We start from the raw sequence: 230,686 nt of genomic DNA, 5'->3' as shown, positions 1-230,686 counted from the left end.
CAGTTTTCGGATACGCTGATGAATGTGTGGACAAACTCAATCCTTGAAGTCTTTAAATCTTTCGGAATTATAGGGTTTGAAGTTGAGCCGAGGGTGCGCACAACCATAGATGAGCTCGTAGAGAATAGAAATAAAGTGGCGCATGGCAGAGAAAGCGCATTAGTCGTAGGGGAAAGGCACCGTTCAAATATATTGCGTGATAAATACTCTATAACTACATCTTTTATAGATGCGGTCATTATTAGTCTTGAGGGCTTTTACAATTCTCGATCCTTTCTTAAGGAAAGTGAGCGGCACGCCTATTGATCAAGTAGTTGGTTTTTGAAGTTCTTGAGCATCGAAGCATTGCAGAAAAATCGGGACTGTTATGTTTTACTCATATGTCGATTTACGAGAGCCTTAATATTAATGCCATTTGTTACTCCGTATAATATGAGCTGGAAGTCGACGAGGCATCATGACTAGCAAGTTTAGCCTCTCGGTCCACCCGTGGCCTTAGCCAGCGGTGCTCTCTGTTAGCCTCTATACCCTGTATATGACAGTGGCAGCCGGCCAATCGGGTTTGTGTGAACACGCTTTCCTATTGAGCAGCGCTTGGTGTGTAGAGAACCGTATGCTCAGACTGAATTCAGATCAATGGTTCTCTCATTTGTGGATTGAATAGTGCGGATGACGGGTATGGGTAAACAGCCCGCTAGTGCGGGCTGATTCGGGGTTATGCAGCGAGTAGGTCGTCAAAGGAAATGTTACGGGCCGCGGCTGCCAAATCGGAGCGTTCAAGTCTCGAATGGAAGGGGCCGAAGCGAGGCACCTCAAGTCCAGACAAGGCATCGCCCATTCCACCCTTTAGGTAGCTGACGGTAAGTATCCGAGAGCCTACAGCGAGCAATTGCTCGGTCGTAGCGTTCCATTCCTCGTTCAAGGCAAACCCGACCGCGTTCAATACCGCGGTCTCGGCTTCATCTGCACGTTGGCGTGCATTTGTGATTTGAGCCTCAAGAGCATCAAGCTCGACTTGCAGAGCACCGAGGATGAGGTCTTGCCTTCTGACCTGCTCGTCCGTTGTTGCCAGTTGCTTAGCGGCCTTTTGCATTTCGCCGCTTGCTGATTTTCCCCTTCGGCATCACCGCTTGCGAGGCATTTGGCGTAGGACGTTGCAGCATCGCGCTCGGCTTGTTGCGCCTTTTGCAAGGCTTGATCGGCTTCTGATTGAATTGTCTGAAACCGCTCGTTCAGGTGCGATTTTCTCCGTTCCAGCGCTTCGACTTCAGCGGTTGCATCGGTCATCGCTTGAATAGCGTCAGCTTTGATCTGACCAATTTTTTCCAGCCTCTCCAGGTGTTGAAGCTTGCGATCAATTGATGCCAGCTCACCGGGAATCGCATCTATACGGGCTGTGACGCTTGACAATCTCTCCATAGCATCGCGGCTTTCAGGGCTGCCAATCACGTTTCCATTCGCACTAAATCCGCTGGGTGCATTACGCCATTCGGCCTCCAGTTGTGGCAGGCTTTCTTTCAGTGTTTCCAGTTCTTGAATGAAGGCGGCTTGTTGCTGTTTTAGTTGGTTCATGTTGCGTTCCTAAAGGCGAAAGGTTGATTGTTTTTTTTCGTTGGCGGGCCAGGCCAAGGTGAGCCTTCATTCCTCATGGAGCGGCCGCTATTACGCCGCCTGGGCGCCGTGATCACCTTGTTCTGGCACGGCGACAACCACATAGCAGCGCTGCAAGCCCAGCCCCGGTAGTCGCACTGCGGTGGAAGCTTTGCCATCCTTTCCAGGCTCTAAAACACCTCGTCGCAGAAGCTCTTTGTTAACCGCACTTAGGTTCATGCCTCGGAAGATTTCGGATCGCCATGCTTCCGGCAACACGTAGTAAGTGTTGGTGGTGTGTAGGGCATCGCCCATGCTGTGTTCCATCGTCTTGCGAAAGCCCAGCCGATCAATCGTGCGTGGGCCGTGCTCATCGATCTTGGCGGCAGCAGATCCCCAGCGGGTAAAGCGGCTTTCTCCAAAGCGTTCGATGACCTGTCTCAGCCGCGACAAAATCGCATCACCCTCGAAGTTACCGGCGCCGCGACGCTCTGCCAGCCACGCATGCAGACACACACGTGCGGCGGTCGTGGCTGTGCCGTCCGGCCAACCGGTGACGCCGAAGGCGGTGGCCAACTCTCCGGCTGCTGCTGCGAGGCCAAAGCGAAGGGCGGCACGCTGGGCCTGACCACTGGCCGACACGGGCAGGTTTTGGGTGATGAACTGCTCCACCGTGCGGCGAATGATCACCGTCCACCTGAGCATTTCCCCAGGTGCACACGGCGCGTGCAGGAAGGCAGTGAGCGGCGTGCCGTAGTATTTGGCAACGCGGGCCTTGAGCGCATCGGAGAGGGCAGCAGCGTCCTCAAAACCGTTCAGCACATCGAACATGCCGAGGCCCTTGCTAGCATCCGCTGGCACCGCAAGCATGCGAACCTCCATGCCCGCTTTCAGCTCCTTATTGGCGTCTGCCATGTGCTGTGCCAACGTCTTCTCGCCCGTCGAGAGAAACAGCAAGCGCCACTCCTGCACCTGTCGGCCCGCTTGTCCTCGATCATTCGCCCGGGCGTTGCCGGTGCCGTTGCCGAGCATGTAGACCGTCTCGCCGATAATGCGCGGATCGCACATGCCTATTTTATCTAGCACCAGGAGGCCGTCTGAGTGTGCAGCGGCGATGGACTCCAGGGCGTTATCGGTCGAGCGCCACGAACGAACTAAGCGCGGCCCGCCATAAACCGATGCAGTGACTTGCAGGTGAGTGGTCTTGCCCCCGGAGCTGTCGCCATACAGGTGGAAGCCACCCGACTCATGTCCCAGCAGGTTCAGCAACGGGCCTGCAAAGGCCACAGAAACAACAAACGCCAAGCGATGACTTCCAACACACAGTGCGCCAATTTGTTGCTGCCATTGCTCCAGAGAGCTTGTCTCGCTGATCGGAGGCAACTGCTCCCCGGCTTCATAAAAATGCTGGTGTTCGGCGTACGAGCTGATCTGTTGTTCGGGCAGAAGGAAGGCGTTGGCGTGCCAATTCAAGCTCGTTACCAAACGTGCGCGCTGGGCGCTGTCGAAGCCGCCGAGATAACCTGCCGGTCGTTGCGTGCGTTACGTTTGGATCGACTTCCGGCAAGGCGCAAGCCCATGTCCACCAGCGGGCCTAGTACGTCCTTGCTGAAGTCATCGTTCTAACTGGAATGTTCCAGCGTTTTTTGGCATCGCCCGGGTCGTCGAATTCGAACAGCAAACCCCAGAGGCGAACACACAGGATGTGCCTCACCATCATCACCTGAATAGAACACCCCTTCAGGCTTCAAGCGAAAGCCGCCCGGCATCAGACCATTTTTCGATTTCGCTGGATGTTTGGCGTGCGCCTTGGCGTTCTGTTCTTGAAGTTAAGTTGGCTCAGAGGCACCGCCAACTTGCCCTTGCGCGAGAGCTCTGCCACGTGTCCAGCGGTTCAGCCTTTGGCTAATGCGTCCCTGCATCGTCACCGCCTGCCCATTGCCACCTTGATGAGCGTCGGCTTGCCACGTCTGTTGCTGGGCTTGGGCTTGAACACTTCGAGCACAATTCGTTGTACTGATGCGGCACCCAACTCAATCAGCACGTGGCATATACGGTGTGAAGTTGAAGTTATAGAGGGAGACAGGGACGGATAGCCAGAAACAAGAAAGCCCGCACAGGGCGGGCTTCTTGGGGTGTTTCGTAGACTGTCTGAGACAGCCCGAGACTGCTATATGGTGCACCCGGCGGGATTCGAACCCACGACCCCTGCCTTCGGAGGGCAGTACTCTATCCAGCTGAGCTACGGATGCTTGTGCGGGCGACATCATACCCATGTCGCCCTTGGGCGTCCATGCTGGTTTTTGGCCGCTGGAACGTAGGAAATCCGCGCGCTGACGCCCTGGGCCGGGCACCGCCGATCATTGCGGTGGAACCCTGCCCAATCACGCTGATCCGAAAGTTTCGGCAAAAGCGCCGTTTTCGTTCTTTTTTTCGAACAGACTATTGCCCTGCCCCCCCATTGATCCTAGGATTCGTTTGAGATTTCAAACGCTCTGTCTCCCGCGTGCGCTTCACCTGAGTCCGCGCGCTGGGGCTGATTTCCCTGACGGCAGCCCACAAGGCGCCTTTCAACAACTCTAATTCGCTCCGCGTGCGCGCGGTGCTGTTAAGGAAACCCGACATGCAGCTTAAAGATGCCCAGTTGTTCCGCCAGCAAGCCTTTATCGATGGCGCTTGGGTCGATGCGGACAACGGTCAAACCATCAAGGTCAACAACCCGGCCACGGGCGAGATTCTCGGCACCGTGCCAAAGATGGGCGCCGCGGAAACCCGCCGCGCCATCGAAGCCGCCGACAACGCCTTGCCGGCCTGGCGCGCGCTGACCGCCAAGGAACGCGCGAACAAGCTGCGTCGTTGGTTCGAACTGCTGATCGAAAACCAGGACGACCTCGCTCGCCTGATGACCCTCGAACAAGGCAAGCCGCTGGCCGAAGCCAAGGGCGAAATCGTCTACGCCGCCTCCTTTATCGAGTGGTTCGCCGAAGAAGCCAAGCGCATCTACGGTGACGTGATTCCCGGCCACCAGCCCGACAAGCGCCTGATCGTGATCAAGCAGCCGATCGGCGTGACCGCAGCGATCACCCCGTGGAACTTCCCGGCCGCGATGATCACCCGTAAAGCCGGCCCGGCCCTGGCCGCCGGTTGCACCATGGTCATCAAGCCTGCCTCGCAAACCCCGTTCTCGGCCCTGGCCCTGGTTGAGCTGGCGCACCGCGCCGGTATCCCCAAAGGCGTGCTGAGCGTGGTGACCGGCAGCGCCGGCGACATCGGTGGCGAGCTGACCGGCAACCCGATCGTGCGTAAATTGTCTTTCACCGGCTCGACCGAAATCGGTCGCCAGCTGATGGCCGAATGCGCCAAGGACATCAAGAAAGTTTCCCTGGAGTTGGGCGGTAACGCGCCGTTCATCGTGTTTGACGACGCCGACCTGGATAAGGCTGTCGAAGGCGCGATCATCTCCAAGTACCGCAACAACGGCCAGACCTGCGTCTGCGCCAACCGCCTGTACATCCAGGATTCGGTGTACGACGCGTTCGCAGAAAAACTCAAAGTGGCGGTAGCCAAGTTGAAGATCGGCAACGGTCTGGAAGACGGCACCACCACCGGCCCGCTGATCGACGAAAAGGCTGTGGCCAAGGTGCAGGAACACATCGCCGATGCCCTGAGCAAAGGCGCTACGTTGCTGGCGGGCGGCAAGGTCATGGAAGGCAATTTCTTCGAGCCGACCATCCTCACCAACGTGCCGAAAAATGCCGCTGTGGCGAAGGAAGAAACCTTCGGCCCGCTGGCGCCGCTGTTCCGTTTCAAAGACGAAGCCGAAGTGATCGCGATGTCCAACGACACCGAATTCGGCCTGGCCTCGTACTTCTACGCCCGCGACCTGGGCCGTGTGTTCCGCGTGGCCGAAGCCCTGGAATACGGCATGGTTGGCGTCAACACCGGGTTGATCTCCAACGAAGTGGCGCCGTTCGGCGGCATCAAGGCCTCCGGCCTGGGCCGTGAAGGTTCCAAGTACGGGATCGAGGACTACCTGGAAATCAAATACCTCTGCCTGGGCATCTGACCCGCCCGGCAAGGCATTGCTGCAAACGCAAAGGGCACGAGAGCGCTGACCCTTTGCGTGTTTCAAGACGTTATTCGTAGTGGCCGGGAACGCTGTGGCAGTCGATCATCGCATGCTGCCGCAGTTGCCTCCCCGTCACGTATTCCTTGGACCCCGCCACCCGATGAGTGGCGAATGAGGACTTTATGAGCAAGACCAACGCATCCCTGATGAAACGCCGCGAAGCCGCTGTACCGCGCGGTGTTGGCCAGATTCACCCGATCTTCGCCGACTCCGCGAAGAATGCCACCGTGACCGACGTTGAAGGTCGCGAGTTCATCGACTTCGCCGGCGGTATCGCCGTGCTGAACACCGGCCACGTGCACCCGAAAATCATCGCTGCCGTGACCGAGCAACTGAACAAACTGACCCACACCTGCTTCCAGGTACTGGCCTACGAGCCTTACGTGGAAGTGTGCGAGAAAGTGAACGCCAAGGTGCCAGGTGATTTCGCCAAGAAAACCCTGCTGGTCACCACCGGTTCCGAAGCCGTTGAAAACGCCGTCAAGATCGCCCGTGCCGCCACTGGCCGTGCTGGCGTGATCGCCTTCACCGGCGCCTACCACGGCCGTACCATGATGACCCTGGGCCTGACGGGTAAAGTCGTGCCGTACTCGGCCGGCATGGGCCTGATGCCCGGCGGCGTATTCCGCGCGCTGTACCCGAACGAACTGCACGGTGTGAGCGACGACGATTCCATCGCCAGCATCGAACGCATCTTCAAGAACGATGCCGAGCCGCGTGACATCGCGGCCATCATCATCGAGCCGGTGCAGGGCGAAGGCGGTTTCTACGTCGCGCCAAAATCCTTCATGAAGCGCCTGCGCGAACTGTGCGACAAGCACGGCATCCTGCTGATCGCCGACGAAGTGCAAACCGGTGCCGGCCGTACCGGCACGTTCTTCGCCATGGAACAGATGGGCGTTGCTGCCGACCTGACCACCTTCGCCAAATCCATCGCCGGTGGCTTCCCCCTGGCCGGTGTGTGCGGCAAGGCTGAATACATGGACGCCATCGCCCCAGGCGGCCTGGGCGGCACCTATGCCGGCAGCCCGATCGCTTGCGCCGCTGCGCTGGCGGTCATGGAAGTGTTCGAAGAAGAGCACCTGCTGGACCGCAGCAAGGCCGTTGGCGAACGTCTGGTCACTGGCCTGAAAGCCATCCAGGCCAAGTACCCGGTGATCGGCGACGTACGTGCCCTGGGCGCGATGATCGCGGTCGAGCTGTTCGACGACGGCGACACCCACAAGCCAAACGCTGCGGCCGTGGCTGCCGTGGTGGCCAAGGCGCGTGACAAGGGCCTGATCCTGCTGAGCTGCGGTACCTACGGCAACGTGTTGCGCGTACTGGTCCCGCTGACCGCGCCGGACGAGCAATTGGACAAAGGCCTGGCGATCATCGAAGAATGCTTCTCCGAGCTGTAAGCGGACGCTGACTTGATCGACAGAAAAAACCCGCTTCGGCGGGTTTTTTTTGCCTGCAGATTTAGCTGACGCAAGGCAGTTGAAATGTCCATTACAACCGCAAGACGATCATTGATCTGGAGGCGGGGGAGAATGTGGCGATGAATACCGTGTTCAGGGTCATTTCAGCGTTGGGCATGGCGCTGGAAGTGGTCGACAAGCGGATAGACCTTAAATCCCTCGCCGATCCGTGCGCAGATCACCCTGGCGATCAAGATGAACAAAGTGAAGACCTATCCGGATCGCCAGCAGTTGATCGAGTTCGGTCGCAAGCATTGTGGTGTGGAGAAACCGGGGCTCGTCATCGAGCGTATTGCACAAGCATTGTCCGAAGCCCTCAGGTTGCATCAGTCACGCATCGATCCTGGCCTCTACCATGCGATGCAAGCTGAATGGGATGCGGGGCGCATCATGGCGCTGAATGATTCGCTCAAGACGGGGCTGAGGCGAAAGCCGGTTTTCAAGCCGATGCCTTGAATGGGGTTGGTGGTTTTTAGCCTCGTTCATTGTACGTACGCGTGCGCATTGACTAAGGTGCAAGCATTGCCGATGGAGCGTGCAGGATGACGGCTGTTGATCTACCCGCTGTACCCCGAGTGTTGATCGCTGAAGCAGACCCCTGGTCGCTGGACCTGCTCAAGCAAGTGTTGTTGAACGTGCGCTGTGACGCACGGCTGGACGTGTGTGCCGATGGTCTGCAAGCGGCTACGCTGCTGCGGGACAAGGCCTACGACCTGATCCTGGCCGATTGGGAGCTGCCGGGCGTCGATGGCCTGAGTCTGCTGCGCCACGTGCGTCAGCAGCGCCGTACGCCGGCGCTGCCGTTCATTCTGCTGAGCAGTCGCAATGACACCGCCAGCGTGCGTGAAGCCTTGCCCCTGGCGCCCACGGCGTACCTGACCAAACCCCTGAACATGGAAAGCCTGACCCAGCGCCTGCAGGACCTGCTGCTCAATGAAGGCGAGAGCGTGTATTGCGAGATCCCGCCGTTGGCGCCGGGCATGACGTTGCCGGTGTTCCTGGAGCGTCGTCGCGACGCCTGCGATGGCGCGCCGCTGCGCGTTGATGTCAAAGCGGCAGTGCAAAAGAGCCTTGGCCCCGACGGCCTGGATCTCAAGCGCCTGGAAGACCTGGTGCGCACGGACCCGCAAATCACCGCTGTGCTGATCGCCGCCGCCAACAGCGCCGGCCATCACGGCACGCCGGTACAGACCTTGCCGGCGGCGTTGCACAAGCTGGCGGCGGGGCAAAGCATGAACCTGATTCTGGGCCTGGCCCTCAAGCACAACGTGGTGCTGGGCGACCCGGGGCTGGTGGCTTATGCCGAACGGCACTGGCAGTTTTCCCAGGACACCGCCGACTTCGCCCGACGCCTGGCGCGCCTTTTGGAACTCGATCACGAGCGCTGCTATGCCGCCGGCCTGCTGCATCGGCTCGGCGACCTGGCGCTGCTGCGCTGCCTGGAGGACTGGCGCCAGGGTGGCGGGGCATTGGACGACGAGGCGATTGGCGAGTCGCTCTACACCTTCGGCGCCGCCTATGGCTCGGCACTGCGCGCGCGTTGGCGCTTGCCCCATGAGCTGCGCCAGTTGATCGCGGCGATCTATTCGCTGGAAGGCGGGGTGTATGCGCGGGATGCGCTGGTGGTCAACCTGGCGGCGCAGATGGCGCGCCTGACCGAGCATGAAGGGCTGGAAGCACTGGCCAATGGCAAGACCGCGCGGTTGCTCAAGATGGGCCTGTCGGAGCTGACGCGGGTGCGCAAGGCCTAGAGAACAGTGAGATGCAAATGTGGGAGCGGGCTTGCCCGCGATGAGGGTGTGTCAGTCAGCAAATTTTTAGCTGACCCACCGCCATCGCGGGTAAGCCCGCTCCCAGATTGGATCTGCTTCACCGTTGGATCTGTGTCTAGCTGGCGACGACGCGATTCTTGCCTTGGCGCTTGGCCTCATACATCGCTGCATCCGCACGGGCGAACAGGCTGTCCAAGGTCGAGTCCTGTTCGTCCAGGCTGGCCAAGCCCTGGCTGACGGTCACGCTGAATGCCTGGCCTTCATAGTTGAAACTCAACTCCTGAATCTCCCTGCCCAGGCGCTCGGCCACCTGCAACGCCATCTCTGGCGCGCAACCGGGCAGTACGGCGGCGAATTCTTCGCCGCCAATGCGCCCGAACAGGTCGCCACGGCGCAATACCCCGCGACCGCTCTCGGCGATGCGGCGCAGTACCTGATCGCCCTCCAGGTGGCCGTAGGTGTCGTTGATGTCCTTGAAGTCATCGATGTCCAGCAGCAGGAACGCCAGCGGCGCGGCCTGGGCGCAGGCACTGTCGAACGCCTGGTTGGCGCATTCGAAGAAGTGCCGGCGGTTGCTGCTCTGGGTCAGCACGTCGGTGGTGGCGAGGCGGTGCAGTTCCAGTTCCAGCTGCTTCTTTTCGGTGATGTCTTCGGCCATGCCGACCACGATCACCGGCTTACCGGGCTCGACCTGCTGGTTGATGTAGCACTTGTCGCTGAGCCAGCGGATCTGCCCGTCCGCGGTGATGATGCGGTATTCGCGGTCTTCCACGGTGCCTTGTTCCAGCACGCGGGCCAGGCTGTGTTCGGCGTAGTCGAGGTCTTCGGGGTGAATGCTGTTGCGCCATTCCCGATGGTCGGCCAGCAGCAATCCGGCGGGTCGCCCGAACACGCGCTCATAGGCCGGGCTCACGTACAGCACGCGGCGCGTTTCCCAATCGATGGCCCACAGCACGGCGTTGACGCTGACCAGCAGCGAGCTCAACAGCTGCTCGCGCTCGCTCAGCCGCTCGACTTCACCCTGGGCATGCATCAGCGCCAGCAGGGTTGCCGCCGCCGTCGGAAGGGGCGGTTCAGTGGTGGGGGTATCGGGCAGATAGGGCTTTTCGTGAACCATCGGCACAACTCTCTCTGGGCGCGCCGCAGGATAAAGCAGCGGTCACTACAAGGGGCCACCATGATGGCGAAGTGTTCATTGAGAGAGGGGAATTGCAGTGAAGTTCCGTCAACAGCACCGATTGCCGGTGCCCGGTAAATGACGCCAAAAAGCCGATACGTGGGAGGGCAGGCCCTCCCACTGCACCGTCAGGCTGCCGCAGGACGCAGCGAATAGGTCTTCAACTGGTGGGCAAAATCGCGCAGGGACTGGATGCCGCTGGCCTCTGCCTCGTGTACCCACTCCTTGATCGCGGCGAGCATATCGTGGCCGTTGCTGCTGGTCTTGAGCCAGATCTGTTGCAGCGCCAGGCGCTTCTCGTAGATCACAGTCAGGGCGTGGCTGTGCTCCAGCATGCTCTGGATGCGCACGTGATGGCGCTCATCCAGCAGGCTGGTCTCGCGCGATAGCAAGCGCTTGGCGCGATGGAACTGGTGGCGTACCGAATGATCGACCTTTTCCAGCTCTTGCTTGACCAGCGGGCCGATCACCAACTTGCGGTACTGGGCCATGATCTGGAAGCGGTTGTTGAGGATCGCCATGGCGGTGTCCATGTCCAGGTGGCCCTTGCCCTCGACGCGGTGGGCAATCGGTGCCACGCGCTGCACCTTGGCCAGGCGCAGGAAGCTGAACACTTTGATCCAGGCCCAGCCCAGGTCGAACTCCCACTTCTTCACCGACAGCTTGGCGGAGTTGGGGTAGGTGTGATGGTTGTTGTGCAGCTCTTCGCCACCGACGATGATGCCCCACGGCACCAGGTTGGTCGCCGCATCACGGCATTCGAAATTGCGATAGCCGACGGCATGGCCCAGGCCGTTGATCACTCCGGCGGCCCAGAACGGGATCCACATCATCTGGATCGCCCAGATGGTGATGCCGATGGTGCCGAACAGCAGCAGATCGATCACGCCCATGATCGCCACGCCCAGCAGCGGGTAGGGGGTGTAAAGCTTGCGTTCGATCCAGTCGTCCGGGCAGTTCTTGCCGTAGATGCGCAGGGTCTCGGGGTTTTCCGCTTCGGCGCGGTACAGCTCGGCACCTTTGCGCAATACCGTGGACAAGCCCTTGATCACCGGGCTGTGCGGGTCATCGACGGTTTCGCATTTGGCGTGGTGCTTGCGGTGGATGGCCGTCCACTCGCGGGTGTTCTGCGCCGTGGTCAGCCACAGCCAGAAGCGGAAGAAGTGTTTCAGGCCGCCATTGAGTTCCAGGGAACGATGGGCTGAATAACGGTGTAGATAGACGGTGACCCCAACGATGGTCACGTGGGTCATCAACAGAGTGACTGCCACCAGTTGCCAGGCTGACAAGTCAAGAAAACCGTTGTACCACATAGGCTGTATGGCCCTCAGATAAAGAAAAAAACAGCTCACGCATTATCACTAAGCCCACAGAGAAAACCAGCCGCCCTTTCAGATAGGAGTGACTGGATGTTTCTTACTCTATAATCCGCATCGGTTGTAGGACGATTCTGTTTTTTTGGTAAGGATTACTGAGCATATGCCGTTTTCATACCGAGGTGCCCTACGCGTAGGGCTGGTATACCTACTGGTTTCCATTGCCTGGCTCCAGCTCAGTCACCAGGTATTGATCAACTTTCTCGATGAACCGAGTCAGTTGAGCCATTGGATGCAGATGCGCGGCTACGTATGGGTGGCCCTCAGCGCCTTGGCGATTTACCTGATCTGCCGACGCTTCGACCGCACCAGCCTGCAGGATCAACCCCTCAAGGAAAACCGCGAACGCCTGCGCCAGGCCGCCGCCGTGTTCGATTGCACCCGCGAAGGTGTGCTGGTCACCGACGCCAAGGGCCTGATCGTGCACGTGAACCGGGCCTTCATGGAGATCACCGGCTACCGGCGCGAAGACGTGATGGGGCAGCAGCCGAGCCTGTTCAAATCCGGGCGCCATTCGTCGAGTTTTTACCAACAGATGTTCCATACCCTGGGGCGCACCGGCGAATGGAGCGGGGAAATCTGGAACCGACGCGAAAGCGGCGAGATTTATCCACAGTGGCAAACCATCCGCGCCGTGCAGGACGATCTGGGCCACGTCAGCCACTACGTCGCGGTATTTTCCGACATCAGCGCCATCAAGCATTCCGAACGCGAACTGGCCCGCCTGGCGCACCACGACCCTCTCACCGACCTGCCCAACCGCCTGCTGTTCACCGACCGCGCCGAGCAGGCGCTCGCTTCGGCGCAAGTGCACAAGCGTGGCTGTGCCTTGCTGCTGCTGGACCTGGACCACTTCAAGATCATCAACGACAGCCTTGGCCACGCCGTCGGCGATCAACTGCTGAAACTGGTGGGCGAACGGCTCAAGGCACTGTTCGGCCCCGGTGTGACCCTGGCGCGCCTGGGCGGCGACGAATTTGCGGTGCTGGCGGAAAGTTGTCCACAGGTCGCGCAAGCCGCCGGCGTGGCGCAACGCATGCTGGATGTGATGAAACAGCCGTTCATCTTCGACGGCCACCAGTTGTTCATCAGCGCCAGCATTGGCATCAGCGTGTTCCCCAGCGACGCCCTGAGCGCCGAACAACTGCTGCGCAACGCCGACTCCGCGCTGTTCAAGGCCAAGAGCGCCGGGCGCGAAAGCTACGCGTTGTACACCGAAGAACTCACCGCCCACGCGCAAAACCGCGTGGAAATCGCCAGCGAGTTGCGCCGCGCCCTCGACCAGCACGAGTTGCGCGTCTACTACCAGCCCGTGCACAACCTGCAAGACAGCCGCCTGGTGGGCGTCGAAGCGCTGGTGCGCTGGGAACACCCCGAACGCGGCCTGGTGCCCCCGGGGGATTTCATCCCCATCGCCGAACGCACCGGGCTGATCGCCGACATCGACGCCTGGGTGCTGGGCCAGGCGTGCCGCCAGATGTGCCAATGGCTGGCGGACGGCTTGCCATTGAGCTTTATCGCGGTCAACGTTTCCAGCCGCCTGTTCGCCCGGCGCGAGCTGTACGACCAGGTCGCCCAAGTGCTGCACGACACCGGCCTGGACCCGGCGTATCTGGAGCTGGAAGTCACCGAAAGCGCTGTGATGGAAGACCCCGAAGTGGCCCTGGAGCAACTGCACCGCCTGCGCGAACTGGGTTTGCGCCTGGCCATCGACGATTTTGGCACCGGCTATTCCTCACTGCTGCGCCTCAAGCGCCTGCCGGTGCAGAAGCTCAAGATCGACCAGGGGTTTGTCGCTGGGTTGCCATGGGATGAGGATGATGCCGCCATCGTGCGCGTGGTGATTGCCTTGGCGAAAAGCATGGGCATGCAAGTGCATGCCGAGGGGATCGAACAGGTGGAGCAGGCGCGGTTTCTGTTGGCCCAGGATTGCGATATGGGGCAGGGTTATTGGTTTGGCCGGCCGGTGCCTGCGAGTGAAATCGATTGGGCGAGGGCACCGGCAATCCAAATGTGAAATACAGCCAGAATGTGGGAGCGGGCTTGCCCGCGAAAGCGATGGATCAGACAACACATCTGTCACTGACAGACCGCATTCGCGGGCAAGCCCGCTCCCACATTTGGCTCTATGCAAGGCTTGATTTCAGTGTCGACGCCTGAAAGTCCCGCGCAACCCCACGTCCCATCAGAAAATTCTTTCTGGTTATATAAACATTCTTAAATAGTATTTTTAAGAATATCTGCGCTTATCTACTATCGCTCTCACGCCGCAAGCAGTGCCGCCACTGCGAGGCTCTATTCATTTCAGGAGCGAGACCATGAGCGCATCTCTACGTAGCGTCGACGGCCAGGACGAAGCAGCCATTTTGCGTGAGATCCAGAGCGCGTTGCGCGATCTGCGGTTCGGCGCGGTGGAAATCACTGTGCACAACGCGCAAGTGGTACAGATCGAACGCAAAGAAAAATTCCGCCTGCAGAACCCGGGTAACAAACCGAGCTGAGCAGCAACGGCGATTCGCATGCTAGACCCGCACTTATAAGAAAAAGCCAACACCCAGAATTTTCAGGAGCTTCTATGTCGTCGATTCGCCGTTATGCCCTGGCCGCCCTGGCCAGCGCCGTGTTTGCCGGTTCCGCCGTTGCCAAGGACTACGAGTTGCTCAACGTCTCGTACGATCCGACCCGTGAGCTGTACCAGGACTACAACGCTGAGTTCACCAGCTACTGGAAGCAGGCTCACCCTGGCGACAATGTGAAGATCCAGCAATCCCACGGCGGTTCGGGCAAGCAAGGCCGCGCCGTGATCGACGGCCTGCGCGCCGACGTCGTGACCCTGGCCCTGGCCGGTGACATCGATGAAATCGCCAAGCTGGGCAAGACCCTTCCGGAAAACTGGCAGACCCGCCTGCCGGACGCCAGCACCCCGTATACCTCGACCATCGTGTTCCTGGTGCGCAAGGGCAACCCCAAAGGCATCAAGGATTGGGGCGACCTGATCAAGAAAGACGTGTCGGTGATCACCCCGAACCCGAAAACCTCCGGCGGCGCCCGCTGGAACTTCCTCGCCGCCTGGGCCTACGGCCTGAAAACCGGCGGTAGCGAAGCCAAGGCCCAGGAATACGTGAAAGAGCTGTTCAAACACGTGCCTGTGCTGGACACCGGCGCTCGCGGTTCGACCATCACCTTTGTCAACAACGGTCAGGGTGACGTGTTGCTGGCCTGGGAAAACGAAGCCTTCCTGGCACTCAAGGAAGACGGCGGCGCCGACAAGTTCGACATCGTCGTACCGTCCCTGTCGATCCTTGCCGAACCACCGGTTGCCCTGGTCGACAAGAACGCCGAGAAAAAGGGTAACACCGAGATCGCCACCGAATACCTGAAACACCTGTACAGCCCGGCTGGCCAGGAGATTGCGGCGAAAAACTTCTACCGCCCACGCGATGCCAAAGTCGCCGCCAAATACGCCCAACAGTTCCCGAAACTGGACCTGGTGACTATCGACAAAGACTTCGGCGGCTGGAAAACTGCCCAGCCGAAGTTCTTTAACGACGGTGGCGTGTTCGACCAGATCTACACGGCGCAGTAAGCAACACTACCTGTAGTAACCCGCTTTTCTGTGAGATCTGGCTTGTGTGGGAGCTGACTTGCCTGCGATAGCATCACCAAGGTGTGACTGACACACCGAGGTGCCTGCATCGCGGGCAAGCCCAGCTTCCACCGAAAAGCCAGCCCCACAGAAGGCTTGTTCCTACAGTGGTATCTTCCCCGCTAACCAAGGACTCTTATGTCGCGTCGTATCTCCCCCGTCATACCCGGCTTCGGGCTGACGCTGGGCTACACCGTGGTGTACCTCAGCCTGATCGTACTCATCCCCCTGGCGGCGATGTTTGTACACGCCGCCCAACTCACCTGGGATCAGTTCTGGAACATCATCTCCGCTCCGCGCGTGTTGGCGGCGTTGCAATTGAGCTTCAGCACCGCGTTGTACGCCGCGCTGATCAACGGCGTGATCGGCACACTGCTGGCCTGGGTGCTGGTGCGCTACACCTTCCCCGGCCGCAAGATCATCGACGCGATGATCGACCTGCCGTTCGCCTTGCCCACGGCTGTCGCCGGTATCGCGCTGACCGCGCTGTACACGCCAAACGGCTTCGTCGGCCAGTTCGCCGCTGACCTGGGCTTCAAGATCGCCTACACCCCCCTGGGCATCACCCTGGCGCTGACGTTCGTCACGCTGCCGTTCGTGGTGCGCACGGTGCAGCCGGTACTGGCCGACATCCCCCGCGAAGTCGAAGAAGCCGCCGCCTGCCTGGGCGCCAAGCCGTTGCAGGTGTTCCGCTACATCCTGGTGCCGGCACTGCTGCCCGCCTGGCTGACCGGCTTTGCCCTGGCGTTTGCCCGTGGCGTCGGTGAGTACGGCTCGGTGATCTTCATCGCCGGCAACATGCCGATGAAAACCGAGATCCTGCCGCTGCTGATCATGGTCAAGCTCGACCAATACGACTACCGCGGCGCCACCTCCATCGGGGTGTTGATGCTGGTGGTTTCCTTTGTCTTGCTGCTGCTGATCAACTTGTTGCAGCGGCGCATCGAACGTCCATAAGGAGGCGCGGAACATGTCCCAATCGTCTATTTCCGCCGCGTCTTCGGCCAACGCCGCCCGCCGTGGCAGCGCGACGTCACGACGTATCCTGATCGGCCTCGGCTGGCTGGTGTTTGTGCTGTTCCTGCTGTTGCCGCTGTTGATCGTGGTGACCCAGGGCCTGAAGAACGGCCTGGGTTCGTTCTTCACCGCGATCCTTGAACCCGACGCGCTGTCGGCGTTGAAACTCACCGTGATCGCCGTATTGATCTCGGTGCCGCTCAACCTGGTGTTTGGCGTCAGCGCCGCGTGGTGCGTGAGCAAGTACTCGTTCCGTGGCAAGAGCATCCTGGTCACGCTGATCGACCTGCCGTTCTCGGTGTCGCCGGTCATTGCGGGCCTGGTCTACGTGCTGATGTTCGGCGCCCAGGGCTTCTTTGGCCCGTGGTTGCAGGACCACGACATCCAGATCGTGTTCGCCTTGCCCGGCATCGTGCTCGCGACCATCTTCGTCACCGTGCCGTTCGTGGCCCGTGAACTGATCCCGCTGATGCAAGAGCAGGGCACCCAGGAAGAAGAAGCCGCGCGGCTGCTCGGTGCGAACGGCTGGCAGATGTTCTGGCACGTTACCGTGCCGAACATCAAATGGGGCCTGATCTACGGCGTGGTGCTGTGCACCGCGCGGGCCATGGGCGAGTTCGGCGCGGTGTCGGTGGTGTCCGGCCACATCCGCGGCGTCACCAACACCCTGCCGCTGCACGTCGAGATTCTCTATAACGAATACAACCACGTTGCCGCGTTTGCGGTGGCCAGCCTGCTGCTGATCCTGGCGCTCTTTATCCTGCTGCTCAAGCAGTGGAGCGAGAACCGTATCAACCGCCTGCGCAAAAGTGCCGGTGAGGAATAAGTCATGTCGATCGAAGTGCGTAATGTCAGCAAGAACTTCAATGCCTTCAAGGCCCTGAACAGCATCAATCTGGACATCCAGAGTGGCGAGCTGGTGGCGTTGCTCGGGCCCTCCGGCTGCGGCAAGACTACCTTGCTGCGCATCATCGCCGGCCTGGAAACCCCGGATGACGGCAGCATCGTGTTCCACGGTGAAGACGTCTCCGGCCACGACGTGCGTGATCGCAACGTCGGCTTCGTGTTCCAGCATTACGCGTTGTTCCGGCACATGACCGTGTTCGACAACGTGGCGTTCGGCCTGCGCATGAAACCGAAAAACCAGCGTCCGAGCGAAAGCCAGATCGCCAGCAAGGTCCACGAACTGCTGAACATGGTGCAGCTGGATTGGTTGTCGGATCGTTACCCGGAACAACTCTCCGGTGGCCAGCGCCAGCGTATCGCCCTGGCCCGCGCCCTGGCGGTGGAGCCCAAAGTGCTGCTGCTCGACGAACCCTTCGGCGCCCTCGACGCCAAGGTGCGCAAGGAACTGCGCCGCTGGCTGGCGCGCCTGCACGAAGACATCAACCTGACCTCGGTGTTCGTGACCCACGACCAGGAAGAGGCCATGGAAGTTGCCGACCGTATCGTGGTGATGAACAAGGGCGTGATCGAGCAGATCGGCTCACCGGGCGACGTCTACGAAAACCCGGCCAGCGATTTCGTCTATCACTTCCTCGGTGATTCGAACCGTCTGCACCTGGGCGAAGACAATCATGTGTTGTTCCGCCCGCATGAAGTGTCGCTGTCGCGCCATGAACTGGAAGACCACCACGCCGCCGAAGTGCGCGACATCCGCCCCCTGGGCGCCACCACGCGGGTGACGTTGAAAGTGGAAGGCCAGAGCGAACTGATCGAAGCTGAAGTGGTTAAAGACCACGACAGCCTCACGGGTCTGGCTCGTGGCGAGACCCTGTTCTTCAAGCCCAAGGTCTGGCAAAAAGCCTAAGAACCCACCGCCAGGCCCAATCTGGAATGGGACCAAACTGTGGGAGCGGGCTTGCTCGCGAAGGCGGCGTGTCAGTTGATGAAAGTGCTGGCTGACCCACCGCTATCGCAGGCAAGCCAGCTCCCACATCTAGACCTTTCTCGGCTCAAGATCGCGGCGCGTCACAGGGCCCGACCGTGCTTCGATCTGCTGCTTGAGGTCATGGCGCAGCCCCAGCAGAAACGCCAACTCGGCCACCACAAACAACGGCCCGACGATCAGCCCCGACACATCATCCACAAACGCGGGCTTTTTGCCTTCGTAGTAGTGCCCTACGAACTGGATCACCCAGCCCACCACGAACATCCCGATGCCGCTGCCGAGCCACACCGCTGTGCTCTGCGCCGCCAGCACATGCCCGGCCCACACCGACAAGCCCATCAGCACCGTCATCAGTGCACCCAGCGCCAGTTCCAGGCGCAGGTAAAACACTGCGCTGAACAACGCGAGAAGAACCGCCGGTGAAATCCACAGCCCAGCCACCGCCCATTGCGGGCGTGACAGCAGCACGGCCACTGCGACGACAATCAACGGGATGCCGATAAAGTGGCTGGCGATATTGCGTGGGTCGCGGTGGTAGGCGGCGTATTGGCTAAGATGCTCGACGAGGCTTTTCATTCTTGTTCCTCCTGTAGGATGTTTGATCATGCTCTGTCAGTCGTTGCCTGACTGTCAGTTGGGCGACAATCTCTGGAGTTCCCATGGACGCAGCTCAATGGCACGCGCGGCTCGCCGCCGGTCACTGGTTCAGCCACCTGCCTACAGCGTTTCAGCATAGCTTGCTGGCTCACGCCCGATTGCGCTCGCTGGTAGCTGGGCAATGCCTGTTCAAACGCGGTGATCCACCCTGCGGCCTGTATGCGGTGCTGGACGGCAGCCTGCGCATCAGCGCGGTGAACGAACACGGCAAGGAGGCGGTATTGAGCCTGGTGGAGTCGCCGTTCTGGTTCGGCGAAATCTGCCTGTTCGACGGCCTGCCGCGTACCCACGACGCCAGCGCCGTCGGGCCGTGCACGCTGTTGCAGGTGCCGCAGCAGGCGCTGCTCGGCATTCTTGAGCAAAACCCCCGGTATTGGCGCGACCTGGCCTTGCTGATGAGCCAGAAACTGCGCCTGAGTTTTATCGGCCTGGAACACCTGAGCCTGATGCCCGCCTCGGTGCGCCTGGCCCATCGTTTGCTGATGATGGTCGAGGGCTACGGCGACATCGAGCCCTCACGGCGCAGCGTGCAACTGCCCCAGGAAGACCTCGCCGCGATGCTCAGCCTGTCACGCCAGACCACCAACGCCCTGCTCAAGGACCTGCAAGCCCGAGGCATCGTGCGCCTGGGCTACGGCGCAATCGAAATCCTCGACGCCGAGCGCCTGCGGGAGGCGGCGCACACCTGAGGGTGTTAGCCTGCAGGCCTGATCAATCGAGGTGTGTTATGCGCGTGCTGTTAGTGGAACATGAATCCGATGAGGCACAGCAGATGGCCCAGGGCCTGAACGAGGCGGGCTACAGCGTGGAAGTCGCGGCCAACGGCATGGCGGCCCAGCGCTTTGTGGAAAGCAGCGAGTACGATCTGGTGATCCTGGATGTGATGCTGCCGGGGCTGAATGCCTGGAAGTTGCAGCAGTCGATTCGCCAGAAGGGCGACACGCCGCTGTTGTTCCTGACCACGCCCGGTGGAATTGAAGACCGCCTGCGCGGGTTGGAACTGCATGAGGATGACTACTTGCTCAAGCCGTTCGCGGCCAAGGCGTTGGTGGCGCGGGTGCGCAAGGTGTTACGGCGTGATCGAGGGCGTTGACTGATCTGACGCCTTCGCGAGCAAGCCCGCTCCCACATTTGACTGCATTCCAAAGTTGGAACTCGGTCAAATGTGGGAGCGGGCTTGCTCGCGAAGAGGCCCTCCCAAGCAACACAAATCTCTACCGCAACCCCTCCCGAAACTGCCCCGGCGTCACCCCCGTCCAGCGCTTGAACGCGCGGCTGAAACTGCTGGTATCGGCAAACCCGAGCAAATGACTGATCTCCGCCAATGAGCATTGCGGGTCCCGCAAGTGCAGCAACGCCAGATTCTCCCGGCACTCGTTGAGCAGCGCATCAAACCGACAGCCTTCATCCGCCAGATGCCGCTGCAAACTGCGCAGGCTCAAGTGCAACGCCTGGGCAACCCGCTCCGCGCTCGGCTCGCCGTCGGGCAGTTGCGCTTCGATCACCCGGCGCACCCTGCGCTCCCAGGTCAGCGGTTGCAGTTGCGCGAGGGTGCGCTTGAGCACGGTTTCATTGTGTTCGGCCAGCTCGGGGTTGGCGTCGTCGAGGTGGCTGTCGAAGTCCTGGGCGGCGAATTCCAGGCGGTCTTCCTCGGCGGCAAAAAACACCGGCGCGCGAAACACCGTGTGCCACGGCGTTGGGTCAGCCGGCTGCGGGCGCCGCAAGTACACGGCGAGCGGTGCATAGTCACGCCCCAGGCGATTACGGCAGGTGCGCACATAAATCGCCGCAAACGCATCGATGGCTTCGAACGCCGGCGCCGGGCTGCCCTGCGGTTGCAGCAGGCGAAAACGGTAGCGTTCGCCATCCCCGCTCAGCTCCAGGGTCAGGGCATCGCTGACCACCTGGTGATACCGCACGATGCGCTCGAACACTTCGCGCAGGCTGCCGCTGGCCACCAGCGCATAGCCCAGTGCGTGAAAGGTGGTGGGGCTGACAAACCGCGACACCCGCAAACCGATCGCCGGGTCGCCGCTGGCCTGCACCGCCAGCGCCCACAGGCGTGTGGTGGCCGACAGCGGGTAGCGCGCATTGGGATCGTCCATCAGCTGGGGGTCGAGCCCGGCTGCGATGCACAGCGCGGCGCTGTCGAGGCCGAGGGCGTCGAGTTGCTTGCGCAGGGCGCGGGTCCAGCTGGCGAGGGAAGTGGCTTCGGGCATGGTGATTGGCGCTTGCGGTCAACAGGTTGGCGTGTGGAGCTGATGCCCTGGGGGACCGCATGGGCCAGGATGCATCCATCGATAACCAGAGGATGGAAGCATGGACGGTACTTCTGCAAGTCCCCAACAGATGAACGCACAACAGCGTGCGGCGCATATCCGTGACGTGGTGCTGGCCGAAGGCATGCGCCTGCGCCAGCAGCACCCCTGGCTGCTGCATCAGGACGCCCTGGGCGCCGGCATCCTGGCCTTTGCGTTGCTCGGCATGCTCGGCTCGGCGGCGCTCTACATCAGCGGTCACATGGCTTGGTGGGCGTGCCTGCTGATCAATGCGTTTCTCGCCTCGCTGACCCACGAGCTGGAACACGACCTGATCCACAGCATGTACTTTCGCAAGCAGCGCATCCCCCACAACCTGATGATGGGCCTGGTCTGGCTGGCGCGGCCGAGCACGATCAACCCGTGGGTCCGCCGTCATCTGCATCTGAACCACCACAAGGTCTCCGGCACCGAGGCCGACATGGAGGAGCGCGCCATCACCAACGGTGAACCCTGGGGGCTGGCGCGGCTGTTGATGGTCGGTGACAACGTCATGTCGGCGTTTATCCGAATGCTGCGGGCCAAAACCTGGAAGCACAAACTCAGCATCCTCAAGCGTGCGCTGCTGGTCTACGCACCGCTGGCGCTGCTGCATTGGGGCGCGTGGTATGTGTTCCTCGGCTTTCACGCGGCCAATGGCGTCGCCAGCCTGCTGGGGGCGCCCATCGAGTGGTCGGCCGGCACCTTGCAGATGATGCACGTGATCGACATCGCCGCCGTGGTGATCATCGGCCCCAACGTGCTGCGCACCTTTTGCCTGCACTTTGTCAGCTCCAACATGCACTACTACGGCGATGTGGAGCCGGGCAACGTGATCCAGCAGACCCAGGTGCTGAACCCGTGGTGGCTGTGGCCGTTGCAGGCGTTCTGCTTCAACTTCGGCAGCACCCACGGCATCCACCATTTTGTGGTCAAGGAGCCGTTCTACATCCGCCAACTGACCGCCAGGGTCGCGCATCAGGTCATGGCGCAGATGGGCGTACGCTTCAATGATTTCGGGACGTTTGCGCGGGCCAATCGGCTTGGTTTTCCACCGCCTGCAGCGTCTCGATCAACGCCTTCGCCGCAGGCGACAAGCGCACCCCAGCGCGGCTGATCACGCCGCAGCGGTTGCTCAGGCTGTCGAGGGCGTGGGGCAGGTTGCGCCAGTGCAGCACCTGCAACGCGCCGCTGGTGAACGCTTCGACGAAGGCTTCTTCGGCGCCCAGGCCAATCGCATCGGACTGGCGCACGATGCTCGCCAGTGTCGAGAACTGCTCAAGCTCGATGGCGGGCACAAAGTCGATACGCCCGCTGAGGTTGGCCAGCAGTTTGCGAATGCCCGGCGCGATCAGCGGCGTGGCCAGCGGGTAGCCGAACAGGTCGTTGGTGGACAGGCTGTCCTTGGCCAGCAACGGGTGCCCGGCGCGGCAGAAAAACACACTGCGCCGGGGTGTCAGGGCCCGGGTCTGGAAGTTCGGGTCGGCCTCGAAGTGGCGCACATCGGCGATAAAAAACTCGATCTCTTCGCGGCTCAGGCTACGCCCGAGTTTTTCCCAGTTATCCACCTGCAACGCGCTGCGCACCTTGGGGTAGGTGGTGATAAACCGCGCGAGGGCCTGGGGCACCAGATTGACCGCCGCCGCCCCATCACTGCCAAAACGTACTTCACCGGCGTCGAGCTTGGTCATGCGCGTGACTTCGTGGCTGAGCAACGCCGCGCCTTGCACCAGGCTCAGGGCATGTTGCAGCACCACCTGGCCTTCGGGGGTGGGGCGCAGCTCCTTGTGGGCGCGGTCCACCAGCACGCAGCCGAATTCCTGCTCCAGGCCCTGGATGCTGCGGCTGAACGCCGGTTGCGTGATGCCCATGGCGTCGGCGGCACGCACGAAACTGCGGTGCTCGTTGAGCGCGATGAAGTAGCGCAGTTGGCGAAGATCCATGGGGCGCCCGGCGTCCAAGAGGGGGAACCGGGATTTTAAGGGGCTTGCTTATTTCGTCAATGAAGCATGTTTGTTTTATCTAGATCTTAAATGCATATCTATAGAGCGGCTGCCGTGCGGTAGGTGGCCGGGCTGAACACTCGTGTCACCACCAGCATTGCCACGGCGGTGACGGTCAGCACCACCCAGGCGCTGACAAAATTGCCGCTCAGTTCGCGCAGCCAGCCGGTCATCCACGGCGACACCGCGTTGATCAGGAAGCCCACGCCCTGCACGAAGGCCGCCAGTTGCCCGGCTTGGCGCGGGTCGCGGTGATGGTCGAGGGTCAGCAGCAGGCTCAGGGCAAAACACGCGCCCAGGCCGAAGCCGCACAGCGCCACCCACACATGGGGAAATTGCAGCGGGGCCATGATCAGCCCCAGGTACCCGATGGTCTGCGCCAGCAGGCTGATGCCGAGCAACGGCCGCCGGTCGATGCCGCGTTGCGCCAGCACCGGCATCAACAGCGCGGCGAGCACCTGGAAGATGGTCATGAACGCCAGCAACGAACCGCTGGGCAGTACGCCCCAACCCAGTTGCTGATAGAACGCCGGCAGCCACGCCACCAGGCTCATGTAGCCGCAATTGACCAAGCCGAAATACAACGCCAGCAGCCAGGCGCGGCGGTTGCGCAGGCCCTTGAATGCTGGTATCTGCCTGGCGCTTTTCGCCGCACCCAGGGGCAAACAGGCCCACAGCAACAACGCCGCCAGCGCGGGCAGCAGCCACACGCCGAGCCCCGCCTGCCAAGCGCCGAACTGCGTGGCCACCAGCGGGCTGAGCAGCGCCGCCAAACCGCCGCCGGCCATCAACGAGGCCGAATACACGCCCATCGCCACCGGCACGCGGTGCTGGAATTCGCGCTTGATCATCGCCGGCACCAACGCCTGGATCAGCGCCACGCCCGCACCCCCCAACAGCGCCGTCACCAGCAGCGCCGCGCCCTGGCCCATCAGCCAGCGCGCCAGGCACGCCAGCAGAATCATCATCAGGCCCAACGCGATGCCGCGCCGCTCGCCCAGTTGCGCCTCGACGCGCACGCCGACCAGTGCGACCAGGCCCATGCAAATCACCGGCAGGCTGGTGAGCAGGGCGCTGCTCTGGAAACTCAGGCCGGTGGCCAGGCGGATTTCGCCGAGCAACGGGCTGATGGAACTGAGGATCGGCCGCAGGTTGAGGCCCAACACGATCAGCAGGCCCCAGCCGGCGAAGGATTTATTGAGGGTCATGCGGCGCCCTTGCGGCAGGTAAATGAGGCGTGAGTATGGGCAGCGCCGCAGGTATTCTGAAATTAAATATAACCATGCCAATCAGTGGCAAGTTGAATGGTGAGCGCCATGTTCGATCCCGTGTTGTTACGCAGCTTTGTTGCCGTAGTGGACTGCGGCAACTTCACCCGCGCCGCCGAGCGCCTGCACCTGACCCAATCCACCGTAAGCCAGCAGATCCGCCGCCTGGAGGACGTCGCCGGTTGCCAGTTGCTCGACCGCGATCAGCGCCGCGTGGTCGCCACCACCGAGGGTGAGCGCTTGCTGGCCTACGCGCGGCGCATCCTGGCGCTGCATGAAGAGGCCGCCGACGTGCTGATCAACCAGCAAAGCGACGGCGTGCTGCGCCTGGGCGTGCCGGAAGATTTCGCCTCCGAGCGCCTGCTGCCGCTGCTCTCGGCGTTTGTCGGGGCGTATCCACGGGTGCGCCTGGAAGTCACCAGTGGCCTGGGCCCCGAGTTGCAGCGCCAATACCGCAGTGGTGAGTTCGACGTGCTGCTGGTCAAGCAGATGGGCGACAGCGATGACTGCCTGGCCTCGTGGCCGGAGCCATTGTGCTGGGTCGACAGCCGCAGCATGCCGTGCCTGGACCGCGAGCCGCTGCCGCTGGTGGCGTTCCCGGTGGGCGGGCTGTACCGCAACGAGATGCTGCAACACCTGGAAGTCGGCGGCTGGCGCTGGCGCATCGGCTATTCCAGCGCCAGCCTGGCAGGTGTGTGTGCGGCGGTGGCGGCGGGCTTGGGTATCAGCTTGCTGCCGGTACGGGTGGTGCAGGCCGGGCACCAGATCCTGGGTGAGGACAGCGGCCTGCCGGTGGTGCAGGGCGTGCGCCTGGCGTTGTATGCGCGCAGCGGCCTGGGGGCGGCGGGGCAGTGTCTACAGAGCGAGTTGTTCGATTTATGTGCAAACAGCCCGTGTTGAGCCATGCCTTTGCTGAATATTTTGTATGCCTGTAAAGCATTGAAAAAACACGCCTCGGCGCCAGGCCACGAACGACGTGGGTTTGGCGTTTCAGTCCGGCTCGGTTATGCAGTTTCGGTCTATGTATAACTTTAAAGATTACTTTAAGAGATAAGCGTCTGGCCCCGATGATTCAGTCCTCGACGGCCTTCCAACGCAGGCCCGTCGGTTTTTTGTTTGAAAACCGTAGGGAGTGAATCCATGGGCAATGTCCAGACCGCCGCCAGTGCACACGAGGCGCAATGGCGCCAGGCACCGGGTGGTGAGTTGGTCGACCTTGGCCGGCCGCATCGCGCGCCGCTGGGGCAACTGCGCACGCAGCAAACCCCCAAGCGTTTCTCCAGCCGTCGCGAAGGCATTCTGCTGGGTTTGCTGGTGCTGGCCCTGCACGCTGCGGTGATCTACTGGGTGGCGCAGAAGCCGACACCGGTGCTGCCGATCGTGCCGCCGGAAATTCCGCCGATGACCATCGAATTTTCCCAGCCGGCGCCGCCGGTGGTCGAACCGCCACCGCCTGTGCCGCCACCACCGCCGCCGCCCGTGGTTGAGCCACCGCCGCCCGTGGTGGATGAGTTGGCCGCCAAGCCGGCGCCGAAAAAGCCGATTCCAAAACCCAAGCCCGTGCCGAAGCCGGTGCCCAAGCCTGAGCCCGCCCCCAAACCGGTCGAGCCGCCGCCCGCACCCCCGACCCCGGCACCGCCCGCACCGCCCGCGCCACCGGCACCGGCGCCGGTAACGCCCGCTTCGGCCAACGCCGCGTATTTGAAGAACCCGGCGCCCGAATACCCGTCACTGGCCCAGCGCCGTGGCTGGGAAGGCACGGTGTTGCTGCGGGTGCAGGTGCTGGCCAGTGGCAAGCCGGGTGAGATCCAGATCCAGAAGAGCAGCGGTCGCCAGCAACTCGACGACGCCGCGCTGGCTGCGGTGAAGCGTTGGAGCTTCGTACCGGCCAAGCAGGGCGACGTCGCCCAGAACGGCTGGGTCAGCGTCCCGATCGATTTCAAGATTCACTAACTATTCGGCTGCGGTGTGTTGCACACGCCGCGACCTGCACAGAGGGAAGACATCATGGCATTAGCATCTCCACTTGAATCCATCGAAAGCGCGGTGATCTGGCTGCTGGTGGTTTTTTCGGTCGCCACCTGGGGCCTGGCCCTGCTCAAGGGCGTGCAGTTCGGTCGCCTCAAGGCGCAGGATCGCAAGTTCCATAAACAGTTCTGGGCGGCGTCGAGCCTCGACTCGGCCGCCGAGCTGGCAGAAACCCAACCCGGCGCCGCAGCCCGTGTGGCCCAGGCCGGTTACGCCGCGATCCAGGTGGGCGAGACGCCACACGCTGCCGACCTGAGCCAGGCCATCAACCACCAGGACCGCCTCGAACGCGCCCTGCGCCAACAGATCGTGCGTGAACGCCGTTCCCTGGAGACCGGCCTGGCCGTGGTCGCCAGTATCGGCAGCACCTCGCCGTTCATCGGCCTGTTCGGCACCGTGTGGGGCATCATGGAAGCGCTCAAGGGCATCAGTGCCGCCGGTTCCGCCAGCCTCGAAACCGTGGCCGGCCCGATTGGTGCCGCACTGGTGGCCACGGGTGTAGGTATCGCCGTCGCCGTACCGGCGGTGCTGGTCTACAACTACTTCCTGCGCCGTCTCAAGCTGACGGCTGCGGACCTCGACGACTTTGCCCACGACTTCTACAGCCTGGCGCAGAAAAATTCGTTCCGCGTGCTGCTGCACCCGACCCTGAACAAAACCGCGGCCGGCAACCCGCAGAAAGTGAAGGAGGCGTCCTGAGATGGCCTTCTCCACGCAAGACAGTGATGAGGTACTGAGCGAGATCAACGTCACGCCGCTGGTGGACGTGATGCTGGTGCTGCTGGTGGTGTTTATCGTCACCGCGCCGCTGTTGACCAACGCGATCCCGATCAACCTGCCCAAGACCGAGGCCGTGGCCCCGGTGGAGCAGAAGGACCCGCTGGTGGTGAGCATCGACGGCGCCGGCAAAGTGTTTATCAACAAGGACGAAATCCAGCCGGACCTGCTGGAATTCAACCTGCAGGCGGCGAAAGCCAAGGACCCCGATGTGCGGGTGCAACTGCAGGCTGACGATGGTGTGAACTACGGCGAAGTGGCGCGAGCCATGGCGTCGATCGAACGTGCGGGCATTACCAAGTTGTCGGTGATTACCGCCCGTTGATTGCAAAAGCCTCGACAAGTTTTTGGCCGTCTCCTTGGCAGGGTGCGGCCTTTTTTTTGCCTGGAATTTAACCAGCAACACAAACGCCAGCCTGGAATGAGGGCCCCTGTGGGAGCGGGCTTGCTCGCGAATGCGGTGTACCAGTCGGCATCTTCATCGCTGACCCACCGCATTCGCGAGCAAGCCCGCTCCCACATTTGGATCTTTATTGGGTTTAAGTTTTTGGTTATTAATAAATAGCTTCTTATTCCTTAACGAATATAAACCTCGTCCCTATACTGTCCTACAACGTTAAACGCTGCAGGAGGGCACACCCATGCACAGCGAGTCGATTCGTTATCTGATCGTGCCGGGCTGGCAAGGATCGCCAGAAGATCATTGGCAAAGTCATTGGCAGAACAGCCTGCCCAACAGTGCACGCGTGGAACAGGCCGACTGGCTGACCCCGCGCCGTGAAGACTGGGTGGCCGCGCTGGCCGAGGCCATCGCCGCCGACAGCACGCCGGTGATCCTGATCGCCCATAGCCTGGGGTGCATCACCGTGGCGCATTGGGCTGCGACTGCCCCGGTGCAGTTCTTGCGCCAGGTGCGGGGTGCCTTGCTGGTGGCCCCGGCCGATGTCGAACGGCCTGCCTGCTCGCCTGCCTTGCGTAATTTCGCACCGATTCCCACTGACCTGCTGCCGTTTCCGAGCCAAGTGGTCAGCTCCGACAACGACGCCGCCGTCAGCGCCCCGCGGGCCCTGGAGCTGGCGCGTCACTGGGGCGCCGAAGCCGGCATCCTCGCGGGTGCCGGGCATATCAACGTGAAGTCCGGCCACCAGCGCTGGGAACAGGGCTTCGCCTACCTCTATCGCCTGCAAAGCCGCCTCGAGCACCACGCCCGGCGCAGTGCCTGAACACTTTTCAACGCCCCGTCCCTGAGTGGATCTGGGGCGGGAGCCTGCCATGAGTCTGCATGAAACCTACGGCCAGCCATTGCTGACCTTTCCCGACGCCGATAAAAGCCCGTTGAGCATCCGCGCCAAGGCGCTGGTGTTTGTCGACCCACGCTCGCGCCAGTTGCGCGAAGACCTCGAAAGCCTCGCGCCCCGCGCCCTGCCGGTGTTGATTCGCGGCGAGACCGGCAGCGGTAAAGAGTTGCTGGCGCGGCATATCCACCGTGGCAGCGATCGCGGCGGCTTGTTTGTGTCGGTCAACTGCGGTGCGATCAGCCCGACCTACGCCGACGCCGAGCTGTTCGGCTACGCCGCCGGTGCCCACAGCGGCGCGGCCAGCAGCCGGGCCGGCTGGTTCGGTTCGGCCAACGGCGGCACCTTGTACCTGGACGAGATCGGCGACTTGCCGCTGCCGATCCAGGTCAAATTGCTCGCCGCCCTGGAAAACCACGAAGTCACCCGCGTCGGCGCCCATCAGCCAAGCCCGGTGGATGTGCGCCTGGTTGCCGCCACCAGCATCGACCTGGCCCAGGCCGTGGCGGCGGGCAAGTTCAATGAGCGCCTGTTCCATTACCTGAGCGAAGGCCAGCTGGAGTTGCCAGCACTGCGCGAGCGGGTTGGCGACATCCTGTCCCTGGCCGAATATTTTCTCGGCATCTACAGTCAGCGCCTGGACCTGCCGGTGCCGCTGATCAGCGATGCGGCCCAGCAGGTGCTGGAACAACACAGTTGGCCGGGCAATACCCGCGAGCTGGAAAACGTCATTCACTTTGCCTTGCTGGTAAGCAGTGGCGACGAGATCTTGCCCGAGCATTTGAATCTGCCCGTGGCCGGTTCGCCCCTTGAGCAGGTGCAGCGGATTTTCAATAACGCCAGCGCCGCTGAACGGGAAAGCTTGCGCAACTTTCTATCTCAAAAAGCAGCTACATGAACAAAATGGAATATCAACGTGAATAAAAGATATTGTTCGGGAATAAAAAATCTAGGTATTGTCCGCTTCACGCCGCGATAGCACATCGCTGGCACACCACATAACAAGCGGCCGTCACCGACGCCCCGGAATTAAGGACACTGCATGAAAAAGGTTCTGTTGTTTACCGCACTGACGGCTGCCCTGACTGCAAGCTTCGCCCAGGCCAACGAGAAGCTGGTGGTTGCTGCCACCCCGATCCCGCACGCCGAGATCCTCGAACTGGTCAAGCCAACCCTGGCCAAAGAAGGCGTGGACCTGGAAATCAAAGTCTTCACTGACTACGTACAACCCAACGTACAGGTCGCCGAGAAGCGCCTGGACGCCAACTACTTCCAGACCCTGCCGTACCTGGAAAACTTCAACAAGGGCAAGGGCACCAACCTGGTCACCGTGGTTGGTGTGCACGTTGAACCCTTCGGCGGTTATTCGAAAAAGATCAAAAACATTTCCGAGCTCAAAGATGGCGCTACCGTGGCCATCCCGAACGAAGGCTCCAACAGCGGCCGCGCCCTGTTGCTGCTGCAGAAAGCCGGCGTGATCACCCTGAAAGACCCGACCAATGCCTTGTCTACGCCAAAAGACATCAAGGACAACCCCAAGCACCTGAAATTCAAGGAGCTGGAATCGGCCCTGCTGCCACGCGTGCTGGACCAGGTTGACCTGGACCTGATCAACACCAACTACGCCCTGGAAGCGGGTCTGAACCCGGCCAAGGACGCGCTGATCATCGAAGACGCCAAGTCGCCGTACGTGAACTTCCTGGTGGCTCGCCCGGACAACAAGGACAGCGACGCGATCCAGAAGCTCTCCAAGGCCCTGACCAGCCCGGAAGTCAAAGCTTTCATCGAGAAGAAGTACAACGGCGCGGTAGTGCCTGCGTTCTGATGTAGCCCAAAACCCCTTCAAGGTTTCAACGCCGACGGCTCCTACAGCGTCGGCGTTTTTTATTGCCTGAAATTTGGAATGCAATCAAACCTGTGGGAGCAGGCAAGCCAGCTCCCACAGGAGATTTGTGTAGGTTTGCAAGGGTTAGCTTTTTGCGTGATATGAATATGCTATTTGGGTATTTAAAATTTCTTTTTTATACCTTTAAAGTCTGCGCTACCCGGCGTTACCCACGCCGGCTCGAACCGCGCACGCCGCATTACCCCTGTGGCGTTTTGGACTTCCGATGACCTTCGATTTCGCGTTTATCCTCAGCACCCTGCCGGCGTTTCTCAACGCCGTCGGGGTGACGCTGCAAGTCGGCCTGATCGCCATTGCCACCTCGCTGCTGGTGGCGCTGATCAACGCTGCGCTGCTGGTGTTTCGCACGCCCTACCTGTCGCGCCTGGTGGCGCTGTACGTGGAGCTGGCGCGCAACACGCCGCTGCTGATCCAACTGTTTTTCGTCTACTTCGCGCTGCCGGCCCTGGGCTTGAATATCTCCGGGTTCTGGGCGGCGATCATCACCATGACGTTCCTCGGCGGCGCCTACCTCACCGAAGTACTGCGCGCCGGGGTGGAAGCGGTGCCGCTGGCGCAGATCGAGTCGGGCAAGTCCATCGGCCTGTCCGACTGGCAACTGCTGCGCCACGTGATCCTGCCCCAGGCCGGCATTCTCAGCCTGCCGGCGCTGTTCGCCAATTTCATCTTCCTGCTCAAGGAGACCACCGTGGTGTCTGCCGTGGCGGTGCCGGAGATTCTCTACACCACCAAAAGCTACATCGCGCTCTACTACAAGACCTACGAGATGCTCGCCGTGCTGACGCTGATCTGCGTGTTGCTGTTCTTGCCGCTGTCGCTGCTGCTCAGCCGCCTGGAAAGGAGGCTCCAGCATGGCCAGTTCGGGTCTTGAGTTGCTGTGGGTGTCGTTGCCGCAACTGGGCAAGGGCGCTGCGCAAACCCTGTCGATTTCCTTCTTGAGCATCGCCTTCAGCACCGTCGGCGGCGTGGTGTATGGCGTGTTGCGCAGCTTGAACAACCGCCTGCTCAACGCGGTGTTGCGGGTGTACCTGGAGCTGTTTCGCGCGATCCCGGTGCTGGTGTGGCTGTACCTGCTGTTTTTCGGCCTGCCGATTTTCTTCGGCCTGAGCATTCCGAGCTTCTGGTGTGCGGTGCTGGTGCTGTCGTTGTGGGGGGCCAGTGAAGTCGGCGAAGTGGTGCGCGGCGCGTTGCATTCGCTGCCCCGTGGCCAGCGAGAGGCGGGCTTGTCGATTGGCCTGTCCGGTCCGCAGCTGTACGGCTACGTGCTGCTGCCCCAGGCGCTCAAGCGCATGACGCCGCCGACCATCAACGTCTACACGCGCATCATCAAGACCAGCTCCCTGGCGGTGCTGATCGGCGTGGTGGACGTGATCAAGGTCGGTCAGCAAATCATCGAACGCACCTACGAATCCGTGTTGATTTACGGCGTGCTGTTCCTGTTTTTCTTCTTTATCTGCTACCCGTTGTCGGCCGCCTCCAAGGTGCTGGAACGGCGCTGGGCCCAAGCATGAGCGCATTGATCGAGTTTCAGGGTTTCAACAAATTCTTCGGCGAAACGCAGGTGCTCAAGGGCATCGACTTGCGTGTGCGCAGCGGCGAAGTAGTGGTGATCCTCGGCCCCAGCGGCTGCGGCAAAAGCACCTTGCTGCGCTGCCTGAACGGGCTGGAAGTGGCCCACAGCGGTAGCCTGCGTTTTGCCGGCAACGAGCTGTTGGACACAAGCACCGACTGGCGCCAGGTGCGCCAGGACATCGGCATGGTGTTCCAGAGTTACCACCTGTTCCCGCATATGAGCGTGCTCGACAACATCCTGCTCGGCCCGCTGAAAGTGCAAAAACGTGACCCCCGCGAAGCCCGCGAGCAAGCCGAAAAACTCCTCGAACGCGTCGGCCTGGCCGACAAGCGCGACGCCTTCCCGCGCCAGCTCTCCGGCGGCCAGCAGCAACGCATCGCCATCGTCCGTTCGTTGTGCATGAACCCGCAAGTCATGCTGTTTGACGAAGTCACCGCTGCCCTCGACCCGGAAATGGTCAAGGAAGTGTTGGAAGTGATCCAGGGCCTGGCCCGCGATGGCATGACCCTGCTGATCGTCACCCACGAAATGGCCTTCGCCCGCGCCGTCGCCGACCGCGTGGTGTTTATGGAGGCCGGGCGCATCCTCGAACACAACACCCCCGAAGAATTCTTTACGAACCCGCAAACCGCACGCGCGCAGCAGTTCCTGGAGAAGTTCTCCTTTGTCTCAACACTGCCCAAGAAAACCAAGGAACTGGAGCTGCTATGAAAAAACTACTGCTGCCACTGTTGGCCGTCGCCGTACTGGCCGGCTGCGATAAAAAGGCCGAAGAGCCGGCCAAACCCGTCGCCGCTGCCACGAGCTACATCGACAAGATCAAGGCGCGCGACAAGCTGATCGTCGGCGTGTTCACCGACAAGCCGCCGTTCGGCTTCGTCAACGAAGCCGGGCGCTACGTTGGCTTCGATACCGACATCGGCCGCCAATTCGCCAAGGATCTGCTGGGCGATGAAAACAAGGTGGAATTCGTCGCGGTCGAGCCGGCCAGCCGCATTCCGTTCCTGCAAAGCGACAAGGTCGACCTGATCCTCGCCAACATGACCGTGACGCCGGAGCGCAAGGAAGCGGTGGACTTCACCAACCCCAACCTGAAAGTCGCGGTACAGGCCCTGGTGCCCAACGACAGCGCGGTGAAAAGCCTGGATGACCTGGCGACCCGCACCACCATCGTGACCACCGGCACCACCGCCGACATCTGGCTGACCAAGAACCACCCGGACTGGAAACTGCTCAAGTTCGAGAAAAACTCCGAGTCGCTGCAAGCGTTGTCGGCGGGTCGTGGTGACGCTTATGCGCAAGACAACCTGGTGCTGTTCAGCTGGGCCAAGCAGAACCCGGGTTACCGCGTGCTGGAAGAGAAGCTCGGCGATGAAGCGCCGATTGCGCCGGCGGTGAAGAAGGGCAACGTTGAGCTGCGTGACTGGGTGAATGCCGAGTTGGCGAAGTTGGGTGAGGAGAAGTTCCTGCTCAAGCTGTATGACCAATATGTGCGTAAAGAGCTGAGCGATGACACCAAGCCTGAGAGCGTGATTGTTGAAGGGGGCAAGTGGCAGGGTTGATCCTTTGCTTTTGTGGTGACTGAACTACCGCTTTCGCGAGCAAGCCCGCTCCCACATTTTCCCGCATTCCAAAGGAAGAACTCGGTCAAATGTGGGAGCGGGCTTGCTCGCGAAGAGGCCCTCCCAGTCACAACTTACTCCGGCCAATGCCAAGCCGGCGCATCCAACATCCCCTGCCCGACAATCCGCGTCTCCCCCAACACCTTCTCCAACACAATCGAATTGCACCCCGCATCCTGCTGCAACGCCGCAATCAACCGGCTGGCATGGGACACCACCCACACCTGGCAGTGCTCGGACGCCTGGATAATCAAGCGCGCCAACGCCGGCAGCAGGTCCGGGTGCAAGCTGGTCTCGGGCTCGTTCAGCACCATCATGGTTGGCGGCCGTGGAGTCAGCAGCGCCGCGATCAGCAGCAGGTAACGCAAGGTGCCGTCCGACAGCTCCGCCGCCGACAATGGCCGCAGCAAGCCTTCCTGATAGAACTCGATCGCAAAGCGCCCGCCCTGCAACGGTTGGATATTCAGGCGCGCACCGGGGAAGGCGTCGCTGACCGCCTGCTGCAACGCCTCTGGGTCGCCTATCTCGCGAATGGTCTGCAACGCCGCCGCCAGGTCGCGCCCGTCATGGTGCAACACCGGCGTGCGGGTGCCCAGTTGCGGTTGGCGCACCGGCGCGTCGGCGTCGCTGCGAAAGTGATCATAAAAGCGCCAGCCGCGAATGTTTTCGCGCAGCAGCAACACCTCCGGCGAGCCGCGCAGGCTGCCGACCTGATCGAACAGGCTGTGGTAGTTCGGGGTGTGCTGGGCCAGTACGTCCCATTGGCGACCGTCGCGGGCGCGTACCATCGGCCCGGAACGCTGCACCAGCAGGCTGGCCGGGCGGTAGATGGGGCCGGCCCAGATGCATTCTTTCTTCACTTGCGGATCAAGGGCGAAAAACGACAGGGTCTTTTCCGGCAGGCCGAGGGAGATGGCGTAGCTGAAATCTTCGCCGGCAAAGCCCAGGCGCAGGCGTTTGACGCCTTGGCGCACCGTGGACTCAACCGGCACCTCGCCGCTTTTCATGCGGCGGCTGAGGGTTTCCGGCCCGGCCCAGAAGGTCGAATCCAGCCCGCCCTCACGGGCCAGCGCATTGATCACTCCGCCCTGGGCGGTTTCTGCCAGCAGGCGCAGGGCGCGGTACAAGTTGGACTTGCCGCTGCCATTGGGGCCGGTCACCAGGTTCAAGCGGGCGAGGGGCACCACCAATTTATTGATCGAGCGGTAATTGGCCACCGCGAGGGTCTTGAGCATGGGTCTTCAATCAATGGGGGGAACCGCTGGAGTATGGGAGCCTGCATGCAGTTTAGGAACCCTCAACTAAGCTCACAGTCGCATACACATCTGGTTTATCGCATCACGCAAAGGAGCCTGCATGGGCGGTCGTATTTGCACCTGTATTTTCGGACTTGGTCTACTGACGCTGTTAAGCGGTTGCGGTGAGGAAAAGGCCGAGCCCAAACAGCATTCACGGGTCTTTGTCCAAACCGTGCAACCGGCGGATTTCGCCGCAGCGGTCACCCTCACCGGCGACATCCAGGCCCGTGTGCAAACCGACCTGTCGTTCCGCGTCGGCGGCAAGATCATCCAGCGCATGGTCGACGTGGGTGACCGCGTCAGCGCCAAGCAGGTGCTGGCCAAGCTCGATCCCAAGGATTTGCAGACCAACGTTGATTCCGCCCAGGCCCAGGTCGTGGCCGAGCAGGCGCGTGTCAAGCAGACTGCCGCCGCCTTTGTGCGCCAGGAAAAGCTGCTGCCCAAGGGCTACACCAGCCGCAGCGAATACGACGCCGCCCAGGCCGCGCTGCGCAGCAGCCAAAGCGCCCTGGCCGCCGCGCAAGCCCAATTGGCCAACGCCCGCGAACAACTGGGCTACACCGCGTTGATCGCTGAGGCGCCGGGCGTGATCACTGCGCGTCAGGCCGAAGTCGGCCAAGTGGTGCAGGCCACCGTGCCGATCTTCAGCCTGGCCCGCGACGGCGAACGCGATGCGGTGTTCAACGTGTATGAATCGCTGCTGATGGAGCCGCCGCCGGATGCGCCGATCACTGTCAGCCTGTTGGAAAACCCCAGCATCAAGGCCCAAGGCAAAGTCCGCGAAGTCACCCCGGCCGTGGCCGCCAACACCGGCACCGTTCAGGTGAAGATTGCCCTGGAGGCGCTGCCCAAGGGCATGCAACTCGGCTCGGTGGTCAGCGCCACCGCCAGTGGCCCGGCCAGGCCCAGCATCGAGTTGCCCTGGTCAGCCCTGACCAAAGACCTCAACGAACCGGCTGTTTGGTTGGTCGACGGCGACGGCAAGGCGCAGTTGCACAAGGTCAGCGTGGCGCGGTATCTCACCGGCAAAGTCATCATCGGCGACGGCCTCAAGGGCGGCGAAAAAGTCGTGGTGGCCGGTGGGCAACTGCTGCACCCCGGCATGCTCGTCGAGATCGCCCAGCAAGGAGCCCAGCCATGAAGCACCTGACGGCCATACTCGCCGCCAGCCTGTTGCTGGCGGCGTGCTCCAAGCAGGAACCTGCGCCCGAGCCCGTGCGCCCGGTGCTGTCCATGGAAGTGAAAGCCGAAGACCAGGAAACCCTCGGCCGCTTCGCCGGCACCATCCAGGCCCGCTATGAAAGCAACCTGGGGTTCCGCGTGCCCGGCCGTATTGCCCGGCGTGCCGTGGATGTCGGCGCAGAGGTGGAGAAGGGCGCCTTGCTCGCCGTCCTCGACCCCACCGACCAGCAAAACCAACTGCGCGCCGCCCAAGGCGACCTGGCGCGCGTGCAGGCGCAATACATCAACGCCCAGGCCAACGCACGGCGCCAGCAGGAACTGTTCAACCGTGGCGTCGGCGCCCAGGCCCAGCTGGACATCGCCCAGACCGACCTGAAAACCACCCAGGCCTCCCTCGATCAAGCCCAGGCCGCCGTCAACCAGGCCAAGGACCAGCTCAACTACGCCGAGTTGCGCACCGACCACGGTGGCATCGTCACCGCCTGGAGCGCCGAGGCCGGCCAGGTGGTCAGTGCTGGCCAGCAAGTGGTGACCCTGGCGCGCCCGGACATCAAGGAAGCGGTGATCGACCTGCCCGCAGGCCTCGCCGAGCGGCTGCCCCATGACGTGGTGTTCCTGGTTGCCGGGCAACTGGACCCGAGCGTCAACACCACTGCCATCGTGCGCGAGATCGAACCCCAGGCCCAAAGCGCCACCCGCACCCGTCGCGCGCGCCTGAGCCTGGCCGAGACGCCGCCCGCGTTCCGCCTCGGCACAGCGATCAGCGTGACCTTGAGCAGCGCCATCGCGCCGCGTATCGAACTGCCCCTGAGCGCCTTGCAGCAAGTCGACGGCAAGAGCCGCATCTGGCTGCTCGACACCCAGAACCAGACCGTGCAGCCGCGTGAGGTCAGCGTCATCAGCCGTGACGCCAGCAGCGCCGTGCTCAACGGCGGCGTACAGCCCGGTGAACGTATCGTCACCGCCGGCGTGAACAGCCTGAAACCCGGGCAGAAAGTCAAAATCGACGAGGACAGCCCGCGATGAAAGGCAGCTTCAACTTATCCGACTGGGCGCTCAAGCATCAGTCCTTCGTCTGGTACCTGATGTTCGTCGCGCTGCTAATGGGCGTGTTCTCCTACATGAACCTGGGCCGCGAGGAAGACCCTTCCTTCACCATCAAGACCATGGTGATCCAGACCCGCTGGCCGGGCGCGACCCAGGAAGAAACCCTCAAGCAGGTCACCGACCGCATCGAGAAAAAACTCGAGGAACTCGACTCCCTCGATTACGTGAAAAGCTACACGCGGCCGGGCGAGTCCACGGTGTTCGTCTTCTTGAAGGACACCACCAGCGCCAAGGCCATCCCGGAAATCTGGTACCAGGTGCGCAAGAAGATCGACGACATTCGCGGCACCTTTCCCCAGGGTTTGCAGGGGCCGTCGTTCAACGACGAGTTCGGTGATGTGTTTGGCTCGGTCTACGCGTTTACCGGCGACGGCCTGTCGATGCGCCAGTTGCGCGACTACGTCGAGCAGGTGCGCGCCGAGATCCGTTCGGTGCCGGGGTTGGGCAAGGTCGAGATGATCGGCCAGCAGGATGAAGTGATTTACCTGAACTTCTCCACGCGCAAACTCGCCGCACTGGGCATCGATCAGCGCCAGGTGGTGCAGAGCCTGCAATCGCAGAACGCCGTGACTCCGGCCGGGGTGATCGAGGCCGGGCCGGAGCGGATTTCCGTGCGCACTTCGGGGCAGTTCGCCTCGGAGAAGGACCTGGCCGACGTCAATCTGCGGCTCAACGATCGTTTTTACCGGCTGGCGGACATCGCCGAGATCAGCCGTGGCTACGTCGACCCGGCGCGGCCGCTGTTCCGGTTCAACGGCCAACCGGCAATCGGCCTGGCCATCGCCATGCAGAAGGGCGGCAATATCCAGGCGTTCGGCGCGGCCCTGCACGGGCGCATGGATGAGCTGACCGCCGACCTGCCGGTGGGCGTCGGCGTGCACAAGGTGTCTGACCAGGCCGAAGTGGTGGAGGAGGCTGTCGGCGGCTTCACCAGCGCGTTGTTCGAAGCGGTGATCATCGTGCTGGTGGTGAGTTTTATCAGCCTCGGCCTGCGCGCCGGGCTGGTGGTGGCGTGCTCGATTCCGTTGGTGTTGGCGCTGGTGTTCGTGTTCATGGAATACAGCGGCATCACCATGCAGCGTGTGTCGTTGGGCGCGTTGATCATCGCCCTCGGGCTGTTGGTGGACGACGCGATGATCACCGTGGAGATGATGATCACGCGCCTGGAAAAAGGCGAAACCAAGGAACAGGCGGCGACTTACGCCTACACGTCGACGGCGTTTCCGATGCTCACCGGCACCTTGGTGACGGTCGCCGGTTTCGTGCCGATCGGCCTCAACGCCAGCTCGGCGGGCGAGTACACCTTCACCCTGTTCGCGGTGATTGCCGTGGCGATGCTGGTGTCCTGGGTGGTGGCGGTGCTGTTTGCGCCGGTGATTGGCGTGCATATCCTCAGCGCCAAAGTGAAACCCCACGATGCCGAGCCGGGGCGGATTGGCCGCGCGTTCAACGGCGGCATGCTGTGGGCCATGCGCAACCGCTGGTGGGCTATCGGCATCACCGTGGCGTTGTTCGTGGCGTCGGTGTTTTCCATGCAATTTGTGCAGAACCAGTTCTTTCCGTCGTCGGACCGCCCGGAGATCCTGGTTGACCTCAACCTGCCGCAAAACGCCTCGATCAATGAGACGCGCCGCGCCGTGGACCGTCTTGAGGCGATCATCAAGGACGACCCGGACATTGCTCGCTGGAGCACCTATATCGGCCAGGGCGCGATCCGTTTCTACCTGCCGCTGGACCAGCAACTGGAGAACCCCTACTACGCGCAGTTGGTGATCGTGAGCAAAGGCCTGGAAGAGCGCGGCGCCCTGATCGCGCGTCTGCAAAAGCGCCTGCGCGACGACTTCGTCGGTATCGGCAGCTTTGTGCAGCCGCTGGAAATGGGCCCGCCGGTGGGGCGGCCGATTCAGTATCGGGTGTCGGGCAAAGACACCGACCAGGTACGTAAACATGCGATCGAACTGGCGACCTTACTGGACAAAAATACGCACCTGGGTGAGATCATTTACGACTGGAACGAGCCGGGCAAAGTGCTGCGGGTGGACATCGCCCAGGACAAGGCGCGGCAGTTGGGGTTTTCTTCGGAAGACGTCGCGCAACTGATGAACAGCGTGGTCAGTGGCGCATCCGTGACCCAGGTGCACGACGACATCTACCTGATCAATGTGGTCGGCCGCGCCGAAGACGCCGAACGCGGTACGCCGGAAACCTTGCAGAACCTGCAGATCGTCACGCCCAACGGCACCTCGATCCCGCTTTTGGCGTTCGCCACCGTGCGCTATGAGCTGGAGCAACCGCTGGTGTGGCGCCGCGACCGTAAGCCGACCATCACCATCAAGGCCTCGGTGCGCGATGAGATGCAGCCCACCGACTTGGTCAAACAGCTGGCGCCGACCATCGAAAAATTCAGCGCCGGTTTGCCGGTGGGCTACAAGGTCGCCACCGGCGGCACCGTGGAAGAAAGCGGCAAGGCCCAAGGCCCGATTGCCAGCGTGGTGCCGTTGATGTTGTTCCTGATGGCGACGTTCCTGATGATCCAGTTGCACAGCGTGCAGAAGATGTTCCTGGTGGCGAGCGTCGCGCCACTGGGGCTGATCGGCGTGGTGTTGGCGCTGATCCCCACGGGCACGCCGATGGGGTTTGTGGCGATCCTCGGCATCCTCGCGCTGATCGGCATCATCATCCGCAACTCGGTGATCCTGGTGACGCAGATCGATGAATATGAGCAGGCGGGTTTTACCCCGTGGGATGCGGTGGTGGAGGCCACCGAACATCGGCGTCGACCGATCCTGCTGACGGCGGCGGCGGCGAGCCTGGGCATGATCCCCATCGCCCGCGAAGTGTTCTGGGGGCCGATGGCCTACGCGATGATTGGCGGAATCATCATTGCCACGTTGTTGACCCTGTTGTTCCTGCCGGCGCTGTATGTGGCCTGGTACAAGATCCGCGAGCCGAAACAGGAGCAACAGGCCGAATAAGGTCAAAAAATGTGGGAGCGGTCTGTCAGTTAAAAGTGTGCTGACTGACCCACCGCCTTCGCGGGCAAGCCCGCTCCCACATTTGGATCTCCACATGCCTTTTGGCTTGTGGGAAACCTCCTGAAATATTGACTGCGGTCGTTTGAGGCTGTGCAGTGTTCTACCCTCTCGACCTTCACCTCAAACGGTCGAAGAAAATGAACTGGCATCGTCACCTTTTGCTGCTCTGCACATTCCTCATCTCCCCGCTGGCCCTTGCCAGCACCGTCCTCGAAAACCCGCTATGGCGTATCGAACTCGACCCCGCGACCCTCGCCATCCGTGCCACGCCCAGCGGCCAGGCGCCGGTACAGGCCTCTAGCGGCGTTGCCGCACGCGCGGTCAGCGATCTCGCGCAGAGCGCCCAGCAAGCCAGTTGGCAGTGGGGAGCCTTTCGCGTCACGGCCAGCCTTGCGCAACGCGACCTGATGCTTGCCATCACCGCACGCGAACCGGGTGAATTAACGATCCTTCAACAACCCGCCAGCGCCCTCGGCAAGGGCCTGATCTGGCCGTTGGCCGAAGGGCATTACGTGCCCGCCGACAATGCCGTCTGGAGAGCCTTTCTGGTGGAACAGGGCGACCTCAACACCACCCAGGACCTCAGCCTGCCCTTGTGGGGCATGGACCACGGTGCCTTCACCTTGAACTGGCTGTTGACCAATCCTTACAACAACCGCCTGAGCTGGAAAGACGCGCTGGCGTTGTCGGTGGCCCACGAATTCACTGCGCTGGACCCCACCGCGCCGATGACCTTGGTGTTGCACCTGGGCGATGCCGATCCGCTGGCCGGCGCCAAGCGTTATCGCCAATGGCGGGTGGAGCAGGGCCGTTACGAGCCGCTGGCGGACAAGCTGCGGCAAACCCCCGAGGCCGAGAAGCTGCTGGGCGCCAGTCACATCTACCTGTGGGGCAATGACCTGCTGGCGCCGGAGGATGTGCGCGACTGGCCGCTGCTGATCCAGCGGCTGCGCGGGCACGAACTCAAGGGGTTGCTGGACAAGGAAGCCGCGCAGATTCTCGCGCAAACCCGTGTGTTGAACCGCTATGAACAGACCGTGCTGTTGCGCGGCCTCAACGCCGCCATCAACACCAAAGCCCGCCAGAGTTGGCAGGTGGATGAACCGGATATGACCCGCCTCGCCTCGCGTTATGGCCAGCTGCGCAATGAGCTGGCGGTGGCGTTTGCCGGGGCGTTGAGCGAGCGTCCTGAACACTGGGGCAGCCAGACGGTTCAAGCGCTGCGCGATGCGGGTCTTACGCGCTTGTTGCTGACCCTGGGCGACGGTTGGGAAGGCGGCCTCTGGCACCCGGAAGCGATCCGCACCGGGGTCGACGCCGGGTTTCTGATGGCGCCGTACGACTCCTATGAAACCGCGTTGTCCGCCAGCGAAAACCCGGACTGGACCACCGCCCACCTGGGCCGCCAGGCCTACCGCGACTGCGCGATCGTGTTGAAGAACGGCAAGCTCAAGGCCGGCTTCCAGCAATCCGGCCACTACACCGACCCGCGCTGCGTGCGCCCCCTGCTCGAAGCACGGGCGCAAGCCGTGCAGGCCAAGGCCGGTTTCAACGCCTGGTTTCTTGATGCCTACGCCACCGGCATGGTTTTCGACAGCTATCGCAACGGCGCGCCCATGACCCAGGCGCAAAATGCCGCTGGCAACATCGATGCTTCGCGCTGGCTGAACACCACGCTCAAGTTGCCCACGGGTTCCGAAGACGGCAATGCGATCACGGCCCAGGGCATCCTGTTTGCCCATGGCATGCAAACGCCGGTGATTGGCTGGGGTGATCAAGCGATGACCCAGGACAAGCAGTCGCCCTATTACGTCGGCAATTGGTTCCCGCCGGAGCAACCGACGGTGTTCTTCAAGCCAGTGCCGCTCAAGGAACCGTTCCGTACCGTGCATTTCGAGCCGGGCATGCGCTTGCCGCTGTATCAGGCGGTGTTCCATGGCTCGGTGATCACCACGCACCACTGGCTGTTCGACAGCCTGAAACTGAGCAATGTGCAGGCGGCGAACGAGCTGACGCAACTGCTCTACAACGTGCCGCCGCTGTATCACCTGAGTGCGTCGACGGTTGAGCAGCGGCTGCCGCTGATCCAGCGCCAGGACCGGTTTTTCCGGCCGCTGCACCAGCGCTTGGCGACCCAGGCGATGACCGGGTTTCGCTGGCTGACGGACGATCGGCAGGTGCAGGAGACCACCTTTGCGGATGGCACGCGGTTGGTGGCGAATTTTGCGGCGGTCCCGAGAGAGGGTTATGCCGCGAGCAGTGTTACGGCGTTAGTGGTGGGTGAGAAACCGGTGGTGTATCAGGTCGATTAGCGGTGGCTTTGAGACCTTCGCGGGCAAGCCCACATTGGAATTCGGTCAAATGTGGGAGCGGGCTTGCCCGCGAAGGCACCAGACCAGACGCCCCTAAAGCCTGCGCCACACACTGGCCAGCCAGGGCTGCTGCTCTCGGGGCAGCCCCGCCGGCCGGTAGTAATGTTCCAACTCCACAAACCCGGCCTCAGCCAGCAATGCCTGCCACGCCTCAAGATCGTGATAAGACCCATACCGCGGACCATTCCAACCTTCCTGGTTATCCCCGCGCGGGTTGGAGCTGAACAACACGCCCCCCGGCTTCAACGCCCCATGCAGCTGCTTGAGCACCCGCGGCAGTTCCTGCTTGGGAATATGGAACAGCACCGCATTGGCGAAAATCCCGTCAAAACGTTCGGCCGGCAGCGCCAGCTTGAGAAAGTCCTGCTGCAACACCTCGCAGCCACTGTCCTGGCGCGCCATCTGCGCGAACCGCTCGGAGCCATCCAGGCCCACGGCGATATGCCCCATGCGCGTAAAAGTTTGCAAGTCGCGCCCCGGCCCGCAGCCGAAATCCAGCACGGTAAACGGCGGCGTACCCTGGATATGCCGCAGCAGCGCATCGATGTTCTGGCTCACATCGTGGTCGCGGGTGCCTTCGCGGAAGTCCTCGGCCACCTTGTTGTAGTGGCCGAGGGTGGTGGAGGTGATCTGGTCGAGGTCGTCGGGCTTGAGCGTCATGGCGGGTAATACCGGGCACTGGAATGCCCCGACTATACCTCACCGCTTGTTGAGCACCCGCGCCAACCGATCGCCACCCAGCTGAATGAACGCCACCAGCACCACCAGCAATACAATCACCGTGAGCATGATCTGCGTGTCAAAGCGCTGGTAGCCGTAGCGGTAGGCAATGTCACCCAAGCCTCCCGCGCCAATTGCACCGGCCATGGCCGACGAATTGATCATCGTCACCAAGGTAATGGTAAAGCCGCCGACAATCCCCGGCAGGGCTTCCGGCAACAGCACGTGCCAGATGATGTGCCAGCGGCGGCAGCCCATGGCCTGTGCGGCTTCGATCAAGCCGTGATCGACCTCACGCAGGCTCACCTCGGCAATCCGCGCAAAAAACGGCGTGGCGGCGATGGTCAGCGGTACGACCGCCGCCCACACGCCGTAAGTGGTGCCGACGATCAGCCGGGTGAACGGGATCAGCGCCACCATCAGGATCAGGAACGGAATCGAGCGGAACAGATTGACGAACGCCCCCAGCACACGGTTCAGCGCCGGCGCCTGGTAGATGCCGCCCTTGTCGCTGGTGACCAGGAACACCGCCAGCGGAATCCCCACCAGCAGCGCGATCAACGACGACACACCGACCATCAGCAAGGTGTCGATGGCACCCTGCAACAAACGATCAAACCACATAGCCCAGCACCTCCACCTGTTGCGCCCAGTTCGCGGCGCGGTTGCGCAATTCGTCGGCGCTGTGGGGCGCGCCATTCACCGCCAGCAACAATTGCCCGAGCGCGTGGCCCTGGATGCGCTCCACGCCGCCTTGCAGCAGGCGCACGCGCCCGCCGAGGGCAGCGAACAGTGCCGCCAGGTCCGGCTCGTCGGTGTCGCTGCCGGTGAATTGCAAACGCAGCACCACGGCCGCCGCGGCCGACGCCGACGAGGCCTGCAGCCGCTCTTGCAGCTCTGGCGGCAGCCCGTGTTGCAGCGGCGCCAGCAGCGTCTTGCTGACCTCATGCTGCGGGTCGCCGAACACCTGCCACACCGGGCCTTGTTCGACGATATGCCCGTGTTCCAGCACCACCACGCGGTCGCAGATCTCGCGGATCACCGCCATCTCGTGGGTGATCAATACGATGGTCAGGCCCAGGCGCTGATTGATCTCGCGCAGCAGGCCGAGGATCGACTGGGTGGTCTCCGGGTCGAGGGCCGAAGTGGCTTCGTCGCACAGCAGGATCTCGGGGTCGTGCACCAGCGAACGGGCGATGCCCACCCGCTGTTTCTGCCCGCCGGAGAGCTGCGCCGGGTAAGCCTTGTGTTTGTCCTGCAAACCCACCAACTCCAGCAGCTCGCGCACCTTCTGTTCGCGTTGGGGCTTGGGCACACCGGCGACTTTGAGCGGCAACTCGACGTTCTGCCACACGGTCTTGGCCGACATCAAATTGAAGTGCTGGAAGATCATGCCGATGCGCCGACGCAGCGCCACCAGGCGGTCTTCGTCGAAGTCGCCGATGTCCACCTGATCGATCAACACCCGCCCGCTGCTGGGTTGCTCCAGGCGGTTGATGGTGCGGATCAGCGAGGACTTACCCGCGCCGCTGCGGCCGATGATGCCGAACACTTCCCCGCGCTGGATCGCCAGGTCGATACCCTGCAAGGCATGCACCTTGCCGTCATAGCTCTTGCCCAGGTTGATGAAGCGCACATGGGCACGGTTCAGCGCCGGGTGCAGTTCGGTCTGCTCGGCGTCCCTGGGCGGTGTGCCCGGGTCGCGCAGTCGAGAGTGGGCGGCGGTCATTTCTTGGCTTCCCAACCGACCTGGTAGAGCTTGCCCAGGGATTTATCCAACGCGGCGCGCACCACCGGCGAGTGCTGGTAGATGTCGACGAACTTGATCACCCGTGGGTCGCGCGTGCCCTTGGGCTGGGTGACGAACTGGATCACGTATTCCGGGTGGTCGAGGCCGTCGAACAGCAGCGCCGACTCGGCATCGAAGGTCTTGGACAGGCGGATGTACGCCGGGTAGCCCTGCACCAGGTCGGCATCGTCATACGCGCGCACCAGTTGCACCGCCTCGACTTGCAGGATCTTGAGCTTTTTCGGGTTGCTGACGATGTCTTCTTCGGTGGCCTTGTAGCCCACGCCCGGCTTGAGGGTGATCAAGCCCGCCTTGGCCAGCAATTGCAGGCCGCGGCCGCTGTTGATCGGGTCGTTGGCGATGGCCACGCTGGCGCCCTGGGGCAGGTCATTGATGCTTTTGAATTGCTTCGAGTACAGGCCGACGTTGTTGATGATCCCCGGCGCGTACGGCACCAGGTCAAAACCGGCGGCGGCCTTGGCGTTTTCCAGGAACGGGATGTGCTGGAAGTAGTTCACGTCGATGTCACCGGCGGCCAGGCTGACGTTGGGCGCGATCCAGTCGGTGAACTCCACCAGCTCGACTTTCAGGCCTTGCTTGCCGGCTTCGGCGACGGCGGCTTCCAGCGGGATGGCGAAGGCGGCGGTGGTGCCGACTTTCAGCGGTGCGTCGGCGGCGAACACCGCCGTGCTGAACAGGCCGAGGGCCAGGGCCAGTGCTTTGACTGGGTGGGCGAGCAGGGTTTTTTTCATAATGATTTTCCAGTCATAAGGTATTGGTACAAACAATGGAGATCCAAATGTGGGAGCGGGCTTGCTCGCGAATGCGCTGTGTCAGCTGGCGAATGTGTCGACTGACACAGCGCATTCGCGAGCAAGCCCGCTCCCACAGGGGTTAGTGTCGGTAGGTCGATCCGGTGTGTTGTTGGGGAAGTCTGGCGCTGGCGTGGAAGACTTTTTCGCGTAGCGTGCCGCTGTCATAGGCGGTCTTGTACGACCCTCGCTTCTGCAACTCCGGCACCACCAGATCAATGAAGTCCACATAGCTTTCCGGCGTGACAATCCGCGTCAGGTTGAAGCCATCCAGCCCGGTCTCGCTGATCCACGCTTCCAGCTCATCTGCCACCTGTTCGGGCGAGCCGACCAGGGTGATATAGCGTCCGCCCAACGCGTGCTGTTCGAGCAATTTGCGCCGGGTCCAGTCGTTGTTCTGCAGGTTCTTGGTGGCCGACTGGATCGCGTTGCTCTTCACGTACTGGATCGGTTCGTCCAGCGCGTATTGGGAGAAATCAATCGCGGTGGACGCCGAAAAATGCGCCACACCAGCTTCTGCGCTGGCGTAGCCGAGGTACTCGGCGTGCTTCTGCCAGGCAAGTTCCTCGGTGGCGCCGACGATCACGTTGAGGCCCATGAACACCTTGATGTCATCCGGGTTGCGCCCGGCTTCCACGGCGCTGGCGCGGACCTTGTCCACCTGGACCTTGGTCGACGCCTTGTTCTGCCCGCTGATGAACACACACTCGGCATGGCGCCCGGCGAACAGCAAGCCACGTTCCGAACTGCCGGCCTGGAACAGCACTGGCGTGCGTTGCGGCGACGGCTCGCACAGGTGATAACCGTCCACCTGATAGAACTCGCCGTGGTGCTCGACCTTGTGCACCTTGCCCGGCTGGGCATACACCCGTGCCTGCGGATCGTTGAGCACGGCGTCGTCTTCCCAGCTGCCTTCCCAGAGTTTGTAGAGCACTTCCAGGTATTCGTCGGCCTGGTCGTAGCGGCGGTCATGCTCGACCTGCTCGGTGAGGCCCATGGCCTTGGCGGCGCTGTCGAGGTAGCCGGTGACGATGTTCCAACCGACCCGGCCACGGCTCAGGTGATCCAGCGTGGACATACGCCGGGCGAACAGATACGGCGGCTCGTAGGTGAGGTTGGCGGTGAGGCCGAAGCCCAGGTGTTTCGTCACGGCCGCCATCGCCGAGACCAACAGCAAGGGATCATTCACCGGCAGTTGGATCGACTCTTTGAGCGGCACGTCGATGGAGTGTTGATACACGTCGTACACGCCGACGATGTCGGCAATGAACAAGCCGTCGAACAGCCCGCGTTCGAGGATTTGCGCCAACTCGGTCCAGTACTCGAGGGTCTTGTACTGGGTCGAGGTGTCCCGTGGGTGGGTCCACATGCCGTGGTTGATATGCCCGATGCAGTTCATGTTGAAGGCATTGAGCAGGATTTTTTTCTTGGCCATTTAGATGGTCCCCCGCAGTGGCGGGTTTGCATCGTTGAGGTAGTAATTGCCCACCGCGTGGTACTTCCAGCGCACCGGGTCGTGCAGGGTGTGCACCCGGGCGTTGCGCCAGTGGCGGTCGAGGCCGTGTTCGGCCAGGGTCGCCTGGCTGCCGGCCAGTTCGAACAGGGTGCTGCCGGCGGCCAGGGAAATCTCGGTGCTCAAGGCGCGCACTTCGGCGACGGCAATCGAGGCGGCCGCCACGGTCTGGGCGTTGCTCTCGGCCTGGGCGCGGTCGAGGTATTCGCCTGCGCGTTCCAGCAGGGCTTCGCTGGCGTGCAGGCGGATGCTCAGGTGGCCGAAGCTTTTCAGGGTCAAGGGGTCTTCGCTGGCTTTGTCGTTGCCGGCATCGATCCACGGGCGGGTCTTGGTGCGCACGAAGTGCAGCGCATCCTCGAATGCGGCGCGGGCGATGCCGGTGTCGATGGCGGCGTGCAGGATCTGCGCCAGCGGGCCGACCGTGGTCGGGCGTTCGAACGCGCTCTGGAACGGGATCACGTCGGCGGCGGCGACCCACACGTTGTCGAACACCACCGAACCGCTGCCGGTGGTGCGTTGGCCGAAGCCGCTCCAGTCGTCGATCACCGTCAGGCCCTCGCTGTCCCGCGGGACAAAGGCCAGTTGCTGCACGCCGTGTTCATCCACCACCGAGGTGGGGATGCGCTGGGCGTAGATCGCGCCGGTGGAATAGAACTTGCGGCCGTTGACGCGAAAACCGTCGCCGTCGCGGGTGAGCGCGGTGACGCGGTCGTGGGCGGTCTTGGTGCCCAGTTCGGCCAGGGCATTACCGAAGCGCTGGCCGGCCAAGACTTCGGCATACAGGCGTTGTTGCTGCGCCGGGCTGCCGTTCACGCGCAGCACTTCCAGGGCGTAGAAATGGTTTTGCGGGATCTGGCCGAGGGAGGCGTCCGCCTGGGCGATCAGCGCGATGACCTTGGCCAGGGTGACGTTGGACACGCCGGCGCCGCCGTATTCTTTCGGTACGCTGATGCCCCATAGGCCGGAGCGTGAGAACACGTCCAGTTCGGGCAGGGGCAGGCGGCGTTCGCGGTCGCGCTGGGCGCTGTCGCGGCGAAAGTCTTCGGCCAGGTCGCTGGCGACAACAAGGGCTTGTTCGTCGCTGGTGATGACCGCGACGTTTGCAGAGAAAGTCATAGGTGTTCTCCAGAGGTCTGGTCGGTCAGATCCAGGAATGCCGAGCCGGCAAGGTGCCGTTCAATCGGTAGGCGCCGACGGCGTGATACTTCCAGCGCACCGGGTCGTGCAGGGTATGCACGCGGGCGTTGCGCCAGTGACGGTCGAGGTTGAATTCGGCAAGGGTCGCGCGGCTGCCGGCCAGTTCGAAGAGCTTTTCGCTGACCAGCAGCGACACTTCGGTGGTCAGCACTTTCGCTTCGGCCACGGCAATCGAGGCACGAGCGGCGGATTGCGCGGTGATCGGCGCCGCGCTGACCTGGTCGAGTACCTGGCCGGCCTTGCGCAGCAGGGCCTCGGCGGCATGCAGTTCGATCTTCAGCCTGCCGATGTCGGCGATCACATACAGGTCGTCGCTGGCGCGTTCGACCTTGGCATCGATCCACGGGCGCGAACGTTCGCGCACGAAGGCGATGGTGTCGTCGAGGGCACCGCGGGCGATGCCGGCGTCGATGGCGGCCTGGATCAGTTGCGACACGGCGCCCTGGATATTCGGGGTGTCGCCGATGCGCCAGTTGTCGACCACCAGCTCGGCGTCCACCGGCACGTGATCGAGCAGCACCGTGCCGCTGGCGGTGGTGCGTTGGCCGAAGCCCGACCAATCGTCCACGATGCGCAGCCCCTCGGTGCCGCGGCGTACAAAGGCCATGACCTGCTTGCCGTCATCGTTGAGTGCCTTGATCGCCACCCAGTGAGCGAACAGTGCGCCAGTGGAATAGAACTTCTGGCCGCTGATCACGTAGCCGTCGCCCTTGGCGGTGATGCGCGCCTTGAGTTCCAGGGTGTTCTTGGTGCCGCGTTCCGGGCCGCCATTGCCGATGCGCCAACCGTCGAGGACGCTCTGGAACAGCTGCTTTTTCTGGCGCTCGGTGGCTGCGCCCTGCAACAGGTGCAGGATGCCGAAATGGTTCTGCGGGATCTGGCCGAGGGCGGGATCGGCCGCGCTGATGATCGCGAACACCTCGGCCAGGGTCACGAATGATACCTGCGGGCCGCCGTATTCGCGGGGAATGGAAATACTGCCCAGGCCACTGCGGGTGAACTGTTCGAGCTGTGCCCACGGCAGCTTGCGTTGCTGATCGCGCGTGGCGGCTTGCAGGCGTGCCGCCTGGGCCAACTCGTGGGCGGCGTTGAGTGCCTCTGCATCGTTGCGCAGCACGGCGGCCGGCAACAGCAGGGGGGCGACGTCCAGATCACTCTGGGGGGGTGTTAGAGCCAAGTTAGACATCAGCGCCGCTCCTTGGCTGCACGCAATGCCCTGGCGTTATGCACCGGGGTAATTCTGACCATACCGACCTCGCATTCAATGAAATGAAAACAGAAAAATCAAAGATGTCCGGTGGTCCGGTGTATATACCCTAAGCGTGTTAAATATTTAAATAAACGCGCTTTTTGGAATAAGCATAGAAGGTCTGTCACCCCGGTTCGCAGGGCGAGCCGAGGGGCCGTGGTTGATAGATCGACGCCGTGCCGGCCGGGCGGGCTGGCGCCCCGGCGGCGATGCGCAAAGTGCGTGTTGGCGCCCAGCGCGAATTGTTGCCCACGCGATCGAGAATGCAGTAGGTGATGTCCAGGCGGCTGTCGTCGCCGGCTTCGACAATCACGGCCGAAGGCACCCACACGTGCAGAGGCTGGCCGACGTCCCTGGTCTGGAGCTTGGGCAGGTCCAGGCGTACATCGCCCCAGCGCAGGGTGATGGCGTCGCCGCGGGTCATGTTCAGGTACGGCTCGATGGTCAGGGGAACACCGCGCCGCACCTGGCTGGGGTTGATGCCGTAGCGGCGAATGGTGTCGGGCAGGCCCACGGGGGCGAGGTTGAGGTTTTCGTCGCTGTACAGCGGCGAGGGCAGGCCGCCGGGGTAGTTGGTCTTGACCCGCACCCGCGTCACCGCCGAGCGCGCCGGCGCGTGGCCGACTTGCATGACTTGGTAATGCACCTGGGCCGGGCCATCGAGCACGAAACTTTCCGGCACCCGCAAGTGGGTTGGCGTGCCGATCTTGCACGTGGTCACGCGCCGTGAGGCGGCAAAGCAGTTGTTCCAGAACAGCTCGATCAGGTCGCCTTCTTCCATGCCGGGGTAGGGCGCAATGTCGACCTGCAAATGTGCGGCGGCCAGGGCATTGATGCCGTTTCCCAGGGCCTGGGGCAGTGTTGGCGCGGTGAGCAGGGTGTGCGTCATAAGTCATCTCCTTGATGCAGCCAGCAGCAATCGTTCCGGCCCTTTGCACGCGGGTGTGCAGGGGGCTGAAAAGCACGGTGCAGTGAATAGCCGGGATAGGATCCAATCCTCAGGGAGCTAGATAAGAGGGTTGGCCAAGGAGCGTCAATGGCGGCAAAAGGCTAAACGGCAGGCAGGGAGATATTCAGAAGGGTCTGACTGGCGGGGGGATTTTAAGAGGCACACGTGCGAGGACTTTTTGTAGGCCTCGCAGTGGGTAGTGAGCGGGCTGCCCCGCGCTGGAGTGCGCAGCGCTCCCAAAAATCCTGGGAGCGCTGCGCACTCCAGCGGGAGCAAGCGCCCTCGCCACAGGTCAGCCGTGTTCCACCGCTTGCGGGGTGTCAGTGGGCGAGGAATTTGCTCAGGAACTGTTTGGTGCGTTCTTCCTTGGGGTTGGCGAACAGGGCCTTGGCTTCGCCTTGCTCGACGATCACGCCCTTGTCGAAGAAAATCACCCGGTTGGCCACGTCCCGCGCAAAGCTCATCTCGTGGGTAACGATGACCATGGTGCGGTTCTCTTCGGCCAGGCTGCGGATGGTCGCCAGCACTTCACCCACCAGTTCCGGGTCGAGGGCGGAAGTGGGTTCGTCGAACAGGATCACCTCCGGTTCCATGGCCAGCGCCCGGGCAATTGCCACGCGTTGCTGCTGGCCGCCGGACAGGCGCCGCGGGTAGGCGTCTTCCTTGCCCGCCAGGCCGACTCTTTCCAGCAGCTTGCGCCCCAGGGCAACCGCCGCCTCGCGAGGCATCTTCTTGACCACGGTAGGGCCTTCGATGACGTTTTCCAACGCGGTGCGGTGGGGGAACAGGTTGAAGTTCTGGAACACGAAACCCACGTGCTGACGCAAGCGCCGCACCAGGCCTTGTTGCTGGTTGATGGACTTGCTGCTGTCGATCTCGATGTCACCCACCTTGATGCGACCGCTGGTGGGTTGTTCGAGGAGATTCAGGCAGCGCAGGAAGGTGGTCTTGCCGGAACCGCTGGGGCCGATGATGGCGATGACTTCGCCTTCCTTGACCTCCAGGTCGATGCCGTTGAGTACCACCTGGCCCTTGAATTGTTTGGTCAGTTTTTCAACCACGATCATGGGTCAAGACTCCAGGTCATGCCGGTTGACCCGGTCTTCCAGACGATTTTGCAAATGCGCCAGGATGCTCGCCAGGATCCAGTAGATCAGGGCGGCGGACAGGTACATGGTGAAGATTTCAAAGGTGCGTGCCGACACCAGTTGCGCCTGGCGGAACAGTTCGGGCACCTGGATGGTGGCGGCCAGCGCGGTGTCCTTGACCAGTGAAATAAAGCTGTTGCCCAGCGGCGGCAAGGCCGTGCGCATGGCCTGCGGCAGGATGGCCCGGCGCAGGGTCTGCGCGCGGGTCATGCCGATACTGGCCGCGGCTTCCCACTGGCCGCGCTCGATGGAGCTGATGGCGGCGCGCAGGATTTCACAGGCGTAGGCGGCCATGTTCAGCGAAAAGCCGATCATGGCCGCCGGGATCGGATCCAGCTCGATGCCCACTTGCGGCAAGCCGTAGTAGATCAAAAACAGCTGCACCAGCAAGGGCGTGCCGCGAAAGAACGACACGTAGACTCGGGCGGTCCAGCTCAATAGCTTGAAGCGCGACAGGCGCATCAAGGCCAGGCCGAAGCCCAGCAGCAAACCGAAGAACATCCCGCCGAGGCTGAGAATCACCGTGTAATACGCGCCCTTGAGCAGGAAGGGCGCGGAGTCCAGCGCGAGTTGGAAACCTGCTTCCATTATTGAGTGACGTCAGCGTTGAAGTACTTCTCGGACAGCTTCTTCAAGGTGCCGTCGGCGCGCAGCTTGTCGAGGGCCTTGTTCACGGCGTCGAGCAGTTCAGGCTCGCCTTTGCGCAGGGCGATACCGGCTTCCTGGCGCGAGAAGGCTGCGCCGGCAGCGGCGGTGTCCTTGGCTTTCTTGGCGTATTCGAGGGCGGCCAGGCGGTCGATCAGGATCACATTGATGCGGCCGATGCGCAGGTCCTGGAACTTGGTCGGGTCATCGTTGTAGGTCTTGATGATGGCCTTGGGTTGGTTGTCCTTGAGCCATTGTTCGTAGTTGGTGCCCAGGCCCACACCGACTTTCTTGCCGGCCAGGTCGTCGGCGGTCTTGATGGTGTCGACGTCTTTCGCCTGGGTCAGTGCCTGGATCCCGGAGACGGTGTACGGCTTGGAGAAATCGTATTTCTTCTTGCGCTCGTCAGAGATGGTCACTTGGTTGACCACCGCGTCGAGGCGCTTGGATTCCAGGGCGGCGAGGATGCCGTCCCATGGCGTGGCTTGCAGCTTGACCTTGACGCCCAGCTCTTTGGCCAGGGCTTCGGACAGCTCCACTTCGAAGCCGCTGAGCTTGCCGCTTTCATCGACGAAGCTGAACGGTGGGTAGGTGCCTTCCAGGCCGATCTTGATCTCGCCAGCCTTCTTGATGTTGTCCAGCTGTTCACCCGCGACGGCTTGGCCGATCAGGCCAGCGCCGAGTGCCAGGCCCAAAGTGCCAACCAACAACGTGCGACGGAATACAGAAATAGTCATGAAATGCCCCTGTGTTTTTTGTGTTGAGCGAAGCAGGTGACGCAGTGGTCGTATCCTGCCTTAAAGCGCGTAGCGCGTCTTCGCCTGCGGCGCGATGATAGAGCGGGTTTTTAAGACTTGAAAATAATATAAATCTTGTTTGATATTCTATTGTGGAATAAGTGGCTATTCTAATGTGGGAGCGGGCTTGCTCGCGAATGCGGTGCATCAGTCAACGCATAGGCTCAATGACACACCGCTTTCGCGAGCAAGCCCGCCCCCACATTTTGATCCTTGTTCCTTCAGCTAAAGGCGGCGCCATAAGCAAACAACGCCGGCGCCCCGCCGGTGTGCAGGAAAATGATCGGGCCATCCTCAAACCGCTGGCGCCCGATCCCGTCCAACAAGCCGGCCATGGCCTTGCCAGTGTAGACCGGGTCCAGCAGCAGGCCTTCCTGGCTCGCCAATAGCTTGACCGCCGAAAGGGTGCCGGCGTTCGGTTCACCGTAGCGCGGGCCGAAGTATTCGTCCCACAGGATCACTTTGAACGCCTCGGGAATCGCCACGCCGAGCAACTCGGCGGTGCGTGCGGCCAGGCCTTCGACTTTCGGGCGCTGGGCTTCGTCGGTGCGCGAAACGGTGACGCCCACCACTGGCAAGTCCGGCAACGCTTCGCTCAGCGCCAACGCCAGGCCGCTGTGGGTGCCAGCGCTGCCGGAGGCCAGCACCACGGCGGCAAATCTGATCCCGCTGTCTTCGATCTGCGCGGCCAGTTCCAGGCCGGCGCGCACGTAACCCAGGGCGCCGAGGGCGTTGGAGCCGCCGATGGGCACAAGGTAGGGCTTCTTGCCGTTGCTGCGCAGACGGTCGGCGAGGGCGTTGAGTTGGTCGTCGGCGTTGTCGAGGTTCTCGACCAGTTCGACTTTGGCGTCGAACAGGTCCAGCAACAGACGGTTGCCGTTGCCCAGGTAGTTCGGGTCTTTGGTGTCGGTGGGGTTTTCCAGCAGCGCGACGCAGCCCAGGCCGAGCTTGGCGGCCAGCGCGGCGGTCTGGCGCACGTGGTTGGACTGGATCGCACCGGCGGTGACCAGGGTGTCGGCGCCCTGGGCGATGGCGTCGGCGGCGAGGTATTCGAGCTTGCGCAGCTTGTTGCCGCCCATGGCCAGGGGCGTGGTGTCGTCGCGCTTGACGTAGATGTCGCGGCCCAACCAGGCCGACAGCCGTTCGAGTTTTTCCAGGGCGGTGGCGCCGCCCAGCAGTTCCAGGCGGCTAAAGCGGTCGAGCTGTTGTTTGATCATGGCTGCGCACGGTTGATAAAGGATGAAGCGACTATAGGCAGGCACTTTTCATCGGGCAACCGCCAATCGCTTATATCGGACAGTTCTTAGCATCACACCATTGGTTCTTAATGGCGGCCAGGGTGCATACCGTAAAGTGATGGGCATTTCGTCAGGAGTGAAGACCGTGAGTGAGCGTTCCAGTCATTGGCAATTACAGACCATCGTCAGCCAACTGCGCGGCGCCCGGGACCAGTGGCGAACGCGCAATGGCCGTTTGAGTGGCGAGCATGGCGGGCGCGAGTTGCCGTCGCGCGAGGCGGTGGCGCAGATTCTTGAGGCGTTGTGCGGGGCGCTGTTCCCGATGCGCCTGGGCCCGGTGGATTTGCGCGAGGAAAGTGAAGATTTCTACGTCGGCCATACCCTCGACGTCGCACTCAACGCCTTGCTTGGCCAGGCGCGCCTGGAACTGCGCTACGCCGCCCGCCAAGGCGGCCAGGATGACCGCGAGGTCGATGCGCGGGCGATCCGCCTGATCCAGGATTTCGCCCTGGCCCTGCCCTCCCTGCGCAGCCTGTTGGACACCGATGTCCTCGCCGCCTACCACGGCGACCCGGCGGCGCGCAGCGTAGATGAAGTGCTGCTGTGCTACCCCGGCATCCTGGCGGTGATTCACCATCGCCTGGCCCACCATCTGTACCGCGCCGGGCTGCCGTTGCTGGCGCGGATCAGCGCAGAAATCGCGCACTCGGCCACCGGCATCGACATCCACCCCGGCGCGCAGATCGGCCCGAGTTTCTTCATCGACCACGGGACCGGCGTGGTGATCGGCGAGACCGCGATCATCGGCGAGCGCGTGCGCATCTACCAGGCTGTGACCCTGGGGGCCAAGCGCTTTCCGGCGGATGAAGACGGGCAGTTGCAGAAAGGCCATCCACGCCACCCGATTGTCGAGGATGACGTGGTGATCTACGCCGGCGCGACGATCCTGGGGCGCATCACCATCGGCCAGGGCTCGACCATCGGCGGTAATGTGTGGCTGACGCGCAGCGTGCCGGCGGGGGCGAACATTACCCAGGCGAACCTGCAGCACGATGACGGTGCGCAGAAATAGCGCACCTGCACACATCCCCTGGGGGAGCGGGCTTGTGTGGGAGCGGGCTTGCTCGCGAAAGCGGTGGATCAGTCAGCACATGTATTGGCTGATACTCCGTATTCGCGAGCAAGCCCGCTCCCACAGTTTTGTGCGCATTTCACCCCCCTATTGCTGAACGATTTGCCATCCCCGCTCGTCATAGCCTTCCCTGAGCGAGTGTAGGAAGCACCTACCACTCAGCCCTGCGATTAGTCCCGGAGCGCCCATCCATGTTTAACTTGAACACTCGTTCAAGTTAAATCCGGTGGTTCGCTGCCCGCTCACAACAGGAGGCTTACCTTTGCTGAGTCCGTTTTATACAGCCACATCCCTCACCCTCGGGGTGCATCGCTCATGAGTGCATCGTCCACCCCATCCAGCGGCCTGGTGCGCATGAATGCGCCGGTCTTCTACTTTGCCGCCACGTTCATTCTGCTGTTCGGCCTGATTGTCATCGCCATCCCGCAACAGGCCGGTGCCTGGTTGCTGGCCGCGCAAAACTGGGCGGCCAATACGGTTGGCTGGTACTACATGCTGGCGATGACCCTGTATCTGGTCTTCGTGGTGGTCACCGCGTTATCGGGCTACGGCAAGATAAAACTCGGTGCCGACCACGACGAGCCCGAGTTCAGTTACCTGTCCTGGGCCGGCATGCTGTTCGCTGCCGGGATCAGCATCACGCTGTTTTTCTTCTGCGTGTCCGAGCCGCTGACCCACTTGGTGCAGCCACCCCAAGGCGCGCCAATGAACGCCGATGCCGCGCGCCAGGCCATGCAGATCCTGTTTCTGCACTGGGGCCTGCATGGCTGGGGGGTGTTCGCCTTTGTCGGCATGGCCCTGGCGTATTTCGCCTATCGGCATAACCTGCCGCTGGCGTTGCGTTCGGCGCTGTACCCGCTGATCGGCAAGCGTATCAACGGCCCCATCGGTTATGCGGTGGATGGCTTCGGCATCATCGCCACGGTGTTTGGCCTGGGCGCGGACATGGGCTTCGGGGTGCTGCACCTCAACTCGGGCCTGGACTACTTGTTTGGCATCGCCCACACCCAGTGGATCCAGGTCGGCCTGATCACCTTGATGATGGGCGCCGCGATCATTGTCGCGGTGGCGGGGGTCGACAAGGGTGTGCGGGTGATGTCCGACATCAACATGCTGCTGGCCTGTGCGCTGCTGCTGTTCGTATTGTTTGCCGGGCCTACCCAGCATTTGCTCAACACCCTGATCCAGAACCTCGGCGACTACCTGGGCGCATTGCCGACCAAGAGTTTCGACGTGTACGCCTATGACAAACCGAGCGACTGGCTGGGCGGTTGGACAGTGTTCTACTGGGCCTGGTGGATCGCGTGGTCGCCGTTCGTAGGGCTGTTTATCGCGCGGATTTCCCGTGGCCGCACTATCCGCGAATTCGTGTTTGGCGTGCTGCTGATCCCGCTGGGTTTCACCCTGGCGTGGATGTCGATCTTCGGCAACAGCGCCATCGACCAGGTGCTCAACCACGGCATGGCGGCGCTCGGTCAGTCGGCCGTCGACAATCCGTCGATGAGCCTCTACCTGCTGCTGGAAACCTACCCGTGGAGCAAGGTGGTGATCGCGGTCACGGTGTTTATCAGCTTTGTGTTCTTCGTTACCTCGGCCGACTCCGGCACGGTGGTGCTGTCGACCCTGTCGTCCAAGGGCGGCAACGCCGATGAAGACGGGCCGAAGTGGCTGCGGGTGTTCTGGGGTGTGATGACCGGGTTGGTCACCAGTGCGCTGCTGTTTGCCGGCAGCATCGACTCGCTGAAGTCAGCCGTGGTGCTGACCTCGCTGCCGTTCTCGTTGATCCTGCTGCTGATGATGTGGGGCCTGCACAAGGCGTTCTACCTCGAATCGCAAAAGCAGATTGCGCAGTTGCATTCCCTGGCGCCGGTGTCGGCGTCGCGCAGAGGCCGTGGCGGTTGGCGTCAGCGTTTAAGCCAGGCCGTGCACTTCCCGTCGCGGGATGAGGTGTACCGCTTCCTTGAATCGACGGTGCGACCGGCGATTGAAGAAGTGACGGCGGTGTTTGTCGAGAAGGGCCTGAATGTGACGACTCAGCCCGACCCGTCCAACGACAGTGTCAGCCTGGAAATCGGGCATGGCGAGGAGCATCCGTTCATCTACCAGGTGCAGATGCGCGGCTACTTCACGCCGTCGTTTGCCCGTGGCGGCATGGGTTCCAAAGAGCTCAACAACCGCCGCTACTACCGGGCGGAAGTGCATTTGGCCGAGGGCAGCCAGGACTACGATCTGGTCGGCTACACCAAGGAGCAGATCATCAACGACATCCTTGACCAGTACGAGCGGCATTTGCAGTTCCTGCACTTGGTGCGTTGATAGCTGGCTTGTGAAGCCTGCTTTATGTGGGAGCGGGCTTGCCCGCGAATGCGGTGTATCAGTCACACAGGCATCGACTGACACGACGCATTCGCGAGCAAGCCCGCTCCCACACAAGCCCGCTCCCACAAAAAAACCTCGCAAAGCCCTGATCTACAGGGCTTTCATGAATTTAATTTCATCCGTCGCGCCCCGGTTTTGACGCGCAACTGTCATCTGTCCACTGCGTAATTGTGTGAAGCGTTTGACGCTTTCATTTCAGAACAGTGACGGAGACCGGTAACGATGAAGAGGTTATTGAGCCCCATGGTGGGAGCCGCCATGGCGAGCTTTATGCTGTCCGCCCATGCCGATTTTATCGATGACAGCCACGCCGACGTGACCCTGCTCAATCGCTATCTCAACCAGCAGGGGCGCGATGTGGTGAACAGCAACGCCAAGGCCCACAGCATCCGCGATTGGGGGCAGGGGTTCGAGTTCAACTTCAAGTCGGGCTACACCGACGGGCCGGTGGGTTTTGGTCTCGATCTGCAGGCGTTCTACGGGTTGAAGCTGGACTCCGGCGGTGACCTCAACGACAAGGACCACCAGAGCCGCTACCCCGGCAGCATGTTCCCGTTGGACAACGGCAAGTCCGCCGACCAGTTCGGTGTACTCAGCCCGACGTTCAAGATGCGCCTAGCCAAGGATGAGCTGCGCGTCGGCACGCTGTACGGCAACAACCCGGTGCTGGCCAACACCGATGGCCGCCTGTACCAGCAGACCAATACCGGGGTGCAGTGGGTATCCAAGGACCTCAGCGATTTCACCTTCACCGGCGGCGATATTTTCAAGACCAAGATCCGCAACGAAACCGGCGACCAGGGCATGATCACCGCCGGCGGTACCAAGGAAAGCGAGCGCTTCCTGTTCGGCGGCGCCGATTACACCGGCATCCGGAATACGACGGTCAGCCTGTGGTATTCGAACCTTGAGGATTACTACCAGCAGTTTTTCGTGGGCGCCAAGCGCCATGATGCGTTGTCGGTGGGTGCGCTCGATACCGATGTGCGTGTGTTCCGCAGCCTCGGTGTGGGCGGCAATGCCGATGGCGACAAGGACTATGCAGCCAGTGGTGTCTACGGCGATGGCGTGAACAAAGGCCGTATCAACCAGACCACCGCCAGCCTGCTTGAAAGCTACAGCCTGGACGGTCATACCGTCGGCCTGGGCATCCAGAAAAACAGCGGTGAAAGCGACTTCCCTTACCTCGACTCCGGCCTCAACAGCGGTGATGCCCGCCAAGGTCCCGGCTCAGGTGCGGACACGCCGGCGCTGACCAACCTGCAGTTGAACAAATTCCAGCATGCCGGTGAGCGCACCTGGCTGGCCCAGTACAAATACGATCTGGGCAAGCTCGGCCTCACCGGCGTGACCTTTTCTGCCGCCTATGCCCACGGCGATGACATCCGCACGGCACAGGGCACCACCAGCGAATGGGAGCGTGACGTTGCCGTGGCGTATCAAGTGCCTACAGGCACCCTCAAGGGCCTCGGTGTGACCTGGAAAAATGCCCACGCCAGCCCGGATATTTCCGGTGCCACCGTACAGGATGAAAACCGCTTTTATGTCAGCTATGTCGTTCCACTCTGGTAGGAAATTGCTGTAAAACGAAAGGGCAGACTTAAGCGATTCAGCTGGTTAAAAGGCCTGGGAATAAGGTTATTCCCAGGCCTTATTTGCCCTAAGCCCAGAGAGGATTCGATGACGTACATTGCTGCCGAAAACCGCTATGAATCTATCCCGTATCGCCGCGTAGGCCGCAGTGGATTGGTGCTGCCTGCACTGTCCCTGGGGCTGTGGCACAACTTTGGCGACAGCACCCCGATCGACACCCAGCGCGCCCTGTTGCGCACCGCGTTCGACCTGGGGATCAACCACTTCGACCTGGCCAACAACTACGGCCCGCCGTATGGCAGCGCCGAGATCAACTTCGGCCGTTTGCTGCGCGAAGACTTCAAGCATTACCGCGACGAACTGATCATCTCCAGCAAGGCCGGTTGGGACATGTGGCCAGGCCCTTATGGCCAGGGCGGCGGTTCGCGCAAATACATCCTGGCGAGCCTGGACCAGAGCCTGCAACGCCTGGGCGTCGACTACGTGGACATCTTCTACTCCCACCGTTTTGACGCCGACACCCCGCTGGAAGAAACCGCCAGCGCCCTTGCCACTGCCGTGCAACAAGGCAAGGCGTTGTACATCGGCATCTCTTCGTATTCCGGGGTGAAAACCCGCGAGATCGCTGCCCTGCTCAAAGAGTGGAAAGTGCCGCTGTTGATTCACCAACCGGCCTACAACCTGCTCAACCGCTGGGTAGAAAAAGACCTGTTGGACACCACCGAAGAACTCGGCGCCGGGGTGATCGCATTCACGCCGCTGGCCCAGGGCCTGCTGACCGACAAATACCTCAACGGCGTACCGGCGGATGCACGGGTGAATCGTCCGGGCGGTGGTTCGTTGCAGGCCAAGCACTTGTCCGAAGCCAACATCGCCCACGTGCGTGCGTTGAATGAAATCGCCAAGGGCCGTGGCCAGAGCCTGGCGCAACTGGCGCTGGCGTGGACCCTGCGTGATCCACGGGTGACCAGCGCGCTGATCGGCGCGAGCCGGCCGGAGCAGATCATCGAGAACGTCGGCGCGTTGAAAAACTTGAGCTTCAGTGCCGAGGAGTTGGCAGAGATCGACCGGTTTGCCCAGGAAGGCGGGATCAACCTGTGGGAAAAACCATCCACCGCTGAATAAGCGGCCGGCAGTACGCGGTCAATGTGGGAACAGGCAAGCCAGCTCCCACATTGGTTTTACAGCGTTGCGAAGAATGCGGTCACAACCCGATCCGTGTGGGAGCGGGCTTGCCCGCGAAGGCGGCGTGTCAGTCGATGAAAGTGCTGGCCGACCCACCGCTATCGCAGGCAAGCCAGCTCCCACATTGGGTTTACAGTGTTGCGAAGAATGCGGTCACAACCCGATCCGTGTGGGAGCGGGCTTGCCCGCGAAGGCGGTGGATCAGTCGATGAAAGCGCTGGCCGACCCACCGCTATCGCAGGCAAGCCAGCTGCCATATCTGAACGTCGCCAGTTTCTAGAACGGGACGTCGCCCAAAATCGTCGCCCGGTGCATCACCCGTCGTTGCGGCCGGTAGTCGTCCACCGCGTAATGCTGGGTCACGCGGTTGTCCCAGAACGCCACGTCGTTTTCCTGCCAGCGCCAGCGGATGGTGAACTCCGGGCGGGTGGCGTGGGCGAACAGCAGTTTGAGGATCGCCTCGCTTTCCGTCGGTTCCAGTTCATTGATGCGGGTGGTGAACCCTTCGCTGACAAACAACGATTTACGCCCGCTCACCGGATGCGTACGCACCACCGGGTGGGACAGCGGTGGGTTCTTCTTGCGGGTTTCTTCCCAGCGCGCCAGGTCTTCGGCGCTGTTGCCAAAGCGCTCCAGCGGGAAGGATTTGGTGAAATCGTGGGTCGCGGTCAGCCCGTCGAGCAAGACCTTCAACGGTTGCGACAGGGCCTCATACGCCGCAATCCCACTGGCCCATAACGTGTCGCCGCCAAACGCCGGCAGCAGCTTGGCGCTGAGTACCGCGCCGAGCGCCGGGGTGGGCAGGAAGGTCACGTCGGTGTGCCACACGGCGTTGTCGCGCACGTCGGTGACGGCGGTGTCGAGGATCAGTACTTCAGGTTGCTCCGGCACGTTGGGGTAGATCGGGTGAATGTGCAGGTCGCCGAAATTCGCCGCGAACCGTGCTTGCTGTTGCGGGGTGATGGCTTGGCCGCGGAAGAACAGCACCGAGTGCGTGAGCAACGCCTGTTCGATGGCGTCGCGCTGTTCGAGGTTCAGCGGTTGAGTGATATCGACGCCACTGATCTGGGCGCCGAGGGCGATGCTTAATGGGGTAACGGTCAGGCTGCTCATGCTGTTCTCACTCAATGTGCCTGGCCATGCCACGGCACCAGTTTACGCTGCAGGGCACGCAGGCCCATTTCCATGGCGAAGGCGATCAGGGCGATGACCAGGATGCCCAGCACCACCACGTCGGTGACCAGAAACTGCGCCGCCGACTGCACCATGAAGCCCAGGCCGCTGGTGGCCGCGATCAGCTCGGCAGCGACCAGCGTGGACCAGCCCACACCCAGGCCGATACGCACGCCGGTGAGGATGTCGGGCAGGGCGCTGGGCAGGATCACGTGGCGAATCAGCTGGGCACGGGTTGCGCCCAGCGACTGCGCTGCCCGCAGCTTGGCCGGGTCGACCGTGCGTACGCCGGTGGCAGTCGCGATGGCAATCGGGGCAAAGATCGCCAGGTAAATCAGCAGCACCTTGGACAGCTCGCCAATGCCGCACCAGATCACGATCAACGGCAGGTAGGCCAGTGGCGGGATCGGCCGGTAGAACTCGATCAGCGGGTCGAGAATGCCCCGGGCGATACGGTTGGAGCCGATGGCAATACCCACCGGCACGGCGGTCAGCACCGCGAAGCCAAGACCCAGGCCGATACGGCTGAGGCTCGCGCCCAGGTGCTGCCACAAGGTGGAGTCCATATAGCCGCTGGTCGCCAGCAGCCAGCCTTTTTGCAGCACGGCGGACGGCGGCGGCAGGAACAGCGGTTCGATCAGACCGCTGGCGGTCACGGCCCACCAGAGGGTGAGCAGGGCGATCAGGGTCAGCACGCTGATCCAGCGGGTGCTCAAGCTGCGGCGCAGCGGGATAACCGTTTGCGCCAGTGGTTTGGCGGCGAGTTCGTAGCTGCTCATGCGGACACCTGCCGTTGCGAGAACACTTTGCCCAGCACGTGCTCGCGGGTTTCGATAAAGCGTGGGTCGGACTTGATCGCCCGCGCCGATTCACCGGCGGCGTAGCGTTGGCCGAAGTCCAGGCGCAGGCGTTCGACGATCTGGCCGGGGTTGGGCGCCAGCAGGATCAGGTCGGTGGCGAGGAACACCGCTTCTTCGATGTCGTGGGTAATCAAGAACACCGGCTTGGCCGTGCGCCGCCAGACCTGTAGCAGCAGCTCCTGCATCTGTTCGCGGGTGAACGCATCAAGGGCGCCGAAGGGTTCGTCCATCAGCAACACGCGTGGGTCGGCGGCGAGCGCGCGGGCCAGGCCGACACGCTGCTTCTGGCCACCGGACAGCTGCCAGATGCGGCGGCTGTCAAAGCCGGCCAGGTCCACCAGCGCGAGCATTTCCCGGGCGCGCACTTCACGTTGCGCCTTGGGCACGCCGGCCAACTCCAGGCCGAAGCCGACGTTGGCCAGCACGTCCTGCCAGGGCAGCAGGGCGTCGTCCTGGAACACCACGCCGCGTTCGGCGCTGGGGCCTTTGACCGGCACGCCATCCAGGCTGATGCGCCCGGCGGACGGTTCGACAAAGCCGGCAATCAGGTTCAACAGCGAAGTCTTGCCACTGCCGGACGGGCCGAGGGCCACCAGCAATTGCTGGGGCCCCAGGTCGATTGAAATGTCAGACAGTACCGGGTGTGTGGCGCCTGGGTACTGTGCGCTGATGCGCTCCAGTTGTAGCAAGGCCATCGCAATGAACTCCCTGAATCAGTTGGTGATGAACTTGGCGCTGACGTACGGGGCGTAGTCCGGCAGTACGGCGTCGACCTTGCCTTGCTCCTTGAGGAACGCAGCGGTATCGGTCACGGCCTTGGTGGTCGGCGCGCCCAGCAGCGTCACCTGGTCGGCTGCCAGCGGGTAGACGTTGCCTTGCAGCAGCAGCGGGATGTCGCTGGCCTTGGCGCCGGAGAGTTTCACCAGCTTGTCGACATTGCCTTTGTCGGCGAGCCAGGCTTGTGGGTCTTTGCGGTAGGCGGCGTAGGCATCCAGAGTGACTTTGGCGAAGGCTGTGACGATTTCCGGGTGCTTGGCGGCGAAATCCTTACGCACGATCCAGGCATCGAAGGTCGGTGCGCCAAACTTGGCCAGTTCGCCGGAGGTGATCAGCACCTTGCCGTTTTCCTTGGCCACGCCCAGGGCTGGGTCCCACACGTAGGTGGCGTCGATGTCACCACGCTTCCAGGCGGCGATGATCGCCGGTGGCGCGAGGTTGAGAATGGTCACTTTCGACGGGTCGATGTTCCAGTGCTTCAGCGCGGCCAGCAGGCTGTAGTGGCCGGTGGAGACGAAGGGTACGGCGATTTTCTTGCCGATCAGGTCCTGCGGGCTGTTGATCCCTGCACCGTTGCGCGCCACCAGGGCTTCGGCGCCGCCAATCTGGGTGGCGACAAGGAAGGTTTCCACCGGCACTTTGCGGGTGATGGCAGCGGTCAGCGGGCTGGAACCGAGGTAGCCGATCTGCACGTCGCCGGAGGCGATGGCGGCGATGATGTCGGCGCCATTGTCGAACTTGCGCCAGTCGATCTTGGCGTTGGTGGCTTTTTCGTACGCACCGTCGGCCTGGGCGACTTTGGCCGGGTCCACGGTGGTCTGGTACGCGATGGTCACATCCGCCGCCTGGGCAAACAGGCTGGCGCCGGCCAGGGACAGTGCGGCCAACAGGCGCAGAGGGGTCAATAGTTTCAAGGGGAAGCTCCTCAATCAGGCGGCCGAGGATCGGCGTGTGAGGAGACTAAATGATCTAAGAATCCGAAAATAAATAACATTTTCGAATTAGCTTATGAGGAGAATGCAGCGTCAATCTTGAGTGGGCGCAAGCCAAATGTGGGAGCGGGCTTGCTCGCGAATGCGGAGTGTCAGTTAACAGAGTCATCGACTGACACACCGCATTCGCGAGCAAGCCCGCTCCCACACAAGCCCGCTCCCACAGGGTTTTGGGTGCGACCTTTAGTTACTGATCGCCAAAATGCTCGCCTGGTACGAGCCCACAAACACGTCAAAGTCACCCACTTCGTTCTGCTCCAGCTCTGCCTGCTGTGCCAGCGACGTGCGCGCCAGTTCTTCAAAGTGTGCTTGCTCTGCGGCCGGCAGCGGTTTGCGGCGGAAATGCTCGGCATGCACCTGGCTCTGGTGCAGGGAAAACTGCGCAAAACTCTCTTTACGCTCGGCCATCGCCGCCAACACCTGGGCCGACGGGGTCAGGGACGGGTCCTGGACCTTCGCCAACTGGGCGTCCAACGCCTGGCTGTGCTCGTTGATGCCGTGGCTCTGATCCAGCAGCGCGGCCAACGGGGCGATCTTCTCCAGCAGCTCGGTGGCCCATTCCTTCATGTCCACCGGCGCACCTTCACGCTGCAATTGCAGGCCCGGACGGCGACCTTCCTTGACCACGCTGAGGAAGTTGGACGTGGCGTTGCCGCACTCGTTGCTGGCGAACAGCGGGCTGTCGTTCAGCGCGCAGTACAGCAGGAATGCGTCGAGGAAACGCGACTCCGGCAGGTCGATGCCCATCGGCAGGAACGGGTTGATGTCCAGGCAACGCACTTCGATGTACTGGATGCCACGGGCCATCAATGCCTGGATCGGCCGCTCGCCGGTGTAGGTCACACGTTTTGGGCGGATGTTGGAGTAGTACTCGTTTTCGATCTGCAGGATGTTGGTGTTGAGCTGGACCCACTCACCGTCCTTGTGCGTGCCGATTTCGACGTAGGGCGGGTAGGGCGTTGCCACCGCTTCGCGCAGGCTGTCGGTGTAGCTGTTCAAATCGTTGTAACACGGCGTGAGGCCGGCCTGGGCGTTGCTCTGGTAACCCAGGTCGCTCATGCGCAGGCTGGTGGCGTACGGCAGGTACAGGGTGTCGGCGTCCAGTACTTCGAGCTGGTGCGAGCGACCGCGCAGGAAACCCGCGTCCAGGGCCGGCGACGCGCCGAACAGGTACATCAGCAGCCAGCTGTAGCGCCGGAAATTACGGATCAGCGCGATGTAGGCCGTGGACTGGTAATCGCGGTCGGTGCCGACAAATCCTTCAGCCTCCTTGAGCAACGGCCACAACTGTTCCGGCAGGGAAAAGTTGTAGTGGATACCGGCGATGCACTGCATGGTCTTGCCGTAGCGCAGGGCCAGGCCCTTGCGATACACGTACTTGAGCTGTCCGATATTGGAGGTGCCGTAGTAGGCAATCGGAATGTCTTCTTCGGCCGGCAACGGGCACGGCATCGAAGGGCTCCACAGGTATTCGCTGCCGAGCTTGGTGTAGGCGAAGCGGTGGATCTTGTCCAGGCTGCTCAGGGTATCGGCCGGGTCTGGCAGGGCGGGAGTGATGAACTCCAGCAGCGATTCCGAGTAGTCGGTGGTGATCTGTTCATGGGTCAGCGCGGCGCCCAGGGCTTCGGGGTGCGGCGTTTGTGCCAGGCGACCCTCGCCGGTGACGCGTAGGCATTCACGCTCGATGCCGTGCAGGCACTGCTCCAGCAGGGAGAGGTGTTCGCGCTTGCCGAGCAGAGCCAGGCGGCGGTTGAGAAGTTCGCTCAAGTTGGATTCCTTCACGCGTCAGTCGCCCCAATATGGGGGTGGGCAAGACGGTCTACAAGGGTGAAGTTAAAACTGGCGTTATCGCCTGGTCTAGAGTCGATTTGACCCGCTCTGAAAAAGCCGACTTCACTCCATGAATTTGGCTATAGCGCAGCAAGAAAATTCCGACGCTGTTTAGTGCAGCGCCGAAATTAACTCAAATCGAGGGTGGGGAGCTATAGGACAGCGAAGGTGCCCTGTGCTTTTGCGACAAGTCTGTCGCTCTGGTACACATCCGCTTCGACCACCAACGTGCGTCGGCCGGCATGAATCACCCGGCTGGTGCACAGCACCTCACCGTCTTCGACGGCGCGGATGTAGTTGATCTTGCACTCGATGGTCGCGCTCTGCTGGTCGAAACCATGGCTGCTGGAACAGGCCAGCCCCATGGTGATGTCCACCAGGCTGAAAATCGCCCCGCCGTGGAGCTTGCCCGCGCGGTTGCGCAGGTGCGGCTCCAGGGTCAGGGCCACCTCGGCAACGCCCTCTTCAAGGCGTTGCAGGCGGCAGCCGATCAGTTCGCTAAAGGCGCTCTGGGTCAACCCGGCCGGGATTTGCATCAACGTTTCTTCAACTGCTTGGCGTTGGCGAACAGCGAGGCCATGGCGTTGTTGCTTGGCGCGGCGGTGGCGGTTTCCTTGCGTGGTGCGCTGTTTTGAGACTGGCGTGGCGCCGAGCCTGGGCGGGCGCCACGGGCACCGTCGATTTTTTCGCCGGGGGTGTCGCTCATGCGCATCGACAGGCCGACGCGTTTGCGCGGGATGTCGACTTCCATGACCTTGACCTTGACCACGTCACCGGCTTTTACCGCTTCGCGTGGGTCCTTGATGAACTTCTCCGAAAGCGCAGAGATATGCACCAAACCGTCCTGATGCACGCCGATGTCCACGAAGGCACCGAAGTTGGTCACGTTGGTGACGACGCCTTCGAGGATCATGCCCAGTTCCAGGTCCTTGAGGTCTTCGACGCCGTCCTGGAACTCGGCGGTCTTGAACTCGGGGCGTGGGTCGCGGCCAGGTTTTTCCAGCTCTTGCAGGATGTCGGTGATGGTCGGTACGCCGAAGGTTTCATCGGTGTACTTCTTCGGGTCCAGGCGCTTGAGGAACGCGGCGTCGCCGATCAGCGAGCGGATGTCGCGGCCGGTCTCGGCGGCGATGCGTTGCACCAGCGGGTAGGCTTCCGGGTGGACGGCGGAGGAGTCCAGCGGGTTGTCGCCGTTCATTACGCGTAGGAAACCAGCGGCTTGCTCGAAGGTTTTCTCGCCCAGGCGTGCGACTTTTTTCAGCGCGGCGCGGGTTTTGAACGCGCCGTTTTCGTCACGGTGGGTGACGATGTTCTGCGCCAGGGTCGCGTTGAGCCCGGAAATACGCGCCAGCAGGGCTACGGAGGCGGTGTTCACGTCCACGCCCACGGCGTTTACGCAGTCTTCCACCACCGCATCCAGGCCGCGTGCCAATTTGAGCTGCGACACATCGTGCTGGTACTGGCCGACGCCGATGGATTTAGGGTCGATCTTCACCAGTTCGGCCAGCGGGTCCTGCAAACGGCGAGCGATCGACACCGCGCCACGGATCGACACGTCGAGGTCCGGGAATTCCTTGGAGGCCAGTTCCGACGCCGAGTACACCGATGCGCCGGCTTCGGAGACCATGACCTTGGTCATCTTCATGGCTGGGTATTTTTTGATCAGTTCGGCGGCCAGCTTGTCGGTCTCGCGGCTGGCGGTGCCGTTGCCGATGGCGATCAGGTCTACCGCGTGCTTGGCGCACAGCGCGGCCAGGATCGCGAGGGTCTGGTCCCACTTGTTGTGCGGCACGTGCGGGTACACGGTGGCGTGGTCCAGCAGCTTGCCGGTGGAGTCGACCACCGCGACCTTGCAGCCGGTACGCAGGCCCGGGTCGAGGCCCAGTGTGGCACGCGGGCCGGCCGGGGCGGCCAGCAGCAGGTCGTGCAGGTTGTGGGCGAACACGTTGATCGCCTCGGTTTCCGCGCCGTCGCGCAGCTCGCCGAGCAGGTCGGTTTCGAGGTGGGTGTAGAGCTTGACCTTCCAGGTCCAGCGCACGACTTCACCGAGCCACTTATCCGCAGGACGATTCTGATTCTGGATGCCGAATTGTTGACCGATCATGCCTTCGCACGGGTGCATGGTGCCCGGCAGCTCGTCGCCGACTTTCAGCGCGGAGCTGAGAATGCCTTCGTTGCGGCCGCGGAAAATGGCGAGCGCACGGTGGGACGGCATGCTCTTGAGCGGTTCGTCGTGTTCGAAGTAGTCGCGGAACTTGGCGCCTTCTTCCTCTTTGCCGGCGATGACGCGGGCGCTGAGGATCGCTTCCTGCTTGAGGTAGGTGCGCAGTTTTTCCAGCAGGCTGGCGTCTTCGGCAAAGCGCTCCATGAGGATGTACTTGGCGCCTTCGAGGGCGGCCTTGACGTCGGCGACGCCTTTTTCGGCATCAATGAAGCGTGCGGCTTCGGTGTCCGGGGTCAGTGTCGGGTCGTTGAACAGGCCGTCGGCCAGTTCGCCCAGGCCGGCTTCCAAGGCGATCTGGCCCTTGGTGCGACGCTTCTGCTTGTACGGCAGGTAGAGGTCTTCGAGGCGGGTCTTGGTGTCGGCGAGCTTGATGTCGCGCTCCAGCTGCGGGGTCAGCTTGCCCTGTTCCTCGATGCTGGCGAGGATGCTGATGCGCCGTTCGTCGAGTTCTCGCAGGTAGCGCAGGCGCTCTTCCAGGTGACGCAGTTGGGTGTCGTCGAGGCTGCCGGTCACTTCTTTACGGTAACGGGCGATGAAGGGCACGGTGGAGCCCTCATCCAGTAGAGCGACGGCCGCTTCGACCTGTTGTGGGCGTACGCCGAGTTCCTCGGCGATGCGGCTGTTGATGCTGTCCATAAAACCACCTGAAATTCTGAAAAGCAGCTCGCAGGCCCGGAAAACAAGGCCCGGCAAGGCTGGTTGAGCGGCCCGACTGGCGCCGCTACCTGGGTCAAGAGGCAGCCTATTGACCCTCGAAATCGAAAAAATCACGACAAGCGGGTAAAAAAAGCCTGGCAGTAAACGGTAACGATCTGACGTTGCCCTGCACAAAGGCGCCGCATTATAACCAGCGTTCTGCCCTTGGGGGGTACTGCGCCTGGAGGTTGCAGGGCGCGGGTTCGCTGTCGGTAGAGGAAAAATCTGCTAACAATGCACACGGTGCGTATAACGGCAGCTAGGCCATAATGCGCGCCGAGATAAGAGGAGCATCCAATGAGCAGCACTGCACAAACTGCTGAAGGCGAAAAAATTCTCATCGTTGACGACGATCCGGGGCTGAGCAGCCTGCTGGAGCGTTTCTTCAACTCCAAGGGCTATCGTGCCCGCGCGGTGCCGAACACCGAGCAGATGGACCGCCTGTTGGGGCGTGAAGTATTCAACCTGGTCGTGCTCGACCTGATGTTGCCTGGCGAAGACGGCCTGACCGCCTGCAAACGCCTGCGCAGCGCGAACAATCAGATTCCTATCATCATGCTGACCGCCAAGGGCGATGAGCTGAGCCGCATCAAGGGCCTCGAACTGGGCGCCGATGACTATTTGGCCAAGCCGTTCAACCCCGACGAGCTGATGGCGCGGGTCAAGGCCGTATTGCGTCGCCAGGCTCCGCCGGTTCCAGGCGCGCCGGGCAGTGAAGACGAAAGCGTCACCTTTGGCGACTATGAACTGTCGCTGGCGACCCGTGAGCTCAAGCGTGGCGATGAAGTGCACATGCTGACCACCGGCGAGTTCGCCGTGCTCAAGGCGCTGGTGATGAACGCGCGCCAACCGCTGACCCGCGACAAGCTGATGAACCTGGCCCGTGGCCGAGAATGGGACGCCCTGGAGCGTTCCATCGATGTGCAGATCTCCCGTCTGCGTCGGATGATCGAGCCGGACCCGTCCAAGCCGCGATACATCCAGACGGTGTGGGGCGTGGGATATGTGTTTGTGCCGGATGGCACTGCAACCAAGTGACCGATGATTTGCAGGGGCGGGCATCCTGGCGTTCGGCTCCATGAGAGTCGACGGGGTGCCCGGCGTCTGCAATTCTGCGAGCGCCGCTCGTTCCTGCAAGGTGTCTAGCTGTTTCCTATGAAAACCCCGCTGTGGTTCCCGCAAAGTTTCTTCTCCCGCACCCTTTGGCTGGTGCTGATCGTCGTTCTGTTTTCCAAGGCACTCACGCTGGTTTATCTGTTGATGAACGAAGACGTGCTAGTGGACCGACAATACAGCCACGGGGTGGCCCTGACGCTGCGCGCCTACTGGGCCGCCGACCCCGAGAACCGCGAGAAGATCGCCAAGGCTGCCACTCTGGTCCGTGTGGCGGGCGCAGGTGTGCCCGAGGGGGAGCAGCACTGGCCTTACAGTGAGATCTACCAGCGCCAGATGCAGGCCGAACTGGGCGATGACACCGAGGTGCGGCTGCGCATGCATGTATCGCCGGCGTTATGGGTGAGGGCGCCGAGCCTGGGTGAGGATTGGCTGAAAGTGCCGCTGTATCCGCATCCGCTGCGGGGGCAGAAGATCTGGAACGTGCTGGGCTGGTTCCTGGCGATCGGGCTGCTTTCAACCGCGTCTGCGTGGATTTTCGTGCGCCAGCTCAACCAGCCGCTCAAACGCCTGGTGTTTGCCGCCCGGCAACTGGGCCAGGGGCGCAGTGTGCGCCTGCCGGTCAGCGACACGCCCAGTGAGATGACCGAGGTCTACAGCGCGTTCAACCAGATGGCGGAGGATGTCGAACAGGCCGGGCGTGAACGCGAGCTGATGCTGGCGGGGGTGTCCCATGACCTGCGTACGCCGCTGACGCGATTGCGGCTGTCACTGGAGCTGATGGGCAACCATAACGACCTGACCGATGACATGGTCCGTGACATCGAAGACATGGACGCGATTCTCGACCAGTTCCTGGCGTTTATCCGGGATGGCCGTGATGAAGTGTTGGAGGAAGTCGACCTGACGGATCTGGTACGTGAAGTCGTGGCGCCCTATAACCAGAATGGCGAACAGGTCCGCATGCGCCTTGAGCCGATCCAGCCGTTTGCGTTGCGCCGGGTGTCGATGAAGCGCCTGTTGAACAACCTGATCGGCAATGCCTTGCATCACGCGGGTTCGGATGTGGAAGTGGCGGCGTACGTTTCCGGCGACAGCGCGGCGCCTTATGTGGTGCTGAGTGTGATGGACCGGGGAGCGGGCATCGACCCGGACGAGTTGGAAGGCATTTTCAACCCGTTCACCCGTGGCGACCGTGCCCGGGGTGGCAAAGGCACTGGCCTGGGGCTGGCGATTGTGCGGCGGATTGCTTCGATGCATGGCGGCAATGTTGAGTTGCGCAACCGTGAAGAGGGTGGCCTGGAAGCGCGGGTGCGCTTGCCGTTGGGGCTGATGTTGCCCCGGGATGCGGTCTAGGCAGCAACACCATTCAAATGTGGGAGCGGGCTTGCTCGCAAATGCGGTGGATCAGCTTGCACATGTATTGGCTGATCTATCGAATTCGCGAGCAAGCCCGCTCCCACACAAGCCCGCTTCCACATTGGGTTGCGGCGTTTCAACCGCCGTGTTTGATCAGCCCTTGCCCTTGGTCCGCGTCATGTTCGGGCCACTATTCTTCTCCAGGTGCTGAATGATGATCCCCGCCACGTCCTTGCCCGTGGTGGTCTCGATCCCTTCCAGCCCTGGGGATGAATTTACCTCCATCACCAGTGGCCCGTGGTTGGAGCGCAATATATCCACACCCGCCACGCTCAACCCCATGACCTTGGCAGCCCGCAGCGCAGTCATGCGTTCTTCCGGAGTGATCTTGATCAGGCTGGCACTGCCGCCACGGTGCAGGTTGGAACGGAACTCACCCGGTTTGGCCTGGCGCTTCATCGCCGCAATCACCTTGTCGCCGACCACGAAGCAGCGAATATCCGCACCGCCGGCTTCCTTGATGTATTCCTGCACCATGATGTTCTGCTTGAGGCCCATGAAGGCTTCGATCACCGACTCGGCCGCCGTTGCGGTTTCACACAGCACCACGCCGATACCCTGGGTGCCTTCCAGTACCTTGATCACCAGCGGCGCGCCGTTGACCATTTCGATCAGGTCGGGGATGTCGTCGGGGGAGTGGGCAAAGCCGGTGACCGGCAGGCCGATGCCCCGGCGCGAGAGCAATTGCAGTGAACGCAGCTTGTCGCGTGAGCGCGCTATGGCAACCGATTCATTGAGGGGGAACACCCCCATCATTTCAAACTGGCGCAACACTGCGCAGCCATAGAACGTCACCGATGCGCCAATGCGCGGGATCACCGCATCAAAACCCTCCAGCGGCTTGCCCCGGTAGTGGATCTGCGGCTTGTGGCTGGCAATGTTCATATAGGCACGCAACGTGTCGATCACCACCATTTCGTGGCCACGTTCGGTGCCGGCCTCAACCAGGCGGCGGGTGGAATACAGACGCGGATTTCGCGACAGCACAGCAATCTTCATGCAGCACCTGGGGCAGAAATAGTAGAGACCGGGAACACCGGCTTGTCTTGAACGTACTTGACGCTTGGATTGACCACCAACTGGCCGTCAATCAGCGCCTTGGAACCGAGCAACAGGCGGTAACGCATGGCTTTACGGCAGGCCAGGGTGAACTCCACCCGCCAGACCCGATCACCCAGCGCCAGGGTGGTGCTGATCACATAGCGCACCTGCGCATGACCGTTGGAGCTCTTGATGGTTTTCATCGTCACCAGCGGCGCTTCGCAGCGGCGGTGACGCAGTTGCACCACACTGCCCAGGTGCGCGGTAAAGCGCACCCACTGCTCACCGTCGCGCTCAAACGGCTCGATGTCGGTGGCGTGCAGGCTTGAGGTGCTGGCGCCGGTGTCGATCTTTGCGCGCAGGCCTGCCACTCCCAGGTCGGGAAGTGCCACCCACTCACGCAGACCGACAACGGTCAAATGGTCAAATGTCTTCAATATGGGTAACCGATCAATTCGCCCAGGCATGAGGGGAAACCTCAGCCAAGGCTTTGAATGCGGGCTTGGCGAACCAGTATCCCTGCATCAGAAATATTCCACAGTCGGAAAGGAAGTCACGCTCGCCGGCACTTTCGATGCCTTCGGCGATGACAGTAACCCCCAACTGCTCACAGATTGTGACAATCCCCCGGACGATCACCTGACGGACACGGTCCTGATCGACATCGCGAATCAACGCCATGTCGAGTTTGATCAGGTCAGGTTGGAAATCGGCCAGCAGATTCAGCCCCGAATAGCCCGCACCGAAATCGTCGATGGCGGTCTTGAAGCCGAATTCGCGGTATTCACGCAGAATATTCGTCAAATGGCGATAGTTATCTACATGCTCGCTTTCCAGCGTCTCGAAAACCAGCCGATCCAGCGGGAAATTATGCGCACGTGCGGCCTCCAGGGTGCTGCGAATACACAGCTCCGGGCGATAGACGGCGTTAGGCATGAAGTTGATCGAAAGGTGGGTTTGCATCCCCAGGGCCGCGGCGCCGGCAATGGCCTGGGTCCGGCAACGCTGGTCGAAGCGGTAGCGGTTGGTCTCGTTGACTTGCTCCAGCACCGAAAGCGCACCTTCACCATTAACCCCGCGCACCAGCGCTTCGTTGGCGAAAATCGAGCGGTCGCGAAGGTCGACAATCGGTTGATAGGCGAAGGAAAAATCGAAGCCCAGGGGCTCGCTTTCCTGGCAACCCGTGCAGCGCTGGTTGGGCGAGGTGAGTGAAATGGGGAAATCGGTCACGGCATAATCCTCGCAATACAGGTTGCTACCTGGCGTATCTTAGGTGAGCCCAAGGGTTTATGCGTCGAAGGGGTTCAACGGTAAAGTTGCGACATTTTTCAGAGCGGGGAATTCAAGTGGCTCAAAAGCAGGAAGAGGAAGAGAAGGTCCGTCTGGACAAGTGGTTGTGGGCCGCGCGTTTCTATAAAACCCGCGCCCTGGCCAAGGCCGCCATCGAGAGCGGCAAGGTGCACCATCGCGGTGAACGCTGCAAGCCGGGCAAGGAACCGCGCGTCGGCGACGAATTCCAGATTCGTACGGGGTTTGATGAAAAGACCGTGGTGGTCCAGGCGCTGTCCATCGTGCGCCGTGGCGCGCCGCAAGCGCAGACGCTCTACGTCGAGACCGAAGCCAGCATCGCCAAGCGCGAGAATGCGGCGGCGATGCGCAAGGCCGGGGCCATGGGCCTGAGCACCGATGGCAAGCCGAGCAAGAAGCAGCGCCGCGATCTGTTCAAGTTTCGCGGCAGCGGCAATGACGACTAACCCCGGCTCGGGCAATCCTACGTATTACGGGTGCATGACGCTCAGGCGGCTGATCAGTGGCACGCGCTGAAACAGTCCGAAAACCGGCGCCGTCACCCGTAGCAACCCCTGCGATACTTTCGCCGCAAACGGCGTGTAATACCCCCACCCCAAAGCCAACAGCGCCAGCAATACACCACCGATGTAATCGTCCTGCCCCCAATGCGCACCCGCCACCAGGCGCGGCATCATGAACAGCAGCGCCAGGCCCCAGATCACCAGCACCTGGCCGATACGCTTGGTGAACACCGTCATGAACATCGCCCAGATCAACAGTACCGAGGCATGGTCCCCCGGAAAACTCTGGCTCGAACGGTCTTTGAGCTCCCAGGTCTTCTCCAGCCCGGGAAAGTAGTCGCTCATCTGAATGGCCCCGCTGATCACCATCGACGGGCTACTGTGTTGCCAGCCCATGTGTGCCGCGAGTTTGGAAAACAGCATGCGGATAAACAGCAACAGCAACAAAATGCCGACAAAACCTAACAGCGCCTGGCGTACCTGCACGGCGTTGAAGACCCAGTCGCCGCGAATCAGCAGCATCAGCAGAATCACGCCGACCACTGCATCAAACGGTCGCAGACTGGCCACGGCCCATACGTGCAGCCAGCTTGAGTGGGTTGCCAGCGGATCATTGAGCAGATGAAACAGCCATTCGTCGAAAACCACACACAGCATCTGGCCCGTGGGCCACAGCCAAAAACACAGCAGTCCGATTGCGAGTAGATTGCAAACGGCCCATCGCCCGAGGTTCCACTTGGCTTGGAACAAACCCGGATTGTTCATAAACTGTCCCCCATCGCTCTAAAAAACCGCACCAAATTAGTGCTAAAGCGTTTAATTCTATAAACCTTGTAATCAATTTGTCATCAATTCAGATACCCAGACCTATGACTGATCTACCGGATACCGACTTCACCCAACGCTTCATCTTCGACGAGACCGACGCCCGTGGCGAACTGGTCTCGCTGGAGCGCAGCTACGCCGAAGTCCTCGCCAAGCACCCCTATCCGGAGCCGGTCGCGCAATTGCTCGGTGAGCTGATGGCGGCGGCTGCGCTGCTGGTGGGCACCATGAAGTTCGACGGTTTGCTGATCCTGCAGGCCCGTTCCGAAGGCCCTGTCCCATTGCTGATGATCGAATGCTCCAGCGAGCGCGACATCCGTGGCCTGGCCCGTTACGAAGCCGACCAGATCGCCCCGGACGCGACCCTGTCCGACCTGATGCCCAACGGCGTATTGGCGCTCACCGTCGATCCGACCGAAGGCCAGCGCTACCAGGGTATCGTCGACCTCGACGGCGAGACCCTGTCGGACTGCTTCACCAACTATTTCGTGATGTCCCAGCAAGTGGGCACCAAGTTCTGGCTCAACGCCGATGGCCATCGCGCCCGTGGCCTGCTGCTGCAACAACTGCCGGCTGACCGCATCAAGGACGACGACGATCGCGCCGAAAGCTGGCGCGGCCTCACCGCCCTGGCCGGTACGCTCACGGCTGAGGAACTGCTGGGCCTGAGCAACGAAACCATCCTGCACCGCCTGTACCACGAAGAAGCCGTGCGCCTGTTCGACGCACAGTCCCTGCGCTTCAATTGCAGCTGCTCACGCGAGCGCTCGGCCAATGCGCTGGTCAGCCTGGGCCTGGAAGATGCACAGAATCTGGTGGTGGAACACGGCGGCAATATCGAGATCGACTGCCAGTTCTGCAATGAACGTTACCTGTTTGACGCCGCCGATGTAGCCCAATTGTTCGCTGGCGCAGGCATCGACACCCCTTCCGATACCCGCCACTAAAACGTTTAAGCACAGGTAAATCACCTGACAAACGCCGGATTAGCGCAGTTCTGACGGGAGGGCCCTACTCTTTTTGGGCTTTTCTGGCATAATCCGGCCCACTTTTTTCGCGGTAGTAGTGCGCAACTTTCTACTACAAAACGTTTGGAGCACTCGGCCATAGGCCGACGGGGAACCTCATGACGCAAGCCAATAACGCCGTATACACCGATCTGAGTGTTGACGATCTGGTCAAAGAAGCCCTGCAGCGCGGTGAAGGCGTGCTTGCCGATACTGGCGCGCTGGTCGTAGAAACCGGTCATCGCACCGGTCGTTCGCCAGTCGATCGTTTCATCGTTGAAGAGCCAACCACCCAGGACGCCATCGCCTGGGGCCCGATCAACCGCAAGTTCCCGGCCGACAAGTTCGATGCGCTGTGGGCTCGTGTCGAGGCCTTCAACAATGCGCAAGAGCATTTCGTTTCCCACGTTCACGTAGGGGCTGCCGAAGACCACTACCTGGCCGTGAAAATGACCACCCAGACTGCCTGGCAGAACCTGTTCGGTCGTTGCCTGTTCATCAACCCGGCCAAGTACAACCCTGCTGGTCGCGATGAATGGCAAGTGCTCAACGTAGCCAACTTCGAGTGCGTGCCAGAGCGTGACGGCACCAACTCCGACGGTTGCGTGATCCTCAACTTCGCACAGAAGAAAGTGCTGATCGCCGGCATGCGTTACGCCGGTGAGATGAAAAAAGCCATGTTCTCGGTGCAGAACTTCCTGCTGCCGGCTTCCGACGTGCTGCCTATGCACTGCGCCGCCAACATCGGCGAAGCGGGCGACGTAACCCTGTTCTTCGGTCTGTCGGGCACGGGTAAAACCACCCTGTCCGCCGACGAAAGCCGTTACCTGATCGGTGACGACGAACACGGCTGGGGCGAAGGCGTGGTGTTCAACATCGAAGGCGGTTGCTATGCCAAGTGCATCGACCTGTCCGAGAAGAACGAGCCGGTCATCTGGAAAGCCATCAAGCACGGCGCCGTCCTGGAAAACGTTGTCATCGACGATGCCAAGCACGCGGACTACACCAATGTCAGCCTGACCCAGAACAGCCGCGCAGCCTACCCGCTGGAGCACGTTGCCAAGCGTTCCGAGAAAAACCTGGGCGGCGAGCCAAACGCGGTGATCTTCCTGACCTGCGACCTGACCGGCGTTCTGCCGCCCGTGTCGATCCTCAGTGAAGAACAAGCGGCCTACCACTTCCTGTCCGGCTACACCGCACTGGTGGGCTCGACCGAAATGGGTTCCGGCGGCGGCATCAAGTCGACCTTCTCCACCTGCTTCGGCGCGCCGTTCTTCCCGCGTCCGGCTGGTGAATACGCCGAGCTGCTGATCAAGCGCATCCGCGGCTTCGGCTCCAAGGTCTACCTGGTCAACACCGGCTGGACCAGCGGCGGCTACGGTGTTGGCAACCGCTTCAACATCCCGACCACTCGTGGCGTGATCGCAGCGATCCAGAGCGGCGCGTTGGTCGGTGCACAAACCGAGCACCTCGACACCATCAACCTCGACGTGCCACTGGCCGTACCGGGCGTTGAGACCGGCCTGTTGAACCCACGTAACACCTGGGCTGACAAGGCTGCCTACGACGAAGCAGCGAAGGCGCTGGCAGGTCTGTTCATCGAGAACTTCAAGAAGTTTGACGTGAGCGATGCGATCAAGGCTGCCGGTCCTCAGTTGTAAGATTCGGTAGTTGTGAAAAAGCCGCCTCTTGTAGGCGGCTTTTTTATGTCGATAGAAGATTAGTTTGAGGCAGAGGTGCTTTCTTTATCTGATCTTTGATCGTTGGTGGAGAAATTAAGTCAGTTTTAGGCTTGGGAGAGATGGGGTCAACGGTTGAGATTGCAAGCCCGATTGAGAAAACAAGAAAAAACAAAACAATTGTAAAAATCCAAAGAGTTGTATATTTTTTTATTCGCTCCTTTGTATGTATATTAATACTTACTATTGCAGGCTCAATGCTCAAGTTCAATTCGTCTTCGCTAAGAATGTTTTTGTAGTTTGTCAAAATTGAATTTTTAGTCTGGGTTGTTATATGGGTGATTCTATCTTGGGTGTCTTTTCTAGAGAAGTGCAGCCAGAGAGCTGAAGTTGCACAAATGAAAGCGGATATTAAAAAATATTCTTTTGAAAAAATCTTTTCAGAGCCAGCGTCTTTTAATCCGTTAATGGCTACGACTGAAATTATGAATGAAACAAAGGCTACGGTGCTATTTTGGAATGAGCTGATGAATCCGTCGGTCGAATCCAGAACTCTCTTGTTGAATTCGGATATGAACTCTAATAATTTACCCTTTAATTCAAGGTATTGGCTTATATTTTCTTTTAGGTATATTTCGTAATTTGATTGAATTGTGTGCCAAGTGTTATTTGTAAGATTAAGGCTTTGGTCTTGATGATTTAAAGTTATTATGTTTCTGATTAATCCTAGTTTGTCGGTGGAAGGGCCTTCTGCAAAAGCCCATGAATATATTTTGAAGGCGATTTTATTATTTTCTTTGAGGTCCTCCGGTCGCTGAGCAATTGTGACGAAGGATCTATAACCGTTAAATTTAAACTGCACTTCCCCGTTTGCATTAACCTCCGTGCTGTTAGACAAAAAAGCAAGAGCGTAAACGAGTTTTGAGGTTTCGAAAAAAGTTACCAGCTTTGGATCTATTTTTTCTTGAGTTGATAGTTCGAAGTCATCAGCCGTAAAATTATTAGGCAGCCCTATTGATGTGGTGCCTTCTTTAAAGGACTCGATTCGCTTGTTTCGCCTTTTGATTGTGTGTGGCTGGCTATATTTTATGTTTTCGCCGTGCTTTATGAATTTTATTACCTCGCTTCCGAAAGGCGTTATATCTTCGAATACTTCGAATGTAAGATGGCTTCCCATATTTCTACTGAAGAGCTCTATAGTTTTCAATACGCTTTGGGATGAAATGAACTCTGCGAAGAGTTGTAGGTTGTATACGGAGTAAGTGCTTTCGCTAAGTGTTTTATTTATCTTGAGTTCTAGCGTTAAACCTGTGTTTTCATCGTTGTGCTCCTGATAGTGTTTTTGCAGTTCATCTATATTTGGCTGTTCGCAGGATGTTATTGTTTTGTCTGCGCCATCCAAATCAATCGTAAACTCAAAGCTATCCCTGGCCGCTACTCCTGCCAGTTGAGCCACTAAGGTGTTAATGTCCTGCCAGCAGTGCTGTTCCAAACTCATGTCCAGCGAAAATCTAGAAAGCACGTCGCGGGCTTCAAATGCTTTAGATTTTTTTTTAAGTTCGGATAGGTTTAGCATCTATAGCTCCCGTTCTTTTCTTTTGAACTGCTTAGCCAGTTTTGATTCTATCACCACTAACTCTCGCCCATCTGATGTGACTTCTGACCAGACTTTTTCAGACAAGTTGCTAATGCCTTCTCGGATAGAAAGGGAGATCTCGGTTGTGAGTTTGTAATTTGTATTGCGAAACGGTACTGCTGAAGGTACTAATTCAAATACGGTATCGAAACCTTTTGTTTTTGGGAGGTCTTTAAGTTTTACGATTATTTTTTGTTTGGCTTCTTCAAATTTTTCATTGTCTGATTTGTATTTTGATATTGTGTCTTCAACAAAATCTAGATAGTTCATCGAACCTTCTTTTTTGAAGGCGGCAACAGTGGCATTTCTAAGTATGGTGTAGTCCTGAGGGAAGTCTTTTTTCAATGTGGCGAGTTTTGTTATCGTTTCTGTACAAGCTGTAGTTGTGTTGTATGTATCTGTGTTTCTTTCCTTTAATTCAAGGAACTCTGCCCACCAGTATTTGGTAAGTCCTGATTTTGAATCATAAATATTAATGCATGTCGGTGCCTTTTTTTCGTTATAGTCAACCTTGAATGCTTTGTAGACTTTTTCGGTTAAACTTAGCCCTTTCCTTTTCTTGAAGTCGATGTCATCTAAAATGACCAAATGGTCGACCTTTACACCAAGATATCGGAGGTTTCCATTTTCTTTATAAATGAACTGTAAAAAACTACCTGTTTTAACATGGGCGCCCTCATTCTTTCCAAGATGTTTGTATCGCTCATTAGTTATTATCTCTTGGTCTAGTAGTTTTTGTACGAGTTGCTCTCCAGCGAGATTGGTGCTTAAGTCTTCGCTATCTGATACTACCCTTGTTGAAAGTTTGAAGGCACTCTCTGGCTCACTGAAATCAAAAATCCTTTTTTGCTCTTTGTCGTTGATTTCTACTAGTAATGTTTCGAGATACACCTCAAGATCTTGGTTCTTAAGATCGCCGGCAATTTGCTCTTTTGTTTTGTTTAAAATGTCCACGTGGAAAAAGCACGTGCTAATTACGCTATTTCTATCAAGAACTGCCATAGGGAGCCTCTTTAAATTATTTGACAAGGTGAGTTATTTTGTTCTTTGGCGGCGGACTTGCACGAGCGTATTAACCAGTTATCGACTAGGTAGATTGTAAGTCGAGGAGGGCGTTCTATTTCGGATTTCCCTATCCAGTATGTCGCATCCATTTTCTTTCCTTTCATCCTTGGGCAGCGCCAATATTTAGTCGCTATGCCTGCGCTCGGACAGCGCTTCAAGAGGTTAAGCCGGAATAGCATCATTTTGCTAGCATTTAGATGCGATCAAGGCTGGCTATCCCAAGTTTAGGATTCGGTTGTTATGAAAGAGCCGCCTCTTTCAGACGGTTTTTTGTGCGCGACAGGTCAGTCGGCGATGTGCAAAACCACGGCCCCGACCAGCACCAGCACGACCCCCAGAATTTGCACGGCCGACAAGCGCTCCTTGAAAAACACGAACCCCAAGATCGCCGCAATCCCCCCCGACAACGTACTGATCACCGTCACCACTGACACCGACCCCGCCATCGCCCCCCACGAAAACGCCGAGAACCCACCCAGGTTCATCAAGCTCGCGCCGGTCAGCGTCGCACAGTTTTTCAGCGGCGGGATTTTCAGGCCGTCCTTGATCTTCAGCACCATCACCACCAGCACGCACAGGCCCACCAGGTAACCCAACCACAGCATGGTGATCGGCCCCAGCGCCGGCAATGTATAGCGGCCTTGCAGCCAGAAGCTGGTGCCGTACAGCGTTGCCGCGAGCATGGCGTAGATGATGGACAGCCGCGGGTTGTTGTGAGGGACGTCGTTGTCCTTGTGGATGCTGGAGAGGATCACGCCAATCACGCACAGCGCGATGCAGCACAGTTGCGTCAGGCTGATGTGTTCACCGCTGGCCCAGGACAGCAGCGTGGTGACTACGCCGTAGGAGGTCACCAGCGGTGCGACGATGGCAGCCTTGCCCAGGGCGAACGCCTTGGACAGTGCGAGAGCGCCGGAGACGGTGAGCAGGGCGGCGGTGATGCCCAGTAGCCAGACGCTCAGCGCGGCATCGAGGGATTTGACGAGGAAGGCCGGGAAGATGACCAGCAACAGGGTCATGATCAAAAAGCCCAGGGCCTGGCCGAAGTACACCGCGCGCTTGACCCCGACGGCACGGGCGTTGAGGCCCACGAGAAAGTCCGTGCCGCCCCAGAGCAGAGCGGCCAGCAGGCCCATTGTTACGTCCATGTAAGGTCCTTGTTGTTCTGTCAGCGGCTCGCCAGATTAGCGCAGATCGAATATGTGCGGGCTTGCTCGCGTATGCTGTGTTTCAGTTGGAGGTGTGTTGGCTGACACTCCGTATTCGCGGGCAAGCCCGCTCCCACATTGGAACGTTGCTGTGCTTTGGGTCTGCGCTCAATCAGCTCAGGTTTTCCAAGGTCTGTGTGTCCCATCTGTGCGTCTTGATCGCCAGGTACAACATGCCGATGGTCAGCGGGATTTTGTCGCCGCGACCCTTGGCGCGATGCTTCAGGAACACATCGAACACCGGCGGGTTGAAGTAGCGATAGGCGTCGTAGTCGCCCATATCGAGCGCAAATTCCTCTTCAACGGCTTCCATGAACTGCTTGGCCTCTGCACCGTCGCAGGCGAGGTCGAAGTTGATCGAGGTTTGCAGGCGGATGGTCTTGTGTTTCGGCAGGCCGATTTCTTCGTGCAGCAGTTGCAGGAGTTGCTGCATCGCGAGGTCTTCGGGGAAGTCGGGGGCGAGGTTCATGGTGGGGGCACGCAGGAGTGGGTGAGGGGGATGGTTATGTTGCCGGCGGTATTTGTTGCGGGTGATGAAGAGTGCCAAGCCTATCAAGAATATGAAGACAGGTAGGAAGGACATTCTGAGAATCACCGCCACGTAGGGGAGTAGGAACGTCAAAGTGAGCCCGGTCACGAGAAATGTGAGTGCGAAACGCTTTCTGAGGGTGGGGTCTGTGACTTGTAGATGCAGCAGCAAGTAAAGGCCGAGGAAAAGGGCTGTTTGCAGATAGATATTCATGACATTTGGTAACCGATTGCTTCGAGCGTCTCAGAGTCCCAGCGTTTGGCTTTGATGGCTTGGTAGAGCATGTTGATGGTGAGTGGCGTCTTGCCTTCGCACCCTCTTTCTACATATCGCAAATAGACGTCGAAACCTCGGCGCTTGAAGTAGCGGTTGTTTTTATAGTCACCGAGTTTCAAACCGAAATCTTGTTTCAGCGCTGCCATCAATCGTCTGGCCTCGCTACTGCTACAGCCGAGATCGTGGTTGATTGAGGTATTGAGGTTAATGGCCTGGTGCTTGGGCAGGCCCACATCTTCATGTACGAGTTGCAGAAGATGGAGCATGAGGGGGTCGTCTGGGAAATTGGCGGCCAAGTTAAGCGTGGGTGCCACAAGCAGTGGGTGAGCGGATTGGGTTCGACTGTAGCGGTTGCGGTCCAGGAACAGTCCCGAACCTAATAGGACTGCACCTATCGGCACGCTGGGCAACTGGGCTTCGTGTGCCCAGTAAGGGAGCCATATTGCACAGGCCAGCCCTGTGGCTAGCAGAGACAAACCGACATACTTCCTTAGGTTTTGCGCGCGTATTTTGTTGTCGATGACAACGTTCAGCACGATAAAAATCAGCCACTGCAGGTACTCCATCATTGGGTGATGCCCCCCATGAATGGGATAACCATTGCAGACATGGAGCGCTGGGGGCCTATCCCTTCAATTCCGATAACCACATCGCCTGCGTGATAGGTGCTAATGATGCTTTTGGTGATCACTCCCACCGTTGTGGCAACGACGCGTGCCACGGGTTTTGAAAATGGGTGAATTGGCGCGCTGAAAGCCCCCGCTAGCAACAAAGCGATGATGGTCCCGCGTTCATTGAACAGGTCCGCCTGCTGTCGGGTTAGCGGTTTGGTGATCGCGATAGTCATCACGCAAGGCAAATCACGAGCAAGCATTTTTCCGTAGAGATCCAGCAGTTGTTGGCGGACCTCATTTGCGGACGCGCCAGCTTCTAGTAGGCAGAGGTTTGCCAGCGCGTTCCGATTGGCAGGTAAAACGGTAACGCGCAGCACGGTGAAAGTGACGCCGTTGTGGCCGACGTATTGAGTCCTTTCGATGTTCACAGGGTTTTGTCCTGGCCGTGGAAAGGGCGCTAGTTTCGGACAGGCGAATATGGGTTTTGTAGAGGGGCGCGTGAGTGTTTTAAGCAGTTTCGGAAGCGGATGGCGCGGTGTTTGGCGGTTTCTTACAGCGGCGTCCGGCGTTGGTAGCTTGGCAGTGGTTTCACAGGAAAAACGCGCCAATTGTGGGAGTCGGGCTTGCCTGCGATGGCGGTGTGTCAGGTATGGAAGGGCAGGCTGACACACCGCTATCGCAGGCAAGCCAGCTCCCACAGGTGTGGTTGATCAGTTGTTGGCAGGCCTGCTGATACACCGCTCAAAAATCGCCTCCAACCCCCGGTAATCACACGCCACCGCATCAATATTCGCCGGCACCCATGCGGCATGTTTCACCAGCCACCAGTTCACTGAAAACCCCGCATTCACGATGATCTGTTCAAACAAAATCCGCTGCACCCGCCCGTTGCCTTCGCGGAAGGGGTGAATAACGTTGAGGTCGCCGTACGCCTCGGCAATCTGCGTTACCAGCTCGGCCTGGGTTGCGCCGACGTACCAGTTGGCCGCTTCCATATGCCGGATGATTTTCGCCGCTTCCGGTGGGATACGTTCCGGTGTGCAGAACAGGGTGTCGCCTTTCTGGATGTTGACGCTGCGCAACTCACCGGCCCAGTCGTAGAGGTCGCCAAACAGGGTGCGGTGGATATGTTGTAGGCGGTCGAGGTCGTAGGGCGGAGAGAAGAGCGGGAGGTTGCCTACGGCGATTTCGGAGAGTTCCCGCTCAGCCTGGTGCAGGCGGGCTTCGTCGTGCAAATCGAGGCGGTTGCGCAGCACGCTGCTACCGGGATAGCAGTACGGGTCCTGGCCCACCCCGTATTTGTCGAGCATCAGCGTGGGGTGTCGCGGTACTTGGCAAGGACGGCTTCGCGGGTCGGCAGGGGTTTGTCGACGTCGGCCGGTTGGGTGTCGAACCCTTCCAGGCGCAGGCTGGCCAGGTAATTGGAACGGCGGATCTTGTGGTAATGATCCTGTTTTTGCTCAAACGTCAGTTCGCTCATCGCAGCGTACTCCTGGGTAGCAAGGCTTGATTGTAGCGCAATGCTTCCGAGGGCAGGCGCGATAAAAACCACGTCACATTTTGTACAAATAAACTGCCAGCCCGCTGAATTCAGCGTATGTTGCAGCGCAAAATCTTGTAGGGCGATTCCGCCCACTACTTAAAGGGAGTTAAGCATGGGTTTGCTGCGTGTCGCTTCGGCGATGTCATTGTGTGCGGTAGCGTTTTCCGTCCAGGCCGAACAGTTGCCGATCGAAGTGCTCAGCGCGGTGGTCAAGGATCAGAAAATCGCTGACGCCGAAGTGCTGCTGCAACGCAACGGCGCACAGAACGTGGTGGGTCGTACCAACGCGCAAGGCCAGGTGACGCTCACCAGCGAAGGCGCCGATGATGGCAGCAGCCTGCTGATCATCAAGAAGCCTGGCTATTCCAACCTGGTGGTGAAGTGCCCGTGCAAGGGGATGACCTATGCGGTCAGCCCTGTGATGGAAAACCTCGACGGCCTGCGTGTGGTGCTGACGTGGGGCAAGACCCCGGAAGACCTCGATTCCCACATGATCTTCCCCGGCAACAATATCTACTTCGAAAACAAGCAAGGTACCGACGCCGAGCTGGACGTGGACGACGTTGACAGTTACGGCCCGGAAACCATCACCCTGCAGAAAAAACACTACGGCGAAAGCTACGTGTATGCGGTGCATGACTTCACCAACGGCAGCAATCCAAGCTCGCGCCAGCTGTCCAACAGCGAGGCCAAGGTGTTTGTGTATATGGGCCAATCGCTGGTACGTACCTACTACGTGCCGCAGAACCGCACCGGCAACCTGTGGACAGTATTTCGCATGACCGGCAGCGGCGACTTCCAGGACATCAACACCTTCACCGGCGTGACTGTGGACGCGGCGAACGTGCTGAACGAAGTCAAGCCGTTGCTGGATGACAGCGTGGCGGTCTCGGCAGTGGCGGTCAGCTCCTCCGCACAAACCGATGCGAAACGTCTTAACCTGCAAGGTGAAGCGGCCTACCAGGCTGGCAAGCTGGACCAGGCGATCGACCTGTTCCGCCAAGCCATCGAGCTGGACAATGGCTTCGGCAAGGCCTACGGCAACCTGGGCCTGGCCTATCAGAAGGCTGGCAACACCGCCGAGTCGATCTGGGCCAACCGCAAGGCCATCGCTTTGGCGACTGGTGCGAATGCTCCTACCGTGCGTGCAGGGTCTTACTACAACATTGCGCGGATCTATGAAGCGGCCGGGCAGTTCCAGGATGCGTTGCGTCACTACCAGTTGGCCAAGGAACAGAAGGCCAATCCGGTGTATGACACGGCGATTGAGCGGGTGAAAAACCGCTGATTCACCGGTAATACAGAAATACAGATCTAAACAATGTGGGAGGGGGCTGGCCCCCTCCCACATTTGGTTTGTGGTGTTCCTGCAAAACCTGGTGAAACATCCCACTTCGGCCCTGGGCCATCCCCGCCCTGTGTATCATCCTGTCTCTTTTTTCCATGCGACCTTTCTCGATGCGCTGAGATTTGCGGGCTATGTTTTTGAGCCAACTCAGCGGTCAATGGAGTGACAGCTTATGCACGACACCCTCCAGCAGGTCTTTGGTTATCCACAGTTTCGTTTGGGCCAGGAACAAACGGTCAGCGCCGTGCTGGCCGGCCGTTCTGCTGCCGCGATTTTTCCCACGGGCTCCGGCAAATCCCTTTGTTATCAGCTGTCGGCAGTGCTGTTGCCGCACCTGACGCTGGTGGTGTCGCCGCTGCTGGCGCTGATGCAGGACCAGCTGGGTTTCCTGCAACGCCATGGCATTTCGGCAGGCAGCATCGATTCGGCCCAGAGCCGCGAAGACGCGAATGATGTGATGGCGCGTGCGCGTTCGGGTGAGTTGAAGATCCTGATGATTTCCGTGGAGCGCTTGAAGAACGAGCGCTTTCGCAACTTCTTGCAAAGCGTGCAGATCTCGCTGTTGGTGGTGGATGAGGCGCACTGTATTTCCGAATGGGGCCATAACTTCCGTCCGGACTATTTGAAGCTGCCGGACTACCAGCGTCAGTTCAATATCCCACAAGCCCTGCTGTTGACGGCTACAGCGACGCCCAAGGTGATTGCCGACATGCAGGCGAAGTTCGCCATTGCTGCGGACGATGTGGTCACCACGGGCTTCTACCGGCCCAATCTCAACCTGTTGGTGGAACCCGTCAGTGGTGCAGACAAGCGCCGCCGACTGGTGCAGTGGATGGGCGAGCGGGTGGGCCAGCCGAGCATCGTTTACGTCACCTTGCAAAAAACCGCCGAACAGATTGCCGAGCATCTCAATCGCCATGGCATCCAGGCCGAGGCGTATCACGCCGGTTTGCCTCACGATAAGCGCGAGGGTATCCAGCGGCGCTTCATGGGCGGGCGCTCCAATTGCATCGTCGCCACCATCGCGTTTGGCATGGGCATCGACAAGAGCGACATCCGCAATGTGGTGCATTTCGACCTGCCCAAGTCCATCGAGAACTACAGTCAGGAAATCGGCCGCGCCGGGCGTGATGGCCAACCGTCCGATTGCCTGGTACTGGCCAACCGCGACAGCCTCAACGTGTTGGAAAACTTCGTCTATGGCGACACGCCGGAGCGGGACGGCATTCGCCGTGTGCTCGACGAGCTGCAGGCCGCGCGGGGTGACGGGCAGTGGGAGTTCCTGCTGCGCTCGCTGTCGGACCACAGCAACATCCGCGAGCTGCCGCTGAAAACGTTGCTGGTGCAGTTGGAACTCAAGGGCGTGATCGCGCCGCGCTATGCGTTTTATGCCGAATACCGCTTCAAGTACCTGATCGAACCCGAAGCCCTGCTGGCGCGTTTTTCCGGCGAGCGGCAGCAGTTTGTCGCGGCGATTATCCAGGTGTGCAAGCGGGCCAGGACTTGGGCGACGGTGGACTTCGACGCGCTTTATCAACAACACAACGCCGGGCGCGACCGCGTGGTGAAGGCGCTGGATTACTTCCAGGAACAGGGCTTGGTCGAGCTGGAAAGCAAGCAGATGACCGAGGTCTACAGCCTGCTCGATACGGATTTCGACCCACAGGCCTTGAGCGCCGAGTTATACACAGGCTTCAAGCAGCACGAGATCGGTGAGGTGGCACGGATTCACGCCATGCTTGATCTGTTCGCCACCGAACGCTGCCTGGGGCAGCGCCTGGCGCAGTATTTTGGCGATGAAAACGCGCCGCAGCGCTGTGGGCATTGTTCGGTATGCCACGGTGATGTGGCGCACTTACCGCCGCCGCCGGCCTTGCCGCCGCTTGTGGATAAAAACTTCATGGGGCTGTGCGGTGATTTTATCCACAGGCATCATCAGCACACCGGCCAATTGCCCGAAGCGGAACGCCTGACGCGGTTCCTCGGCGGGATCAGCGTACCGTTGTTTACCAAGTTGAAAGCGCGGGGTATTCCGGGCTTTGCTGCGCTGGAAGATTATCCGTATGCCGAGGTACGCGAGTGGGCCGAGGTCCATTTGAACGCGCTTTGAACCCTTCTTTAGAGGTGAGCCCTATGCCTGATTCCGTGCCACAACGTGCCGATTACCTTCACTTCCAGCCGATCATCACGCGCTGGCACGACAACGATGTGTATGGCCATGTGAACAACGTGACCTACTACAGCTTTTTCGACACGGCGGTGAATACCTACCTGATCGAACAGGGTGGGTTGGATATTCACGACGGCGAAGTGGTGGGGTTCGTGGTGAGTTCGGCGTGTGATTACTTCGCGTCGATTGCCTTTCCCGAGCGCATCGACATTGGCTTGCGGGTGGGCAAGTTGGGCAACAGTTCGGTGCAGTACGAGTTGGCGGTGTTCAAGGCAGGCGAGGACGAAGCCTGTGCGGCGGGGCGCTTTGTGCATGTGTTTGTGGAGCGTGGGTCGAACCAGCCGGTGCCGATTGCGGGGGTGTTGCGCGTGGCGTTGCAGCGGTTGGTGGCCTGATCGCAATCTCGCGATCCGTGGAAATCAAATGTGGGAGCTGGCTTGCCTGCGATAGCGGTGGGTCAGGTCAAGCCGTATTGCCTGACTGTTTGCTATCGCGGGCAAGCCCGCTCCCACATGAATCGTGCTGTGTGCTCTAGGTCGCGGGCTTAGCGGTGACGGTAGTGATGCTTGTTCTTGCGATGCCCGTAAGCATGCCCACGGCCACGATGGTCATCACGATCATAACGACGGTTGTCACGCGAACGACGATCATCGTCATCGCTCTTGTTGCCCATGTAGTTGCCCAGCGCACCACCCGCGCCACCGCCGGCGGCTGCGCCGATCAGGCTGCCGGTGCTGCCGCCGACACTGCGACCCACAACGTTGCCGCCCGCTGCGCCCAACGCACCGCCGATGGCGGCTTCGCCACGGCTGCGTTTGTCGGCGCCGACCGCACTACCACCGGCGCCACCCAGGGCTGCGCCAATGGTCGAGCCGGTGTTGCCGCCAAGCTGCTGGCCAACAACCGAACCTAGAACCCCGCCCAATGCGCCGCCTACACCGGCTTCGGTGGTGCCACCGGCCATGGCTGCGCCACTGACCAGGCCAAGGGACAACAAGAGAATCGAGGAGAACTTCATTCAGGGAAACCTCAAGGGGATGACGGCGCGATCCTGAGGCTGTATCGGTATTGTGACAATAGAAATCCGACCAGTAACACGAGTTGTGCACAATTCGCTAAGTTACTGTTTTGGCTAGGGAACTTAAGCTGGTTTCATGGGTCTTTAGCTACTTCGGAACGGCCGCTTTTATGCAAAAGCGGCCTTTTTTGTGCCCGCAATTGTAGTGAGCGGGCTTGCCCGCGCTGGGTGGCGAAGCCGCCCCAAATCCATACACCCGAGTCTTTCTGATGCACCGCGGCGTACCGTTTGGGGCGGCTGCACCGCCCAGCGCGGGCAAGCCCGCTCACTACGAGGTGATGGTCAGGCGCTGCGGGCCATGATCAGGCCGTTGTCGCTCGCGGCTTCCAGCCGGATCGCCACGAATTTCGACGTCGGCGTATGGCTGCCATCCCCAGTGCTTTCCAGTGGCACCAGTGGGTTCACTTCCGGGTAGTAGGCCGCCGCCTGCCCTGCCGGAATATCGAACGCCAGCAAGGTAAAGCCTTTCACACGGCGTTCACGGCCGTCCTCCCACAGCGACACGATGTCAGCCTTCTGCCCCGGCTTGAAGCCCAGGCGGATGATGTCGGCTTCGTTGACAAACAGCACGTCGCGCTGGCCCTTGACCCCACGGTAGCGGTCGTCCAGGCCATAAATGGTGGTGTTGTACTGATCGTGGGAGCGCATCGACTGCATGATCAGGTCCGGCACCTTGCCGGTGGCGTGGGTGCGTTGGTGGATCAGGTCCTTGGGCAGGATGTTCGCGCGGAAGTTGGCGCGGCCCGACGGAGTGTTCCAGCGCCGTGAGCCGGCGGAGTTGCCGAGGTAGAAACCGCCCGGGTGCTTGATCTTCTCGTTGAAGTCCTTGAAGCCCGGGATGGTGTCGGCGATCAGTTCACGGATGCGCCCGTAGTCGGCCACCAGCCAGTTCCAGTCCACTGGTTTGCTGCCCAGGGTGGCGGCGGCGATACCGGCCAGGATCGCCGGCTCGGATTTCATCAGTTTCGACAGCGGTTGCAGTTGGCCGTTGGAGCCGTGGACCATGCTGAATGAATCTTCCACCGTCACCGCTTGCGGGCCGTCGGCCTGGATGTCGATGTCGGTACGGCCCAGGCACGGCAGGATCAGCGCGTCTTTGCCGTGCATGAGGTGGCTGCGGTTGAGCTTGGTGCTGATCTGCACGGTCAGGTCGCAGTTGCGCAGCGCTTCAAAGGTGCGCGGGCTGTCTGGGGTGGCTTGGGCGAAGTTGCCGCCCAGGCCGATAAACACCTTGGAGCGGCCTTCGAGCATGGCGTGGATCGCTTCGACCACGTTGTGGCCGTTGGTGCGTGGCACCTGGAACTGGAAGCGCCGCTCCAGGGCGTCGAGGAACGCCACCGGTGGGCGTTCGTTGATGCCCATGGTGCGGTCGCCCTGCACGTTGCTGTGGCCACGCACCGGGCACAGGCCGGCGCCGGGGCGGCCGATGTTGCCGCGCAGCAGCATCAGGTTGGCGATTTCCTGGATGGTCGGCACCGAGTGACGGTGCTGGGTAATGCCCATGGCCCAGCACATGATCACGTTCTTGCCTTTAGCGTACATGCGCGCCGCCTGCTCGATCTCGACCAGCGTCAGGCCCGATTGCTCGGTGATTTCATCCCACGAGGTGTCGTCGATCCTGGCCAGGTAGTCCAGCACGTTGGCGGTGTGTTCGTTGAGGAAGTCGTGGTCGAACACCGCTTCCTTGCCTTCGGCCTGGGCCTGGCGTTCCCACAGCAGCAGGAACTTGGCCATGCCGCGCAAAATGGCCATGTCGCCACCCAGGGCCGGACGGAAGTAGGCGGTGTTGGTCGGTTTGTCGCCGTTGGTGAGCATTTCCAGCGGGTGTTGCGGGTGCTGGAAGCGTTCCAGGCCGCGCTCTTTGAGCGGGTTGATACACACCACCTGGGCACCACGGGTCACCGCTTCGCGCAGGGGTTCAAGCATGCGTGGGTGGTTGGTGCCGGGGTTCTGGCCCCAGACGAAAATCGCGTCGGCATGTTCAAAGTCGTCAAAGGTCACGGTGCCTTTGCCCACGCCCACGCTTTGCGCCAGGGCGACGCCGCTGGCTTCGTGGCACATGTTCGAACAGTCCGGGAAGTTGTTGGTGCCGTAGGCGCGCACAAACAGTTGATACAGGTACGCCGCTTCGTTGCTGGCGCGGCCCGAGGTGTAGAACTCGGCCATATCCGGGCTGGGCAGGGCGTTGAGGTGCTTGCCCACCAGGTCGAACGCGGCTTCCCAGCTGATGGGCTGGTAGCGGTCGGTGTCGGCGTCGTAGCGCATCGGCTCGGTCAGGCGGCCCTGGTATTCCAGCCAGTAGTCGCTTTGCGCCAGCAGCGAGGTGACGCTGTGCTTGGCGAAGAACGCCGCATCGACACGGCGCTTGGTGGCTTCCCAGTTCACCGCCTTGGCGCCGTTCTCGCAGAACTTGACCATGCCGCTTTCCGGCGAGTCGCCCCAGGCGCAGCCTGGGCAGTCGAAGCCGCCGTTCTGGTTGGTCTTGAGCATCATGCGCAGGTTTTTCAGCGCGTTGTCGCTGGTCAGCCAGGCCTGGGCCACGCTGATCAGTGCGCCCCAGCCGCCGGCTGCGCCCTTGTAGGGCTTGTAGCGCGGGGTTGGGGTTTGGTCGGCTTGATTATGGTTGCTCACGGCTGGTTCTCCATCGCGGGGCTGTAGACCCGCGGCGCACTTTTCTGCGGCAGGTGAATGAGATTGAGGTTATGCCGGCGCGCCCATTGCAGGGCCAGGCCGGTGGGCGACGACAGGCTGACCAGGGTCTGGATGCCCGCGCGCAGGACTTTCTGGATCAGCTCCAGGCTGCAACGACTGGTGACAATCGCCAGGCCGCCTTCGGTCGGAATCTTTTGGCGGATCAAGGCGCCGATCAATTTATCCAGGGCGTTATGCCGGCCGATGTCTTCGCGGCCCAGCAGCAACTCGCCCTGGCTGTTCATGAATACGGCGGCATGCACCGCGCCGCTGTACTGCCCCAACGGCTGGAACGCGCTGATGCGTTGGCGCAGGCCATCAAGCCATGCGGCAGGCGGCAAGGGTGCGCCGGGCAGCACTGGCAGGTCGGGCAGGGCTTGTTCCACCGCTTCCACGCCGCACAGGCCACAGCCGCTGGTGCCGGCCAATTGGCGGCGCTGCTGCTTGAGGTTCCAGAACGCGCGGCTGGAGATCTGCACCTGAGCGTACTGCGCTGAGCCAGATCCGCTGAGTTTCAGATCATAAATGTCGCTAACGTCGGCGATAATGCCGCTGCCAATGCTGAAGCCGACGATAAAATCCTGCAGGTCGGTGGGCGTTACCAGCATCACCGCCTGGCTGATGTCGTTGTAGGCAATTGCCAACGCCACTTCTTCCGCCAGCGCGGTGCTGGCGACTTCCGTGTGTTCGAGATTGCAAAACTGGTAGCTCTGGCTGGCGGCCGGCGCGGGCGTATCAAGGGCGGGCGCCGCGCAGACTGGGAGCTTGGCGTTCATGGGGCAATACCACCGGCGGATTGATCAGTGTTTAGACTAGGCGCGACAAAGCGTCGCGTCTAATTGCCAGTACTGATCCGCCGATAGATGACGTCGATCAAGACTCTATTTGCGATTTCTGAAACAGCGCGAAGCACGCTTCGGCCAACGCCGAACGCGGCGCGCTGCGGCGCATGATCAACCCCAGGCGCGCCAGGGTGTGCGCGTCTTCGATGGGTTGCAGACGCAGGTGCTCGGTGAGCGCATCGAGGCCGCCATCGAGCGGCATCACCGCGCAACACAAACCGCCATGCACCGCTTGCAACAACTGATGGACGGCATCGGTTTGCAGCAGCGGTTGCGGGTTGAGCCCGCGGCTGTGGAAGTTATGGTCGATAGATTGGCGAAAGTGCATGCCACTGGTGAGCATGCCCAGGGGCAGTTCGGTCAGCGCTTCCCAGCTCAACGGTTTGTCGCCGAAGCTGAAGAAGCGTTGGTCATAGAGCAGGCCCATGCGGGTTTCGCCCAGGGCCAGGGAGTCGAAACGCTCGGTGTCCAGGCGCTCCAGATAGGACACGCCGAGGTCCAGGCGGTTGCTGGCCAGCTGTTCGAGGATCTGTTCGGAGCTGAGTGCCGACAGCTCGAAGCGCAGGCTCGGGTGCTGCTTGTGCAGTTGCTGCATCAAGGCCAACGGATCAAAGCTCGACAGTGGCACCACGCCCAGGCGCAACGTACCGACCAGGTTGCCGCGACAGGCGGCGGCTTCAGCCTGCAAGCCGTCATAGGCGGCCAGGACTGTTCGGGCCCAGGCCAGCACGCGCTCACCGGGCGCGGTAAAACCTTCGAAGCGCTGGCCGCGATTGACCAGGGGCAGGTCCAACTCTTCTTCAAGACTGCGCAGGCGCATCGACAGGGTCGGCTGGGTAATGTGACAACGCGCCGCCGCCTGGCCAAAGTGCCGGGTTTCGTCGAGGGCGATGAGGAATTTCAGCTGTTTGATGTCCATCTTCGCTCCGGGCTTATTCCAATGGCGGGGGGATTCTAGCGCGTTTGGGTCTTTGGCCGGGCTGGAACCCAAACCCTTGGCACTGGTCTAGTCTTGGGCATCTGGAACTCAAATCCCAAGGAGAGCGCACTATGAGCATTTTCAGCTTTATCAAGGAAGCCGGCGAAAAGATTGTCGACCTGTTGACGCCGGGTAATGCAAACGCCAGTGAGCAGTTGAAGGACCACGTGTCCAAGGTCGGTCTGGGGAATCCGAATGTGCAGACCACGGTGGACGGCGACAAGGTGACCGTGACCGGTGAAGTGGCCACCCAGGAAGAGAAAGAGAAGATCCTGCTGGCGCTGGGCAATATTGCCGGTGTGGCCAGTGTGGATGATCAGATCAAGGTAACCGGTCCGGTGGTGGCTGCCGCCCGTTTTGTCGTGGTGAAGAAGGGCGACACGCTGAGCGCGATTTCCCTGGCGGTATATGGCAACGCCAATCAGTACAACAAGATTTTCGAGGCGAACAAGCCGATGTTGTCGCACCCGGACAAGATCTATCCAGGCCAGACACTGCGTATCCCTGAGTAATACGCGCAGCAAAATGTGGGAGCGGGCTTGCCCGCGAAAGCGGAGTGTCAGTCACTGAATGTGTTTCTGATCCACCGCCTTCGCGGGCAAGCCCACATAGGGTTTAGAGTCCGGCAATGAGATCGCGGTAGTCGTCGACGGCCTCGAATTCCCCTGTGTCTTTGGCCCCTTTTTTACTGTCCGGCTCTTTGACCGCCAACAAATGCCCCACACCAAACGCCCGCGCACTGCGCAAAATCGGCAAGGTATCGTCGATAAACAGGCTGCGCGCCGGGTCGAAGCCGATGTCGGCTTGCAACGCATCCCAGAACTGCGGGTTTTCCTTGGCAAAACCGTAGTCGTGGGAGCTGATCAGGCGTTCGAAGTACGGTGCCAGTTCAATCCGTTCCAATTTCAGTGACAGCGAATCACGGTGCGCGTTGGTGATCAGGATCACACGCTTGCCGGCCCGTTTGATCGCCGCGAGGAAGGTGTCTGCATCCGCGCGCAGCGCTATCAGGTGGGCGGTTTCCAGCTTGAGTTCACGTACCGGGAGCTTGAGTTCGGCGCTCCAGAAATCCAGGCAATACCATTGCAACTGCCCGGCGTTACGCTCGAACAGGGGCTGCAACTCCATCTCGGCCATGGCCCGGCTCACGCCGTGCAGTTCGGCGTAGCGTTGGGGCAGGTGCTCCATCCAGAAATGGTTGTCGTAATGCAGGTCGAGCAGGGTGCCGTCCATGTCCAGCAGGACGGTGTCGATGGCGTGCCAGGGCAAAGAGGGCATGGGGCGGTCTCTTGTAAGTTGAAATATCCGACACAGACAATCGGAAAAGCCACGGTATAGTAACCCGATCACGCCAAGGAGCCGCTTATGCGCCAGAAACCCACCGTCCTCGCCCGCGAAATAGTCGCCAGTAGCCGTTTGTTCCGCGTGGAGGAAGTGCAATTGCGCTTCACCAATGGCGTTGAACGGACCTACGAGCGCCTGGTGGGTCGCGGTGCCGGCTACGGCGCGGTGATGATCGTGGCGATGCTCGATGACGAGCATGCGGTGCTGGTGGAAGAGTATTGCGGCGGCACCGATGAATATGAACTGTCCTTGCCCAAGGGCCTGATCGAGCCCGGCGAAGATGTCCTGGCAGCTGCCGATCGTGAGCTCAAGGAAGAGGCGGGCTATGGTGCACGGCAGTTGGAACTGATTACCGAGCTGTCGCTGTCGCCCGGCTACATGAGCCAGAAAATCCAGGTGGTGCTGGCCACCGATCTCTACGAAGAGCGTCTTGAAGGTGATGAGCCCGAGCCGATGCGGGTGGACAAGGTCAACCTGCGTGAGCTGTCGATGCTGGCGCAAAACGAGCAATTCAGCGAAGGCCGCGCCCTGGCCGCGTTGTACCTGGTACGAGACCTGTTGACCCAGCGAGGAGCGTTTAACGCATGAGCGAATTGTTTTTAGGCCACCCGTTTATTGCCCCCGTTATCGAGCTGGCTCGCCAGGCCGGTGAAGTGATCCTGCCATACTGGCGCGCCGGGGTGGCCGTGACGTCCAAGGCCGATGATTCGCCGGTGACGGCGGCCGACCTTGCCGCTCACCACCTGATCCTCGCCGGCCTGACCGCGCTGGACCCGAGCATCCCGGTACTGTCCGAAGAGGATGCCGACATTGACCAAAGCGTACGCGCCACTTGGCAGCGCTGGTGGTTGGTGGACCCGCTGGACGGCACCAAGGAATTTATCGCCGGCAGCGAAGAGTTCACCGTCAATATCGCCTTGATCGAGCAGGGCCGCGTGGTGTTTGGCGTGGTGTCGATGCCGACCAACGGGCGTTGCTACTTCGGTGGTGCGGGCCTGGGCGCATGGCGTTCGGATGTGAATGAAGCGCACAAGCCGATCCAGGTGCGCACGGCCCCGGCGGCCGGCGAGGCGTTTACCGTGGTCGCCAGCCGTCGGCATACCAGCCCGGAGCAGGAGCGTCTGCTGGACGGTTTGAGTGAAGGCTTGGGAGCGCTGAAGCTGGCGAATATCGGCAGTTCGCTGAAGTTCTGCCTGTTGGCCGAAGGCAGTGCCGACTGTTATCCACGACTGGCGCCGACATCGCAGTGGGACACCGCCGCGGCCCAAGGCGTACTGGAAGGCGCGGGTGGCGAAGTGTTGGAGTTGAGCGGTGCGCCGTTCAGTTATCCGGCGCGGGCGTCGTTGTTGAATCCGTTCTTTTTGGCGTTGCCGGCCAAAGCGCCGTGGCGTGAACGCCTGCTGAGCCTGGCTCGGTCTTAGAACTACAGCAGATCAAAAGTGTGGGAGCGGGCTTGCTCGCGAAAGCGGTAGATCAGTCAGAAATGTTCTAGCTGACACTCCGCATTCGCGAGCAAGCCCGCTCCCACAATTGTTTGGTGTTGTTGCGGTTAGCGGTGCAGGACGTACTGGCCGGTAAAGGCAACGGCGCGGTCCTCGCTGCCCTCATTCACAATCCACGTCTGCAGCGTCAACCGCGCGCGCCCATAGCGCTTGTAGGTCGCCACAAACCGCTTCCACACCTTCTCCTCCGGCGCCTGGCACACCACCGTCGCATCCCGCGTGACGGGCAGCGGATAACTGATCTGCCCCTCCTGAATCACGATGTGCCCGTCCTCAATCCCTTCTTCACGCAACTGCAAGTGCAGCCAACCCCAACCCGCCAGTACCGCGCCGCAGTACAGGCTGCCGCCAAACATGGTGCTCTTGTGGTTGATATTGGCCTGCAACGGCAGGTGCAATTCCAGCCGCCCGTGCTGCCAGCCGCGCACCTTGAGGCCCATTTCCCGGGTCAGGGGGATGTCGTGGTGCAGGACGGATTCGAGGTATTGGCTGTCGCGGCTCATGGCGGTCTCTTTGGCGTGGGTCATTCGTCGTCGCCGCTTTGGTTGGCGAAGTTCAGGCCGTGCTTGCGCAGTTTGTCGTGCAGGGTCTTGCGCGGCACGCCGAGGGCTTCGGCGAGGCTGCGCATGGAACCGTGGGGGCGCGTCAGTTCGGCGGCGATCAGGCTTTTTTCAAACTGTTCGACCTGCTCGCTCAAGCCGCCCGGGGTGGAGGTCAGTACGCTGGCGAACGGGTTGTCCGGCGTGGCGTCCAGGGCCAGCTCAAGCCCCAGGGCGAAGCGTTCGGCGGCGTTCTGCAGTTCGCGCACGTTGCCTGGCCAGTTGTGGCGCAGCAGCAGGGCGCGTTGGCCTGGTTGCAGTTCGTGCAGGGGCAGGCCATGGCGGCTGCTGGCTTCGTCGGCGAAGTGCTGGAACAGCATCAACGCATCTTCGCCGCGCTCGCGCAGTGGCGGAATGCGTAGCGAGGCGACGTTGAGGCGGTAATACAAGTCGGCGCGAAAACGGCCCTGGTCGGCGGACTGGCGCAGGTCTTCCTTGGTGGCGGCGATGATGCGGATGTCCAGCGGGATCAACTGATTGCCGCCCAGGCGTTCCACCACGCGCTCTTGCAGCAGGCGCAGCAGCTTGACCTGTACGTCCAGGCTCATGCTCTCGATTTCATCGAGGAACAGCGTGCCGCCGTTGGCGAATTCGAACTTGCCGATGCGGCGCTTCTGCGCGCCGGTGAACGCGCCCGGCTCGTGGCCGAACAGCTCGCTTTCCACCACCGATTCGGCCAGGGCGCCGGCGTTGATCGCCACGAACGGCCCGCTGCGGCGGCTCGACAAATCGTGCAGTGCACGGGCCACCACCTCTTTGCCGGCACCGGTTTCGCCCAGGATCAGCACATCGGCCTTGGTCGCCGCCAGGGCACCGATCTGCTCGCGCAGGCGCAGCATCTGGGGCGAGTGGCCGACCAGTCGGGTACTCAATTGCTGGCGATCGCTGAGGGCCAGGCGCAGGCTGCGGTTGTCCAGTACCAGGCGGCGCAGGGCCAGGGCGCGGCGCACGCTGTCGAGCAGGGCGTCGCTGGCGAAGGGTTTTTCGAGGAAGTCATAGGCCCCGGCACGCATGGCCTGCACCGCCAGCGGCACATCGCCGTGGCCGGTGATCAGCAGCACTGGCAGGTCCGGGTCCTGGCCGTGCAGTTCGGTGAGCAGCTCCAGGCCGTCCATGCCGGGCATGCGGATGTCGCTGACCACCACCCCTGGCCAATCCCGCGACAGGCGTGCGGTGAGGCCGTTGGCTTCGCCCAGGGGCAGGACTTTCAGCCCGGCCAGGTCCAGGGTCTGGCACAGGGCCTGGCGCAGGTGTGGATCGTCGTCGATCAACACCACCTGAATGCCGTTCTCGATACTCATACACTGCGGTCCTCGGACGGTTGCAGACTGACGCCCGGCGAGCCGGCACGCAATTTCAAGGTTAACAACGCGCCGCCTTCCTTGTGGTTGGCGAACAGCAACTCGCCACCAAACGCCCGCATCAGGGTGTCACAGATCGCCAGGCCGAGCCCCAGGCCCTGGGTGCGCGTCTTGGTGGTGTAGAACGGCTCGCTGGCGCGGCCCAGGGCTTCCATGCAAAAGCCCGGGCCGTTGTCGCGGATGTACAGGTTGACGCCCTGTTCGGTGGTTTCGGCACTCAGCCAGAGCTTGCGCGGCGGGCCTTTTTCGGTGAGGGCGTCGAGTGCGTTGGCCAGCAGGTTGCCGAGCACCTGGCGCAGCCGGGTTTCGCCGGCTTCTACCCACAACGTTGCTTCGGGCAAATCGCGGATCAGCTCGACTTCCATCGAACGGCGTCGCTTGGCCAGCAACGCCAGTGCATCGTCCAGCGCCGGTTGCAGGCCGACGCTCTCCGGCGCATGCCGGTCGCGACGGGCGAAGGCGCGCAGGTGGGCGATGATCGAGGCCATGCGCCCGGTCAGTTCGCTGATCAGCTTGAGGTTGCCGCGGGCGTCGTCGGTGCGCTGGTGGTCGAGCAGGATCTCGGCGTTTTCCGCATAGCTGCGAATCGCTGCCAAGGGCTGGTTGAGCTCGTGGCTGATGCTCGCCGACATGGTGCCCAGCGCTGACAGTTTGCCGGCCTGCACCAGGTCATCCTGGGCGCGCACCAATTCCTGCTGCGCGTGTTCGCGCTCCAGCACTTCCTGTTTCAGGCGCCGGTTGAGGCCTTCCAGATCGCTGGTGCGCTCGATCACGCGGGCTTCCAGCTCGCGACGCGCCTTGGCTTCGAAGGCGATGCGCTCCAGGTAGTGGCGACGGCGCTGCATCATCAGGCCGAGCAACAGCATCAGCACCAGCAACGTCGCGCCGCCGACGGCGACCACGGTGCGCACCGGGCGGTTGATCAGGGATTGCGGCGCGAGGATCTCCACGTTCCAGCCGGTTTCGGCAATGGCCGTGGATTGGCGCAGCCACGCGGTGGAGCTGAGGGTCAGCGGCTGCGGGTCGCGGGTCGGGTAGGGCTGGATGGCGGTGATTGCCTGGCGCTCTTCGGCGGTCAGCGGGCGGGTGGCGCGGAAGCGCCATTGCGGGCGTGAGGTGAGGATCACCACGCCGTTGTGGTCGGTCACCAGCAGTTGTTCCGGGGTCTTGCCCCAGAGGCTTTCGGTGTGATCCAGGTCGACCTTGACCACCAGCACGCCGATGATGTTTTCGCCATCGCGCACGGCGGCGGCGAAGAAGTAGCCGCGCTTGGCCGAGGTGGTGCCCAGGCCGAAGAAACGCCCCAGGCGCCCGGCCATGGCTTCGCTGAAATAGGGGCGGAACGAGAAATTGCGCCCCACGAAGCTGTCCTGTTTATCCCAGTTCGACGCGGCGAGGGTCTTGCCGTGGGTGTCCATCAGGTACATCACTTCCACCCCGGCCTGGGCAGCGACGTCCTTGAGCAGCTGGTTGGCATTGGCCAGGTTGGTGCTGACCTGGGGCGCCGCCAATGCGGTGCGCAGGGCCGGCAGGTCGCCGAGGATCTGCGGCAGTACTTCGAAGCGGTGCAGGGTGCCGAGCAGGTTGGCGACGTACAGGTCGAGGGTCTGGCGGTTCTGCCCGGCCAGTTCGCTGCGGTAGTAGCGCTCGGCCAGGTGCTCCAGCGGCCACAGCAGCGGTGCCAGGCACAACGCCAACAGGGCGAGGCTGCGCCAGCGGGGTCTTCGCGGGAGAGGTGGAGTCATGGGAGTCGGGCGCCTGTGAGTACAGGCGCATTATGCCTAGTGCTGCTGTGCAAGACACTCGCGCAATGCGTCTTGCCACTGCGGCTGGCTGACCTGCCATTGCTGTTGCAGGCGGCGGCAATCGAGGCGCGAGTTCAACGGGCGCTGCGCGGGCGTCGGGTAGGCGCTGGAGGGGATCGCTTCCAGCTCGGCACAGGCTTTGCCCTCGGCGCGCAAATGTTCGCCAATCGCCTGGGCGAAGCCGAACCACGAGGTTTCCCCCTGGGCCGTCAGGTGATAGACGCCCCATTGCCCCGCATCACCGGCCTGCCAGCGTTCGATCAAGGCGCGGGTGCTGCTGGCAATGCTGCCGGCCCAGGTGGGTGCGCCGATCTGGTCGGCGACAATGCGCATCTGCGGCTTCTCCTGCAGCAGGCGTTGCATGGTCAGCAGGAAGTTCTTGCCATGGTTGGAGTACACCCAACTGGTACGCAGGATCAGGTATTCGCCGCCCACCGCCGCAATCGCCTGCTCGCCGGCCAGCTTGCTCTGGCCGTAGACACCGAGCGGGTTCGGCGTGTCGGCTTCGGTGTAGGGCGCCGGTTTGCGGCCGTCGAACACGTAGTCGGTGGAGTAGTGGATCAACGGGATGCCCAGGGCCTTGGCCTCTTCGGCGAGGATGCCGGGGGCGCTGGCGTTGATCGCGAACGCGACCTGCGGCTCGCTTTCCGCCAGGTCGACGGCGGTGTGGGCGGCGGCGTTGATGATCAGGTCGGGACGCTGGGCGCGCACCTGCTGACGGATTTGCTCGGGGTTGGCCAGGTCGAGTCTGTCGCGGCCCAGCACAATCAGTTCGCCAAGCCCCAGGAGCTGCTGTTGCAGGGCCTGGGAGACTTGGCCGTGTTGGCCGGTGATGAGGATTTTCAGAGGGCTGGTCATGGGAACAGGTCGGCTTCTTTCAGGCTTTTGCCATTCTGGTCCTTGGCGGACAGGGTCGGGGTGCCGGTCAACTGCCAATCGATATTGAGGTCTGGATCGTCCCAGCGGATGCAGCGCTCTGCCGACGGTGTGTAGTAATCCGTTGTCTTGTACAGGAACTCGGCGTGGTCACTGAGCACCACAAAACCGTGGGCAAATCCCGGTGGAATCCACAGTTGGCGATTATTGTCGGCAGATAGCCGTACGCTGGCCCATTGGCCGAAATGAGGCGAGCTGCGGCGAATGTCCACGGCCACGTCCAGCACTTCACCGGCCGTCACGCGGACCAGTTTTCCCTGGGCGTGCTCGACTTGGTAGTGCAGGCCGCGCAATACACCTTTTTGCGAGCGAGAGTGGTTGTCCTGCACGAAATGCTGTTGCAGCCCGGTGGCCTGGGCAAACGCCCGGGCATTGAAACTCTCGTAGAAAAAACCGCGTTCATCGCCAAAAACCTTTGGCTCGATGATCAATACACCGGGCAACTCAGTGGCGGTTACATTCATAGGTTTTCCCCGGCAAGAGAGTAGAGGTATTGGCCATAGCCGGTCTTGCCGAAGTATTTGGCACGCGCCAGCAAGTGATCCCGGTCGATCCAGCTATTCTCGTAGGCGATTTCTTCCAGGCAGGCCACCTTCAGGCCCTGGCGATGTTCGATGGTCTGCACGTAGGTGGAGGCTTCGAGCAGGCTGTCATGGGTGCCGGTATCCAGCCAGGCAAAGCCACGACCGAAACGCTCTACGTGCAGGTCGCCACGCTTGAGGTAGGCGTTGTTGACGTCGGTAATCTCCAGCTCGCCACGGGGCGAAGGCTTGACGGCCTTGGCGATGCTGATCACGTCGTTGTCGTAGAAGTACAGGCCGGTCACGGCATACGACGATTTGGGCTTGGCCGGTTTTTCCTCGATGGACAGGGCGCGACCGTCTTTGTCGAAGTCGATGACACCGAAGCGCTCCGGGTCCTTGACCCAGTAGCCGAAGACGGTGGCACCCGAAGGGCGCTGCGCGGCGGCACGCAACTGGTCGCCGAAGTGTTGGCCGTGGAAGATGTTGTCGCCCAGGATCAGGCAGACCGGGTCATCACCGATGAACTCCTCGCCGATGATGAAGGCCTGGGCCAGGCCGTCCGGCGACGGCTGCTCGGCATAGCTGAAGCGCACGCCGAACTGGCTGCCATCGCCGAGCAGGTTGCGGTACTGCGGCAAATCCACCGGCGTGGAGATCACCAGGATTTCCTTGATCCCCGCCAGCATCAGCACCGAGATCGGGTAGTAGATCATCGGCTTGTCATACACCGGCAGCAGTTGCTTGGAGACACCCAGGGTGATGGGGTGAAGGCGGGTGCCGGAGCCGCCGGCCAATACGATTCCCTTCATCATGCGATCAGATCCTTTAGATTGGTGTTGCCGAGTCGTTCACCTTGATAGCTGCCGTCCTGGACCCTGCGGCACCATTCCAGATTATCGAGATACCACTGTACGGTTTTGCGCAGGCCGGTTTCGAAGGTTTCTTCGGGGGTCCAGCCCAATTCGCGTTCGATCTTGCCGGCATCGATCGCGTAGCGCTGATCGTGGCCTGGACGATCCTTGACGAAGGTGATCAGGTCGGCGAATTTTTCGACACCCGCCGGGCGTTGAGGCGCCAGTTCTTCCAGCAGGCCACAGATACCGCGTACCACGTCGATGTTCTTTTGCTCGTTATGCCCACCGATGTTGTAGGTCTCGCCCACCGCACCTTCAGTCACGACCTTGAGCAACGCACGGGCGTGATCTTCGACGAACAGCCAGTCGCGCACCTGCAAACCATCGCCATAGACCGGCAGCGGCTTGCCCGCAAGGGCGTTGAGGATCACCAGCGGGATGAGCTTTTCGGGAAAGTGGAAGGGGCCGTAGTTGTTCGAGCAGTTGGTCAGCAATACCGGCAGGCCATAGGTGCGCTGCCAGGCGCGGACCAGGTGGTCGGACGCTGCCTTGCTCGCGGAGTAAGGCGAGCTGGGGGCGTAGGGCGTGGTTTCGGTGAACAGATCGTCCACGCCGTGCAGGTCGCCGTACACTTCGTCGGTGGAAATGTGGTGGAAACGGAACGCACTGCGGGCCGGCTCGGCCAGCGTCTGCCAGTAGGCGCGGGTGGCCTCCAGCAGGCTGTAGGTGCCGACGATATTGGTCTGGATAAAGTCCGATGGGCCGTCAATCGAACGGTCGACATGGGACTCGGCAGCCAGGTGCATGATTGCCTGTGGCTCGAAACGTGCGAGCACAGCGCTGACTGTGGCCTGGTCAATGATGTCGGCCTGGACGAACTCATAGCGGCTGTTGGTGGCAATACTGGTCAGTGATTCCAGATTGCCAGCGTACGTCAGCTTGTCCAGGTTGAGCACTTCGTGCTCGGTGTGTTGAATCAGGTGGCGGATCAGGGCGGAGCCAATAAAACCCGCTCCGCCGGTGATGAGAATGCGCATGTCGGAGGGCCTTTTTCTAAGACGGGTGTTTTGCGAATGGAGCATAGCTTGAGTTGTGGAGCCGGGCGGCGCAAGCACGGTATGCGCAGGGGGTTGCCTAAACCCCCCGAACAGTGGCGAGATACACGTCTAAAAAATAGAGGATGCCCCCATGCTGCTCGCCACGTTGATTCACCGCGCCAGTCTACCCTGCCCGCAAGTGGGCCTCGACCAGGCGGCGCAATTACTTGAGCAGCATTACGGCCTAACTGGCACCTTGCAATCACTGGGCAGCCAACAAGACCTCAATTACAAGGTCGACAGCGCCCGCGGTCGGTTCGTTCTGAAAATCTGCCGGGGCGACTACGCCGCTGTGGAGTTGCAGGCCCAGCATGCCGCACTCAACAGCCTGCACGCCGTACGCGTACCACAGGTGATAAAGGCGCTCAATGGCGAAGAGTTGCTGACCATCACCCACGACGGGCAAACCCTGCACCTGCGCGTACTGGACTACATCGATGGCCAGCCGCTGACCCATCTGCCGCACCTGGGCCGCGAGGTGATCGCAGGCTTCGGCGACCTGTGCGGGCGCATGAGCCTGGCCCTGGCGCCGTTCGGGCACCCGGGCCTGGACCGCACGCTGCAATGGGACCCGCGCCACGCGCCTGAGTTGATCACGCACTTGCTGGCAACCCTGGAAAATCTGCCGCACCGCGCCGAACTGGAGCGGGTCGCCGAGCAGGTCGAGGCGCATATCCGACCGCTGGCGGAGCACCTGCCGTGGCAGGCCGTGCACATGGACATCACCGACGACAATGTGGTCTGGCAGCGTGACGCCCAGCGGCATTGGCGGGTTGAGGGCGTGATTGATTTCGGTGATCTGGTGCACACCTGGCGCATTGCCGACCTGTCGGTGACCTGCGCGGCGCTGCTGCATCACGCCGAGGGCGACCCCTTTGCGATCTTGCCGGCAGTGCAGGCGTTCCATGCGGTGACGCCGCTGCGCCGTGAAGAGTTGCAGGCGCTATGGCCGCTGATCGTGGCACGGGCGGCGGTGCTGGTACTGAGCAGCGAGCAGCAACAACGGCTGGACCCGGATAACGCTTACCTGCTGAAGAACGCTGAACATGAGTGGGAAATTTTCCACGTAGCAACGTCGGTGCCGTTCGCGTTGATGGACGCGGCGATCTTGCGCAGCGTCGGCGAGAACCTGCTGCCGTTTGCCAGCCAGGATTTCGCGCCGTTGTTGCCGGAGCTGGTGGGGCGTGAGTTTGCGTTGATCGACCTGGGCGTGCTCAGCCCGCATTTCGAGGCGGGCAATTGGGAGCAGCCCGGGATTGATCGCCGGCTGCTGGACGAAGCGGCGGCGGTGCATGGGTTGGCGGCCAGCCGCTACGGCCAATATCGGCTTTCGCGCACCAACCCGGACACTGCCACGGAGCCTGAGACATTCGCGCTGCATGTCGAGATGCATCTGCCCCATGGCACGCTGTTGGAAGCGCCTTTCGCCGGGACGCTGCACCACGACGCCGACGGTCTTGTGAGTGTGCAGGGCGTCGAGTTGAGCCTGCGGTTGTGGGGGCTGACAACCGGGTTGAAACCGGGGGCGCTGCTGGTTGAGGGCCAGGTGCTCGGCGAGGTGCATGCGCCGTTGATCGTGCAACTGTGCCGCGCAGACGTTACGCCGCCGCTGTTCTGCACGCCGTCCCGCGCCATGGCCTGGCAGGCCCTGTGCCCGTCGCCAGCTTCGTTGCTGGGGCTGGCCTGTGATGCCGAACCCGAGCTGGACCCCAAGGCATTGCTGGCCCGACGCGACGCCAGTTTCGCCCGTTCGCAAAAACACTATTACGTCGACCCGCCGCGTATCGAACGCGGCTGGCGCAACCACCTGATCGACATGCAGGGCCGCTCCTACCTGGACATGCTCAACAACGTCGCGGTCCTAGGCCACGGCCACCCGCGCATGGCGGCGGTGGCGGCGCGGCAGTGGTCGCTGCTCAATACCAACTCGCGCTTCCATTACGCGGCGATTGCCGAATTTTCCGAGCGCTTGCTGGCGCTGGCGCCCAAGGGGATGGACCGGGTGTTCCTGGTCAACAGCGGCACCGAGGCCAATGATTTGGCGATCCGCCTGGCCTGGGCCTACAGCGGCGGGCGCGACATGCTCAGCGTGCTGGAGGCGTACCACGGCTGGTCGGTGGCGGCGGACGCGGTGTCCACCTCGATTGCCGACAACCCCCAGGCGCTGAGCAGCCGCCCGGATTGGGTGCATCCGGTGACTGCGCCGAACACCTATCGAGGCGAGTTTCGCGGGCCGGACAGTGCGCCGGACTACGTACGAAGTGTGGAGCACAACCTGGCGAAAATCGCTGCTAATCAGCGCCAGCTGGCGGGTTTCATCTGCGAGCCGGTGTACGGCAATGCCGGTGGCATCTCGTTGCCTGCGGGGTATTTGCAGCAAGTGTATGGGCTGGTCCGCGCCCAGGGTGGCGTATGCATCGCCGACGAGGTGCAGGTGGGCTACGGGCGCATGGGCCGCTTCTTCTGGGGCTTTGAAGAGCAGGGCGTGGTGCCGGACATCATCACCATGGCCAAGGGCATGGGGAACGGCCAGCCGCTGGGCGCGGTGATCACCCGGCGGGAGATTGCCGAGGCGCTGGAGGCTGAGGGGTATTTCTTCTCGTCGTCGGGGGGCAGCCCGGTGAGTTGCCGGATCGGCATGGCGGTGCTGGATGTGATGGAGGAAGAAAAGCTGTGGGAAAACGCCCAGGTGGTTGGCGGGCATTTCAAGGCACGCCTGGAGGAATTGATCGAGCGGCATCCACTGGTCGGGGCGGTTCACGGTTCCGGCTTTTACCTGGGGCTGGAGCTGGTTCGCGACCGTCAGACTCTGGAGCCGGCCACCGAAGAAACCACGCTGCTGTGTGATCGCCTGCGCGAGCTGGGGATTTTCATGCAGCCAACCGGCGACTATCTGAACATCCTCAAGATCAAACCGCCGATGGTCACGTCCAGGCGCAGCGTGGATTTTTTTGTCGACATGCTGTCGAAGGTGCTCGACGAGCAACTGTAGTTAATCGATTGTTATCGGTTATTTCTTGTCATATTTATTGGCTAGCATCATTGCTTGCTTTTAAAGCCGATTTTTATCCGTTATAAAGTCGGCCTTTGCCCCATTCGGAGTCCTGATCGCCATGACCACCCTGCACAGCACACCTCGCGCCGATGGCTTCTACATGCCTGCCGAATGGGCGCCACAGACCCAGACCTGGATGATCTGGCCCGAGCGCCCGGACAACTGGCGCCTGGGCGGCAAGCCGGCGCAAGCGGCGCATGTGGCGGTGGCCAAGGCCATTGCGCGTTTTGAACCGGTGACGGTGGCGGTGTCCGCCGGCCAGTACGAAAACGCCCGTGCACGCCTGGATGTGCCGAATATCCGTGTGGTGGAAATGTCCAGCGACGACGCCTGGGTGCGTGACACCGGGCCGACCTTCGTGATCAACGACAGCGGCGAAGTGCGCGGTGTGAACTGGGACTTCAACGCCTGGGGCGGCTTTGATGGTGGCCTGTACGCGCCGTGGAACCGCGATTCGCAGGTGGGCGGCAAGATCCTCGAGATCGAACGCGCGCCGCGCTACCGCACCGAGGGTTTTGTGTTGGAAGGCGGTTCGATTCACGTCGACGGCGAAGGCACGTTGATCACCACCGAAGAGTGCCTGCTCAACCGCAATCGCAACCCACATCTGGATCGCACGGCAATCGAAGCAGTGCTCAGCGCCAACCTGGCTGTGGATAAGATCATCTGGTTGCCGGATGGCCTGTTCAACGATGAAACCGACGGCCATGTGGATAACTTCTGCTGCTACGTGCGCCCTGGCGAAGTGCTGCTGGCCTGGACCGACGACCCGCAAGACCCCAACTACGCGCGCTGCCACGCCGCCCTGGACGTGCTGCAAAGCAGCACCGACGCCAAGGGCCGCCCGTTCACAGTGCACAAAATGCCGATCCCGGGGCCGTTGTACGCCACCGAGGAAGAGTGCGCCGGTGTCGACCCGGTGGACGGTTCGCAGGAACGTAATCCGAGCGTGCGCCTGGCCGGTTCCTACGTGAACTTCCTGATCGTCAACGGCGGCATCATCGCGCCAAGTTTCGACGACCCACTGGACGGCCAGGCCAGGGTCATCCTGCAGAACCTGTTCCCACAGCATGAAGTGGTGATGGTACCGGGCCGCGAACTGTTACTAGGCGGCGGGAATATTCATTGCCTTACCCAACAACAGCCGGCTCCACAGAAAAACTGAGTGCAGTTGTAACAGCAGCGTGACGGTGACTGGCGCCCCAACGCTGCCATCACCCACAGCAAGCCCGCGGCCCAGCAAGGCCGCGGGCTTTTTTGTGTGCGCCTGGCGATAAAACGCCGACATTGGCATAGCTCTTGTATCGCTGTTGTGACAGTGATCCAGGTTTATGGCTGTGCAGTTCTGTCATAAACCTTGAGTAAGTTGGCCGCTCACGCAGTAGGAGAGAGCGCTGAAATGAGTCCTCAAATCAACCTGATGTACACGCGCACGTTTCACCCTATGCGGGTTGACGGCGACGCGATCCAAGCACTGGGGCTCTGGTTGAAGGAAAACGGCTCACGGAAGAGCAGGCTGCCGGATTTGCGCAGCATGATGAGCCAACGCTATCCGGTGGGGCTGTTCAGTGAAGATGAAGTGCACGCGTTGTGTGATTTGCTGAAAAATTAAAAGAACACTGCATTCAAAAAAATGTGGGAGCGGGCTTGCTCGCGAATACGGTGAATCAGTCAATACATCTGGTGACTGGCACTCCGTATTCGCGAGCAAGCCCGCTCCCACATTGGGATGGTGTTCTGTCTTAGAAGCTGTAGGTGCCGGTTACGACCAGGCTACGCGGCTCCCCCGGCTGGATCTGCGCCACACTCGTCGCCGAGGCGTAGTAGGTCTTGTCGGCGATGTTGTTCAGCGCCGCACGCACATCCCATTCCTTCTGACGGAACCCGGCCAGCGCATCCCAGCGGCCATATCCCGGTAGGACCACGGTGTTCAAGCTGTCGGCATAACGATCGCCCACCAGGGTCAAGCCGGTTTCCGCGTACCAGCCCATTTCCGGTTTCCAGGTGATGAACAGGCTGCCATTGCGCTTGGCCACGTCGCTGACGCGCTTACCTTCGAAGCCGTTGTTGTCCTTCACGACCGTGGCGTCCTGCAGGCCGATACCACCGCGCACGTACCAGTTGCCGACGATCTTGCCGCTGGCGGTCAGTTCCACGCCGCGCGAGCGTTGCAGGCCGCTGAGCAGGGTGATGGAGCGGTCCTGCGGGTCGGCGGTGCGGCGGTTGTAGAGTTCCAGTTCGTATACCGCCAGGGTGGTGCTCAGGCGGTCGTCGAACCAGTCGCTTTTGACGCCGATTTCTTTTTGCTTGGTCAGCTCGGGGCTCAGGTCGTTGACGCTGCCTGCGGCATTGGGGGTGATGCCGATCACGCCGCCGCCCGCTGGCGAGAAGGTCTTGCTCCACGAGGCGTAGAACGAGTGGTTTTCCAGCGGCGTCCAGACCAGGCCGAAGCGCGGGCTGGTGCTGTGGCTTTCGACAGCCTGCTGGCGGTTGAGCAGCTTGTTCTTGGAGTCCACTTCAAACCGGTCGTAGCGCAGGCCGGCGAGCACTTGCCATTGATCGTTCAGGCGCAGTTGGTCCTGCACGTAGACGGCGCGACTTTCGACTTCGGTGTGGGCGTTGCTCCACACGTTCATTCGCCCGGTGTGGCGCTGGTTGCGATTGGGCTGGTTGAGGTCGAGGCTTGGCACCTCGCGACTGACCGCCGCGGTGTACAGCTTCGGATCGCGCCGCTGGCTGCCCAGTTCAAGGCCCGTCAACACGCGGTGTTCCAGGCCGTAGGTGCTGAAGCCACCTTCCAGTTCGACGTTGTTGAAGACGTTGCGGGTGGTCAGGTCCTGCTGCCAGCGCTGGCGCGTGACGCTATGGGTCGCCGGCACGTAGGCGGTTTGATAGGTGTTGTCGAAATCACTGTCGAGCTTGAACACGCCCAGGGTCTGGCGCAGTTGCCAGTTGTCGTTGAGTTCATAGGTCAGCTTGGAGCGCAGCGACTGGGACTTGTCGTCGATGTAGTCGCGGCTGTCGCCGTAGGTGGTGCTGCGGCTCACATCGGCCGGGCGGCCGTTGACGCCGGGAATGCCGCGATCCGGTGTGCGGTTGTAGCGGCTGTATTCGTATTGCACCAGCCAGTTCAGGTCCGGCGTGAGCTGCCAGCTCATGGACGGCGCAAACAGTTGGCGGTTGCCACTGACACCGTCGCGAAAACTGTTGTTGTCCTGGTTGCCCATGTTCAGGCGCAGGCTGATGTTATCGCTGGGGTCGGTGCTCAGGTCGGCATACAGACTGCGCAGGTCGTTGCTGCCGCCCTGGGCTTCGATGCTGGACTTGTGCCCGGCGATCGGCAGCTTGCTCACACGGTTGACGATCCCTCCCTGACCGCCTCGCCCGTAGAGTACGGCCGCCGGGCCCTTGAGCACTTCGATGCGCTCGATGTTGTGCAGGTCGCGAACATATTGGCTGTCGTCGCGAATGCCATCGAGGTAGAAATCGTTGCTCGCGTCGAAACCGCGAATGCGCAGGCTGTCGAAGCGTGTATCGGCGCCGCTGCTGACGTTGGGGATACCGCTCAAGGCCTGGCCCAGGTCGTTGGTGCCGTAGGAACGCAGGCTTTCAGTCTTTACCGAGTCGATGGCTTGGGGCACATACCGCACCGGGGTGGCAGTGCGTGTGGCGGTGCTGGTTTGCTTGATGCGCGGGTCGTCTTCATCCGCTTCGGCGCTGATCGAGGTGGCAGGCAAGGTGGTGGTGGCACAGGCAAAACCGGCAGACAGCAAGACGGAAAGCCCAAGGGTGATGGGCGACAGGCGTGGGGCAGGCATGGGGGAAATGTATCCGGATTATTGGGGAGGAAAACTGCGCGCTAATGGTAATGCTTTGCATTTGCGCGCGTTATCCAATACCAAATGTATCGGCTTTGAAATATGTTACGAAATGTGTGTTTTTCGTCGCTGGAAGGGTTTTTTGGTCGTTTTCAGAAAGGCTGTAGGCCTTTGCTTAGAATTTTTTCGCCTAAATACAGACGATTCGCGAAATTGACACATAGTTCCGGGCGCGACTAGGATTGCGTCCAACGCCTGTGGCTAACAGCCATGACTCCTCCAATAAGAAAAGGCCCGCGGCAGACTCGTCGTCCGCGGGCCTTCTTTTTCCCGGGAAAAGTCGACGCCAGAAAGCAATACGGAGCCTGGTGTCATAGCGCGTACTCAACCAGTAATAAGGAATATAAGAAATGTTGAAGCAACGGATGAGTCTGATCGCTCTGGGGATTTTGAGCGCATCGACAGCAATGGCTAACGATCAAGCGGAATCGAAGGGTTTCGTTGAAGACAGCCACCTGAACATCGCTGCACGTAACGCGTACATCAGCCGTGATTACAAAGACCACAACCAGGACAAAGCGGAATGGGGCCAAGGCTTCATCGGCAAGTTCGAGTCCGGTTTCACCCAAGGCACCGTCGGTGTGGGTGTGGACGTGCTGGGCCAATACGCTATCCGTCTGGACGGTGGTAAAGGTCGCAGCGGCGGTGGCGGTATCGACTTCTTCAAGCAAGGCGACAGCGGCTCGGCCGCCAATGACCTGGCCAAAGGCGGCGCAGCGGTCAAGGCACGTATCTCCAACACCGTGTTGAAATACGGTCAGCAGCTGCCGAACGTACCGGTCCTGGCTTACGACAGTGGCCGTCTGTTGGCGGAAACCTACGAGGGCACCTCGATTGTTTCCAAGGAAATCGCCGGTCTGCAACTGGACGCTGGTCACTTCACCAAGCAAGGTCGCAAGAGCGCCGAAGGCAGCGACAGCGGTCACCTGAAGAGCATCGACTACGTCGGCGGTAGCTACAAGTTCACCGAAAGCCTGTCGGCCGCGCTGTACGCTTCCGATATGCAGGACGTGCTGAAGAAGCAATACGTCAACGTCAACTACGTGCTGGCCCTGCCAGAGAAGCAATCGCTGACCTTTGACTTCAACGGCTACAAAACCAAGCTGGACAAAGATTTCGCCCAGCTGACCCAAGGCGACCAAGACGCCCGCGACAACAAAATCTGGAGCCTGGCCGCCACTTGGGCTGTTGGCGCACACAGCTTCACCCTCGCTCATCAGCGCAGCACCGGCGACACCGGCTACCTGTACAGCGGCTACCACCAGGACAACAAGAACAGCGGCATCGGCGACGGTGGCAACACCATCCTGCTGGCCAACTCCTACTGGTCTGACTTCAACGGCAAGGACGAGCGTTCCTGGCAGGTTGGCTACGGCCTGGACTTCAGCGCCTACGGCGTGCCTGGCCTGAGCTACAACGTGGCGTACGTGCGCGGCACCAACATCGACGACGGTTCCAACCGCGGCAATGGCACCGAGCGCGAGATCTTCAACCAGTTCAAATACGTGGTTCAGAGCGGCCCGGCCAAAGACCTGAGCCTGCGCGCTCGCGCCTCGTGGCTGCGCGTTTCGAACAACGCCAGCAACTACAACATTGGCGGTAACGAACTGCGTCTGTTCGCTGACTACCCGATCAACGTTTTCTAAGTGATCGTGTGTAGCGCCTGATTCAAGGCGATAAAAAACCCCGACTGGTTCGGGGTTTTTTTATGCCGCCGGATCAGTCCTCGCGCTGTTGCAAGATCCTGCGCGCCAGTGCCGCGTTTTTGTAGTTGAGCATCATCGACAGCCCTTCATAGGGTTCGATCTTCTTATTGTCGACACACAGCTGCGCCATGTGCAGCAGCACCTGGCGCTTCTTCCTGTTGACCCGTGCGCCGGGTACGCCGAACGCGGTTTTGCGCGTTGCCGGCAGCGGCGCTTCGGGTGTGAGGTGCACGGTTACCCAGATGCCCTGGACGAACTGCAAGCTGACCTCATCGATATGCTCGATCGGCAGCGGTTGCGCGAGGTTATTGAACACAAAATGTTCCGGCGTCAGGCGCAACGCAGTCTGGGGCGCACGCTTGAAGCGGCGGATGCCCAGCCACAGCAGGGCCAGCCCGATCAGACTGAGGCACGCACCTGCGCCAAGCGCCGACAGCGGCGTGCCCTTCAGGCGTTCCGGGGCGAGCCAGGGACGGCTGATGGCAAACAACCCGGCGAGCACAAAAGGTGTCGACGCCAGCGCCATCAGCGCACCGCGCCAGCGACCGCCTTCATGGAAGGTCCGTTCGCCCTCGACCGAGTCCACCATGGTTTCCAGCAACTGCATATGTGCCGATTCTTCAGACGCCATCACGGCGGTCAGGTCGCGGGACAGGGCTTCACGCAGGGCCTGCGGCGCGCTGAAGCACGCGTCGATCTGTGTGTTGGCTGCCCCTGCATCCACGGCACGCGTGGCGCTGCGCACGCTGTCATCGACGGTCACTTGCAATGCCTGCAGGCGCTCGCCATTGGACGGGTGGGTATCGGTGGGGTGCGGCTGCTGGCTCTCCAACGCCTCGGGTGGCAGTTGCAACTCCATGCCTTGCAGCGCCATGAGTACGGCGTTTGGCAGATCGCGTTCAGCGGCGTTTGCGCCCTTGTCCATCAACGTATCGTCCAGCGGCGCGTGCAACACCGACACCCGCAACAACGCCGATGCCATGGCGGCACGGCCCACCAGCCGCGCGCCGGCGGCGTCGGCGAGCAACTCGCGCTCGCGGCGCCAATGGTTTACGGCGTGGTCGAAACGCTCCATGAAAAACACGCCAAGCATGAACGACGGGCGCATCAGGCGACCCTGGATCGGATCGCTGGCCAGTATCGTGTCAGCCAATGCGCCAAGGCTGCGGCTGACCCCATCGTAGATCGGCAAAAAACGCAGGCTGTACTCGGTGTCTTCACCGGCAAAGTGCGCCAGTTCATGCCCGATCACCGCGCCGATTTCTTCACGGTCCAGCAGCCCCAGGTACAGCAGCGGGACATGCAGGGTGCGGCCGTGCAAGAGGGTTCCGGCGGGCATCACCAGGGCTGCGCTGGAGGTCACGTAAAAGTCCTGGGTCAGGCTCGCCACGATATGCTCCGGTGGCAATGCACCCAACCTGGCGGCCAACTCATCGACATGGCGCCACAACCCCGGCGCTTGCTCGGGCGTCACGCGCTGGCCAAACATCTCCAGCGGCGTGGGCTCGAACATCGCCAGCATCGGGCGCAATTGCTTGAGCAGCAGCCAGATCGAATACAGGCACAACGCCGCGACCATTCCCAGCATGCCCATCAGCTTCATTACGCCGCTGCCGAGCTTGCCCACATGCCACAGCGCCAGCCCCTCGAAGACCAGCACCAGCGCTACCGTCGCGGCCATCGCCACCACATGACTCACCAACACGTAGGGCAACAGGCGGCTGCCCAGGCTGAACACGCGTAGCAACTGTTCGCGAGACTGCTGCGCGCGGCGCCCGGCCCAATGCGTACCAGCGAGTGCGGCCAGGCCGATCAACGTCGCGAGCAGCCCGAGGCCGATCACCCAGGGGGCCAGTGCGCGCAAGACGCGGTTGATGCGGTGGGCGGTGGGAAACTCGGCTTCGACCTTCTCCAGACGCGCGAGGGCGGCCTGGACGGTGATCATGCCTTCCGGCGGCGCGACATCGGCCTCGGGTTGTCTGGCCGCCACGGCTTGCAGGGTTTGTTTGTAGAGGTCGGTACTGATGTGCTGGTCGATCATCGCCGTTGTGGCGCGGTCAGCCCGCTGCAACTCCCAGCCGCCGAGGGCGACCAGCAGCAGCGGGAAAATGACCAGCAGAAAGATGAGTTTCAGGGCGTTCATGGGAGTCCGTTCGCGACGCAGTAAATGTGGGTTATACCGAAAAACGCGCGGGCGGGAGGCCAAAATTTGCCGTGATGTGATGCAAAACGCCTCGGCCGATCAGCGGCTAAGGCGTTGTCGGTGATCGGGTAGCGGGCCATCAGGTCCACCTGCCACAGTGGGGCCTGGGAGAAATTATCCTAGGCGCCGGATCGGCGCCCAAGTCGTGATAACCGAACTCTGTTAAAGAACCGCATCGCCCGTGCTCAGTGTCATTTAACAGCCTCGTAGATCTTCTCACCTATCCATCCGCTAGATGCTTTGCCCTAGGCGCCTCCTGCGACAGAGCCTGCCTCAGCACGACGAGGCATGCATCGTTGGTGATGGCGATGAAGAATGCGCATTTCAGCTCTGGGCATATGGGAGAGGTAGTTTTGTTGGATCAGTTGGTGGGTGTTTTTTTGAGAGGAAGAGGGGGAAGAAAAGCTGGTAGTAGGAAAGCGTCCAAAAAATGAAATTGGACGAATTTTGGACGGAGTGGGGTTTTTGGTGGTTTTAGGAGGAGTGTTTTTCTAAACGTCAGAAACGACAAAGCCCCGCATTGCGGGGCTTTGAGATATGGTACGGCACCAGGAGTCGAAGATCAGTAAAAATTTTAATTATTTCAGTGACTTGTATTTTTGCTAAACTTTTATCTACCCCTATTTCTATCCTTAAGCGCTTGGTGCTCACTAAACTGCCCCTAGCATCTTAGACATCGCCACCCTACATAGCCTACGATTTCGAGCTGACTTATAATCGGCCTGTTCCGGATTCGTAGTCTGTCCCCGTTTCCCTCTCGTGAAACGAGTGTCCGATGCTCATCAAATCCGCAGTTTATACTATTTGTATTTGAGCTTTTGGTACTTGCCTTGAGTTAGAGGATAACGGTTATCGTAAGTTTGAATTCGGTGTTTTGAGGATGATCCAGCTAAGAGGCTTTTGGTGAGGTGATGACGTAATTAGGGGTAATAGTATCGTTGGAGGAAGCGTTTATAATTAGTGACTATTTGATGCTGATCGGTTATTTTATATTTTGTCTGGCTTAAGATTTTTTATGTGAGGAGTATGCTTTGAGCTTGGTAGCCACGAAAGTTTCAGCAGATGTCTTATATGATATGATCGAGATCGTCGAGGCTCAGGCTTGGGTCAAAGAATGTCTGGATGAGTTTTCGGAGCTTTGGAATATCTGCGATCATAGAAATGAGCAGGTTTTTTTGAAAGAGCTGATTAAGAATTTTGTGATCTTGGATTCTAAAAAGGAACGACAAATACACAAGGATATAGATGAAAAAATTCAGCAGTGGTTATTGCGGCCGCAAACTACATGGATAGTAGCAGCGTCGAATGATGTGGAGGTTGATGGCTCGGTCGCGGCTCTCCAGAAGTTAAAGAATAAATTGACTCCATATGAAGATTGGCATGTTCGAATGATGCCTAGTATTCCTAGTGGGGCAAAATCTATAAGGGATGGCGATTCGGTTGTGCTTTTCGATGACTTTATCGGAAGCGGAGGCAAGCTGATTGCAAAAGGGAAATGGTTGTTTAAGATCCTTGCGGAGAATGGTGTTAAAGATTATAAAGTTTATTATATGTCTATTGCGGGCATGCGATTTGGGTGTGAGAGGATTGCTAGGGAGACAGGGTCTGAAGTATTTACGGCCTTACCGTTGGATAGAGCAATTTCAGATAAGTATGAAGAGAAAATAGCCGATGACTATAAAAGCCTCATGCTTGGATTAGAGCGTAAGTTGCACGATAGTTATAAAAATAAGAAAATTTCAGATTATAGTCTTGGTTTTTCTAAGAGCGAAGCGCTGTATTGTGTCGAGAATGACAACTGTCCGAATAATGTGTTTCCGGTTTTTTGGTGGGCGAAGTTAAAAAACGGAGATCGTTTTAGAACCCTTTTAAGGCGTGCGGGGTGATCTGTGGACTCAAAAAGAACAGCACTCAGAGAATTCATTAATTTTATCGCTGATCGTGAATGGCACGAGATTCATGATTTTCACCTACAGTATGGTGTTTCCCCTTCGTTAATAATAGAAGTTATAAGCTTTCTAATCTCAAATGATTGCATTGTTAAAGAGGGTCGGAGTGTTCGACTTTCTGATAATTTATCTAATAGCAAGATCGCGCTTTTGAATAGGCTCCAGAAAACGCGTAGACCTAGTGCGCTTGATGAGTACTCACCTAGAACCTTGACCGGAGCTTCTCGTTATGTATAATGCACTCGTTGGGGTCGGCTCTAGTAATCGAAGGTGTATCCGCCTTTATCATTCAGGCTGGTTTTAGCCACTGAATGAATTCAACTCTATTGCTTCGCAATAGAGTTAAATCCATTCACTGACGTGAATGAATTTAAGTGAAAAGAGCAAGCTGGTAGGGCCGACCTTCAACACTATTTAGGCGATTTTTATGCAGATGGATTCGCATATTCTTAAGTTGTTAGGTATTTCTTCTAAAGAAAACCTCGCTATATTGTCACGTATAATAGCAAGTCCACCGAGCTTTTACAGGGAATTCAAGATACCCAAACGAAGTGGCGGCGTAAGGACTATAAGCTCGCCATACCCTTCTTTGTCATATATCCAAAGCAATATTTTCAACAGTGTTCTTTCTTCTGTCGAGTGCAACTTGTCTGCGTATGCCTATGTTAAGGGGAAGAGCGCGATAGATCATGCTCGTGTGCATATAAATGGTAAGGAATTACTTAAGCTCGATATAAAAGATTTTTTTCCGAGCATATCAAAGCAGATGGTTTTTGAGGCTCTTCAGAGGGAGGGGTGCGAGAATAGTGCATGTTTCTATATTTCTAATCTTTGTACCTTAAATGATGAGCTTCCTCAGGGAGCGTGTACAAGTCCGGTGCTTAGTAACTTAGTATTTAACCCCATTGATATAAGGCTTTCCGCACTAGCAAAATTCTTAGGTATAGACTATTCACGTTATGCCGATGATTTGGCTTTTTCGGGGGATTTCATACCGAGGGACTTAGCGTCATTGGTAGGTAAGATTATACTGGAGTATGGTTTCTTTCTAAACGAAAAGAAAACGCAATTTAAGTTGGATGGTAGAAAGAAGATAGTAACAGGTGTTTCTATATCATCTGGAAAACTAAAAGCTCCGAGAGTGTTCAAGCGGAAGCTCAGGGCACAGATTTATGAATTGGAGAGAAATGTCAGCAATCTTGCACGGCTACCAAATTTTGACCCTTTGGTTTACGAGCGGTTACTTGGGCGTCTTAATTATCTTCTTCAGATTGAGCCTGAAAATCAATACGCTAAGGCTAAGAAAAAAACTATAAGCGAGTCTCATCAGAAATTTCTCGGTCTTGTTGACGAGCAGCAAGTTGTAAACCTCTTATTGTAGTCGTACATTGTAATAGAGAAAATTTTCAAAGTCAGCTTTCACCCTGTTTTCTCAGCTCATTCTTCTCTCGCTATTTGTCAAAATTTTCAGTCTCTTTAATTGGAGTCCGATTGCTGCTCAAAATATGGCAGCAATCTGATCCTGCCCTAAACTTGGCGTAGGTGATTTAGGTGTGGAGCAGCCAAGTCGATAAAAATATTACGCCAGCGCTCCGGCAAGTCTGCAAAGTCTGCAGGCCAATTTTCTTGGATGTGTTTGTAAGCCTTGAACGGTTTTTCAGATGCAGAGGAAGGATAACCCAGGACATCCTCAACGCATTCCTCTAGCATAATTCTTCGATCTGCTCCACAAGCAGCCAAAATTGGTTCATTCATGATGACAGCTCCGGGAGTACCCGCGTCCCTGTCATGCATGATGATGTAATTCATACCCAGCGCATTCATATACTTAGCTATAGAAATCAACACGGGCTTACCACGAGCGCGGAGTACTTCACAATTCCCTATGAATCGAGACTTGTCAACCATCCCCAACCGTTTAACTGTTTCTCGAATAATGACTTCTTCAGTATCGCCTTCAACAAATATGCATTTTTTAGTAAAGAAAATACGAGAAATATAATCATCTGTTTTTAAAAGCATCTTCAGATTTTGTTTTTCATCCCCAACCAACTCTTCGAATGCCCTCTCTAAATTAAAGGAACTGCATGTTGTAAACTCATCGTTTGCAAATGAAAATTTTGTCAGGCTCATGCTTTTCTCTGAGCCTAAATTTATCATAAACGGAGAATGGGTTGTGGCAACTATCTGGAAGTTTGGGCCAGCTAACTCATAAAGCACATCGCGCATCTGGTTAGCAGCAGCGGGGTGCAGATATATTTCAGGCTCTTCAAAGCAGAAAATCGTAGCTCTCGGAGTATCAGTTTGACGATTTACAAATCCTTGCACATATCTGAGTAACTGGAACGCCGTAGCGCGTATCATTCCATGCCCTTGGTATGCAACGGTAGTCCTTACGTTACTTTTCATTTCGATGTTGAATTGAGGTTTTATAGCTTTTTCAGGCTGATCGAGAGACGCGCTAAGATGAATGGATGATTCAGGAAAAAGGCTGTGTGTCATAGTATTAAGATCAGTGATAAGCCTGCCAAAATCAGTTTCGCTATCGTTGGGATTTAACTCCTTGGCTAACTCAGTCAGAAAAATCTGAGCTTGGTTATAATTATCAGAGCCCTGACGCACGGTATCAAAAAGCTCTCCAAGTGTCTTAAAAAGCGCCCCCGAAGGATGAGTAAGTTGGGTAATACATGACTCTGCTGGAATAATTACAATTTTTGGAAGCTTTGATAAAACGTTGCCGGGTATGCCTCCGGGATTTTCCACCCAAACAGGTTCTTGAGCAGAATCGGCATCCCAATAACTAGGTAAGTCAGTGAGAAGGTTCTTAACGGCCGTGTGGCTCAACAGCTTATTTAAATTTGCCTCTCCAAAATAATCACGAAGAAAAGTATCAGTAAAATCCTCTCCGACAAGATCCTCTACCTTTCTGCAGTCGATGTAACGTGCATTGACAGTACGCGGATACTCCATAAGAAAAACTTTAGGCTTGGAATGCTCAATACTCCATTTTTTCTTATAGACAATTTTCTTGTTTGTTTCTCCAGGAAAAGGAGTCTCGTGAGTGATAACACGTCCCTTGAAGCCGAGCCATCCATCCGAATCATCTGGAAGATTTCTATATTCGGCGACAATTTCAATTTCGGTTTCCCGCCGATAGTCTTCAGTTTCAGGTATAAAAGTTTTCGAATAGTCGTCGAGGGAAACGTCGCCAGTTTTATGTAGATAATCAAGTGCTGCAAACACGCTGGATTTCCCAGCATTATTTGGACCTATTAAGAAGGTAGTGTCCCTAAATTTAATTTTGCAATCTTTGAGCTTGCGAAAATTCTTTATATCGACTTCATGTAAGCGCATGTACAACTCCTTTTGTCTAACTTTTGATTGCGACGATAATGTCTACGTGCGACTCGATGCTTTCGACGTCACTCCGAAAAACAGAAATCCTCACGTACACAAGCCTAGTACTGATTTCTGAATCGCCACGTTTCTCTAGATAGATTTGGACGACGTCTTTTGGCCGATTCCTTTGAAATGCCTCTTTTTTGACTGTTTGGAGGCATTTTCAGGGTGGGGGCTTGACCCATTAATCTAGGGACGATCATCGCCTAGACGCGCGGTTTTAGACGGTCGGTTTTTCGCTTCAACACTAGCGCGAAGCCGACGGCCGACTGTTTTCAACAGAATCGTCCGATTGTTGGCATTCTCCTAACGTTTGAACTGCCAGGATTTTCCTAAGCGAAGAGCGAGCAAATGCATGGTCAGCAGATAGTAATAGCGCGTCGATTCAGCGTGCTGGTTTACGTGGTGTCTGAGAAACCATACGAGATGCTTTCGCTGCCAGTCCCATGGATTATTTCGGTGCCAGCGATTAAAGATTGCCGCTTGAATGGTCTTCGCTTGGCGAAGGTGACGCTGGCGTGTGACATGTGACCCGGTGAGTACGCCCGTCAGGAACAGCTCCATATCGAATGGCTTGCTCATACTCGACCACCAATGTAAGCCGACGCCACGTCGATACGACCGTGTCCCAGCTCATAGCTGATTTGTGCTCGGGCCTCCTGATCGAGGTGATGATCAAGTTGGTAGCAATTGCCACCGTTGATGGGCGCAGGATGCTGGGTGATTTGCTCATAGCGTTCGCACGCATAGGTCGCCCGCAATTCGTGGAAGCCCTTGAGGTTGTGCGTATGGAGAATCTCCCGTGCGGGGCGAACGATTACCTGTTGGAAATCGAGGTAGCGTTCATTTGCTGCAAGCAGGTTGCGGCTACCATGGGGCGAGACTTGAAGGGCGAATGCCAGTGCGTCGCGGATGTGCTCATCCACCGTTATCCACCGAGGGGCCGAGGCTCCCGAGCGGCCACCTTTGGTGCCGTCCTGGATGTTGATCCTCCCGAGTTGCTCGGCTTCCCGTTGCAGTCGAGGAAGGTCGGCCAAAATGGCCTCGCGTAAGCGCATTCCGGCGGCTCGCACCAAGTGCACGATGGCGGCAGCGCGTTGCATTTGGTGTTCGCGGAGTACGTCCACGATCCGTTTCACATGTTCGCGATCTTGGCCTTGCGGTACCGATTGACGAACACTGATGCGCCGCATTCCCAACGCCTTGCTCGGACTCACGACCTTCACATACTGATCACCTCGAAGCGCAGCCATGGTCCGGTTCACGCTGGACAATCGGTTTTGCGCGGTGGCGATGCCTATAGCGCCTTGTTCAACTTGCTGACGCAGATATCCGGCGTATTCCAGCAGGGTCTGCCGATCAATTTGTCGCGCATCGTTAATTCCTGGTCCATCCTCCGACCGACACCACCGAACAAACGCCTGCCAGCGATCACTGTGCGCTTTAACGGTCCCATAGTGTCCGCCGCCGAACATGTCTTTCAGCGCTTGCGGCCCGGCATAGCTCAGTTGCCGACCATAGCCAAAATTCCGCCCGTCCCGTCTACCTACCAGTGCCATGATCAAACTCCTCTCGAAGCCAAACCTTTAAGACTTTCCCCACGTCATCCCGCCAAGGATGTTGAGTGTTATCAGGGATCAAGGCCCCTGCGACCTGTGAGGGTTGTCCACTAACGCGGGACTGGCGGCTCTTTACGACCGGGAGCTTGGGCATCTCATGATCTGGCCTCCTGAACACTTCCGAGGAAGTGGGCGGGTGGGGGCTGCATCGGCTGACGAAACCAACGCCGCGAGATCCTGAGTCAGGTAAAAGCAGTGATGCGATGACCGGGGCATGCCTGACTGTCAGTCAGGTGCAGTCCGTTCCTTGGGCTGCGGCACCATCATCTGCATCGCTGTTGCTGGTGACTTCGGTGTTTGTCACGCCGATTGTCACGAGGGGGAATGCCGCAAAGCCTTGTACGAGGTGGCCTGCAGCAGTGGTAGGAGCGCCCGTCTCTTTCCAGAAGAAAGAGACGGGCGCAGGTTGGCGCAAGGAATGGCCAAGCGGATAGGTTGCTGCAGGGCAGCTATGCAAGGGGATGAGTTGCCGCAGTGGGCACACTGGTAAAAGTAAGCATCCATCACATCGCTGTGACCGTGCGAGCCGCCGGACGCTAATCGCACTTTGGGAGAACCACCATCGTGTGGCGTAGCCTTAAAGGTTCTGGCTACCTGGGTTGCTGTCGACAACAGCGCTTTGCCCGATCTTTTCTACGCCTGTGGATAATTCGGGTCAAGGCTCGAATTTTCGGGAGTTCTGCGGCTGTGGATGAAATTATCCACCGGTGGAAATCAGTGGTTTTCCATAGACAGTTGTGTGGGCTTCAGATTTTTTAAGTGAGGTCCATCCAAGCAGGGCGGCTTTGCAGCCCTGTTTGGATGGACCCGCGTGGACAAGCGGATCACTGAGATATAAAGACCGAGCGCTTACTCAGTTGCGCCACGTTTTGCTTTTAAGCGAGTGACGTTCGGTCCGGTCTGGTTCGCGAATTCGTGTGGAGTGACATGCTCCTGCCGGTTGGCCTCCAGGTACCGGCTCCACCAGTTCATGATCAGCCTTCGCTCCTCGATGAACTCGGCCTTGTGGATATAAGCGGCGCGGACGTTGTTGCGCTCCTTGTGGCTCATCTGCCGTTCAATGGCTGTCTCCGACCACAATCCTGACTCGATCAGTGCGCTACAGGCCATCGAACGAAATCCATGCCCGCAGATATCGGTTTTGGTGTCGTATCCCATCGTCCGAAGCGCGTTGTTTACGGTATTTTCAGACATGGGCTTCCAGGGTTTGGCATCCCCTGCGAAGACCAATGCGAATTTGCCTGTGAGTGCATGGATTTTTTCGAGTAGCGCCACTGCTTGCGGCGATAAGGGTACTAAATGGATATCCCCTGCCATCTTCGTACCCCTTGTGGAAAAGGGTACTCCTTCCAGCGCGGGGCGAGTGTCCGGTATCTCCCAGGTGCCGCGCTTGAGGTCGAACTCGCTCCAGCGTGCGAAACGCAGCTCGCTGGATCGTACAAACACATGCAGCGACAGCATCACCGTCAGACGGGTAAGTGCCCGGCCTTTATAAGTGTCGATCCGCTCCTGCAGTTCCGGCAGTCGCGATAAGGGTAGAGCGGGGCGATGCACCACCCGCGGGGCCTTGATCGAGCCTTCGAGGTCGTAAGCAGGGTTTATGGTGATAAGCCGGAGGCGCTTTGCCTCGCGCATGATGCTCTGCAGGTAGTTTTGTACCCTTAAAGCAACGTCTATCGTTCCGCGCTTCTTGATCGCTTCCAAGGGCTGCATAAGGTCATGGGTGTCGAGATCAACAATGGCGCGTGCGCCGATCAGCGGGAATACGTGGGTTTTGAGGCGGCTCATCACTGTCTTGGAATGGCCTGGTGCCCACTTGGCCGACATTTCCGTATGCCAGTCGAGCGCAACGCTTTCAAAGGTTCTGCCTTTGATTACGGCTTCCGCCTTAACTTGGTGTTTGGTCTCTATAGGATCAACGCCATCCGCCAGCATTCGCTTGACTTCCAAGCGCTTGCGGCGCGCATCGGCGAGGCCAATGACGGGGTAGTTGCCGAACGAGGTCAGTCCTTCCCGTCCGTCAGGTTTGACGTAACGGAGCCGCCAGCCTTTGCGGCCATTGGGTTGGACTAGGAGATAGAGGCCATCGCCGTCGAAAAGCTTGTAGGCGCGGTCTGTAGGTTTTGCCAAGCGGCAAGCCGAGTCGGAGAGTGGAGCAGTGGTGCGCGACATAAGGGTACTCCCCCTTTATCGAATTACCTTACCCCTAACATTACCCCTAAAACGGCTGGAATCCACCAGATTTTGACGTAACCCGACAGAACCCCAAAACGAAAAAACCCGCCAGAAGGCGGGTTTTTCGGGGGTTCCAGAGATTTTGAAAGCCTTCTCTGGAACCTTGTATGGTGCCGGCACCAGGAGTCGAACCCGGGACCTACTGATTACAAGTCAGTTGCTCTACCAACTGAGCTATACCGGCGTGTTGGGCGACGATTATAGCGACTGCCAAGGTTCTGTAAACCCCTGAAATCTGACTATTTTTGCGAAAACCCCAGTTTTCCCATCGTCACCCGGTATTTCCCCGCAATCACCGCTCGTGCATCGCCTCGGCCCGGGACTTGATGATCGGTTTGAGCAGGTAGCTCAAGATGCTCTTCTTGCCGGTGATGATGTCCACCGAGGCCACCATGCCGGGGATGATCAGCAGTGGCTTCTCGTCCGTGCCCAGGTGGCTGCGGTCGGTGCGCAGTTTGATGATGTAGAAGGTGTTTTTCTTCTCTTCGTCCATCACGGTGTCGGCGCCGATCTGTTCGAGTTTGCCTTTGAGGCCGCCGTAGATGGTGTAGTCGTAGGCGGTGAATTTGATCATGGCTTCCTGGCCGGGGTGCAGGAAGGCGATGTCTTGCGGGCGGATTTTTGCTTCTACCAGGATCGTGTCGTCCAGCGGGACCACTTCGGCCATGTCGCTGCCAGGCTGGATCACGCCGCCGACGGTGTTGACCAGCATCTGCTTGACGATGCCGCGCACGGGCGAGGTGACCATGGTGCGGCTGACGCGGTCTTCCAGGCCCTTGGAGGTGGCTTGCGCCTTGCTCAGCAGGGTGCGCGCTTCGTTCAGTTGGGCGAGGGCCTCGCTGCGGAATTTGCCGCGGGTTTCGTCGACTTTGCGTTGCACTTCGTTGATCGCCGCCTGGGCACGGGGGATGGCCAGGGTGGTGCCGTCGAGCATGCCGCGGGTTTCAACTTCCGAGCGCTTGAGGCGCAGGACTTCTACCGGAGAAATTGCGCCCTGGGCGACCAGCGGTTCGGACATGCCGATTTCCTGGCGCAGCAGGTTCAGGCTGTTGCGGTACTGTTCCTGCTTGGAGCTGAACTCGCGCAGCTCCTGCTGGCGTTGCAGCAGCTGTTGTTGCAGCCCGCCCACTTCGTCGGCCAGTTGCTGGCGGCGGCTGGCGTACAGCGATTCTTCGCTCGACACCTGATTGGGCACAGCCTTGCGCGCGGCGTCGGTGATCTTCAGCGGGCGGTCGTCGACTTCCGCGCTGAGACGTTCCACACGCAGCTCCATGGATACGCGTTCGGCTTCGGTTTCGCCGACGTTGGAGGCAAAGCGCGTGTCGTCCAGGCGGATCAGCGGCGCACCGGCTTCGACGATCTGGCCTTCGTGCACGTAGATCTGGGCGACGATGCCGCCCTCCAGGTTCTGGATCTTCTGGATGCGCGAGGACGGAATCGCCTTGCCTTCGCCCTTGGTCACTTCGTCGATGATCGCGAAGTGGGCCCACAGCAGCAGGAACACGAAAAAGCCGATCACGCCCCAGATGGTCAGGCGCACGATGCGCGGGGCGTCGTCGATCAGGGCTTTTTCGACTTCGGGCAGGGGCTGGCCATCAAGCGAGGCACTGCCCTTGAAGTAGCGGAAGATCACATCTTTCCAACGGCCTGGGCCGGACTTAAGCAACACTGATCTGCCCCTTTTTCAGCGCTTCCATAACGGCCGCTTTTGGACCGTCCGCGAGTATCTGGCCACGGTCGATCACCAGCAGGCGATCCACCAGGCTCAACAGCGAGGCGCGGTGGGTGACCAGAATCACCGTCTTGTTTTCGATGACGGCTTGCAAGCGCTGTTTCAGGCGCTCTTCGCCAGTGTTGTCCATGGCGCTGGTCGGTTCGTCGAGCAGCAGGATCGGTGGGTTCAGCAGCAGCGCACGGGCCAGGGCGACGTTCTGGCGTTGACCGCCGGAGAGGTTCTGCCCGCGCTCGCCCACCTGCAACTCATAGCCTTGCGGGTGCAGCCTGGCGAACTCATGCACGCCGGCCAGTTCGGCGGCTTGCAGCACCATTTCGTCGTCCACGTAGCGCGCACCCGAAACCAGGTTGTCACGCAGGGTACCGGCCAGCAGCTGGATGTCCTGGGCGACGTAGCCGATGTTGTGGCGCAATTCGCTGACGTCGATCTGGCGGATGTCTACGCCGTCCACCAGCAACGAGCCGGAGTCCGGCTGGTACAGGCCCACCAGCAGCTTGGCCAGCGAGCTTTTGCCCGAGCCGCTGCGGCCGATGATGCCGATTTTTTCACCGGGACGAACGTTCAGGTTGATCCCGTGCAGGGCCTGGTTCTGCTGGTCCGGGTAGGTGAAATTGACGTCGCGGAAGGTCATCGCGCCTTGCAGCGTTTTACGGCTGAGGGGGCGTTCGTCGAAGTTGCGTTCCTGCGGCAATTCCATCATCTGGTCCACCGAGACCATCGTCACCTTGGCTTGCTGGTAGCGCGTCAACAGGCCCGACAGCTGGGCCAGCGGGCCGAGGGCGCGGCCGCTGAGCATGTAGCAGGCCACCAGGCCGCCCATGCTGAGGGTGCCGTCGATGATCTGGTACACACCAAAGATGATCATCGCCACGCCGGCCAGTTGTTGGATCAGCAGCGTGATGTTCATCGCCAGGCCGGACAGCACCTTCACCCGCAGTTCCAGGCGGCTGAGGGTGCCAATGGTTTGTTCCCACTGGTACTGGCGCTCGCTTTCGGCGTTGTTGACCTTCACCGCATCCAGCCCGGCGAGGGTTTCGATCAGGCTCGACTGGCGCTCGGCGCCCAGGGCCATGGTGCGTTCAAGTGTCGCGGTCAGCGGTTTTTGCAGGAAGTGCCCGATGCCCAGGGCCAGCGGGAAGGCGACGATGGGAATCCACACCAGGTGGCCGCCCAGCAGCGCGATCACCGCGAGGATGATCAGGGTAAACGGCAAATCGATCAGGCTGGCGAGGGTCAGGGACGTGAGGAAGTCACGCATCCCCTGGAACTCGTGGATGTTGGACGCATAGCTGCCGACGCGCGCCGGGCGCATTTTCATCGACATGCCGACGATGCGTTCGAACAGCGTCGCGGAGATGATCAGGTCGGTTTTCTTGCCCGCCAGGTCCAGGCACAGGCTGCGCATGCTCTTGAGCAGCAGGTCGAACAGGTAGGCGCCGCAGATACCGATGGCCAGTACCCACAAGGTGGCGGTGGCCTGGTTCGGTACGACGCGGTCATACACGTTCATCACGAACAACGGCGCGGCCAGGGCGATCAGGTTGATCACCAGGCTTGCGGCGATGGCGTCGGCGTACAGCCAGCGTGAACGTTTGAGGGTGTCTTTGAACCACGAGCGTGCGCGTGGAATCAGGGTGCCGCTGGTGACGTCAAATTTGTGCTGTGGCTGGGCGAAGAACACCCGACCACTGTAATCCTGGCTCAGCACTTCTCGGCTGACTTGCACCTCACCGCCGTCGCTTTCGCTGAGCAGCAGGCGGGCGGTATCACCCTCCCAACCCAACAGCACCGCACTGCGGCCTTCCTTTAATAGCAGCAAGGCCGGCAAGGCGATGGACGGGATCTGCTCCAGCTTGCGCTGTAGCAACCGCCCCTGCAAACCCGCCCGGGCTGCTGCACGCGGCAGCAGATCGGCGCTCATGCGTTGGCCTGCCAGAGGCAGGCCGGTGGTCAGCATGGCCCGGCTGGCGGGCTTGTAATGCAGGGAGCAGAGAGCCAACAACCCATCTAGCAATGGGTCGTCGTGCTGAGTGCGCGGGTCATGGTTGAGTTGCGCCACACCAATTTCAGGATCCAAGCTGACTCTCTCTTAAGCGGTTTTGTGGTTCAACGCCGTCAAGAATCAGTTCATCCCTGGCAGGTTTACCGACGGTTTAATATCGTTTTGCACAACTGATGCCATCGGAGCCACCACGCCCTGACTTCTCAGCAGTTGGCCCATGTCGGCCTTGATACGGTACTGCGTGTAAGTTTGCAGGCTTTTGATCTGTGCCAAGCGCTGCTGGGCGGTGAACAATTCGTTCTCGCTGTCGAGCAAGTCGAGCAGTGTACGCTCACCGAGGCTGAACTGCTGCTGGTACGAGGTCCGTACTTTGGTGCTGCGGTCAACATACTGCTGCGCGATCGGCACTTGCTGGGTGGCGTTGTTGTAGGCGTTCCACGCCAGGCCCAGTTCTTCGTTCAGCTGGCGCAGGGCGTTGTTGCGGATGTCCAGTGCCTGGCTGGCCTGGGACGCCTTCGATTGCAGGCTGGCCTTGTCGCTGCCGCCGTTGAACAGGTTGAACTGCATGTTCAGCATCGCGGAGTAGCCATTTTCATGACCTTCCTGGCCGCCGATGTTGTTGTTGGCCGAACGCTGCAGCACCGCATCAAAACGTGGGTAGAAGGTCGACTTGGCGGCTTCGTACTGCTTCTCGGCAGCGGCGATGTCCGATTCGGCCGAGCGCAATACCGGGCTGTCGGCAACCATCTGGCGGCGTGCTTCTTCCAGGCTGGCCGGCAATTCGGTCACCACGCCCGTGGGCCTTTCAAGTTGGTCCGGTTCCTTGCCGACAACACTGAGGAAGTTGGTGTTTGCGTCAGCCAGGTTGGTCTGCTCGGTGATCAGGTTGTTTTGCGCTTGAGCCAGACGGGCTTCGGCCTGGTCCATGTCCGCCATTCTTCCGACGCCACGGCTGGTGCGCAGTTTGATCTGGTCAAAAATACGTTCGTGGCTCTTCAGGTTGTCTTCTGCCAGTTGCACCATCTCGCGACGGGTCAAGACATCCAGATAAACCTGGGCAACGGTCAGCGCGGTGCGCTCGGAGGTGTTGAGCAGCGCATAACCACGGGAGTTGGCGGTGGCTTGTTGGCGGCCGACTTCATTGACGGTGCCAAAGCCCTGGAACAAATTTTGTTGCAGGCGAATGGTCGACTCGCCGCGGTTCAGGTTCTTCCAGTCATGGCTGTTGCTGTTGGCGCGGGTCGTGGTGTTGTCGGAGCTTTCACGGCCATAGCCGCCCAACAGGTCGACTTTAGGCAGGTAGCCGCCCTGGGCTTCGCGTACCTGATAGTCGGCAGCAATGCGTGCATTAATAGCTGCCTGAATCTCCGGGTGATTTTTCACCGCATCTTGCATGGCTTCGGGCAGGGTTTGGGCCTGGACGAAACTGGCGGCTAAAGCAAACGGCACAGCTTTAAAAAGGTGCAAACGCATTCTGATTCTTCCCCGGGGATGGTTGCCTGAAAAACGCAACAAACGTGAAATATTGCATTGGAATTGGCAACCGAAATGACTGCTTGTCATAGGAACCTGGTAGTCCAAACAGAAAGTCGCGAGCCGATTAAATATCAATGTGACATTACTGGGCGGATTGTTTAGGATGGCGCCAAATAGGTCAATACCTTGACGGAAAAGTAATTTGCTGAATTAAACAACAAATTATTGACGCCAAATTTATCACACAAAGTTAAGTACTCCAGCTATCGAATCGGCATAGGTAATGAGGCCGGTCTCCATGATGGATACCCCGAACGGTAATACACGGAGAGTCTTTTATGAGCAGCGTTGCGGTCGTCAAAAGCATTGTCGGTCAAGTGTTCGCGGTATCCCCGGAAGGGATTCGTCGCCTGCTTGTAGAAGGGGATCGCCTGCTCTCGGGTGAGCAAGTCGATACCGGCGCATCGGGCGCTGTCTCCCTGGAACTGGCCGACGGCCGCACCATTGACCTGGGGCGTGACACTCAGTGGAGCGCAAACGCTCCTGATTCGGTCACCGACCTCAGCGCCGCCACTGCCCAAGCCGCACCGTCCGTTGCCGAACTGCAGCAAGCCATCGCCGCCGGCGCCGACCCGACCCAAGACCTCGAAGCCACCGCCGCCGGCCCGACCTCCGCAGGCGCAGACGGCGCCGCGGGCGGCGGCCACAGCTTTATCGTGCTGGAAGCCACCGCAGGCGTGGTTGACCCGACCATCGGCTATCCGACGAACGGTCTGAACGCCGCCAGCGCCACCACCGCCCTCGATACCGGTGCCACCAACAATGGTGTCGACCCGCGTAACGTCACGATCACTCTGACGGCCACGCCGACCATCACCGAAGCCGGTGGCGTCGTCGTTTACACCGTATTCATCACCCAGGCACCGACCAGCGACCTGACCGTCACCCTGTCCAACGGCCTCTCCGTGGTGATCGCCGCCGGCCAGACCTCGGGCGCGCTGAACGTCACCTTCGCCGGTAACGACACGCCTTACGTGGACGCCTCGTCGATCTCCGCCACCATCGCCGGCACTTCCGGCGGCGGCAACCTGATCATCACCACCGACCCGGCGCCGGCTGTTACGCAGATCACCGACACCATCGACACCACCACCGTCACCCTGACCGCGACCGCCTCGGTGAATGAAGGCGGCCAGATCGTCTATACCGCGACCGTGACCAACGCGGCGCAGACCGACGTGGTGATCAAGCTGTCGAACGACAAGACCATCACCATCGAAGCCGGTAAAACCACTGGTACGGTCACGGTCGACACACCTGCCAACCTGGCCGACGGCAAAGACCTCACTGTCAGCGCCACCATCACCAGCGCGACCGGCGGTAACTACGAGAACCTTGCGATCAATCCGCAGGCGGCCACTTCGACGGTCGTTGCCGTGGATGATCCGAGCGTATTGAAGCCCGATACCAACACGATTGCCGAAGATACCCTCGCCACTGGCAACGTGCTGAGCAACGACAGCGACATCGACAACGTGTTGACCGTGGCCACCTTCCAGGTGGGCGGCAATACCTATAACGCCGGTCAAACCGCCAATATCGAAGGCGTGGGCAGCATCACGATTGGCACGGATGGCGCGTACACCTTTACGCCGATCAAGGATTACAACGGTGAGGTGCCAACGATTGGCTACACCACCAACACCGGGTCCAGCAGCACGCTGAATGTGACGGTGACGCCGGTTAACGATGCCCCAGTGATTCAAGTAACGGGCAACACCCTGGTCGAAAACACCGCGGTCGCCGGCAGTGTGGCGGGCACTTTTGTTGCCAGCGATGCAGAAACGCCAGCTGACCAGCTGAAAATCGCGTTCACCGGCGACAGCAACAAAGATGGCTACTACGCCATCGACGGCAACAACGTGGTCCTGACCCAGAAGGGTGCAGACTTCGTTAACGCCGGCAACCAGCTGCCGCAGATCGGCCTGACCGTTACCGATGCTGACAACGTCAGCACCACCGCTACCGGCCAACCAACCGTCACCCTGCAAAACGATGTGCCGGTGATTGAAGTCACGGCCAACACCATTGTTGAAGACACCGCAACAGCGGGCACCGTGGCCGGTACCTTCACCGCAACCGACGAAGAGACGCCGCGTGATGGCCTGACCATCTCCTTCACTGGCAACAGCAACGCCGACGGCTACTACGCTATCTCCGGCAACAACGTTGTGCTGACCCAGAAAGGCGCCGACTTCGTTAACGCTGGCAATCAATTGCCGAAGATCGACCTGACGGTTACCGACCCTCAGGGCGCGAACTCCACAGGTTCCGACCAACCGACCGTCACCCTGCACAACGATGTGCCGGTGATTGAAGTTGTTGCCAACACCCTGGAAGAGAACTCCGCTACCGCGGGCACCGTCGCCGGTACCTTCACCGCGACCGACGAAGAAACCCCACGTGATGGCCTGACCATCTCCTTCACCGGCAACAGCAACGCCGACGGCTACTACACCATCGTTGGCAACGACGTTGTGCTGACCCAGAAAGGCGCTGACTTCGTTAACGCCGGCAACCAACTGCCGAAGATTGACCTGACTGTCACCGACCCAGAAGGCTTGAACTCCAGCAACAGCGCTCAGCCGACCGTCAACCTGCACAACGATGTGCCAGTGATTGAAGTCGTTGCTAACACCCTGGAAGAAAACTCTGCCACTGCGGGCACCGTCGCCGGTACCTTCACCGCGACCGACGAAGAAACCCCACGCGATGGCCTGACCATCTCCTTCACCGGCAACAGCAACGTCGATGGCTACTACAGCATCGTGGGCAACAACGTGGTCCTGACCCAGAAGGGCGCGGACTTCGTTAACGCTGGCAACCAGCTGCCAAAAATCGACCTGACCGTCACCGACCCAGAAGGCCTGAACTCCAGCAACAGCGCTCAGCCGACCGTCAACCTGCACAACGACGTGCCGGTGATTGAAGTCGTCGCTAACACCCTGGAAGAAAACTCCGCTACCGCGGGCACCGTCGCCGGTACCTTCACCGCGACCGACGAAGAAACCCCACGCGATGGCCTGACCATCTCCTTCACCGGCAACAGCAACGTCGACGGTTACTACAGCATCGTTGGCAACAACGTTGTGCTGACCCAAAAAGGCGCCGACTTCGTTAACGCCGGCAACCAGCTGCCGAAGATCGACCTGACTGTCACCGACCCAGAAGGCCTGAACTCCAGCAACAGTGCTCAACCGACCGTCAACCTGCACAACGACGTGCCGGTGATTGAAGTTGTTGCCAACACCCTGGAAGAGAACTCCGCTACCGCGGGCACCGTGGCCGGTACCTTCACCGCGACCGACGAAGAAACGCCGCGTGATGGCCTGACTATCTCCTTCACTGGCAACAGCAACGTCGATGGCTACTACAGCATCGTTGGCAACAACGTGGTCCTGACCCAGAAGGGCGCGGACTTCGTCAACGCCGGCAACCAGCTGCCAAAAATCGACCTGACCGTCACCGACCCAGAAGGCCTGAACTCCAGCAACAGTGCTCAACCGACCGTCAACCTGCACAACGATGTGCCAGTGATTGAAGTCGTTGCCAACACCCTGGAAGAAAACTCCGCCACTGCGGGCACCGTGGCCGGTACGTTCACTGCAACCGACGAAGAGACGCCGCGTGATGGCCTGACCATCTCCTTCACTGGCAACAGCAACGCCGACGGCTACTACACCATCGTTGGCAACGACGTCGTGCTGACCCAAAAGGGCGCGGACTTCGTTAACGCTGGCAACCAGCTGCCGAAGATCGACCTGACCGTCACCGACCCAGAAGGCCTGAACTCCAGCAACAACGCTCAGCCAGTGGTTAACCTGCACAACGACGTGCCGGTGATTGAAGTCGTCGCCAACACCCTGGAAGAAAACTCCGCTACTGCGGGCACCGTGGCCGGTACCTTCACCGCGACCGACGAAGAAACCCCACGCGATGGCCTGACCATCTCCTTCACCGGCAGCAGCAACGCCGACGGCTACTACAGCATTGTGGGCAACAACGTCGTCCTGACCCAAAAAGGCGCGGACTTCGTCAACGCCGGCAACCAGCTGCCAAAAATCGACCTGACCGTCACCGACCCTGAAGGCCTGAACTCCAGCAACAGCGCTCAGCCGACCGTCAACCTGCACAACGACGTGCCGGTGATTGAAGTCGTCGCCAACACCCTGGAAGAAAACTCTGCCACTGCGGGCACCGTCGCCGGTACCTTCACCGCGACCGACGAAGAAACCCCACGTGATGGCCTGACCATCTCCTTCACCGGCAACAGCAACGCCGACGGCTACTACACCATCGTTGGCAACGACGTTGTGCTGACCCAGAAAGGCGCTGACTTCGTTAACGCCGGCAACCAACTGCCGAAGATTGACCTGACTGTCACCGACCCAGAAGGCTTGAACTCCAGCAACAGCGCTCAGCCGACCGTCAACCTGCACAACGATGTGCCGGTGATTGAAGTCGTCGCCAACACCCTGGAAGAAAACTCCGCCACTGCGGGCACCGTCGCCGGTACCTTCACCGCGACCGACGAAGAAACCCCACGCGATGGCCTGACCATCTCCTTCACCGGCAACAGCAACGCCGACGGCTACTACAGCATCGTGGGCAACGACGTCGTCCTGACCCAAAAAGGCGCGGACTTTGTCAACGCCGGCAACCAGCTGCCAAAAATCGACCTGACGGTCACCGATCCAGAAGGCCTGAACTCCAGCAACAGCGCTCAGCCGACCGTCAACCTGCACAACGATGTGCCGGTGATTGAAGTCGTTGCCAACACCCTGGAAGAAAACTCCGCCACTGCGGGCACCGTGGCCGGTACCTTCACCGCCACCGACGAAGAGACGCCGCGTGATGGCCTGACCATCTCCTTCACTGGCAACAGCAACGCCGACGGCTACTACAGCATCGTTGGCAACAACGTTGTGCTGACCCAGAAAGGCGCCGACTTCGTTAACGCCGGCAACCAACTGCCGAAGATCGACCTGACTGTCACCGACCCAGCGGGCGCTTCCTCGAATGGCGAAGGCCAGCCGACTGTTAACCTGCATAACGATGTGCCGGTGATTGAAGTCGTTGCTAACACCCTGGAAGAAAACTCCGCCACTGCGGGCACTGTCGCCGGTACCTTCACCGCGACCGACGAGGAGACGCCGCGTGATGGCCTGACCATCTCCTTCACTGGCAACAGCAACGTCGATGGCTACTACAGCATCGTTGGCAACAACGTGGTCCTGACCCAGAAAGGCGCCGACTTCGTTAACGCCGGCAACCAGCTGCCGAAGATCGACCTGACTGTCACCGATCCAGAAGGCCTGAACTCCAGTAACAGCGCTCAGCCGACCGTCAACCTGCACAACGATGTGCCAGTGATTGAAGTCGTCGCCAACACCCTGGAAGAAAACTCCGCCACTGCGGGCACCGTCGCCGGTACCTTCACTGCGACCGACGAAGAAACCCCACGTGATGGCCTGACCATCTCCTTCACTGGCAACAGCAACGCCGACGGTTACTACAGCATCGTGGGCAACGACGTTGTGCTGACCCAAAAAGGCGCCGACTTCGTTAACGCCGGCAACCAACTGCCAAAAATCGACCTGACCGTCACCGATCCAGAAGGCCTGAACTCCAGCAACAGTGCTCAACCGACCGTCAACCTGCACAACGATGTGCCAGTGATTGAAGTCGTTGCCAACACCCTGGAAGAAAACTCCGCCACTGCGGGCACCGTCGCCGGTACCTTCACCGCGACCGACGAAGAAACCCCACGTGATGGCCTGACCATCTCCTTCACTGGCAACAGCAACGTCGATGGCTACTACAGCATCGTTGGCAACAACGTGGTCCTGACCCAGAAGGGCGCCGACTTCGTTAACGCCGGTAACCAGCTACCGAAGATCGACCTGACCGTCACCGATCCAGAAGGCCTGAACTCCAGCAACAACGCTCAGCCAGTGGTTAACCTGCACAACGACGTGCCGGTGATCGAAGTGGTCGCCAACACCCTGGAAGAGAACTCCGCCACTGCGGGCACCGTCGCCGGTACCTTCACTGCAACCGACGAAGAGACCCCGCGTGATGGCCTGACCATCTCCTTCAGTGGCAACAGCAACGCCGACGGCTACTACAGCATCGTGGGCAACGACGTCGTCCTGACCCAAAAAGGCGCGGACTTCGTCAACGCCGGAAACCAGCTGCCAAAAATCGACCTGACCGTTACCGACCCTCAGGGCGCGAACTCCACGGGTTCCGACCAACCGAGCGTCAACCTGCACAACGATGTACCTGTCATCGAAATTGCGGCCAGTACCATTGTTGAGGACACCGCCAGCGCAGGCACCGTCGCCGGTACGTTCACCGCAACCGACGAAGAAACCCCGCGTGATGGCCTGACCATCTCCTTCACTGGCAACAGCAACGCCGACGGCTACTACAGCATCGTTGGCAACAACGTTGTGCTGACCCAAAAGGGCGCAGACTTCGTTAACGCCGGCAACCAACTGCCAAAAATCGACCTGACCGTCACCGACCCAGAAGGCCTCCACTCCAACGGCACCGGCCAGCCGACGGTGACCCTGGTCGACGACACCCCAACCGCCATCGACAACCATATCGAAGGCAACGAAGACACCCCGATCGAACTGACCTGGTCGACTTTCGGTGTCCAGGATGAAGACTCCACCAGCCCAGGCGTGGTGTTCACCAGCCTGCCGGCCGGTTCCATCGAATACAAAGTCGACGGTGAGTGGGTCAAGCTCACCACCGCCGACCTGAAAAGCGACACCTCGTCGGGCAAGGTCTTCACCCAGGCTGATTTCGACGGCCACAACGTGCGCTACAGCCCGGCAGAGAACGAATCCGGCGACAACAGCTTCGGCGGCACCGGCGTGGGCAACAAGCAAGGTGACTACACCGAGCTGAAGTTCCAGGCCACCGACGGCAACTCCTACAGCGACACCAAAACCATCACCGTGGATATTCACCCGGTGACGGATGTGCCGATCTTGAACATCGGCCAGGTACCCACCGGCCTGACCATTCAGACCTGGACCGGCAGCAACCTGCCGGGCGCGTTGGGCACCAATGGTCAAGGCGTGACCGACTCCAACACCCTGATCAAGGTCATCAACGGCCAGACCGCTGACAGCGCCGCGTCCACTGGCGTGACCAGCAACGTGAGCAACGGCAATGTGGCCGAAGGCACCGCGACCAAAGTGTCCGGCCTGGTCTACCTGGAAGCCGGCAAGAGCTACACCTTCACGGGTACGGCCGACGACAGTCTGGCAATCACCGTGGGCGGCAAGCTGGTCGCTTCCGAGACCTGGAGCCAAGGCAGCGGGATCAACGGGTCGTCGTACACGCCGACCGAGTCGGGCTACTACACCCTCGACGTCTACCACTACAACCAGAACGGCCCGGGCAACTACGACGTCAACGTGTCGATCAACAACGGCCCGTCGACGTCGCTGGGCAACAGCGGCCTGCAGACCTACACCAGTGCAGCCGCGCTGGAAGCCGCCGGCATGGTGCTGGGCGACAGCCACGTGGTGAATGGCGAAGGCTATTACACCGGCAACGTCTACAACCACGGCCTGGAAGACACCGCGATCAAGCTCGCGCCGATCACCGCCACGTTTGTCGACAACGACGGCTCGGAATCCCACAAGGTGGAAATCAGCGGCTTGCCGGAAGGCACCGTGATCACCGACGGCACCACTGGCCACAGTATCATTTCGACCGGCGCAAACACGCTGTACGACGTGAGCACCTGGAACCTGAGCACCCTGACGGTTACACCGTTCAAGGACTCGACGGCCAGCTTCGACCTGACCGTGAAAGCCACGGCCAAAGAGCTGAGCACCGGCGTTGAAGAAGTCACCACCGGCAAAATCAGCGTTGTGGTCACGGCGGTCAACGACGCGCCAGTACTGGGCAACGATTCGACCAACGCGTTCGGCGACACCTACATCGAAGGCAAGCCAGGCGGCTATGTCGCGGCGCACCTGACCATCACCGACGTCGACAACAGCACCCTGCAAAGCGCCAAGGTCACGCTGGTCAACCACCTGACCGACGACGTGCTGATCGCGGATGTCAGCAACACCAAAATCACCGTCAGCTACGACAAGACCACCGGCGTGCTGACCCTGTCCGGTGAAGCCACCAAGGCTGAATACCAGGAAGTCCTGCGCTCGGTGCACTTCGCCAGCGAAAGCGAAGACCCAAGCCCGGCCAACCGCAACCTGACCATCACCGTGAACGACGGCCAGGCGGATTCGGCACCGGCGACCTCCGTGATCTACGTGGTTCCGGTCAACGACGCGCCGGTGATCGGCTTCGACAGCAGCAAATTTGTCGAGCAAAAAGGCGCAGTGGCCCTGGTTGAAAACCTGAGCATCACCGACGTCGACAACAAGACCTTCAGCAAAGTGGTGGTCACCGTTGATCACCTGGTGTCCGGCGACCTGCTCAGCAGCGCCGACGTGCTCAAGGCCCTCGCGGTTGCCGGTATCACCATCACCGAAAGCGGCAGCGCCGCCGATGGCAAGATCGTCTACACCCTGACCAGCAGCTCGCCGGCTGGCAGCAGCGCCGCCGACTTCATCAAGCTGGTTGAAGCGATCACCTTCCAGGCCCCGGGCAACAACCCGGCCGGCACTGATCGCACTGTGTCCATCGCTGTCACCGATAACGGTGGCGGCAACCTCGACCGTGAGCCACCAGAAACCAGCACCGCCACGGGCAAGGTCACCGTCGAGCTGTTCAACGACGCACCGACTGCAACCGCCACCTCGGCAGGCGCGGACGAAGACCACGCGGCCACGATCGTACTCAGCGGCGCCGATGTGGACGGTACCGTTGCCAACTTCGTCATTACCGCCTTGCCGGAAAACGGCAAGCTGTACAGCGACGCCAGCCTGACCACCGAACTGAAGGTCGGTGATTCGGTGCCTGCGGGCGCTGACGGCAAGGCGTCGGTCTACTTCTCCCCAACCGCCGACTGGAGTGGCAGCACCTCGCTGACCTTCACGGCGGTCGACAATGCCGGTAAAGCCAGCGATGTCACCACTGCTCCAGTGACCATCGCGCCGGTCACCGACACCCCGCACCTGGGCCTGCTCGGTGGCGGCGTTGTCAGCGCGATCAACTTCGACAGCGCGAACCTCAACGGTTCGTGGGGCACGGTTGCCGTTGGCGATGCCAACAACGCAGCCGGCACCGCGCCGACCACCCAGTGGTTGACCGGCAACAGCGACGGCAAAGTCGAAATCGGCCAGAGCAGCATCTACGGCGTCGAGACCCCGGGCAACAGCCAGGTCATCGAGCTTGAGAAAAACGCTGGCGACGACTCCAGCCTGTACACCATCATCAAGGCTGAAAGCGGTACCGCGTACTCCATCTCGGTCGACTACTCGCCGCGTGCCGGCGCCGAGAACAACTCGGTCATCGATGTGTTCTGGGGTGGCGTCAAAGTCGGCACCCTGGACACCACCGTCGTTGGCATGAAGACCTACACCTTCGTGGTGCCGGTGACTGTCGACGGTGACGCCAAACTCGAATTCAAGGCCCCGGCCGGCCAAGCCAACAACTCCCTTGGCGGCGTGATGGACAACATCAGCGTCACCCAGGTGCTGAACACCGGCCTGGAAGACCACGCGATCAAGTTGTCCGCAATTGACGCCTACGCCACCGACAAGGATGGCTCCGAGACGCTCAAGCTGGAAATCAGCGGCATTCCGCAAGGCGCGACCATTTCCGATGGCGCGGGCCACACCTTTACCGCGTCGGCCGGCAACCAAAGCGTCGACATCAGCGACTGGAGCAAGGCCACACTGGTCTACAACCCGGTGCCAAACGCCTACGGTCTGGTGAACCTGACCGTGACCGCCACCGCGCAGGATGGTGATGCTGCGCCTAAGTCCGAGTCGATCACGCTGCCGATCAATGTGATTTCGGTCAACGACTTGCCCGTCATCGAAGTGGTCGCCAATGACCTGGTGGAAGGCCAGGTGGCTGAAGGCACCGTTGCCGGTACCTTCACCGTCAGCGATGTTGAAACCCCGGTTGCCCAGCTGAAGGTCACCTTCACTGGCGACAGCAACAAAGATGGCTACTACACCCTCGTTGGCAATGCCGTGGTACTGACCCTGGCGGGCGCGAACTTCGTCAACGCCGGTAACAAGCTGCCTGCGATTGACCTGACCGTGACCGATGCCGATAAAGGCAGCTCGCACGATGCGGCTACACCGGATGTGACGTTGGTCAACGACGTGCCGGTGATTGAAGTTGTTGCCAATACTCTGGAAGAGAACTCGGCTACTGCGGGCACCGTCGCCGGTACGTTCACTGCGACCGACGAAGAGACGCCGCGTGATGGTTTGACCATCTCCTTCACGGGCAACAGCAACGCCGATGGCTACTACGCTATCTCCGGCAACAACGTGGTCCTGACCCAGAAAGGTGCTGACTTCGTTAACGCCGGCAACCAGTTGCCGAAGATCGACCTGACTGTTACCGATCCATCGGGCGCGCATTCGAATGGCGAAGGCCAACCGACCGTTAACCTGCATAACGATGTGCCGGTAATCGACGTTGCTCCGGCCACCATTGAAGAGAACTCCGCCACTGCGGGCACCGTCGCCGGTACTTTCACTGCGACCGACGAAGAAACCCCACGTGATGGCCTGACCATCTCCTTCACCGGCACCAGCAACGCTGATGGCTACTACGCTATCTCCGGCAATAACGTTGTGCTGACCCAGAAGGGCGCGGACTTTGTTAACGCTGGCAACCAGTTGCCGAAGATTGATCTGACCGTTACCGATCCATCGGGCGCGCATTCGAATGGCGAAGGCCAGCCGACCGTCAATCTGCACAACGATGTGCCGGTGATTGAGGTTGTTGCCAACGCCCTGGAAGAGAACTCGGCTACTGCGGGTACCGTCGCCGGTACGTTCACTGCGACCGACGAAGAGACGCCGCGTGATGGCCTGACCATCTCCTTCACTGGCACCAGCAACGTCGACGGCTACTACAGCATTGTTGGCAACAACGTGGTCCTGACCCAGAAGGGTGCGGACTTCGTTAACGCTGGCAACCAGCTGCCGAAGATCGACCTGACCGTCACCGACCCAGCGGGCGCTTCCTCGAATGGCGAAGGCCAGCCGACCGTTAACCTGCATAACGATGTGCCGGTGATTGAGGTTGTTGCCAACACCCTGGAAGAGAACTCCGCCACTGCGGGCACCGTCGCCGGTACCTTCACCGCGACCGACGAAGAAACCCCACGCGATGGCCTGACCATCTCCTTCACCGGCACCAGCAACGCTGATGGCTACTACGCTATCTCCGGCAACAACGTTGTGCTGACCCAGAAGGGCGCGGACTTCGTTAACGCTGGCAACCAGTTGCCGAAGATTGATCTGACCGTTACCGACCCAGCGGGCGCTTCCTCGAATGGCGAAGGTCAGCCGACCGTTAACCTGCACAACGATGTGCCGGTCATCGAGGTTGCTCCTGCCACCATCGAAGAGAACTCCGCCACTGCGGGCACCGTCGCCGGTACGTTCACTGCGACCGACGAAGAAACCCCACGTGATGGCCTGACCATCTCCTTCACCGGCACCAGCAACGCTGATGGCTACTACGCTATCTCCGGCAACAACGTCGTGCTGACCCAGAAGGGCGCGGACTTCGTTAACGCTGGCAACCAGTTGCCGAAGATTGATCTGACCGTTACCGACCCAGCGGGCGCTTCCTCGAATGGCGAAGGCCAACCGACCGTTAACCTGCACAACGATGTGCCGGTCATCGAGGTTGCTCCTGCCACCATCGAAGAGAACTCGGCTACAGCGGGCACCGTCGCCGGTACGTTCACTGCGACCGACGAAGAAACTCCACGTGATGGCCTGACCATCTCCTTCACCGGCACCAGCAACGCTGATGGCTACTACGCTATCTCCGGTAACAACGTCGTGCTGACCCAAAAAGGCGCTGACTTCGTTAACGCTGGCAACCAGTTGCCGAAGATTGATCTGACCGTCACCGACCCAGCGGGCGCTTCCTCGAATGGCGAAGGCCAGCCGACCGTCAATCTGCACAACGATGTGCCGGTCATCGAGGTTGCTCCTGCCACCATCGAAGAGAACTCCGCCACTGCGGGCACCGTCGCCGGTACGTTCACTGCGACCGACGAAGAGACGCCGCGTGATGGTTTGACTATCTCCTTCACTGGCAACAGCAACGCCGATGGCTACTACGCTATCTCCGGCAACAACGTGGTCCTGACCCAGAAAGGTGCTGACTTCGTTAATGCTGGCAACCAGTTGCCGAAGATTGACCTGACTGTTACCGATCCATCGGGCGCGCATTCGAATGGCGAAGGCCAGCCGACCGTCAATCTGCACAACGATGTGCCGGTGATCGAAGTTACTCCGGCCACTATCGAAGAGAACTCGGCTACTGCGGGTACCGTTGCTGGTACCTTCACCGCGACCGACGAAGAAACTCCACGTGATGGCTTGACTATCTCCTTCACCGGCACCAGCAACGCTGATGGCTACTACGCTATCTCCGGCAACAACGTGGTCCTGACCCAGAAGGGCGCGGACTTTGTTAACGCTGGCAACCAGTTGCCGAAGATCGACCTGACCGTCACCGATCCATCGGGCGCGCATTCGAATGGCGAAGGCCAGCCGACCGTCAATCTGCACAACGACGTGCCGGTGATCGAAGTTGCTCCGGCCACCATCGAAGAGAACTCCGCCACTGCGGGTACCGTCGCCGGTACCTTCACTGCGACCGACGAAGAAACTCCACGTGATGGTTTGACCATCTCCTTCACCGGCACCAGCAACGCTGATGGCTACTACGCTATCTCCGGCAACAACGTCGTGCTGACCCAGAAGGGCGCGGACTTTGTTAACGCTGGCAACCAGTTGCCGAAGATTGATCTGACCGTTACCGATCCATCGGGCGCGCATTCGAATGGCGAAGGCCAGCCGACCGTCAATCTGCACAACGACGTGCCGGTGATCGAAGTTGCTCCGGCCACCATCGAAGAGAACTCGGCTACTGCGGGCACCGTTGCCGGTACGTTCACTGCGACCGACGAAGAGACTCCGCGTGATGGCCTGACCATCTCCTTCACTGGCACCAGCAACGTCGACGGCTACTACAGCATCGTTGGCAACAACGTGGTCCTGACCCAGAAAGGTGCTGACTTCGTTAACGCTGGCAACCAGCTGCCGAAGATCGACCTGACCGTCACCGACCCAGCGGGCGCTTCCTCGAATGGCGAAGGCCAGCCGACCGTTAACCTGCATAACGATGTGCCGGTAATCGAAGTTGCTCCGGCCACCATTGAAGAGAACTCGGCTACTGCGGGCACCGTCGCCGGTACTTTCACTGCGACCGACGAAGAGACTCCGCGTGATGGCCTGACCATCTCCTTCACCGGCACCAGCAACGCTGATGGCTACTACGCTATCTCCGGCAATAACGTTGTGCTGACCCAGAAGGGCGCGGACTTTGTTAACGCTGGCAACCAGCTGCCGAAGATCGACCTGACCGTTACCGACCCAGCGGGCGCTTCCTCGAATGGTGAAGGCCAACCGACCGTTAACCTGCATAACGATGTGCCGGTCATCGAGGTTGCTCCTGCCACCATCGAAGAGAACTCGGCCACTGCGGGTACCGTCGCCGGTACCTTCACTGCGACCGACGAAGAGACGCCGCGTGATGGCCTGACTATCTCCTTCACGGGCACCAGTAACGTCGATGGCTACTACGCTATCTCCGGCAACAACGTCGTGCTGACCCAGAAGGGCGCGGACTTCGTTAACGCTGGCAACCAGTTGCCGAAGATCGATCTGACCGTCACCGACCCAGCGGGCGCTTCCTCGAATGGCGAAGGCCAACCGACTGTTAACCTGCATAACGATGTGCCGGTGATTGAGGTTGTTGCCAACCCCCTGGAAGAGAACTCCGCCACTGCGGGCACCGTCGCCGGTACCTTCACCGCGACCGACGAAGAGACGCCGCGTGATGGCCTGACCATCTCCTTCACTGGCAACAGCAACGTCGACGGCTACTACAGCATCGTTGGCAACAACGTGGTCTTGACCCAGAAGGGTGCTGACTTCGTTAACGCTGGCAACCAGCTGCCGAAGATCGACCTGACCGTCACCGATCCAGCGGGCGCTTCCTCGAATGGCGAAGGCCAACCGACCGTTAACCTGCACAACGATGTGCCGGTAATCGAGGTTGCTCCTGCCACCATCGAAGAGAACTCGGCTACTGCGGGCACCGTCGCCGGTACGTTCACTGCGACCGACGAAGAGACTCCGCGTGATGGTCTGACCATCTCCTTCACTGGCAACAGCAACGTCGACGGCTACTACAGCATCGTTGGCAACAACGTGGTCCTGACCCAGAAGGGCGCGGACTTCGTTAACGCTGGCAACCAGCTGCCGAAGATTGATCTGACCGTCACCGACCCAGCGGGCGCTTCCTCGAATGGCGAAGGCCAACCGACTGTTAACCTGCATAACGATGTGCCGGTGATTGAGGTTGTTGCCAACACCCTGGAAGAGAACTCCGCCACTGCGGGCACCGTCGCCGGTACCTTCACCGCGACCGACGAAGAGACGCCGCGTGATGGCCTGACCATCTCCTTCACTGGCAACAGCAACGTCGACGGCTACTACAGCATCGTTGGCAACAACGTGGTCTTGACCCAGAAGGGTGCTGACTTCGTTAACGCTGGCAACCAGCTGCCGAAGATCGACCTGACCGTCACCGACCCAGCGGGCGCTTCCTCGAATGGCGAAGGCCAACCGACTGTTAACCTGCATAACGATGTGCCGGTGATTGAGGTTGTTGCCAACACCCTGGAAGAGAACTCCGCCACTGCGGGTACCGTCGCCGGTACCTTCACCGCAACGGACGAAGAGACTCCGCGTGATGGCTTGACCATCTCCTTCACGGGCAACAGCAACGTCGACGGTTACTACGCTATTTCCGGCAACAACGTTGTGCTGACCCAGAAGGGCGCGGACTTCGTTAACGCTGGCAACCAGCTGCCGAAGATCGACCTGACTGTTACCGATCCAGAAGGCCTGCACTCCAACGGAGCGGCCCAACCGAACGTTAACTTGCACAACGACGTGCCGGTCATCACCGTCGCAGCCAACACCCTGGAAGAAAACTCGGCCACTGCGGGCACCGTTGCCGGTACCTTCACGGCAACCGACGAAGAGACTCCACGTGCTGGCCTGACCATCACCTTCACGGGCACCAGCAACGCCGATGGCTACTACAGCATCTCCGGCAACAACGTTGTGCTGACCCAGAAAGGCGCGGACTTCGTTAACGCTGGCAACCAGCTGCCGAAAATCGACCTGACCGTCACCGATCCAGAAGGCCTGCACTCCAGCAACAACGCGCAGCCAGTGGTTAACTTGCACAACGACGTACCGGTCATCACCGTCGCAGCCAATACCCTGGAAGAAAATTCGGCCACTGCGGGCACCGTCGCCGGTACCTTCACGGCAACCGACGAAGAGACTCCACGTGCTGGCCTGACCATCACCTTCACGGGCACCAGCAACGCCGACGGCTACTACAGCATCGTTGGCAACAACGTGGTCCTGACCCAGAAGGGCGCGGACTTCGTTAACGCTGGTAACCAGCTGCCGAAGATCGACCTGACTGTTACCGATCCGTCGGGCGCGCATTCGAATGGCGAAGGCCAACCGACTGTTAACCTGCATAACGATGTGCCGGTGATTGAGGTTGTTGCCAACACCCTGGAAGAGAACTCGGCTACAGCGGGCACCGTCGCCGGTACTTTCACTGCGACCGACGAAGAAACTCCACGTGATGGTCTGACCATCACCTTCACCGGCACCAGCAACGCCGATGGCTACTACAGCATCTCCGGCAACAACGTTGTGCTGACCCAGAAAGGTGCGGACTTCGTCAACGCTGGCAACCAGTTGCCGAAGATCGACCTGACCGTCACCGATCCAGAAGGCCTGCACTCCAACGCAGCGGCCCAGCCGAACGTTAACTTGCACAACGACGTACCGGTCATCACCGTCGCAGCCAACACCCTGGAAGAAAACTCGGCCACTGCAGGCACCGTCGCCGGTACGTTCACGGCAACCGACGAAGAGACTCCACGCTCGGGTCTGACCATCACCTTCACGGGCACCAGCAACGCCGATGGCTACTACAGCATCTCCGGCAACAACGTTGTGCTGACCCAGAAAGGTGCTGACTTCGTCAACGCCGGCAACCAGTTGCCGAAGATCGACCTGACTGTTACCGATCCAGAAGGCCTGCACTCCAACGCAGCGGCCCAACCGAACGTTAACTTGCACAACGACGTACCGGTCATCACCGTCGCAGCCAACACCCTGGAAGAGAACTCGGCAACTGCGGGCACCGTCGCCGGTACCTTCACGGCAACCGACGAAGAAACCCCACGTGCTGGCCTGACCATCACCTTCACTGGCACCAGCAACGCCGATGGCTACTACAGCATCTCCGGCAACAACGTTGTGCTGACCCAGAAAGGTGCTGACTTCGTTAACGCTGGCAACCAACTGCCGAAGATCGACCTGACCGTCACCGATCCAGAAGGCCTGCACTCCAGCAACAACGCGCAGCCAGTGGTTAACTTGCACAACGACGTACCGGTCATCACCGTCGCAGCCAACACCCTGGAAGAAAACTCGGCCACTGCGGGTACCGTCGCCGGTACGTTCACTGCGACCGACGAAGAAACCCCACGTGCTGGCCTGACCATCACCTTCACGGGCACCAGCAACGCGAGCGGCTACTACAGCATCTCCGGCAACAACGTTGTGCTGACCCAGAAAGGCGCGGACTTCGTCAACGCCGGCAACCAGTTGCCGAAGATCGACCTGACCGTCACCGATCCAGAAGGCCTGCACTCCAGCAACAACGCGCAGCCAGTGGTCAACCTGCACAACGACGTGCCAGTGATCGCCATCACGGCGACCACCATCGTTGAAGACACCGCTAAAGTCGGCACCGTGGCCGGTACGTTCTCCGCGAGCGACGAAGAAACTCCTGTTGCCCAGCTGAAGATCACCTTCACCACTGGCACTAACACCGACGGCTACTACAGCCTGTCCGGTAGCAACGTCGTGCTGACGCAGAAGGGCGCCGATTGGGTCAACGCTGGCAACCAATTGCCGAAGATCGACCTGACCGTCACCGATCCAGAAGGCCTGCACTCCAGCAACAACGCGCAGCCAGTGGTCAACCTGCACAACGACGTGCCAGTGATCGCCATCACGGCGACCACCATCGTTGAAGACACCGCTAAAGTCGGCACCGTGGCCGGTACGTTCTCCGCGAGCGACGAAGAAACTCCTGTTGCCCAGCTGAAGATCACCTTCACCACTGGCACTAACACCGACGGCTACTACAGCCTGTCCGGTAGCAACGTCGTGCTGACGCAGAAGGGCGCCGATTGGGTCAACGCTGGCAACCAATTGCCGAAGATCGACCTGACCGTGACCGACGCCGACAACGCCAGTTCCCACAGCACTGGCCAGCCGACGGTCACCCTGGTCGACGACACGCCAACCGCTACCAACGGCTACATCCAGAGCGACGAAGACACCCCGGTCGAACTGACCTGGGCGACCTTTGGCGTCAAGGATGAAGACTCGACGAACCCGAAAGTGGTGTTCACCAGCCTGCCTGCCGGTTCCATCGAGTACAAAGTCAACGGCGTGTGGGTTGCGCTCACCACCGCTGACCTCAAGACCGATACCTCGGCCGGCAAGTCGTTCAGCCAGGCTGACTTCGACAACCACAACGTGCGTTACAGCCCGGCGGCCAACGAGTCGGGTGACAACAGCTTCGGCGGCACCGGCGTGGGTAACAAGCAAGGTGATTACACCGAGCTGAAGTTCCAGGCCACCGATGGCAACACTTACAGCGACACCAAAACCATCACCGTGGACATCCACCCGGTGACGGACGTGCCTGTCGTCACGATCAATGCGTTCAACGCGGTACCAACCGGCTTGGTCATCCAGACCTGGACCGGCGGCAACCTGCCGAGCGCATTGGGCACCAACGGTAATGGCGTGGCCAAAACCGACGACCTGATCAAGGTCATCGACGCCAAAACCGCTGCCAGCGCCGCGTCCACTGGCGTGACCAGCAACGTGAGCAACAGCAACGTAGTGGAAGGCACCGCGACCAAGGTCTCTGGCCTGATCTACCTGGAAGCCGGCAAGAGCTACACCTTCACGGGTACAGCCGATGACAGCCTGGCTATCACCGTGGGCGGCAAGTTGGTTGCGACCGAGACCTGGAGCAAGGGCAGCGCGATTACCGGCACGGCTTACACGCCGACCGAGTCGGGCTACTACACCCTCGACATCTACCACTACAACCAGGCCGGCGGGGGCAACTACGACGTCAACGTGTCGATCAACAACGGCCCGTCGATGTCCCTGGGCAACAGCGGCGTGCAGACCTACACCAGCGTGGATGCGTTGAAAGCCGCCGGTGCGGTGCTCGGCGACAGCCACGTGGTCAATGGCGAAGGCTATTACACCGGCTACGTCTACAACCGTGGCCTGGAAGACACCGCGATCAAGGTCAGCCCGATCACCACGACGTTTGTCGACAATGACGGCTCGGAATCCCACAAGGTGGAAATCAGCGGTCTGCCCAAAGGCACCGTGATCACCGATGGCACCACTGGCAACAGCATCACCTCGACCGGCAGTACCACGCTGTACGACGTCAGCACCTGGAACCTGAAAACCCTGACGGTCACTCCGTTCAAGGATTCGACCGCCAGCTTCGACCTGACCGTGAAAGCGACCGCCAAAGAGTTGAGCACTGGGGTTGAAGCGGTAACGACCGGCAAAGTGAGCATTGTGATCACCGCGGTCAACGACGCGCCGACCCTGGACCTCAGCACTGCGGACGGTGCTGTCGCCACCGGCTACAACACGGCGTACACCGAACGTGCCGCCGCGGGTGTGGCGATCACTGGCGTCGTCGCTATCGGCGACGTCGACAGTACCCAGATGCAAAACGCGACCATCACCCTGAAAAACGCGAGTGCCGGCGATCAGCTCAGCTCGAGCCTGGTTTCGGTGGGCGGTACGTACAAAGGCATCACCCTGACCAGCGTCGGCACCGACGTCAGCGGCAAAATCGTGCTGACCCTCTCGGGCACCGCGGATTCGGCGACTTACAAGGCACTGCTGGAGTCGTTCCAATACTCCAGCACCAGCAAGTACCCGACCCTGGGCGATCGTACGGTCGAGATCTCGGTGACGGACAACGAAGGCGGCAACAGCCTGAGTTCGTTGGTCGCTACCAGCACCATTACCGTTCAGCCGCAGGTCTACACCCCGGTCACCGAAGGCGGCGCTGCTGCCGACACCATCGACCTGGGTTCGAGCTCGGCGAATAACGTTGTGGTCGGCGACAAGGGTGGTATCACCACTGCGGGCACCAACTACAACATCGCGTTCCTGGTCGACACCTCGGGCAGTATCGGCTCCTCGGCCATGAAGTCGATCAAGGACCAGCTCTCGGGCATCTTCGATACCTTGATTGCCAATGCCGGCAATAAAGACTCGGGTGTGGTGAAAGTGCTGCTGGTCGACTTCGACACCCGTGTCGAGTCGCAGGTCTCGGTCAACCTGGCCGACAAGACGGCTGCCAAGGCTGCGTTGCAGGCTGTGTTGAACCAGATGGTGTCCAATTCCAGCGACATGACCAACTACCAGGACGCGTTCAAAGCGGCCTCCGATTGGTTCAAGAGCAGCGACGCGACCAGCAACACCGGCGCGAAAAACCTCACGTACTTCATCACCGACGGTTCGCCGAACGTGTACACCGACGTGCAGGGCAACCCGAACCTGGGCACGACCAGCTTCTGGGGTTCGACCGTCTACTTTGACAGCGTTGTGAATAACTCCAATTACGTCCTGGGCCAGAGCAACGCGCTCTATACGACGATCAATGGCAAGTCGCAGATGATCGTCGACGGTAGCGGTAACGTTTACTCCTACGACAGCCGTGGCAGCCGCTACTTCGAGGGCACGGTCGTGGCCAACAGCAATGGCGGCTTCGACGTTGCGTCGGTCTACCAGAGCTCCAGCACCGCACTGGCGAACGCCAAGACCGCCTACAACGACTTGGTCAACGCGGTCACCGGCAAAGTAGTGGTCGAGGCGATCGGCCTGGGTTCGGACATCGATAGCACCGTGCTCAAGCAGTTCGATACCGACAAAGTGGTTGCCAACATTGATACCGCGAAGCTGGCGGATGCCATCACCGGCCACACCGCCGATGCGGGTTCCGACAGCATTTCCGGTGGTTCGGGCAACGACATCCTGTTCGGCGACCTGATCAGCTACAAAGGCCAGGAAGGCAGTGCGGCACTCAAGGCGTTCGCCGCCGAGAAGCTGTCCACTACCGTCGACCAGATCGATGACCGCACCTTGCACCAGTACATCACTGAGCACGTGCAGGACGTGGGGGCGTTGGCCAACGCGTCGAACATCTACAACACCAATGATGGCAACGACAGCCTGATCGGTAATGCCGGCAACGACATCCTGTTCGGCCAGGGCGGCAACGACACCTTGAATGGCGGCGCAGGCAACGACATCCTGGTCGGCGGCAAGGGTAACGACATCCTCACCGGCGGGGCGGGTGCCGATACCTTCGTCTGGCTCAAAGGCGACACCAACACCAACGGCGGCTTCGATCAGATCAAGGACTTCAAGCACAGCGAAGGCGACAAGCTGGACCTGTCCGACTTGCTGCAAGGCAACAACGACACCAACTTGGCGAACTACCTGAAGTTGACCACCGACTCGGCGGGCAACTCGACGCTGAGCGTGAGCAGCACCGGTTCGTTCACCGCCAGCGGCGGCACGGCCGATGTGACGATCAAGGTCGATGGCGCGAACTGGGGCAGTGGCAGCACCGCGATCAACAACCTGATCGCCGGTGGCGACCTGACCGTCAAGCACCACGACTGATCACCACGGGGGCGTCAATCTTTCGGGATTGGCGCCCCCTTGGCATCGGCTGCGGGAAAAAGTGTGTAATCTCTGTGGGCGTCGTACGCGGCGCCTGCAGGGATTTTTTATTGGGAGAACGCTGATGTTCTACGTGCAACGCGATCAAAACAACGCTTTGGTGCGCGTCGAGGCGAAGGCCTACGCGGAAGCCACCGAGACGCTACCGGCGGATCACCATGAGATCCAGGCGTGGTTTGCCGGGGACGAGATCGAAAACAGCCTCAAGCAGCTCAAGAGCAGTGACCTTGAGATGATTCGAGTGCTGGATGACTTGATTCAGGTGCTGACGTCCAAAGGCGTGATTCGCATCACTGACTTGCCACCGGCGGCACAGGCCAAGTTCCTGGAACGGACCCAGGCACGGGCGGCGCTGGGCGGTTTGAGCGAGCTGATCAACGATGATGAAACCGGTTTGATCTGAACCGGGCACACCTCCTTCACGGTATCAGCGTCAAGGAGGCATGAGGCTTCAACGTTTTACTTCCAGGGCGCCGGTTCACCGACCAGTTGGCCTTGCACCCCTTCCACGCCCATCTCGCGGATCACCCGCAATTCACCCTCGGTTTCCACGCGCTCGGCAATCAACGGCAAATCAATGCTGTGGGCGGCCCGCTGGATCGCTTCGATAAAGATCCGTTTGTGGTTCTCCTGATCAATGGCGCGGATGTAGCTGCCGTCGATTTTCAGGTAGGCCAGGCCCAGGTGCGCCAGGTTGCCGATCATGCTGAAGCGCCCGCCGAAACGCTGCAGGCCAAGGCTGTAGCCGAGGTTGCGCATGCGCCGGATCATCAACTCCAGCTGGGTTTGCTCGGGCACTTGTTCTTCGCCGATCTCCAGGATCAGGCGCGGCCCCAGGGTCGGGTGCTGGGCCAGGCGTTCGAAGATGCGTTCCAGGGCCTGCGGGTCGTTCAGGGTGGCGGCCGAGAGGTTCAGGGCCACCGACTGGTTGTGCTGGGCCAGTTGCTTGATCACCAGGTCGAGCATCACTTGGTCCAGGCGCGCGGTCCAGCCAAAGCGCTCCAGCCACGGCAGGAAGTGGCCGGCGGCGATGGTCTGGTCCTGGTTGTCCAGCAAACGCGACAACACCTTGTAGTGCAGCACCCGCTGGGTATCGGCGCTGCTCACCACTGGCTGGAAGAACAGGCGGAAACGTCCTTGCTTGAGGGCATCGTCAAGCAGGGTATGCCAGCTGTGTGGGTCATCGCTGACGGTGCCGGCGGTGTGGTGTTCGAGGCAGACCCAGCTCTGGCCGCTGTTGGCTTCGGCTTGAGTGAGGGCCTGGTCGGCCAGCATCAACAGGTCGGCCGAGGCGTCGCCGGCGTTGTAGGGGGCCAGGCCGATGTAGGCCACGGTCTGCATGTCGGTAGCGCCGGTTTCGTGCAGGCTTTGCAGGGTGGTTTCCAGTTCCTGGGCCAGTTGCAGGGCTTCGTCACGCACCAGGCCCGGTGCGAGTACCGCGAACTCACCGCCACGGCTGCGGGTGATCAGGTTGTGGGTCTCCGGGTACTTGGCGCAGGTGCGCACCAGTAGCTGGCTGACGGCTTGCAGCAGTTGGTCGGTGCGTTGCCCGCCGAAGCGCTGGTTGAGGCCGGCGAGGTCGTTGACCCGCAGGATCAGCAGGTAGCCCGAGCTGTGCTCCTCCAGGTTGCTGACCCGGGAGTTGAGTTGCATCTCGAAATAGCGTCGGTTGGCCAGCCCGGTCAGGCTGTCCTGGTAGGACTCCACCCGCAGCTTCTCGCTGCGCTCGGTCTGTTCGTGGAACAGTGCCTTGAGCTTCTCCACCATCTGGTTCATCGCCTGCACCACACGGCGCAGTTCCGGGGTGCGCGGCAGGTCGGGCAGGCTGAGGAACTCGCGGCGGGCGATGGCGTGGGATTGTTCGACCATGTAGTCCAATGGCTTGAGTTGGCGACGCAGCAGCAATGCGCCGAGGATCGCGCTCGCCGCACCACAGAGCAGCAGCCAACCCAGGCTGCCCAAGGCGCTCTGCCACAGTTTGGCGAGGGCGAACATCGGGTGGCTGACCACCTCCACGCGCGCCGCCTGCTGCCAGCCGCGGCTGACGATGGCATCACCGCCGGCTGGCGCAAGGCCGATCATCTTCACGAACCAGGCGGGTACACCGCTGGCGTCGGGCTCGGCGGCGCGTTCCACCAGCACCTGGTCGTTGCTCAGGTCGATCACACGGATGCTGGCGTAGTAGCCACTGTCAAAGATCGAGCTGACCATCAGCTCGGTCATCGCCGGGTCATCGATGTTTGGCGTCAGCGACAGCGCCAGCGCGGTGGCCGCGTCCTGGGCGTGGGAACGCAACTGGTTGACGTACTGCGAGCGCGAGCTTTCCAGGCTGACCACGAAGCTACCGCTGAAGGCGACCACGAGAAACACACAGATAGCGATCAGCAATTGTTTGAACAGTGACATCGTAGCTCCTGTTAATTATCCGAACTGGCCGGAAACCCTTCGGCGGTCATTTTCTTCAAGACATCCTGCCAACGCGAGAGGCGCTTGGTGTCACCGACTTTTTTGTTGCCCGCAGCACCCGTCAGCCACAGCCCTTCACCGTTGAACGCGTAGACGGGCAACAAGTCCGTACGCTGGCTGGCGGGCAGGATCGGGTCCATCAGGCTGTCCAGTACCAGCGGCATCGCGTTGGGGCTGGCGTAGTAGGTCAGCACCATGTGCGCGCGGTTCTGGCGCAAGGCCTTAACGTAGGTGATCCGCAGCTTTTCCGCCGGTATACCGAGGTTACGCAGGCTGAAGTATTTGGCGATGGCATAGTCTTCACAGTCACCGGCACCTTTCCACAGGGATTGAATGGGCGTCGCCCAGTAATCAATCTCGTGCCACAGGTCGATGTCTTCCTCGTAGTGCAACTGGCGGTTGAAGAACAAGTTGACCACTTTGAGTTGCTCAAGCTCGCCGATCTGCTTTTGCGTCGAGAGTAATTGTTGCCAGGCATCGATGCGTTGACGCCCGGCACCCAATGGGCCGTAAAGCGACTCGGCGCGGCGGCTGATCTGGCTGAAATCCCAATCGGCAAGCAAATTGCCCAGCAGGCCGCCACCCAGCAGCAGGGTGATGGCAAGGCCGTAGAGAAACCGAGGGAATTTAAAGCGTATCGCCACTGCGAATATCCAAGCTTGCAGCATTGAAGGTGCGGCAATGGTGCGGTGCTGGCGGGTAAAAAACAATGGCACGGTGGAATCACGGGGCTGAATTTACGCGAACCAGGCGTCAGTAAAGTGACTATTTTCCGCTCATCTGAAAGGCTTGCGCGAATATCATCAAAATAATGACACTTGCCGAGCGCTGTCACAAAATGTCTCAACGAAAGCGCCTACAAAAAGACTGCGGTGAGCCCCTTTGTTTTCTTGCCGATCTCCCACGTCTTTATTCGCGCCGTGAAGGAGCTCCGGCCATGAGCCGCACTGATGATCTGCTTGCCCTGTTCGGCAAGAGCGTGTCCCGTGACCCGAAAGGGCGCAATGCTCGGCTGCACTTTTTCGGCACCGTTCCGTTCGATGATGGCACGCGCGTGAACATGAAAGACGGTTCACGTTTGGGCCCCAACACGCCATATGCTCACGAACAACCCCTGGCCTTTGACGAAACCGCACCGCGCCCGAACGTGGTCGCTGTGGTGTCCGTCAACGGTGGCGTCGGCCGCAGTACCCTGGTCACGGCCTTGAGCTGCGGCCTGCAGCGTTTGGGGGAGTGGGTGGTGGCACTCGACCTCGACCCGCAGAACGCCTTGCGCCAGCACTTCGGTGTGGATCATGAATTGCCCGGCATCGGCCGCACCAGCCTGGTCAACGGACCCTGGCAGAACGTGCTGCACACCGGGCTCGCCGGTTGCGAGGTGATGCCCTTTGGCGACACCGACCCCCAGCAGCAGGACAACCTGCAGCACTGGCTCACACGTGAACCCAAGTGGCTGGCGCAGCGCCTGTCGGTGCTGGGCTTGAGCGAGCGCCACACGGTGATCGTCGATACCCCGGCCGGCAATAATGTGTACCTGCATCAAGCGTTGAACGTGGCCGACATTGTGCTGGTGGTGGTCCAGCCGGACGCCGCGTGCCTGGGCACTTTGGATCAGATGGATGCGTTGCTGGCGCCCTATCTGGCGCGCAATTTCCCGCCGCGTTGTCACTTTGTGATCAACCAGTTGGACGAGCATTCGGCGTTCAGCCTGGACATGCTCGAAGCCTTCAAGCTGCGTCTGGGTGACAGCCTGTTGGAGGTCGTGCACCGCGATCCGTCCATCAGCGAAGCCCTGGCCTTTGGTTCGGACCCGCTGGATAACCTGGGCCAGAGCCTGGCGAGCGACGATCTCAACGAACTCTGTCAGTTGCTGATCCGCCCGAAAACCACGCCCTGAACCGCTTGTTAGACCCATGACACCAGATGCTTATGCACAATCGGTAGGTTGCGGTCGGGGGTAAACAGCGATTTTGTGGAGCTGTTCTCAACACGCCGCAACTGCCTGTTTTGCGTGCTTTTTATTCTGTGCACAAAAAATGACCAGCGTGGCTTTTTGCCTTCAGCGTAGGCCGCGACAGGCGCTGAAAAGAATTCATCAACAGAGTTATCCACAGGCTGGGCTGCGACAATTTTGCCCTTTAATCGCGCTCGGCAAGCACCATCAAGTTGCGCGGCGTCAGTGCCGGTTCGCAGAAACTGCCTACTTCAACCCGGTAGCGGTTTTCGATGAGAAACAGTGCCCGATCCAGCACCAGCCACAGCTCCAGCGGGCGCCGAAACAGACCACGCAGTAATTCCAGGTTCCTGACCTCGGCCAGGCGTTGCCAGCCGTGGGCTTCCAGTGCCGCCCAATCCTGTGCGCCTGTGGATAACCCTTTGAGGGTCGCCAGCTCCCGGCAGTAGTCGGCGAAGGGTTTGTCCAGCCAGGCGCTGGGCAATGACGGCGTGGGCAGGTAGTCGTCGCAGCCGCGCAGTTCACGTTGCAGTCGGTCGAAGCCCAGGCGCCGCGCCATGGAGCTGTCGCGCTGGCGGCGCACGCGGGCGCCGGCGGTCACGGTTTCGCTGAGGGGCAGGCCAAGGTCATCGATCGACAGCTGCAACGCCGAAGCGCGGCCCGGGCCCGACAAGGCTTGATAGCGGTCTGCGCTGATGCGGTTGTAGCAGCATGGCGCCAGTGCCAGTTGCTTGCAGCCAGCCGCGCTGGCGGCTTGCAGCAAGCGTACGTGCAGGTCGCCGCAAGCGTGCAGGGCGACGGGGGTGTGTACGGCGCTGAGCGGCACGTCGGCCATCACGTCTTGCAGGCGATGGGTCACGGGCAAGCCGTGGTGATCGCTCAAGGCTTGGCCGGCGGCGATCAAGGCCGGGTCATATTCCAGGCAGGTCAATTGTTGCCCGGTGTGCAGCAGGCGGCGGCCGAGGTGGCCCTTGCCGGCGCACCAGTCCAGCCAGTGCGTTGGCGTTGCCGCAAATGACAGGGCCGCACCGAAGGCTTCGATCTGTTGCCACTTGCGCCCGGGCACATCGACATTCAGGCGCGGGCGAGCCGGTTCAAGGGGCACCTTCGGCAAGTTATCCACAGCGCTGAGCGCGAGAGCCTGGGCGGCAAGCTGTGGAAAAGGGGCCGGGGCGGGCAGGTCGTGGGGCTGGTTGTGGGCGGTTTCGGCGTCAGCCAGCGAACGTTGGCGCAGCCACTGGGAGAGCGCGGGGTGTTCGGCTTCCCAGGGTAATTGCCGGTGGGTGAAGGGCCGTGGTCGCCACAGCCCTTGGTGTTCGATCAGGAATGCATCGAGCGCCGCGAAGCGCGCTTCAACGTCCTTGGCACGCATCGACGCGCAGCCAGCGTTCCAGCAGTTTGAAGCCGCGCACCAGGATATAGGCCATCAACAGGTAGAACAGCCCGGCGGCGAAAAAGATCTCTACCGGCAAGTAGGTGCGGGCGATGATCGTGCGCGCCATGCCGGTCAGTTCCAGCAAGGTCACGGTACTGGCCAGGGCGCTGGCCTTGAGCATCAGGATTACTTCGTTGCTGTAAGCCGGCAGGCCGATGCGCGAGGCGCGCGGCAGGATGATGTAGAACAGCGTCTTGGGCTTGGACATGCCCAGGGCGCGTGCCGCTTCGATCTCGCCCGGCGGGATCGCCTGGATCGCACCGCGCAGGATCTCGGCGATATAGGCGGCGGTGTGCAGGGTCATGGTGGCCGTGGCACACCAGAACGGATCGCGCAGGTAGGGCCACATGAAGCTCTCGCGTACCGCATCGAACTGCGCCAGGCCGTAGTAGACCAGGAACAGCTGTACCAGAAGCGGCGTGCCACGGAAGAAGAAAATGTAGGCGTAGGGCAGGGCGCTGACGTACCAGCGTCGCGAGGAACGGGCGATGCCCAGCGGGATCGCCAGCAGCAGGCCGGCGATCACGGCGATGGCCACCAGTTCCAGGGTCAGGATTGCGCCCTGGGCCAGTTTGGGCAGCCATTTGATGATCACGGCCCAGTTCAGGCCCAGGTCGAAATGCGCCAGCCAGCTGTAGTCGCCGCTCATTGGGTGCTCCTTGCAAAGCCGCGGGCGGCGCGTTTTTCCAGGAAGTGCATACCGGTCATCGCCAGTACGGTCAGGCCCAGGTACATGAAGGCCGCGACCATGAAGAAGGTGAATGGCTGCTTGGTCACGGTCACGCCGATCTGCGCGTGGCGCATGATTTCTTCAAGGCCGATCACCGAGACCAGCGCGGTGTCCTTCATCAGGATCATGAACAGGTTGCCCAGCCCCGGCAGGGCGATGCGCCACATCTGCGGCATGATCAGGCGGGTGAAAATCCGGAACTTCGACAGCCCCAACGCCACGCCGGCTTCGCGGTGGCCCTTGGGAATGGCGAGGATCGCGCCGCGGAACACTTCGGTGGCGTAGGCGCCAAAGCACAGGCCCAGGGCGATCACCCCGGCGGCAAAGGCGCTGAGGGACAGATCGGGGTTGCCGAAGAACTCGCCGAGGGCACGCATCAGGTTGACCGTGCCGAAATAGATCAGCAGCACCCACAACAGTTCGGGAATGCCGCGAACGATGGTCGAGTAAGCGCCGCCAAGCCATTGCAGCGGCTTGTACGGGGACGTCTTGGCCAAGGCGCCGGCGAGGCCGAGCACCAGCCCCAGGCACAGGGCGGTGAGCGCCAGCTTGACGGTCATCAGCGCGCCGGCGGCAAGCGCGGGGCCGAATCCGTAGAGATCGAAATTCATGGTGTTTTCATATCGCAAGGCATTGCTAAAAGCCGACGCGCTCAGGTGAGCGCGTCGGGCATACCGTTCAGATCATTCGATGCTGAAAGGGAAGTACTTGTCGTTGATCTTCTTGTAGCTGCCGTCGGCCTTGATCTCTGCCAGGGCTTTGTTCAGGCGCTCGCGCAGTGGGTCGCCCTTGCGGACGGCGATGCCGATCTTGTCGCTTTCCACAACCGGGTCGCCTTTGAACTCATAGGCGGAACCGTCTTTGCTCTTGAGCCATTCGTACTGCACGTACTTGTCGGCGAGGATGCCGTCGAGGCGGCCCGAGATCAGGTCGAGGTAGGCGTTTTCCTGGGTGTCGTAGAGCTTGGAGGTGGTGTCCGGCAGCTCGTCTTCCAGGTACGTACCGGCCAGGGTCGCGCGTTGTGCACCGATGATCTTGCCTTTGAGGTAACCGGCGTCGGTCTTGAAGTCTTTGGTGGCTTTCGGCGCGATGAACTGCAGCTTGTTGGAGTAGTACGGGTCGGTGAAGTCGACGGCCTGCTTGCGCTCATCGGTGATGGACAGCGAGGACACCAGGAAGTCGAACTTCTTGGCGTTCAGGGCCGGGATGATGCCGTCCCAGTCGGACACGTACACTTCACACTTCTCGACTTTCATCTTGGCGCACAGGGCGTCGCCGATGTCTTTGTCGAAGCCGACGACGTTGCCGCTGGCGTCTTTATTGTTGAAGGGCGGGTAGGCCGCTTCGATCCCCATCTTCAAGGTTTCTGCCATGGCCGTGGCGCTGAACGCCATCGAGACGGCGGCGGCCAGAAGGAATTTTTTATAGTTCTGCATGCATGTTGCTCCGTTAGCGGTTGCTGGACATGAATTGTTTGCAGCGCGCCGAAAGCGGGTTTTCAAACACCTGCTGTGGCGATCCTTGCTCCTCGACCAGCCCCTGGTGCAGGAACACCACTTCACTGGACACCTGGCGGGCGAAGCCCATTTCATGGGTGACCAGCAGCATGGTGCGGCCTTCCTCGGCCAGCGCGCGGATCACATTAAGTACTTCCTGGACCATTTCCGGGTCAAGGGCGGATGTGGGCTCGTCGAACAGGATGACTTTAGGCTGCATCGCCAGGGTGCGCGCGATGGCCGCCCGTTGTTGCTGGCCGCCGGACAGTTGCGCGGGGTAGGCGTGGCGTTTGTCGGCGATGCCGACCTTGGCCAGCAGCGCTTCGGCCACTTCGATGGCTTCGGCTTTGCTCTGGCCGAGCACACGGCGAGGGGCCTCGATGATGTTGTCGAGGATGCTCATGTGCGGCCACAGGTTAAAGTTTTGAAACACAAAACCGATTTCGCTGCGCAGGCGGTTGATCTGCTTGCCGTCGGCGGCCATCAGCTCGCCGTTTTTTGCGGCCTTGAGCTTGAGCTCTTCGCCGGCCACCAGGATCTGGCCCTGGTGCGGGTTTTCCAGCAGGTTGATGCAGCGCAGGAAGGTGGACTTGCCGGAACCGGAGGAACCCAGGATCGAGATCACGTCGCCGTCGCGAGCGGTCAGCGAGATACCTTTGAGTACCTCCAGCTCACCATAGCGTTTATGCAAGTTGCGGATTTCAAGCGCGGGCGTGGCCTCGGCCATGTGCGGTCCTCATTGTGTTCGTTGCGTGCTTGCTGTTGGGCCGCCTTCCTGGCGAGGCGCCAAGCTAGCATAGCGTCTGGATGGCAGCCAACAACGCTGCGGACGGTTGACGGGCTGTGTGCGGCAGGGTGTCGCATCGGCACAGCGGCGTGTCGCGCCATCTACAACCGAACAGCCGTTTGAACCGGAAAACCCGCAGGCTTCGCGTAAAAAAGGGCGCGATGGTGCCAGCTTTGGCCGGGTGTTGGAAGGGTCAATCGGGCAAACGGTGCTTATCAGCCCTGTTATGGAGCGTCACGTACTTTTTGTGTGTGTTTTTGGTGCGCGCGTTCGTTTAAAAGTGAGTCGCACGGTAACGCTATAGCGGAATCTCAGTGTTCTCAATGAGTTGCGACGGCTGTTGAATTGTCCTACAGCCCGCGTCAATTGCGGGTTTGTAACATTTTGGCGCAAATATTGCGTAAAAAATAAAGAACGCCCTGTTGGTTTCTTTTCACGAGAAAGAGCACAGGCCGGGCGAACCGTTTTCGCAATTCCTCGCAAAGGTGTGTCAATGAGTAGTACGCAAAGCTCCAATGACCTCGAACAGGGGCTCAAACCGCGTCACGTCACCATGCTGTCGATTGCCGGCGTTATTGGTGCCGGTTTGTTTGTTGGCTCCGGCCACGCGATTGCTGCCGCCGGCCCTGCTGTGCTGCTGGCTTATGCCGCCGCCGGTACGCTGGTGGTATTGGTGATGCGCATGCTGGCCGAAATGGCCGTGGCGTCGCCGGACACCGGTTCGTTCTCGACTTACGCCGACCGCGCCATCGGCCACTGGGCCGGTTTCACCATCGGTTGGCTGTACTGGTGGTTCTGGGTGCTGGTGATTCCACTGGAAGCCAACGCCGCCGCGACCATCCTGCATGCCTGGTTCCCGGACATTGCGATCTGGGCCTTTACCTTGGTCATCACCTTGCTGCTGACGGCGACCAACCTGTTCAGCGTGAAGAACTACGGCGAGTTCGAGTTCTGGTTTGCGCTGATCAAAGTGGTCGCGATCGTGGGCTTCGTGATCCTCGGCCTGGCGGCAATTTTTGGCTTCCTGCCGACCAGTCAGGTCAGCGGTGTTTCGCACCTGTTCGACACCCAAGGCTTCATGCCTAACGGCATGGGCGCGGTATTGGCCGCGATCCTGACCACCATGTTCTCCTTCATGGGTACCGAGATCGTTACCATCGCTGCCGCTGAATCGAAGAACCCTGGCCAGCAAATCACCAAGGCCACCAACTCGGTGATCTGGCGGATTGGTTTGTTCTACCTGCTGTCGATCTTCATCGTGGTGTCCCTGGTGCCATGGAACGATCCGACCCTGGCTGCCGTAGGTTCCTACCAGACCGTGCTGGAACGCATGGGCATCCCGAACGCCAAGATGATCGTTGACATCGTGGTCCTGGTTGCCGTGACCAGCTGCCTGAACTCGGCCCTGTATACCGCGTCGCGCATGCTGTTCTCCCTGGGCCGTCGCGGTGATGCACCGGCCGTGGCCAAGCGCACCAACAGCAGCGGCACGCCTTACTGGGCGGTAATGCTGTCTACCGGCGCTGCGTTCCTGGCGGTGTTTGCCAACTATGTCGCTCCGGCGGCGGTGTTCGAATTCCTGCTGGCCAGCTCCGGCGCGATCGCGCTGCTGGTGTACCTGGTGATCGCGGTGTCGCAATTGCGCATGCGCCAGAAGCGTACGGCGGCGGGTGAGAAGATTGTCTTCAAGATGTGGCTGTTCCCGGGCCTGACCTACGCGGTGATGGTGTTCATCGTCGGTACGTTGACCATCATGCTGTTCCAGGAAGCGCACCGGGTCGAGATCATTGCGACTGGCGTGTTGAGCTTGCTGGTGGTGGCGGCGGGGTTGATGGTATCGAGCCGTCGCAAGGCGCAGAAAGTGGGTGTTGCGGTACTCAATTGATGTGATCGAGTGCGGCGCTTGATTGCGCCGCAGTTCAAATGTGGGAGCGGGCTTGCCCGCGAAAGCAGGGTGTCAGGCACTGAATGTGTGGCTGATACACCGCATTCGCGGGCAAGCCCGCTCCCACATTTGGTTTTACGTCAGTCTGCTGAGTTGGCCAGTACCTGGGAGGCCGCCACGTAATCCGCCTGGAACTGTGGCGATTCGATCCACGCCAACGCAGCCGCTTCATCATCGCTATCTGTGGCCCATTGGCGATATTCGATCAGTGCCGCGAGGATAAAGTCGGTGGCTTCTTCTTCGCCTTCCTGTTCCAGCACGACCGCCAGCAGCGGGTGCGATAGGAACGCGGCGCACAATGCCTGCTGGTTGATCTCGCTGGCGGTGCGCATTTCTACGAACAACTCGGTCAAGTCCACCGATTCAAGGTCAATGCGACTGTCATCGCCGGCAAAGGCGTCCGGTTTGCTCGCGCCGGCGCGCTGGGAGCGGTTTTGCTTGGCCTTGGCCTTTGCTCGTTGGGCGCGTTTTTGCTGCTTGTTTGGCGAGGGCATGGGTGTAGCGTCCTAGGGTTCAGAGTGGGCTATTGAAGCGCAGGTTGTGGGAAATCCCAAGGGTATCCGTCGCCAATTGGCCGTTTTGCAGCCAGGCCAATGCAATCGGCCACAGGCGGTCCTGATACTCGCTGCGGAAAAAAGCGAAATGCCCGACCCTCTTCTCACCGATGTCTTCAGGCGCAAGCCGTAGGTGGGTGCGTTCGCTGTTGTCGAAGTAACCCAGTAACCGCTCGATGGCTGCTACGGTCCCAAATGGGTCATCGGTGATGCTGATGGCCAGTATCTGCGCTTGTACCTGGCTGAAGGGCAGTTCACGCAAGCCCCGCCCGCTGGGGCGTGTTTCATAGTTGGGTGTCGGGGTGCTCCAGTCGCGTACCACGCCCGCCGGCGTGTCCTCCATCCAGCCCAGGCGCTTGCCGGGGAAATATCCGCACAGCGCGGTCATCAGCGGCATTGCTACATGCCATTTGGCAAACATCTGCCAGCGCTGGCTCGTGGCGTAGTCGCGCCAGTACGCGAACTGCGCGCCGACCGTGACGATCCGCCGGATCACTGCGCCTGACGCTCCCAGCCCGGCCGCACAGCCGCCGAAGCTGTGGCCGACGACATCGATCGGCTGGCCTGGAAACTCCCGTTGCGCGCGCTGCAAGATCGCTTCGAAATCCAGCACGCCCCAGTCCGACCACGAGGCTTTGAAGCCCTTTAGCGAGCCGTGGCGGGATTCGCCGATGCCACGGTAGTCGTAGGTGATGACGTCGAGGCCGTTGGCAAACAGGTAGTCGGCGAAACGCGAGTAATAGCGGCAGCGCAGGGATGTGGCGGCGTTGATGATGACGACGGGGCGGTCGAAGTCGGTGCGCAGGTGGCGCCAGGTGAAGCCGCCGATGAGGTGGTTGTCGGCAGCGGGTTCCTTGAAGGGCGTGCTTTGCCCTGGGTTGCGTGTTGCGAGTGGTATTCGCGAAGAGGCGTCATTCAAGTTCATTGGTTTTCTGCCTATGTCGGTTTTTATTTTTTTAGTAACAGTTGGCCAGTTTGCCAGTACGTGTGTGCCATTCGGCGGCCCCACTAATCTCGGCGCTCACTGATAGAGCCATATATCCGAGAGGAACGACACCCGATCATGGACCGATTAGACTGGCAGGCACCCACTTTGGAGGTCTCTATGAGCATCCCACTTTCTCCCATCGTTTCAGAGTTTGAAACAGAAGAGCAGGCTGCCAGCTACGACCGTTTTGCCAATAGATCCATAAGCTTGTTGCCTTTGCGATCAGCCAGGGCGCTTTCATGACCCGAGACACCCTCGAACACAATCAGATCCCCCTCTACTTCATCACGGTCCTCCTGGCAGCCACCTTCGGCCTGCTCGCGCCCTCATCGGCCAATGGCCTGGGCGCACTGGTCACGCCCGCTATTGCCGTGCTGATGTACGCGATGTTCTTGCAGATCCCGTTTCTGGAGTTGCGCCACGGCTGGGGCAACAAGCGCTTCCTGTCGGCTTTGCTGCTGGTCAATTTCATCCTGGTGCCGTTGCTGGTGTGGGCATTGACCCGTGGCTTGGTCGCGCACCCGGCGCTATTGCTGGGTGCGTTGCTGGTGTTGCTGACGCCGTGCATCGATTACGTGGTGGTGTTTACCCATATGGGTAAGGGCGACTCGCGGCTGATGCTGGCGGCGACGCCGGTGTTGCTGCTGGTGCAGTTGGCGCTGTTGCCGGTGTACCTGGGGTTGATGCTGGGGCCGCAGCCTGGGGTGGTGGTCGAGGCGGGGCCTTTTGTCGAGGCGTTCCTGATGTTGATTGTGGTGCCGATGGTGTTGGCGGTGGGCACCACGGCGCTGGCGCGCAGCTCGACCGTTATCAGCGCGTGGAACAACGCCTGGGCCTGGTTGCCGGTGCCGGCCATGGCACTGGTGTTGTTTGTGGTGATCGCCTCGCAGATCACTGCGGTGGTGCGTGATTTCAGCCTGTTGCTGCCGGTGATTCCGGTCTACCTGGGCTTCCTGTTGCTGGCGCCGCTGATGGGCGCTTTGGCGGCGCGTGTCTGTGCGTTGCCGGCGTTGACGGCGCGTGCGGTGACGTTCAGCGCATCGACACGCAACTCGTTGGTGGTGCTGCCCTTGGCGCTGGCCCTGCCCGAGGGTGTACGCGGGTTGGCGGCGACGGCGGTGATCCTGCAAACCCTGATCGAGTTGGTCGGTGAATTGATCTATGTGCGTCTGATCCCGGCGTTGGTATGGCCCGTGCGTCGGTAAATGTGAGTCTGTTCAGGCGCTATTCAGCAGGGTGGCCGGCACCATAAGTCGGCACTCTTTACCTGACAGGTCAACCGATGGATCACCACAACCGTTTTCGCCTGGAGTCCCTGGGCATTTTCTTGCTCGCCTCTCTGCTGTTTACCCTGGGGATCTGGGATCAGCAGCCTCAGGGTTTTGACGGGCGTTGGGCGTTGTTCCTGCAGGAAATGTTTCGCCACGGCGCGAGTTTTTTCCCGACCACCTACGGTCAGCCCTACGCGGACTATCCCGGCACCGCGACCTTCTTCAGCTTTGTGTTTGCCCGGCTGTTTGGTGCGCCCAACCACCTGGCAAATATCCTGCCCACCGCCCTCGCGTCTGCCGGCACCGTTGCCCTGATCTATCGCCTGCTGGTGCCGTCGAGCCGGCAATGGGCGCTGCTCACGGTGCTGCTGACGTTGCTCACTGCGCAGTTGCTCGATAAGTCGCGTTCGGTGTGCCTGGATCAGATGGTGTCGCTGCTCTGTGTCGGCAGTTTCTACCTGTTGCACACGGGGGAGCGCTTGGGATCGCGCTGGCGCCAACTCGCCGTGTTCCCGTTGTTCGTCCTCGGCTTTGCGATTCGCGGGCCGCTGGGGTTGATCGAAGTCTGTGGCGTGGTGTGCGTGTACTGGGCGTTGAGCCGCCCCGGGCAGCGGGTCAGGCAGGTGCTGATCCATGGTGTGGTTGGCGTGCTGCTGTTGGCGGCGTGCTGGTGGCTGTTGGTGAAGCTGGCGCGGATCAGCGGTGGCGATGCCTTTGCCGACGAAGTGTTCAAGATGCAGGTCGGCGGGCGCCTCGATGAAAGTGGCGAGCCGTTCTACTTCTACTTCCAGTTGAGTGTGTACCGCTACTTCCCGGTGGTGCCGCTGGCGCTGGCAACGTTGATCGCGCTGCGCCATCGCTGGTCTGAACGGTTTGTGAATGACGACGTGCAGATGGTGGTGCGCCTGGGCGCCTGCGGCTTGATGATCCTGCTCGGGCTATCGGTGCCGCACTTCAAGCGCGCTTATTACATCCTGCCCATGGTGCCGATGTTTGCCGCTGTCGCCGCCTATGGGCTGCTCCAGGCGCAAGGCTGGCTCGTTGGCGTGCGCAGGTGTTACGAATGGCTTGTCGTGGCGCTACCGGCGTTGTGCGTGGTTGTAGTCTTTGTCTGTCGGCATGGGTGGCAGAAGCACGGTTATTGGCCGGACGTTTCGTTGCCGCTGTTGATCGGCGCGCTGCTGGTCCTGCAAGTGGCGGCAGTGATCGCCTGGCGTCGTCTGGTGGGGCTCAGTGCGATCGCATTGGCGGCGCAATGGCTGTTGCTGGTGGCCGTGATCGGTCCGGCCAAGGATCTGCAATTCGACACCCGCACCTTTGTTGGCGAGGTGGAAGCGCTACGAATGAAGCAGCCGGGGCCGTTGGTGTTTGTCAATCTCGGCCGGGATACCTGGGCGGTGCGCTACATGATGAACCTGGATCATGATGAGCAGCCGTTGTTTGTCGCGGGGAGCGAGGTCGAGCGGTTGGCTGCATTGCCAAAGCCGGCATGGGTGATCGTGGCACGCAAGGAAACCAAGCTGCTGGCGGGAACGCCGCTGGAACATCAGGCGCCGGTGTACAGCGGGCGGTTGAATGACAATCCGTTGATGGTGTTTTTGCTTGAGTGATTGAGATGACGGGCTTCGGGGCGACAGAGGTTGCTCCGATGCAGCTCAATAAATCCCGGGCAACAAAAAACCCGCACTAGGCGGGTTTCTTGTGTGTTTCAGATGATGTTCGCACCACCTAAAACTAATTAGTGGTGCCCAGAGACGGAATCGAACCGCCGACACGGGGATTTTCAATCCCCTGCTCTACCGACTGAGCTATCTGGGCAACGGGGCGCATTAAACGGGTTTTTCAGGGGGTCGTCAAGCAAGTTTTCAAAAAATATTTAATTATTACCGTCGCTTACGTGCCGACCCCGGTTTTTGATCAATTATTGAGCAGGTGGCACGTAGCCGTCGGCCTTGGCGTAATCCTCGCCGGAAAAGAACTTGTCCATCTCGCCTGCCAGGTACTTGCGGTCTTCGGCGTTCATCATGTTCAGGCGTTTTTCGTTGATCAGCAGGGTCTGGTGTTTCAACCAGTCGCCCCAGGCGTTGGCAGAGACATGCTCGTAAATGTCCTGGCCCTTGGCGCCTGGGTACGGAGGGCGTTCCAGGCCTGGCAGTTCTTCTTTGTACTTGCGGCACATTACGGTGCGGGTCATGACGACACTCCTGCATTCAAAACATCGGCCGCGCGCTTCAGCAGTTTCTTGACCGGGGCGGCAAGGCCCAGGCGCGGCGGGGTGGCGAGGTTATACCAGAGCCAGTCGGCCTCGGCCACGTGATGGGCGGATTCCTCGACCCGCACCAGCCAGGGTTCGATGGCCAGCTGGAAATGGCTGAAGGTGTGGACCAGCCCCGGCAGTTCCTGTTGCTTGCCCAGTTCGAGCGCGTGCTGGTGGGCGAGGTGTTCCAGGTCTTGCAGGTCGTCCAGTTCCGGCAAGCTCCACAGCCCACCCCAGAGCCCCGTCGATGGGCGGCGGTAAAGCAGGATCGCGCCCTCGGCGTTCGCCAGCATCGGCATCAGCGTGCGCTTTTGCGGGATGGTCTTGCGCGGCTTGGGGATCGGGTAGCGGGTCTCCAGGCCGAGCATGTGGGCTTCGCAGCCTTTTTCCAGCGGGCACAGCAGGCAGCTGGGTTTGCTGCGGGTGCAGAGGGTGGCGCCCATGTCCATCATCGCCTGGGTGTAGGCGTTGACGCGATCATGGGGGGTGAAACGCTCTGCCGTGGCCCACAGCTGCTTGGCGACCTTGGGTTCGCCCGGGTAGCCCTCTTGCGCGGTAAAGCGTGCCAGCACGCGCTTGACGTTGCCGTCGAGGATCGGTGCGCGCAGGCCCATGCTCAGGCTCGCGATTGCGCCGGCGGTAGACAGGCCGATGCCCGGCAGCTCAGTGAGTTTTTCCACGTCCCGGGGAAACTCGCCGCCATAGTCGGCCACCACAATCTTTGCGGTCTTTTGCAGGTTGCGTGCGCGGGTGTAGTAGCCCAGGCCGGTCCACAAATGCAGCACCTCGTCTTCCGGTGCGGCGGCCAGGGCTTCGACCGTCGGCAGCGAGGCCATGAAACGGTCGAAATAATTCAGCACGGTGCTGACCTGGGTCTGTTGCAGCATGATCTCCGAGACCCACACCCGATAAGGCGTGATGCCCTGTTGCCAGGGCAGGTCGTGGCGACCGTGGCGGTCGTACCAATCCAGCACCGCCGTTGAAAACTGCTCGTTTCTCATCGTTTGAACAGACCTTTGAGCGCGTCTTTGAGCTGCGGGTTGACCTTGTCGAGCTTCTCTTCAAGTTTGTCGCTGAGCTTGTTGCCGGCGGCTTTGATAGCGACCTGGCCGAGGCCGTCCTTGTCCAGGCGGCAAGCCTTGGCGCCGAGTTCCAGCGGGCCACGGCAGCGCAGCGGCACTTCGATCCCCTGGAAGTTGGCGCCCACCTGGCAGGCCGGGTCCGGCACTTCGCGCTGGTCGCCTTCGACGAGGATGCCCACGCGGTAGTCCATGCCCAGCACACGCAGGTCGATGTCGCCGTTGCCGTTGACCGTCAGGCCCGGGATGCGCACTTTCAGGTCCGGGTTGCTGGCGACGCCGTTGCGCAAGGTCAGGTTGCCACGCAGTTCCTGGAACGGCGTGTCCTTGCCTTGCGGTGCGCTGCTCAGGGTCTTGCGGTTGAGCAGGGCGATGCCGGTGCATAGCTGTTGTTCGAGGTTGGCGTTGAGCAGCACGCCGTTGTTGATCACAAAGCTGGCGGTGCCGTTGAGGCTGTCGATCAGGGCTTTCTGGCTGTTGCCGCGGCCGCTGAGGTTGCTGTCGAGGGTGACCTGGCCCTTCACCGGCGGCGTTTGCCCCTGGGCTTGCAGGATGCGCTCGACCGGCACTTGCCTGATCTGGCTTTGCAGCGCCAACACAGGAATATCCTGGCGCACGTCAAGGTTGCCGGTTGCCTGGAAAGAGCCGTTGTAGAGGCTGCCGCTCAGGGTGCTGAGCTTGAGTTGACCGTCGATGCCGGAGGCTTTGAGCACCGCGTTCTGGATCGGCAGCTTGCTCAAGGTCAATTGGCCGAAGGCCAGGTCGGCATTCACGTCCAGCGCGCGCAGGCGTGCCACGGGCAGCAGCTTGTCGGTGCTCCAGGCGCCTTTGGTGGGCGCGTCCGGCAGCGGCGTGGTGCCACCGGCGGCCATGGCCCCGGCTTCGCTGTTCTGCACTTCGGCCTGGCGTGCGGCGGTTGCGCCTTTGGCGGCTTCGGACTTGGCCGGCAGGTAATTGTCGACGTTGAACGTATCGCCCTTGAGCTGGACCCGCAGCGATTGCCTGGCGAAGTCATCCACGGCAATGCGCCCGGTGAAGGTGCTGCCATCGACCTTCAGGTTCAGGTCGTCGAGGACCACGCTGGTGGGCGTACCCGCCAGGCGGCTGACCAGCTCGACCTTGCTCAGGCTGCCCTCGGCCATCGCTGGCAATGGGTTGCCCACGCTGTCGAGGAACTTGGCCAGGTCAAATTGGGCGATGGACAGGGCGCCGTTCAGTTGGGCCGTCTTGTCCAGGTCGTTGACCTTCAGCTCGCCCAGGGCGCGCAGTTGGTTGGCCGACAGTTTCAAGTTGGTCCATTCGGCGATGTTCGCCGCCAAGTCCACCAAAATCTGCCCTTGGGTGGAGAACGTCACGGTCTTGCCTTGCAGCGGCTCGCCGGTGGCCTCGCCGCTCAGGCGCATGTCTTCGAACTGGTAGCGCTTGAGCGCACGTTGGATGCGCAGGTTGCCATTGAGCTCGGTCTTGACGCGCATCACTGGCTGGTTGCTGCCGAAGAATGCGGTGAGCTTCACCGGAATGCTCGCGCCATCGTGAATCGCACCGGCGCTCAGCTGGATACTTTCAGCACTGAATTGCTTGCCGGTCTGCTCGTCGTTGTATTCCACGCGGGCGTTGTTGATGGTCAGGCTGTCGATGTCCAGGCGGATCGGCTGCGGCGGCTTCTCCGGCTTGGCCTCGGGCGCCGGCTCGGCAGGCGCGGGCGCAGTGGCAGGCGCTTCGGTGCTGGCGACCGGTGCGGTCTTGCCGATGTCTTCCCAGTTGCCGTGGCCCTGCTTGTCGCGGTTGAGGCGCAGGTTCAGGCCTTCGACGCGCACATCGCTCATCTGCACTTCGCGGCGCAGCAGCGGCAGCACGCGCACCGACAGGCCGAGCATTTGCAGGTCGGCGAACGGTTGTGTCGGAGTGGTCAGGGTCGCCACGCTGGCTTCGTGCAGCTCAAGGCCGAGCCAGGGGAACAGGCTCCAGCCGATGTCGCCATTGAGCGTCAGCTCGATGTGGGCCTTGTCGCGGGCAATCTGGCGGATCTCGTCTTTATAGTCGTTGGGATCGAAGAGGTGGGTCAGGGCAAAGCCCAGCGCCACAATGATCAGCAACAGCCCGAGAAGTACCAGACCCAGGATTTTGCCGAACGCTTTCATGGGCGAGTCCTTGTATGTCGAGATTAAAATTTAGCCGAAGAGTATACCGCCGGTAACCGTACGTCAGTTCGCCGATCGTTACATTGTATCCACGCCCAGCAAAACGGGATTTTGGCGTCAAATAAAACAGATAACCCGAAAAAGGTGATGTCAGTTTGGTTTTTCTGGCATTCACAGGTGCTAATCTGCGCGGGTTCGTCTGCCTTCTGCGACACAACGTCGCGCATCAAATGGAGCTTGACTCAAAACAACGGCCAACGCTTTGCGTGCAAGGCCGAGGGAGAGAGCGCCTGACGAACACATACTAACAACTGGGGGAAACACCAATGAGCACAAGCACTGCGGCAGCTTTAACTGCCGCACAGCCTGCGTTCCTGTCCAAGGAACGCATCATCGCCAAGCCGGGCTTCAACCGCTGGCTGGTCCCGCCGGCCGCGCTGGCTATCCACCTGTGCATCGGCATGGCCTACGGTTTTTCGGTGTTCTGGCTGCCGTTGTCGAAGGCGCTGGGGATCACCAAGCCGTTGGCCTGCGCGCCGGACATGAGCTTTATCACCCAAGTCTTCTCGTCCCAATGCGACTGGCCCATTTCCATGCTGGGCTGGATCTACACCCTGTTCTTCATTTTCCTGGGCTGCTCGGCAGCGATCTGGGGCGGCTGGCTGGAACATGCCGGGCCTCGCAAGGCCGGTGTCGTATCGGCGCTGTGCTGGTGTGGCGGCCTGCTGATCTCGGCGTTGGGTATCTACACCCACCAGATCTGGCTGATGTGGATCGGTTCCGGCGTGATTGGCGGCATTGGCCTGGGCCTGGGTTACATCTCGCCCGTGTCGACCCTGATCAAGTGGTTCCCGGACAAGCGCGGCATGGCGACCGGCATGGCGATCATGGGCTTCGGCGGCGGCGCGATGGTGGGCGCCCCGTTGGCGGCAGCCTTGATGGGCCACTTCGCCACGCCCGACAGCGTGGGGGTATGGCAGAGCTTCCTGGTGATGGCGGCGATTTATTTCGTGTTCATGATCGGCGGTGCCTTGTCCTACCGCGTACCGCCGACCGGCTGGAAGCCTGAGGGCTGGACCGCGCCGGCGAAAAAAGCCAGCAATGCGATGATCACCCACCGTCACGTGCACGTGAATGTGGCGTGGAAGACCCCGCAATTCCGTCTGGTGTGGCTGGTGCTGTGCCTGAACGTGTCCGCCGGTATCGGTATCCTCGGCATGGCTTCGCCACTGCTGCAGGAAGTGTTCGGCGGCAAATTGCTGGGCGTGGATGTGCCGTTCGGCCAGCTGGATGCGGGTCAACTGGCGTCCATCGCCGCCATCGCGGCGGGCTTCACCGGGCTGTTGAGCTTGTTCAACATCGGTGGCCGGTTCTTCTGGGCGTCGTTCTCCGACTACCTGGGCCGTAAAAATACCTACTTCGTGTTTTTCGCCCTGGGCTTTGCCCTGTACGCGCTGATCCCGAACCTGGGGCACCTGGGCAACGTGGCGCTGTTTGTGGCGGCGTTCTGCATCATCCTGTCGATGTACGGCGGTGGCTTTGCGACGGTTCCGGCTTACCTGGCCGACTTGTTCGGTACGCAGATGGTCGGCGCGATCCACGGTCGCCTGCTGACCGCATGGGCTGCGGCGGGCGTATTGGGCCCGGTGCTGGTGAACTACCTGCGTGAATATCAACTGAGCATCGGCGTTGAACGTGCCGCGGCCTACGACATCACCTTGTATATCCTCGCCGGCCTGCTGGTGCTGGGGTTTGTCTGCAACATGCTGGTCCGCCCGGTGGCGGACAAGTACTTCATGACCGACGCCGAACTGGCGGCCGAGCAGGCGCTGGGGCATGACAAAGGCGCGGACGCCACCACTTCCCTGGAATGGAAAGCAGCGCCCGGCACCGTGCCATTGGCGATTGCCGCGTGGCTGGTCGTCGGTATTCCGTTGGCGTGGGGTGTGTGGGTGACCCTGCAGAAGACGGCGGTACTGTTCCACTAATACCGCAAAAACCCTGTGGGAGAGGGCTCGCCCGCGATAGCATCACCTCGGTCTGTCTGAGTGACCGAGGTGCCCGCATCGCAGGCAAGCCAGCTCCCACAGTTGTATGCACATGTCTATCCTCGACACTCCATCAGTCTTATCCCCTCCGATGTTTCTGTTTGGCGCCCGCGCCCCTATAATGGCTGCCTTTTTCGCCCAATGATTTTGCGGAGCTGGTGATGGCCGAACGTAAGGCGTCCGTCGAGCGCGACACTCTGGAAACCCAGATCAAAGCCTCGATCAACCTGGATGGCACCGGAAAGGCCCGATTTGATATCGGTGTACCTTTTCTTGAGCACATGCTGGACCAGATCGCCCGTCATGGGCTGATCGACCTGGATATCGTCAGTAAGGGCGACCTGCACATCGACGACCACCACACGGTGGAAGACGTTGGCATCACCCTCGGCCAGGCATTTGCCAAGGCCATCGGCGACAAGAAAGGCATCCGTCGCTACGGCCACGCCTATGTCCCGCTGGACGAAGCGCTGTCGCGTGTGGTCATCGACTTCTCCGGCCGCCCAGGCCTGCAGATGCACGTGCCCTACACCCGCGCCACCGTGGGCGGTTTTGACGTCGACCTGTTCCAGGAATTCTTCCAGGGTTTCGTCAACCACGCACTTGTCAGCCTGCACATCGACAACCTGCGCGGCACCAACACCCACCACCAGATCGAAACCGTGTTCAAGGCTTTCGGCCGCGCCCTGCGCATGGCCGTGGAGCTGGATGATCGCATGGCCGGGCAAATGCCCTCGACCAAGGGCGTCCTGTAATGCAGACGGTCGCGGTTATCGATTACGGCATGGGTAACCTGCACTCGGTGGCCAAGGCCCTCGAACACGTAGGTGCCGGCAAGGTGCTGATCACCAGCGACGCAGACGTGATTCGCGAAGCCGACCGGGTGGTATTCCCCGGCGTTGGCGCGATTCGCGATTGCATGGCCGAGATCCGCCGCCTGGGCTTCGACAGCCTGGTGCGTGAAGTCAGCCAGGACCGTCCGTTCCTCGGCATCTGCGTGGGCATGCAAGCCTTGCTCGATCGCAGTGAAGAGAACGACGGCGTCGACTGCATCGGGCTGTTCCCGGGCCAGGTGAAGTTCTTCGGCAAGGACCTGCATGAAGACGGCGCACACCTCAAAGTGCCGCATATGGGCTGGAACGAGGTCAGTCAGACCGTCGATCACCCGCTGTGGCACGACATCCCGGACCTGGCGCGTTTCTACTTCGTGCACAGCTACTACATCGCCGCCGGTAACCCGGGCCAGGTGGTGGGTGACGGGCACTACGGCGTCGACTTCGCCGCCGCGCTGGCCGAAGGTGCGCGCTTTGCCGTGCAGTTCCACCCGGAGAAGAGCCATACCCATGGCCTGCAATTGCTGCAGAACTTCGCCACCTGGAACGGAAGCTGGTAAATGGCCAAGAAGCCGAAGTTGCCGCTCTTGAACCTCACGCCCGAACAGGAGAGTGAGGCTACCCTCAAGATCAAGCGGTTCATGGAAGATCGCTTCGAGCTGAAGCTGGGTTCGTTCGAGGTCGCCGAGATCCTCGAACTGTTCACCACCGAAGTTGCTCCGCACTATTACAACAGGGCGATTTTCGACGCACAGACGCTGCTCAAAGAGCGCTTCGAAAGCATCGAAAGCGACCTGTGGGCTTTAGAAAAAAGTAGCTGAAAGCTTCAAGCTTGTAGCTGCAAGAATTGATACGCGTGCTTGCTTGCAGCTAATAGCTTGCAGCTTGCAGCTCTTTGACGAAGGAAAAGCATGCTCATTATCCCCGCTATCGATCTCAAGGACGGCGCCTGCGTACGTCTGCGCCAAGGCCGCATGGAAGACTCCACCGTGTTCTCCGATGATCCGGTGAGCATGGCTGCCAAATGGGTGGAAGGGGGCTGCCGTCGTCTGCATCTGGTGGACCTGAACGGCGCCTTTGAAGGCCAGCCGGTGAACGGTGAAGTGGTCACGGCGATCGCCAAGCGCTACCCGAACCTGCCGATCCAGATCGGTGGCGGTATCCGTTCCCTGGAAACCATCGAGCACTACGTCAAGGCCGGCGTGAGCTACGTGATCATCGGCACCAAGGCCGTCAAAGACCCGGCCTTCGTCGCCGAAGCCTGCCGCGCGTTCCCGGGCAAAGTGATCGTGGGCCTGGACGCCAAGGACGGTTTCGTCGCCACCGACGGCTGGGCTGAAATCAGCACGGTGCAGGTGATCGACCTGGCCAAGCAGTTCGAAGCCGACGGCGTTTCTGCCATCGTTTATACCGACATCGCCAAAGACGGCATGATGCAGGGCTGCAACGTGCCGTTCACTGCGGCGCTGGCTGCGGCGACCAAAATCCCGGTGATCGCTTCGGGCGGCATTCACAACCTGGGTGACATCAAGTCGCTGCTGGACGCCAAGGCCCCCGGCATCATCGGCGCGATCACCGGCCGCGCAATCTACGAAGGCACCCTGGACGTCGCCGAAGCCCAGGCTTACTGCGACGCCTACGCGAGTAGCTCCAAGCCGTAAGCTTCAAGCGGCAAGTTACAGCAGATCTGCTCTAACTTGCCGCTTGTAGCTTAAAGCTTCTTAATCGGAGATTAAGTCTATGGCTTTAGCCAAGCGCATCATCCCTTGCCTGGACGTCGACAACGGTCGCGTGGTCAAGGGCGTCAAGTTCGAGAACATCCGTGACGCCGGCGACCCGGTGGAAATCGCCCGTCGCTACGATGAGCAAGGTGCCGACGAGATTACCTTTCTCGACATCACCGCCAGCGTCGACGGTCGCGACACCACGTTGCATACCGTCGAGCGCATGGCCAGCCAGGTGTTTATCCCGCTGACCGTGGGCGGTGGCGTGCGTACCGTGCAAGACATCCGCAACCTGCTCAATGCCGGTGCGGACAAGGTTTCGATCAACACCGCCGCCGTGTTCAACCCGGAGTTCGTCGGCGAAGCCGCGCAGCACTTCGGCTCGCAATGCATCGTGGTGGCCATCGACGCCAAGAAAGTCTCCGGCCCGGGCGAAACCCCGCGCTGGGAGATCTTCACCCACGGCGGTCGCAAGCCGACCGGCCTGGACGCGGTGGAGTGGGCGATGAAAATGGAAGGCCTGGGCGCCGGTGAAATCCTGCTGACCAGCATGGACCAGGACGGCATGAAAAACGGCTTCGACCTGGGCGTAACCCGCGCCATCAGCGATGCGTTGGGTATCCCGGTGATCGCCTCCGGCGGCGTCGGCAACCTGCAACATCTGGCCGACGGTGTCATCGAAGGCCACGCCAGTGCGGTACTGGCGGCGAGTATTTTCCACTTTGGCGAATACACCGTTCCCGAGGCCAAGGCCTACATGGCGGCGCGCGGTATCGTCGTTCGCTAAACGCTGCTGGACACCATGGCAGGCGCGGGGCACTCTCTGCGCTTGCCATGGATTCCGGTAACCTTCATGTTCAAAGATCTTCTGCTCGTCCTCGCCAGTACCTCCATTCTTTTGGCCGGTTCTGCCCACGCCGAGGAGCCGTCCGACACCTCCCTGGTGCTGCTGACGGAAAACTTCCCGCCGTACAACATGGCGAAGAACGGCAAGAACTTCGCCAAGGAAGAGAACATCGAAGGCATTGCCGTGGACATCGTCCGCGAGACCTTCAAGCGTGCCGGCATTTCCTACAACCTGACCCTACGTTTTCCTTGGGAGCGCATCTACAAGCTCGCCCTGGAAAAACCCGGCTACGGCGTATTCGTGATGGCTCGCCTGCCGGACCGCGAGTCCCAGTTCAAATGGGTCGGCCCCATCGGTCCGGACGATTGGGTGCTGCTGGCCAAGGCCGACAGCAAGATCCAACTGACTGACCTGGAACACGCGCGCCGTTACAGGATCGGCGCGTACAAGGGCGATGCCATTGCCCAGACCCTGGAGAAGCAGGGCCTCAACCCGGTAGTGGTATTGCGCGACCAGGACAATGCGCAAAAGCTGCTCGATGGCCAGATCGACCTGTGGGCCACCGGCGATCCCGCCGGGCGCTACCTCGCCCGCCAGGTGGGCGTCACCGGCCTCAAGACCGTGCTGCGCTTCAACAGTGCGCAGTTGTACCTGGCGCTCAACAAGCAAGTGCCGGACGAGGTGGTGCTCAAGCTGCAGGCGACGCTCGATCAGCTACGGCGCGACGGTCTCATCGACGAGATCATGGCTCGCTACCTCTAGCGCGGCTTGCGTCACCGCCGGCGGCGATTCTTCGCGGGGAAATTCACTCATATAGATTTGATCGCCGCTGGTGTAGCTGACGGTGGTCGACACCTGGCTGCCGTCCTGGCGCAGCAAGCGGTATTCGCTCTGGATCAGGTAAGCGGCGACGGCCTTGTTGGCGGGAACGTAGGTGATGATGTCCAGCGACGAGGCTTGATTCCAGCCCTTGGCCGAACGTTGGGTGTGGGTGAAGTCCTGTTCCAGATGCGCCGAGAAATTCAATTCGAATACACGGTATTTGGGTGGCCATTCGCTGCACAGGTCGACGCAGGTCGTCGCGGCCAGGGCCCTGGAATGGTTGCCTGTTTCGCCCTTGTTGGCGGTCCACATGAACGGTTGACTGGTGTCGGTGGTGTTGTGGCCGAAGCCGGCGAACAGATGGCGGTCGGTGCGTTCCAGGCGGTAGGTCGGTGAGGACTGCAGCTGTTCGATGGCATTCAACTCCGGGTCTTTGACGCTGAACCACGGCAGCAGGCATACATGGGTCGTGGGCGTGGTTGCCGCCTCGTCGGGGCCCGCGTAACTGTTGAGGGCCGGCGGTGGCGGGAGTTCGTTCAGTGGCACGCTGAGGGGCAGGCGCAGTGCGTAGGTCGGCTGGGTGGGCCGGGTGTAGCTTGCGTTGGCGACGAACGTCCCGGGCGCCAGGTTGATCTCGCCGGGCGCTGCGTCCGGCACTCTGATCGACCAGGCGCTGAAGTCCCGAGAGGCGCCACTGCCCTCGTCGCTCCAGATCAAATCGCCGGGCTGGGCACTCGTCACCAGGTCGGCGCGCACACAGCGCACGGCATTGCTCGAAGGTTTTTCATAACCTACGCCGCATACCAGGCCCATAGCTACATAGCCTTCAGGTGGCAGCGGCCGCCAGATGGAAAAATCGTTTCGCGCACCCGAGCCTGCATCCTTCCACACCTGTTCATAGTCTGCCGGCGGGCGCAGTGCGGTGCCATTGACCTTGTTGGCATCGCTGACCACGGCGACGATCTTGCGTTGATTGATGTTGCGATAGCTGCCGGTGGCGATGTCGCCCAGTGGGAAAAACTGACTGAGGGCGTCGGATGTCGTGCTGGGCCGCCACAGGCCGATGGTGCGGTGGGCGCCTGACCCCTTGTCGTTCCACAGCGGCAGGAACTCGCAGGTAAAGCTGATGAGCAGGTCGTTGAATTGCAGCGGATTCATGGGGAATCTCTCCAGTTGATTGGAGGGGGCACTATCGGTCAATCCCGGCGGCGTCCAGCGGTAGCTATGTAGGGCGCATTCAGCGCGGCTTGAGCAGATCGACCCGCAGGGTTGAAGGTTGGTCGGCCTGGTCGAATGCATACGTGCAAATCTTGATCGGCGTGTTTCTGACGTTGATCAGTTGGGCGAACTTTTCCGTCTGCATCCCAGGGAAGTCATTGAGGGGCCGCACCAGGTCAATGGGCTCGTCCTCGTCCTCTTCGCCGAGCAATGGTGGGGGTGGGATTGGCAAGTAGGCGGCAGGACGCAGGCAATCGGTGGTCGCGGCCGGGCCATATTTGTAGGTGTAGCGATGCATGAATGGCGAGGCCAGGTTCCAGATCACGGTGTAGGCCCCCAGCCCATGTTTGTCGAGGCTGATCGTCAGGTTGGGCGTGCGCGCCGGCCCGGGTTCGGCGAGTTCGACGGCCAGGGTCAACGCGTTGCGCATCATGCCGTTGGTCACAGGTTGTTCGGCGGAAGCTACGCCGACGATGCACAGCATCTGCATGCCGGTCTGTGGGCCGATGGCATCGTTGATGTGGGCGTTTTCGGCGTTGATGGGCGAGCTGTAGTGCACCGGGTTTTCGCAGTCAATCGCACGGCGTGTGGTCTTGTAACGGTAGAACGGGGTGTTGGTGGTGAAGGCCAGGTTCCAGCGCGGCACGATGTCCTTGCCTTTGGTGCCAGGCTGCTTGATGAAGTACTGCTGGATCGGCTCCGGATTTTTGAAGGTGATCGTGGTTGTCGGGAAGAGGTCGCAGTACTCGCTGTCGGGTTTCAATACCCCGGCCGCGAAGCAGCGGTTGAGGAACGTCACCGGGCTGCCATAGTTGGTCTCGGCGTGCCAGGAGGCTTGGCCTTGGTTGACCTCGCACGGCGCGTCCCGCTGGCATTTGCGCTCCTCGGGTTGGCCGCTGGTGCTGGTGCTGAGAATGCCGAACACGGTGTTGGTTGCGCGGTCGAGCAGAGGCCCGCCAAAGCTGCCGCGCATGATGCCCGGGCATTGGTTTTTCAGGGTGACGCGCCATACGAACGGTTGCTCCACCAGCTCTTGGGAGCTTTGCTGGACGCATGCGCCGAGGTGCAGGGTGTCCCATTCCGGAGCGGTCAGGGCAAGGATGTCATTGCCATCGGCAGGGACTTCTTCGGCGAGTTTGAGTGGGTTGATTCCGGCCTTGAGCAAGGCCGCTAGTGAAGTCTGCAATTCGATAATGGCCAGGTCCATGCCTTGGCTGCTGCCCCATTTCAGGGTCTTGAGCGAATAGGTCTTGATCGACTCCAGGGTGTCGTCGAAGTAGTTGAAGCTGATGCTGCCTTTGATCGGCAGGTCCTTTTGCACTGCGCCGTTGAGGCGGTGCAGGCAATGGCTGCTGGTGAGTACGTAGGCCGGGCCGGATTTTCCGGCGGCGTCGCGGGTGTCCAGCAACGTGGCGGTACACAGGGTCTGGGCTTCGTTGCGAATACGGCCGACGCCATTCCAGTGGTCGTGTTCATGGCGCGCGTTGCTGAGCATGCGTGCGGGGCTGCTGTTCGGCAGGCCTTCGCCGAAATCCCGCGGTGCAGCCATGAGTGATCCGTTGAGGCTGCCGAGCAGCAGGGCGCAGAGTGTGAGGTGGCTGATGTTCATGAAGTGTCCTGTAAGCGTGAACCTAAAGGCGCACTATTCAGGACCGGGGTTGGGGATGGGTGGTACTTACCTAGCTGCGGGACGATAGGTGCCGTCCTTGCCATGCCCGGCCATCGCCTGGTTGCTGCGTAGGCTGATCATCAGCTTGATGTCGATCCAGTCCACGCCCTGGGCCTTGAGCTTGGGCAATTCACGCTCGAGTACCGCCAGGGTCTGCGGGTACGGGTGGCCGATCATCACTGCCGAGCCTTGTTTGTGGGCCAGCTTGATTGCGGTCTGCAGTTGCGTGGTGATCGCCGCTTCGGTGCGTTCGTCATCCAGGAACACGTCGCGGGAAACGCTGGCCAGGCCGATCTTCTGCGCTTGGGCGGCGGCCACCGTCTGCGCGCTGGTACGGCTGTCGACAAAGAACTTGTTGCGCCGTTGCAGCTCATCCATCAACCAGGCCATGGCTGCCGGTTGCGCGGTCATGCGGCTACCCATGTGGTTGTTGATGCCGGCGGTGTAGGGTACGGCCTTGAACGCGGCGTCCAGGCGCTTGCCAAGCTCTTCGATGGGCAGCTCGGGGTGCCAGGCGAACGGGCCGGTGGCCGGGTCCATGGGCATGTGCAGGATCACGATCTTGCCGGCCTTGTGCGCCTCGCGGGCGAATTCGGCGGCGTGGGGCGTGTCGGGCATGATCGCGGTGGTTACTGGACCGGGCAGAGCCAATACACGGCGATCCCTGGGCAGGTTTTGCCCAAGGTCGTCGATGATGAGGGTCAGGTAGGCTTTGTGCAGCGCGCCGGCAGGGGCCGCTTGCGCGACGCCTGCCAGGCTGCACAGCACAGCGATGATCAGGGCAAAACGCATATCAACGGCTGCGGGTGATGCTCAAGCCCTTGAGCAGGCTCAGCGCCTGGGCCAGTTGGTAGTCATCGTCCTGCGGCATCGGCTTGGCTTTGACGCCGCTGCCACTAGGCTTGTCGGCACCGCCGTTGCCATTGCCCAGGTGACCTTGCAGGTCGGCCTCCTTGTAGTACTCGCCGTCGGCCTCGTTGGTGATCTTGGCCTTGCGTACTTCGATGTCCGGCACAATGCCCTGGGCCTGGATCGAGCGACCGTTCGGCGTGTAGTACAGCGCGGTGGTGATCTTCAGGGCGCGGTCGTTGTTCAGCGGCAACACGGTTTGCACCGAGCCTTTGCCGAAGCTGGTGGTGCCCATCAGCACGCCGCGCTTCTGGTCTTGCAGGGCGCCGGCGACGATTTCCGAGGCCGAGGCGCTGCCGCCGTTGATCAGCACGGCCAAGGGCACGCCTTCGCTGAGGTCGTTGCCCGTGGCCGAGAAACGCAGCTCGGAGTTGGCGATACGGCCCTTGGTGTACACAATCAGGCCCTTGGTGATGAAGTGGTCGACCACTTCCACCGCCGCCTGCAACACGCCACCGGGGTTGTTGCGCAGGTCGAGCACGATGCCGTTGAGTTTCTTGCCGTTGTCTTTGCGCAGCTTGGCCAGGGCCTTGGCCACTTCGTCGCCGGTCTTGACCTGGAACTGCGTGATGCGGATGTAGCCGTAGCCCGACTCCAGCAACTGGCTCTTCACGCTCTTGACCGTGATGGTCGCGCGGGTCAGCGTCACGTCGAATGGCGCACCGCCGTCGCGCACCAGGGTCAGGGTGATTTTCTGGCCGATCTTGCCGCGCATCTTGTCGACGGCTTCGGTCATGGTCTGGCCACGGGTAGGCTGGCCATTGATCTTGACGATGAAGTCGCCGGCCTGGATGCCGGCCTTGGACGCCGGGGTGTCATCGATGGGCGAGACGACCTTGACGTTGCCGTCTTCGGCGCCGACTTCGATGCCCAGGCCGCCGAATTCACCGCTGGTGCTTTCCTGCAGCTCGGCGAAATCTTCCGGGCCCAGGTAGGCGGAGTGCGGGTCGAGGTTGCTGAGCATGCCCTTGATGGCATTCTCCAGCAGGGTCTTGTCGTCTACGGGGTCGACATAGGCTGCCTTGATCCGGTCCATGACCTCGGCGAAGGTGCGCAGCTCGTCCAGCGGCAACGGCGCCTTGGTGGTCGCGGCCGAGGCGGCAGGTGCAGCCGGTGCGGCCTGGTCGGCGAAAGCCAGAGGCGCGCCGATCACCAGGGCGATCGTCAGAGCCAGCGAAGTGAGGCGGGACAAATGCAGCATGTCGAACGAACTCCTAATGTAGGTGCGGCCCTATCCTTGGGAACGGCACCATTGTGCAGGATCGCTCGGGCGACCCTGCTGACGAATAGCGAAGTACAGCGCCGGGGTGTCCTGGCCACCACTGTTACCGACAGTGGAGATGGATTCACCGGCTTTTACAACATCACCTGCCGACTTGAGTAATGTCTGATTGTGGCCATAAAGGCTCAAATAGCCATTACCGTGATCCAAAATCACCAACAAACCGGCGCCCCGCAGCCAATCGGCAAACACCACGCGCCCACCGTGAACGGCATGCACCTGGCTACCGGCGGAGGCGCTGATCATCACGCCGTCCCACTTGGCGCGGGTGTCATCGCCACGGGTTTCCCCAAAGCGTGCCAGTAATCGACCATCAACAGGCCATGGAAGTTTGCCGCGGGCTGAAGCAAAAGGGCCGCCAAAGTTCTCGCCGGCGCTGGAAACCAGTGGGCCAGGGGCTGCATGCGCCGGTTTACGCGGCGCCGGGGCGTCCGAGCTGGCGGCCAGCTCGGCCTCACGCTGGCGCTTTTTTTCCGCTTCCTGCTGGGCGATCAGCGCTTTTTGCCGCGCTTCTTCAGCCTCGCGTGCCTGGCGCGCCAGGGTTTCTTCAATGGTCTTGAGCACTTTGGCCAGGTCGGCCTGGTCCTGCTCGCGGGCCTGCAGCTTGGCGTCGCGGGCTTTTACGTCGTCATTGAGCTTGGCCAAGGCCAGCTGGCGTTCCTTGCGCACCTGCTCCAGTTGGTCGCGCTGGGTGTCCAGGGCGGTTTTCTGGTCGAGCAGCTGCGATTGCTGGTCGGCAATTTCCTGTTCGACGTTGGCCAGTTGGCGCAGGGTTTCGTTGAAACCCTTCAATTGCGCGAGGCGCGCCTGGCTCAGGTAGTCGTAATAGGTGAGGGTGCGCGCAAATTTTTCCGGATTCTGCTGGTTGAGCAGCAGCTTGAGGTATTCCTGGCGGCCGCTTTGGTAGGCGGCACGGGCCTGGATCGCGATCAGGCGTTGCTGTTCAACGCGGGCGCCCTGGAGTTTTTTTTTCTCAGCGTCGAGTCGCTCCAGTTCCGACTCGCTCTTCTTTAGTTCTTTTTGCAGCTCCTGGACTTGCTTCTCCAGCTTGCCCATCTCGGTCTCTGTGCCGCGCAGGTCTTTCTGCACCCCGGATTTTTCTTCCTGGAGCTTGCCGAGCAGCTTTTTCAGCTCGGTAATGTCCTGACGCGTGGCGTCCAACTGTTGTTGGGTTTGTGCGCGCTCATCGGCAAACGCCGGTTGGAGCAGGCAGGCAAGGGCAAGGGTAATCAGGGCGCGAAGCATAGAGGCGGGCGACACCAGGGAAATGGACGGCCTAGTATGCCCGGCAAGCGCTGCAAAAAAAACGCCCAATTCGGGCTGGTGGGCAAGATAGGTGCCGAGCGGTGGGGGGATGGCAAAAGGACATCTTCCAGACGACGCAAAACCAATGTGGGAGCGGGCTTGCCCGCGAATACGGTGTGTCAGTCACTGAAGATGTCGACTGCACGAGCGCATTCGCGGGCAAGCCCGCTCCCACAAGGGGTTGGTGGTGTGCTTTGGATCAGACCAGAATCGAAGTGCCGGTCATTTCAACCGGCTTCTCCAGCCCCATCAGCTTGAGCATGGTCGGCGCCACATCCGCCAGCACGCCGCCTTCGCGCACTTTCAGGTCGCGCTTGCCCACATAGATGAACGGCACCGGCTCGGTGGTGTGGGCGGTGTGGGCCTGGCCGGTGGATTCGTCGGACATCTGCTCGCAGTTGCCATGGTCGGCGGTGATCAGCGCTTCGCCACCGACTTTCTCCAGAGCCTCGACGATACGGCCGACGCAGGTGTCCAGGCATTCCACGGCCTTGATCGCGGCGGCGAGGTTGCCGCTGTGGCCGACCATGTCACCGTTGGCGTAGTTGACCACGATCACGTCGTAACGCTGGTTGTCGATGGCGTCGACGATCTTGTCGGTGACTTCCGGTGCGCTCATTTCCGGCTGCAGGTCGTAGGTGGCGACTTTTGGCGACGGGATCAGGATGCGCTCCTCGCCCGGGAACGGTTCTTCACGGCCGCCGGAGAAGAAGAAGGTCACGTGGGCGTATTTTTCGGTTTCGGCAATGCGCAGCTGGGTCTTGCCGTTTTTCGCCAGGTAGTCGCCCAGCACGTTTTCCAGGCTGCCCGGTGCAAAAGCGGCGGGGGCCGGGATGCTGGCGGCGTATTGGGTCAGGCCGACGTAGTGCGCTTTCGGCTGGCGCGCGCGCTTGAACTCTTTGAAGTCATCCTCGACAAACACGCGGCTCAGTTCGCGGGCACGGTCGGCGCGGAAGTTCATGAACACCACGGCGTCGCCGTCTTCGACTTTGACCGGCTCACCGATGGTGGTGGCTTTGACGAACTCGTCGCTTTCGCCACGGGCGTAGGCGGCTTCCAGGCCTTGCTGGGCGGTGGCGGCGTTGAACTCGGCCTGGCCGTCGACGATCAGGTTGTAGGCCTGGGACACGCGGTCCCAGCGGTTGTCGCGGTCCATGGCGAAGTAGCGGCCGATGAGGCTGGCGATGCGGCCCTTGCCCAGGGCGGCGAAGGCGGCGTCGAGCAGTTCGATGGACGATTGCGCGCTTTTCGGCGGGGTGTCGCGGCCGTCGAGGAAGGCGTGCAGGTAGATTTTGTCGGCACCGCGCTTGAAGGCCAGCTCGGCCATGGCGACCAGGTGGTCCTGGTGGCTGTGCACGCCGCCATCGGACAGCAGGCCCATGAAGTGCACGGCCTTGCCGGCAGCGACAGCTTTATCGACGGCGGCGCAGAGGGTCGGGTTCTCGAAGAACTCGCCGTCGCGGATCGCTTTGGTGACGCGGGTGAAGTCCTGATAGACCACTCGTCCGGCGCCCAGATTCATGTGGCCGACTTCCGAGTTGCCCATCTGGCCGTCCGGCAGGCCGACATCCATGCCGGAACCCGAGATCAGGCCGTTGGGCATGCTGGCGGTCAAGCGGTCGAGGACCGGCTTGTCGGCCGCGTACACCGCGTTGTCGTGGTGGCTTTCACTGTGTCCGAAGCCATCGAGAATTATCAGGACCAAAGGTTTAGGCGTAGTAGTCATAGATCCTCTCGTGGCGGTAATAAAGGAAGGCGATTGAAAAGGGAGTGGCAGTTTAAAGCGAAGTTCCAACCGCGTCACCGCTTTACGGGGGTTGGCCCCCCCTGACGGCTGTGTATACTTACCGCCATTTTAACGCCCTGGAACCTCCTTGATGGTTGATCACCTGATTGCATTTGCCACTGCCCATTATCTGCTCGTGGGTGCCTTCGTCATCCTGCTGGCGCTGCTGATCGCTCACGAGATGAGCCGTGGTGGCCGCAGCCTGAGCACATCGGAGCTGACCGCGCTGGTCAACAAGGATGAGGCCGTTGTCGTGGACATCCGCCCGGTCAAGGAATTTGCCGCCGGCCATATCGTCGGTGCCCTGAACATTCCACAGGACAAGCTGGTCGCGCGCATGGCCGAGCTGGAAAAGCACAAGGCCAAGACCATTATCCTGGTCGACGCCCAGGGCCAACACGCCGGCACCCACGCCCGCGAAATGCTCAAGGCCGGTTTCACCGCCGCCAAACTGTCCGGCGGTATCGGCAGCTGGAAAGCCGACAACCTTCCGCTGGTGAAGTGATATGAGCCAGGTTGTCGTATATTCCAGCGATTGGTGCCCTTACTGCATGCGGGCCAAGGCCTTGCTGGAGCAGAAGGGCGTTGCCTTCGAAGAGATCAAGGTCGACGGCAAGCCCCAGGTGCGTGCCGAGATGGCCCAGAAAGCGGGGCGCACGTCCGTGCCGCAGATCTGGATCGGCACCCGGCATATCGGTGGTTGCGACGACCTGTTTGCCCTGGAGCGCGCCGGCAAGCTTGATGCGCTGCTCGCCTAACCCCTAAAAGACCCCAAGATCACAAGGATCTGCGATGACTGACCAACAGAACACCGAAGCTGCGCAAGACCAAAGCCCACAGTTCTCGCTGCAGCGCATCTACGTGCGTGACCTGTCGTTCGAAGCGCCGAAAAGCCCGGCCATCTTCCGTCAGGAATGGACCCCAAGCGTCTCGCTGGACCTGAACACCCGTCAAAAAGCACTGGAAGGCGACTTCCACGAAGTCGTGCTGACCCTGTCGGTCACCGTCAAGAACGGCGAAGAAGTTGCCTTCATCGCTGAAGTGCAACAGGCCGGTATCTTCCTGATCCAGGGCCTGGACGAAGCCTCCATGAGCCACACCCTGGGCGCGTTCTGCCCGAACATCCTGTTCCCGTATGCCCGTGAGACCCTGGACAGCCTGGTCACCCGTGGCTCGTTCCCGGCGCTGATGCTGGCTCCGGTGAACTTCGATGCCCTGTACGCGCAAGAGCTGCAGCGCATGCAACAGGAAGGTTCTTCGACGGTTCAGTAATCCTGAACCTGACGCAGAACTAAATGTGGGAGCGGGCTTGCTCGCGAATGCGGTCCATCAGTCGATATTTTCAGTGACTGACACACCGCTTTCGCGAGCAAGCCCGCTCCCACATTTGTTATGCGGTGCTATCTAAAGCCCAGCTGGCGCCAGCCTTCGTAAACAGCGACGGCCACGGTGTTGGACAGGTTCAGGCTGCGGCACCCCTCGCGCATTGGCAGGCGCAAGCGATGCCCGTCAGGCAAGGCATCCAGCACCTCGGCCGGCAGGCCACGGCTTTCCGGGCCGAACAGGAAGGCGTCGCCTTCGGCAAAGCTGGCATCATGGAACGGCCGCGAGCTCTTGGTGGTGAACGCGAACAACCGTGGGTGGCCCAGGCTTTCCAGGCAGCTGGCCAGGTCGGCGTGGCGCTTGAGCGTGGCGTACTCGTGGTAGTCCAGCCCGGCACGGCGCAGGCGTTTATCGTCCATGTCGAAGCCCAGGGGCTCGATTAAATGCAGGTGGCAGCCGCTGTTGGCGCACAGCCTGATAACGTTGCCGGTATTCGGCGGAATTTCTGGTTGAAAAAGGATGACGTGAAACATGCACGGCTCCGAAGGTAAAGATGCGCTGCATTCTACCCCCGAAGACGACCCAAGGCCGAAGCTAATGCCAAGGGTCATGGGCTCTTTGGCGATTGTCGGCATGATGGTCGGGCTGATGATTGGCCGCCTGACCACGCCGGACCCGGTTGAACTGCAACAGGTCGAGACCGCCGCGGACGGTGTGGTGGTGTGGTTCAACAGCGAACCCAAGCTGCATGGCGAGCTGATCGATGGCACCGTGGCGCTGCTGTTCGACGCCAAGGGCAAGGCCGCCGGCGGGCAACTCAAGGTCAATGACAAGGATGTGAACTGGCGCGTGCGCAAGACCGATGGCGGCTTGCTGCTGAACCTGGTGGCGGCTCGGCCGTTGCGCGGGGAGTGGAAGGGCGAGAAGGCCGACGGCCGCTGGCGGTTGGAGATCCATCTCCAGGAGCAATAAAAGAGGGAGTTCCCGGCCTGCCTGTACCAGGGCTCCCAAAACGGGCTGAAGCCGCAACGACTTCGGTGTTAAAGAGGGAAGCCCCGGCCTGCCTGTACCGAGGTTCCCGAAACGGGGGCGGGGCGCGACGCGGTTCGCATCAAGCACCCCAGGGTGTAAAGAGGGGATTCTCGGCCTGCCTGTACCAAGGTCCCCGAAACCGGGTTGTACAGGGGTTATTGCAGGGTGCGTGCCAGAGTGGCCGAGTTGTGCCAAAAAATTACTACAGAAAGCGCAAAGCCCCGGAATACGGGGCTTTGGTGGTTTCTGGCTGTTGTTTTTTTCAGCGCGGCCAGGATTTGAAGCGCTAAACCTGTGCCCGATGCCGGTTCATGGTGCATTCAAGCGGTGCACATCCCCGAAGTTTATGGCGATCCAAATGTGGGAGCGGGCTTGCTCGCGAAAGCGGTGGCTCAGACAGAACATGTGTGCCTGTTACACCGTATTCGCGAGCAAGCCCGCTCCCACACAAGCCCGCTACCAAATTGGATTTTCAGTGGAGCTGAGAATCAGGCGTCATCGCCCTCATCATCATCTCCACCGTCAACCTTCATTCCCAATTCCTTGATCTTGCGTGTCAGGGTATTACGCCCCCAACCCAGCAACACCGCGGCATCGCGACGGCGACCGGCGGTGTGCTTCAAGGCGGTTTCGATCATGATGCGCTCGAACGCCGGCACGGCGCTGTCCAGCAGGTTCGACTGGCCGCGTGCCAGGGCCTGGTCGGCCCATTGGCGCAATGCCTGCTCCCAGTTGGTTACCGGCGCCGAGTCCTGCGGCAGGCTCAACAGCTCCGGCGGCAGGTCGCTGATGTGCACTTCGCGGCCGGACGCCATTACGGTGATCCAGCGGCAGGTGTTTTCCAGTTGGCGCACGTTGCCGGGCCACGGCAGGTTCTTCAGGTATTCCTCGGTCTCGCTTTTCAGCAGCTTCGGCTCGACGGCCAGTTCCTGGGCGGCGCGGCTGAGGAAGTGGCGGGCCAGGGTCGGGATGTCTTCGCGACGGTCCGACATGCGCGGGATGTGGATACGGATCACGTTGAGACGGTGGAACAGGTCTTCACGGAATTTGCCCGCATGCACCAGGGTTTCGAGGTTCTGGTGCGTCGCCGCGATGATGCGCACGTCGACCTTGACCGGCGTGTGCCCGCCCACGCGATAAAACTCGCCATCGGCCAGTACGCGCAGCAAGCGTGTCTGGGTGTCGGCCGGCATGTCGCCGATTTCATCGAGGAACAAGGTGCCGCCGTCGGCCTGTTCAAAACGCCCGCGGCGCAGGTTGGCTGCGCCGGTGAACGCGCCTTTTTCGTGGCCGAACAGCTCGGACTCCATCAGGTCCTTGGGAATTGCCGCCATGTTCAGCGCGATGAACGGCGAGGCCGCCCGTGGGCTGTGACGGTGCAGGGCGTGGGCCACCAACTCTTTACCAGTACCCGACTCACCGTTGATCAGCACGGTGATGTTGGAGTGGCTCAAGCGCCCGATGGCGCGAAACACTTCCTGCATCGCCGGCGCTTCGCCGATGATTTCCGGGGTGCGGGCCAGGGCGGGTGGGGCTTCCTGGCTTTGCTGTTCCTGGGCGTGCTGGTTGGCGCGCTTGACCAGCGCCACCGCCTCGTCCACGTCGAACGGTTTGGGCAGGTATTCAAAGGCGCCGCCCTGGTAGGACGCCACAGCGCTATCCAGGTCCGAGTGCGCGGTCATGATGATCACCGGCAGGCGCGGGTGTTGCTCACGGATGCGCGCCAGCAGGTCCAGGCCACTGGCGCCGGGCATGCGGATGTCGGAGATGATCACGTCGGGCTGCTGGCGTGCCAGGCGGCTCATCACGCCGTCGGCGCTGTCGAAGCTCTGGGTGGTCATGCCTTCCTGTTGCAAGGCTTTCTCGAGGACCCAGCGGATAGAACGGTCGTCATCGACGATCCAGACAGTTTCACTACGGCTCATGTCGATGGGGCTCCTTGTTCCAGAGGCAGAAAGATCGAGAACGTGGTGTGGCCAGGATGGCTCTCACATTCGATCAGACCCTGGTGCTGGCTGATGATGTTCTGGGTAATGGCCAGGCCCAGCCCGGTACCGTCCGGGCGGCCGCTGACCATGGGAAAGAAGATGGTTTCCTGGAGTTCCGCAGGAATGCCGGGGCCGTTGTCGATGATCTCGACCTTGGTCACCAGGCGATGGCGCACGTGGCCGATGGTGAACTGGCGCAGGGCGCGGGTGCGCAGGCTGATGCGGCCCAGGCGCAACTCGTTCTGGCTGCTGATGGCCTGCATGGCGTTGCGCACGATATTGAGCACGGCCTGGATCATCTGTTCGCGGTCGATCAATACGTCGGGAATGCTTGGGTCGTAGTCGCGCACCAAGGTGATGCAGCCCTGGCTTTCGGCCTCGACCAGCTGGCAAACGCGCTCCAGGACCTCGTGCACATTGGTCATCGCCAGGGAGGGCAGCTTGTTGGAGCCGAGCATGCGGTCCACCAGGTTACGCAAGCGGTCGGCTTCCTCGATGATGACGTTGGTGTAGTCCTTGAGGTTGTCGTCCGGCAGCTCGCGGGCGAGCAATTGCGCGGCGCCACGGATGCCACCCAGGGGGTTCTTGATCTCGTGGGCCAGGCCGCGCACCAGCATCTTGCTGGTCTCCTGCTTGGACAGTTGCGCTTCTTCCTTGGTGATACGCAGCAGGCGGTCGCGGGGGTGAACTTCGAGCAGCAGCAGGGTGGCGCCATTGCTGAGGATCGGGGTTACGGCGTAGTCGACGGTCAGCGTCTGGCCGGTGAGTGCGGTGAGCATCGCCTCGCGCTTGGTGAACGGGTGTGCCTGCTCCACCGCCTGGCGCAGCGAGCTCAAGGCTTCGGCCGACTCGGTGAACAATTCGCTGATGAACTGCCCATGGCTGCGCTGACCACTGATGGCCAGGAGCATCTCCGCCGCCGGGTTCATGTACTCAAGGCGCAGGTCGTCATTGAGCAGGATGGTCGCGGTGGTCAGGTTGTCGAGTAACAAACGGTGCAGTGCATCACTGATGGTCATCAGGACCTCTTTTGGAGCAAGGCGCGGGCTTGAGGCACACGCTGATACAAGGAAAATGCAAAAACCAAACCAAGGCTCCGAAAAGAAGCGTAAATGCCCTGGAATAGGGGTTTAAGGCGCGAATCTGTGGCGTTCTGCCAGCTTGCTCGGGTAGTTTCGAACCAAAATGGGCTGGCGGGTGTGAAGGGTGCAGTCAGTTGCACCAATATAGTGCGGTTTTGTGCCTGTTGTTCAGGAAGTGGTGGGCGGATCGCTTTCTGTGTGTGGTGAAAACGATCCTCGATAGCCGGTGGGTCAACGTTGCTCGGAAAGCGGCATGCCCGCGGTACCGGCGTAAAAGACCAGAAGTTCGACGGGGGTGTCGCCGGTGACTCCACGATGTTCGGTGCCCACCATCTCGGCGAGGGTTTGCCCTTGTCTCAATGTGCGAGTAACCCCGCTCTGGCGGGTTTCAACGGTCAATTCTCCGGAGACGATATAGGCGGCGTTAGGCATTGGGTGGGTGTGCCATGGCAATTGCGTGTGCGCAGGAATCCTGAGCCTTATCAGCGTGAGCTGCGGCGGCCCGGAGGGGTAGGCTTTGTAGGGCTCGCCGTCCCACGACTCGCTGCGCTCAAGCAGCACCTCCTTTTCGATCTGTACGGCGCCCTTTGGCTGGCTGTTGCAGCCCAGCAACGATAAGCCCGACGCTGCTGCAATCAAGAGCTTGAGAGTGTCCATGGTCCATCCTGTTCTGTAAGTGAACGGTCAGGCTATGGCGACTTATCCAAGTGAAGATGCAGGACGGTGCTTCAAATCAAGTAGGCCGCGTACACAATTGTCAGCACCCTTTTGTTCAGCGTATCTGAAGCGACGGAAGGCAAGGCTCGCGATGCCGTCCGGGCATCCACCAACCGAGTGCGCCGGGCGTGCAGATGCTCGGCCGCGATACCCCGGGCGACTGAATCCCGGGCAAAAAAAGACCTCCCGAAGGAGGTCTTTTTCATCACGCTACTTTAAGCAGCGCTACCGGATCAGCAGCTGTAGTACAGCTCGTATTCCAGTGGGTGTACGAAGGTACGAACCTTGATTTCTTCTTCGCTTTTCAGGGCGATGTAGGCATCGATAAAGTCGTCGCTGAACACGCCGCCTTTGGTCAGGAACGCACGGCCCTTGTCCAGCTCTTCCAGGGCTTCTTTCAGGCTGCCGCACACTTGTGGGATCTCTTTGGCCTCTTCAGGCGGCAGGTCGTACAAGTTTTTGTCGGCGGCGTCGCCAGGGTGGATCTTGTTCTGGATACCGTCCAGGCCAGCCATCAGCAGGGCTGCGAAAGCCAGGTATGGGTTGGCAGCCGGGTCCGGGAAGCGTGCTTCGATACGACGGCCGCGTGGGCTGTTGACGTAAGGAATACGGATCGAAGCGGAACGGTTGCGCGCCGAGTAGGCCAGCATTACCGGTGCTTCGAAGCCTGGAACCAGACGCTTGTAGGAGTTGGTCGCCGGGTTGGTGAAGCCGTTCAGGGCCTTACCGTGCTTGATGATACCGCCGATGAAGAACAGGGCAGTTTCCGACAGGCCGGCATAACCTTCGCCAGCGAAGGTGTTCTTGCCATCTTTAGCGATGGACATGTGAACGTGCATACCCGAACCGTTATCGCCGTACAGAGGCTTAGGCATGAAGGTCGCGGTGCGGCCGTATGCATCGGCAACGTTGTGGACAACGTATTTCAGGGTTTGAACTTCGTCAGCTTTCTTCACCAGGGTGTTGAACTTGACGCCGATTTCGTTCTGGCCGGCAGTTGCCACTTCGTGGTGGTGAACTTCAACGACTTGGCCCATTTCTTCCAGTGCGTTGCACATGGAGGTACGGATTTCGTGGTCGTGGTCGAACGGAGGAACCGGGAAGTAGCCGCCTTTGATACCTGGACGGTGGCCTTTGTTGCCGCCTTCGATGTCTTGGTCGGACATCCACGAGCCTTGCTCGGAGAAGATTTTGAACATGGAGCCGGAGATGTCGGACTTGAACTTCACTTCGTCGAAGATGAAGAACTCAGGCTCAGGACCGCAGAAGACGGTGTCACCGATACCGGTGGTCTTCAGGTATTCCTCGGCGCGGTGGGCGATGGCGCGCGGGTCGCGATCGTAGCCTTGCATGGTCGAAGGTTCGATGATGTCGCAGACCAGGATCAGGGTCGGCTCTTCGGTGAACGGGTCCAGTACGGCAGAGTCGTCGTCCGGCAGCAGGATCATGTCGGAGGCTTCGATGCCTTTCCAGCCAGCGATGGAGGAACCGTCGAACATCTTGCCAACTTCGAAGAAGTCGTCTTCCAGCGCGTCGCGAGCCGGCATGGTCACGTGGTGCTGAGTGCCTTTGGTGTCCGTGAAGCGCAGATCAATCCATTTAACGTCATGATCTTTGATGAGTTGAACCGACTTCGACATAGTGTCCTCCGGGTGGCTTCGGGCTGGGGTAGTGGAGTTAGCCCTTAGAATGTGGGTGATGCCGGCGCGGATAGTCCGCCATGGCAACCTGCCTCACAAGAGAGCAAATTGCATGCCAGTGCGCCAACATGGGTTTTCTGGTCCAAAAACGCCCCTATAAAGGTGCATTGCGACAAAAGCCCGAAAATGGCGCACCGCAATGTAGCGCTTGCACTGGAAAATGCACTGCTTTAGTGCGCTTGCAGTCCGATGCATATTAACTGGTTAAACCTTGAGCGATTTCCGCTATAATCCGCGCCCCCCTTTTTCAGCAGGCCCGGCGCGCGCTGTTTCCATGAAATTAATCGTTAAAGTCTTCCCCGAGATCACCATCAAAAGCCGACCGGTACGGACGCGTTTCATCCGTCAATTGGCCAAGAACATCCGTGCCGTGCTCCGTGACCTGGACCCGGCTGTGGTGGTGAACGGCGTGTGGGACAATCTCGAGCTGGAAACCCGCATTACCGACGCCAAAGCCTTGAAGGACATGACCGAGCGCCTGAGCTGCATGCCGGGCATCGCGCATTTCCTGCAGGTGGATGAGTACCCGCTGGGCGACTTCGACGACATCACCGAGAAGTGCAAGCAGCACTACGGCAGCGAGCTTGAAGGCAAGATCTTTTCGGTGCGTTGCAAGCGCGCTGGCAAGCACACCTTCAGCTCCATGGATGTCGAGAAATACGTCGGCAGCAAGCTGCGTCGCGAGTGCGGCGCCGCCGGAATTTCCCTGAAAGCGCCGCAAATTGAAGTGCGCATGGAAATTCGCGACCAACGGTTGTTTGTCATCCACAGCCAGCACAACAGCATCGGTGGTTACCCGCTGGGCGCCCTGGAACAGACCCTGGTCCTGATGTCCGGCGGCTTCGATTCCACGGTTGCCGCCTACCAGATCATGCGCCGCGGCCTTATGAGCCATTTCTGCTTCTTTAACCTGGGCGGGCGTGCACACGAATTGGGCGTGATGGAAGTTGCGCACTTTATCTGGAAGAAGTACGGCAGCTCCCAACGCGTGCTATTTGTAAGCGTACCGTTCGAAGAAGTGCTGGGCGAAATTCTCGGCAAAGTCGATAACAGTCATATGGGCGTGGTATTGAAGCGTATGATGTTGCGCGCTGCGTCCCGGATCGCCGATCAGTTGCAGATCGACGCCCTGGTGACGGGTGAAGCAATCTCCCAGGTGTCCAGCCAAACGCTGCCGAACCTGTCGCTGATCGATTGCGTCACCGAAAAGCTGGTCTTGCGCCCGCTGATCGCCAGTCACAAGCAGGACATCATCGACCTGGCCGAAGAAATCGGCACGGCGGATTTTGCCAAGCACATGCCTGAATATTGCGGGGTCATCTCGGTGAACCCCAAGACCCACGCCAAGCGCAACCGCGTGGAGTACGAAGAACAACAGTTCGACATGGCGGTTCTGGAGCGTGCGCTCGAGAACGCCAAGCTGGTCCCTATCGATCGTGTCATCGACGAACTGGGCCAGGACGTGAAGATCGAAGAAGTCAGCGAAGCCCTGGCCGGCCAGATCGTCATCGACATCCGTCACCCGGATGCCGCTGAAGATGAGCCGCTGGAGATTCCTGGCATCGACGTACAAACGCTGCCGTTTTATGCATTGAACGCGCGTTTCAAGGAACTGGATAACAGCCGTCAGTACCTGCTGTATTGCGACAAAGGCGTGATGAGTCGCCTGCATGCCCACCATTTGCTCAGTGAGGGGCATGCCAATGTGCGCGTTTATCGACCGAGCTAAGAGCCCGGGGCTGTTTGCCTGTGGCCTGCGTCACCGGCCCCCCGACTCTGCCGTCAAGCTGTAACGGCAAGGCCTGACTCTACTGTTAATCGCTGCCACGACCTGTCAGCACACCGAATCCTCTGATCGAGATACACAAGTGATCGAAAATCTACGTAACATCGCCATCATTGCTCACGTTGACCATGGTAAAACCACCCTGGTAGACAAACTCCTGCGTCAGTCCGGCACCCTGGAGCGCAACGAGCTCAATGACGAGCGCGTGATGGACTCCAACGACCAGGAAAAAGAGCGCGGTATTACCATCCTGGCGAAAAACACCGCCATCAACTGGAACGGCTACCACATCAACATCGTGGATACCCCGGGCCACGCCGACTTCGGCGGCGAAGTTGAACGCGTAATGTCGATGGTTGACTCCGTTCTGCTGCTGGTTGATGCCCAGGACGGCCCTATGCCGCAAACCCGTTTCGTGACCAAGAAGGCGTTCGAAGCCGGCCTGCGTCCGATCGTGTGCATCAACAAGGTTGACCGTCCAGGCGCGCGTCCGGACTGGGTTCTGGACCAGATCTTCGACCTGTTCGACAACCTGGGTGCCACCGAAGAACAGCTGGACTTCAAAGTCGTCTACGCCTCGGCCCTGAACGGCATTGCCGGTCTGGACCACAACGACATGGCTGAAGACATGACCCCGCTGTACCAGTCGATCGTCGACAACGTACCGGCGCCAAAAGTTGACCGTGACGGCCCGTTCCAGATGCAAATCTCGGCACTGGACTACAACAGCTTCCTGGGTGTTATCGGCGTTGGCCGTATCGCTCGTGGTAGCGTCAAGCCGAACACCCCGGTTGTTGCTATCGGCGCTGACGGCAAGAAGCGTAATGGTCGTATCCTGAAGCTGATGGGTCACCACGGTCTGCACCGTATCGACGTTGAAGAAGCTTTCGCAGGCGACATCGTATGCGTGAGCGGTATGGACTCCCTGTTCATCTCCGACACCCTGTGCCAGCCGGACAACGTCGAGGCGATGAAGCCTCTGACCGTTGACGAGCCAACCGTTTCCATGACCTTCCAGGTAAACGACTCGCCTTTCTGCGGTAAAGAAGGCAAGTTCGTGACTTCCCGTAACATCAAGGAACGTCTGGACAAAGAGCTGCTGTACAACGTTGCACTGCGCGTTGAAGAAGGCGACTCGGCTGACAAGTTCAAGGTTTCCGGCCGTGGTGAGCTGCACCTCTCGGTACTGATCGAAACCATGCGTCGCGAAGGCTTCGAAATGGGCGTTGGTCGTCCGGAAGTGATCATCCGTCAGGTTGACGGCGTGAAGCAGGAACCGTTCGAAAACGTCACCATCGACACCCCGGAAGAATCCCAGGGCAAGGTGATGGAAGAGATGGGTCTGCGTAAAGGCGACCTGACCAACATGGTGCCGGATGGCAAAGGCCGTGTGCGTCTGGAATACAACATCCCTGCTCGTGGTCTGATCGGTTTCCGTAACCAGTTCCTGACCCTGACCAACGGTGCTGGCATCCTGACCTCGATCTTTGATCGCTACGACACCATGAAGTCCGGCGACATGTCCGGCCGTCAGAACGGTGTTCTGGTATCGGTTGAAACCGGCAAGGCGCTGACCTACTCCCTGGAAACCCTCCAGGCACGTGGCAAGCTGTTCGTTGAACACGGTCAAGAGATCTACAACGGTCAGATCGTTGGTCTGAACAGCCGTGACAACGACATGGGCGTCAACCCAACCAAAGGCAAGAAGCTCGACAACATGCGTGCTTCGGGCAAAGACGAAACCATCGCTCTGGTTCCACCTGTTCGCTTCACCCTGGAACAGGCCCTGGAATTCATCCAGGACGACGAGCTGTGCGAAGTCACGCCTAAGTCGATCCGCCTGCGTAAGAAGATCCTGGACGAAGGCGAGCGTACCCGCGCTGCCAAGAAAGCCAAGAACTGAGTTAACTCAGGCTGAATGAAAAACGCCCCCGGTCGAAAGGCCGGGGGCGTTTTTTTGTGCCTGCAGTTTTTGTGTTGTCTCTACCGGCCCCATCGCAGGCAAGCCAGCTCCCACACTTGATCGGGTTCACACGGTCAAAATGTGGGAGCTGGCTTGCCTGCGATGAGGCCCTAAAGGGCACTACAAAATATGGATCAGAACTTATCGAGCGTCTTGAACTTGGTCTCGCGCACCACTTCCTTGGGCTTGTACGCGCAATACCCCGGCCGCGGCCCGATCTTGGGGTGGTTGCGGCAAGTATCCGGGCGCTTGTCATAAATAGTGCAGAAGCGCGTCTTACGATCCAGGAACAGGCAGTCGTTGTTGCTCATGCGCTGCAGGGTAAAAATCTCGGACTTGGAATTGAAGCGCTCGACGATGCCTTCCTTCTGCAAGCGCTTGGCGATGTTCTTCGCCGGGTCGCCCAGCTCGAACTCATCGACCAGACCAATGCGGATCAGGTCCTTGACCTTCACTTCGACCGGCAGCGTGCAGCAGCTGGACACGCAGCCACCGCACATGTGTGCGGAGTATTTCTGCCATGTTTCAAGACGGTCGAGTTCCGCGGCGGCGATCAGTTGAGGCTTCATCAGGGTTCCAAAAGGTGGGGCGGTATCCGGGCGCGCGATCATACCGGGATTGGTGGTTTTTTGAACAATATTTTGCCGGTTTCGGCCAGAAGGCGTGTCTGGGCCAAAGCAGGCACGGCCAATGCATCAAAAACCGCCAAAGGTAAATGCGTTAAAAAAGTGCCGAACCAGAGCGGTCACCGTCTGTCAGACCGTCTAGGCTCTAGCAACTCCTTCTATCTCGCCCGAGGTCGCATCTGATGTCTCAGGAACCACTTGCACGAGAAGCAGAGGTAGCCGCATTTCGCGATGCTGTCTTGACCAAACTCACCTACGCGGTGGGCAAGGACCCGGATCACGCCTTCGACCATGACTGGTTCGAAGCCATTGCCCTGGCCGCCCGCGACCAGATGGTCGACCACTGGATGGACCACACGCGGCGCATTTACCGCAAAGGTCAGAAACGCGTGTATTACCTTTCCCTGGAGTTCCTCATCGGCCGTTTGCTCTACGACAGCCTGAGCAACCTCGGCGTGCTGGAGATTGCCCGCGAAGCCCTGGCCGAGTTGGGCGTGGACCTTGAGCGCATCCGCCTGCTGGAGCCCGACGCGGCGCTTGGCAACGGCGGCCTGGGCCGTCTGGCCGCGTGCTTCATGGAAAGCATGTCGACTCTCGGCATTGCCGGCCACGGTTATGGCATTCGTTATGAACATGGTTTGTTCCGCCAGGCGATTGTCGACGGCTGGCAGCAGGAGCAGACCGAGCGCTGGCTGGATTTTGGCAACCCGTGGGAGTTCGAGCGGGCTGAAGTGATTTACCCGATCGGCTTTGGCGGCAGCGTCGAAACCCTGGCGGACGCCTCCGGCAAGATGATTCAGGTGTGGTCGCCCAACGAAACCGTGCGGGCCGTGGCCTATGACACTCCGGTGGTCGGCTGGCGTGGCGCCAGCGTCAACACCCTGCGCCTGTGGCGCGCCCGTGCGGTGGAAGACCTGCACCTGGAGCGCTTCAACGCCGGTGATCACCTTGGCGCCGTCGCCGAGGTCGCCCGTGCCGAAAGCATCTCCCGGGTGCTTTACCCGGCCGACAGCACCGAAGCGGGGCAGGAACTGCGCCTGCGCCAGGAATACTTCTTCGTCGCCGCGTCCCTGCAAGACCTGTTGCGCCGCCACAAGAACATGCACGGCTCGGTGCTCAGCCTGGGCGAACACGCCGCGATCCAGCTCAACGACACCCACCCGTCCATCGCCGTGGCCGAGTTGATGCGCCAACTGGTCGACCTGCATGACATTCCGTGGGACGCCGCGTGGGATGTGACGGTTGAAACCCTTTCCTACACCAACCACACCCTGCTGCCCGAGGCACTGGAAACCTGGCCTGTGGGTTTGATGGAACGCATGCTGCCCCGGCACATGCAGATCATCTACCTGATCAACGCCCAGCACATCGATTCGCTGCGCGCCAAGGGCATCCACGACTTCGACGTACTGCGCGCCGTATCGCTGATCGAAGAAGACAACGGCCGCCGCGTGCGCATGGGTAACCTGGCGTTCCTCGGCTCCCATAGCGTCAACGGCGTGTCCGGTTTACATACCCAATTGATGCGCAGCACGGTGTTCTCCGAGCTGCACAAGCTCTACCCCGAACGCATCAACAACAAAACCAACGGCATCACCTTCCGCCGCTGGCTGTACCAGGCCAACCCCAAGCTCACCGAGATGCTGGTGGAGGCATTGGGCCCGGACATTCTCGACAACATGGAAACCCGCCTGGGCGAATTGGAAACCTTTGCCGAAAAGCAGACGTTCCGCAAAGCCTTCGCCGAGCAGCGCTTGCACAGTAAGCGGGCGCTGGCGCAAATCATCCACGAGCGCCTGGGCATTTCGGTCAACCCGGCGGCAATGTTCGACGTACAGGTCAAGCGCATCCACGAGTACAAGCGCCAACTGCTCAACCTGCTGCACACCGTGGCGCTGTACCAGGCGATCCGCGCCGAGCCGGGCACCGACTGGGTGCCGCGGGTGAAGATTTTCTCGGGCAAGGCGGCGGCCAGTTATCACCAGGCCAAGCTGATCATCAAGCTGACCAACGACATCGCCCGCACCGTCAACAACGACCCCACCGTGCGCGGGCTGCTCAAAGTGGTGTTCCTGCCCAACTACAACGTCAGCCTGGCCGAAAGCATCATTCCGGCGGCGGACTTGTCGGAGCAAATCTCCACCGCCGGCTTCGAGGCCTCGGGCACCAGCAACATGAAGTTCGGCCTCAACGGCGCGCTGACCATCGGCACCATGGACGGCGCCAACGTGGAAATGCACGAACGCGTCGGCGCCGAACACATGTTCATCTTCGGCCTCAGTGCGCAGCAGGTGGAAGCGCGCAAACGTGCCGGGGAGTTCAATGCCGGCCCCGATGTTGCCGCCTCCCATCGCCTCAACGATGTGCTGCAAGCGATCCGCGGCGGGGTGTTCTCGCCGGATGATCCGGGGCGTTATGTGGGCCTGATCGACGGGTTGATCGACTACGACCGTTTCCTGGTGTGTGCCGACTTCGATTCCTACTGGGACGCCCAGGCGCGGGTCGAAGCGCATTGGCACGATTCCAAGGCGTGGTGGCGCTCGGCGGTGCTCAATACGGCGCGGATGGGCTGGTTCAGTTCCGACCGAACCATCCGCGAATACGCCACCGAAATCTGGAAAGCGTTGGACTAGACGCCGCACTACGTTGTGGGAGCGGGCTTGTGTGGGAGCGGGCTTGCTCGCGAAGACGGCGTGTCAGGCAACTCATCTGATACTGACCCACCGCTTTCGCGAGCAAGCCCGCTCCCACACAAACCCGCTCCCACACAAGCCTTCTCCCACATTGCTCTCGCGTCGATATACTAGGCCCCGGTTTGCCTAGGGAATATCGACCATGCAATGGATTTTCATGCTGATTGGCCTCGCGCTCGGCTGGACACTCGACGAGTCGTTCAGTGACGCCGGCATCGGTGCGCTGCTGGGCTTGGGGCTTGGCCAGGCGATTCGCCTGTCGCAACTGTCGGCCCAGGCAGACAAGCAGGCGAGCCAGTTGGAAACCACGCAAAAGGCGCTGATTGCCCTGGGCGAACGCCTGCGGCTACTGGAAGTGCCCACGCCGCCGGTCGGCAGTGCCAGGGTCGAACCCGCCATTCCTGACCCCACCCCTGTCGCCAAGGCGCCCGACCTTGTCTGGGAGCTGCCGACCGAGTTGGCGCCTGTGCCGATGGTTGCCGAGGCCAGCCAGCCGCTGCCGGATGATGTCTGGGCACCAGCACCAGCACCAGCACCAGCGCCAGCGCCGATGCCGACACCAAGCCCGCAAGAACCGGCAACCCCGCGTGGCCCCAGCCTGATCGAGCGCGCCATCAGCGGTGCGCGCAATTGGCTGTTTGGCGGCAACACCGTGCTGCGCGTCGGCGTGGTGCTGTTGTTCCTTGGCCTGGCGTTCCTGCTGCGGTATGCCACCGAAGGCATGGTGGTGCCGATCGAGTTGCGCTACGCCGGTGTCGCCGCCGCTGCGGTCGGCCTGTTGGGCCTGGGTTGGTGGCTGCGCCTGCGCAACAGCCATTACGGCTTGATGCTGCAAGGCACCGGGATCGCGGTGTTGTACCTCACGGTGTTTGCGGCGATGCGCCTGCATCCGCTGATCGATCCCAGCGCGGCACTGGGCCTGCTGGTGGCGGTTACGGTGTTCTCGGCGATCCTGGCGATCACCCAGGACGCGCTGGGGTTGGCCTGTGCGGCCGCGCTCGGTGGTTTCGCCGCGCCGATCCTCACTTCCACGGGGGCTGGCAACCATGTGGCGCTGTTCAGTTACTTCGCGTTGCTTAACGCGGGCATCCTCGCGATTGCCTGGTTCAAGGCCTGGCGCCTGCTCAACCTGATCGGCTTCGTCGGCACCTTCGGCATCGGCTTCGCCTGGGGCCTGCGTTCCTACACGCCGGAACTGCTGTGGAGCACCGAGCCGTTCCTGATCCTGTTTTTCCTGATGTACCTGGCCATCGGCCTGTTGTTCACCCGGCGCAAATTGCTGGAGATGAGCGACGCGCCCGAGGACGACAGCCGTGGAGCGCTGCTGCGCTGGTCGGCGGCCAAGGGTGATTATGTCGACGGCAGCATGCTGTTCGGCCCGCCCCTGGTGGGCTTTGGCTTGCAGTTCGCGCTGGTGCAGCACCTGGAGTTCGCCGCTGCGTTCAGTGCGTTGGGCCTGGGCATTATCTACATGGGCCTGGCCCGTCTGCTCAGTGGTGGGCGCGCCTTGTTGCTGGCGGAAACCTGCCTGGCCCTGGGCGTGATCTTTGCCAGCCTGGCGATTCCCCTTGGGCTCGACGCGCGCTGGACTGCCGCGGCGTGGGCGGTGGAGGGCGCGGGGATTTTCTGGCTCGGGTTGCGTCAACAGCGGCCGTTGGCGCGGGCCTTCGGCCTGCTGCTGCAACTGGGCTCGGCAATGGCGTTCCTCAGCGAGTTGCGCATCGGCGAACACAGCCTGCTCGACGGCGCGCCATTGGGGGCGTTGCTGCTGGGCGCGGCGTTGCTGTTCAGCTTCGATCAACTGCGCAAGGCGCCGGCTGAACAGGCGGCGGATTGGGAGCGTAGAGGCCTGCCGGTACTGGCGAGCCTGGGCTTGAGCTTTGTGTACTTGCTGGCGCCGTTGCTGTTGCAGACCCAGGGCACTGCCATCAGTTGGGCGATTGCCGGGCTGGTGACGCTGTTTGTCGGCCTGCGCATCGGCTCGCGCACCTTCCTGTTCACCGCGTTTGCCGTGCAACTGCTCGGCGGCGCGTTGTTCCTGCTGCGCTTGCAGGGCGGCGAGGGCGCAGCCGTATTCAGTGCGGGTTGGAGTGGTTTGCTCACCGCTTCGCTGATCGGCCTGGCGCTGATCGGCGGCATGTTGCTGGCGGCGCGCGACGACATGGTGCGCGGTGACGTGCGCTTGTTGCGCGGGCTGTCGGTGGTGTTGCTGGCCGGGCTGGTGCTGATCAACCTTGCGGTGCTGTTCGTACTGCCATGGCAAAGCGCGAGTGGCGTGTGGGCGGCCAGTGGTCTGTTGATCATCTGGTTGAGCCTGTACCTGCAACAGCGCGTGAGTTTTGTGTTTGGCTTGCTGCTGCAACTGATCGGCGGCGGTTCGTTCCTGCTGTCGGTGCCGCAGCTGCTGGGGCCGTTGAGCGGCGAAGGCTTGCGCCTGCTGGGGCATAGCGGTTTCTGGACACCGATGGTCCTGGGCCTGGCCGCGCTGGTCGGCGCCTGGCGCTTGCAGCGCGAGCGGCATGTGCCGGTGTTTGCGGTGCTGAAACTGCAACGCCTGTCCGACGTGCTGTTGGTGTGGGGCGCCGCATGGTGGGCGCTGGCGTTGATCAGCGAGGTGCTGCGCTTTGTCCCGAACGCTTTGCAAGGCCCGTCCTTGCTCGGCATCGCCGCCGTAAGCGTGGCGCTCTGGGCGTTTGGCGCGCAGCGGTTGCGCTGGCCGTCGCTGGGCGTGCTCGGCACCTTGCTGATGCCGGCGGCGGGCGTGGTGTTGCTGGCGTCCCTGGATGCCTATTACCACCCGGCGGCGCAGTTTGGCTGGTTGGCGTGGTTGGCCGTTTTTGTCGTGCACTTCATTTCGCTGCGGCGCTTGGCTTCGACAGTGCCTGGCACGGTGTTGAGCGTGGCCCATGTGCTGGGCTGCTGGATGCTGATCGGCGTGCTCGCGCTGGAACTGCGTTACGGCCTGCTGTTGCTGTCGGATCAGTACAACGCCTGGCGCTGGCTCGGTTGGGCGATTCTGCCAAGCCTGTATCTGGTGCTGGCCGCTGCGCCGCGCAACTGGCCGTGGCCGGTGTCGGCGTACCCACGGGAATACCGCGTGCTCGCGGCGTTGCCATTGGCGGTGCTGATGCTCGGTTGGTTCTGGTTGGCGAACATCTTCAGCGACGGCACCGCCGAACCGTTGCCGTATGTGCCGCTGCTCAACCCGCTGGACCTGGGCCTGTTGTTCGCGTTGTTGGGCGTGTACCTGTGGACGCGCAGTGTCGCGCCGCAGCGTGGGCCGCGCGCAGAGTTGCTCGCCCAGGGTGTCGCGGGCCTGTCGCTGTTCGGGTTCTTTACCGCGTTGGTGATGCGCACCGCGCACCATTGGGGCGGCGTGCCGTTCCAGCTGGAGGCGTTGCTTGAATCGATGCTGGTGCAAGCCGGCCTGTCGATCGTGTGGACCCTGATCGCCCTTGGGCTGATGATCGGCGGCCACCTGCGCCATCGTCGCGAAGTGTGGTTGATCGGTGCGGCGCTGATTGCCGTGGTGGTGGCCAAGTTGTTCTTTGTCGAATTGAGTAACCGTGGCGGCCTGGCGCGGATCGTGTCGTTTATCGGCGTGGGCGGGTTGTTGCTGGTGGTGGGCTACTTTGCGCCGCTGCCGCCCAAGCGCGTTGAAACTGAAGGAGCATCGTCTTGATGGGCAAGCTGAGTCTGAGTGGGTTGGCGTTGTGGCTGTTGGGTTCGGCGGCCTGCGCCCAGGAAACGCCGGCCGATTTCTCGGTGCGGGTGCCATTGGCCGTGAGCGGCAACGGCCCGTGGTATCGGCTGGAGTTGCCGCTGGCCGTGCAGTTGAGTGCGCGCCAGGCAGACCTCAGTGACGTGCGTGTGTTCAACGCCGCCGGTGAGCCGCAGGCCTACGCGTTGTCGCGCCAATCCTCGCAGCGCAGCGAAAGCCGCACTGTCACCGAGGTGAAGTGGTTCCCGCTGTACGCCGCCGATACCCAGCAGGCGCTGCCCGGCGTGGTGATGAAATCCACCACCGAGGGCACGCTGCTGGAAATTCGCCCGTCCACCGCCAAGGGGCCGCAGGTGCTGCGCGGCTGGGTGCTCGACGCCAGCGCGATCAAGGCACCGTTGCAGCAACTGAGCCTGGATTGGAGTCGTGAGCACGACGGCTTCCAGCGCTTCAGCATCGAGGCCAGCGATGATTTGCAGCATTGGACGCCGTGGGGCGACGGGCAGGTTGCGCGCCTGTCGTTTGCCGACGAGCGGGTCGAGCAGCATGACGTAAACCTGCCGGGGCAATCGGCGCGCTACCTGCGCCTGGTGTGGCAAGGCCAGGCAGCGCCGTTGCTGACCTCGGCCAAGCTGGTCAGTGCCACCAGCAGCAGCCTGCCACTGCCGTTGGTATGGTCGCAGCCGTTGGCGGGCACGCGGCTCAGCGCCGGGGAATACAGCTGGCAGTTGCCGACCGGGCTGAATGTCGAGCGTTTGCGCATCGAACTGAAACAGCCCAATACCCTGGCGCCCGTCACCTTGTCGGGGCGTCGCGACAGCAAGCAGGCCTGGCAACCGTTGAGCAACGGGTTGCTCTACCGCCTGACCAGTAACGGCCAGGAGGTGGTGCAGGATGAGTTGCAGCTGCCGGGGCAGGCCGTCGCCGAACTCAAGTTGCAGGTAGACGAGCGCGGCGCAGGCCTGGGCGTCGATGCGCCGGCCCTGCACTTTGCCGTGCGCAGCACGCAGTTGGTGTTCCTGGCGCGGGGTGAGCCGCCGTTCACCCTGGCGCTGGGCAATGCTGCGGCGAAGGCGGCGAATTTGCCGTTGTCGACACTGATTCCTGATTACAGCGCCGAGCGCTTCAAGGCGTTGGGCCAGGCCACGGTCGCCGGGGACGCGGTGGTCAACACGCCTGTTGCCGCTGCCGCCGTCGAGAGCGGGCCCGACTGGAAAAAATTCGGGCTCTGGGCCGTGCTGCTGTTCGGCGTGGCGGCCCTGGGCGCCATGGCCTACAGTTTGCTGCGCAAGCCGCCGGTGGCACGTTAGATAAAGTCCATGAACTCTATTGGGTTTAAATCCTCTGATAGGAGGAAATACGCCCCGACTCGCGCTAAACTGCGCGGGTTTTTAGCCCCCCATTCTCCGGAGCCTTACATGTCCCGCGTTACCTTGAGTCGCTATTTGATCGAGCAGACCCGCAGCAACAACACGCCTGCCGATCTGCGCTTCCTTATCGAAGTGGTGGCGCGTGCTTGCAAGGAAATCAGCCACGCCGTGTCCAAAGGCGCACTGGGTGGTGTCCTGGGCAGCATGGGCACTGAAAACGTGCAGGGCGAAGTGCAGAAGAAACTCGACGTGATCTCCAACGAGATCCTGCTCGAAGCCAACGAATGGGGTGGTCACCTGGCCGGCATGGCGTCCGAAGAAATGGACAATGCCTACCAGATTCCGGGCAAATACCCGAAAGGTGCGTACCTGCTGGTATTCGACCCACTGGACGGTTCGTCCAACATCGACATCAACGCGCCGGTCGGCACCATCTTCTCGGTACTGCGTTGCCCGAACGAATACCTGAGCCAGAACGAGCCGCTGAACGAGAAGGCCTTCCTGCAACCCGGCACCCAGCAGGTTGCCGCCGGTTACGCGATCTACGGCCCACAGACCATGCTGGTGCTGACCCTGGGCGATGGCGTCAAGGGCTTCACCCTGGACCGCGAGATGGGCAGTTTCGTGCTGACCCACGAAGACATCACCATTCCTGCATCGACCCAGGAATTCGCGATCAACATGTCCAACCAGCGCCACTGGGAAGAGCCGGTGAACCGCTACGTGGGCGAGCTGATGGCTGGCGAAGAAGGCCCGCTGAAGAAAAACTTCAACATGCGCTGGGTTGCCGCGATGGTGGCCGACGTACACCGCATCCTGACCCGTGGTGGCCTGTTCATGTACCCACGCGACAGCCGCGAGCCATCCAAGCCAGGCAAACTGCGCCTGATGTACGAAGCCAACCCGATGTCCTTCCTGGTTGAGCAAGCAGGCGGCGCGTCCACCGACGGCCACCAGCGCATCCTCGACATCCAGCCTGAAGGTCTGCACCAGCGTGTGGCGGTGTTCCTGGGTTCGAAAGAAGAAGTCGAGCGTGTAACCGCCTACCACAAGAAGTAACCTTTGTAGTGAGCGGGCTTGCCCGCGCGGCGGTGTGTCAGGTTAGCTTGAGGCGCCTGGTGTACCGCAGCGCGGGCAAGCCCGCTCACTACAAGATTTTGTGTTGGCTAGAAAGCCCCGAAACGTTTCAGCGTTTTCGGGGTTTTTTTTGTTTTTGCCCATCGGGAACCAGACACCCCTTTTCCCTTCTAAGCTTCTGGCAGACCCCCATGCTGCTTCGTCCCTCCAGGAGTTTTTCCATGTCGTTACGCCGTCTCGCCTTGCTGACTTTTTGCGTGCTGTTGGCCGCTTGCAGCAAGGTCAACCAAGAAAATTACGCAAAGCTGTCGGCTGGCATGGCCAAGGCCGAGGTGGAGTCGCTGTTGGGTAAGCCGACCGATTGTTCCGGCGCACTGGGCATGTCCAGCTGCACCTGGGGCGATAAAACCAGCTTTATCAGCGTGCAATATGCCGGTGACAAGGTTCTGATGTTTTCCGGGCAAGGCCTGAAGTAAACCGGGGCGTGAGCCTGCGGGAGAAGAAGAATGATCCGTTTTGTTGTGTTCCTTTGTGCCAGCCTGTTTTTGGCCGGCTGCGCCAGCCATTCTGGCGATGATCTGCAACCCAAGACAGCGAACAACGTCAACCTCAAGCGTTACCAGGGCACCTGGTATGAGTTGGCGCGATTGCCGATGTACTTCCAGCGCAACTGCGCGCAGTCCGAGGCCCGCTACACCCTGCTGCCGGATGGCGACATGTCGGTGTTCAACCGCTGCCTGACGACCGAATGGAAGTGGGAAGAAGCCAAGGGCACGGCCACGCCGCAAGTGCCGGGCAAGACCGACAAGCTCTGGGTCGAATTCAATAACTGGTTCACATCGCTGCTGCCGGGCGTCGCCAAGGGCGATTACTGGGTACTGTATGTCAGCGATGACTACAAGACCGCAATCGTGGGCAGCCCGAGCCGGCGCTACATGTGGATCTTGTCGCGCTCGCCGACGGTCAGTGCCGACACCCGCGAGGACCTGCTGAGCAGGGCGCGCCAGCAGGGGTATGACACCACTCGGTTGATCTGGCGCACGTCGGACAAAGAGATGGCCAAGACCTCGCAATAACCCCGAGACCACCGTCGATCAAATTGTGGGAGCGGGCTTGCTCGCGAAAGCGGTGTATCAGACGCAGATATTTTGTCTGACCCACCGCTTTCGCGAGCAAGCCCGCTCCCACATTTTTTAACCGAGCAGGTCCTTCAGTACTTGGGTGAATGCGCGATTGCTGTCTTCTTCGTCAGCGTGCCGACCCTCCCGCACCACCCACTTCCCGTTCACCAGCACATCCCGCACCTGCCGATCCCCACCGGCAAACAACCAGCGATTGAGAATGCCATCTTCGCTCGCGGTCGCCAGGTACGGATCATTGCCGTCCAGCACCAGCCAATCCGCGCGCCTACCCACTTCCAAACGACCAATTGGCTGGCCCAGCGCCTGTGCGCCGCCGTCCAGTGCCGCATCAAACAGCGTGCGGCCCACCATCGGTTGATCGCTGCGATACAAACGGTTGCGCCGCTGATCCCGCAGGCGCTGGCCGTATTCCAGCCAACGCAATTCCTCCACCACGCTCAACGACACATGGCTATCGGAACCAATCCCCATGCGCCCGCCTTGCGCGAGAAAGTCTACCGCCGGGAAAATCCCGTCACCCAGGTTCGCCTCAGTGGTCAGGCACAGCCCGGCAATCGCACGGCTCTTGGCCATGCGCGCGACTTCATCCGCATCGGCATGAGTGGCATGCACCAGGCACCAGCGCTCATCCACTGCAACATTGTCGTACAGCCATTGCAGTGGGCGCTTGCCGCTCCAGGCCAGGCAGTCGTCGACTTCCTTCTGTTGTTCGGCGATGTGGATATGCACCGGGCAGGCTTTGTCGCTGGCGCTCAGCACTGCGCTGATTTGTGACGGGGTGACCGCGCGCAGCGAGTGGAAACACAGCCCCAACTGCTGCGCCGGTTGCGCGGCGAGGATGGGCTGCAGGCGCGCTTGCAGATCCAGATAGCTTTCAGTGCTGTTGATAAACCGTCGCTGGCCCTCATTCGGTGCCTGGCCGCCAAACCCGGAGTGGGTATAGAGCACCGGCAGCAACGTCAGGCCGATGCCGCTGCTGGCCGCCGCCTGGCTGATCTGACGTGACAGCTCGGTACGGTCGGCATACGGCTTGCCGTTGACGTCATGGTGCACGTAGTGGAATTCGGCCACCGAGGTGTAGCCGGCCTTGAGCATTTCGATATACAGCTGGCGCGCGATCACCTGCAATTGCTCTGGGCTGATCTTGCCGACCATGCGGTACATCAGCTCGCGCCAGGTCCAGAAACTGTCGTTCGGGTTGCCCGCCACTTCGGCCAGACCGGCCATCGCACGTTGGAAAGCGTGGGAGTGCAGGTTCGGCATGCCCGCCAAAACCGGGCCTCTCAGCCGTTCGGCGCCGTCTGCGTTGGCATTGGCCGCAACCTTTGTCAGCAGGCCATCGGCGCTGACTTCAAGACGTACATCATTGGCCCATCCATTAGGCAGCAGTGCGCGTTCGGCAAAGAAAGCGGACATGATCAGAGCACCCCGGTCGTGTGTTTATTTGTATATACATATACAGACGTTTGCCTGCTCGGTAAACTCCGGCAATCTATGCATCTTTTCCACCTGCAAGGATTCCCTGTGCCGACTCCGCCCGCCAACTCTTCGCTGGCTGCCCACATGGACGAAAGTCCGGCGCCCTTGTATGCCCGCGTCAAACAGATGATCAGCCAGCAGATCCTCAACGGCAATTGGCCGCCCCATTACCGCGTGCCGTCGGAGAGCGAACTGGTCAGCGAGCTGGGCTTCAGCCGCATGACCATCAACCGCGCCCTGCGGGAGCTCACCGCCGAAGGGTTGCTGGTGCGAATGCAAGGCGTCGGTACGTTCGTCGCCGAACCCAAGAGCCAGTCAGCGCTGTTTGAAGTGCACAACATTGCCGACGAGATCGCCTCCCGCGGTCACCGGCACACCTGCCAGGTCATCCACCTGGGCGAAGAGGCCGCCGGTTCCGAGCGCGCCGTCGCCCTGGAAATGCGCGAAGGCGGGCGGGTGTTCCACTCGTTGATCGTGCACTTCGAAAACGATATTCCGGTGCAAATCGAAGACCGTTTCGTCAATGCCCTGGTCGCGCCGGAATACTTGCAACAGGATTTCACCCAGCAAACCCCCTACGCCTATCTGAACCAGGTCGCACCGTTGACCGAAGGCGAGCACGTAGTCGAGGCGATTCTTGCCGACGCCGCCGAGTGCAAGTTGCTGCAAATCGAACCCGGCGAACCCTGCCTGTTGATTCGTCGCCGCACCTGGTCGGGCCGCCAGCCGGTGACCGCCGCCCGTTTGATCCACCCCGGCTCGCGCCACAGTCTCGAAGGACGTTTCAGCAAATGACTGCAGTCAAAGTCTGGCGCGCCGCCGATTACGTGCGCATGCCGTGGAAGAACGGCGGCGGCAGCACCGAAGAAATCACCCGTGATGCGGGCCAGGGCCTGGACGGTTTTGGCTGGCGCCTGTCGATTGCCGATATTGGCGAGTCGGGCGGTTTTTCCACCTTCGCCGGTTACCAGCGCGTGATTACCGTGATCCAGGGCGCTGGCATGGTGTTGACCGTCGATGGCGAGGAGCAGCGTGGCTTGTTGCCGCTGCAGGCGTTTGCGTTCAAGGGTGACAGCCAGGTGTCATGCCGCCTGATCACCGGGCCGATCCGCGATTTCAACCTGATCTATTCGCCACAGCGTTATCACGCGCGGTTGCAGTGGATCGACGGCGAGCAGCGGTTTTTCAGCACGGCGCAGACGGTGCTGGTGTTCAGTGTCGCTGATGAAGTGAAGGTGCTGGATCAGAAACTTGGCCATCACGATTGCCTGCAAATCGACGGTAACGCCGGCCTGCTGGACATCGCCGTCAGCGGCCGCAGCTGCATCATCGAACTGACCGCACGCGGTTAAAAGTGTGGGAGCTGGCTTGCCTGCGATAGCGGTGTATCAGTAGCAGATTTACTGACTGACACACCGCTATCGCAGGCAAGCCAGCTCCCACATGTGTTTCCCGCTGTTGATTCGATCTGTTTCCAACCGGCGCACCAACTTGTTACCGAACGCCCCAGCATGGCGCAAAGCCATGGGGACAAGACAACTATCCCCCGCCATAAAACTCCCCCGTAAGAAATTTCATCCAACGCGGAAGCCTTAATTTCCAAGGCTCGCACGCTCTTTCCATAAAATTCTCAACAGCTCCCTCAGCAAGTTGGCCGCTCGATTGCATATGCTTGTATGTACAAGTAAAGATGTGTGCGTAAGAGTCCGCTTCGCACCAATCAGGTATGCGCATCGATCGCTGAGGAGTTCTTGTTGTGACCAAGCCTACTAAATACCGTGACGTAGAAATCCGCGCCGCCCACGGTAACAAGCTCACCGCCAAAAGCTGGCTGACTGAAGCGCCGCTGCGCATGCTGATGAACAACCTCGACCCGCAAGTGGCCGAGAACCCGAAAGAACTGGTGGTGTACGGTGGCATCGGCCGTGCGGCGCGCAACTGGGAGTGCTACGACCAGATCGTCGAAAGCCTCACCAACCTGAACGACGACGAAACCCTGCTGGTGCAATCCGGCAAGCCGGTCGGCGTGTTCAAGACCCACAGCAACGCCCCGCGCGTACTGATCGCCAACTCCAACCTGGTGCCGCACTGGGCCAGCTGGGAACACTTCAACGAACTGGATGCCAAGGGCCTGGCCATGTACGGCCAGATGACCGCCGGCAGCTGGATCTACATCGGCAGCCAGGGCATCGTCCAGGGCACCTACGAAACCTTCGTCGAGGCCGGGCGCCAGCATTACAACAGCGACCTGACCGGCCGCTGGGTGCTCACCGCCGGCCTCGGTGGCATGGGCGGCGCACAACCGCTGGCGGCTACCCTGGCCGGCGCGTGCTCGCTGAACATCGAGTGCCAGCAGGTCAGCATCGATTTCCGCCTGGCCAGCCGCTACGTCGACGAACAAGCCACCGACCTCGATGACGCCCTGGCGCGCATTGCCAAATACACCAAGCAAGGCAAGGCGATCTCCATCGCGCTGCTGGGCAATGCCGCCGAAATCCTGCCGGAACTGGTCAAGCGCGGCGTACGCCCGGACATGGTCACCGACCAGACCAGCGCCCACGACCCACTCAACGGCTACCTGCCCGCCGGCTGGACCTGGGACGAATACCGCGCCCGCGCCAAGACCGAACCGGCCGCCGTGATCAAGGCCGCCAAACAGTCGATGGCCGTGCACGTCAAAGCCATGCTGGACTTCCAGAAACAAGGCATCCCGACCTTCGACTACGGCAACAACATCCGTCAGATGGCCCAGGAAGAAGGCGTGGAAAATGCCTTCGACTTCCCTGGCTTCGTCCCGGCCTACATCCGCCCACTGTTCTGCCGTGGCATCGGCCCGTTCCGCTGGGCGGCCCTGTCCGGCGACCCGCAGGACATCTACAAGACCGACGCCAAAGTCAAAGAGCTGATCCCCGACGACGCCCACCTGCACAACTGGCTGGACATGGCCCGCGAGCGCATCAGCTTCCAGGGTCTGCCGGCGCGCATCTGTTGGGTTGGCCTGGGCCAGCGCGCCAAGCTCGGCCTGGCGTTCAACGAAATGGTACGCAGCGGCGAGCTGTCGGCGCCGGTGGTGATCGGCCGTGACCACCTCGACTCCGGCTCGGTGTCCAGCCCGAACCGTGAAACCGAAGCCATGCAGGACGGTTCCGACGCTGTGTCCGACTGGCCACTGCTCAACGCCTTGCTCAATACCGCCAGCGGCGCGACCTGGGTTTCGCTGCACCACGGCGGCGGTGTGGGCATGGGCTTCTCTCAGCACTCCGGCATGGTGATCGTCTGCGACGGCACCGACGAAGCGGCCGAGCGGATTGCCCGCGTGCTGCACAACGACCCGGCGACCGGAGTGATGCGTCACGCCGATGCGGGTTACCAGATCGCGATCGACTGCGCCAAAGAGCAGGGCCTCAATCTCCCGATGATCAAGTAACCCAATGTGGGAGCTGTGCTTTTGTGTGGGAGCTGGCTTGCCTGCGATGGCATCACCTCGGTTTGACCGACAGACCGAGTCGCCTGTATCGCAGGCAAGCCAGCTCCCACAGAAGAGCAATCGAGACACTGAACAATCCACCAGAGGTTGAACCGACATGGCTGCAAATGACACCACCCCGTTGATCGAGAAACGTTCGATCGACTACATCCCGGAAGCGGAAAGACACGGTCGTCTGTTCAGCCAATTCACCCTGTGGATGGGGGCCAACCTGCAGATCACCGCGATTGTCACCGGGGCCCTGGCCGTGGTGCTGGGCGGTGATGTGTTCTGGTCGTTGATCGGTCTGTTGATCGGCCAACTGATCGGCGGTGGCGTGATGGCGTTGCATGCGGCGCAAGGGCCCAAGTTGGGCCTGCCGCAGATGATCTCCAGCCGGGTGCAGTTCGGGGTGTACGGCGCGGCGATTCCGATTGTGCTGGTGTGCCTGATGTACCTCGGGTTCACCGCCACCGGCACCGTGCTGTCCGGCCAGGCGCTGGGCCAGTTGTTTGGCGTCAGCGACAGCGTCGGCATCCTGATCTTCGCCAGTGTCATCGTGCTGGTCACGGTGCTCGGTTACCGGGTGATTCACTTCATCGGCCGCGTCGCCAGCGTCATTGGGGTGATCGCCTTTGTTTATCTGTTCAGCCGCCTGATGGGCCAGACGGACGTGGGTGCACTCCTGCAAATCCGTCACTTCAGCTGGAGCAGCTTTTTGCTCGCGGTGTCGCTCGCGGCGTCCTGGCAAATCGCCTTCGGCCCTTACGTGGCGGACTACTCGCGTTACCTGCCAAGCCGCACGTCGTCGGTGAAAACCTTCCTCGCCGCTGGCGCCGGTTCGGTGATCGGCGCCCAGGTGGCGATGATCCTCGGCGTGTTTGCCGCCGCCATGTCCAACGGCCAGTTCGCCGGGCATGAAGTGGCCTACATCGTCGGCTTGAGCGGCACGGGTGCCACGGCTGCGCTGCTGTACTTCAGCATCGCGTTCGGCAAGGTGACCATCTCCACGCTGAACTCCTACGGCAGCTTCATGTGCATCGCGACCATCATCAGCGGCTTTCGTGGTCGCCTGGAGGTCACGCGCCTGCAGCGCCTGGTGTTTGTGCTGGCCATCGTGGGTACGGCGACCCTGATCGCACTGCTCGGGCAGCACTCGTTCCTCGGCGCGTTCAAGTCGTTCATCTTGTTCCTGCTGGCGTTCTTCACGCCCTGGAGCGCGATCAACCTGGTGGACTACTACTGCATCACCCGCGAGCGCTATGACGTGCCGGCGCTGGCCGATCCCAATGGCCGCTACGGTCGCTGGAACCTGCTGGGCATCAGCGTCTATGTGTTCGGTGTGCTGGTGCAGTTGCCGTTCATCTCCACCAAGTTCTACACCGGCCCCCTGGTGGCCGCCCTGGGCGACGTGGATATTTCCTGGATCATCGGCCTGGTACTGCCCGCCGCCCTGTATTACGTGTGTGCGAAAAAATGGCACGGCAGCGTGCCCGATCAATTGATCCTGCCGGTAGAGCAGGGCGCTGCACCAACGACGACAAACGGGCTGGTTGCACAAGCCTGATGGGACGTGGACATGGCTGGATGCCTACTGACTGCCGTAATCCATTTCAAGATTGGGAGCGTCACAACAATGAAAATGCATAAGACCCTGTTGGCCACCTTGTTCTCTGCTGGCGTGCTGGCATCAGCCGGTGCCCAGGCAGCCGGTTGGTGCGAGTCTGGCAAGCCGGTGAAGTTCGCCGGGCTGAACTGGGAAAGCGGCATGTTGCTAACCGACATCCTGCAAACCGTGCTGGAAAAAGGCTACGACTGCAAAACCGACAGCCTGCCAGGCAACTCCATCACCATGGAAAACGCCCTGAGCAGCAACGACATCCAAGTGTTTGCCGAAGAATGGGTGGGCCGCAGCGAAGTCTGGAACAAGGCCGAGAAGGCCGGCAAAGTCGTCGGCGTCGGCGCCCCGGTGGTGGGGGCTATCGAAGGCTGGTACGTGCCGCGCTACGTGATTGAAGGCGACGCCAAGCGCAAGCTGGAAGCCAAGGCCCCGGGCCTGAAAAACATCGCCGACCTGGCCAAGTACGCCGCCGTGTTCAAGGACCAGGAAGAACCGTCCAAAGGCCGTTTCTACAACTGCCCGGCCGGTTGGACCTGTGAGCTGGACAACAGCGAAATGCTCAAGAGCTACGGCCTGGAAAGCACCTACACCAACTTCCGCCCAGGTACCGGCCCGGCGCTGGATGCGGCGGTGTTGTCGAGCTACAAGCGTGGCGAGCCGATCCTGTTCTACTACTGGTCGCCAACGCCGCTGATGGGCCAGGTCGATCTGGTCAAGCTGGAAGAAAAACCCGGCGTGGATAAAAGCGTGAGCATCAAGGTCGGCCTGTCCAAGACTTTCCACGAGCAGGCCCCGGAACTGGTGGCCGTGCTGGAAAAGGTCAACCTGCCAATCGACCTGCTGAACCAGAACCTGGGGCGCATGGCCAAGGAGCGAATTGAGTCGCCGAAACTGGCGAAGATCTTCCTCAAGGAACATCCTGAAGTCTGGCACGCCTGGGTGAGTGAAGACGCAGCCAAGAAAATCGACGCGGCCTTGTAGGTCAAGCGTGCCCGGCTACCCTCAGAGGTCAGCCGGGCGCCTGGCTACAACCCATTGGATCGAGAGCACGCTATGTTTCCTGAGAGTTTTACGTTTTCCATCGCCGACTGGGTCAACGGTTGGGTGGACTCACTGGTCACCAACTACGGCGATGTGTTCCGGCACATCTCCGACACCCTGTTGTGGGCCATCGTCAACCTGGAAGGGCTGCTGCGCGCAGCGCCCTGGTGGCTGATGCTGGCCATCGTCGGCGCTGTCGCCTGGCATGCCACGCGCAAGGTCGTGACCACGGCGGTGATCGTCGGTTTGCTGTTTCTGGTGGGGGCGGTCGGCCTGTGGGACAAGCTGATGCAGACCCTCGCGCTGATGATGGTCGCCACGGTGATCTCGGTGCTGATCGGCATTCCGCTGGGCATCCTCTCGGCACGCAGCAATCGCCTGCGTTCGGTGCTGATGCCACTGCTGGACATCATGCAGACCATGCCCAGCTTCGTGTACTTGATCCCGGTTCTGATGCTGTTCGGCCTGGGCAAGGTCCCGGCGATTTTCGCCACGGTGATCTACGCGGCGCCACCGCTGATCCGCCTGACCGATCTGGGCATCCGCCAGGTCGACGGCGAAGTCATGGAAGCCATCAACGCTTTTGGTGCCAACCGCTGGCAGCAATTGTTCGGCGTGCAACTGCCGCTGGCGCTGCCAAGCATCATGGCCGGGATCAACCAGACCACCATGATGGCCCTGTCGATGGTGGTGATCGCCTCGATGATCGGTGCCCGTGGCTTGGGTGAAGACGTGCTCGTCGGCATCCAGACCCTCAACGTCGGTCGTGGCCTTGAAGCCGGCCTGGCGATCGTGATTCTCGCAGTGGTCATCGACCGCATTACCCAGGCCTATGGTCGTCCACGGCATGAGGCGAGCAAATGACTACTGTCAGCAAAATCGAAGTTAAAAACGTCTTCAAGATCTTCGGCGCCCGTGACAAGGAAGCGCTGTCGTTGATCAGCCAGGGCAAGACCAAGGACCAGGTGCTGGCCGAAACCGGCTGCGTGGTCGGCGTGAACGACTTGTCCCTGAGCATCGGCACCGGCGAGATCTTCGTGATCATGGGCCTGTCGGGCTCCGGCAAGTCCACCCTGGTGCGCCACTTCAACCGCCTGATCGACCCCACCAGCGGCGCGATCCTGGTGGACGGCGAAGACATCCTGCAACTGGACATGGACGCCCTGCGTCAATTCCGTCGCCACAAGATCAGCATGGTGTTCCAGAGCTTCGGCCTGCTGCCCCACAAGAGCGTGCTCGACAACGTTGCCTACGGCCTGAAAGTGCGTGGCGAAAGCAAGCAGGTCTGCGTTGATCGTGCCCTGCACTGGATCGAGACCGTGGGCCTGAAGGGCTACGAAAACAAATACCCGCACCAGCTCTCCGGCGGCATGCGCCAGCGCGTCGGCCTGGCCCGCGCGTTGGCGGCCGACACCGACATCATCCTGATGGACGAAGCGTTCAGCGCCCTCGACCCGCTGATCCGCGCCGAGATGCAGGATCAGTTGCTGGAGCTGCAAAAGACCCTGCACAAAACCATCGTGTTTATCACCCACGACCTCGACGAGGCTGTGCGCATCGGCAACCGCATTGCGATCCTCAAGGACGGCAGGCTGATCCAGGTCGGCACGCCGCGGGAGATCCTGCATTCGCCGGCGGATGAGTATGTGGACCGGTTTGTTCAGCGGCGGGCGGCGGTGGTCTGAGCCAAAAGGTGTGGTGCGCCTGCTGGCCCTTTCGCGAGCAAGCCCGCTCCCACATTTGGAATGCATTCCCCCTGTGGGAGCGGGCTTGCCCGCGAAGAGGCCGGTAAAGCTGCACAAGAATTGAAGAAGGTATGAAGATGTCCCAGCCAACAAAAATCATCATCGCCAACACCCCATTACGCTGGCAGGACGTGGTCGCCGTCGCCCGCCACGGCGCCGTCCTCGAACTCTCCGGCCAGGCCTGGGCACGCATCGACAACGCCCAAGCCATCGTGCAGCGCATCGTCACCAGCGGCGAGCGTGCCTACGGGGTCAACACCGGCCTGGGCGCGTTGTGCAATGTCTCGCTCGCCGGCGAGCAACTCAGCCAGCTGTCGCGCAACACCCTGCTCAGCCATGCCTGCGGCGTCGGCCCGGTGCTCAGCGACGAGCAGACCCGCGCGATCATCTGCGCCGCCATCATCAATTACAGCCAGGGCAAATCCGGCCTGCACCCGCAGGTGGTGCACGCGTTGCTGGCACTGCTCAACCACGGCATCACGCCGCAAGTGCCGTCCCAGGGTTCGGTGGGTTACCTGACCCACATGGCCCATGTCGGCGTGGCGCTGCTGGGGGTCGGCACGGTGAGCTATCGCGGGCAGCTCGTCCCGGCGCAACAGGCTCTGAGCGCCGAAGGCTTGCAGCCGGTGGTGCTGGGCGCCAAGGACGGCCTGTGCCTGGTCAACGGCACGCCGTGCATGACCGGCCTGAGCTGCCTGGCCCTGGCTGATGCGCACCATTTGCTGCAATGGGCCGACGTCATCGGCGCCATGAGTTTCGAGGCTCTGCGCGGCCAGATCGACGCGTTCGATGAGCACATCATCGCCCTCAAGCCGCACCCCGGCATGCAGCACGTCGGCAGCAATTTGCGTGCGTTGCTCGACGGCAGTGAAGTGATCGCCAGCAGCAAAGGCCTGCGCACCCAGGACGCGTTGAGCCTGCGCTCGATCCCGCAGATCCACGGCGCCGCCCGCGATCAAGTCGAGCACGCCACGCGCCAGATCGAAACCGAACTCAACAGTGCCACCGACAACCCGCTGCTGCTCGGCACGCCGGAGAATTACCGCGTCGTATCCCAGGCCAACCCCCACGGTCAGTCGGTCGCGCTGGCGGCGGATATGCTCGCCATCGCCATGGCCGAGATCGGCTCGGTGGCCGAGCGTCGCCTGGACCGGCTGATCAACCCCCATGTCAGCGGCTTGCCGGCGTTCCTCGTCAGCAACCCCGGGGTCAATTCCGGGATGATGATCGTGCAGTACGTCGCCGCGTCCCTGTGCGGGCAGAACCGCCAGCTGGCGCAACCGGCGGTGCTCGACAATTTCGTCACCTCGGGCCTGCAGGAAGACCACTTGAGCATGGGCACCAACGCCGCACTCAAGCTGCACCAGGTGCTGGCCAACGTCACCCAGATCCTCGCCATCGAGTACCTGCTGGCGGCCCAGGCGTTTGAATTCCTCAAGGACCGGCGCTTCGGCGCCGGCACCGACCGTGCCTGGCGCTTGCTGCGTGAAGTCGTCCCGGCCTATGAGCAGGATCGCTGGCTGGCGCCGGATATTGCCGCTGCCGCCCAGTTGCTCAAAGACACCGCATTACCCGATTTGCACTAAAAACAATTCAAAGGAGTAGGAATGTGACTGCGCTAAACCTGATCCCCGGCCAACTGAGCCTTGCCCAACTGCGGGCCATCTACCAGCAGCCGGTGACCCTCAGCCTGGATAACAGCGCCTCGGCGCAGATCGAAGCCAGCGTGGCGTGTGTCGAGCAGATCCTCGCCGAGAACCGCACCGCCTACGGTATCAACACCGGTTTCGGCCTGCTGGCCTCGACCCGTATCGCCAGTGAAGACCTGGAAAACCTCCAGCGGTCCCTGGTGCTGTCCCATGCCGCCGGTGTGGGCGAGCCGATCAGCGATGCGCTGGTGCGGCTGGTCATGGTGCTCAAGGTCAACAGCCTCAGCCGGGGCTTCTCCGGGATTCGTCGCCAGGTGATCGACGCGTTGATCGCGCTGATCAACGCCGAGGTGTATCCGCACATTCCGTTGAAAGGCTCGGTGGGGGCTTCCGGCGACCTGGCGCCGTTGGCGCACATGTCCCTGGTGCTGCTGGGCGAAGGCAAGGCGCGCTACAAGGGCGAATGGCTGCAAGCCAGCGACGCGCTCAAAGTCGCCGGCCTGACCCCGTTGACCCTCGCCGCCAAAGAAGGCCTGGCGCTGCTCAACGGCACCCAGGTGTCTACCGCGTACGCCCTGCGCGGCCTGTTCGAAGGCGAAGACCTGTTTGCCGGCGCACTCGCCTGCGGCGGCCTTACCGTGGAAGCGGTGCTGGGTTCGCGCTCGCCGTTCGACCCACGTATCCACGCGGCGCGTGGTCAACGGGGGCAGATCGATGCGGCCGCGGCCTATCGCGACCTGCTGGGCGAAAGCAGCCAGGTGTCGCAGTCGCACCAGAACTGCGACAAGGTCCAGGACCCATACTCCCTGCGCTGCCAGCCGCAAGTCATGGGCGCCTGCCTGACCCAGTTGCGCCAGGCAGCCGAAGTGCTCGTGGTGGAAGCCAATGCCGTGTCGGATAACCCGCTGGTGTTCGCCGCCGAAGGCGACGTGATTTCCGGCGGTAACTTCCACGCCGAGCCGGTGGCCATGGCCGCCGATAACATGGCGCTGGCCATCGCTGAAATCGGCTCCCTCAGTGAGCGCCGCATCTCGTTGATGATGGACAAGCACATGTCCCAGCTGCCGCCGTTCCTGGTCGGCAATGGCGGGGTCAACTCCGGTTTCATGATCGCCCAGGTGACTGCCGCCGCACTCGCCAGCGAGAACAAGGCACTGGCCCATCCCCACAGCGTCGACAGCCTGCCGACCTCCGCCAACCAGGAAGACCACGTATCCATGGCCCCGGCTGCCGGCAAGCGTCTGTGGGAAATGGCCGAGAACACCCGGGGCATCCTGGCCGTGGAGTGGTTGGCCGCATGCCAGGGCCTGGACCTGCGCGAAGGCCTGAAAACCTCGCCGAAGCTGGAACAGGCGCGTGGCATCCTGCGCAGCAAAGTGGCGTTCTACGATAAGGACCGCTTTTTCGCGCCGGACATCATCGCCGCCAGCGAACTGCTCGCCAGCCGCTGCCTCAACGAGCTGCTGCCGGCCCAGTTGCTGCCGAGCCTGTAATGTGTGGGAGCTGTCGAGCCCCAGCGAGGCTGCGAACACGGCAGCACTGGCGATGGCAAGGTTGAGCCTGAACCACCGCTGTCGCAGGCAAGCCAGCTCCCACAGGGATGAGTTTCACCGACCACTGACGGAGGCGTTGATGAAAACGCTATGGCAACACTGCCACATTGCGACCCTGGCCCACGGCAAATACTCGATCATCGAGGATGGGGCTCTGGTTACGGCAGGATCGCTGATTGAATGGATCGGCCCACGCAGCGACGTGCCCGCAGCGGACTACAGCGCTATCCATGACCTGCAAGGCGCCTGGGTGACCCCCGGGTTGATCGACTGCCATACCCACACGGTGTTCGGCGGCAATCGCAGCGGCGAATTCGAGCAGCGCCTTGAAGGCGTGAGTTACGCCGAGATCGCCGCCAAGGGTGGCGGTATTGCCAGCACCGTGCGCGCCACCCGTGCCGCCAGCGAAGATGAGCTGTTCGACAGCAGCCACAAACGCCTGCGCAGTTTGTTGCGCGATGGTGTGACCACGGTGGAGATCAAGTCCGGCTACGGCCTGGACCTGGCCAATGAACGCAAGATGCTGCGGGTGGCCCGTCGCCTCGGCGAGGCACTGCCGGTCAGCGTGCGTGCCACCTGCCTGGCGGCCCATGCGTTACCGCCGGAGTACAAGGACCGCGCCGACGACTACATCGAGCACATCTGCAGCGAAATGCTGCCGACCCTGGCGGCGGAAGGGCTGGTGGATGCGGTGGATGCGTTCTGCGAATACCTGGCGTTTTCCACCGAGCAGGTGGAGCGCGTGTTCAAAGTCGCGCAACAACTGGGCCTGCCGGTCAAGCTGCATGCCGAGCAGCTCTCGTCACTGCACGGTTCCAGCCTGGCGGCGCGTTACCAGGCGTTGTCGGCGGATCACCTGGAATTCATGACCGAAGCAGACGCCATCGCCATGGCCGCCGCCGGCACCGTCGCCGTGTTGCTGCCGGGCGCGTTCTACTTCCTGCGGGAGACCCAATTGCCGCCGATGGATGCCCTGCGCAAACACGGTGTGAAGATCGCCATCGCCAGCGACCTCAACCCCGGCACCTCGCCAGCGTTGTCGGTGCGCCTGATGCTGAACATGGCCTGCACCCTGTTCCGCATGACCCCCGAAGAAGCCCTGGCCGGCGTCACCCAGCACGCGGCCACCGCCCTGGGCATGGGCGATACCCACGGTTCGTTGGAAGTAGGCAAGGTCGCCGACTTTGTCGCCTGGCAGATCGATCGCCCGGCCGACCTGGCTTACTGGCTGGGCGGCGAGCTGGATAAACGCGTCGTGCGCCATGGCGTCGACGTCACCGTGTAAGGAGCAATGCTGTGGATAAGGTTCTGAACTTCAAACGAGGCCGCGTGCCGCTGCTGATCAGCATGCCCCACGCCGGCCTGCGCCTGACGCCTACGGTGGCGGCCGGGCTGATCCCCGAGGCGCAAAGCCTGCCGGACACTGACTGGCATATCCCGACGCTGTATGACTTTGCCGAGGACCTTGGCGCCAGCACCCTGGCTGCCGAATATTCGCGCTTTGTGATCGACCTGAACCGCCCGTCCGACGACAAGCCGCTGTACGTCGGTGCCACCACCGGGCTGTACCCGGCGACGCTGTTCGACGGCGTGCCGCTGTTCCGTGAAGGCCTGGAACCGAGCAAGGCCGAGCGCGCCACCTATCTCGAGCAGATCTGGGGCCCGTACCACCAGACCCTGCAAGACGAACTGGCGCGGCTCAAGGCCGAGTTCGGCTACGCCTTGCTCTTCGATGCCCACTCGATCCGCTCGGTGATCCCGCACCTGTTCGATGGCAAGTTGCCGGACTTCAACCTCGGCACCTTCAACGGCGCCGCTTGCGACCCCGCGCTGGCCAGCCAGCTGGAAGCCATCTGCGCCGAGCATCCGCAATACACCCACGTGCTGAACGGGCGCTTCAAGGGCGGGCACATCACCCGTCACTACGGCAACCCGGCGCAGGACATTCATGCGGTGCAGCTGGAGTTGGGGCAGTGCACGTACATGGAAGAGGTCGAGCCGTTTCGGTATCGGGCGGATCTGGCTGAGCCGACGCGGGTGGTGCTCAAGCAGTTGCTGGAAGGGTTCTTGGCCTGGGGGCAACAGCGTTACGGCTGAAATCGCTATCGCAGGCAAGCCAGCTCCCACAGTTGACCGAGTTCCACCTTTGGAATGCAGTCAAAGGTGGGCGCTGGCTTGCCTGCGATGACGGCCTTACAGTCGCCCCAGTGCAACTGCCCGTCGCCCCAGTTCGTGTTCACCCAGGCCTCACTGGTTAAGGTTGTGCAATAACAACAGCCGAGTGAGACCACCCCCATGCAAAAAACCTTGTTGACCTTGATCGGCGCCGCACTGCTCAGTGCGCAAGCCATGGCCGCCGAGCCGGCCTCCTGCAAGACCATCCGCATGGGCGTCGTCAGCTGGACCGACGTGGTGGCCACCTCCGGCATGGCCGATGTGCTGCTCAACGGCCTGGGCTACGACAGCAAGCAGACCAGCGCCGTACAGCAGATCATCTTTGCCGGCATCCGCGACAAGCGCCTGGATGTTTTCCTCGGCTACTGGAAACCGGCGATGGACAACAATATCGCACCGTTCCTCGCGGCCAAGCAGGTCAAGGTCTTCGACACCCCCAGCCTGGCCGACGCCCAGGCCACCCTGGCGGTACCGCAGTACGTGGCGGACGCCGGGCTGAAGACCTTCGCCGACATCTCCCGCTTCAAGGACAAGCTGGGCGGCAAGATCTACGGCATCGAGCCCGGCAGCGGCGCCAACACCGACATCCAGAAAATGATCGACACCGACCGCTTTGGCCTTGGCGGCTTCAAGCTGGTCGCTTCCGGCGAGGCGGGCATGCTGGCGGCGGTGCAGCGCGCGGTGAATCGCAAGGAATTCGTGGTCTTTGTCGGTTGGACCCCGCACCCGATGAACATCAACCTGCAGATGGCCTACCTCACCGGCAGTGAAGACGTATTCGGCCCCGACGAAGGCCGCGCCACGGTGTCCACCGTCACCGCGCCGGACTTCGCCGAGCGCTGCCCGAATGCCAATCGCCTGTTGCAGAACCTCACCTTCACCGCCGCCCAGGAAAGCCAGTTGATGGTGCCGATCATGGAGCGCCAATCGCCGCAGGATGTGGCCAGGCAGTGGCTGCGCGATCATCCCGAGGATTTGCAGCGTTGGTTGGCCGGGGTCACGGCGTTTGATGGCCAGGATGGCGTGGCAGCCGTACAGGCCAGCCTCAAGCCCTGAGGCCCCCGCTGTGGGGGCTGGCTTGCCTGCGCCCACATTTGCTCTCAAGTGCCAGGGAGACTGATGCATGGCCGAATACCCGATTTCTTCGCAAATGCTCGCCTTTGTGGATAAGACCGAATCTTTCACCAGCAGCGACACCTCCCTGGCCGGCCTGCGCCAGAACTACAACCGCATGTGCCAGGCGTTCACCCCATCACCGCCCCAGGGGCTGACGGTTGCGGACTCCAATCTGGGTGGCGTCGGCATCCGCAGCTACCTGCCCACCCCAGCCACCCCATCCGACGGCTGGCCGTGCCTTCTTTATATGCACGGCGGCGGCTGGGTCGTCGGCGGCTTGGATTCCCACGACTTCATCTGCTTCGAATTGGCCAGTGCGCTCCAGGTGCTGGTGATCGCCATCGACTACCGCTTGGCCCCTGAGCACCCGTTCCCGGCGGCGTACGACGATTGCCGCAGCGTGTGGCAGGCGCTCCAGGCGGGGCAGGGGCCGTATGCCATCAACCGTCAGCGTCTGGTGGTGGCGGGGGACAGTGCCGGTGGCAATCTGGCGGCGGCGTTATGCCTGGGGTTGCGCGACGACGGGCAGCCGTTGCCATTGGCGCAAGTGCTGATTTACCCAGGCTTGGGCGGGGCGGCGGATTTGCCGTCCCGGCGTGATTGCGCGGATGCGCCGTTGCTGAGTACGGCTGATACCGACGCCTACTTGGCCTTGTATCTGTCAGACGGCGCACAATCCTCACCCTATGCCATGCCGTTGCGTACCGAAACATTCAGGGGTTTACCCAAGGCCTTCATCGCCGTAGCCCAATTCGACCCGTTGCGCGACGACGGCAGGCTGTACGCCGAACGCTTGCAGGCCGCAGGCGTCAACACGCTCCTGTATCCCGGCAAAGGCCTGGTGCACGGTTGCCTGCGGGCGCGTGGGCAGGTAGCGGAGGTGGATCAACTCTACACTCACCTGCTGCATTACCTCAGGAGCGAAGGGCTGACACAGGTCTAAGCGCGCAAGGACATGCTCATTGCACAATTCGGGTTTATAGTGCCAGACGGCAAAATAATAGACGTCCCCCCAGGGATGAACTCGACCCCTTACGGAGCGCGCAATGCAGACTTGGTTTCCGCAGATCAAACCCTACGCCCGGCACGATCTGGCCGTCGATGACACGCATACTCTGTACGTCGATGAAAGTGGCTCCCCCGAAGGTTTGCCCGTCGTCTTCATCCACGGCGGCCCCGGCGCGGGTTGCGATGCCAACAGCCGCTGCTATTTCGACCCGAACCTCTATCACATCGTCACCTTCGACCAGCGCGGCTGCGGGCGTTCCACGCCGCGCGCGAGCCTGGAAAACAACACCACCTGGGACCTGGTCGCCGACCTTGAGCGCATCCGCGAACACCTGGGCATCGACAAGTGGGTGCTGTTCGGCGGCTCCTGGGGGTCGACCCTGGCCCTGGCCTATGCGCAAACCCACCCCGAGCGCGTGCTTGGCCTGATCGTGCGCGGGATTTTCCTTGCCCGCCCGCAAGACATCCATTGGTTCTACCAGGAAGGCGCGAGCCGCTTGTTCCCGGATTACTGGCAGGACTACATCGCGCCGATCCCGGCCGATGAGCGCCACGACATGATCGCGGCCTACCACAAGCGCCTCACCGGCAACGACCAGATCGCCCAGATGCATGCAGCCAAGGCCTGGTCCGGTTGGGAAGGGCGCATGCTTGGCCTGTGCCCGAGCCCACAGCATGTGGAGCGGTTTTCCGAGCCGCAGCGTGCGCTGTCCATTGCGCGGATCGAGTGCCACTACTTCACCAACAACTCCTTCCTGGAGCCCAACCAACTGATCCGCGACATGCACAAGATCGCGCACCTGCCTGGCGTAATCATCCACGGCCGCTACGATATGATCTGCCCGCTGGATAACGCCTGGGAGCTGCATCAGGCCTGGCCCAACAGCGAACTGCAGGTGATTCGCGAGGCGGGCCATGCGGCCTCCGAGCCTGGAATCACCGATGCGCTGGTGCGGGCGACTGGCGAGATGGCGCGCCGTTTGCTTGACTTGCCGCCTGAAGAAGCATGAAGGGCCTGTTGCAACGGGTGCGTGTCGCCCGGGTCGAGGTCGCAGGCGAGGTTGTCGGGGCCATCGACCAGGGTTTGCTGGTGCTGGTGGCCGTCGAGCCGGGCGATACGCCCGAGAGCGCCGACAAACTCCTGCACAAGCTGCTTAACTATCGGGTGTTCAGCGACGACGAGGGCAAGATGAACTTGTCCTTGAAGGACATCGACGGCGGTTTGCTGCTGGTGTCGCAGTTCACTCTCGCGGCGGATACCAAGAGCGGGCTGCGGCCGAGCTTCTCCACGGCGGCCCCTCCGGCGCTGGGAGCGGCGCTTTTCGAACATTTGCTGTTACAAGCGCAACAATTGCATGGCAAGGTGGGGTCCGGGCGTTTTGGCGCCGATATGCAGGTGCATTTGGTCAATGATGGCCCTGTGACCTTCCTGCTTCAGACATGAATGTATTAAAAACGACTTTTAATGCCTAAAAACGCAGGATTTCACTACAAATACTTGGTCGCCCCTGATGCGTTGTCTCGCAGGCTACTAGATAATCGCGCGCTACGGGGATCAGCGTTGTTTGGTCCATTTTTGACTTAGGTAGAGACTTGTCCGATCGCCAATGGGGAATCATTTTGACCCAGGGGAGTCGGAACAATGCTCGCCAACCTGGCATATAGATAGCTGGCCGTTGGTTTTTTGATCTGTTTTCGGCGAGGGTTGCTCGTGATTGTTAGTCCCTGTAATGCACCAAAATTGTCTGCCAAACGGTTACGAAACGCACTGGTGACGGGCTCTGCCCTGTTTTGCCTGTTCGGCGCGGGTCAACTGTGGGCATTCAGTCTGGATGATGTGTCGGCCAAGGCTAAAGAGCTGGCCGGGCAGAAATACGAAGCGCCGCGCAGCAATCTGCCGAACGAATTCCGCGAAATGAAATTCGCTGATTACCAGAAGATTCGTTTCCGCAACGAAAAAGCTGAGTGGGCCGACCAGAACACGCCGTTCAAGCTGTCCTTCTATCACCAGGGTATGCACTTTGATACACCGGTGAAAATCAACGAAGTCACGGCCGACAGCGTCAACGAAATCAAATACGACCCAACGCGTTTCGATTTCGGCGACATGAAGCTTGATCCAAAAGCCACCGAACAGCTGGGTTATGCCGGTTTCCGTGTGCTGTACCCGATCAACAAGGCCGACAAGCAAGACGAAATCATGACCATGCTGGGCGCGAGCTACTTCCGCGTCGTCGGCAAGGGCCAGGCCTATGGCTTGTCTGCCCGTGGCATGGCGATCGACACTGCGTTGCCGTCCGGTGAAGAATTCCCGCGGTTCACCGAGTTCTGGATCGAACGTCCGAAGCCGGGTGAAAAACAGCTGGTGATCTTTGCCCTGCTGGATTCCCCGCGTGCCACCGGCGCGTATCGCCTGACCCTGCGTCCGGGCACCGACACCATTGTCGACGTGAAATCCCAGATGTACCTGCGCGACAAGGTCAGCAAGCTGGGCGTTGCCCCGTTGACCAGCATGTTCCTGTTCGGCGCGAACCAGCCGTCCAAAGTGCTCAACTACCGTCGTGAGCTGCATGATTCCAGCGGTCTGTCGATCCATGCCGGCAACGGCGAGTGGATCTGGCGCCCACTGAACAACCCGAAACACCTGTCGGTCAGCAACTTCAGCGTCGAGAACCCGAAAGGTTTCGGCCTGCTGCAACGTGGTCGCGATTTCAGCCACTACGAAGACCTCGACGACAACTACGACAAGCGCCCAAGTGCCTGGATCGAGCCTGAAGGCGATTGGGGCAAGGGCACCGTCAACCTGGTTGAGATTCCGACCGCCGACGAAACCAACGACAACATCGTTGCGTTCTGGAGCCCGGAAAAACTGCCGGAAGTCGGCCAGCCGCTGGATGTCGCCTACCGTCTGCACTGGACCATGGACGAAAAATCCCTGCACCCGGCCGACAGCGCCTGGGTCAAGCAGACCCTGCGTTCCACTGGTGACGTGAAACAGTCCAACCTGATCCGTCAGCCGGATGGCAGCGTGGCTTATCTGGTGGACTTCGAAGGCCCGTCCCTCAAGGCCCTGCCTGCGGATGCCGCGGTGCGCAGCCAGGTCAGTGTTGGCGACAACGCCGAAGTGGTCGAAAACAGCGTGCGCTACAACGAGCACACCAAAGGCTGGCGCTTGACCCTGCGCCTGAAGATCAAGGACGCCGGCAAGCCGACCGAGATGCGTGCGGCCCTGGTGCAGGACATCGTCAAGCCTGAGCCGGAGAAGGATTCGAGCCACGTGCTCAAAGCCGACAAAGTGCTGGCCAAGCAACACGAGAAACAAGCCAAGAAAGACGCGAAAGACAAGGAAGCCAAGCAGCCAGAAGCTGCCCCAGCCACACCGGAACCGGCCAAGACTGAACAAGTCCTGACCGAGACCTGGAGCTATCAGTTGCCTGCCGATGAGTAATTCCCAAGCCACGCCAGAGACTCTGCAAGAGTACCTGGCGCATCTCCCGATGACCGCTGAGCAGCGCGCCGAACTGGCGGGCTGCAAGTCTTTCAGCGAACTGCACGAACGCTTGTCGTCGTCGACCTTTGACGCGCCAACCGACGCCGCCCAAGCGTCGGTCGGCCGCCGGTTGACCCTCAACAGTGCCGAAGAACTGCAAGACGCCGAAATGCTCGCGGTCGACGCCGAAGGGCGCGTGTGCCTGAAAGCCACGCCGCCGATCCGTCGGACCAAAGTGGTGCCGGAGCCTTGGCGCACCAACATCCTGGTGCGCGGTTGGCGCCGGCTGACAGGTCGCACCAACCCGCCGAAGCCGCCGAAAGACGAACGTGTGCTGCCGGCTGCGCGCTGGCGTACCGTGGGTTCGATCCGTCGTTACATCCTGTTGGTGCTGATGCTCGGCCAGACCATCGTCGCCGGCTGGTACATGAAGGGCATCATGCCGTACCAGGGCTGGTCGCTGGTCGACTTCGACGAGATCCGCAACCAGACCCTGCTGCAGACCGCCACCCAGGTACTGCCTTACGCCCTGCAAACCAGCATCCTGATCATGTTCGGGATCTTGTTCTGCTGGGTCTCGGCCGGTTTCTGGACCGCGTTGATGGGCTTCCTGGAACTGCTGACCGGTCACGATAAATACCGCATTTCCGGTAAAAGTGCCGGTGACGAGCCGATCCCGAAAGACGCCCGCACCGCGCTGGTGATGCCGATCTGCAACGAAGACGTGCCCCGGGTATTCGCCGGCCTGCGCGCTACCTTCGAATCGGTGGCCGCCACTGGCGACCTCGACCGTTTCGACTTCTTTGTGCTCAGCGACAGTAACGACGCCGACATCTGCATCGCCGAACAGCAAGCCTGGCTCGACGTGTGCCGTGAAGCCGGTGGTTTCGGCAAGATCTTCTATCGCCGCCGTCGCCGTCGCGTCAAACGCAAGAGCGGCAACCTCGACGACTTCTGCCGTCGCTGGGGCGGTGAATACAAGTACATGGTCGTTCTCGACGCCGACAGCGTGATGAGCGGCGAGTGCCTGACCAGCCTGGTGCGCCTGATGGAAGCCACGCCGGATGCCGGGATTATCCAGACCGCGCCGCGTGCGTCGGGCATGGACACCCTGTATGCGCGCATGCAGCAGTTCGCCACCCGTGTGTACGGCCCGCTGTTCACCGCCGGCCTGCACTTCTGGCAATTGGGTGAATCCCACTACTGGGGTCACAACGCGATCATCCGCATGCAGCCGTTTATCGAGCACTGCGCCCTGGCGCCGTTGCCGGGTAAAGGCGCGTTTGCCGGTGCGATCCTCTCCCACGACTTCGTCGAAGCTGCGCTGATGCGCCGTGCCGGCTGGGGCGTGTGGATTGCCTACGATCTGCCGGGCAGCTACGAAGAACTGCCGCCGAACCTGCTGGACGAACTCAAGCGTGACCGACGCTGGTGCCACGGCAACCTGATGAACTTCCGCCTGTTCCTGGTCAAAGGCATGCACCCGGTGCACCGCGCGGTGTTCCTGACCGGCGTGATGTCGTACCTGTCGGCGCCGTTGTGGTTCTTCTTCCTGGTGCTGTCCACTGCGCTGCTGGCGGTGAACACGCTGATGGAACCGCAGTACTTCATGGCCCCGCGCCAGTTGTACCCGCTGTGGCCGCAATGGCATCCGGACAAGGCGGTGGCGTTGTTCTCGACCACCATCGTGCTGCTGTTCCTGCCGAAACTGCTGAGCATCATCCTGATCTGGGCCAAGGGCGCGAAAGAGTTCGGTGGCAAGTTCAAGGTGACCGTGTCGATGCTACTGGAGATGCTGTTCTCCATGCTGCTGGCGCCTGTGCGGATGATTTTCCACACCCGTTTCGTACTGGCCGCGTTCCTCGGCTGGGCGGCAACCTGGAACTCGCCGCAGCGTGACGATGACTCCACCCCATGGAGCGAAGCGGTCAAGCGCCACGGTCCGCAAACCGTGCTGGGCTTCTTGTGGGCCCTGCTGGTGGTGTGGCTGAACCCGAGCTTCCTGTGGTGGCTGGTGCCGATTGTCGGCTCGCTGATGCTGTCGATCCCGGTGTCGGTCATCTCCAGTCGGGTCAAGCTGGGCCTCAAGTCCCGTGACGAGAGCCTGTTCCTGATTCCTGAGGAATACAATCCGCCGCAGGCGCTGTTGTCGACCGAGAAGTACACCCACGAAAACCGTTGGCATGCGCTGAACGACGGCTTCGTGCGCGCCGTGGTCGATCCGCAGCAGAACGCCTTGGCCTGCGCCCTGGCCACCTCGCGTCACCGCGAAGCGGAGCCGATCGAGTACCTGCGTGCCGAGCGTGTGCGCCATGCGTTGAAAGTCGGCCCTGCCGGCCTCAACAACGGCGAACGTGTGGCGTTGCTCAGCGACCCGGTCGCCCTGGCCCGCCTGCACGAGCAGGTCTGGAGCGAAGGCCACGCCGAATGGCTGGGTGCCTGGCGTGAATCGATCAAGTCCGATCCTCACGCGCCACTGCTGCCGCTGCAACCGCAAGTCTCCCAGGCCCAACCGGCCTGATTCAGACGCCCCCGGAGGCTCACTCCGGGGGCATTTGAAACGCTGGTCCTACAGCGTTTCGCGCTTCTTCCTTTAAGCGCTAACTCCTTGTTATTTCGAAACAAAAGACCCCGGTTCGAGGCGTATTGCCGTGCCTGCGACTGGGTTAGCATCGCCGCGCAAATTTGATTCACCACGGGGATTTTCATGCTCAAAAGGTATTGTTCGGCACTGCTGATAGGCGCTGTCGCATTGATGGAGGGTGGCCCGCTGTATGCCGGTGCGTTGGACGATGCGGTGCGGCGTGGTGTGCTGAAGGTCGGGACCACGCCCACCTATGTGCCGTTTGAAATGACTGACCGGCAGGGACGCATTGTCGGTTTCGAAATCGACCTGCTTCAGACGATGAGTCGTGCGCTGGGGGTTGAGCTGGAGTTGGTGGCGGTGCCCTACACCGATTTGCTGCCGGGGCTGCTGGCCAACAAGTTCGACCTGATCGGCAGCGGCATGACCGTCACCCAGGAGCGTAATCTCAAGCTGAATTTCAGCGACTCCTTTATCGTCGTCGGCCAGACCGTGCTGCTGCATCCAAGCCTGGCGGGCAAGGTCGGCAGTGTCGAAGAACTGGACGAGGCCGGCTACCGTATCGCCGTCACCGAGGGCACTACCGGGGAATTGGCCGCGCAACGTTTTCTGGGCGCGGCGCAGCTGAGCAGTTTCGCCACACCCGAAGAAGGCGTGCGGCAGGTGGTGGAAGGCAAAGCCGATGCCTTTATCCACGATGCGCCCTACAACCTGATCGCCAGTGGCCGGCCGGAAAACAGCAGCTTGCTGGCACTGGAGCAGCCCTTCACCTACGAGCCCTTGGCGTTCGGCCTGAAAAAGGGCGATTACGACAGCCTCAACTGGATCAACCATTTCCTCAATCAGGTGGCCCAGGACGGCACCTATGATCGGCTGCACGACAAGTGGTTCAGGGGCACCGACTGGATGGCGGACATTGAGTGAAAGTCATAACTGCTTACACATCCGCCGGTTGCCGAATCCAGGTGCTGAAGTGTCTGCCCCTGGGGTTCTTCCGGCATTTGTGGGGCATTTCCGACATACGCCGACAACAAATACCCGTGAAACCTTTGTGACGGCAGACGAGTGGGTTAGGATCGCACCCCGAAATGGTGCAGCCCTTTTGCGCGCCGACCTCATAAGAATCGTTCAGGGGACTTGATGATGAAAAAGTATCTTTCGATGCTGCTGCTTGGCGTCACCGCGCTGGTCGCGGCCACTGCGGCCCAGGCCGGCGCGATCGACGATGCGGTCAAGCGCGGCACGCTGAAGGTCGGCATGGACCCGACCTACATGCCGTTCG

The 230,686-nt window shown here is 60.7% G+C and carries 178 protein-coding genes, 3 tRNA genes and 2 pseudogenes (2 of these 183 only partly in view); 94 read left to right on the top strand and 89 right to left on the bottom strand.

What is annotated here, in order from left to right:
• Window positions 1-306, top strand: the 3' portion of a protein-coding gene (locus IB241_RS11635; RefSeq protein ID WP_192298521.1) for an MAE_28990/MAE_18760 family HEPN-like nuclease. It extends 336 nt beyond the left edge of the window; 306 of the gene's 642 nt are visible here — the last part of the coding sequence; its start codon lies beyond the left edge, outside the window; it ends in the stop codon at window positions 304-306.
• Between the two features lie 633 nt (window positions 307-939).
• On the opposite strand, the gene IB241_RS11630 is transcribed toward IB241_RS11635, so the two are convergent.
• The 3 genes and pseudogenes from IB241_RS11630 to IB241_RS11620 all read right to left on the bottom strand — a co-directional run bounded on the left by IB241_RS11630 (window position 940) and on the right by IB241_RS11620 (window position 3,842).
• Entirely contained in the window at window positions 940-1,572 is a 633-nt protein-coding gene (locus IB241_RS11630) for a hypothetical protein (protein WP_225595428.1), read from the bottom strand.
• Window positions 1,573-1,662: 90 nt separating this feature from the next.
• Window positions 1,663-3,404: pseudogene (locus IB241_RS11625) on the bottom strand (DUF927 domain-containing protein); the annotation flags it as partial.
• Window positions 3,405-3,765: 361 nt separating this feature from the next.
• Window positions 3,766-3,842 (bottom strand) — tRNA-Arg (locus IB241_RS11620).
• A 371-nt stretch (window positions 3,843-4,213) separates the two neighbouring features.
• On the opposite strand from IB241_RS11620, the gene gabD reads away from it, so the two are divergent.
• The 4 genes from gabD to IB241_RS11600 all read left to right on the top strand — a co-directional run bounded on the left by gabD (window position 4,214) and on the right by IB241_RS11600 (window position 8,930).
• The gene (gene gabD, locus IB241_RS11615; RefSeq protein ID WP_017734500.1) at window positions 4,214-5,656 is read left to right on the top strand and encodes an NADP-dependent succinate-semialdehyde dehydrogenase; all 1,443 of its coding nucleotides are present in this window, start codon (window positions 4,214-4,216) and stop codon (window positions 5,654-5,656) included.
• A 185-nt stretch (window positions 5,657-5,841) separates the two neighbouring features.
• Window positions 5,842-7,119 carry a 4-aminobutyrate--2-oxoglutarate transaminase gene (gene gabT / locus IB241_RS11610; protein ID WP_192298520.1) on the top strand — a complete coding sequence of 426 codons (1,278 nt, stop codon included), beginning with the start codon at window positions 5,842-5,844 and terminating at the stop codon, window positions 7,117-7,119.
• Between the two features lie 255 nt (window positions 7,120-7,374).
• A complete protein-coding gene (locus IB241_RS11605) occupies window positions 7,375-7,635 on the top strand; it encodes a hypothetical protein (protein WP_192298519.1) in 261 nt (86 codons plus the stop codon).
• Window positions 7,636-7,721: 86 nt separating this feature from the next.
• Window positions 7,722-8,930, top strand: a complete 1,209-nt coding sequence (locus IB241_RS11600) for an HDOD domain-containing protein (RefSeq protein ID WP_192298518.1) — start codon at window positions 7,722-7,724, stop codon at window positions 8,928-8,930.
• Window positions 8,931-9,066: 136 nt separating this feature from the next.
• On the opposite strand, the gene IB241_RS11595 is transcribed toward IB241_RS11600, so the two are convergent.
• Both IB241_RS11595 and desA read right to left on the bottom strand, forming a co-directional pair.
• Window positions 9,067-10,068: a GGDEF domain-containing protein gene (locus tag IB241_RS11595; protein ID WP_192298517.1), complete on the bottom strand. Its 1,002-nt coding sequence runs from the start codon at window positions 10,066-10,068 to the stop codon at window positions 9,067-9,069.
• A gap of 188 nt (window positions 10,069-10,256) precedes the next feature.
• Window positions 10,257-11,441: a delta-9 fatty acid desaturase DesA gene (desA, locus tag IB241_RS11590; protein WP_192298516.1), complete on the bottom strand. Its 1,185-nt coding sequence runs from the start codon at window positions 11,439-11,441 to the stop codon at window positions 10,257-10,259.
• A 166-nt stretch (window positions 11,442-11,607) separates the two neighbouring features.
• Between desA and dibA the strand changes: the two genes are divergently transcribed.
• The 6 genes from dibA to IB241_RS11560 all read left to right on the top strand — a co-directional run bounded on the left by dibA (window position 11,608) and on the right by IB241_RS11560 (window position 17,977).
• Window positions 11,608-13,521, top strand: coding sequence for a phosphodiesterase DibA (gene dibA, locus IB241_RS11585; protein ID WP_192298515.1), 1,914 nt, complete (start codon window positions 11,608-11,610; stop codon window positions 13,519-13,521).
• Between the two features lie 301 nt (window positions 13,522-13,822).
• A complete protein-coding gene (gene oscA, locus IB241_RS11580; protein ID WP_003170956.1) occupies window positions 13,823-14,005 on the top strand; it encodes a sulfur starvation response protein OscA in 183 nt (60 codons plus the stop codon).
• A 74-nt stretch (window positions 14,006-14,079) separates the two neighbouring features.
• Window positions 14,080-15,090 (top strand): sulfate ABC transporter substrate-binding protein, encoded by a 1,011-nt coding sequence (locus tag IB241_RS11575; protein ID WP_192298514.1) that lies wholly within the window; start codon window positions 14,080-14,082, stop codon window positions 15,088-15,090.
• Between the two features lie 198 nt (window positions 15,091-15,288).
• A complete protein-coding gene (gene cysT / locus IB241_RS11570; RefSeq protein WP_192298513.1) occupies window positions 15,289-16,107 on the top strand; it encodes a sulfate ABC transporter permease subunit CysT in 819 nt (272 codons plus the stop codon).
• A 13-nt stretch (window positions 16,108-16,120) separates the two neighbouring features.
• A complete protein-coding gene (gene cysW, locus IB241_RS11565) occupies window positions 16,121-16,993 on the top strand; it encodes a sulfate ABC transporter permease subunit CysW (protein ID WP_192298512.1) in 873 nt (290 codons plus the stop codon).
• 3 nt (window positions 16,994-16,996) lie between these two features.
• Window positions 16,997-17,977 carry a sulfate/molybdate ABC transporter ATP-binding protein gene (locus IB241_RS11560; RefSeq protein ID WP_192298511.1) on the top strand — a complete coding sequence of 327 codons (981 nt, stop codon included), beginning with the start codon at window positions 16,997-16,999 and terminating at the stop codon, window positions 17,975-17,977.
• Window positions 17,978-18,106: 129 nt separating this feature from the next.
• Here the strand turns inward: IB241_RS11560 and IB241_RS11555 are convergent, their stop codons facing one another.
• A complete protein-coding gene (locus IB241_RS11555; protein WP_192298510.1) occupies window positions 18,107-18,634 on the bottom strand; it encodes a DUF962 domain-containing protein in 528 nt (175 codons plus the stop codon).
• A gap of 83 nt (window positions 18,635-18,717) precedes the next feature.
• Between IB241_RS11555 and IB241_RS11550 the strand changes: the two genes are divergently transcribed.
• The gene (locus IB241_RS11550; RefSeq protein WP_192298509.1) at window positions 18,718-19,404 is read left to right on the top strand and encodes a Crp/Fnr family transcriptional regulator; all 687 of its coding nucleotides are present in this window, start codon (window positions 18,718-18,720) and stop codon (window positions 19,402-19,404) included.
• A 38-nt stretch (window positions 19,405-19,442) separates the two neighbouring features.
• Entirely contained in the window at window positions 19,443-19,808 is a 366-nt protein-coding gene (locus IB241_RS11545; protein ID WP_192298508.1) for a response regulator transcription factor, read from the top strand.
• 121 nt (window positions 19,809-19,929) lie between these two features.
• Here the strand turns inward: IB241_RS11545 and IB241_RS11540 are convergent, their stop codons facing one another.
• Window positions 19,930-20,934 (bottom strand): AraC family transcriptional regulator, encoded by a 1,005-nt coding sequence (locus IB241_RS11540; RefSeq protein ID WP_192298507.1) that lies wholly within the window; start codon window positions 20,932-20,934, stop codon window positions 19,930-19,932.
• Window positions 20,935-21,034: 100 nt separating this feature from the next.
• On the opposite strand from IB241_RS11540, the gene IB241_RS11535 reads away from it, so the two are divergent.
• Window positions 21,035-22,129 carry a fatty acid desaturase gene (locus IB241_RS11535; protein WP_192298506.1) on the top strand — a complete coding sequence of 365 codons (1,095 nt, stop codon included), beginning with the start codon at window positions 21,035-21,037 and terminating at the stop codon, window positions 22,127-22,129.
• Here the strand turns inward: IB241_RS11535 and IB241_RS11530 are convergent.
• Window positions 22,020-22,955, bottom strand: a complete 936-nt coding sequence (locus tag IB241_RS11530) for a LysR family transcriptional regulator (protein ID WP_192298505.1) — start codon at window positions 22,953-22,955, stop codon at window positions 22,020-22,022. The genes IB241_RS11535 and IB241_RS11530 overlap by 110 nt on opposite strands.
• Before the next feature lie 98 nt (window positions 22,956-23,053).
• Entirely contained in the window at window positions 23,054-24,223 is a 1,170-nt protein-coding gene (locus tag IB241_RS11525) for a CynX/NimT family MFS transporter (protein WP_192298504.1), read from the bottom strand.
• A gap of 108 nt (window positions 24,224-24,331) precedes the next feature.
• Here IB241_RS11525 and IB241_RS11520 point away from each other — a divergent pair, with 108 nt between their 5' ends.
• The 11 genes from IB241_RS11520 to IB241_RS11470 all read left to right on the top strand — a co-directional run bounded on the left by IB241_RS11520 (window position 24,332) and on the right by IB241_RS11470 (window position 33,424).
• A complete protein-coding gene (locus IB241_RS11520; protein ID WP_192298503.1) occupies window positions 24,332-25,183 on the top strand; it encodes a LysR family transcriptional regulator in 852 nt (283 codons plus the stop codon).
• 240 nt (window positions 25,184-25,423) lie between these two features.
• Window positions 25,424-26,236 carry an energy transducer TonB gene (locus IB241_RS11515; RefSeq protein WP_192298502.1) on the top strand — a complete coding sequence of 271 codons (813 nt, stop codon included), beginning with the start codon at window positions 25,424-25,426 and terminating at the stop codon, window positions 26,234-26,236.
• A gap of 51 nt (window positions 26,237-26,287) precedes the next feature.
• On the top strand, window positions 26,288-27,010 hold the full coding sequence (locus tag IB241_RS11510) for a MotA/TolQ/ExbB proton channel family protein (protein WP_192298605.1): 723 nt from the start codon (window positions 26,288-26,290) through the stop codon (window positions 27,008-27,010).
• 1 nt (window position 27,011) lies between these two features.
• Window positions 27,012-27,413 carry an ExbD/TolR family protein gene (locus IB241_RS11505; RefSeq protein ID WP_124526239.1) on the top strand — a complete coding sequence of 134 codons (402 nt, stop codon included), beginning with the start codon at window positions 27,012-27,014 and terminating at the stop codon, window positions 27,411-27,413.
• Window positions 27,414-27,729: 316 nt separating this feature from the next.
• Window positions 27,730-28,311: an alpha/beta hydrolase gene (locus IB241_RS11500; protein WP_192298501.1), complete on the top strand. Its 582-nt coding sequence runs from the start codon at window positions 27,730-27,732 to the stop codon at window positions 28,309-28,311.
• A 49-nt stretch (window positions 28,312-28,360) separates the two neighbouring features.
• Complete coding sequence (locus IB241_RS11495) at window positions 28,361-29,281, top strand: sigma 54-interacting transcriptional regulator (RefSeq protein ID WP_192298500.1); 921 nt, start codon at window positions 28,361-28,363, stop codon at window positions 29,279-29,281.
• 144 nt (window positions 29,282-29,425) lie between these two features.
• Complete coding sequence (locus tag IB241_RS11490; protein WP_192298499.1) at window positions 29,426-30,208, top strand: MetQ/NlpA family ABC transporter substrate-binding protein; 783 nt, start codon at window positions 29,426-29,428, stop codon at window positions 30,206-30,208.
• A 286-nt stretch (window positions 30,209-30,494) separates the two neighbouring features.
• Window positions 30,495-31,160: an amino acid ABC transporter permease gene (locus IB241_RS11485; RefSeq protein ID WP_065941074.1), complete on the top strand. Its 666-nt coding sequence runs from the start codon at window positions 30,495-30,497 to the stop codon at window positions 31,158-31,160.
• Window positions 31,141-31,800, top strand: a complete 660-nt coding sequence (locus IB241_RS11480) for an amino acid ABC transporter permease (RefSeq protein ID WP_192298498.1) — start codon at window positions 31,141-31,143, stop codon at window positions 31,798-31,800. The genes IB241_RS11485 and IB241_RS11480 overlap by 20 nt, the downstream gene beginning before the upstream one ends.
• Window positions 31,797-32,573, top strand: coding sequence for an amino acid ABC transporter ATP-binding protein (locus tag IB241_RS11475; protein ID WP_192298497.1), 777 nt, complete (start codon window positions 31,797-31,799; stop codon window positions 32,571-32,573). Before IB241_RS11480 ends, IB241_RS11475 begins: the two co-directional genes overlap by 4 nt.
• A complete protein-coding gene (locus tag IB241_RS11470; protein ID WP_192298496.1) occupies window positions 32,570-33,424 on the top strand; it encodes a transporter substrate-binding domain-containing protein in 855 nt (284 codons plus the stop codon). Before IB241_RS11475 ends, IB241_RS11470 begins: the two co-directional genes overlap by 4 nt.
• Window positions 33,425-33,558: 134 nt before the next feature.
• Here the strand turns inward: IB241_RS11470 and IB241_RS11465 are convergent, their stop codons facing one another.
• Window positions 33,559-34,719, bottom strand: coding sequence for an AAA family ATPase (locus IB241_RS11465; RefSeq protein ID WP_192298495.1), 1,161 nt, complete (start codon window positions 34,717-34,719; stop codon window positions 33,559-33,561).
• 121 nt (window positions 34,720-34,840) lie between these two features.
• Here IB241_RS11465 and IB241_RS11460 point away from each other — a divergent pair, with 121 nt between their 5' ends.
• From IB241_RS11460 to IB241_RS11445, 4 genes are all read left to right on the top strand, one after another.
• Window positions 34,841-35,923: an efflux RND transporter periplasmic adaptor subunit gene (locus IB241_RS11460; RefSeq protein ID WP_192298494.1), complete on the top strand. Its 1,083-nt coding sequence runs from the start codon at window positions 34,841-34,843 to the stop codon at window positions 35,921-35,923.
• Window positions 35,920-36,990, top strand: a complete 1,071-nt coding sequence (locus tag IB241_RS11455) for an efflux RND transporter periplasmic adaptor subunit (RefSeq protein WP_192298493.1) — start codon at window positions 35,920-35,922, stop codon at window positions 36,988-36,990. Before IB241_RS11460 ends, IB241_RS11455 begins: the two co-directional genes overlap by 4 nt.
• Window positions 36,987-40,046 carry an efflux RND transporter permease subunit gene (locus IB241_RS11450; protein ID WP_192298492.1) on the top strand — a complete coding sequence of 1,020 codons (3,060 nt, stop codon included), beginning with the start codon at window positions 36,987-36,989 and terminating at the stop codon, window positions 40,044-40,046. Before IB241_RS11455 ends, IB241_RS11450 begins: the two co-directional genes overlap by 4 nt.
• A gap of 197 nt (window positions 40,047-40,243) precedes the next feature.
• Complete coding sequence (locus tag IB241_RS11445; RefSeq protein ID WP_192298491.1) at window positions 40,244-42,418, top strand: glycoside hydrolase; 2,175 nt, start codon at window positions 40,244-40,246, stop codon at window positions 42,416-42,418.
• A 93-nt stretch (window positions 42,419-42,511) separates the two neighbouring features.
• Here the strand turns inward: IB241_RS11445 and IB241_RS11440 are convergent, their stop codons facing one another.
• From IB241_RS11440 to IB241_RS11385, 12 genes are all read right to left on the bottom strand, one after another.
• Window positions 42,512-43,138, bottom strand: coding sequence for a class I SAM-dependent methyltransferase (locus tag IB241_RS11440; RefSeq protein WP_192298490.1), 627 nt, complete (start codon window positions 43,136-43,138; stop codon window positions 42,512-42,514).
• Window positions 43,139-43,177: 39 nt separating this feature from the next.
• Window positions 43,178-43,822, bottom strand: a complete 645-nt coding sequence (locus IB241_RS11435) for a methionine ABC transporter permease (RefSeq protein ID WP_017736886.1) — start codon at window positions 43,820-43,822, stop codon at window positions 43,178-43,180.
• Window positions 43,812-44,927 carry a methionine ABC transporter ATP-binding protein gene (locus IB241_RS11430; protein WP_192298489.1) on the bottom strand — a complete coding sequence of 372 codons (1,116 nt, stop codon included), beginning with the start codon at window positions 44,925-44,927 and terminating at the stop codon, window positions 43,812-43,814. The genes IB241_RS11435 and IB241_RS11430 overlap by 11 nt, the downstream gene beginning before the upstream one ends.
• Window positions 44,924-45,739 (bottom strand): MetQ/NlpA family ABC transporter substrate-binding protein, encoded by an 816-nt coding sequence (locus tag IB241_RS11425; RefSeq protein WP_192298488.1) that lies wholly within the window; start codon window positions 45,737-45,739, stop codon window positions 44,924-44,926. The genes IB241_RS11430 and IB241_RS11425 overlap by 4 nt, the downstream gene beginning before the upstream one ends.
• 142 nt (window positions 45,740-45,881) lie before the next feature.
• Entirely contained in the window at window positions 45,882-47,234 is a 1,353-nt protein-coding gene (locus IB241_RS11420) for an LLM class flavin-dependent oxidoreductase (RefSeq protein ID WP_192298487.1), read from the bottom strand.
• Window positions 47,235-48,428 (bottom strand): SfnB family sulfur acquisition oxidoreductase, encoded by a 1,194-nt coding sequence (locus IB241_RS11415; protein WP_192298486.1) that lies wholly within the window; start codon window positions 48,426-48,428, stop codon window positions 47,235-47,237. It lies immediately after the preceding gene.
• 25 nt (window positions 48,429-48,453) lie between these two features.
• Window positions 48,454-49,695: an SfnB family sulfur acquisition oxidoreductase gene (locus IB241_RS11410; RefSeq protein WP_192298485.1), complete on the bottom strand. Its 1,242-nt coding sequence runs from the start codon at window positions 49,693-49,695 to the stop codon at window positions 48,454-48,456.
• 187 nt (window positions 49,696-49,882) lie between these two features.
• Entirely contained in the window at window positions 49,883-50,647 is a 765-nt protein-coding gene (locus IB241_RS11405; RefSeq protein ID WP_192298484.1) for a hypothetical protein, read from the bottom strand.
• A gap of 380 nt (window positions 50,648-51,027) precedes the next feature.
• Window positions 51,028-51,774: an L-cystine ABC transporter ATP-binding protein TcyN gene (gene tcyN, locus IB241_RS11400; protein WP_192298483.1), complete on the bottom strand. Its 747-nt coding sequence runs from the start codon at window positions 51,772-51,774 to the stop codon at window positions 51,028-51,030.
• A gap of 3 nt (window positions 51,775-51,777) precedes the next feature.
• Window positions 51,778-52,443, bottom strand: coding sequence for a cystine ABC transporter permease (gene tcyL, locus IB241_RS11395; protein WP_017734622.1), 666 nt, complete (start codon window positions 52,441-52,443; stop codon window positions 51,778-51,780).
• Window positions 52,443-53,237: a cystine ABC transporter substrate-binding protein gene (gene tcyJ, locus IB241_RS11390; RefSeq protein WP_192298482.1), complete on the bottom strand. Its 795-nt coding sequence runs from the start codon at window positions 53,235-53,237 to the stop codon at window positions 52,443-52,445. Before tcyJ ends, tcyL begins: the two co-directional genes overlap by 1 nt.
• Window positions 53,238-53,518: 281 nt before the next feature.
• A complete protein-coding gene (locus IB241_RS11385) occupies window positions 53,519-54,514 on the bottom strand; it encodes a D-cysteine desulfhydrase (protein ID WP_192298481.1) in 996 nt (331 codons plus the stop codon).
• Window positions 54,515-54,680: 166 nt separating this feature from the next.
• On the opposite strand from IB241_RS11385, the gene epsC reads away from it, so the two are divergent.
• The 4 genes from epsC (at window position 54,681) to mgrA (ending at window position 60,764) form a co-directional block, all read left to right on the top strand.
• On the top strand, window positions 54,681-55,607 hold the full coding sequence (epsC, locus tag IB241_RS11380; protein WP_192298480.1) for a serine O-acetyltransferase EpsC: 927 nt from the start codon (window positions 54,681-54,683) through the stop codon (window positions 55,605-55,607).
• A gap of 414 nt (window positions 55,608-56,021) precedes the next feature.
• The gene (gene betT, locus IB241_RS11375) at window positions 56,022-57,983 is read left to right on the top strand and encodes a choline transporter BetT (protein WP_192298604.1); all 1,962 of its coding nucleotides are present in this window, start codon (window positions 56,022-56,024) and stop codon (window positions 57,981-57,983) included.
• A 306-nt stretch (window positions 57,984-58,289) separates the two neighbouring features.
• Entirely contained in the window at window positions 58,290-59,618 is a 1,329-nt protein-coding gene (locus tag IB241_RS11370; protein ID WP_192298603.1) for an OprD family outer membrane porin, read from the top strand.
• A gap of 108 nt (window positions 59,619-59,726) precedes the next feature.
• Window positions 59,727-60,764 carry an L-glyceraldehyde 3-phosphate reductase gene (gene mgrA / locus IB241_RS11365; protein ID WP_192298479.1) on the top strand — a complete coding sequence of 346 codons (1,038 nt, stop codon included), beginning with the start codon at window positions 59,727-59,729 and terminating at the stop codon, window positions 60,762-60,764.
• A 336-nt stretch (window positions 60,765-61,100) separates the two neighbouring features.
• On the opposite strand, the gene tauD is transcribed toward mgrA, so the two are convergent.
• The 7 genes from tauD to IB241_RS11330 all read right to left on the bottom strand — a co-directional run bounded on the left by tauD (window position 61,101) and on the right by IB241_RS11330 (window position 69,316).
• Entirely contained in the window at window positions 61,101-61,937 is an 837-nt protein-coding gene (gene tauD, locus IB241_RS11360) for a taurine dioxygenase (RefSeq protein WP_192298478.1), read from the bottom strand.
• A gap of 11 nt (window positions 61,938-61,948) precedes the next feature.
• Window positions 61,949-62,776, bottom strand: coding sequence for a taurine ABC transporter permease TauC (tauC, locus tag IB241_RS11355; protein WP_192298477.1), 828 nt, complete (start codon window positions 62,774-62,776; stop codon window positions 61,949-61,951).
• A complete protein-coding gene (gene tauB, locus IB241_RS11350) occupies window positions 62,773-63,552 on the bottom strand; it encodes a taurine ABC transporter ATP-binding subunit (RefSeq protein WP_192298476.1) in 780 nt (259 codons plus the stop codon). The genes tauC and tauB overlap by 4 nt, the downstream gene beginning before the upstream one ends.
• Window positions 63,553-63,570: 18 nt before the next feature.
• A complete protein-coding gene (gene tauA, locus IB241_RS11345; protein WP_192298475.1) occupies window positions 63,571-64,548 on the bottom strand; it encodes a taurine ABC transporter substrate-binding protein in 978 nt (325 codons plus the stop codon).
• A gap of 261 nt (window positions 64,549-64,809) precedes the next feature.
• Window positions 64,810-66,393 carry a glutamate--cysteine ligase gene (gene gshA, locus IB241_RS11340; RefSeq protein WP_192298474.1) on the bottom strand — a complete coding sequence of 528 codons (1,584 nt, stop codon included), beginning with the start codon at window positions 66,391-66,393 and terminating at the stop codon, window positions 64,810-64,812.
• Between the two features lie 215 nt (window positions 66,394-66,608).
• Window positions 66,609-66,992: a PaaI family thioesterase gene (locus tag IB241_RS11335; RefSeq protein WP_192298473.1), complete on the bottom strand. Its 384-nt coding sequence runs from the start codon at window positions 66,990-66,992 to the stop codon at window positions 66,609-66,611.
• Window positions 66,992-69,316, bottom strand: a complete 2,325-nt coding sequence (locus tag IB241_RS11330; protein ID WP_192298472.1) for a Tex family protein — start codon at window positions 69,314-69,316, stop codon at window positions 66,992-66,994. The genes IB241_RS11335 and IB241_RS11330 overlap by 1 nt, the downstream gene beginning before the upstream one ends.
• A 357-nt stretch (window positions 69,317-69,673) precedes the next feature.
• Between IB241_RS11330 and ompR the strand changes: the two genes are divergently transcribed.
• On the top strand, window positions 69,674-70,414 hold the full coding sequence (ompR, locus tag IB241_RS11325) for a two-component system response regulator OmpR (RefSeq protein ID WP_017737550.1): 741 nt from the start codon (window positions 69,674-69,676) through the stop codon (window positions 70,412-70,414).
• A 117-nt stretch (window positions 70,415-70,531) separates the two neighbouring features.
• Window positions 70,532-71,845 carry an ATP-binding protein gene (locus IB241_RS11320; protein ID WP_192298471.1) on the top strand — a complete coding sequence of 438 codons (1,314 nt, stop codon included), beginning with the start codon at window positions 70,532-70,534 and terminating at the stop codon, window positions 71,843-71,845.
• A gap of 156 nt (window positions 71,846-72,001) precedes the next feature.
• On the opposite strand, the gene rimK is transcribed toward IB241_RS11320, so the two are convergent.
• From rimK to IB241_RS11305, 3 genes are read right to left on the bottom strand one after another with little or no spacing between them, the layout of a single operon-like run.
• Complete coding sequence (rimK, locus tag IB241_RS11315; protein WP_122718247.1) at window positions 72,002-72,907, bottom strand: 30S ribosomal protein S6--L-glutamate ligase; 906 nt, start codon at window positions 72,905-72,907, stop codon at window positions 72,002-72,004.
• Window positions 72,904-73,386: an ATP-dependent zinc protease gene (locus IB241_RS11310; protein WP_225595425.1), complete on the bottom strand. Its 483-nt coding sequence runs from the start codon at window positions 73,384-73,386 to the stop codon at window positions 72,904-72,906. The genes rimK and IB241_RS11310 overlap by 4 nt, the downstream gene beginning before the upstream one ends.
• A 13-nt stretch (window positions 73,387-73,399) precedes the next feature.
• On the bottom strand, window positions 73,400-74,179 hold the full coding sequence (locus IB241_RS11305) for an EAL domain-containing protein (RefSeq protein ID WP_192298470.1): 780 nt from the start codon (window positions 74,177-74,179) through the stop codon (window positions 73,400-73,402).
• A 116-nt stretch (window positions 74,180-74,295) separates the two neighbouring features.
• Between IB241_RS11305 and IB241_RS11300 the strand changes: the two genes are divergently transcribed.
• Window positions 74,296-74,703: an RNA-binding S4 domain-containing protein gene (locus IB241_RS11300; protein ID WP_192298469.1), complete on the top strand. Its 408-nt coding sequence runs from the start codon at window positions 74,296-74,298 to the stop codon at window positions 74,701-74,703.
• Between the two features lie 24 nt (window positions 74,704-74,727).
• Here IB241_RS11300 and IB241_RS11295 read toward each other — a convergent pair whose 3' ends face one another.
• A complete protein-coding gene (locus IB241_RS11295; RefSeq protein ID WP_192298468.1) occupies window positions 74,728-75,525 on the bottom strand; it encodes a phosphatase PAP2 family protein in 798 nt (265 codons plus the stop codon).
• Window positions 75,526-75,629: 104 nt separating this feature from the next.
• Between IB241_RS11295 and hslO the strand changes: the two genes are divergently transcribed.
• A complete protein-coding gene (gene hslO / locus IB241_RS11290; protein WP_192298467.1) occupies window positions 75,630-76,532 on the top strand; it encodes an Hsp33 family molecular chaperone HslO in 903 nt (300 codons plus the stop codon).
• A 179-nt stretch (window positions 76,533-76,711) separates the two neighbouring features.
• Window positions 76,712-78,253 carry a phosphoenolpyruvate carboxykinase gene (locus IB241_RS11285; RefSeq protein ID WP_192298466.1) on the top strand — a complete coding sequence of 514 codons (1,542 nt, stop codon included), beginning with the start codon at window positions 76,712-76,714 and terminating at the stop codon, window positions 78,251-78,253.
• A gap of 43 nt (window positions 78,254-78,296) precedes the next feature.
• Here IB241_RS11285 and IB241_RS11280 read toward each other — a convergent pair whose 3' ends face one another.
• The 8 genes from IB241_RS11280 to IB241_RS11245 all read right to left on the bottom strand — a co-directional run bounded on the left by IB241_RS11280 (window position 78,297) and on the right by IB241_RS11245 (window position 85,079).
• Complete coding sequence (locus IB241_RS11280; RefSeq protein ID WP_192298465.1) at window positions 78,297-79,847, bottom strand: hypothetical protein; 1,551 nt, start codon at window positions 79,845-79,847, stop codon at window positions 78,297-78,299.
• Window positions 79,848-80,909, bottom strand: coding sequence for a hypothetical protein (locus IB241_RS11275; protein WP_192298464.1), 1,062 nt, complete (start codon window positions 80,907-80,909; stop codon window positions 79,848-79,850).
• A 347-nt stretch (window positions 80,910-81,256) separates the two neighbouring features.
• A complete protein-coding gene (locus IB241_RS11270; protein ID WP_192298601.1) occupies window positions 81,257-82,108 on the bottom strand; it encodes an EamA family transporter in 852 nt (283 codons plus the stop codon).
• Window positions 82,109-82,292: 184 nt separating this feature from the next.
• Entirely contained in the window at window positions 82,293-82,649 is a 357-nt protein-coding gene (locus tag IB241_RS11265; protein WP_192298463.1) for a DUF1493 family protein, read from the bottom strand.
• Window positions 82,650-82,918: 269 nt separating this feature from the next.
• Window positions 82,919-83,554, bottom strand: coding sequence for a DUF1493 family protein (locus IB241_RS11260; protein WP_192298462.1), 636 nt, complete (start codon window positions 83,552-83,554; stop codon window positions 82,919-82,921).
• Window positions 83,551-84,027 carry a hypothetical protein gene (locus IB241_RS11255; RefSeq protein WP_192298461.1) on the bottom strand — a complete coding sequence of 159 codons (477 nt, stop codon included), beginning with the start codon at window positions 84,025-84,027 and terminating at the stop codon, window positions 83,551-83,553. The genes IB241_RS11260 and IB241_RS11255 overlap by 4 nt, the downstream gene beginning before the upstream one ends.
• A 282-nt stretch (window positions 84,028-84,309) precedes the next feature.
• On the bottom strand, window positions 84,310-84,909 hold the full coding sequence (locus IB241_RS11250; protein ID WP_192298460.1) for a putative adenosine monophosphate-protein transferase Fic: 600 nt from the start codon (window positions 84,907-84,909) through the stop codon (window positions 84,310-84,312).
• The gene (locus IB241_RS11245; protein WP_017737561.1) at window positions 84,909-85,079 is read right to left on the bottom strand and encodes a YhfG family protein; all 171 of its coding nucleotides are present in this window, start codon (window positions 85,077-85,079) and stop codon (window positions 84,909-84,911) included. Before IB241_RS11245 ends, IB241_RS11250 begins: the two co-directional genes overlap by 1 nt.
• A gap of 175 nt (window positions 85,080-85,254) precedes the next feature.
• Between IB241_RS11245 and IB241_RS11240 the strand changes: the two genes are divergently transcribed.
• The 3 genes from IB241_RS11240 to IB241_RS11230 all read left to right on the top strand — a co-directional run bounded on the left by IB241_RS11240 (window position 85,255) and on the right by IB241_RS11230 (window position 89,055).
• Window positions 85,255-86,430, top strand: coding sequence for a tetratricopeptide repeat protein (locus tag IB241_RS11240; protein ID WP_192298459.1), 1,176 nt, complete (start codon window positions 85,255-85,257; stop codon window positions 86,428-86,430).
• A gap of 232 nt (window positions 86,431-86,662) precedes the next feature.
• The gene (locus IB241_RS11235; RefSeq protein ID WP_192298458.1) at window positions 86,663-88,600 is read left to right on the top strand and encodes an ATP-dependent DNA helicase RecQ; all 1,938 of its coding nucleotides are present in this window, start codon (window positions 86,663-86,665) and stop codon (window positions 88,598-88,600) included.
• Window positions 88,601-88,623: 23 nt separating this feature from the next.
• Window positions 88,624-89,055 carry an acyl-CoA thioesterase gene (locus tag IB241_RS11230; RefSeq protein WP_192298457.1) on the top strand — a complete coding sequence of 144 codons (432 nt, stop codon included), beginning with the start codon at window positions 88,624-88,626 and terminating at the stop codon, window positions 89,053-89,055.
• Between the two features lie 149 nt (window positions 89,056-89,204).
• Here IB241_RS11230 and IB241_RS11225 read toward each other — a convergent pair whose 3' ends face one another.
• The 4 genes from IB241_RS11225 to IB241_RS11210 all read right to left on the bottom strand — a co-directional run bounded on the left by IB241_RS11225 (window position 89,205) and on the right by IB241_RS11210 (window position 94,190).
• Window positions 89,205-89,678: a glycine zipper domain-containing protein gene (locus IB241_RS11225; protein ID WP_017737565.1), complete on the bottom strand. Its 474-nt coding sequence runs from the start codon at window positions 89,676-89,678 to the stop codon at window positions 89,205-89,207.
• A 342-nt stretch (window positions 89,679-90,020) separates the two neighbouring features.
• Window positions 90,021-92,369: an FdhF/YdeP family oxidoreductase gene (locus tag IB241_RS11220; RefSeq protein ID WP_192298456.1), complete on the bottom strand. Its 2,349-nt coding sequence runs from the start codon at window positions 92,367-92,369 to the stop codon at window positions 90,021-90,023.
• Window positions 92,366-93,205 carry a formate dehydrogenase accessory sulfurtransferase FdhD gene (gene fdhD / locus IB241_RS11215; protein WP_192298455.1) on the bottom strand — a complete coding sequence of 280 codons (840 nt, stop codon included), beginning with the start codon at window positions 93,203-93,205 and terminating at the stop codon, window positions 92,366-92,368. The genes IB241_RS11220 and fdhD overlap by 4 nt, the downstream gene beginning before the upstream one ends.
• A 97-nt stretch (window positions 93,206-93,302) precedes the next feature.
• Window positions 93,303-94,190 (bottom strand): LysR family transcriptional regulator, encoded by an 888-nt coding sequence (locus IB241_RS11210; protein WP_192298454.1) that lies wholly within the window; start codon window positions 94,188-94,190, stop codon window positions 93,303-93,305.
• A gap of 131 nt (window positions 94,191-94,321) precedes the next feature.
• Here IB241_RS11210 and lysM point away from each other — a divergent pair, with 131 nt between their 5' ends.
• The gene (lysM, locus tag IB241_RS11205; RefSeq protein ID WP_192298453.1) at window positions 94,322-94,762 is read left to right on the top strand and encodes a peptidoglycan-binding protein LysM; all 441 of its coding nucleotides are present in this window, start codon (window positions 94,322-94,324) and stop codon (window positions 94,760-94,762) included.
• A gap of 103 nt (window positions 94,763-94,865) precedes the next feature.
• Here the strand turns inward: lysM and yrfG are convergent, their stop codons facing one another.
• Window positions 94,866-95,528 carry a GMP/IMP nucleotidase gene (gene yrfG / locus IB241_RS11200; protein WP_192298452.1) on the bottom strand — a complete coding sequence of 221 codons (663 nt, stop codon included), beginning with the start codon at window positions 95,526-95,528 and terminating at the stop codon, window positions 94,866-94,868.
• 87 nt (window positions 95,529-95,615) lie between these two features.
• Here yrfG and nudE point away from each other — a divergent pair, with 87 nt between their 5' ends.
• Both nudE and cysQ read left to right on the top strand, forming a co-directional pair.
• Window positions 95,616-96,182 (top strand): ADP compounds hydrolase NudE, encoded by a 567-nt coding sequence (nudE, locus tag IB241_RS11195; RefSeq protein WP_192298451.1) that lies wholly within the window; start codon window positions 95,616-95,618, stop codon window positions 96,180-96,182.
• Complete coding sequence (gene cysQ / locus IB241_RS11190) at window positions 96,179-97,015, top strand: 3'(2'),5'-bisphosphate nucleotidase CysQ (RefSeq protein ID WP_192298450.1); 837 nt, start codon at window positions 96,179-96,181, stop codon at window positions 97,013-97,015. The genes nudE and cysQ overlap by 4 nt, the downstream gene beginning before the upstream one ends.
• A 128-nt stretch (window positions 97,016-97,143) precedes the next feature.
• On the opposite strand, the gene IB241_RS11185 is transcribed toward cysQ, so the two are convergent.
• From IB241_RS11185 to rfbB, 7 genes are read right to left on the bottom strand one after another with little or no spacing between them, the layout of a single operon-like run.
• The gene (locus tag IB241_RS11185) at window positions 97,144-97,599 is read right to left on the bottom strand and encodes a YiiD C-terminal domain-containing protein (protein WP_192298600.1); all 456 of its coding nucleotides are present in this window, start codon (window positions 97,597-97,599) and stop codon (window positions 97,144-97,146) included.
• Window positions 97,600-97,619: 20 nt separating this feature from the next.
• The gene (locus IB241_RS11180) at window positions 97,620-98,996 is read right to left on the bottom strand and encodes a sigma-54-dependent transcriptional regulator (RefSeq protein WP_192298449.1); all 1,377 of its coding nucleotides are present in this window, start codon (window positions 98,994-98,996) and stop codon (window positions 97,620-97,622) included.
• Window positions 98,993-100,801 (bottom strand): sensor histidine kinase, encoded by a 1,809-nt coding sequence (locus tag IB241_RS11175; RefSeq protein ID WP_192298448.1) that lies wholly within the window; start codon window positions 100,799-100,801, stop codon window positions 98,993-98,995. The genes IB241_RS11180 and IB241_RS11175 overlap by 4 nt, the downstream gene beginning before the upstream one ends.
• A 36-nt stretch (window positions 100,802-100,837) precedes the next feature.
• Window positions 100,838-101,719, bottom strand: coding sequence for a dTDP-4-dehydrorhamnose reductase (gene rfbD, locus IB241_RS11170; protein WP_192298447.1), 882 nt, complete (start codon window positions 101,717-101,719; stop codon window positions 100,838-100,840).
• Window positions 101,716-102,261 (bottom strand): dTDP-4-dehydrorhamnose 3,5-epimerase, encoded by a 546-nt coding sequence (gene rfbC / locus IB241_RS11165; RefSeq protein ID WP_192298446.1) that lies wholly within the window; start codon window positions 102,259-102,261, stop codon window positions 101,716-101,718. The genes rfbD and rfbC overlap by 4 nt, the downstream gene beginning before the upstream one ends.
• The gene (gene rfbA / locus IB241_RS11160) at window positions 102,258-103,133 is read right to left on the bottom strand and encodes a glucose-1-phosphate thymidylyltransferase RfbA (protein WP_192298445.1); all 876 of its coding nucleotides are present in this window, start codon (window positions 103,131-103,133) and stop codon (window positions 102,258-102,260) included. Before rfbA ends, rfbC begins: the two co-directional genes overlap by 4 nt.
• Window positions 103,130-104,212, bottom strand: coding sequence for a dTDP-glucose 4,6-dehydratase (gene rfbB / locus IB241_RS11155; RefSeq protein WP_192298444.1), 1,083 nt, complete (start codon window positions 104,210-104,212; stop codon window positions 103,130-103,132). The genes rfbA and rfbB overlap by 4 nt, the downstream gene beginning before the upstream one ends.
• A gap of 151 nt (window positions 104,213-104,363) precedes the next feature.
• On the opposite strand from rfbB, the gene IB241_RS11150 reads away from it, so the two are divergent.
• The 3 genes from IB241_RS11150 (at window position 104,364) to IB241_RS11140 (ending at window position 108,939) form a co-directional block, all read left to right on the top strand.
• Window positions 104,364-107,264 (top strand): aminotransferase, encoded by a 2,901-nt coding sequence (locus IB241_RS11150; protein ID WP_192298443.1) that lies wholly within the window; start codon window positions 104,364-104,366, stop codon window positions 107,262-107,264.
• A gap of 121 nt (window positions 107,265-107,385) precedes the next feature.
• The gene (gene aguA / locus IB241_RS11145; RefSeq protein ID WP_192298442.1) at window positions 107,386-108,492 is read left to right on the top strand and encodes an agmatine deiminase; all 1,107 of its coding nucleotides are present in this window, start codon (window positions 107,386-107,388) and stop codon (window positions 108,490-108,492) included.
• Window positions 108,493-108,726: 234 nt separating this feature from the next.
• Window positions 108,727-108,939 (top strand): hypothetical protein, encoded by a 213-nt coding sequence (locus IB241_RS11140; RefSeq protein ID WP_192298441.1) that lies wholly within the window; start codon window positions 108,727-108,729, stop codon window positions 108,937-108,939.
• Between the two features lie 130 nt (window positions 108,940-109,069).
• On the opposite strand, the gene IB241_RS11135 is transcribed toward IB241_RS11140, so the two are convergent.
• On the bottom strand, window positions 109,070-111,145 hold the full coding sequence (locus IB241_RS11135) for a TonB-dependent receptor (protein ID WP_192298440.1): 2,076 nt from the start codon (window positions 111,143-111,145) through the stop codon (window positions 109,070-109,072).
• A 410-nt stretch (window positions 111,146-111,555) separates the two neighbouring features.
• Between IB241_RS11135 and IB241_RS11130 the strand changes: the two genes are divergently transcribed.
• The gene (locus IB241_RS11130) at window positions 111,556-112,851 is read left to right on the top strand and encodes an OprD family porin (protein WP_192298439.1); all 1,296 of its coding nucleotides are present in this window, start codon (window positions 111,556-111,558) and stop codon (window positions 112,849-112,851) included.
• A gap of 73 nt (window positions 112,852-112,924) precedes the next feature.
• On the opposite strand, the gene IB241_RS11125 is transcribed toward IB241_RS11130, so the two are convergent.
• Window positions 112,925-115,054: a M48 family metallopeptidase gene (locus IB241_RS11125; RefSeq protein WP_192298438.1), complete on the bottom strand. Its 2,130-nt coding sequence runs from the start codon at window positions 115,052-115,054 to the stop codon at window positions 112,925-112,927.
• A gap of 1,091 nt (window positions 115,055-116,145) precedes the next feature.
• On the opposite strand from IB241_RS11125, the gene IB241_RS11120 reads away from it, so the two are divergent.
• Together IB241_RS11120 and IB241_RS11115 are read left to right on the top strand one after the other, a co-directional pair.
• Window positions 116,146-117,000 carry a hypothetical protein gene (locus tag IB241_RS11120; protein ID WP_192298437.1) on the top strand — a complete coding sequence of 285 codons (855 nt, stop codon included), beginning with the start codon at window positions 116,146-116,148 and terminating at the stop codon, window positions 116,998-117,000.
• Between the two features lie 490 nt (window positions 117,001-117,490).
• Window positions 117,491-118,444: a reverse transcriptase family protein gene (locus tag IB241_RS11115; protein WP_192298436.1), complete on the top strand. Its 954-nt coding sequence runs from the start codon at window positions 117,491-117,493 to the stop codon at window positions 118,442-118,444.
• Window positions 118,445-118,590: 146 nt separating this feature from the next.
• On the opposite strand, the gene IB241_RS11110 is transcribed toward IB241_RS11115, so the two are convergent.
• The 8 genes from IB241_RS11110 to IB241_RS11075 form a co-directional block, all read right to left on the bottom strand.
• Complete coding sequence (locus IB241_RS11110; RefSeq protein WP_192298435.1) at window positions 118,591-120,417, bottom strand: ATP-dependent nuclease; 1,827 nt, start codon at window positions 120,415-120,417, stop codon at window positions 118,591-118,593.
• Between the two features lie 351 nt (window positions 120,418-120,768).
• Window positions 120,769-121,044, bottom strand: coding sequence for a hypothetical protein (locus tag IB241_RS11105; RefSeq protein WP_192298434.1), 276 nt, complete (start codon window positions 121,042-121,044; stop codon window positions 120,769-120,771).
• The gene (locus IB241_RS11100; RefSeq protein ID WP_192298433.1) at window positions 121,041-122,021 is read right to left on the bottom strand and encodes an integrase domain-containing protein; all 981 of its coding nucleotides are present in this window, start codon (window positions 122,019-122,021) and stop codon (window positions 121,041-121,043) included. The genes IB241_RS11105 and IB241_RS11100 overlap by 4 nt, the downstream gene beginning before the upstream one ends.
• Window positions 122,022-122,930: 909 nt before the next feature.
• Window positions 122,931-124,253 carry a tyrosine-type recombinase/integrase gene (locus IB241_RS11095; protein WP_192298432.1) on the bottom strand — a complete coding sequence of 441 codons (1,323 nt, stop codon included), beginning with the start codon at window positions 124,251-124,253 and terminating at the stop codon, window positions 122,931-122,933.
• Window positions 124,254-124,424: 171 nt separating this feature from the next.
• Window positions 124,425-124,500 (bottom strand) — tRNA-Thr (locus IB241_RS11090).
• Between the two features lie 108 nt (window positions 124,501-124,608).
• Window positions 124,609-125,985 carry an HlyD family type I secretion periplasmic adaptor subunit gene (locus IB241_RS11085; RefSeq protein WP_192298431.1) on the bottom strand — a complete coding sequence of 459 codons (1,377 nt, stop codon included), beginning with the start codon at window positions 125,983-125,985 and terminating at the stop codon, window positions 124,609-124,611.
• Window positions 125,975-128,128 (bottom strand): type I secretion system permease/ATPase, encoded by a 2,154-nt coding sequence (locus IB241_RS11080; protein ID WP_192298430.1) that lies wholly within the window; start codon window positions 128,126-128,128, stop codon window positions 125,975-125,977. The genes IB241_RS11085 and IB241_RS11080 overlap by 11 nt, the downstream gene beginning before the upstream one ends.
• Window positions 128,129-128,173: 45 nt before the next feature.
• Window positions 128,174-129,526 carry a TolC family outer membrane protein gene (locus tag IB241_RS11075; RefSeq protein WP_192298429.1) on the bottom strand — a complete coding sequence of 451 codons (1,353 nt, stop codon included), beginning with the start codon at window positions 129,524-129,526 and terminating at the stop codon, window positions 128,174-128,176.
• Between the two features lie 341 nt (window positions 129,527-129,867).
• On the opposite strand from IB241_RS11075, the gene IB241_RS11070 reads away from it, so the two are divergent.
• Window positions 129,868-150,651, top strand: coding sequence for a retention module-containing protein (locus IB241_RS11070; RefSeq protein WP_192298428.1), 20,784 nt, complete (start codon window positions 129,868-129,870; stop codon window positions 150,649-150,651).
• 124 nt (window positions 150,652-150,775) lie between these two features.
• A complete protein-coding gene (locus IB241_RS11065) occupies window positions 150,776-151,114 on the top strand; it encodes a tryptophan synthase subunit beta (RefSeq protein ID WP_192298427.1) in 339 nt (112 codons plus the stop codon).
• Between the two features lie 56 nt (window positions 151,115-151,170).
• Here the strand turns inward: IB241_RS11065 and lapD are convergent, their stop codons facing one another.
• On the bottom strand, window positions 151,171-153,117 hold the full coding sequence (lapD, locus tag IB241_RS11060) for a cyclic di-GMP receptor LapD (RefSeq protein ID WP_192298426.1): 1,947 nt from the start codon (window positions 153,115-153,117) through the stop codon (window positions 151,171-151,173).
• Window positions 153,118-153,128: 11 nt separating this feature from the next.
• On the bottom strand, window positions 153,129-153,845 hold the full coding sequence (gene lapG, locus IB241_RS11055) for a cysteine protease LapG (protein WP_192298599.1): 717 nt from the start codon (window positions 153,843-153,845) through the stop codon (window positions 153,129-153,131).
• A 269-nt stretch (window positions 153,846-154,114) separates the two neighbouring features.
• On the opposite strand from lapG, the gene bcsQ reads away from it, so the two are divergent.
• Window positions 154,115-155,074, top strand: a complete 960-nt coding sequence (bcsQ, locus tag IB241_RS11050) for a cellulose biosynthesis protein BcsQ (protein ID WP_192298425.1) — start codon at window positions 154,115-154,117, stop codon at window positions 155,072-155,074.
• A gap of 241 nt (window positions 155,075-155,315) precedes the next feature.
• Here the strand turns inward: bcsQ and IB241_RS11045 are convergent, their stop codons facing one another.
• The 5 genes from IB241_RS11045 to IB241_RS11025 all read right to left on the bottom strand — a co-directional run bounded on the left by IB241_RS11045 (window position 155,316) and on the right by IB241_RS11025 (window position 159,519).
• Window positions 155,316-156,503 (bottom strand): methyltransferase, encoded by a 1,188-nt coding sequence (locus IB241_RS11045; RefSeq protein WP_192298424.1) that lies wholly within the window; start codon window positions 156,501-156,503, stop codon window positions 155,316-155,318.
• Window positions 156,484-157,173 (bottom strand): ABC transporter permease, encoded by a 690-nt coding sequence (locus tag IB241_RS11040; RefSeq protein ID WP_025999969.1) that lies wholly within the window; start codon window positions 157,171-157,173, stop codon window positions 156,484-156,486. The genes IB241_RS11045 and IB241_RS11040 overlap by 20 nt, the downstream gene beginning before the upstream one ends.
• Window positions 157,174-157,211: 38 nt before the next feature.
• Entirely contained in the window at window positions 157,212-157,907 is a 696-nt protein-coding gene (locus IB241_RS11035) for an ABC transporter permease (RefSeq protein ID WP_053253867.1), read from the bottom strand.
• 72 nt (window positions 157,908-157,979) lie between these two features.
• Window positions 157,980-158,732, bottom strand: coding sequence for an ABC transporter substrate-binding protein (locus IB241_RS11030; protein ID WP_192298423.1), 753 nt, complete (start codon window positions 158,730-158,732; stop codon window positions 157,980-157,982).
• Window positions 158,733-158,745: 13 nt separating this feature from the next.
• Window positions 158,746-159,519 carry an ABC transporter ATP-binding protein gene (locus tag IB241_RS11025; protein WP_010213906.1) on the bottom strand — a complete coding sequence of 258 codons (774 nt, stop codon included), beginning with the start codon at window positions 159,517-159,519 and terminating at the stop codon, window positions 158,746-158,748.
• A 553-nt stretch (window positions 159,520-160,072) separates the two neighbouring features.
• On the opposite strand from IB241_RS11025, the gene gabP reads away from it, so the two are divergent.
• Window positions 160,073-161,464 carry a GABA permease gene (gene gabP, locus IB241_RS11020; RefSeq protein WP_192298422.1) on the top strand — a complete coding sequence of 464 codons (1,392 nt, stop codon included), beginning with the start codon at window positions 160,073-160,075 and terminating at the stop codon, window positions 161,462-161,464.
• A 140-nt stretch (window positions 161,465-161,604) separates the two neighbouring features.
• On the opposite strand, the gene IB241_RS11015 is transcribed toward gabP, so the two are convergent.
• Window positions 161,605-162,018 carry a hypothetical protein gene (locus IB241_RS11015; RefSeq protein ID WP_192298421.1) on the bottom strand — a complete coding sequence of 138 codons (414 nt, stop codon included), beginning with the start codon at window positions 162,016-162,018 and terminating at the stop codon, window positions 161,605-161,607.
• A 19-nt stretch (window positions 162,019-162,037) separates the two neighbouring features.
• Window positions 162,038-163,003: an alpha/beta fold hydrolase gene (locus tag IB241_RS11010; protein ID WP_192298420.1), complete on the bottom strand. Its 966-nt coding sequence runs from the start codon at window positions 163,001-163,003 to the stop codon at window positions 162,038-162,040.
• Window positions 163,004-163,305: 302 nt separating this feature from the next.
• Here IB241_RS11010 and IB241_RS11005 point away from each other — a divergent pair, with 302 nt between their 5' ends.
• Window positions 163,306-164,271 carry an arsenic resistance protein gene (locus tag IB241_RS11005; RefSeq protein ID WP_192298419.1) on the top strand — a complete coding sequence of 322 codons (966 nt, stop codon included), beginning with the start codon at window positions 163,306-163,308 and terminating at the stop codon, window positions 164,269-164,271.
• A 77-nt stretch (window positions 164,272-164,348) separates the two neighbouring features.
• Complete coding sequence (locus IB241_RS11000; RefSeq protein WP_192298418.1) at window positions 164,349-165,947, top strand: ArnT family glycosyltransferase; 1,599 nt, start codon at window positions 164,349-164,351, stop codon at window positions 165,945-165,947.
• Between the two features lie 132 nt (window positions 165,948-166,079).
• Here the strand turns inward: IB241_RS11000 and IB241_RS10995 are convergent.
• The 4 genes from IB241_RS10995 to IB241_RS10980 form a co-directional block, all read right to left on the bottom strand.
• Window positions 166,080-166,155, bottom strand: a tRNA-Phe gene (locus IB241_RS10995).
• 103 nt (window positions 166,156-166,258) lie between these two features.
• A complete protein-coding gene (locus IB241_RS10990; protein WP_192298417.1) occupies window positions 166,259-166,531 on the bottom strand; it encodes an oxidative damage protection protein in 273 nt (90 codons plus the stop codon).
• The gene (gene mutY / locus IB241_RS10985) at window positions 166,528-167,595 is read right to left on the bottom strand and encodes an A/G-specific adenine glycosylase (protein WP_192298416.1); all 1,068 of its coding nucleotides are present in this window, start codon (window positions 167,593-167,595) and stop codon (window positions 166,528-166,530) included. Before mutY ends, IB241_RS10990 begins: the two co-directional genes overlap by 4 nt.
• Entirely contained in the window at window positions 167,592-169,814 is a 2,223-nt protein-coding gene (locus tag IB241_RS10980; protein WP_192298415.1) for an AsmA family protein, read from the bottom strand. Before IB241_RS10980 ends, mutY begins: the two co-directional genes overlap by 4 nt.
• A gap of 326 nt (window positions 169,815-170,140) precedes the next feature.
• On the opposite strand from IB241_RS10980, the gene IB241_RS10975 reads away from it, so the two are divergent.
• From IB241_RS10975 to IB241_RS10945, 7 genes are all read left to right on the top strand, one after another.
• Window positions 170,141-171,802, top strand: coding sequence for an OFA family MFS transporter (locus IB241_RS10975; protein ID WP_192298414.1), 1,662 nt, complete (start codon window positions 170,141-170,143; stop codon window positions 171,800-171,802).
• A 221-nt stretch (window positions 171,803-172,023) separates the two neighbouring features.
• Window positions 172,024-172,617 (top strand): imidazoleglycerol-phosphate dehydratase HisB, encoded by a 594-nt coding sequence (hisB, locus tag IB241_RS10970; protein ID WP_003218037.1) that lies wholly within the window; start codon window positions 172,024-172,026, stop codon window positions 172,615-172,617.
• Window positions 172,617-173,255, top strand: a complete 639-nt coding sequence (hisH, locus tag IB241_RS10965; RefSeq protein WP_192298413.1) for an imidazole glycerol phosphate synthase subunit HisH — start codon at window positions 172,617-172,619, stop codon at window positions 173,253-173,255. The genes hisB and hisH overlap by 1 nt, the downstream gene beginning before the upstream one ends.
• Window positions 173,256-173,516: a DUF2164 domain-containing protein gene (locus IB241_RS10960; protein ID WP_192298412.1), complete on the top strand. Its 261-nt coding sequence runs from the start codon at window positions 173,256-173,258 to the stop codon at window positions 173,514-173,516.
• A gap of 90 nt (window positions 173,517-173,606) precedes the next feature.
• Window positions 173,607-174,356 carry a 1-(5-phosphoribosyl)-5-[(5-phosphoribosylamino)methylideneamino]imidazole-4-carboxamide isomerase gene (gene hisA, locus IB241_RS10955; protein WP_192298411.1) on the top strand — a complete coding sequence of 250 codons (750 nt, stop codon included), beginning with the start codon at window positions 173,607-173,609 and terminating at the stop codon, window positions 174,354-174,356.
• Between the two features lie 79 nt (window positions 174,357-174,435).
• Window positions 174,436-175,206, top strand: a complete 771-nt coding sequence (gene hisF / locus IB241_RS10950; RefSeq protein WP_003171107.1) for an imidazole glycerol phosphate synthase subunit HisF — start codon at window positions 174,436-174,438, stop codon at window positions 175,204-175,206.
• A 66-nt stretch (window positions 175,207-175,272) separates the two neighbouring features.
• The gene (locus IB241_RS10945; protein ID WP_192298410.1) at window positions 175,273-176,028 is read left to right on the top strand and encodes a substrate-binding periplasmic protein; all 756 of its coding nucleotides are present in this window, start codon (window positions 175,273-175,275) and stop codon (window positions 176,026-176,028) included.
• Here the strand turns inward: IB241_RS10945 and IB241_RS10940 are convergent.
• From IB241_RS10940 to gpmI, 6 genes are all read right to left on the bottom strand, one after another.
• Window positions 175,981-177,246 carry a Vps62-related protein gene (locus tag IB241_RS10940; protein ID WP_192298409.1) on the bottom strand — a complete coding sequence of 422 codons (1,266 nt, stop codon included), beginning with the start codon at window positions 177,244-177,246 and terminating at the stop codon, window positions 175,981-175,983. The genes IB241_RS10945 and IB241_RS10940 overlap by 48 nt on opposite strands.
• A 79-nt stretch (window positions 177,247-177,325) precedes the next feature.
• The gene (locus tag IB241_RS10935) at window positions 177,326-178,915 is read right to left on the bottom strand and encodes a serine protease (RefSeq protein WP_192298408.1); all 1,590 of its coding nucleotides are present in this window, start codon (window positions 178,913-178,915) and stop codon (window positions 177,326-177,328) included.
• Between the two features lie 66 nt (window positions 178,916-178,981).
• Entirely contained in the window at window positions 178,982-179,767 is a 786-nt protein-coding gene (locus tag IB241_RS10930; protein ID WP_192298407.1) for a divergent polysaccharide deacetylase family protein, read from the bottom strand.
• 1 nt (window position 179,768) lies between these two features.
• Entirely contained in the window at window positions 179,769-181,085 is a 1,317-nt protein-coding gene (locus tag IB241_RS10925) for a S41 family peptidase (protein ID WP_192298406.1), read from the bottom strand.
• Window positions 181,086-181,115: 30 nt separating this feature from the next.
• Window positions 181,116-182,411 carry a murein hydrolase activator EnvC family protein gene (locus IB241_RS10920; RefSeq protein ID WP_192298405.1) on the bottom strand — a complete coding sequence of 432 codons (1,296 nt, stop codon included), beginning with the start codon at window positions 182,409-182,411 and terminating at the stop codon, window positions 181,116-181,118.
• 259 nt (window positions 182,412-182,670) lie between these two features.
• Window positions 182,671-184,197, bottom strand: coding sequence for a 2,3-bisphosphoglycerate-independent phosphoglycerate mutase (gpmI, locus tag IB241_RS10915; RefSeq protein WP_192298404.1), 1,527 nt, complete (start codon window positions 184,195-184,197; stop codon window positions 182,671-182,673).
• 151 nt (window positions 184,198-184,348) lie between these two features.
• Here gpmI and IB241_RS10910 point away from each other — a divergent pair, with 151 nt between their 5' ends.
• The 3 genes from IB241_RS10910 to secB are packed head-to-tail and all read left to right on the top strand — an operon-like array spanning window position 184,349 to window position 185,529.
• Window positions 184,349-184,762 carry a rhodanese-like domain-containing protein gene (locus IB241_RS10910; RefSeq protein ID WP_192298403.1) on the top strand — a complete coding sequence of 138 codons (414 nt, stop codon included), beginning with the start codon at window positions 184,349-184,351 and terminating at the stop codon, window positions 184,760-184,762.
• Window position 184,763: 1 nt separating this feature from the next.
• A complete protein-coding gene (grxC, locus tag IB241_RS10905; protein WP_192298402.1) occupies window positions 184,764-185,015 on the top strand; it encodes a glutaredoxin 3 in 252 nt (83 codons plus the stop codon).
• Between the two features lie 34 nt (window positions 185,016-185,049).
• Window positions 185,050-185,529 (top strand): protein-export chaperone SecB, encoded by a 480-nt coding sequence (gene secB / locus IB241_RS10900; protein WP_192298401.1) that lies wholly within the window; start codon window positions 185,050-185,052, stop codon window positions 185,527-185,529.
• Between the two features lie 128 nt (window positions 185,530-185,657).
• Here the strand turns inward: secB and IB241_RS10895 are convergent, their stop codons facing one another.
• Window positions 185,658-186,113 carry a tRNA (cytidine(34)-2'-O)-methyltransferase gene (locus IB241_RS10895; RefSeq protein WP_192298400.1) on the bottom strand — a complete coding sequence of 152 codons (456 nt, stop codon included), beginning with the start codon at window positions 186,111-186,113 and terminating at the stop codon, window positions 185,658-185,660.
• Here IB241_RS10895 and IB241_RS10890 point away from each other — a divergent pair.
• A complete protein-coding gene (locus IB241_RS10890; RefSeq protein WP_192298399.1) occupies window positions 186,112-186,552 on the top strand; it encodes a hypothetical protein in 441 nt (146 codons plus the stop codon). The genes IB241_RS10895 and IB241_RS10890 overlap by 2 nt on opposite strands.
• A 548-nt stretch (window positions 186,553-187,100) precedes the next feature.
• On the opposite strand, the gene ntrC is transcribed toward IB241_RS10890, so the two are convergent.
• The 4 genes from ntrC to glnA all read right to left on the bottom strand — a co-directional run bounded on the left by ntrC (window position 187,101) and on the right by glnA (window position 192,039).
• On the bottom strand, window positions 187,101-188,537 hold the full coding sequence (gene ntrC, locus IB241_RS10885) for a nitrogen regulation protein NR(I) (RefSeq protein ID WP_192298398.1): 1,437 nt from the start codon (window positions 188,535-188,537) through the stop codon (window positions 187,101-187,103).
• Entirely contained in the window at window positions 188,534-189,619 is a 1,086-nt protein-coding gene (gene glnL / locus IB241_RS10880; protein WP_010213871.1) for a nitrogen regulation protein NR(II), read from the bottom strand. Before glnL ends, ntrC begins: the two co-directional genes overlap by 4 nt.
• A gap of 294 nt (window positions 189,620-189,913) precedes the next feature.
• A complete protein-coding gene (locus IB241_RS10875; RefSeq protein WP_192298397.1) occupies window positions 189,914-190,339 on the bottom strand; it encodes a cupin domain-containing protein in 426 nt (141 codons plus the stop codon).
• Window positions 190,340-190,632: 293 nt separating this feature from the next.
• The gene (glnA, locus tag IB241_RS10870; protein ID WP_192298396.1) at window positions 190,633-192,039 is read right to left on the bottom strand and encodes a type I glutamate--ammonia ligase; all 1,407 of its coding nucleotides are present in this window, start codon (window positions 192,037-192,039) and stop codon (window positions 190,633-190,635) included.
• 334 nt (window positions 192,040-192,373) lie between these two features.
• Between glnA and thiI the strand changes: the two genes are divergently transcribed.
• Both thiI and typA read left to right on the top strand, forming a co-directional pair.
• A complete protein-coding gene (gene thiI, locus IB241_RS10865; protein WP_192298395.1) occupies window positions 192,374-193,828 on the top strand; it encodes a tRNA uracil 4-sulfurtransferase ThiI in 1,455 nt (484 codons plus the stop codon).
• 139 nt (window positions 193,829-193,967) lie between these two features.
• Window positions 193,968-195,788 (top strand): translational GTPase TypA, encoded by a 1,821-nt coding sequence (gene typA, locus IB241_RS10860; RefSeq protein ID WP_181080294.1) that lies wholly within the window; start codon window positions 193,968-193,970, stop codon window positions 195,786-195,788.
• Window positions 195,789-195,982: 194 nt separating this feature from the next.
• On the opposite strand, the gene IB241_RS10855 is transcribed toward typA, so the two are convergent.
• Window positions 195,983-196,417, bottom strand: a complete 435-nt coding sequence (locus IB241_RS10855; protein ID WP_017734855.1) for a YkgJ family cysteine cluster protein — start codon at window positions 196,415-196,417, stop codon at window positions 195,983-195,985.
• 239 nt (window positions 196,418-196,656) lie between these two features.
• On the opposite strand from IB241_RS10855, the gene IB241_RS10850 reads away from it, so the two are divergent.
• From IB241_RS10850 to IB241_RS10825, 6 genes are all read left to right on the top strand, one after another.
• Complete coding sequence (locus tag IB241_RS10850; RefSeq protein WP_192298394.1) at window positions 196,657-199,107, top strand: glycogen/starch/alpha-glucan phosphorylase; 2,451 nt, start codon at window positions 196,657-196,659, stop codon at window positions 199,105-199,107.
• 202 nt (window positions 199,108-199,309) lie between these two features.
• Window positions 199,310-202,849 (top strand): DUF2339 domain-containing protein, encoded by a 3,540-nt coding sequence (locus tag IB241_RS10845; protein ID WP_192298393.1) that lies wholly within the window; start codon window positions 199,310-199,312, stop codon window positions 202,847-202,849.
• Window positions 202,849-204,198, top strand: coding sequence for a DUF3999 domain-containing protein (locus IB241_RS10840; RefSeq protein ID WP_192298392.1), 1,350 nt, complete (start codon window positions 202,849-202,851; stop codon window positions 204,196-204,198). Before IB241_RS10845 ends, IB241_RS10840 begins: the two co-directional genes overlap by 1 nt.
• 108 nt (window positions 204,199-204,306) lie before the next feature.
• Entirely contained in the window at window positions 204,307-205,317 is a 1,011-nt protein-coding gene (locus tag IB241_RS10835) for a class 1 fructose-bisphosphatase (protein WP_192298391.1), read from the top strand.
• Window positions 205,318-205,556: 239 nt separating this feature from the next.
• A complete protein-coding gene (locus IB241_RS10830) occupies window positions 205,557-205,811 on the top strand; it encodes a hypothetical protein (protein ID WP_017734861.1) in 255 nt (84 codons plus the stop codon).
• A 30-nt stretch (window positions 205,812-205,841) separates the two neighbouring features.
• Complete coding sequence (locus IB241_RS10825) at window positions 205,842-206,411, top strand: lipocalin family protein (RefSeq protein WP_192298390.1); 570 nt, start codon at window positions 205,842-205,844, stop codon at window positions 206,409-206,411.
• A gap of 117 nt (window positions 206,412-206,528) precedes the next feature.
• On the opposite strand, the gene IB241_RS10820 is transcribed toward IB241_RS10825, so the two are convergent.
• On the bottom strand, window positions 206,529-207,893 hold the full coding sequence (locus tag IB241_RS10820; protein WP_192298389.1) for a formimidoylglutamate deiminase: 1,365 nt from the start codon (window positions 207,891-207,893) through the stop codon (window positions 206,529-206,531).
• A 147-nt stretch (window positions 207,894-208,040) separates the two neighbouring features.
• On the opposite strand from IB241_RS10820, the gene hutC reads away from it, so the two are divergent.
• The 19 genes and pseudogenes from hutC to IB241_RS10725 form a co-directional block, all read left to right on the top strand.
• Entirely contained in the window at window positions 208,041-208,751 is a 711-nt protein-coding gene (hutC, locus tag IB241_RS10815; RefSeq protein ID WP_225595445.1) for a histidine utilization repressor, read from the top strand.
• On the top strand, window positions 208,748-209,308 hold the full coding sequence (locus tag IB241_RS10810; RefSeq protein WP_192298387.1) for a HutD family protein: 561 nt from the start codon (window positions 208,748-208,750) through the stop codon (window positions 209,306-209,308). Before hutC ends, IB241_RS10810 begins: the two co-directional genes overlap by 4 nt.
• A gap of 404 nt (window positions 209,309-209,712) precedes the next feature.
• Window positions 209,713-211,383: a urocanate hydratase gene (gene hutU, locus IB241_RS10805; RefSeq protein ID WP_192298386.1), complete on the top strand. Its 1,671-nt coding sequence runs from the start codon at window positions 209,713-209,715 to the stop codon at window positions 211,381-211,383.
• A 157-nt stretch (window positions 211,384-211,540) separates the two neighbouring features.
• Window positions 211,541-212,989 (top strand): purine-cytosine permease family protein, encoded by a 1,449-nt coding sequence (locus tag IB241_RS10800; protein ID WP_192298385.1) that lies wholly within the window; start codon window positions 211,541-211,543, stop codon window positions 212,987-212,989.
• Window positions 212,990-213,058: 69 nt separating this feature from the next.
• On the top strand, window positions 213,059-214,024 hold the full coding sequence (locus IB241_RS10795; protein ID WP_192298384.1) for an ABC transporter substrate-binding protein: 966 nt from the start codon (window positions 213,059-213,061) through the stop codon (window positions 214,022-214,024).
• 72 nt (window positions 214,025-214,096) lie between these two features.
• On the top strand, window positions 214,097-214,948 hold the full coding sequence (locus IB241_RS10790) for an ABC transporter permease (RefSeq protein WP_012721776.1): 852 nt from the start codon (window positions 214,097-214,099) through the stop codon (window positions 214,946-214,948).
• The gene (locus IB241_RS10785; protein WP_192298383.1) at window positions 214,945-215,769 is read left to right on the top strand and encodes a quaternary amine ABC transporter ATP-binding protein; all 825 of its coding nucleotides are present in this window, start codon (window positions 214,945-214,947) and stop codon (window positions 215,767-215,769) included. Before IB241_RS10790 ends, IB241_RS10785 begins: the two co-directional genes overlap by 4 nt.
• Window positions 215,770-215,906: 137 nt before the next feature.
• Window positions 215,907-217,415, top strand: coding sequence for a histidine ammonia-lyase (hutH, locus tag IB241_RS10780; protein WP_192298382.1), 1,509 nt, complete (start codon window positions 215,907-215,909; stop codon window positions 217,413-217,415).
• A 23-nt stretch (window positions 217,416-217,438) separates the two neighbouring features.
• The gene (gene hutH, locus IB241_RS10775) at window positions 217,439-218,971 is read left to right on the top strand and encodes a histidine ammonia-lyase (protein ID WP_192298381.1); all 1,533 of its coding nucleotides are present in this window, start codon (window positions 217,439-217,441) and stop codon (window positions 218,969-218,971) included.
• 139 nt (window positions 218,972-219,110) lie between these two features.
• Window positions 219,111-220,316 (top strand): imidazolonepropionase, encoded by a 1,206-nt coding sequence (gene hutI, locus IB241_RS10770; RefSeq protein ID WP_192298380.1) that lies wholly within the window; start codon window positions 219,111-219,113, stop codon window positions 220,314-220,316.
• An 11-nt stretch (window positions 220,317-220,327) separates the two neighbouring features.
• Window positions 220,328-221,128 (top strand): N-formylglutamate deformylase, encoded by an 801-nt coding sequence (gene hutG / locus IB241_RS10765; protein ID WP_192298379.1) that lies wholly within the window; start codon window positions 220,328-220,330, stop codon window positions 221,126-221,128.
• A gap of 198 nt (window positions 221,129-221,326) precedes the next feature.
• Complete coding sequence (locus IB241_RS10760; protein WP_192298378.1) at window positions 221,327-222,262, top strand: choline ABC transporter substrate-binding protein; 936 nt, start codon at window positions 221,327-221,329, stop codon at window positions 222,260-222,262.
• 67 nt (window positions 222,263-222,329) lie between these two features.
• Window positions 222,330-223,265 carry an alpha/beta hydrolase gene (locus IB241_RS10755; RefSeq protein WP_192298377.1) on the top strand — a complete coding sequence of 312 codons (936 nt, stop codon included), beginning with the start codon at window positions 222,330-222,332 and terminating at the stop codon, window positions 223,263-223,265.
• Window positions 223,266-223,368: 103 nt separating this feature from the next.
• Complete coding sequence (pip, locus tag IB241_RS10750) at window positions 223,369-224,340, top strand: prolyl aminopeptidase (protein ID WP_192298376.1); 972 nt, start codon at window positions 223,369-223,371, stop codon at window positions 224,338-224,340.
• Window positions 224,337-224,774 (top strand): D-aminoacyl-tRNA deacylase, encoded by a 438-nt coding sequence (gene dtd, locus IB241_RS10745; RefSeq protein ID WP_192298375.1) that lies wholly within the window; start codon window positions 224,337-224,339, stop codon window positions 224,772-224,774. The genes pip and dtd overlap by 4 nt, the downstream gene beginning before the upstream one ends.
• 267 nt (window positions 224,775-225,041) lie before the next feature.
• Entirely contained in the window at window positions 225,042-226,778 is a 1,737-nt protein-coding gene (locus IB241_RS10740; protein WP_318652594.1) for a glucan biosynthesis protein G, read from the top strand.
• Window positions 226,771-229,379 (top strand): annotated as a pseudogene (mdoH, locus tag IB241_RS10735) (glucans biosynthesis glucosyltransferase MdoH). Before IB241_RS10740 ends, mdoH begins: the two are co-directional and overlap by 8 nt.
• Before the next feature lie 148 nt (window positions 229,380-229,527).
• Complete coding sequence (locus IB241_RS10730) at window positions 229,528-230,328, top strand: transporter substrate-binding domain-containing protein (protein ID WP_192298372.1); 801 nt, start codon at window positions 229,528-229,530, stop codon at window positions 230,326-230,328.
• A 219-nt stretch (window positions 230,329-230,547) separates the two neighbouring features.
• Window positions 230,548-230,686: the 5' end (the start) of a transporter substrate-binding domain-containing protein gene (locus tag IB241_RS10725; RefSeq protein WP_192298371.1), read on the top strand. 659 nt of this gene lie beyond the right edge of the window; only the first 139 of its 798 coding nucleotides appear in the window; its start codon is at window positions 230,548-230,550; its stop codon lies off the right edge, out of view.

This window comes from Pseudomonas sp. PDM05, assembly GCF_014851685.1.
GTDB lineage: Bacteria > Pseudomonadota > Gammaproteobacteria > Pseudomonadales > Pseudomonadaceae > Aquipseudomonas.
Note: the sequence above shows the minus strand (reverse complement) of the source record. Positions and strands in the feature narration are given on the sequence as shown.

Bases quoted from the DNA above. Each gene is read 5' to 3' on its own strand.
- IB241_RS11630 (WP_225595428.1), bottom strand. From the start codon at position 1,572: ATGAACCAACTAAAACAGCAACAAGCCGCCTTCATTCAAGAACTGGAA.
- gabD (WP_017734500.1), top strand. From the start codon at position 4,214: ATGCAGCTTAAAGATGCCCAGTTGTTCCGCCAGCAAGCCTTTATCGAT.
- gabT (WP_192298520.1), top strand. From the start codon at position 5,842: ATGAGCAAGACCAACGCATCCCTGATGAAACGCCGCGAAGCCGCTGTA.
- IB241_RS11605 (WP_192298519.1), top strand. From the start codon at position 7,375: ATGAACAAAGTGAAGACCTATCCGGATCGCCAGCAGTTGATCGAGTTC.
- IB241_RS11600 (WP_192298518.1), top strand. From the start codon at position 7,722: ATGACGGCTGTTGATCTACCCGCTGTACCCCGAGTGTTGATCGCTGAA.
- IB241_RS11595 (WP_192298517.1), bottom strand. From the start codon at position 10,068: ATGGTTCACGAAAAGCCCTATCTGCCCGATACCCCCACCACTGAACCG.
- desA (WP_192298516.1), bottom strand. From the start codon at position 11,441: ATGTGGTACAACGGTTTTCTTGACTTGTCAGCCTGGCAACTGGTGGCA.
- dibA (WP_192298515.1), top strand. From the start codon at position 11,608: ATGCCGTTTTCATACCGAGGTGCCCTACGCGTAGGGCTGGTATACCTA.
- oscA (WP_003170956.1), top strand. From the start codon at position 13,823: ATGAGCGCATCTCTACGTAGCGTCGACGGCCAGGACGAAGCAGCCATT.
- IB241_RS11575 (WP_192298514.1), top strand. From the start codon at position 14,080: ATGTCGTCGATTCGCCGTTATGCCCTGGCCGCCCTGGCCAGCGCCGTG.
- cysT (WP_192298513.1), top strand. From the start codon at position 15,289: ATGTCGCGTCGTATCTCCCCCGTCATACCCGGCTTCGGGCTGACGCTG.
- cysW (WP_192298512.1), top strand. From the start codon at position 16,121: ATGTCCCAATCGTCTATTTCCGCCGCGTCTTCGGCCAACGCCGCCCGC.
- IB241_RS11560 (WP_192298511.1), top strand. From the start codon at position 16,997: ATGTCGATCGAAGTGCGTAATGTCAGCAAGAACTTCAATGCCTTCAAG.
- IB241_RS11555 (WP_192298510.1), bottom strand. From the start codon at position 18,634: ATGAAAAGCCTCGTCGAGCATCTTAGCCAATACGCCGCCTACCACCGC.
- IB241_RS11550 (WP_192298509.1), top strand. From the start codon at position 18,718: ATGGACGCAGCTCAATGGCACGCGCGGCTCGCCGCCGGTCACTGGTTC.
- IB241_RS11545 (WP_192298508.1), top strand. From the start codon at position 19,443: ATGCGCGTGCTGTTAGTGGAACATGAATCCGATGAGGCACAGCAGATG.
- IB241_RS11540 (WP_192298507.1), bottom strand. From the start codon at position 20,934: ATGCCCGAAGCCACTTCCCTCGCCAGCTGGACCCGCGCCCTGCGCAAG.
- IB241_RS11535 (WP_192298506.1), top strand. From the start codon at position 21,035: ATGGACGGTACTTCTGCAAGTCCCCAACAGATGAACGCACAACAGCGT.
- IB241_RS11530 (WP_192298505.1), bottom strand. From the start codon at position 22,955: ATGGATCTTCGCCAACTGCGCTACTTCATCGCGCTCAACGAGCACCGC.
- IB241_RS11525 (WP_192298504.1), bottom strand. From the start codon at position 24,223: ATGACCCTCAATAAATCCTTCGCCGGCTGGGGCCTGCTGATCGTGTTG.
- IB241_RS11520 (WP_192298503.1), top strand. From the start codon at position 24,332: ATGTTCGATCCCGTGTTGTTACGCAGCTTTGTTGCCGTAGTGGACTGC.
- IB241_RS11515 (WP_192298502.1), top strand. From the start codon at position 25,424: ATGGGCAATGTCCAGACCGCCGCCAGTGCACACGAGGCGCAATGGCGC.
- IB241_RS11505 (WP_124526239.1), top strand. From the start codon at position 27,012: ATGGCCTTCTCCACGCAAGACAGTGATGAGGTACTGAGCGAGATCAAC.
- IB241_RS11500 (WP_192298501.1), top strand. From the start codon at position 27,730: ATGCACAGCGAGTCGATTCGTTATCTGATCGTGCCGGGCTGGCAAGGA.
- IB241_RS11495 (WP_192298500.1), top strand. From the start codon at position 28,361: ATGAGTCTGCATGAAACCTACGGCCAGCCATTGCTGACCTTTCCCGAC.
- IB241_RS11490 (WP_192298499.1), top strand. From the start codon at position 29,426: ATGAAAAAGGTTCTGTTGTTTACCGCACTGACGGCTGCCCTGACTGCA.
- IB241_RS11485 (WP_065941074.1), top strand. From the start codon at position 30,495: ATGACCTTCGATTTCGCGTTTATCCTCAGCACCCTGCCGGCGTTTCTC.
- IB241_RS11480 (WP_192298498.1), top strand. From the start codon at position 31,141: ATGGCCAGTTCGGGTCTTGAGTTGCTGTGGGTGTCGTTGCCGCAACTG.
- IB241_RS11475 (WP_192298497.1), top strand. From the start codon at position 31,797: ATGAGCGCATTGATCGAGTTTCAGGGTTTCAACAAATTCTTCGGCGAA.
- IB241_RS11470 (WP_192298496.1), top strand. From the start codon at position 32,570: ATGAAAAAACTACTGCTGCCACTGTTGGCCGTCGCCGTACTGGCCGGC.
- IB241_RS11465 (WP_192298495.1), bottom strand. From the start codon at position 34,719: ATGCTCAAGACCCTCGCGGTGGCCAATTACCGCTCGATCAATAAATTG.
- IB241_RS11460 (WP_192298494.1), top strand. From the start codon at position 34,841: ATGGGCGGTCGTATTTGCACCTGTATTTTCGGACTTGGTCTACTGACG.
- IB241_RS11455 (WP_192298493.1), top strand. From the start codon at position 35,920: ATGAAGCACCTGACGGCCATACTCGCCGCCAGCCTGTTGCTGGCGGCG.
- IB241_RS11450 (WP_192298492.1), top strand. From the start codon at position 36,987: ATGAAAGGCAGCTTCAACTTATCCGACTGGGCGCTCAAGCATCAGTCC.
- IB241_RS11445 (WP_192298491.1), top strand. From the start codon at position 40,244: ATGAACTGGCATCGTCACCTTTTGCTGCTCTGCACATTCCTCATCTCC.
- IB241_RS11440 (WP_192298490.1), bottom strand. From the start codon at position 43,138: ATGACGCTCAAGCCCGACGACCTCGACCAGATCACCTCCACCACCCTC.
- IB241_RS11435 (WP_017736886.1), bottom strand. From the start codon at position 43,822: ATGTGGTTTGATCGTTTGTTGCAGGGTGCCATCGACACCTTGCTGATG.
- IB241_RS11430 (WP_192298489.1), bottom strand. From the start codon at position 44,927: ATGACCGCCGCCCACTCTCGACTGCGCGACCCGGGCACACCGCCCAGG.
- IB241_RS11425 (WP_192298488.1), bottom strand. From the start codon at position 45,739: ATGAAAAAAACCCTGCTCGCCCACCCAGTCAAAGCACTGGCCCTGGCC.
- IB241_RS11420 (WP_192298487.1), bottom strand. From the start codon at position 47,234: ATGGCCAAGAAAAAAATCCTGCTCAATGCCTTCAACATGAACTGCATC.
- IB241_RS11415 (WP_192298486.1), bottom strand. From the start codon at position 48,428: ATGACTTTCTCTGCAAACGTCGCGGTCATCACCAGCGACGAACAAGCC.
- IB241_RS11410 (WP_192298485.1), bottom strand. From the start codon at position 49,695: ATGTCTAACTTGGCTCTAACACCCCCCCAGAGTGATCTGGACGTCGCC.
- IB241_RS11405 (WP_192298484.1), bottom strand. From the start codon at position 50,647: ATGACGCACACCCTGCTCACCGCGCCAACACTGCCCCAGGCCCTGGGA.
- tcyN (WP_192298483.1), bottom strand. From the start codon at position 51,774: ATGATCGTGGTTGAAAAACTGACCAAACAATTCAAGGGCCAGGTGGTA.
- tcyL (WP_017734622.1), bottom strand. From the start codon at position 52,443: ATGGAAGCAGGTTTCCAACTCGCGCTGGACTCCGCGCCCTTCCTGCTC.
- tcyJ (WP_192298482.1), bottom strand. From the start codon at position 53,237: ATGACTATTTCTGTATTCCGTCGCACGTTGTTGGTTGGCACTTTGGGC.
- IB241_RS11385 (WP_192298481.1), bottom strand. From the start codon at position 54,514: ATGATCAAACAACAGCTCGACCGCTTTAGCCGCCTGGAACTGCTGGGC.
- betT (WP_192298604.1), top strand. From the start codon at position 56,022: ATGAATGCGCCGGTCTTCTACTTTGCCGCCACGTTCATTCTGCTGTTC.
- IB241_RS11370 (WP_192298603.1), top strand. From the start codon at position 58,290: ATGGTGGGAGCCGCCATGGCGAGCTTTATGCTGTCCGCCCATGCCGAT.
- mgrA (WP_192298479.1), top strand. From the start codon at position 59,727: ATGACGTACATTGCTGCCGAAAACCGCTATGAATCTATCCCGTATCGC.
- tauD (WP_192298478.1), bottom strand. From the start codon at position 61,937: ATGAGCAGCCTGACCGTTACCCCATTAAGCATCGCCCTCGGCGCCCAG.
- tauC (WP_192298477.1), bottom strand. From the start codon at position 62,776: ATGAGCAGCTACGAACTCGCCGCCAAACCACTGGCGCAAACGGTTATC.
- tauB (WP_192298476.1), bottom strand. From the start codon at position 63,552: ATGGCCTTGCTACAACTGGAGCGCATCAGCGCACAGTACCCAGGCGCC.
- IB241_RS11335 (WP_192298473.1), bottom strand. From the start codon at position 66,992: ATGCAAATCCCGGCCGGGTTGACCCAGAGCGCCTTTAGCGAACTGATC.
- IB241_RS11330 (WP_192298472.1), bottom strand. From the start codon at position 69,316: ATGGACAGCATCAACAGCCGCATCGCCGAGGAACTCGGCGTACGCCCA.
- ompR (WP_017737550.1), top strand. From the start codon at position 69,674: ATGAGCAGCACTGCACAAACTGCTGAAGGCGAAAAAATTCTCATCGTT.
- IB241_RS11320 (WP_192298471.1), top strand. From the start codon at position 70,532: ATGAAAACCCCGCTGTGGTTCCCGCAAAGTTTCTTCTCCCGCACCCTT.
- rimK (WP_122718247.1), bottom strand. From the start codon at position 72,907: ATGAAGATTGCTGTGCTGTCGCGAAATCCGCGTCTGTATTCCACCCGC.
- IB241_RS11295 (WP_192298468.1), bottom strand. From the start codon at position 75,525: ATGAACAATCCGGGTTTGTTCCAAGCCAAGTGGAACCTCGGGCGATGG.
- hslO (WP_192298467.1), top strand. From the start codon at position 75,630: ATGACTGATCTACCGGATACCGACTTCACCCAACGCTTCATCTTCGAC.
- IB241_RS11285 (WP_192298466.1), top strand. From the start codon at position 76,712: ATGACGCAAGCCAATAACGCCGTATACACCGATCTGAGTGTTGACGAT.
- IB241_RS11280 (WP_192298465.1), bottom strand. From the start codon at position 79,847: ATGCTAAACCTATCCGAACTTAAAAAAAAATCTAAAGCATTTGAAGCC.
- IB241_RS11275 (WP_192298464.1), bottom strand. From the start codon at position 80,909: ATGGCAGTTCTTGATAGAAATAGCGTAATTAGCACGTGCTTTTTCCAC.
- IB241_RS11270 (WP_192298601.1), bottom strand. From the start codon at position 82,108: ATGGGCCTGCTGGCCGCTCTGCTCTGGGGCGGCACGGACTTTCTCGTG.
- IB241_RS11265 (WP_192298463.1), bottom strand. From the start codon at position 82,649: ATGAACCTCGCCCCCGACTTCCCCGAAGACCTCGCGATGCAGCAACTC.
- IB241_RS11260 (WP_192298462.1), bottom strand. From the start codon at position 83,554: ATGATGGAGTACCTGCAGTGGCTGATTTTTATCGTGCTGAACGTTGTC.
- IB241_RS11250 (WP_192298460.1), bottom strand. From the start codon at position 84,909: ATGCTCGACAAATACGGGGTGGGCCAGGACCCGTACTGCTATCCCGGT.
- IB241_RS11245 (WP_017737561.1), bottom strand. From the start codon at position 85,079: ATGAGCGAACTGACGTTTGAGCAAAAACAGGATCATTACCACAAGATC.
- IB241_RS11240 (WP_192298459.1), top strand. From the start codon at position 85,255: ATGGGTTTGCTGCGTGTCGCTTCGGCGATGTCATTGTGTGCGGTAGCG.
- IB241_RS11235 (WP_192298458.1), top strand. From the start codon at position 86,663: ATGCACGACACCCTCCAGCAGGTCTTTGGTTATCCACAGTTTCGTTTG.
- IB241_RS11230 (WP_192298457.1), top strand. From the start codon at position 88,624: ATGCCTGATTCCGTGCCACAACGTGCCGATTACCTTCACTTCCAGCCG.
- IB241_RS11225 (WP_017737565.1), bottom strand. From the start codon at position 89,678: ATGAAGTTCTCCTCGATTCTCTTGTTGTCCCTTGGCCTGGTCAGTGGC.
- fdhD (WP_192298455.1), bottom strand. From the start codon at position 93,205: ATGAACGCCAAGCTCCCAGTCTGCGCGGCGCCCGCCCTTGATACGCCC.
- IB241_RS11210 (WP_192298454.1), bottom strand. From the start codon at position 94,190: ATGGACATCAAACAGCTGAAATTCCTCATCGCCCTCGACGAAACCCGG.
- lysM (WP_192298453.1), top strand. From the start codon at position 94,322: ATGAGCATTTTCAGCTTTATCAAGGAAGCCGGCGAAAAGATTGTCGAC.
- yrfG (WP_192298452.1), bottom strand. From the start codon at position 95,528: ATGCCCTCTTTGCCCTGGCACGCCATCGACACCGTCCTGCTGGACATG.
- nudE (WP_192298451.1), top strand. From the start codon at position 95,616: ATGCGCCAGAAACCCACCGTCCTCGCCCGCGAAATAGTCGCCAGTAGC.
- cysQ (WP_192298450.1), top strand. From the start codon at position 96,179: ATGAGCGAATTGTTTTTAGGCCACCCGTTTATTGCCCCCGTTATCGAG.
- IB241_RS11185 (WP_192298600.1), bottom strand. From the start codon at position 97,599: ATGAGCCGCGACAGCCAATACCTCGAATCCGTCCTGCACCACGACATC.
- IB241_RS11180 (WP_192298449.1), bottom strand. From the start codon at position 98,996: ATGAGTATCGAGAACGGCATTCAGGTGGTGTTGATCGACGACGATCCA.
- IB241_RS11175 (WP_192298448.1), bottom strand. From the start codon at position 100,801: ATGACTCCACCTCTCCCGCGAAGACCCCGCTGGCGCAGCCTCGCCCTG.
- rfbD (WP_192298447.1), bottom strand. From the start codon at position 101,719: ATGACCAGCCCTCTGAAAATCCTCATCACCGGCCAACACGGCCAAGTC.
- rfbC (WP_192298446.1), bottom strand. From the start codon at position 102,261: ATGAATGTAACCGCCACTGAGTTGCCCGGTGTATTGATCATCGAGCCA.
- rfbA (WP_192298445.1), bottom strand. From the start codon at position 103,133: ATGATGAAGGGAATCGTATTGGCCGGCGGCTCCGGCACCCGCCTTCAC.
- rfbB (WP_192298444.1), bottom strand. From the start codon at position 104,212: ATGCGCATTCTCATCACCGGCGGAGCGGGTTTTATTGGCTCCGCCCTG.
- IB241_RS11150 (WP_192298443.1), top strand. From the start codon at position 104,364: ATGCTGCTCGCCACGTTGATTCACCGCGCCAGTCTACCCTGCCCGCAA.
- aguA (WP_192298442.1), top strand. From the start codon at position 107,386: ATGACCACCCTGCACAGCACACCTCGCGCCGATGGCTTCTACATGCCT.
- IB241_RS11140 (WP_192298441.1), top strand. From the start codon at position 108,727: ATGAGTCCTCAAATCAACCTGATGTACACGCGCACGTTTCACCCTATG.
- IB241_RS11135 (WP_192298440.1), bottom strand. From the start codon at position 111,145: ATGCCTGCCCCACGCCTGTCGCCCATCACCCTTGGGCTTTCCGTCTTG.
- IB241_RS11130 (WP_192298439.1), top strand. From the start codon at position 111,556: ATGTTGAAGCAACGGATGAGTCTGATCGCTCTGGGGATTTTGAGCGCA.
- IB241_RS11125 (WP_192298438.1), bottom strand. From the start codon at position 115,054: ATGAACGCCCTGAAACTCATCTTTCTGCTGGTCATTTTCCCGCTGCTG.
- IB241_RS11115 (WP_192298436.1), top strand. From the start codon at position 117,491: ATGCAGATGGATTCGCATATTCTTAAGTTGTTAGGTATTTCTTCTAAA.
- IB241_RS11110 (WP_192298435.1), bottom strand. From the start codon at position 120,417: ATGCGCTTACATGAAGTCGATATAAAGAATTTTCGCAAGCTCAAAGAT.
- IB241_RS11105 (WP_192298434.1), bottom strand. From the start codon at position 121,044: ATGAGCAAGCCATTCGATATGGAGCTGTTCCTGACGGGCGTACTCACC.
- IB241_RS11100 (WP_192298433.1), bottom strand. From the start codon at position 122,021: ATGGCACTGGTAGGTAGACGGGACGGGCGGAATTTTGGCTATGGTCGG.
- IB241_RS11095 (WP_192298432.1), bottom strand. From the start codon at position 124,253: ATGTCGCGCACCACTGCTCCACTCTCCGACTCGGCTTGCCGCTTGGCA.
- IB241_RS11075 (WP_192298429.1), bottom strand. From the start codon at position 129,526: ATGCGTTTGCACCTTTTTAAAGCTGTGCCGTTTGCTTTAGCCGCCAGT.
- IB241_RS11070 (WP_192298428.1), top strand. From the start codon at position 129,868: ATGAGCAGCGTTGCGGTCGTCAAAAGCATTGTCGGTCAAGTGTTCGCG.
- IB241_RS11065 (WP_192298427.1), top strand. From the start codon at position 150,776: ATGTTCTACGTGCAACGCGATCAAAACAACGCTTTGGTGCGCGTCGAG.
- lapD (WP_192298426.1), bottom strand. From the start codon at position 153,117: ATGTCACTGTTCAAACAATTGCTGATCGCTATCTGTGTGTTTCTCGTG.
- lapG (WP_192298599.1), bottom strand. From the start codon at position 153,845: ATGCTGCAAGCTTGGATATTCGCAGTGGCGATACGCTTTAAATTCCCT.
- bcsQ (WP_192298425.1), top strand. From the start codon at position 154,115: ATGAGCCGCACTGATGATCTGCTTGCCCTGTTCGGCAAGAGCGTGTCC.
- IB241_RS11045 (WP_192298424.1), bottom strand. From the start codon at position 156,503: ATGCGTGCCAAGGACGTTGAAGCGCGCTTCGCGGCGCTCGATGCATTC.
- IB241_RS11035 (WP_053253867.1), bottom strand. From the start codon at position 157,907: ATGAATTTCGATCTCTACGGATTCGGCCCCGCGCTTGCCGCCGGCGCG.
- IB241_RS11030 (WP_192298423.1), bottom strand. From the start codon at position 158,732: ATGCAGAACTATAAAAAATTCCTTCTGGCCGCCGCCGTCTCGATGGCG.
- IB241_RS11025 (WP_010213906.1), bottom strand. From the start codon at position 159,519: ATGGCCGAGGCCACGCCCGCGCTTGAAATCCGCAACTTGCATAAACGC.
- gabP (WP_192298422.1), top strand. From the start codon at position 160,073: ATGAGTAGTACGCAAAGCTCCAATGACCTCGAACAGGGGCTCAAACCG.
- IB241_RS11015 (WP_192298421.1), bottom strand. From the start codon at position 162,018: ATGCCCTCGCCAAACAAGCAGCAAAAACGCGCCCAACGAGCAAAGGCC.
- IB241_RS11010 (WP_192298420.1), bottom strand. From the start codon at position 163,003: ATGAACTTGAATGACGCCTCTTCGCGAATACCACTCGCAACACGCAAC.
- IB241_RS11005 (WP_192298419.1), top strand. From the start codon at position 163,306: ATGACCCGAGACACCCTCGAACACAATCAGATCCCCCTCTACTTCATC.
- IB241_RS11000 (WP_192298418.1), top strand. From the start codon at position 164,349: ATGGATCACCACAACCGTTTTCGCCTGGAGTCCCTGGGCATTTTCTTG.
- IB241_RS10990 (WP_192298417.1), bottom strand. From the start codon at position 166,531: ATGACCCGCACCGTAATGTGCCGCAAGTACAAAGAAGAACTGCCAGGC.
- mutY (WP_192298416.1), bottom strand. From the start codon at position 167,595: ATGAGAAACGAGCAGTTTTCAACGGCGGTGCTGGATTGGTACGACCGC.
- IB241_RS10980 (WP_192298415.1), bottom strand. From the start codon at position 169,814: ATGAAAGCGTTCGGCAAAATCCTGGGTCTGGTACTTCTCGGGCTGTTG.
- IB241_RS10975 (WP_192298414.1), top strand. From the start codon at position 170,141: ATGAGCACAAGCACTGCGGCAGCTTTAACTGCCGCACAGCCTGCGTTC.
- hisB (WP_003218037.1), top strand. From the start codon at position 172,024: ATGGCCGAACGTAAGGCGTCCGTCGAGCGCGACACTCTGGAAACCCAG.
- hisH (WP_192298413.1), top strand. From the start codon at position 172,617: ATGCAGACGGTCGCGGTTATCGATTACGGCATGGGTAACCTGCACTCG.
- IB241_RS10960 (WP_192298412.1), top strand. From the start codon at position 173,256: ATGGCCAAGAAGCCGAAGTTGCCGCTCTTGAACCTCACGCCCGAACAG.
- hisA (WP_192298411.1), top strand. From the start codon at position 173,607: ATGCTCATTATCCCCGCTATCGATCTCAAGGACGGCGCCTGCGTACGT.
- hisF (WP_003171107.1), top strand. From the start codon at position 174,436: ATGGCTTTAGCCAAGCGCATCATCCCTTGCCTGGACGTCGACAACGGT.
- IB241_RS10945 (WP_192298410.1), top strand. From the start codon at position 175,273: ATGTTCAAAGATCTTCTGCTCGTCCTCGCCAGTACCTCCATTCTTTTG.
- IB241_RS10940 (WP_192298409.1), bottom strand. From the start codon at position 177,246: ATGAATCCGCTGCAATTCAACGACCTGCTCATCAGCTTTACCTGCGAG.
- IB241_RS10935 (WP_192298408.1), bottom strand. From the start codon at position 178,915: ATGAACATCAGCCACCTCACACTCTGCGCCCTGCTGCTCGGCAGCCTC.
- IB241_RS10930 (WP_192298407.1), bottom strand. From the start codon at position 179,767: ATGCGTTTTGCCCTGATCATCGCTGTGCTGTGCAGCCTGGCAGGCGTC.
- IB241_RS10925 (WP_192298406.1), bottom strand. From the start codon at position 181,085: ATGCTGCATTTGTCCCGCCTCACTTCGCTGGCTCTGACGATCGCCCTG.
- IB241_RS10920 (WP_192298405.1), bottom strand. From the start codon at position 182,411: ATGCTTCGCGCCCTGATTACCCTTGCCCTTGCCTGCCTGCTCCAACCG.
- gpmI (WP_192298404.1), bottom strand. From the start codon at position 184,197: ATGACTACTACGCCTAAACCTTTGGTCCTGATAATTCTCGATGGCTTC.
- IB241_RS10910 (WP_192298403.1), top strand. From the start codon at position 184,349: ATGGTTGATCACCTGATTGCATTTGCCACTGCCCATTATCTGCTCGTG.
- grxC (WP_192298402.1), top strand. From the start codon at position 184,764: ATGAGCCAGGTTGTCGTATATTCCAGCGATTGGTGCCCTTACTGCATG.
- secB (WP_192298401.1), top strand. From the start codon at position 185,050: ATGACTGACCAACAGAACACCGAAGCTGCGCAAGACCAAAGCCCACAG.
- IB241_RS10890 (WP_192298399.1), top strand. From the start codon at position 186,112: ATGCACGGCTCCGAAGGTAAAGATGCGCTGCATTCTACCCCCGAAGAC.
- IB241_RS10895 (WP_192298400.1), bottom strand. From the start codon at position 186,113: ATGTTTCACGTCATCCTTTTTCAACCAGAAATTCCGCCGAATACCGGC.
- ntrC (WP_192298398.1), bottom strand. From the start codon at position 188,537: ATGAGCCGTAGTGAAACTGTCTGGATCGTCGATGACGACCGTTCTATC.
- glnL (WP_010213871.1), bottom strand. From the start codon at position 189,619: ATGACCATCAGTGATGCACTGCACCGTTTGTTACTCGACAACCTGACC.
- IB241_RS10875 (WP_192298397.1), bottom strand. From the start codon at position 190,339: ATGGACACTCTCAAGCTCTTGATTGCAGCAGCGTCGGGCTTATCGTTG.
- glnA (WP_192298396.1), bottom strand. From the start codon at position 192,039: ATGTCGAAGTCGGTTCAACTCATCAAAGATCATGACGTTAAATGGATT.
- thiI (WP_192298395.1), top strand. From the start codon at position 192,374: ATGAAATTAATCGTTAAAGTCTTCCCCGAGATCACCATCAAAAGCCGA.
- IB241_RS10855 (WP_017734855.1), bottom strand. From the start codon at position 196,417: ATGAAGCCTCAACTGATCGCCGCCGCGGAACTCGACCGTCTTGAAACA.
- IB241_RS10850 (WP_192298394.1), top strand. From the start codon at position 196,657: ATGTCTCAGGAACCACTTGCACGAGAAGCAGAGGTAGCCGCATTTCGC.
- IB241_RS10845 (WP_192298393.1), top strand. From the start codon at position 199,310: ATGCAATGGATTTTCATGCTGATTGGCCTCGCGCTCGGCTGGACACTC.
- IB241_RS10840 (WP_192298392.1), top strand. From the start codon at position 202,849: ATGGGCAAGCTGAGTCTGAGTGGGTTGGCGTTGTGGCTGTTGGGTTCG.
- IB241_RS10835 (WP_192298391.1), top strand. From the start codon at position 204,307: ATGTCCCGCGTTACCTTGAGTCGCTATTTGATCGAGCAGACCCGCAGC.
- IB241_RS10830 (WP_017734861.1), top strand. From the start codon at position 205,557: ATGTCGTTACGCCGTCTCGCCTTGCTGACTTTTTGCGTGCTGTTGGCC.
- IB241_RS10825 (WP_192298390.1), top strand. From the start codon at position 205,842: ATGATCCGTTTTGTTGTGTTCCTTTGTGCCAGCCTGTTTTTGGCCGGC.
- IB241_RS10820 (WP_192298389.1), bottom strand. From the start codon at position 207,893: ATGTCCGCTTTCTTTGCCGAACGCGCACTGCTGCCTAATGGATGGGCC.
- hutC (WP_225595445.1), top strand. From the start codon at position 208,041: ATGGACGAAAGTCCGGCGCCCTTGTATGCCCGCGTCAAACAGATGATC.
- IB241_RS10810 (WP_192298387.1), top strand. From the start codon at position 208,748: ATGACTGCAGTCAAAGTCTGGCGCGCCGCCGATTACGTGCGCATGCCG.
- IB241_RS10800 (WP_192298385.1), top strand. From the start codon at position 211,541: ATGGCTGCAAATGACACCACCCCGTTGATCGAGAAACGTTCGATCGAC.
- IB241_RS10795 (WP_192298384.1), top strand. From the start codon at position 213,059: ATGAAAATGCATAAGACCCTGTTGGCCACCTTGTTCTCTGCTGGCGTG.
- IB241_RS10790 (WP_012721776.1), top strand. From the start codon at position 214,097: ATGTTTCCTGAGAGTTTTACGTTTTCCATCGCCGACTGGGTCAACGGT.
- IB241_RS10785 (WP_192298383.1), top strand. From the start codon at position 214,945: ATGACTACTGTCAGCAAAATCGAAGTTAAAAACGTCTTCAAGATCTTC.
- hutH (WP_192298382.1), top strand. From the start codon at position 215,907: ATGTCCCAGCCAACAAAAATCATCATCGCCAACACCCCATTACGCTGG.
- hutI (WP_192298380.1), top strand. From the start codon at position 219,111: ATGAAAACGCTATGGCAACACTGCCACATTGCGACCCTGGCCCACGGC.
- IB241_RS10760 (WP_192298378.1), top strand. From the start codon at position 221,327: ATGCAAAAAACCTTGTTGACCTTGATCGGCGCCGCACTGCTCAGTGCG.
- IB241_RS10755 (WP_192298377.1), top strand. From the start codon at position 222,330: ATGGCCGAATACCCGATTTCTTCGCAAATGCTCGCCTTTGTGGATAAG.
- pip (WP_192298376.1), top strand. From the start codon at position 223,369: ATGCAGACTTGGTTTCCGCAGATCAAACCCTACGCCCGGCACGATCTG.
- dtd (WP_192298375.1), top strand. From the start codon at position 224,337: ATGAAGGGCCTGTTGCAACGGGTGCGTGTCGCCCGGGTCGAGGTCGCA.
- IB241_RS10730 (WP_192298372.1), top strand. From the start codon at position 229,528: ATGCTCAAAAGGTATTGTTCGGCACTGCTGATAGGCGCTGTCGCATTG.